The sequence below is a fragment of the Sphingobium sp. ZW T5_29 genome (genome assembly GCF_044987515.1).
Taxonomy (GTDB): Bacteria; Pseudomonadota; Alphaproteobacteria; order Sphingomonadales; family Sphingomonadaceae; genus Sphingobium.
In genome coordinates this window covers 56,722-282,893 of the sequence record NZ_JBJDRM010000001.1, presented here as the reverse complement: position 1 = coordinate 282,893, position 226,172 = coordinate 56,722, and the positions used below count along the sequence as shown (strand labels likewise).

219 protein-coding genes, 4 tRNA genes and 1 pseudogene (1 of these 224 running past the window's edge) are annotated in these 226,172 nt (G+C 62.2%); 140 read left to right on the top strand and 84 right to left on the bottom strand.

The features are described from left to right. Window positions 1-3: 3 nt before the first annotated feature. Window positions 4-77, bottom strand: a tRNA-Cys gene (locus tag ACI3KQ_RS01380). A gap of 190 nt (window positions 78-267) precedes the next feature. Here ACI3KQ_RS01380 and ACI3KQ_RS01375 point away from each other — a divergent pair. The 5 genes from ACI3KQ_RS01375 (at window position 268) to ACI3KQ_RS01355 (ending at window position 7,459) form a co-directional block, all read left to right on the top strand. Continuing rightward, window positions 268-900: a protein-L-isoaspartate O-methyltransferase family protein gene (locus ACI3KQ_RS01375; RefSeq protein WP_404954024.1), complete on the top strand. Its 633-nt coding sequence runs from the start codon at window positions 268-270 to the stop codon at window positions 898-900. A gap of 14 nt (window positions 901-914) precedes the next feature. Continuing rightward, window positions 915-2,402: a TolC family outer membrane protein gene (locus ACI3KQ_RS01370; RefSeq protein WP_404954022.1), complete on the top strand. Its 1,488-nt coding sequence runs from the start codon at window positions 915-917 to the stop codon at window positions 2,400-2,402. An 18-nt stretch (window positions 2,403-2,420) separates the two neighbouring features. Next, a complete protein-coding gene (locus ACI3KQ_RS01365; protein ID WP_404954020.1) occupies window positions 2,421-2,888 on the top strand; it encodes a DUF2497 domain-containing protein in 468 nt (155 codons plus the stop codon). 101 nt (window positions 2,889-2,989) lie between these two features. Continuing rightward, window positions 2,990-5,902, top strand: coding sequence for a valine--tRNA ligase (locus ACI3KQ_RS01360; protein WP_404954018.1), 2,913 nt, complete (start codon window positions 2,990-2,992; stop codon window positions 5,900-5,902). A 114-nt stretch (window positions 5,903-6,016) separates the two neighbouring features. Further along, entirely contained in the window at window positions 6,017-7,459 is a 1,443-nt protein-coding gene (locus ACI3KQ_RS01355) for an MATE family efflux transporter (protein ID WP_404954016.1), read from the top strand. Window positions 7,460-7,475: 16 nt separating this feature from the next. On the opposite strand, the gene ACI3KQ_RS01350 is transcribed toward ACI3KQ_RS01355, so the two are convergent. Continuing rightward, complete coding sequence (locus tag ACI3KQ_RS01350) at window positions 7,476-9,134, bottom strand: ATP-binding protein (protein ID WP_404954014.1); 1,659 nt, start codon at window positions 9,132-9,134, stop codon at window positions 7,476-7,478. 211 nt (window positions 9,135-9,345) lie between these two features. Here ACI3KQ_RS01350 and ACI3KQ_RS01345 point away from each other — a divergent pair, with 211 nt between their 5' ends. Then, on the top strand, window positions 9,346-10,416 hold the full coding sequence (locus ACI3KQ_RS01345) for an acyltransferase (protein WP_404954080.1): 1,071 nt from the start codon (window positions 9,346-9,348) through the stop codon (window positions 10,414-10,416). A 5-nt stretch (window positions 10,417-10,421) separates the two neighbouring features. Here ACI3KQ_RS01345 and ACI3KQ_RS01340 read toward each other — a convergent pair whose 3' ends face one another. The 11 genes from ACI3KQ_RS01340 to ACI3KQ_RS01290 all read right to left on the bottom strand — a co-directional run bounded on the left by ACI3KQ_RS01340 (window position 10,422) and on the right by ACI3KQ_RS01290 (window position 20,946). Continuing rightward, window positions 10,422-11,417, bottom strand: coding sequence for an LLM class flavin-dependent oxidoreductase (locus ACI3KQ_RS01340; protein WP_404954078.1), 996 nt, complete (start codon window positions 11,415-11,417; stop codon window positions 10,422-10,424). Between the two features lie 55 nt (window positions 11,418-11,472). Next, window positions 11,473-11,913: an Hpt domain-containing protein gene (locus ACI3KQ_RS01335; protein ID WP_404954012.1), complete on the bottom strand. Its 441-nt coding sequence runs from the start codon at window positions 11,911-11,913 to the stop codon at window positions 11,473-11,475. Between the two features lie 93 nt (window positions 11,914-12,006). Continuing rightward, window positions 12,007-12,219, bottom strand: coding sequence for a sulfurtransferase TusA family protein (locus ACI3KQ_RS01330; protein WP_404954010.1), 213 nt, complete (start codon window positions 12,217-12,219; stop codon window positions 12,007-12,009). Further along, a complete protein-coding gene (der, locus tag ACI3KQ_RS01325; protein WP_404954008.1) occupies window positions 12,206-13,576 on the bottom strand; it encodes a ribosome biogenesis GTPase Der in 1,371 nt (456 codons plus the stop codon). The genes ACI3KQ_RS01330 and der overlap by 14 nt, the downstream gene beginning before the upstream one ends. A 145-nt stretch (window positions 13,577-13,721) precedes the next feature. Continuing rightward, window positions 13,722-15,071, bottom strand: a complete 1,350-nt coding sequence (locus tag ACI3KQ_RS01320) for a PQQ-binding-like beta-propeller repeat protein (protein WP_404954006.1) — start codon at window positions 15,069-15,071, stop codon at window positions 13,722-13,724. A gap of 11 nt (window positions 15,072-15,082) precedes the next feature. Next, the gene (locus ACI3KQ_RS01315; protein ID WP_404954004.1) at window positions 15,083-15,781 is read right to left on the bottom strand and encodes a tetratricopeptide repeat protein; all 699 of its coding nucleotides are present in this window, start codon (window positions 15,779-15,781) and stop codon (window positions 15,083-15,085) included. Between the two features lie 72 nt (window positions 15,782-15,853). Beyond that, window positions 15,854-16,726 (bottom strand): 3-methyl-2-oxobutanoate hydroxymethyltransferase, encoded by an 873-nt coding sequence (panB, locus tag ACI3KQ_RS01310; protein WP_404954002.1) that lies wholly within the window; start codon window positions 16,724-16,726, stop codon window positions 15,854-15,856. 83 nt (window positions 16,727-16,809) lie between these two features. Beyond that, window positions 16,810-19,284: a TonB-dependent receptor gene (locus tag ACI3KQ_RS01305; RefSeq protein ID WP_404954000.1), complete on the bottom strand. Its 2,475-nt coding sequence runs from the start codon at window positions 19,282-19,284 to the stop codon at window positions 16,810-16,812. 170 nt (window positions 19,285-19,454) lie between these two features. After that, complete coding sequence (locus ACI3KQ_RS01300; protein WP_404953998.1) at window positions 19,455-19,646, bottom strand: YezD family protein; 192 nt, start codon at window positions 19,644-19,646, stop codon at window positions 19,455-19,457. A gap of 91 nt (window positions 19,647-19,737) precedes the next feature. Beyond that, entirely contained in the window at window positions 19,738-20,406 is a 669-nt protein-coding gene (locus tag ACI3KQ_RS01295; protein WP_404953996.1) for an RBBP9/YdeN family alpha/beta hydrolase, read from the bottom strand. 174 nt (window positions 20,407-20,580) lie between these two features. Next, a complete protein-coding gene (locus ACI3KQ_RS01290; protein WP_404953994.1) occupies window positions 20,581-20,946 on the bottom strand; it encodes a PRC-barrel domain-containing protein in 366 nt (121 codons plus the stop codon). An 88-nt stretch (window positions 20,947-21,034) separates the two neighbouring features. Between ACI3KQ_RS01290 and ACI3KQ_RS01285 the strand changes: the two genes are divergently transcribed. Then, on the top strand, window positions 21,035-21,466 hold the full coding sequence (locus ACI3KQ_RS01285; protein ID WP_404953992.1) for an OsmC family protein: 432 nt from the start codon (window positions 21,035-21,037) through the stop codon (window positions 21,464-21,466). Here the strand turns inward: ACI3KQ_RS01285 and ACI3KQ_RS01280 are convergent. From ACI3KQ_RS01280 to ACI3KQ_RS01240, 9 genes are all read right to left on the bottom strand, one after another. Next, window positions 21,458-22,363 carry a DMT family transporter gene (locus ACI3KQ_RS01280; protein WP_404953990.1) on the bottom strand — a complete coding sequence of 302 codons (906 nt, stop codon included), beginning with the start codon at window positions 22,361-22,363 and terminating at the stop codon, window positions 21,458-21,460. The genes ACI3KQ_RS01285 and ACI3KQ_RS01280 overlap by 9 nt on opposite strands. Before the next feature lie 80 nt (window positions 22,364-22,443). Next, window positions 22,444-23,262, bottom strand: coding sequence for a class I SAM-dependent methyltransferase (locus ACI3KQ_RS01275; RefSeq protein WP_404953988.1), 819 nt, complete (start codon window positions 23,260-23,262; stop codon window positions 22,444-22,446). 82 nt (window positions 23,263-23,344) lie between these two features. Continuing rightward, complete coding sequence (locus tag ACI3KQ_RS01270; protein ID WP_404953986.1) at window positions 23,345-24,877, bottom strand: CpaF family protein; 1,533 nt, start codon at window positions 24,875-24,877, stop codon at window positions 23,345-23,347. Window positions 24,878-25,133: 256 nt separating this feature from the next. After that, on the bottom strand, window positions 25,134-25,388 hold the full coding sequence (locus ACI3KQ_RS01265; protein ID WP_404953984.1) for an ATP synthase F1 subunit epsilon: 255 nt from the start codon (window positions 25,386-25,388) through the stop codon (window positions 25,134-25,136). A 154-nt stretch (window positions 25,389-25,542) separates the two neighbouring features. Next, window positions 25,543-26,988: a F0F1 ATP synthase subunit beta gene (atpD, locus tag ACI3KQ_RS01260; RefSeq protein ID WP_167301813.1), complete on the bottom strand. Its 1,446-nt coding sequence runs from the start codon at window positions 26,986-26,988 to the stop codon at window positions 25,543-25,545. Between the two features lie 24 nt (window positions 26,989-27,012). Then, window positions 27,013-27,897, bottom strand: a complete 885-nt coding sequence (locus ACI3KQ_RS01255) for a F0F1 ATP synthase subunit gamma (protein WP_404953981.1) — start codon at window positions 27,895-27,897, stop codon at window positions 27,013-27,015. Window positions 27,898-28,002: 105 nt separating this feature from the next. Continuing rightward, window positions 28,003-29,532 carry a F0F1 ATP synthase subunit alpha gene (gene atpA / locus ACI3KQ_RS01250; protein ID WP_404953979.1) on the bottom strand — a complete coding sequence of 510 codons (1,530 nt, stop codon included), beginning with the start codon at window positions 29,530-29,532 and terminating at the stop codon, window positions 28,003-28,005. A gap of 2 nt (window positions 29,533-29,534) precedes the next feature. Then, window positions 29,535-30,089 (bottom strand): F0F1 ATP synthase subunit delta, encoded by a 555-nt coding sequence (locus tag ACI3KQ_RS01245; protein ID WP_404953978.1) that lies wholly within the window; start codon window positions 30,087-30,089, stop codon window positions 29,535-29,537. Window positions 30,090-30,286: 197 nt separating this feature from the next. Continuing rightward, a complete protein-coding gene (locus ACI3KQ_RS01240) occupies window positions 30,287-31,834 on the bottom strand; it encodes a S1C family serine protease (protein ID WP_404953976.1) in 1,548 nt (515 codons plus the stop codon). Between the two features lie 104 nt (window positions 31,835-31,938). Here ACI3KQ_RS01240 and ada point away from each other — a divergent pair, with 104 nt between their 5' ends. Beyond that, window positions 31,939-33,024 carry a bifunctional DNA-binding transcriptional regulator/O6-methylguanine-DNA methyltransferase Ada gene (gene ada / locus ACI3KQ_RS01235; RefSeq protein ID WP_404954076.1) on the top strand — a complete coding sequence of 362 codons (1,086 nt, stop codon included), beginning with the start codon at window positions 31,939-31,941 and terminating at the stop codon, window positions 33,022-33,024. On the opposite strand, the gene ACI3KQ_RS01230 is transcribed toward ada, so the two are convergent. The 3 genes from ACI3KQ_RS01230 to ACI3KQ_RS01220 all read right to left on the bottom strand — a co-directional run bounded on the left by ACI3KQ_RS01230 (window position 32,999) and on the right by ACI3KQ_RS01220 (window position 36,147). Then, window positions 32,999-33,148 carry a DUF1289 domain-containing protein gene (locus tag ACI3KQ_RS01230; protein ID WP_404953974.1) on the bottom strand — a complete coding sequence of 50 codons (150 nt, stop codon included), beginning with the start codon at window positions 33,146-33,148 and terminating at the stop codon, window positions 32,999-33,001. The two genes, ada and ACI3KQ_RS01230, sit on opposite strands and share 26 nt — an antisense overlap. 14 nt (window positions 33,149-33,162) lie before the next feature. Next, window positions 33,163-35,334, bottom strand: coding sequence for a primosomal protein N' (locus ACI3KQ_RS01225; RefSeq protein WP_404953972.1), 2,172 nt, complete (start codon window positions 35,332-35,334; stop codon window positions 33,163-33,165). Window positions 35,335-35,481: 147 nt separating this feature from the next. Next, window positions 35,482-36,147 (bottom strand): DUF2490 domain-containing protein, encoded by a 666-nt coding sequence (locus tag ACI3KQ_RS01220; RefSeq protein WP_404953970.1) that lies wholly within the window; start codon window positions 36,145-36,147, stop codon window positions 35,482-35,484. 138 nt (window positions 36,148-36,285) lie between these two features. On the opposite strand from ACI3KQ_RS01220, the gene fsa reads away from it, so the two are divergent. Together fsa and ACI3KQ_RS01210 are read left to right on the top strand one after the other, a co-directional pair. Further along, window positions 36,286-36,939: a fructose-6-phosphate aldolase gene (gene fsa / locus ACI3KQ_RS01215; RefSeq protein ID WP_404953968.1), complete on the top strand. Its 654-nt coding sequence runs from the start codon at window positions 36,286-36,288 to the stop codon at window positions 36,937-36,939. Window positions 36,940-37,080: 141 nt separating this feature from the next. Then, entirely contained in the window at window positions 37,081-37,431 is a 351-nt protein-coding gene (locus tag ACI3KQ_RS01210) for an antibiotic biosynthesis monooxygenase family protein (protein WP_404953966.1), read from the top strand. 89 nt (window positions 37,432-37,520) lie between these two features. On the opposite strand, the gene ACI3KQ_RS01205 is transcribed toward ACI3KQ_RS01210, so the two are convergent. Beyond that, window positions 37,521-37,597: transfer RNA gene (locus ACI3KQ_RS01205), tRNA-Arg, on the bottom strand. 86 nt (window positions 37,598-37,683) lie between these two features. On the opposite strand from ACI3KQ_RS01205, the gene ACI3KQ_RS01200 reads away from it, so the two are divergent. Beyond that, entirely contained in the window at window positions 37,684-38,403 is a 720-nt protein-coding gene (locus tag ACI3KQ_RS01200) for a queuosine precursor transporter (protein WP_404953964.1), read from the top strand. Window positions 38,404-38,451: 48 nt separating this feature from the next. Here ACI3KQ_RS01200 and truA read toward each other — a convergent pair whose 3' ends face one another. Further along, window positions 38,452-39,195 carry a tRNA pseudouridine(38-40) synthase TruA gene (gene truA, locus ACI3KQ_RS01195; RefSeq protein WP_404953962.1) on the bottom strand — a complete coding sequence of 248 codons (744 nt, stop codon included), beginning with the start codon at window positions 39,193-39,195 and terminating at the stop codon, window positions 38,452-38,454. Between the two features lie 102 nt (window positions 39,196-39,297). Beyond that, window positions 39,298-40,206 (bottom strand): methionyl-tRNA formyltransferase, encoded by a 909-nt coding sequence (fmt, locus tag ACI3KQ_RS01190; protein WP_404953960.1) that lies wholly within the window; start codon window positions 40,204-40,206, stop codon window positions 39,298-39,300. A 53-nt stretch (window positions 40,207-40,259) separates the two neighbouring features. On the opposite strand from fmt, the gene recR reads away from it, so the two are divergent. After that, window positions 40,260-40,856 carry a recombination mediator RecR gene (recR, locus tag ACI3KQ_RS01185; protein WP_404953958.1) on the top strand — a complete coding sequence of 199 codons (597 nt, stop codon included), beginning with the start codon at window positions 40,260-40,262 and terminating at the stop codon, window positions 40,854-40,856. A gap of 31 nt (window positions 40,857-40,887) precedes the next feature. Next, window positions 40,888-41,418, top strand: coding sequence for a peptide deformylase (gene def / locus ACI3KQ_RS01180; RefSeq protein ID WP_404953956.1), 531 nt, complete (start codon window positions 40,888-40,890; stop codon window positions 41,416-41,418). Window positions 41,419-41,474: 56 nt separating this feature from the next. On the opposite strand, the gene ACI3KQ_RS01175 is transcribed toward def, so the two are convergent. The 8 genes from ACI3KQ_RS01175 to ACI3KQ_RS01140 all read right to left on the bottom strand — a co-directional run bounded on the left by ACI3KQ_RS01175 (window position 41,475) and on the right by ACI3KQ_RS01140 (window position 49,741). After that, window positions 41,475-42,176: a hypothetical protein gene (locus tag ACI3KQ_RS01175; protein WP_404953954.1), complete on the bottom strand. Its 702-nt coding sequence runs from the start codon at window positions 42,174-42,176 to the stop codon at window positions 41,475-41,477. A gap of 101 nt (window positions 42,177-42,277) precedes the next feature. After that, the gene (gene phoB / locus ACI3KQ_RS01170; RefSeq protein WP_404953952.1) at window positions 42,278-42,979 is read right to left on the bottom strand and encodes a phosphate regulon transcriptional regulator PhoB; all 702 of its coding nucleotides are present in this window, start codon (window positions 42,977-42,979) and stop codon (window positions 42,278-42,280) included. 2 nt (window positions 42,980-42,981) lie between these two features. Then, window positions 42,982-43,677, bottom strand: coding sequence for a phosphate signaling complex protein PhoU (gene phoU, locus ACI3KQ_RS01165; protein WP_404953950.1), 696 nt, complete (start codon window positions 43,675-43,677; stop codon window positions 42,982-42,984). 106 nt (window positions 43,678-43,783) lie between these two features. Next, on the bottom strand, window positions 43,784-44,578 hold the full coding sequence (gene pstB / locus ACI3KQ_RS01160) for a phosphate ABC transporter ATP-binding protein PstB (RefSeq protein WP_404953948.1): 795 nt from the start codon (window positions 44,576-44,578) through the stop codon (window positions 43,784-43,786). A gap of 2 nt (window positions 44,579-44,580) precedes the next feature. Then, entirely contained in the window at window positions 44,581-45,822 is a 1,242-nt protein-coding gene (pstA, locus tag ACI3KQ_RS01155) for a phosphate ABC transporter permease PstA (protein ID WP_404953946.1), read from the bottom strand. Window positions 45,823-45,875: 53 nt separating this feature from the next. Next, window positions 45,876-47,270 (bottom strand): phosphate ABC transporter permease subunit PstC, encoded by a 1,395-nt coding sequence (gene pstC / locus ACI3KQ_RS01150; protein ID WP_404953944.1) that lies wholly within the window; start codon window positions 47,268-47,270, stop codon window positions 45,876-45,878. Window positions 47,271-47,279: 9 nt separating this feature from the next. Continuing rightward, window positions 47,280-48,338: a substrate-binding domain-containing protein gene (locus ACI3KQ_RS01145; protein WP_404953942.1), complete on the bottom strand. Its 1,059-nt coding sequence runs from the start codon at window positions 48,336-48,338 to the stop codon at window positions 47,280-47,282. A gap of 131 nt (window positions 48,339-48,469) precedes the next feature. Next, window positions 48,470-49,741, bottom strand: a complete 1,272-nt coding sequence (locus ACI3KQ_RS01140; protein ID WP_404953940.1) for an ATP-binding protein — start codon at window positions 49,739-49,741, stop codon at window positions 48,470-48,472. 98 nt (window positions 49,742-49,839) lie between these two features. Between ACI3KQ_RS01140 and ACI3KQ_RS01135 the strand changes: the two genes are divergently transcribed. From ACI3KQ_RS01135 to ACI3KQ_RS01120, 4 genes are all read left to right on the top strand, one after another. After that, window positions 49,840-50,265: a hypothetical protein gene (locus ACI3KQ_RS01135; protein WP_404953938.1), complete on the top strand. Its 426-nt coding sequence runs from the start codon at window positions 49,840-49,842 to the stop codon at window positions 50,263-50,265. 61 nt (window positions 50,266-50,326) lie between these two features. Beyond that, entirely contained in the window at window positions 50,327-50,614 is a 288-nt protein-coding gene (locus ACI3KQ_RS01130; RefSeq protein WP_404953936.1) for an HPr-rel-A system PqqD family peptide chaperone, read from the top strand. Further along, window positions 50,611-51,474 carry an HprK-related kinase A gene (locus ACI3KQ_RS01125; protein WP_404953935.1) on the top strand — a complete coding sequence of 288 codons (864 nt, stop codon included), beginning with the start codon at window positions 50,611-50,613 and terminating at the stop codon, window positions 51,472-51,474. Before ACI3KQ_RS01130 ends, ACI3KQ_RS01125 begins: the two co-directional genes overlap by 4 nt. Next, a complete protein-coding gene (locus ACI3KQ_RS01120; protein WP_404953933.1) occupies window positions 51,471-52,463 on the top strand; it encodes a nucleotidyltransferase family protein in 993 nt (330 codons plus the stop codon). The genes ACI3KQ_RS01125 and ACI3KQ_RS01120 overlap by 4 nt, the downstream gene beginning before the upstream one ends. An 88-nt stretch (window positions 52,464-52,551) precedes the next feature. Here the strand turns inward: ACI3KQ_RS01120 and ACI3KQ_RS01115 are convergent, their stop codons facing one another. The 4 genes from ACI3KQ_RS01115 to ACI3KQ_RS01100 all read right to left on the bottom strand — a co-directional run bounded on the left by ACI3KQ_RS01115 (window position 52,552) and on the right by ACI3KQ_RS01100 (window position 56,802). Further along, a complete protein-coding gene (locus ACI3KQ_RS01115; protein WP_404953931.1) occupies window positions 52,552-53,907 on the bottom strand; it encodes an amidohydrolase in 1,356 nt (451 codons plus the stop codon). A gap of 186 nt (window positions 53,908-54,093) precedes the next feature. After that, window positions 54,094-54,648, bottom strand: a complete 555-nt coding sequence (locus tag ACI3KQ_RS01110) for an opacity protein (protein WP_404953929.1) — start codon at window positions 54,646-54,648, stop codon at window positions 54,094-54,096. A gap of 187 nt (window positions 54,649-54,835) precedes the next feature. Next, window positions 54,836-55,627, bottom strand: coding sequence for a 3-hydroxybutyrate dehydrogenase (locus tag ACI3KQ_RS01105; protein ID WP_404953927.1), 792 nt, complete (start codon window positions 55,625-55,627; stop codon window positions 54,836-54,838). Further along, complete coding sequence (locus tag ACI3KQ_RS01100) at window positions 55,624-56,802, bottom strand: DUF3734 domain-containing protein (protein WP_404953925.1); 1,179 nt, start codon at window positions 56,800-56,802, stop codon at window positions 55,624-55,626. Before ACI3KQ_RS01100 ends, ACI3KQ_RS01105 begins: the two co-directional genes overlap by 4 nt. A 142-nt stretch (window positions 56,803-56,944) precedes the next feature. Here ACI3KQ_RS01100 and ACI3KQ_RS01095 point away from each other — a divergent pair, with 142 nt between their 5' ends. Next, window positions 56,945-57,817 (top strand): neutral zinc metallopeptidase, encoded by an 873-nt coding sequence (locus tag ACI3KQ_RS01095; protein WP_404953923.1) that lies wholly within the window; start codon window positions 56,945-56,947, stop codon window positions 57,815-57,817. Between the two features lie 33 nt (window positions 57,818-57,850). Here ACI3KQ_RS01095 and ACI3KQ_RS01090 read toward each other — a convergent pair whose 3' ends face one another. Next, window positions 57,851-58,000: a hypothetical protein gene (locus tag ACI3KQ_RS01090; protein WP_404953921.1), complete on the bottom strand. Its 150-nt coding sequence runs from the start codon at window positions 57,998-58,000 to the stop codon at window positions 57,851-57,853. 129 nt (window positions 58,001-58,129) lie between these two features. On the opposite strand from ACI3KQ_RS01090, the gene ACI3KQ_RS01085 reads away from it, so the two are divergent. The 6 genes and pseudogenes from ACI3KQ_RS01085 to xth all read left to right on the top strand — a co-directional run bounded on the left by ACI3KQ_RS01085 (window position 58,130) and on the right by xth (window position 63,487). After that, on the top strand, window positions 58,130-60,814 hold the full coding sequence (locus tag ACI3KQ_RS01085; protein ID WP_404953919.1) for a bifunctional [glutamine synthetase] adenylyltransferase/[glutamine synthetase]-adenylyl-L-tyrosine phosphorylase: 2,685 nt from the start codon (window positions 58,130-58,132) through the stop codon (window positions 60,812-60,814). A gap of 2 nt (window positions 60,815-60,816) precedes the next feature. Then, the gene (locus ACI3KQ_RS01080; protein ID WP_404954074.1) at window positions 60,817-61,278 is read left to right on the top strand and encodes a peroxiredoxin; all 462 of its coding nucleotides are present in this window, start codon (window positions 60,817-60,819) and stop codon (window positions 61,276-61,278) included. A gap of 7 nt (window positions 61,279-61,285) precedes the next feature. After that, window positions 61,286-61,411: pseudogene (locus tag ACI3KQ_RS01075) on the top strand (DUF455 domain-containing protein); the annotation flags it as partial. Window positions 61,412-61,514: 103 nt separating this feature from the next. Then, entirely contained in the window at window positions 61,515-62,237 is a 723-nt protein-coding gene (locus tag ACI3KQ_RS01070; protein WP_404953917.1) for a M23 family metallopeptidase, read from the top strand. An 83-nt stretch (window positions 62,238-62,320) separates the two neighbouring features. Then, window positions 62,321-62,647, top strand: coding sequence for an iron-sulfur cluster insertion protein ErpA (gene erpA / locus ACI3KQ_RS01065; protein ID WP_167301779.1), 327 nt, complete (start codon window positions 62,321-62,323; stop codon window positions 62,645-62,647). A gap of 66 nt (window positions 62,648-62,713) precedes the next feature. Further along, window positions 62,714-63,487: an exodeoxyribonuclease III gene (gene xth / locus ACI3KQ_RS01060; protein ID WP_404953915.1), complete on the top strand. Its 774-nt coding sequence runs from the start codon at window positions 62,714-62,716 to the stop codon at window positions 63,485-63,487. A gap of 23 nt (window positions 63,488-63,510) precedes the next feature. On the opposite strand, the gene ACI3KQ_RS01055 is transcribed toward xth, so the two are convergent. Continuing rightward, a complete protein-coding gene (locus ACI3KQ_RS01055) occupies window positions 63,511-64,395 on the bottom strand; it encodes a metallophosphoesterase family protein (RefSeq protein WP_404953913.1) in 885 nt (294 codons plus the stop codon). Between the two features lie 72 nt (window positions 64,396-64,467). On the opposite strand from ACI3KQ_RS01055, the gene ACI3KQ_RS01050 reads away from it, so the two are divergent. After that, window positions 64,468-65,358, top strand: a complete 891-nt coding sequence (locus ACI3KQ_RS01050) for a diacylglycerol/lipid kinase family protein (RefSeq protein WP_404953911.1) — start codon at window positions 64,468-64,470, stop codon at window positions 65,356-65,358. A gap of 31 nt (window positions 65,359-65,389) precedes the next feature. Here ACI3KQ_RS01050 and ACI3KQ_RS01045 read toward each other — a convergent pair whose 3' ends face one another. Next, window positions 65,390-66,547, bottom strand: a complete 1,158-nt coding sequence (locus ACI3KQ_RS01045) for an N-acetyltransferase (protein WP_404953909.1) — start codon at window positions 66,545-66,547, stop codon at window positions 65,390-65,392. 130 nt (window positions 66,548-66,677) lie between these two features. On the opposite strand from ACI3KQ_RS01045, the gene ACI3KQ_RS01040 reads away from it, so the two are divergent. Beyond that, window positions 66,678-67,745, top strand: a complete 1,068-nt coding sequence (locus ACI3KQ_RS01040) for a fatty acid desaturase family protein (protein ID WP_404953907.1) — start codon at window positions 66,678-66,680, stop codon at window positions 67,743-67,745. Between the two features lie 12 nt (window positions 67,746-67,757). Here the strand turns inward: ACI3KQ_RS01040 and lptG are convergent, their stop codons facing one another. Together lptG and lptF are read right to left on the bottom strand one after the other, a co-directional pair. Beyond that, the gene (lptG, locus tag ACI3KQ_RS01035) at window positions 67,758-68,858 is read right to left on the bottom strand and encodes an LPS export ABC transporter permease LptG (RefSeq protein ID WP_404953905.1); all 1,101 of its coding nucleotides are present in this window, start codon (window positions 68,856-68,858) and stop codon (window positions 67,758-67,760) included. Between the two features lie 4 nt (window positions 68,859-68,862). After that, on the bottom strand, window positions 68,863-70,080 hold the full coding sequence (lptF, locus tag ACI3KQ_RS01030) for an LPS export ABC transporter permease LptF (RefSeq protein WP_404953903.1): 1,218 nt from the start codon (window positions 70,078-70,080) through the stop codon (window positions 68,863-68,865). A 134-nt stretch (window positions 70,081-70,214) separates the two neighbouring features. On the opposite strand from lptF, the gene ACI3KQ_RS01025 reads away from it, so the two are divergent. The 3 genes from ACI3KQ_RS01025 (at window position 70,215) to ACI3KQ_RS01015 (ending at window position 72,790) form a co-directional block, all read left to right on the top strand. Then, window positions 70,215-70,706 carry a DUF2141 domain-containing protein gene (locus ACI3KQ_RS01025; RefSeq protein WP_404953901.1) on the top strand — a complete coding sequence of 164 codons (492 nt, stop codon included), beginning with the start codon at window positions 70,215-70,217 and terminating at the stop codon, window positions 70,704-70,706. Window positions 70,707-70,712: 6 nt separating this feature from the next. Next, on the top strand, window positions 70,713-71,681 hold the full coding sequence (locus ACI3KQ_RS01020) for a diacylglycerol/lipid kinase family protein (protein WP_404953899.1): 969 nt from the start codon (window positions 70,713-70,715) through the stop codon (window positions 71,679-71,681). A gap of 209 nt (window positions 71,682-71,890) precedes the next feature. Next, complete coding sequence (locus ACI3KQ_RS01015) at window positions 71,891-72,790, top strand: alpha/beta hydrolase (RefSeq protein ID WP_404953897.1); 900 nt, start codon at window positions 71,891-71,893, stop codon at window positions 72,788-72,790. 20 nt (window positions 72,791-72,810) lie between these two features. Here ACI3KQ_RS01015 and ACI3KQ_RS01010 read toward each other — a convergent pair whose 3' ends face one another. Next, the gene (locus tag ACI3KQ_RS01010; protein WP_404953895.1) at window positions 72,811-73,659 is read right to left on the bottom strand and encodes a class I SAM-dependent methyltransferase; all 849 of its coding nucleotides are present in this window, start codon (window positions 73,657-73,659) and stop codon (window positions 72,811-72,813) included. 44 nt (window positions 73,660-73,703) lie between these two features. Here ACI3KQ_RS01010 and ACI3KQ_RS01005 point away from each other — a divergent pair, with 44 nt between their 5' ends. The 5 genes from ACI3KQ_RS01005 to ACI3KQ_RS00985 all read left to right on the top strand — a co-directional run bounded on the left by ACI3KQ_RS01005 (window position 73,704) and on the right by ACI3KQ_RS00985 (window position 76,180). Further along, window positions 73,704-74,453 carry a double zinc ribbon domain-containing protein gene (locus ACI3KQ_RS01005; RefSeq protein ID WP_404953893.1) on the top strand — a complete coding sequence of 250 codons (750 nt, stop codon included), beginning with the start codon at window positions 73,704-73,706 and terminating at the stop codon, window positions 74,451-74,453. A 49-nt stretch (window positions 74,454-74,502) separates the two neighbouring features. Continuing rightward, complete coding sequence (gene grxC / locus ACI3KQ_RS01000) at window positions 74,503-74,760, top strand: glutaredoxin 3 (protein ID WP_404953891.1); 258 nt, start codon at window positions 74,503-74,505, stop codon at window positions 74,758-74,760. A gap of 5 nt (window positions 74,761-74,765) precedes the next feature. After that, a complete protein-coding gene (locus ACI3KQ_RS00995; RefSeq protein WP_404953889.1) occupies window positions 74,766-75,596 on the top strand; it encodes a carbon-nitrogen hydrolase family protein in 831 nt (276 codons plus the stop codon). Then, on the top strand, window positions 75,593-76,069 hold the full coding sequence (locus tag ACI3KQ_RS00990; protein WP_404953887.1) for a DUF1178 family protein: 477 nt from the start codon (window positions 75,593-75,595) through the stop codon (window positions 76,067-76,069). Before ACI3KQ_RS00995 ends, ACI3KQ_RS00990 begins: the two co-directional genes overlap by 4 nt. 34 nt (window positions 76,070-76,103) lie before the next feature. Next, a tRNA-Arg gene (locus tag ACI3KQ_RS00985) sits at window positions 76,104-76,180 on the top strand. Window positions 76,181-76,266: 86 nt separating this feature from the next. Here the strand turns inward: ACI3KQ_RS00985 and ACI3KQ_RS00980 are convergent. Beyond that, window positions 76,267-77,451 carry a GNAT family N-acetyltransferase gene (locus ACI3KQ_RS00980; RefSeq protein ID WP_404953885.1) on the bottom strand — a complete coding sequence of 395 codons (1,185 nt, stop codon included), beginning with the start codon at window positions 77,449-77,451 and terminating at the stop codon, window positions 76,267-76,269. After that, window positions 77,448-78,284: a transcription factor jumonji, JmjC gene (locus tag ACI3KQ_RS00975; RefSeq protein ID WP_404953883.1), complete on the bottom strand. Its 837-nt coding sequence runs from the start codon at window positions 78,282-78,284 to the stop codon at window positions 77,448-77,450. The genes ACI3KQ_RS00980 and ACI3KQ_RS00975 overlap by 4 nt, the downstream gene beginning before the upstream one ends. A 193-nt stretch (window positions 78,285-78,477) precedes the next feature. Here ACI3KQ_RS00975 and ACI3KQ_RS00970 point away from each other — a divergent pair, with 193 nt between their 5' ends. From ACI3KQ_RS00970 to ACI3KQ_RS00920, 11 genes are all read left to right on the top strand, one after another. Continuing rightward, window positions 78,478-80,007 (top strand): ATPase domain-containing protein, encoded by a 1,530-nt coding sequence (locus ACI3KQ_RS00970; RefSeq protein WP_404953881.1) that lies wholly within the window; start codon window positions 78,478-78,480, stop codon window positions 80,005-80,007. Window positions 80,008-80,088: 81 nt separating this feature from the next. Then, on the top strand, window positions 80,089-82,089 hold the full coding sequence (locus tag ACI3KQ_RS00965) for a response regulator (RefSeq protein WP_404953879.1): 2,001 nt from the start codon (window positions 80,089-80,091) through the stop codon (window positions 82,087-82,089). Window positions 82,090-82,225: 136 nt separating this feature from the next. Next, a complete protein-coding gene (locus ACI3KQ_RS00960; RefSeq protein ID WP_404953877.1) occupies window positions 82,226-83,890 on the top strand; it encodes a sensor histidine kinase in 1,665 nt (554 codons plus the stop codon). Beyond that, window positions 83,887-84,543 carry a response regulator gene (locus ACI3KQ_RS00955; protein WP_404953875.1) on the top strand — a complete coding sequence of 219 codons (657 nt, stop codon included), beginning with the start codon at window positions 83,887-83,889 and terminating at the stop codon, window positions 84,541-84,543. Before ACI3KQ_RS00960 ends, ACI3KQ_RS00955 begins: the two co-directional genes overlap by 4 nt. A gap of 102 nt (window positions 84,544-84,645) precedes the next feature. Further along, window positions 84,646-86,130 carry an aspartate aminotransferase family protein gene (locus ACI3KQ_RS00950; protein WP_404953873.1) on the top strand — a complete coding sequence of 495 codons (1,485 nt, stop codon included), beginning with the start codon at window positions 84,646-84,648 and terminating at the stop codon, window positions 86,128-86,130. 5 nt (window positions 86,131-86,135) lie between these two features. Further along, window positions 86,136-87,686, top strand: coding sequence for a glycosyltransferase family 39 protein (locus ACI3KQ_RS00945; RefSeq protein ID WP_404953871.1), 1,551 nt, complete (start codon window positions 86,136-86,138; stop codon window positions 87,684-87,686). After that, the gene (locus tag ACI3KQ_RS00940) at window positions 87,683-88,672 is read left to right on the top strand and encodes a UbiA family prenyltransferase (protein WP_404953869.1); all 990 of its coding nucleotides are present in this window, start codon (window positions 87,683-87,685) and stop codon (window positions 88,670-88,672) included. The genes ACI3KQ_RS00945 and ACI3KQ_RS00940 overlap by 4 nt, the downstream gene beginning before the upstream one ends. After that, on the top strand, window positions 88,669-89,310 hold the full coding sequence (locus ACI3KQ_RS00935; RefSeq protein WP_404953867.1) for an HAD family hydrolase: 642 nt from the start codon (window positions 88,669-88,671) through the stop codon (window positions 89,308-89,310). The genes ACI3KQ_RS00940 and ACI3KQ_RS00935 overlap by 4 nt, the downstream gene beginning before the upstream one ends. Further along, a complete protein-coding gene (locus tag ACI3KQ_RS00930; RefSeq protein WP_404953865.1) occupies window positions 89,282-89,644 on the top strand; it encodes a hypothetical protein in 363 nt (120 codons plus the stop codon). Before ACI3KQ_RS00935 ends, ACI3KQ_RS00930 begins: the two co-directional genes overlap by 29 nt. After that, on the top strand, window positions 89,637-91,046 hold the full coding sequence (locus tag ACI3KQ_RS00925) for an FAD-dependent oxidoreductase (RefSeq protein ID WP_404953863.1): 1,410 nt from the start codon (window positions 89,637-89,639) through the stop codon (window positions 91,044-91,046). Before ACI3KQ_RS00930 ends, ACI3KQ_RS00925 begins: the two co-directional genes overlap by 8 nt. Continuing rightward, the gene (locus tag ACI3KQ_RS00920) at window positions 91,043-92,065 is read left to right on the top strand and encodes an NAD-dependent epimerase/dehydratase family protein (RefSeq protein ID WP_404953861.1); all 1,023 of its coding nucleotides are present in this window, start codon (window positions 91,043-91,045) and stop codon (window positions 92,063-92,065) included. The genes ACI3KQ_RS00925 and ACI3KQ_RS00920 overlap by 4 nt, the downstream gene beginning before the upstream one ends. On the opposite strand, the gene ACI3KQ_RS00915 is transcribed toward ACI3KQ_RS00920, so the two are convergent. Then, on the bottom strand, window positions 92,045-93,055 hold the full coding sequence (locus tag ACI3KQ_RS00915; protein ID WP_404953859.1) for a lysylphosphatidylglycerol synthase transmembrane domain-containing protein: 1,011 nt from the start codon (window positions 93,053-93,055) through the stop codon (window positions 92,045-92,047). The genes ACI3KQ_RS00920 and ACI3KQ_RS00915 overlap by 21 nt on opposite strands. Before the next feature lie 184 nt (window positions 93,056-93,239). On the opposite strand from ACI3KQ_RS00915, the gene creD reads away from it, so the two are divergent. The 6 genes from creD to ACI3KQ_RS00885 all read left to right on the top strand — a co-directional run bounded on the left by creD (window position 93,240) and on the right by ACI3KQ_RS00885 (window position 97,035). Next, the gene (gene creD, locus ACI3KQ_RS00910; protein ID WP_404953857.1) at window positions 93,240-94,688 is read left to right on the top strand and encodes a cell envelope integrity protein CreD; all 1,449 of its coding nucleotides are present in this window, start codon (window positions 93,240-93,242) and stop codon (window positions 94,686-94,688) included. Between the two features lie 236 nt (window positions 94,689-94,924). Then, a complete protein-coding gene (locus tag ACI3KQ_RS00905; protein WP_404953855.1) occupies window positions 94,925-95,131 on the top strand; it encodes a cold-shock protein in 207 nt (68 codons plus the stop codon). A 67-nt stretch (window positions 95,132-95,198) separates the two neighbouring features. After that, complete coding sequence (locus ACI3KQ_RS00900) at window positions 95,199-95,534, top strand: DUF6481 family protein (protein ID WP_404953853.1); 336 nt, start codon at window positions 95,199-95,201, stop codon at window positions 95,532-95,534. Between the two features lie 183 nt (window positions 95,535-95,717). Then, window positions 95,718-95,858: a hypothetical protein gene (locus ACI3KQ_RS00895; RefSeq protein ID WP_404953851.1), complete on the top strand. Its 141-nt coding sequence runs from the start codon at window positions 95,718-95,720 to the stop codon at window positions 95,856-95,858. Between the two features lie 59 nt (window positions 95,859-95,917). After that, window positions 95,918-96,127 (top strand): hypothetical protein, encoded by a 210-nt coding sequence (locus ACI3KQ_RS00890; protein WP_404953849.1) that lies wholly within the window; start codon window positions 95,918-95,920, stop codon window positions 96,125-96,127. A gap of 209 nt (window positions 96,128-96,336) precedes the next feature. After that, a complete protein-coding gene (locus tag ACI3KQ_RS00885; RefSeq protein WP_404953847.1) occupies window positions 96,337-97,035 on the top strand; it encodes a spermidine synthase in 699 nt (232 codons plus the stop codon). A gap of 39 nt (window positions 97,036-97,074) precedes the next feature. On the opposite strand, the gene ACI3KQ_RS00880 is transcribed toward ACI3KQ_RS00885, so the two are convergent. Beyond that, on the bottom strand, window positions 97,075-99,294 hold the full coding sequence (locus tag ACI3KQ_RS00880) for a glycogen debranching N-terminal domain-containing protein (protein ID WP_404953845.1): 2,220 nt from the start codon (window positions 99,292-99,294) through the stop codon (window positions 97,075-97,077). A 10-nt stretch (window positions 99,295-99,304) separates the two neighbouring features. Beyond that, on the bottom strand, window positions 99,305-100,405 hold the full coding sequence (locus ACI3KQ_RS00875) for a glycosyltransferase family 4 protein (protein WP_404953843.1): 1,101 nt from the start codon (window positions 100,403-100,405) through the stop codon (window positions 99,305-99,307). A gap of 288 nt (window positions 100,406-100,693) precedes the next feature. Here ACI3KQ_RS00875 and ACI3KQ_RS00870 point away from each other — a divergent pair, with 288 nt between their 5' ends. The 7 genes from ACI3KQ_RS00870 to epsC all read left to right on the top strand — a co-directional run bounded on the left by ACI3KQ_RS00870 (window position 100,694) and on the right by epsC (window position 108,184). Continuing rightward, window positions 100,694-101,404 carry a response regulator transcription factor gene (locus tag ACI3KQ_RS00870; protein WP_404953841.1) on the top strand — a complete coding sequence of 237 codons (711 nt, stop codon included), beginning with the start codon at window positions 100,694-100,696 and terminating at the stop codon, window positions 101,402-101,404. 125 nt (window positions 101,405-101,529) lie between these two features. After that, window positions 101,530-102,228, top strand: a complete 699-nt coding sequence (locus tag ACI3KQ_RS00865) for a carbonic anhydrase (protein WP_404953839.1) — start codon at window positions 101,530-101,532, stop codon at window positions 102,226-102,228. A gap of 4 nt (window positions 102,229-102,232) precedes the next feature. Then, window positions 102,233-103,726, top strand: a complete 1,494-nt coding sequence (locus tag ACI3KQ_RS00860; RefSeq protein ID WP_404953837.1) for a SulP family inorganic anion transporter — start codon at window positions 102,233-102,235, stop codon at window positions 103,724-103,726. 289 nt (window positions 103,727-104,015) lie between these two features. Then, window positions 104,016-104,855 carry a TorF family putative porin gene (locus ACI3KQ_RS00855; protein ID WP_404953835.1) on the top strand — a complete coding sequence of 280 codons (840 nt, stop codon included), beginning with the start codon at window positions 104,016-104,018 and terminating at the stop codon, window positions 104,853-104,855. A 173-nt stretch (window positions 104,856-105,028) separates the two neighbouring features. After that, window positions 105,029-105,739: a response regulator gene (locus ACI3KQ_RS00850; protein ID WP_404953833.1), complete on the top strand. Its 711-nt coding sequence runs from the start codon at window positions 105,029-105,031 to the stop codon at window positions 105,737-105,739. Next, the gene (locus tag ACI3KQ_RS00845; protein WP_404953831.1) at window positions 105,736-107,061 is read left to right on the top strand and encodes an ATP-binding protein; all 1,326 of its coding nucleotides are present in this window, start codon (window positions 105,736-105,738) and stop codon (window positions 107,059-107,061) included. The genes ACI3KQ_RS00850 and ACI3KQ_RS00845 overlap by 4 nt, the downstream gene beginning before the upstream one ends. 112 nt (window positions 107,062-107,173) lie before the next feature. Next, on the top strand, window positions 107,174-108,184 hold the full coding sequence (epsC, locus tag ACI3KQ_RS00840; protein ID WP_404953829.1) for a serine O-acetyltransferase EpsC: 1,011 nt from the start codon (window positions 107,174-107,176) through the stop codon (window positions 108,182-108,184). Here epsC and ACI3KQ_RS00835 read toward each other — a convergent pair whose 3' ends face one another. Then, complete coding sequence (locus ACI3KQ_RS00835; protein WP_404953827.1) at window positions 108,185-109,834, bottom strand: alkaline phosphatase family protein; 1,650 nt, start codon at window positions 109,832-109,834, stop codon at window positions 108,185-108,187. It lies immediately after the preceding gene. A 78-nt stretch (window positions 109,835-109,912) separates the two neighbouring features. On the opposite strand from ACI3KQ_RS00835, the gene ACI3KQ_RS00830 reads away from it, so the two are divergent. From ACI3KQ_RS00830 to ACI3KQ_RS00790, 9 genes are all read left to right on the top strand, one after another. Beyond that, a complete protein-coding gene (locus tag ACI3KQ_RS00830; RefSeq protein ID WP_404953825.1) occupies window positions 109,913-111,940 on the top strand; it encodes a protein-disulfide reductase DsbD family protein in 2,028 nt (675 codons plus the stop codon). Next, window positions 111,940-112,677, top strand: coding sequence for a TlyA family RNA methyltransferase (locus tag ACI3KQ_RS00825; RefSeq protein ID WP_404953823.1), 738 nt, complete (start codon window positions 111,940-111,942; stop codon window positions 112,675-112,677). Before ACI3KQ_RS00830 ends, ACI3KQ_RS00825 begins: the two co-directional genes overlap by 1 nt. A gap of 88 nt (window positions 112,678-112,765) precedes the next feature. After that, a complete protein-coding gene (locus ACI3KQ_RS00820; RefSeq protein WP_404953821.1) occupies window positions 112,766-113,830 on the top strand; it encodes an efflux RND transporter periplasmic adaptor subunit in 1,065 nt (354 codons plus the stop codon). 11 nt (window positions 113,831-113,841) lie between these two features. After that, complete coding sequence (locus ACI3KQ_RS00815; RefSeq protein WP_404953819.1) at window positions 113,842-116,952, top strand: efflux RND transporter permease subunit; 3,111 nt, start codon at window positions 113,842-113,844, stop codon at window positions 116,950-116,952. 15 nt (window positions 116,953-116,967) lie between these two features. Further along, window positions 116,968-117,516: a TspO/MBR family protein gene (locus tag ACI3KQ_RS00810; protein ID WP_404953817.1), complete on the top strand. Its 549-nt coding sequence runs from the start codon at window positions 116,968-116,970 to the stop codon at window positions 117,514-117,516. Between the two features lie 42 nt (window positions 117,517-117,558). Next, window positions 117,559-117,858, top strand: coding sequence for an accessory factor UbiK family protein (locus ACI3KQ_RS00805; RefSeq protein WP_404953815.1), 300 nt, complete (start codon window positions 117,559-117,561; stop codon window positions 117,856-117,858). A gap of 108 nt (window positions 117,859-117,966) precedes the next feature. Then, on the top strand, window positions 117,967-118,473 hold the full coding sequence (locus ACI3KQ_RS00800; RefSeq protein ID WP_404953813.1) for a YbjN domain-containing protein: 507 nt from the start codon (window positions 117,967-117,969) through the stop codon (window positions 118,471-118,473). A gap of 6 nt (window positions 118,474-118,479) precedes the next feature. Next, window positions 118,480-119,292, top strand: a complete 813-nt coding sequence (locus tag ACI3KQ_RS00795; protein ID WP_404953811.1) for a pyrroline-5-carboxylate reductase family protein — start codon at window positions 118,480-118,482, stop codon at window positions 119,290-119,292. Between the two features lie 65 nt (window positions 119,293-119,357). After that, on the top strand, window positions 119,358-119,867 hold the full coding sequence (locus ACI3KQ_RS00790) for an asparaginase domain-containing protein (protein ID WP_404953809.1): 510 nt from the start codon (window positions 119,358-119,360) through the stop codon (window positions 119,865-119,867). A 116-nt stretch (window positions 119,868-119,983) separates the two neighbouring features. Here the strand turns inward: ACI3KQ_RS00790 and ACI3KQ_RS00785 are convergent, their stop codons facing one another. From ACI3KQ_RS00785 to ACI3KQ_RS00770, 4 genes are all read right to left on the bottom strand, one after another. Then, window positions 119,984-120,511 carry a CarD family transcriptional regulator gene (locus tag ACI3KQ_RS00785; RefSeq protein ID WP_167303551.1) on the bottom strand — a complete coding sequence of 176 codons (528 nt, stop codon included), beginning with the start codon at window positions 120,509-120,511 and terminating at the stop codon, window positions 119,984-119,986. A 293-nt stretch (window positions 120,512-120,804) separates the two neighbouring features. Beyond that, on the bottom strand, window positions 120,805-121,143 hold the full coding sequence (fdxA, locus tag ACI3KQ_RS00780) for a ferredoxin FdxA (RefSeq protein ID WP_404953807.1): 339 nt from the start codon (window positions 121,141-121,143) through the stop codon (window positions 120,805-120,807). An 84-nt stretch (window positions 121,144-121,227) separates the two neighbouring features. Continuing rightward, entirely contained in the window at window positions 121,228-121,524 is a 297-nt protein-coding gene (locus tag ACI3KQ_RS00775; protein WP_404953805.1) for an RNA-binding S4 domain-containing protein, read from the bottom strand. Continuing rightward, on the bottom strand, window positions 121,517-124,120 hold the full coding sequence (locus tag ACI3KQ_RS00770) for a helicase-related protein (RefSeq protein ID WP_404953803.1): 2,604 nt from the start codon (window positions 124,118-124,120) through the stop codon (window positions 121,517-121,519). The genes ACI3KQ_RS00775 and ACI3KQ_RS00770 overlap by 8 nt, the downstream gene beginning before the upstream one ends. 228 nt (window positions 124,121-124,348) lie before the next feature. Here ACI3KQ_RS00770 and ACI3KQ_RS00765 point away from each other — a divergent pair, with 228 nt between their 5' ends. From ACI3KQ_RS00765 to lpdA, 10 genes are all read left to right on the top strand, one after another. After that, window positions 124,349-125,890 (top strand): M23 family metallopeptidase, encoded by a 1,542-nt coding sequence (locus ACI3KQ_RS00765; protein ID WP_404953801.1) that lies wholly within the window; start codon window positions 124,349-124,351, stop codon window positions 125,888-125,890. 39 nt (window positions 125,891-125,929) lie between these two features. Then, window positions 125,930-126,715: an NTP transferase domain-containing protein gene (locus tag ACI3KQ_RS00760; RefSeq protein ID WP_404953799.1), complete on the top strand. Its 786-nt coding sequence runs from the start codon at window positions 125,930-125,932 to the stop codon at window positions 126,713-126,715. 146 nt (window positions 126,716-126,861) lie between these two features. Then, complete coding sequence (locus ACI3KQ_RS00755) at window positions 126,862-127,650, top strand: succinate dehydrogenase iron-sulfur subunit (RefSeq protein WP_404953797.1); 789 nt, start codon at window positions 126,862-126,864, stop codon at window positions 127,648-127,650. Between the two features lie 79 nt (window positions 127,651-127,729). Continuing rightward, window positions 127,730-128,116, top strand: coding sequence for a PaaI family thioesterase (locus tag ACI3KQ_RS00750; protein WP_404953795.1), 387 nt, complete (start codon window positions 127,730-127,732; stop codon window positions 128,114-128,116). After that, window positions 128,113-129,225 carry a cell division protein ZapE gene (zapE, locus tag ACI3KQ_RS00745; RefSeq protein ID WP_404953793.1) on the top strand — a complete coding sequence of 371 codons (1,113 nt, stop codon included), beginning with the start codon at window positions 128,113-128,115 and terminating at the stop codon, window positions 129,223-129,225. Before ACI3KQ_RS00750 ends, zapE begins: the two co-directional genes overlap by 4 nt. 280 nt (window positions 129,226-129,505) lie before the next feature. After that, window positions 129,506-130,468: a malate dehydrogenase gene (mdh, locus tag ACI3KQ_RS00740; protein ID WP_404953791.1), complete on the top strand. Its 963-nt coding sequence runs from the start codon at window positions 129,506-129,508 to the stop codon at window positions 130,466-130,468. Between the two features lie 99 nt (window positions 130,469-130,567). Continuing rightward, window positions 130,568-131,452: a succinate--CoA ligase subunit alpha gene (gene sucD / locus ACI3KQ_RS00735; protein WP_404953789.1), complete on the top strand. Its 885-nt coding sequence runs from the start codon at window positions 130,568-130,570 to the stop codon at window positions 131,450-131,452. Between the two features lie 88 nt (window positions 131,453-131,540). Further along, window positions 131,541-134,336, top strand: a complete 2,796-nt coding sequence (locus ACI3KQ_RS00730) for a 2-oxoglutarate dehydrogenase E1 component (protein ID WP_404953787.1) — start codon at window positions 131,541-131,543, stop codon at window positions 134,334-134,336. Window positions 134,337-134,344: 8 nt separating this feature from the next. Beyond that, window positions 134,345-135,592: a 2-oxoglutarate dehydrogenase complex dihydrolipoyllysine-residue succinyltransferase gene (gene odhB / locus ACI3KQ_RS00725; RefSeq protein WP_404953785.1), complete on the top strand. Its 1,248-nt coding sequence runs from the start codon at window positions 134,345-134,347 to the stop codon at window positions 135,590-135,592. A gap of 113 nt (window positions 135,593-135,705) precedes the next feature. Next, window positions 135,706-137,106 carry a dihydrolipoyl dehydrogenase gene (gene lpdA / locus ACI3KQ_RS00720; RefSeq protein WP_404953783.1) on the top strand — a complete coding sequence of 467 codons (1,401 nt, stop codon included), beginning with the start codon at window positions 135,706-135,708 and terminating at the stop codon, window positions 137,104-137,106. A 59-nt stretch (window positions 137,107-137,165) separates the two neighbouring features. On the opposite strand, the gene ACI3KQ_RS00715 is transcribed toward lpdA, so the two are convergent. Both ACI3KQ_RS00715 and ACI3KQ_RS00710 read right to left on the bottom strand, forming a co-directional pair. Beyond that, window positions 137,166-138,338, bottom strand: coding sequence for a GGDEF domain-containing protein (locus ACI3KQ_RS00715; RefSeq protein WP_404953781.1), 1,173 nt, complete (start codon window positions 138,336-138,338; stop codon window positions 137,166-137,168). Window positions 138,339-138,487: 149 nt separating this feature from the next. Beyond that, window positions 138,488-139,156 carry an HAD family hydrolase gene (locus ACI3KQ_RS00710; protein ID WP_404953779.1) on the bottom strand — a complete coding sequence of 223 codons (669 nt, stop codon included), beginning with the start codon at window positions 139,154-139,156 and terminating at the stop codon, window positions 138,488-138,490. A gap of 160 nt (window positions 139,157-139,316) precedes the next feature. Here ACI3KQ_RS00710 and glmU point away from each other — a divergent pair, with 160 nt between their 5' ends. The 3 genes from glmU to glmS all read left to right on the top strand — a co-directional run bounded on the left by glmU (window position 139,317) and on the right by glmS (window position 143,377). Beyond that, the gene (gene glmU, locus ACI3KQ_RS00705; RefSeq protein WP_404954072.1) at window positions 139,317-140,609 is read left to right on the top strand and encodes a bifunctional UDP-N-acetylglucosamine diphosphorylase/glucosamine-1-phosphate N-acetyltransferase GlmU; all 1,293 of its coding nucleotides are present in this window, start codon (window positions 139,317-139,319) and stop codon (window positions 140,607-140,609) included. A gap of 38 nt (window positions 140,610-140,647) precedes the next feature. Further along, window positions 140,648-141,457 carry a metallophosphoesterase gene (locus ACI3KQ_RS00700; protein ID WP_404954070.1) on the top strand — a complete coding sequence of 270 codons (810 nt, stop codon included), beginning with the start codon at window positions 140,648-140,650 and terminating at the stop codon, window positions 141,455-141,457. A gap of 96 nt (window positions 141,458-141,553) precedes the next feature. After that, a complete protein-coding gene (gene glmS, locus ACI3KQ_RS00695) occupies window positions 141,554-143,377 on the top strand; it encodes a glutamine--fructose-6-phosphate transaminase (isomerizing) (RefSeq protein ID WP_404953777.1) in 1,824 nt (607 codons plus the stop codon). Here the strand turns inward: glmS and ACI3KQ_RS00690 are convergent. From ACI3KQ_RS00690 to ACI3KQ_RS00680, 3 genes are all read right to left on the bottom strand, one after another. Beyond that, complete coding sequence (locus ACI3KQ_RS00690; protein WP_404953775.1) at window positions 143,364-143,558, bottom strand: KTSC domain-containing protein; 195 nt, start codon at window positions 143,556-143,558, stop codon at window positions 143,364-143,366. The genes glmS and ACI3KQ_RS00690 overlap by 14 nt on opposite strands. 238 nt (window positions 143,559-143,796) lie before the next feature. Further along, window positions 143,797-145,410: a GNAT family N-acetyltransferase gene (locus ACI3KQ_RS00685; RefSeq protein ID WP_404953773.1), complete on the bottom strand. Its 1,614-nt coding sequence runs from the start codon at window positions 145,408-145,410 to the stop codon at window positions 143,797-143,799. A 103-nt stretch (window positions 145,411-145,513) separates the two neighbouring features. Next, window positions 145,514-146,734, bottom strand: coding sequence for an NADP-dependent isocitrate dehydrogenase (locus ACI3KQ_RS00680; RefSeq protein WP_404953771.1), 1,221 nt, complete (start codon window positions 146,732-146,734; stop codon window positions 145,514-145,516). Between the two features lie 165 nt (window positions 146,735-146,899). On the opposite strand from ACI3KQ_RS00680, the gene ACI3KQ_RS00675 reads away from it, so the two are divergent. Continuing rightward, complete coding sequence (locus ACI3KQ_RS00675) at window positions 146,900-147,634, top strand: phosphatidylserine decarboxylase (RefSeq protein ID WP_404953769.1); 735 nt, start codon at window positions 146,900-146,902, stop codon at window positions 147,632-147,634. After that, window positions 147,631-148,413 carry a CDP-alcohol phosphatidyltransferase family protein gene (locus ACI3KQ_RS00670; RefSeq protein ID WP_404953767.1) on the top strand — a complete coding sequence of 261 codons (783 nt, stop codon included), beginning with the start codon at window positions 147,631-147,633 and terminating at the stop codon, window positions 148,411-148,413. Before ACI3KQ_RS00675 ends, ACI3KQ_RS00670 begins: the two co-directional genes overlap by 4 nt. Window positions 148,414-148,422: 9 nt before the next feature. Here the strand turns inward: ACI3KQ_RS00670 and ACI3KQ_RS00665 are convergent, their stop codons facing one another. Next, window positions 148,423-148,650 carry a hypothetical protein gene (locus ACI3KQ_RS00665; protein ID WP_404953765.1) on the bottom strand — a complete coding sequence of 76 codons (228 nt, stop codon included), beginning with the start codon at window positions 148,648-148,650 and terminating at the stop codon, window positions 148,423-148,425. Between the two features lie 248 nt (window positions 148,651-148,898). On the opposite strand from ACI3KQ_RS00665, the gene rpsB reads away from it, so the two are divergent. The 12 genes from rpsB to rpmE all read left to right on the top strand — a co-directional run bounded on the left by rpsB (window position 148,899) and on the right by rpmE (window position 160,286). Beyond that, the gene (rpsB, locus tag ACI3KQ_RS00660; protein ID WP_404953763.1) at window positions 148,899-149,657 is read left to right on the top strand and encodes a 30S ribosomal protein S2; all 759 of its coding nucleotides are present in this window, start codon (window positions 148,899-148,901) and stop codon (window positions 149,655-149,657) included. Between the two features lie 97 nt (window positions 149,658-149,754). Continuing rightward, window positions 149,755-150,681, top strand: coding sequence for a translation elongation factor Ts (gene tsf / locus ACI3KQ_RS00655; RefSeq protein ID WP_404953761.1), 927 nt, complete (start codon window positions 149,755-149,757; stop codon window positions 150,679-150,681). Window positions 150,682-150,874: 193 nt separating this feature from the next. Then, entirely contained in the window at window positions 150,875-151,600 is a 726-nt protein-coding gene (pyrH, locus tag ACI3KQ_RS00650; protein ID WP_167302788.1) for a UMP kinase, read from the top strand. Window positions 151,601-151,604: 4 nt separating this feature from the next. After that, window positions 151,605-152,162, top strand: coding sequence for a ribosome recycling factor (frr, locus tag ACI3KQ_RS00645; protein ID WP_404953758.1), 558 nt, complete (start codon window positions 151,605-151,607; stop codon window positions 152,160-152,162). Between the two features lie 44 nt (window positions 152,163-152,206). Continuing rightward, complete coding sequence (gene uppS, locus ACI3KQ_RS00640; RefSeq protein ID WP_404953757.1) at window positions 152,207-152,947, top strand: polyprenyl diphosphate synthase; 741 nt, start codon at window positions 152,207-152,209, stop codon at window positions 152,945-152,947. A 5-nt stretch (window positions 152,948-152,952) separates the two neighbouring features. Beyond that, window positions 152,953-153,729, top strand: coding sequence for a phosphatidate cytidylyltransferase (locus tag ACI3KQ_RS00635; protein WP_404953755.1), 777 nt, complete (start codon window positions 152,953-152,955; stop codon window positions 153,727-153,729). Further along, complete coding sequence (locus ACI3KQ_RS00630) at window positions 153,729-154,886, top strand: 1-deoxy-D-xylulose-5-phosphate reductoisomerase (RefSeq protein ID WP_404954068.1); 1,158 nt, start codon at window positions 153,729-153,731, stop codon at window positions 154,884-154,886. The genes ACI3KQ_RS00635 and ACI3KQ_RS00630 overlap by 1 nt, the downstream gene beginning before the upstream one ends. After that, the gene (gene rseP / locus ACI3KQ_RS00625; protein ID WP_404953753.1) at window positions 154,883-156,016 is read left to right on the top strand and encodes an RIP metalloprotease RseP; all 1,134 of its coding nucleotides are present in this window, start codon (window positions 154,883-154,885) and stop codon (window positions 156,014-156,016) included. Before ACI3KQ_RS00630 ends, rseP begins: the two co-directional genes overlap by 4 nt. Before the next feature lie 91 nt (window positions 156,017-156,107). After that, the gene (bamA, locus tag ACI3KQ_RS00620; RefSeq protein ID WP_404954066.1) at window positions 156,108-158,792 is read left to right on the top strand and encodes an outer membrane protein assembly factor BamA; all 2,685 of its coding nucleotides are present in this window, start codon (window positions 156,108-156,110) and stop codon (window positions 158,790-158,792) included. Further along, window positions 158,792-159,454, top strand: coding sequence for an OmpH family outer membrane protein (locus tag ACI3KQ_RS00615; RefSeq protein ID WP_404953751.1), 663 nt, complete (start codon window positions 158,792-158,794; stop codon window positions 159,452-159,454). The genes bamA and ACI3KQ_RS00615 overlap by 1 nt, the downstream gene beginning before the upstream one ends. 7 nt (window positions 159,455-159,461) lie before the next feature. Then, the gene (fabZ, locus tag ACI3KQ_RS00610) at window positions 159,462-159,944 is read left to right on the top strand and encodes a 3-hydroxyacyl-ACP dehydratase FabZ (protein ID WP_404953749.1); all 483 of its coding nucleotides are present in this window, start codon (window positions 159,462-159,464) and stop codon (window positions 159,942-159,944) included. Between the two features lie 117 nt (window positions 159,945-160,061). Further along, a complete protein-coding gene (gene rpmE, locus ACI3KQ_RS00605; RefSeq protein WP_167302795.1) occupies window positions 160,062-160,286 on the top strand; it encodes a 50S ribosomal protein L31 in 225 nt (74 codons plus the stop codon). Between the two features lie 273 nt (window positions 160,287-160,559). On the opposite strand, the gene aroB is transcribed toward rpmE, so the two are convergent. Both aroB and ACI3KQ_RS00595 read right to left on the bottom strand, forming a co-directional pair. Next, entirely contained in the window at window positions 160,560-161,669 is a 1,110-nt protein-coding gene (gene aroB, locus ACI3KQ_RS00600) for a 3-dehydroquinate synthase (RefSeq protein ID WP_404953747.1), read from the bottom strand. Then, entirely contained in the window at window positions 161,660-162,208 is a 549-nt protein-coding gene (locus ACI3KQ_RS00595) for a shikimate kinase (RefSeq protein WP_404953745.1), read from the bottom strand. Before ACI3KQ_RS00595 ends, aroB begins: the two co-directional genes overlap by 10 nt. 81 nt (window positions 162,209-162,289) lie before the next feature. On the opposite strand from ACI3KQ_RS00595, the gene ACI3KQ_RS00590 reads away from it, so the two are divergent. The 4 genes from ACI3KQ_RS00590 to ACI3KQ_RS00575 are packed head-to-tail and all read left to right on the top strand — an operon-like array spanning window position 162,290 to window position 166,169. Then, window positions 162,290-162,478 (top strand): hypothetical protein, encoded by a 189-nt coding sequence (locus tag ACI3KQ_RS00590; protein WP_404953743.1) that lies wholly within the window; start codon window positions 162,290-162,292, stop codon window positions 162,476-162,478. Window positions 162,479-162,483: 5 nt separating this feature from the next. Then, a complete protein-coding gene (locus ACI3KQ_RS00585; RefSeq protein ID WP_404953741.1) occupies window positions 162,484-164,292 on the top strand; it encodes a hypothetical protein in 1,809 nt (602 codons plus the stop codon). A 3-nt stretch (window positions 164,293-164,295) separates the two neighbouring features. Further along, window positions 164,296-165,213 carry a tyrosine recombinase gene (locus ACI3KQ_RS00580; protein ID WP_404953739.1) on the top strand — a complete coding sequence of 306 codons (918 nt, stop codon included), beginning with the start codon at window positions 164,296-164,298 and terminating at the stop codon, window positions 165,211-165,213. An 11-nt stretch (window positions 165,214-165,224) separates the two neighbouring features. Beyond that, window positions 165,225-166,169 carry an acetyl-CoA carboxylase carboxyltransferase subunit alpha gene (locus ACI3KQ_RS00575; RefSeq protein WP_404953737.1) on the top strand — a complete coding sequence of 315 codons (945 nt, stop codon included), beginning with the start codon at window positions 165,225-165,227 and terminating at the stop codon, window positions 166,167-166,169. Between the two features lie 156 nt (window positions 166,170-166,325). Here ACI3KQ_RS00575 and ACI3KQ_RS00570 read toward each other — a convergent pair whose 3' ends face one another. Further along, window positions 166,326-166,487 carry a Flp family type IVb pilin gene (locus tag ACI3KQ_RS00570; protein ID WP_404953735.1) on the bottom strand — a complete coding sequence of 54 codons (162 nt, stop codon included), beginning with the start codon at window positions 166,485-166,487 and terminating at the stop codon, window positions 166,326-166,328. Between the two features lie 132 nt (window positions 166,488-166,619). Beyond that, window positions 166,620-166,805, bottom strand: coding sequence for a Flp family type IVb pilin (locus ACI3KQ_RS00565; protein ID WP_404953734.1), 186 nt, complete (start codon window positions 166,803-166,805; stop codon window positions 166,620-166,622). Between the two features lie 79 nt (window positions 166,806-166,884). Here ACI3KQ_RS00565 and ACI3KQ_RS00560 point away from each other — a divergent pair, with 79 nt between their 5' ends. Further along, complete coding sequence (locus ACI3KQ_RS00560; protein WP_404953732.1) at window positions 166,885-167,292, top strand: (deoxy)nucleoside triphosphate pyrophosphohydrolase; 408 nt, start codon at window positions 166,885-166,887, stop codon at window positions 167,290-167,292. A gap of 49 nt (window positions 167,293-167,341) precedes the next feature. On the opposite strand, the gene bfr is transcribed toward ACI3KQ_RS00560, so the two are convergent. The 3 genes from bfr to ACI3KQ_RS00545 form a co-directional block, all read right to left on the bottom strand. After that, complete coding sequence (gene bfr, locus ACI3KQ_RS00555; protein WP_167302806.1) at window positions 167,342-167,821, bottom strand: bacterioferritin; 480 nt, start codon at window positions 167,819-167,821, stop codon at window positions 167,342-167,344. A gap of 157 nt (window positions 167,822-167,978) precedes the next feature. Next, a complete protein-coding gene (locus ACI3KQ_RS00550; protein ID WP_021236822.1) occupies window positions 167,979-168,149 on the bottom strand; it encodes a bacterioferritin-associated ferredoxin in 171 nt (56 codons plus the stop codon). Window positions 168,150-168,202: 53 nt separating this feature from the next. Next, window positions 168,203-169,447, bottom strand: a complete 1,245-nt coding sequence (locus tag ACI3KQ_RS00545) for a DUF418 domain-containing protein (protein WP_404953729.1) — start codon at window positions 169,445-169,447, stop codon at window positions 168,203-168,205. 226 nt (window positions 169,448-169,673) lie between these two features. Between ACI3KQ_RS00545 and ACI3KQ_RS00540 the strand changes: the two genes are divergently transcribed. Then, window positions 169,674-170,444 (top strand): methyltransferase domain-containing protein, encoded by a 771-nt coding sequence (locus tag ACI3KQ_RS00540; RefSeq protein WP_404953727.1) that lies wholly within the window; start codon window positions 169,674-169,676, stop codon window positions 170,442-170,444. Between the two features lie 45 nt (window positions 170,445-170,489). On the opposite strand, the gene purL is transcribed toward ACI3KQ_RS00540, so the two are convergent. Further along, complete coding sequence (gene purL / locus ACI3KQ_RS00535; RefSeq protein ID WP_404953725.1) at window positions 170,490-172,679, bottom strand: phosphoribosylformylglycinamidine synthase subunit PurL; 2,190 nt, start codon at window positions 172,677-172,679, stop codon at window positions 170,490-170,492. 106 nt (window positions 172,680-172,785) lie between these two features. On the opposite strand from purL, the gene ACI3KQ_RS00530 reads away from it, so the two are divergent. After that, window positions 172,786-173,220 (top strand): DUF805 domain-containing protein, encoded by a 435-nt coding sequence (locus tag ACI3KQ_RS00530; protein WP_404953723.1) that lies wholly within the window; start codon window positions 172,786-172,788, stop codon window positions 173,218-173,220. A 62-nt stretch (window positions 173,221-173,282) separates the two neighbouring features. On the opposite strand, the gene ACI3KQ_RS00525 is transcribed toward ACI3KQ_RS00530, so the two are convergent. Further along, window positions 173,283-173,663 (bottom strand): hypothetical protein, encoded by a 381-nt coding sequence (locus ACI3KQ_RS00525; RefSeq protein WP_404953721.1) that lies wholly within the window; start codon window positions 173,661-173,663, stop codon window positions 173,283-173,285. 170 nt (window positions 173,664-173,833) lie between these two features. Between ACI3KQ_RS00525 and ACI3KQ_RS00520 the strand changes: the two genes are divergently transcribed. The 5 genes from ACI3KQ_RS00520 to queA all read left to right on the top strand — a co-directional run bounded on the left by ACI3KQ_RS00520 (window position 173,834) and on the right by queA (window position 177,427). Continuing rightward, entirely contained in the window at window positions 173,834-174,094 is a 261-nt protein-coding gene (locus tag ACI3KQ_RS00520) for an exodeoxyribonuclease VII small subunit (RefSeq protein WP_404953719.1), read from the top strand. Between the two features lie 11 nt (window positions 174,095-174,105). Then, window positions 174,106-175,014, top strand: a complete 909-nt coding sequence (locus ACI3KQ_RS00515; RefSeq protein ID WP_404953717.1) for a polyprenyl synthetase family protein — start codon at window positions 174,106-174,108, stop codon at window positions 175,012-175,014. A gap of 1 nt (window position 175,015) precedes the next feature. Next, entirely contained in the window at window positions 175,016-175,528 is a 513-nt protein-coding gene (gene coaD / locus ACI3KQ_RS00510) for a pantetheine-phosphate adenylyltransferase (protein WP_404953715.1), read from the top strand. Window positions 175,529-175,623: 95 nt separating this feature from the next. Further along, entirely contained in the window at window positions 175,624-176,376 is a 753-nt protein-coding gene (locus tag ACI3KQ_RS00505; RefSeq protein ID WP_404953713.1) for a peptidylprolyl isomerase, read from the top strand. 22 nt (window positions 176,377-176,398) lie between these two features. Further along, window positions 176,399-177,427: a tRNA preQ1(34) S-adenosylmethionine ribosyltransferase-isomerase QueA gene (gene queA, locus ACI3KQ_RS00500; protein ID WP_404953711.1), complete on the top strand. Its 1,029-nt coding sequence runs from the start codon at window positions 176,399-176,401 to the stop codon at window positions 177,425-177,427. 21 nt (window positions 177,428-177,448) lie between these two features. On the opposite strand, the gene ACI3KQ_RS00495 is transcribed toward queA, so the two are convergent. Then, window positions 177,449-177,787: a DMT family protein gene (locus ACI3KQ_RS00495; protein WP_404953709.1), complete on the bottom strand. Its 339-nt coding sequence runs from the start codon at window positions 177,785-177,787 to the stop codon at window positions 177,449-177,451. Between the two features lie 141 nt (window positions 177,788-177,928). Continuing rightward, complete coding sequence (locus tag ACI3KQ_RS00490) at window positions 177,929-178,861, bottom strand: DUF2171 domain-containing protein (RefSeq protein WP_404954064.1); 933 nt, start codon at window positions 178,859-178,861, stop codon at window positions 177,929-177,931. Between the two features lie 250 nt (window positions 178,862-179,111). Between ACI3KQ_RS00490 and ACI3KQ_RS00485 the strand changes: the two genes are divergently transcribed. From ACI3KQ_RS00485 to ACI3KQ_RS00475, 3 genes are all read left to right on the top strand, one after another. Beyond that, window positions 179,112-179,187: transfer RNA gene (locus ACI3KQ_RS00485), tRNA-Ala, on the top strand. 74 nt (window positions 179,188-179,261) lie between these two features. Beyond that, complete coding sequence (locus tag ACI3KQ_RS00480; protein ID WP_404953707.1) at window positions 179,262-180,032, top strand: NUDIX hydrolase; 771 nt, start codon at window positions 179,262-179,264, stop codon at window positions 180,030-180,032. Between the two features lie 3 nt (window positions 180,033-180,035). Continuing rightward, window positions 180,036-180,764 carry an extensin family protein gene (locus ACI3KQ_RS00475; RefSeq protein WP_404953705.1) on the top strand — a complete coding sequence of 243 codons (729 nt, stop codon included), beginning with the start codon at window positions 180,036-180,038 and terminating at the stop codon, window positions 180,762-180,764. Window positions 180,765-180,774: 10 nt separating this feature from the next. Here ACI3KQ_RS00475 and trpE read toward each other — a convergent pair whose 3' ends face one another. Continuing rightward, complete coding sequence (gene trpE / locus ACI3KQ_RS00470) at window positions 180,775-182,301, bottom strand: anthranilate synthase component I (protein WP_404953703.1); 1,527 nt, start codon at window positions 182,299-182,301, stop codon at window positions 180,775-180,777. A gap of 1 nt (window position 182,302) precedes the next feature. Then, entirely contained in the window at window positions 182,303-184,252 is a 1,950-nt protein-coding gene (locus ACI3KQ_RS00465; RefSeq protein WP_404953701.1) for a SurA N-terminal domain-containing protein, read from the bottom strand. Here ACI3KQ_RS00465 and ACI3KQ_RS00460 point away from each other — a divergent pair. From ACI3KQ_RS00460 to ACI3KQ_RS00445, 4 genes are all read left to right on the top strand, one after another. Continuing rightward, window positions 184,251-184,424 (top strand): hypothetical protein, encoded by a 174-nt coding sequence (locus tag ACI3KQ_RS00460; RefSeq protein ID WP_404953699.1) that lies wholly within the window; start codon window positions 184,251-184,253, stop codon window positions 184,422-184,424. The genes ACI3KQ_RS00465 and ACI3KQ_RS00460 overlap by 2 nt on opposite strands. A gap of 22 nt (window positions 184,425-184,446) precedes the next feature. Further along, window positions 184,447-185,190 (top strand): triose-phosphate isomerase, encoded by a 744-nt coding sequence (tpiA, locus tag ACI3KQ_RS00455; protein WP_404953697.1) that lies wholly within the window; start codon window positions 184,447-184,449, stop codon window positions 185,188-185,190. A 166-nt stretch (window positions 185,191-185,356) separates the two neighbouring features. Continuing rightward, window positions 185,357-185,737: a preprotein translocase subunit SecG gene (gene secG / locus ACI3KQ_RS00450; protein ID WP_404953695.1), complete on the top strand. Its 381-nt coding sequence runs from the start codon at window positions 185,357-185,359 to the stop codon at window positions 185,735-185,737. Window positions 185,738-185,826: 89 nt separating this feature from the next. Then, on the top strand, window positions 185,827-187,458 hold the full coding sequence (locus ACI3KQ_RS00445; protein WP_404953693.1) for a CTP synthase: 1,632 nt from the start codon (window positions 185,827-185,829) through the stop codon (window positions 187,456-187,458). A 207-nt stretch (window positions 187,459-187,665) separates the two neighbouring features. On the opposite strand, the gene ACI3KQ_RS00440 is transcribed toward ACI3KQ_RS00445, so the two are convergent. Then, window positions 187,666-188,802, bottom strand: coding sequence for a PQQ-dependent sugar dehydrogenase (locus ACI3KQ_RS00440; RefSeq protein WP_404953692.1), 1,137 nt, complete (start codon window positions 188,800-188,802; stop codon window positions 187,666-187,668). Between the two features lie 247 nt (window positions 188,803-189,049). Between ACI3KQ_RS00440 and rimP the strand changes: the two genes are divergently transcribed. The 13 genes from rimP (at window position 189,050) to ligA (ending at window position 205,199) form a co-directional block, all read left to right on the top strand. Continuing rightward, entirely contained in the window at window positions 189,050-189,574 is a 525-nt protein-coding gene (gene rimP / locus ACI3KQ_RS00435) for a ribosome maturation protein RimP (RefSeq protein ID WP_404953690.1), read from the top strand. A 12-nt stretch (window positions 189,575-189,586) separates the two neighbouring features. Further along, window positions 189,587-191,158: a transcription termination factor NusA gene (nusA, locus tag ACI3KQ_RS00430; RefSeq protein WP_404953688.1), complete on the top strand. Its 1,572-nt coding sequence runs from the start codon at window positions 189,587-189,589 to the stop codon at window positions 191,156-191,158. Window positions 191,159-191,165: 7 nt separating this feature from the next. Next, window positions 191,166-191,414: a 4-oxalocrotonate tautomerase family protein gene (locus tag ACI3KQ_RS00425; protein WP_404953686.1), complete on the top strand. Its 249-nt coding sequence runs from the start codon at window positions 191,166-191,168 to the stop codon at window positions 191,412-191,414. A gap of 141 nt (window positions 191,415-191,555) precedes the next feature. Next, window positions 191,556-192,212, top strand: coding sequence for a DUF448 domain-containing protein (locus ACI3KQ_RS00420; protein ID WP_404953684.1), 657 nt, complete (start codon window positions 191,556-191,558; stop codon window positions 192,210-192,212). Between the two features lie 68 nt (window positions 192,213-192,280). Continuing rightward, entirely contained in the window at window positions 192,281-194,869 is a 2,589-nt protein-coding gene (gene infB, locus ACI3KQ_RS00415; RefSeq protein ID WP_404953682.1) for a translation initiation factor IF-2, read from the top strand. Between the two features lie 146 nt (window positions 194,870-195,015). Then, complete coding sequence (gene rbfA / locus ACI3KQ_RS00410) at window positions 195,016-195,414, top strand: 30S ribosome-binding factor RbfA (protein ID WP_404953680.1); 399 nt, start codon at window positions 195,016-195,018, stop codon at window positions 195,412-195,414. 16 nt (window positions 195,415-195,430) lie between these two features. Further along, entirely contained in the window at window positions 195,431-196,342 is a 912-nt protein-coding gene (gene truB / locus ACI3KQ_RS00405; protein ID WP_404954062.1) for a tRNA pseudouridine(55) synthase TruB, read from the top strand. A 15-nt stretch (window positions 196,343-196,357) separates the two neighbouring features. After that, entirely contained in the window at window positions 196,358-196,627 is a 270-nt protein-coding gene (gene rpsO / locus ACI3KQ_RS00400) for a 30S ribosomal protein S15 (RefSeq protein WP_167302834.1), read from the top strand. 256 nt (window positions 196,628-196,883) lie between these two features. Next, window positions 196,884-199,211, top strand: a complete 2,328-nt coding sequence (gene pnp / locus ACI3KQ_RS00395; RefSeq protein WP_404953678.1) for a polyribonucleotide nucleotidyltransferase — start codon at window positions 196,884-196,886, stop codon at window positions 199,209-199,211. 151 nt (window positions 199,212-199,362) lie between these two features. Further along, a complete protein-coding gene (locus ACI3KQ_RS00390) occupies window positions 199,363-200,379 on the top strand; it encodes a sensor histidine kinase (protein WP_404953676.1) in 1,017 nt (338 codons plus the stop codon). Between the two features lie 67 nt (window positions 200,380-200,446). Then, window positions 200,447-201,235, top strand: a complete 789-nt coding sequence (locus tag ACI3KQ_RS00385; protein WP_404954060.1) for an outer membrane protein assembly factor BamD — start codon at window positions 200,447-200,449, stop codon at window positions 201,233-201,235. A gap of 108 nt (window positions 201,236-201,343) precedes the next feature. Next, window positions 201,344-203,017 carry a DNA repair protein RecN gene (gene recN / locus ACI3KQ_RS00380; protein ID WP_404953675.1) on the top strand — a complete coding sequence of 558 codons (1,674 nt, stop codon included), beginning with the start codon at window positions 201,344-201,346 and terminating at the stop codon, window positions 203,015-203,017. A gap of 46 nt (window positions 203,018-203,063) precedes the next feature. Next, complete coding sequence (ligA, locus tag ACI3KQ_RS00375; RefSeq protein WP_404953673.1) at window positions 203,064-205,199, top strand: NAD-dependent DNA ligase LigA; 2,136 nt, start codon at window positions 203,064-203,066, stop codon at window positions 205,197-205,199. A gap of 18 nt (window positions 205,200-205,217) precedes the next feature. Here the strand turns inward: ligA and yghU are convergent, their stop codons facing one another. Together yghU and ACI3KQ_RS00365 are read right to left on the bottom strand one after the other, a co-directional pair. Further along, the gene (gene yghU / locus ACI3KQ_RS00370; RefSeq protein WP_404953671.1) at window positions 205,218-206,090 is read right to left on the bottom strand and encodes a glutathione-dependent disulfide-bond oxidoreductase; all 873 of its coding nucleotides are present in this window, start codon (window positions 206,088-206,090) and stop codon (window positions 205,218-205,220) included. A 93-nt stretch (window positions 206,091-206,183) separates the two neighbouring features. Further along, window positions 206,184-206,621, bottom strand: a complete 438-nt coding sequence (locus ACI3KQ_RS00365) for a universal stress protein (RefSeq protein ID WP_404953669.1) — start codon at window positions 206,619-206,621, stop codon at window positions 206,184-206,186. Between the two features lie 382 nt (window positions 206,622-207,003). Here ACI3KQ_RS00365 and groES point away from each other — a divergent pair, with 382 nt between their 5' ends. From groES to ACI3KQ_RS00350, 3 genes are all read left to right on the top strand, one after another. Beyond that, complete coding sequence (gene groES, locus ACI3KQ_RS00360) at window positions 207,004-207,291, top strand: co-chaperone GroES (RefSeq protein ID WP_167302842.1); 288 nt, start codon at window positions 207,004-207,006, stop codon at window positions 207,289-207,291. Between the two features lie 102 nt (window positions 207,292-207,393). Then, window positions 207,394-209,040 carry a chaperonin GroEL gene (gene groL / locus ACI3KQ_RS00355; RefSeq protein ID WP_404953667.1) on the top strand — a complete coding sequence of 549 codons (1,647 nt, stop codon included), beginning with the start codon at window positions 207,394-207,396 and terminating at the stop codon, window positions 209,038-209,040. 156 nt (window positions 209,041-209,196) lie between these two features. Further along, entirely contained in the window at window positions 209,197-211,212 is a 2,016-nt protein-coding gene (locus tag ACI3KQ_RS00350) for a putative bifunctional diguanylate cyclase/phosphodiesterase (protein WP_404954058.1), read from the top strand. An 8-nt stretch (window positions 211,213-211,220) separates the two neighbouring features. Here ACI3KQ_RS00350 and ACI3KQ_RS00345 read toward each other — a convergent pair whose 3' ends face one another. Further along, entirely contained in the window at window positions 211,221-212,132 is a 912-nt protein-coding gene (locus ACI3KQ_RS00345) for a crotonase/enoyl-CoA hydratase family protein (RefSeq protein WP_404954056.1), read from the bottom strand. A gap of 286 nt (window positions 212,133-212,418) precedes the next feature. Here ACI3KQ_RS00345 and ACI3KQ_RS00340 point away from each other — a divergent pair, with 286 nt between their 5' ends. Continuing rightward, entirely contained in the window at window positions 212,419-212,598 is a 180-nt protein-coding gene (locus ACI3KQ_RS00340) for a hypothetical protein (RefSeq protein ID WP_404953665.1), read from the top strand. A gap of 110 nt (window positions 212,599-212,708) precedes the next feature. Beyond that, window positions 212,709-213,839, top strand: a complete 1,131-nt coding sequence (gene tgt, locus ACI3KQ_RS00335) for a tRNA guanosine(34) transglycosylase Tgt (protein ID WP_404953663.1) — start codon at window positions 212,709-212,711, stop codon at window positions 213,837-213,839. Here tgt and ACI3KQ_RS00330 read toward each other — a convergent pair. Beyond that, a complete protein-coding gene (locus ACI3KQ_RS00330; RefSeq protein WP_404954054.1) occupies window positions 213,827-215,392 on the bottom strand; it encodes a sensor histidine kinase in 1,566 nt (521 codons plus the stop codon). The genes tgt and ACI3KQ_RS00330 overlap by 13 nt on opposite strands. Before the next feature lie 206 nt (window positions 215,393-215,598). Then, the gene (locus ACI3KQ_RS00325; RefSeq protein WP_404953661.1) at window positions 215,599-215,829 is read right to left on the bottom strand and encodes a NepR family anti-sigma factor; all 231 of its coding nucleotides are present in this window, start codon (window positions 215,827-215,829) and stop codon (window positions 215,599-215,601) included. Between the two features lie 295 nt (window positions 215,830-216,124). On the opposite strand from ACI3KQ_RS00325, the gene ACI3KQ_RS00320 reads away from it, so the two are divergent. From ACI3KQ_RS00320 to ACI3KQ_RS00295, 6 genes are all read left to right on the top strand, one after another. Continuing rightward, window positions 216,125-216,919 carry a response regulator gene (locus tag ACI3KQ_RS00320; protein WP_404953659.1) on the top strand — a complete coding sequence of 265 codons (795 nt, stop codon included), beginning with the start codon at window positions 216,125-216,127 and terminating at the stop codon, window positions 216,917-216,919. 94 nt (window positions 216,920-217,013) lie between these two features. Then, window positions 217,014-217,157 carry a hypothetical protein gene (locus ACI3KQ_RS00315; protein ID WP_404953657.1) on the top strand — a complete coding sequence of 48 codons (144 nt, stop codon included), beginning with the start codon at window positions 217,014-217,016 and terminating at the stop codon, window positions 217,155-217,157. Between the two features lie 106 nt (window positions 217,158-217,263). Beyond that, complete coding sequence (locus tag ACI3KQ_RS00310; protein ID WP_404953655.1) at window positions 217,264-217,929, top strand: sigma-70 family RNA polymerase sigma factor; 666 nt, start codon at window positions 217,264-217,266, stop codon at window positions 217,927-217,929. 48 nt (window positions 217,930-217,977) lie between these two features. Then, on the top strand, window positions 217,978-218,244 hold the full coding sequence (locus ACI3KQ_RS00305) for a hypothetical protein (protein ID WP_404953653.1): 267 nt from the start codon (window positions 217,978-217,980) through the stop codon (window positions 218,242-218,244). A gap of 176 nt (window positions 218,245-218,420) precedes the next feature. Next, a complete protein-coding gene (locus ACI3KQ_RS00300) occupies window positions 218,421-219,809 on the top strand; it encodes a TIGR03013 family XrtA/PEP-CTERM system glycosyltransferase (protein WP_404953651.1) in 1,389 nt (462 codons plus the stop codon). Window positions 219,810-219,819: 10 nt separating this feature from the next. Next, a complete protein-coding gene (locus tag ACI3KQ_RS00295) occupies window positions 219,820-221,787 on the top strand; it encodes a tetratricopeptide repeat protein (RefSeq protein WP_404953649.1) in 1,968 nt (655 codons plus the stop codon). A gap of 6 nt (window positions 221,788-221,793) precedes the next feature. On the opposite strand, the gene ACI3KQ_RS00290 is transcribed toward ACI3KQ_RS00295, so the two are convergent. Both ACI3KQ_RS00290 and ACI3KQ_RS00285 read right to left on the bottom strand, forming a co-directional pair. Further along, window positions 221,794-222,138 (bottom strand): GntR family transcriptional regulator, encoded by a 345-nt coding sequence (locus ACI3KQ_RS00290; RefSeq protein WP_404953647.1) that lies wholly within the window; start codon window positions 222,136-222,138, stop codon window positions 221,794-221,796. A 72-nt stretch (window positions 222,139-222,210) separates the two neighbouring features. Next, window positions 222,211-222,789: a nitroreductase gene (locus ACI3KQ_RS00285; RefSeq protein WP_404954052.1), complete on the bottom strand. Its 579-nt coding sequence runs from the start codon at window positions 222,787-222,789 to the stop codon at window positions 222,211-222,213. Between the two features lie 125 nt (window positions 222,790-222,914). Here ACI3KQ_RS00285 and ACI3KQ_RS00280 point away from each other — a divergent pair, with 125 nt between their 5' ends. Continuing rightward, entirely contained in the window at window positions 222,915-224,462 is a 1,548-nt protein-coding gene (locus ACI3KQ_RS00280) for a peptide MFS transporter (protein ID WP_404953645.1), read from the top strand. Between the two features lie 46 nt (window positions 224,463-224,508). Here the strand turns inward: ACI3KQ_RS00280 and ACI3KQ_RS00275 are convergent, their stop codons facing one another. Next, window positions 224,509-224,976, bottom strand: coding sequence for an SH3 domain-containing protein (locus ACI3KQ_RS00275; protein WP_404953643.1), 468 nt, complete (start codon window positions 224,974-224,976; stop codon window positions 224,509-224,511). Window positions 224,977-225,117: 141 nt separating this feature from the next. Between ACI3KQ_RS00275 and ACI3KQ_RS00270 the strand changes: the two genes are divergently transcribed. Together ACI3KQ_RS00270 and ACI3KQ_RS00265 are read left to right on the top strand one after the other, a co-directional pair. Beyond that, a complete protein-coding gene (locus ACI3KQ_RS00270) occupies window positions 225,118-226,116 on the top strand; it encodes a 2-hydroxyacid dehydrogenase (RefSeq protein ID WP_404953641.1) in 999 nt (332 codons plus the stop codon). Continuing rightward, window positions 226,113-226,172, top strand: the beginning of a protein-coding gene (locus ACI3KQ_RS00265; RefSeq protein ID WP_404953639.1) for a copper resistance system multicopper oxidase. The gene runs 1,659 nt beyond the window's last position; only the first 60 of its 1,719 coding nucleotides appear in the window; the start codon lies at window positions 226,113-226,115; its stop codon lies beyond the right edge, outside the window. The genes ACI3KQ_RS00270 and ACI3KQ_RS00265 overlap by 4 nt, the downstream gene beginning before the upstream one ends.

Here is a 226,172-nt window from a genome sequence, read left to right as displayed (position 1 = left end):
TGTTGGAGGCCCGAGCCGGAATCGAACCGGCGTGCACGGATTTGCAGTCCGCTGCGTCACCACTCCGCCATCGGGCCTCGCCAAGTGGGACGCCGCAAATGTGCGGCTTTCGTCGCAAAGTCAAGCGGGGGAGCGCGCGGGCGATCCCAAGATTCTGGCCCTGTGGCGTGGAAAGCCGCTTGGCGTTGCAAGCATGCTGATTTAGAGGTCGATAATGTCAGCGCTGTATTGCGTTAATAATACAGCTATGCCAATCGAGGAAGTGTCGTGACCGAACAGAATTTTTCATCGATGCGGGCCGCAATGGTCGAAAGCCAGCTTCGCACGAGCGGGGTCGATGATCAGCGTGTCGTCGCCGTGATGGCGCGGATGCCGCGTGAGGATTTCGTTCCGGCCGAACGGCGCGCCATGGCCTATATCGACCGTGCGATCCCGCTGGGGGGCGGGCGCGCGATCAATCCGCCGCTGGCGACGGGCCGCCTGCTGAAGGAAGCGCAGGTTGAGGAGGGCGATCGGGTCCTTCTGATCGGGGCGGCCACCGGTTACAGCGCCGCGCTGCTGAAGGCGTTGGGCGCGCAGGTGACCGCCGTGGAGGAAGAAGGCGGACCGGATGTCATGGGCTATGACGGCGCGGTCGTGCGCGGCCCCTTGCAGGCGGGCGCGGTGGACGGGGCGCCCTATGACCTGCTGGTCATCGACGGCGCCGTGGAGGCAGTGCCGACCGCGATCGTGCAGCAGCTGGCCGACGGCGCGCGCGTGGTGACGGGCATAGTCGAACGCGGCGTAACTCGACTGTGCAGCGGCCGCGCCATCAATGGCAAATTGGGGCTGACCAGCCTGACCGACGTTGAAATGGTGGTTTTGCCAGGTTTCGCCGCGCCGGAAGGCTTCATTTTCTGACAGGTCAGGGGTTCATGACGGCAAGGCAGGTCTTTCCACGGCGAACCGGCCCGGCGCTTTTGCTGCTGGCGTCATGCGCCATGCCGGTCGCCGCCGGTGCGGAAACGCTGCAGGGCGCGCTGGCCAAGGCCTATCGATCGAACCCCACATTGACCGGCGCGCGGGCGGAACAGCGGGCCAATGATGAGAATGTGCCAATCCGCAAGGCGGACGGGCGTCCCGCGCTGGAGGCGACGGGCAGCTATTCCGAAAGCATATTGAAGCCCACGATCAGCTTCACGTCACCCCAGCGCACGGTCAGCGCCAACGCTCAGCTGACCGTCCCGATCTATGCCGGCGGCGCGGTGCGCAACGGCGTCAAGGCCGCGAAGACGCGCGTGGAAGCGGGCCGGGCCAATTTGCGGGGGACCGAGGCGTCGATTTTTTCCCAGGTGGTCGGCGCCTATATGGACGTGATCCGCGACAGCGCCATCGTTTCGCTCAACCGGGCGAATGTGAATGTGCTGGACGTCAATTTGCAGGCGACGAACGATCGGTTCGAGGTCGGCGACCTGACCCGGACCGACGTGGCGCAGTCCGAATCCCGGCTGGCGCTCGCTCGGTCGGATTTGCAGATTGCAGAGGCCAATCTGATCACCAGCCGTGAAAATTACATCGCGTTGGTCGGGGATGTGCCGGTCGAACTGGAGCCGCCGCCGCCTTTGCCCGGCCTGCCTGCTTCGCCCAATGATGCCGTTGCGGTGGCGCTGCGGGACAATCCTGACATTGCCGCAGCGAACAAGGCGAGGGAGGCGGCAGGATATGACGTCCGTGTCGCCAAGGCGGGGGCGCTGCCCAAGCTGTCCGCTTTTTCGACCGCTGGCTATACCAATTTCCTGAATACGCAGGATTATCTGGACCAGATGGGCAACCCCGGTGTCGGTCCGCAGGTGAACAAGCAGGCGGCGGCGGGCGTGCAGTTGAATATTCCGCTGTATCAGGGCGGGCGGCCCGCGGCACAGGTGCGGCAGAGCCAGGCGTTGCAGTCACAGGCGATGGAGCAGGAGATCGAGGTCGAGCGCGGCGTGATCGCCCAGACGCGGTCGGCCTTTGCCAGTTGGCAGGCGTCGCTGCAGACGATCCAGTCCAACCAGAAGGCGGTCGAAGCGGCGAGCCTTTCGCTGGAAGGCGTGCGGGCGGAAAATTCCGTCGGCAGCCGCACGATCCTGGACATATTGGACGCGGAGCAGGAAGCGCTGAACGCCAAGGTCCAGTTGGTGTCCGCCCGGCGCAACGCCTATGTCGCGGGCTTCAGCCTGCTGGCGGCGATGGGACATGCGGAAGCGGACGACCTCAGCTTTGACACTGGCGCGCTGTACGATCCGCTGGTCAATTATGAACGGGTCGATGACAAATGGTTCGATTGGGATTTCGACCGCGCCCCGCAACCCCAGGCGACGCGAACCGTTGACACGCCAGCACAAAATGCCAATGTGCCAGCTGGCCTGGCGCAGCAACCTTAGAATGATCGGGGATAATTGGTGGGCGACATGAGCAAGGAACCCTCGATGGAGGACATCCTTTCGTCCATCAAGCGGATCATCGCCGAAGAGGGCGAGGAGGCGGCGCAGACCGTTTCGCGCCGTGGCCGGCCCGAGGCGGAGCAGGCCCCGGCCGATCAGCCCGCCGCCGAAGAAGTGCTGGAACTGACCGACGAGGCTGATGTGGAAGAGCCGACGCCCGCGCCTGTCGTTTCCAACGCGGCTGCCGAGCCGGTGGCGCAGGAGGATGGTTCCATCCTGTCGGTCGAGAGCGAAGTCGCGGCGCGCCATTCGCTGTCCGCGCTGTCGTCCCTGATCGTGACGCCCAGGGAAGGCGACGATAATACGCTGGACGGGCTGGTCCGGTCGATGCTGAAGCCGATGCTGAAGGAATGGCTCGACGCGCGGCTGCCTGCGCTGGTCCAGGATATGGTCGCCAAGGAAATTGCGCGCATCACCGCTCGTTAAAGCGGGTTGCGCCGTGCAGTTTGCGGCCTAATCACATGCTATCGGACATGGGAAGGCGGCGGACGCCTTGCGCGCCCTGCCGCAGACGCTAAAGCGCGATCATGACCGAACTGCCCAAGACATTCGACCCCGCCGAAATCGAAGCCCGCTGGTACGCCCATTGGGAAGAAAATGGGCTGTTCCGCCCGGAACGGCCGGACGCGGAACCCTTTACCATCGTCAATCCGCCGCCGAACGTGACCGGGTCACTGCATATCGGCCATGCGCTGGACAATACGTTGCAGGACATCGTCATCCGCTATGAGCGGCTGCGTGGCAAGGATGCCCTGTGGGTGGTGGGCACCGACCATGCGGGCATCGCGACGCAGATGGTGGTCGAACGGCAGATGGAGGCGCAGCAGGACAAGCGCACCAATTACAGCCGTGAGCAGTTCATCGAAAAGGTGTGGGAGTGGAAGGCCGAAAGCGGCGGGGCGATCACGCGCCAGCTGCGGCGGCTGGGCTGTTCGATGGATTGGGCCAATGAACGTTTCACCATGGATGAGGGTTTTTCGAAGGCCGTCATCAAGGTGTTTGTCGAACTGCACAAGCGCGGGCTGCTGTATCGCGACAAGCGGCTGGTGAACTGGGACCCGCGTTTCCGGTCGGCGATTTCCGATCTGGAGGTCGAGACCCAGGAAGTGAAAGGCGGATTCTGGCATTTCCGCTATCCGCTGGCGGACGGCGTTCGCCTAGCCAATGGCGCGGACCATATTGTGGTGGCGACGACGCGACCGGAAACGATGCTGGCGGACATGGCGGTTGCCGTGCATCCCGACGATCCGCGTTACAAGGATGTCATCGGCAAGGACATATTGCAGCCGATCACCGGACGGCGGTTCAAGATCGTGGCCGACGAACATGCCGACCCGGAACTAGGATCGGGCGCGGTCAAGATTACGCCGGGGCACGATTTCAACGACTTTGAAGTGGGCAAGCGGGCGGGATTCCGCGCGGCGGACATGCTCAACATGCTGGATGCCGACGCCAATGTGGTTCAAACATCGGACGGTTTAATCCCGGAACGGTTCGTCGGGCTGCATCGGTTCCGCCGTGATGGCGTGGATGGCGCGCGCGAACTGGTCGTCGCGGAGATGAAGGCGCTGGGGCTGCTGGTGCCGCATGTGTCGAAGAACAAGGACGGCGAGGAAGTGCTGTCCGACGCCGAGCCGCGCACGATCCAGACGCCCTTTGGCGACCGGTCCGGCGTGGTGATCGAACCGTGGCTGACGGATCAATGGTATGTCGACGCGGCGAAGCTGGCGGTCGCGCCGATGCAGGCGGTGCGTGACGGGCGGATCGATATCGTCCCCAAGACGTGGGAAAAGACCTTCTTCAACTGGATGGAGAATATCCAGCCCTGGTGCGTGTCGCGGCAGCTGTGGTGGGGGCATCGGATTCCGGCTTGGTTTGGGCCGCATGTCAATGAACATGCCATCATGCCCGGATCGCGGGCTCTGATTTTCGTCGCCGAGACTGAAGAAGAGATGCTCGCTCAAGCGCGCGCCACATATGATCCTGATGTCGAGATTGTGGTGGCGAGTTCTTGGGAAGAGGCATCGGGATATGAATATGACCCTAGACGTGCTGTCATCTTCCGCGATCCAGATGTGCTCGACACCTGGTTTTCTTCAGCGCTGTGGCCTTTCGGCACGCTGGGCTGGCCGGAGGGCGCAACGTCCGTTCGCCCTGAGCTTGTCGAAGGGCCACCTTTATCTTCCGAAGAAAAGGAAGAGGCTTCGACAGGCTCAGCCCGAACGGGTCAGAGCTTGCTGGAGCGCCATTATCCCAACGACCTGCTGATTTCCGGGTTCGACATCCTGTTTTTCTGGGATGCGCGGATGGCGATGCAGGGGATGGAGTTTATGGGCGATGTGCCGTGGCGCAAGCTGTACCTTCATGGGCTGGTGCGCGCGGCGGATGGGCAGAAAATGTCCAAGTCCAAGGGCAATGTCGTCGATCCTTTGGGCCTGATCGACAAGTTCGGCGCGGATGCGCTGCGTTTCTTCATGAGCGCCATGGAAAGCCAGGGCCGCGACGTGAAGATGGATGAAAAGCGGGTCGAGGGGTATCGCAACTTCGCGACGAAGCTGTGGAATGCCGCGCGCTTCCTGCAGGCAAATGGGGTCGTGGCGTCGGCCACGCATGAAGCGCCCGCCGCGCAGGCGCCGGTCAACCGCTGGATCATTGCCGAGACGGTTGCGACGGTGCAGGCGATCGATACAGCGATGACCGAACTGCGTTTCGACGCGGCGGCGAACGCCATCTATCATTTCGTCTGGGACCAGTTTTGCGACTGGTATATCGAACTCAGCAAAGGCCAGATGGACGAGGAAACCCGTGCCGTCGCCGGATGGGCGTTCGACCAGATATTGGTCATGCTGCACCCCTTCATGCCTTTCATTACCGAAGAGTTATGGCATGCGATGGCTGCACCCGGCCAAGCGCGCGACAGCGACCTGATCGTCGCGCGCTGGCCGCAAGCGCTTTATGCGGTGGACAGCGAGGCACAGGCCGAAATCGATTGGCTGATCCGCCTGATCAGCGCGATGCGCACCGCCCGCACCGAATTGAACGTGCCGCCGGGCGCCAAGTTGCCCGTCGTCGTTCATGATGCGTCGGAAGAAACCCGCCGCCGCATCGATCGGCAGGGCGCGGCGCTGGCGCGGCTGGGCCGGGTGGAAAGTCTGGCCTTTGGTGAAAGCGTCGCGGGTGGCGCGGCGCAGATCGTGGTGGACGAGGCCACGTTCATCCTGCCGCTGGCAGGGGTGATCGATATTGCGGCTGAAAAGGCGCGGCTGGCCAAGGCGCTGACCGCTGCCGAAAAGGAGCGCGATGCCCTGGGCGGCCGGTTGTCGAACCCGGCCTTTGTCGAGAAGGCCAAGCCCGAAGCCGTCGCCAAGGCGCGGGAAGATCATGCGGAAAAGTCCGCGGAAGCGGAAAAGTTGAAGGCTGCTCTGGACCGCCTCGCCTGATCCGCTACTTTTGGATCACGGGTTAGAGCATTATCCGATCATAACGGATCGGATAATGCTCTATTTTTCTTTCGTTTTCCGCATTTTCCGAGTCAGCAGAGAAGGGGATCAGGAGTGGCGGCTGATCAAAGGGATTTGACGCAAGGGCCGATCGGATCGGCCCTGTTACTCTTTGGTCTGCCCACTTTGGGTTCGAACATTCTGCAGTCGCTCAACGGGTCGATCAACACCATCTGGGTTGGCCGTTTCCTGGGTGAACAGGCGGTGGCGGCGACGGCCAACGCCAACCTGATCATGTTCCTGATGTTTTCCATCGTCTTTGGCTTTGGCATGGCGTCGACGGTGCTGATCGCGCAGGCCGCCGGGGCGAAAGACATGGACGCCGCCCGGCGCGCATTCGGTTCGGCCATGGGTTTTTGCTTCATATTTTCCCTGCTGGTCGCGGCTGCCGGGTGGATCGGTGCGCCTGCGATGCTGCGCCTTTTGTCCACGCCGCCCGAAGCGTTCGACCTGGCGCTGGCCTATTTGCGCGTCATATTCGTTTCCATGCCCGCGACGCTGTTGAGCGTCATGATGACCATGGGGGTGCGCGGCACGGGCGACGCGCGCACGCCATTTTACTTCATGCTGCTGAATGTCGGACTGGACCTGGTGCTGAACCCGGTGCTGATCCTGGGCCTGGGTCCCGCACCGGCGCTGGGGATAGCCGGTTCGGCGGCGGCCACCGCGATTGCCGGTGTGCTAAGTTTCATATCGCTGGTGGTCTTCATCTACCGCCGCGATCTGCCGTTGCGGTTGAAAGGCGGCGAATGGGGATATCTGCGTCCCACAATGCCGCAATTGCGGGTGTTGATCGGCAAGGGCCTGCCCATGGGATTGCAGATGATCGTCGCGTCGGTTGCGGGGCTGGTGATGATTGGCCTGGTCAATCGGGAAGGATTGCTGGCGACGGCGGCTTATGGAGCGGCGCAACAGCTATGGTCCTATCTGCAGATGCCCGCCATGGCGATTGGCGGCGCGGTCAGCGCCATGGCCGCGCAGAATATGGGGGCCGGGCGATGGGACAGGATCGGCAAGATCACGGGCTATGGCCTGGCCTATCTGGTAGGCTTTACCGGGCTGATGGTCGCATTGATGCTGTGGTTTCACCATCCGCTGCTGGCCCTGTTCCTGGGCAGCGACAGCGCGGCGATCCCGCTGGCGTGGCGCATGCAGCTGATTTCCAGCTGGAGCTTCATCCTGTTCGGCGGGGCGATGATCTATTTCGGCATCATGCGCGCCAATGGCGTGGTGGTCAGGCCGCTGGTCATCATGATCATTTCCCTGTTCGGGGCACGGTTGGGATTTTACCTGCTGGCCTACCCCTATCTGGGGCCAGATGCATTATGGTGGAGCTATCCGGCCGGGTCGCTGACCGCGTTGGTGCTGGCCGCCTATTCCTATTATAGCGGCGCGTGGCGCAAGGCGAAGCTGATCATTCCGCCCAGCCGGGAAGAATGCGTGGAAAGCGTCAATTCCGAAGCGGAAGCGACCGGTCGGATCGCGCCGGTCGGCTGATTGCGCGGGAGCGGGGTCAGCGCCCCTGGCTGCGCCAGCGGGTGATGGTGCGATCCAATATGTCCGCTTCGCCGCCGGTCTGACGCCATTGCTGGGTAAAGCTGGGGTCGCCGGACGCGGGGCGACGTTCTGCTTCCAGATTGTCGAGCGCCACGCGGATGGGCACGGCGACGCCTTCGCCGCAGATGATCGCCTCGCGATTGCGCAGCGCGGGAATGGAGTCGAGGAAGCCGCGCGCGCCTTCGGGCATCGCCGCTTTCACGAAGGCCTGGTCCCGGTCGTTGTTCAGGCGCATGGAAATGATGGTGCCGCATTGGGACAACACGCCTTCGGCAAGGTCGGACGGGCGCTGCGTGATCAGGCCCAGCGATACGCCATATTTGCGGCCTTCCTTCGCGATCCGTTCCAGGATGCGGCGTACGGCCTGGCCTTTTCCGGTGGTGGAGCTGGGGATGTAGCGGTGCGCTTCTTCACAGACCAGCAGCAGCGGGCGTTGCGGTTCGTCACGCGCCCAGATGGCATAGTCGAACACCAGCCGCGACAGCACTGATACGACGGTGGAGGTGATGTCCGATGGCATGGCAGACACGTCGATGATGGAAATGGGCTTGCCGTTCGAAGGCATACGGAAAATCTTGGCGATGAATTCCTGCATCGTGTCGGCGACCAGCATGCCGGAAAACATGAAGCTGTAGCGGGGATCGGTCTTGATCTCGTCGATCTTGGTCTTGAGCCGCATATAGGGGAGCGCGCCGGTGCCCTTGTCCAGTTTCCCCATCTCATTCTGAAGGATGTTGGTGAGGTCGGACAGCAGATAGGGGATGGGCGAATCGACAGTCAGCCGACCCAGGCTTTCCGCCAGCCGGTTCTTTTGCCGGGCGGCGAGTAGGCATTTGGCCAGGATGTCGCAATCGACCGTGCGGTCGGAACCGGTCGATGTCACGAACACTTCGCAATGTTCTTCGAAATTCATCAGCCAGTAGGGCAGGGCCAGGTTGCCGATATCGAACACCGCGCCATTGTGCGCAAAGGCCGCGCCATATTCCCCGTGGGGGTCGATCATGACGATATGACCTTCAGGCGAAAGGTCGCAGATGCGATGCAGGATCAGCGCGGCGCTGGTGGATTTACCGGTGCCGGTCGATCCCAGAAGCGCGAAATGCTTGCCCAGCATGGCATCGACATAAAGCGCGGCGCGCGTGTCCGCCGTCGGGAATACGGTGCCGATCTGCACATGGGGGCGGTCGTCGGCGGCGTAGATCTGGCGCATGTCCTCGCTGCAAAGCGGGAAGATTTCGGTGCCGGGCGGGGGATAGTGGGTGACGCCCCGGCGAAAGCGGCAGATGCGGCCTGTCTGCGGTTCCTGATCGCCTTCGCCCAGAAAGTCGATGTCGGCGACGATGAGGCCGCTATTTTGCCGGTCGAGGGCCATCGACCGCACGCTGGCGATCAGCCAGGTCGCGCCGACGCGCATTTTCAGCTGGCTGCCCACTTGCCCGGCCATGGCGATGCAGGGGTCGCTGTCCTGGGCGAGGGTGCGCAGGGTGGCGGCGTCCATCAACACCTTGGAACTGGAGCCGGCGATCTGGAAAACTTCACCGATGCCGGTGGGCAGCGCGGCTGTCCGTTGCGATTGAGCCTCGGTAAATTCGGCTGCTGTCGGCATATGGCTCATAAGCGCTCCCTCGCACCACCGGCTAAGATTCGGGCGGTCCCCGCGAATTTCTAGCCTGATAGTGGTAAAGAATATGCTTATCGCCGCGACCCGGCGCGATCCCGGCTCTGTTTGACGATTTGGCGGGGCGCGCGCGTTGCGGTGACCATATCTCGTCCCGGCAAAGCCTTGCCCTTATGTGGCGTCTGGACAGGATATCTGCTTGCGGGACATGAAGAACGCCGACGCGACGCGCCGATCCGACGCGATTTCCATCGCCCGCGTCATTTGCATATTGGGTGTGGTCTATGTTCATGCGTGGACTGGCCTGAACGGCCATGACCTGGAAATCGCCAAGGGAACGCCGCAGGAAAATCTGCGCTGGCTGCTGATGGAGATTTTCGGGCGCAGCGCCGTGCCGCTGCTGGGCGTGATTTCCGGCTGGCTGGCCAGCGGGTCGTCGCAGACGCTGAACTGGCCGCGCCATGTCGCGCGCAAGGCACGCACCATATTGCTGCCGATGGTCCTGTGGAACGCCATCGCCATCTTGTTCGTGTCGGGGACAGCGGTGCTGCTGCACCTGCAAGCGCCGGTGCCGGTGTCGCTGGAATGGCTGGTGCAGGAATTGTTCATTGTCAGCCGCAATCCCGACATCAATGTGCAGATGCCGTTCCTGCGCGACCTGTTCCTGTGCATGGTCGCCGCGCCCCTGCTGGTGCGAATGCCGGGCAGGGTGCTGATGGCGGTCGCGGGCGTGGCCGCACTGACGCAAGTGACGGGGTGGGGGCCGCCGATCCTGATGCGGCCTGCGATCCTGTTCTTCTTTGTCATTGGCATGATGGCGCGCAGGAGCGGCCTGGCAGAGCGTGTCGCGGCGTTTTCCTGGCCCATGGCGGCGACGCCGTTCCTGGCCCTGATGGCGGTGCAGCTCTATTTTTCGCTTAAAGTCGTGCCGGGCACGGGGCTGGGGGTCGGGATGATCGACCTGGCGGTTCGGGTTGCCGCCGCCACCTGTTTCTGGCGTTTGTCCTGGGCGCTGGCGGGTGGGCCGTTGCGGGACATGTTGTTGCGGATCGAACCCTTTGCCTTTTTCCTATTTTGTTCGCACCTGATCCTGATCTGGCTGGGGGGACCTGTTCTGGGCGCGTTGTTCGGTAAGCTGGGGTCGCCGCTCTATCCGGCCTATCTGATCGGGCAGCCGCTGATCGTGCTGGTTACGGTATTGCTGCTGGGGTCGATGCTGAGCCGTGCCTGGCCGGGGCTGGCGACGGTGTTGAGCGGCGGGCGTTTGCGGGCGGCCTAGGCGCGTCAGCCGCCTGCGATGGTCCGCGCGGCGGCTGATGCGATTTCCAGGCTGCGTTTGCGCGCGGCGAAATCATGGATCTGGCCGCCGATGATCAGTTCATCGACTCCCGTTCTTTCGATGAAGCTGGCCATGTCGCGCTCTACATCCGCCTGCGTGCCGATGCTGGTCGCGCGCAGCACGTCGGCCAGCATTGCCTGCGCGCCGGGCGGGAGGCTTTCGAAATAGCCTTCGACCGGCGGTTGCAGTTTGCCCGGCTGGCCGGTGCGCAGGCGGACGAAGGCCTGCTGCATCGACGTGGCGATCAGGCGTGCTTCATCGGCGGTATCGGCGGCGAAGACATTATATCCGGCCATGACATAGGGGCGGTCGAGCTGGGCGGAGGGGCGGAAATCCCGCCGGTAGACGGCGATCGCGTCCTCCAGAGCGCCGGGCGCGAAATGGGATGCGAAGGCGTAGGGCAGGCCAAGCGCGGCGGCCAGTTGCGCTCCATAAAGGCTGGAGCCCAATATCCACATCTGCACATCTTCGCCCGCGCCCGGTGTCGCCTGGAAACCCAGCCGCCCGTCGCCAGCGAAATAGGCCTGCAATTCCATGACGTCGCGGGGAAATTCATCGGGACCACCGGAAAGAGTGCGCCGCATCGCCTGAGCGACACGCTGGTCCGATCCGGGCGCGCGGCCAAGGCCAAGGTCAATCCGACCGGGGAACAGCGCGGCGAGCGTGCCGAACTGCTCCGCGATCAGCAGCGGCGCATGGTTGGGCAGCATGATGCCGCCCGCGCCGATGCGAATGCGCGATGTCGCCGCGCCGATATGAGCGAGCACGACGGAAGTTGCTGCCGATGCGATGCCGGGCATGCCATGATGTTCGGCCACCCAATAGCGGTGAAAGCCCAATGATTCGGCATGGGCGGCGAAGGCGGCGGATTGGCCGAGGGCGGCGCGGACGTCGCTTCCTTCGATGACGGGGACAAGGTCCAGAACGGAAAAACGGATCATCGCCCGCATATGGGGGCGTGATCCGTTGCATTTCAATACGAAATGTCAGCTTGGGTCAGACAGCGCGTCCGAACCCCTGCGGTCCTGTATCGGTGCGGCGACCGAAAGCAGGCTGACGCCGCGCCACCAGCGGATTGGAATCGCGGTCGAGCAAGGCCATCGTTTCGGTAAAGCAGGGACGCAAGGCGACGACGATTTCGATCAGTTCGTCGGGGTCTTCCCGCGTTTCCACGCAGCGGCGCGCCACCGTTTCGATGCGTTCGGCGATGGCGCTGAGGCGATTGGCGCCAAACTGCGCCGATTCACCCTTCAATGTGTGGGCAGGCGTCACCAATGCCACGGCATTGCGTTCGCGAATGGCCTGTTCGATCGCGCTGATGGCTTTTGGGCCATCTTCCCGGAAATAGCCCAGAATGCGGAGAAAGGCGCTGCTAAGCTCCGTCCTTGTGCGAGCAAGCTCGTTCCAGTTTACCAGTTCCGCTTCTTGATACGGCACCCGCGACACTCCCTTAAGTTGAACACAGGATAAGAGATGTGCGTAAACAGGCGGTTAAACGGTTAAACCATTACGGGCCCGTTCCTGATTTTTTCAGGGCCGTTCCAGCGCGAAAAGATGTGCGTCATTAATCGTGAACCGCCAGCCATGCTGGTCGGCAAGCGCCTGCAATTCGCCGGGCGCGATTGGATCGTCCGCGTGGATCGTCACGGACCTGGCCGATCGCATGGCCCGCGCGGCGCGCAGGACCGGCCAGGGGCATTTCATCCCGCGCGCGTCAATATGCAGGACGTCATTTGGTGGCATAGGGATTTTTGGCGCTTCGGAGCGTCAGGCGCACGGGCACCGCGCCGAAACCCAATTCCTTGCGGATGCCATTGACCAGATAGCGGCGGTAGCTTTCGGGCAGGTCGTCCAGGCGGGTGCCGAACAGCACGAAGGTCGGCGGCCGGGTCTTGTTCTGGGTGATGTAGCGTAATTTGATGCGCTTGCCGCCCGGCGCGGGGGGCGGGTTGGCCTCCAGCGCCCGTTCGAACCAGCGGTTGAGGATGCCGGTCGATACGCGTTGCGACCAGGCGGTCCGGGTTTCGAAGGCGACCCGGATCAAATCGTCCAGCCCTTTGCCGGTGGCACCCGATACGGTCATGATCGGAACGCCGCGCACCTGCGCAAGGCCATCGGACAGTGCCTGCTTGATACCCTGATACAAGGCGGAGCCATGTTCCACCGTGTCCCATTTGTTAAGGCCGATGACGAGCGCGCGTCCTTCCTCCAGCACCTTGTCCGCGATCCGCAGATCCTGCGCTTCCAACCCGCGCGTCGCGTCGAGCAGCAGCACGACGACTTCGGCGAAGTTGACGGCGTTGAGGCCATCGGACACCGCCAGCTTTTCCAGCTTGTCCTGCACCTTGGCGCGCTTGCGCATGCCCGCCGTGTCGATCAGGCGGACGGGCCGTTCGTTGCCGTCCGCATCGGCCCACTGCCAATCCACGGCGATGCTGTCGCGGGTGATGCCTGCTTCCGGCCCGGTCAGCAGCCGATTTTCGCCCAACAGCCGATTGATCAGCGTTGATTTCCCCGCATTGGGGCGCCCGACGATGGCGAGTTTAAGGGGGGCGGATTCGATGTCCCCCTCCTCCAGTTCGGCGTCTTCCTCTTCATCCTCTTCACGGTCGATATAGGGAAGCAGCGCCTGGAACAGGTCGGCCATGCCCTGCCCATGTTCAGCCGACAGGGGCACAGGTTCGCCCAGCCCCAGGACATAGGATTCCATGACGCCGTCGTTGGCGTTCCTGCCTTCCGCCTTGTTGGCGACCAGCACCACGGGCAGGTCGCCTTCCCGAAGCCAGCGTGCGATTTCCTCATCCATCGGGGTGATGCCAGCCCGTGCATCGACCAGAAACAGCGCGAGGTCCGCGCTTTCGACTGCGGCCTGCGTCTGCATGCGCATGCGACCGGGCAGGGTCTGTGGATCTTCATCCTCATAGCCTGCGGTGTCGATGATGGTGAAATCGACGCCCAGCAGGGTCGCCTGCCCTTCACGCCGGTCGCGGGTCACGCCGGGCTGGTCGTCGACCAGCGCCAGTTTCTTGCCAACCAGGCGATTGAAGAGGGTGGACTTGCCCACATTGGGCCGCCCGACAATGGCTACTGTGGGCAGCATGGTGGGCCCGTTTCCTTTCTTGCCGCCCTGTTTGCACATCGGGCGTAAAAACATAAATGCTCCTGCAGAGGCGGAGCCTAGTCCTGATGGTGGAACTAGGCTCCTGCCTGCGCAGGAGCACGCTTACACTAAATCATCGTCAGCGTTAACGAAGCGCCGTCAGTCGTCCGTCATCCGCCAGAATATACAGCATGTTGTTGGCGACGACCGGCGAAAGCGACATGGATCGGTCCATGTCCACACTGGCCTGGACCGTGCCGGTTGCCGGATCGACATAGTTGAGGTCGCCATGGGTCGACACCAGGATCAGGCGACCGCCTGCCAGCACGGGGCCGGTCCAGCGGATGCTGTTCGCTTTCTTCTTTTCCTTTTCCCAGCGGCGCAGCTGGCTGATCCAGCGGATTTTGCCGGTGGCGCGGGCCACGCACAGAAGTTTCGCGTCGCTGGTGACGACGAAGACCCATTCGCCCACGACCCACGGGGTCGAAATGCCCGCGATGTTGATTTCCCACAGGCGCTGGCCGCTGACCAGTTCATAGGATGCCATGCGGCCGCCCTGGCCGATGGCGAATACCCGCCCGCGATCGATCACGGGATCGGCGTCAATGTCGGTCAGCGAGGCCACGGCGGTGGAAATGCTGGTGCGCGACAGGGCGTCGCCCCACAATGTGCGACCGTTTTCGTAGCGATAGGCGCTCAATTCGCCCGAACTATAGCCAGCGATCACGGTGCCCTGCGCCGCTGCCGGGGCGGCCACGCCGAACACGCCGGTCACCTGCAGCGTGCCGCTGTCGGTCCATTGCACCGCGCCGTCGGTCTGGTTCAGGGCGAAAATCTGGTTGTCCTGGCCCATGACATAGACATGGCCGTTCGCCAGCGTCGGAGCGCCGCGCAGTGGCCCGCCCGGACGCTTTTTCCACAGGACCGCGCCGTCGGCAGCATTGATCGCCGCCACGTCGCCTACGCCGGTGCTGGCAAAGACCTTGCCATCGACGACGCTGACGCCGCCGCCGAATAGCGCGCGCCCGCTGCCTTCGGCGGGGAGGGCGGTCTGCCACAGCTTTGCACCGCTGGTGGCGTCATAGGCGATGACGTGGGCGCCAGCGTCAATGACATACAGCTTGCCATTGGCGACGACGGGAGCGGAGGCCAGGCGCGCGCGGGGCGTGCTGCCTTCGATCGATGCGGTCCATGCCGTGCGGGGTGATGCGCTCAAAGCCACATGGCCCATCGCCTTGGCAGGGCCGCCGCCCGGCTGCGACCAGTCGGGATTGACGGCGGGTTCGGGCAGCGAAACCTGAACGTCGGCCAGCGCCGGATCGACTTCGACGCCCTGTTCATTGGTCAGGATCGATACGCGATTGCCGACAACCGGGGTCTTCGGCCCGCCTTTTTTACCGCCGATGATGCCGCAGCCCGCCAGCAGCGCAACCATTGCGGCGACAGTCAGGGCGCGGCGCGTCCCCGCAAATTTCGTCATGCTGTGCATCCCCATCCGCTGTTCCGTTATTCCTGTTCAGGCCCGGCCGATGTGTCGACCGCGTCCACCCCCAATAGCCCAGCCATCTGTCGCGCCCGTGAACGGATCGATTGAGGCACGCTGCCATCCTTTGCCATGGCCGCGAACATCGGGCCGGCAAGGTCGGGCTTGCGCATTTTCATATAGGCTATGGCGACCATTTCACCGGCGCTGCCGAACCACGGCGCGCCTTCCACCGCGAGCGGTTTCAGCCGGTCGACCACCTGTTGCGGCTGGAGCGTTTCAAATTCCAGCGCCGTCTGCCGAATCACGGCCAGATCGCGATAGGGCTGGTCGAGTGATGTGTCCGCGGCCATCGCCTTGTAGGCGGCGATCGCTGTTTTGGTGTCGCCCTTTTTCGATGCGACGCCCGCTTTTACCAGCAGCGCCGACGCGCGGAAGCCAGGCTGGCTGGCGTTGGTGAGCGCATCAAGCTGCTTGGCGTCGGGCGTGCCGCCGCCGGTTGCCGTCACGATCACCTTGTCCATCTCTTCCGAAACGGCCTGGGACTGGGTCTTGCTGTGATGTTGCCAGTAGAGCCAGCCGCCGAACGCCACGAGCCCCAAGATGACGAGCGCGACGATCCATCGGCCAAAGCGCTGCCAGAATGTGACCAGCTGGTCATGCCGCACGGCCTCATCGACCTCGCGCATGAAAACTTCGGTATTTTGCGGCGTCAGGGCCACATCGGTCTCCAGATACGTCAGAAAATTCAGGCGGAAGGCGCGATCAATAGCGGCAGCGTGGCCACACGCAAATCACTTTTTGGGGCGATAGACCTGATCTTCGGTCGGAAAGCTGCGGTTGCGCACTTCTGTGGCGTAACGTTCGGCCGCGCCGCTGATCGTCGCGGCGATATTTTCATAGACTTTGACGAAGCGCGGCGTGCGTTCGAACATGCCCAGCATGTCTTCGCAAACCAGCACCTGCCCATCGCAATGGGCGGATGCGCCAATGCCGATGACCGGGATGTCGAGCATGTTCGTGATCTCTATCGCCAGGTCTTCCATCACCCCTTCCAGCACGACGGCGAAGGCTCCCGCGTCCGCCACGGCCCTGGCATCGTCCATGATCCGGGCATGTTCCTCCGGGCTCTTGCCGCGCGCGCCGTAGCCGCCCAGCGCGTTCACCGCCTGCGGGGTAAGGCCGACATGGGCCATTACGGGTATGCCCCGGCGGCTGAGGAAGCTGATCGTTTCAGCCATCGCCTGTCCGCCTTCCAGCTTGACCGCGGCGCATCCGGTTTCCGCCATGACGCGGCTGGCGCTGGCGAAGGCATGGGCGGGCGATGCTTCGTAGCTGCCGAACGGCATGTCGACCAGCACGACGCTGTGATAGCTGCCGCGCACGACGGCGGCGCCGTGGGCGATCATCATGTCCAGCGTGACGGGCAGGGTGGAGGACAGGCCGTATATCACCTGACCCAGCGAATCGCCGACCAGCAGCATGTCGCAATGCGGGTCGAGCAATTGCGCCTGGCGGGCGGTGTAAGCCGTCAACATAACCAGCGGTTCGTTGGTCCTGCCTTCCACTTTGCGCCGTTGAATGGCGGGGACGGTCAGCCGCTTCATCGGCGCGGGCGTCGGATTCGCGCGGCTGGTGGAGGTGTCGAGCGTGAAGGTGGTGGACATGGGTTTGCGCTCTACTCCACTCGCCCGGTGCGCGCAAATCCGGGAGCGGCGGGCCTGTGCCGCTCCCGCAGGGGTGAACCCTGTCAGAACGAGAATTTGATCGTTCCGCCCCATGTCCGGGGGTCGCCGACCTGACCGGCGATCAGGCCGGTGTTGCCGGGCGCGACCTGCAGATTTTCGACATAGTTCACGTCAAAGGCGTTGCGGACCCAGCCAAAGACATCGAAGCCTTCGCCACGGAAGCCAGCGCGGACATTGGTGAGGGCATAGCCCTTCACGTCCGTGTAGCGCGATGGCGATGGGTTGGAATTCCAGCGCGAACGATAGTTGCCGTCGACGCCCAGATAGACTTGGCCTTCCTTCGCCAGCAGCGTGACCGGAATATTATATTCCGCGCCGTAGGAGAAAGCCCATTTGGACACGCCGGGCAGGTCCTGGCCGGAAATGTCGCATTCACGGGGGCTGGGCGCGCCCGGAACGCCTGGCTGCGAATAGTCTGGGGTCGCGCCAGCGGGCTGGGACGGGCCGCCGGACAGTTCAGGCGGGCACGGCGCGTTGGTGAACTCCTTATATTTGGCGTCGGTGTAGGCCGCGTTGGCATAGGCGGTGAAGCGGTCGCTGGCGACGACCTTGAAATCGGCTTCGATGCCCTGCGACCGGACCTGTTCCGCATTGGCAAGATAGCCCCGGACCGTGCCGAACTGACCGCCATTCACGGTCGCCTGGAAATTCTGGATCTCCGTACGGAAGGCGGTGATGTTGAAGGTTGCCCGGCGGTTCCAGAACTGGGTTTTCAGGCCGATTTCATAATGGTGGACTGATTCCGGCTTCACCGTGCCTGCATCGGTGTTGACGCTGTTGTCGGCGTTCAGCGGCAAGCCGTTCTGGTTGATGCCCAGCGTCTTGAAGCTTTTGGCATAGGTCGCATAGGCCAGAATGTCCGGCGCGACCTTATAGTTGACGTTGAGGTCGTAGGTGAAATTCCACGCACTGTCGGACGGCGCGCTGACCTGCGGCTGATACACGCCGCACTGGGCCGCCAGATCGGAGCCGGATGGCGGCGTGGGGGTGCAGGAAATGACCTGTCCCTGACCGTTGGTGACGACGCGCTGATAGAAGCCCGATTTCTTGTCATAGTTGAGGCGAGCGCCCGGCTGAATCGTCAGCGCGTCGTTCACATGCCAGCTCAATTGCCCGAACAGCGCGGCGCTGCTGCTTTTCAGATATTGGGTGTTGCTGGCGGTCAGACCGGCCAGAACCTCAGGCCGGTTGTAGGGATTGGCGGGATCGGCGGACGGCGACAGGCTGAAGCGCGTCGCGTCCAGGCCCTGCTGTTCCGTGCCCTGCGTGTCGATCCGCTGTTTGAAGCCGAACAGGCCGGCCACGAAGTCGATCTTTTCGCCATCATAGTTGTAGCGGAATTCCTGGCTATACTGGTCCTGCTGCGACGGGTTCTGCGAGCGGGAAACAACCGACAGGCCAGTGAAGTCGCGGTCATTTTCCGGCTTCCAGTCCCAGAAGCGCCACGCAGTGACCGAGGTCAGGGTGCCAGGGCCGACGTCCCACTTCACGCGCGCCGACACGCCGCCGATCTTGTTACCCGCATTCAGGCTGGAATCGAGGTCGGTCAGGCGATCATAGGGATTGCGGCTGGGAACGGCATAGTTGCGACCCGGATTGGCGGCGTTGATGCCTGCGATAATCGCATCATATTGCCGGTTGAGCGGACGCTGCGTGCGGCCGACGCGGACGAAGGTGGTGCCGCAGCATTCCGGGTCCTGCCTGCTATAGTCGCCCGACAATGTGATGCTGAGATCGTCATTCGGCTGGAACAGCAGCTGGCCGCGAAGGCCCAGATTGTCCTGTTCGTTGATCCAGCGTTGAGAGGTCACATTGTAGAGCGTGCCCCGGCGGCTGGTGGCGGCGACCGCCAGACGCGCTGCGACCGTGTCGGACAATGGGCCGGAGATGGCGGCCTTGGCCTGTCGGTAGTTCAGGTTGCCGACGCTCAGTTCCGCGCGACCTTCGAAATCGAAGGTCGGCTGATTGGTCGTGATGTTGATCGCGCCAGCGGTCGTGTTCTTGCCATAGAGCGTGCCCTGGGGGCCGCGCAGCACTTCAACCTGCGAAACATCCAGAAAGTCGAAGGTCGCGGCGGCGACCCGCGAATTATAAACGTCGTCGACATAGATGCCGACGCCCTGCTCAAAGCCGTCGCTGGTCAGGCCGAACGGCACGCCCAGGCCACGGATGTTGACGGACGTGTTGCGCGGATTGGTCGTGTAGACCTGAAGCGTTGGCGCGAGCTGCTGAAGCTTTACCACGTTGAAGTTGCCGGTGGCTTCGATGCTGTCGCCTTTGATGACGGAGATCGCCAGCGGCACTTCCTGCGCGGTTTCGGCGCGGCGGCGGGCGGTGACGATGATTACGTCGCCACGCGGGCTGGCCTGGTCGGCGGCGGTGTCGGCTGCTGGCTGGGCCACATCTTCAGCCTGAGCGCTGGACGCAATGATGGAGGTGCTCGCCACGCTGGCGAGCAACAGGAAACGCGCAATCATAAGATTCCCCTTCCGGATGTCCGGTGAAATGTTGATCGCGACCTTTCCGGTGATCCGGTCAAAGCCGATTGTCTAAATGGTAACGGGCAGTGGCGGCCACCCTTGCCGCCGGTCATCGCCGCCTGCCCGGCGGCGTTGGTTTGCAACCCGGATTATGCGCCCGCAGCCGGTCAGGCCGTAAGGCGCGTCTTTTCCGTCACTTCGATCTGTACCACCCGCGCATCGTGGACGGTCAGGGTGACCGATCCGAAACGGAGTGCTTCCAGAACATTCCGCAGCTTTTCCATGCTGAGGGCGATGTCATGACGTTGCCCGACGGGCCGGGCATTGCAGGCGGATTCGATGGAGAGATTTTCAGTCATAAACACCTCGACGCCCTCTTAACTCAACTATATTAGTAGACAAAGAAGCAATATTATGGGGCGTGCAAGTTCATCTTGTCGCCCCGTCTGGTCAGCCAGCGCTTCGCATCGCGATGGCCCTGCGTTCCTGGTGCGCAAGGGGGATTGCCGGGCGCATGTGACGCATGGCCGCCGCCTGGTCATGCGCGTTATCGATCAAACCTTCCAGCAAAGCCTGGCCAAAGGTCCAGTCGCCCAGCATGGAGTCGGCGTTGATATGACCGCAGCGACCAGCATCGACGAAGCTGCTGCCCCAATTCTTGCTGATGCTGTGGGCGCGTTCAAAGAAGATGTAGGGGTCGTCGCGGCTGGCCACGACGATGGAAGGAAAAGGCAGTTGCGCACGCGGGGTGGGGCCAAATCCGCCGATCGTTTCCGGCGTTTCCATGCGGTCGCAATCGGGCGGGGCGACCAGCAAGGCACCCGTTACCGGCCATCCATAAGCCTGGCTTTGCAAGGCGCCCCACCAGGCGACGGCAAGGCAGCCAAGGCTGTGCGCGGCCAATATGATGGGGCCGTCCACTTCCCGGATTGCCGCGTCCAGCCGCGTTACCCAGCTATTGCGGGTCGGGCTGGCCCAGCTGCCAAGGTCCACGCGCTGGCAGTCGCCCCGCATATCTTCCCAACAGGTCTGCCAATGGCCGGAGCCGCTGTTGTTGAGGCCCGGTATGGTCAAGACCACCGGCTGGCGGGCATCGCCCGGATGTCCGAATCGATCCATGGTCAACTCCTCGTCCCTTGGTTCGATCTCAACGTAACTCTATTTATATAGTAGACAATAGCGTCGCGGTAGAATGTGGCGAAATATGGGCAGTCCGATGCGGCGCTGGGGCGTCACGACAAAGGGCCCGGAAACGCGATGGTTCCGGGCCCTTCCTTCGGCACTTTGCGGGTGTCACCAGGGGTATATGAGGCCGTAATATTGGAACACGCTGCGGCCATAGGCATCGGTGTAATCTGGCCGTTCGCCCGGCAGATGCTTTGGCGCGCTGTCGAGTGTTTCACGGCTAAGGTCGACGACATAGCCGCCCTTGTCCGTTTCATAATTCAACATGGACCAGGGCAGGGGATAATGATCCTGTCCCAGCCCCAATATGCCGCCAAAGGATAGCACGGCGTAGCGGACCTGGCCGCTGAGCTTGTCCACCATGAAGTTGGAAATATGGCCCAGCCGTTCACCATCGCGATTGTAGACGGCGGTCCCTTCAACCCGGTCCGATGCGATCAGATCGCCGGGATTTTCGGTCATTGCGTCAGTCATCGTCACTCTCCGGCAAGATATTCGGCTATCATGGTGAAACTTGGCGGACGCGACCGAGTTCCTTTTCCGAATGACACAGGAGGATAGGGTGAAGATCAATCGTAGCGGATCGGCCGTGTGGAGCGGCGGGCTGAAGGACGGCAAGGGCACCATATCCACGCAAAGCGGTGCGCTGGCCGCGCATCCTTACGGATTTGCGACCCGATTCGAAGGCGTGCCGGGCAGCAACCCCGAAGAATTGATCGCCGCAGCGCATGCGTCCTGCTTCACCATGGCGCTGTCGAAGATATTGGGTGAGGCGGGCTTTACGGCAGAGAAGATGGAAAGCAACGCCGTGGTCACGCTGGAAAAACAGGATGACGGCTTTGCGATCACGGCGAGCAAGCTGACGTTGAAGGCGACGATAGCGGGGATCGACGATGATCGGTTCCAGGAACTGGCAGCGAATGCCAAGGCGAACTGCCCCGTGTCCAAACTGCTGAACGCCGACATCAGCCTGGACGCGGAACTGCTAGGCTGAGGCTGGTTTGCGGCTGTGGAGATGTTCTCTCCACGCGATGTAAAGGCCACTGGCGATGATCAGCGCCGCCCCGACCCAGGTGGCGGCTGGTGGCCAGCCCTGACCGATCAGCAGGCCGAGCAGCGCTATCCACAATATGCTGGAATATTCCATGGGCAGGACCACCGATACCGGCGCCCATCGCAATGCGGCGGTCAGGCAGATTTGCGCCACGCCTCCACTGATCCCTATCAGCGCCAGCAGACCCCAGGTGACGGCGTCGTGCGCTCCACCATAAAGTATCGCGCCAAGGCCCAGCGGGGGAAGCGAGAGAACGGTATACCAGAGGACGATCGTGCCGGGGTCTTCCAATCGGCCGAGTTTTCTCAAGATCAGGCTGACGCATGCGGTCATGAAAGCGGCGGCGATGGCGACGACGACGCCCAGGGAAAATAGCTCGCCCGCTTCAGGTCGCTGCGTCACCAGCACGCCCATAAAGCCCACCAGTACGGCACCCCATCGGTGGATGCCTGTTTTTTCCTTCAGGATGGTGGCCGATAATATGGTGGCGAAAATGGGCATGGTGAAGCCGATGGTTACAGCTTCGGCAGGTGGCAGCAGGATGTAGGACAGGAAATTGAGCGCCATGCCCGTCACGCCGACCACCATTCGGGTGGCATGCGCCCCGACCCTGCGCACGCGGATGGAGCCAAGGCCCGTGGTCAGGGCGATCCACGTCAATACGACCGGCATCGACAGCGCCTGCCGGTAGAACAGCGTTTCGAAAATGTGGACGCCACGGGCATCGGCAGCCCGCCCCGCGATGAACATCACGGACACGCAAACGACCCCGAACAGGCGCAGGGCCATGCCCAGAAATGGCCTGTGCGGGCGCGGTTGGGTCAAATCGGCGGGCATTGCCCTGCCTTAGTGCGGCGACATATTTGCGCAACCGCCCTGCTGTCCTTTCGGCAGGGCGGTCGGTATTTTGGGGTGCTTTATCGTGGCTTGCGGAATTTCAGCGTCATGCGATCGCTTTCGCCGATGGCCTGATATTTCGCCTTGTCCATGTCGCCATGGCTGAGTGTGGGTGGGAGGGTCCATACGCCCTTGGGCCAGTCCGCGCTGTCCTTTGCATTGGCGTTGATCTCCGACGATCCGACATATTCGAAACCTGCGGCTTCGGCGATCCGGCGGACGGTGGAGGTTTTGAGATAGCCGCTGCTTTTTTCCAGGGCTCCGTCGCTAGCTTCCGGCAGGCGGTGGTCGACAATGCCCAATATGCCGCCAGGTTTCAGGACATTGTAAAAGGTCTTGAAGGTCGATGCCTCAGTCCCGGACATCACCATATTGTGGGTGTTGCGGAACGTCAGCACGGTATCGACGCTGCCAGCCGCTATCGTCGCGGCATCGTCGGGAAAGGCGACGAGCTTTACCTTGGCATAGGCGGCGGGGCTGGCCGCGAGGAAGCCTTTATATCGGTCGAGATAACGTCCGCTGGGCTGGAGCGCGATCAGCTTGCCCTTGTCCTGTAGCAGTGGCGCCAGGATTTCGGTGTACCAGCCGCCGCTGGGGGCATATTCCACCACCGTCTGCTGCGACGTCACGCCAAAGAAGCGCAGCGTTTCGACCGGATGGCGGTAGGTATCGCGGCTCACATTGGCGGGCGTGCGGGTGGGGGAGGCCACCGCGGCGGCGATGGGATCGGCCGCGATATGGGCAGCATGATCGGCATGGCCTTCATGCTGGGCGGTCGCCGGGGCGAGGGGCAGGGCGAGGCCTGCGGACAATATGCTGATGCGGACGAGGCGGTTCATCGGACTCTCCATGGCGGGGGGCGTCCGATGTGCCGTTCATAGCGTTTGCGCGCAACCCTCTTAGGGTGTCGCCCTGCCTGTCCTAGAGGCAGGCTTCCAGGAAAGGCTGGTCGAAGCCGAACTGCCGCGCCTTGTCCAGTGTGTAGGGACGCAGGCCCATGGAACGATATTCGCCCACGATCCGGCCATTTTCATCTTCGTCATGATATTCGAACTTGAACAGTTCCTGGGTGACGATGACGTCGCCTTCCATGCCGATGACTTCGGTCAGGTTCGTGACGCGGCGCGAACCGTCGCGCAGGCGCTTTACCTGCACGATCAGGTCGACCGAGTCGGCGATCTGTTTGGAAATCGCTTCCTTCGGGATCTTGATGTCGCCCATCAGGATCATGTTTTCCATACGGCCCAGGCATTCGCGTGGGCTGTTGCTGTGAAGCGTACACATGGAGCCGTCATGGCCGGTGTTCATCGCGGCGAGCAGGTCGAAACATTCCGCGCCACGAATTTCGCCTAGGATGATGCGGTCAGGACGCATACGCAGGGCGTTCTTGACCAGGTCGCCGATGCTGATCGCGCCCTGGCCTTCCAGGTTTGCCGGACGGGTTTCCAAGGGCAGCCAGTGCGGCTGTTGCAGGCGAAGTTCAGCCGCATCCTCGATGGTCAGGACGCGTTCGCCCGGATCGATCATCTTTGACAGGGCGTTGAGCATGGTGGTCTTGCCCGAACCGGTGCCGCCCGAAATGACGATGTTGAAACGGCACGCGCCCGCGATCTTGAGCGCGGTTGCCATCTTCTGGCTCATCGCGCCCCACTGGGCGAGCATGTCGATGGTGATTGGCTTGGCCGAGAATTTACGAATCGAGATGGCGGTGCCGCGCAGGCTGAGTGGCGGCACGATCACGTTGACGCGAGAGCCGTCGGGCAGGCGGGCGTCGGCCAGCGGCGTGGTCTGATCGACGCGGCGGCCGACCTTGTTCACGATGCGCTGGGCGATCTGGAACAGATGCTCTTCATCGCGGAACTGGATCGGCGCGATCTGGAGCTTGCCCTTTTTTTCGATGTAGGTCTGTTCCGGGCCGTTGACCATGATGTCGGTGACGTCCGGGTCGGCCAGCAGTTCTTCGAGCGGGCCGAGGCCGAGAAGCTCGTCGACCAGCACCTTTTCCAGCGCGAACTGTTCGCGGCGGTTGAGCGTCAGCTTCAGTTCGGCGAGGACTTCCATGATGATCGGGCGGAATTCCTCCGCCAGTTCATCCTTGCTGAGCGTCGCGGCGGCTTCCGGGTCGACGCGTTCGAGCAGGCGGGGAAGCACCTGTTCCTTGATCTTGTGGACCGACGCTTCGAAACCCTGCGGGCCTGCATCGGCGATATGTTCGGCATTGGCGCGGTCCGACAGGCGCTGCATGGCGTCGGCGTTGCGCAGGACTTGGCCGGTCGGTTCGGAAAGCGGATCGAGGGGCGATTCAGCGGGCAGAGGGGCCATGTCGAGCGGTGGGAACTGATCGCCGCCGCGCACCTCTTCACGTGGGGCGCCGCCGCCGCCGTGCATCGGGCGGGCTACGCCAAATCCCGGCTTGATACCGGCGGGTCCATTTTTCCGTCCAAACGCGCTCATAATTCTCCGCCGACATATTCCGATCAGCCCAGCCGTGCAGAAACAGGCTGATCCCATTTGGCTGCAATGGTGAATAGGGCGGAAACTTTGACAAATGGCTAATGGCGTTGGGAGGAGGATGCGTCGTCGGGCGAGCGGCGCCGGGCGGTGGTTGGCAGGAGTTCGAGGGGGGAAGCGTAAGGAAAAAGGCCGCCTTCCCATCGGAAAGCGGCCTTTTCATCTCACCAAGGGGCGAGAATAGTCAGATGAGGGGGCGTTAGCCGACATGTTCCGCAAGGACGGTCAGGCCCTTTTCATTCACTTCCGCAAAGCCGCCCTGAACCGGGATGATTTCGGGCGTGGAACCTGCGGCGGCGAAAATCTGGATCGTGCCGTCACGGACTGTCGACATGAACGGCGCGTGGCCTTCCAGCACGCCGAAGTCGCCATCGGTGCCGGGAACGACGACCTGATAGACTTCTTCCGAGCGGACGAGCTTTTCCGGGGTCACGAGTTCGAAATGCAGTGCCATCTGTAACTCTCCCCCCTCCCTTTCAAGGGAGGGGCAGGGGGTGGGTGCGATTGCGCAAGCATCGCCTGCAACTTATCGGGATAGGTAGCCGGTTCGCTTTGCTCGCTGCCCACCCCTAACCCCTCCCGCTTGCGGGAGGGGGACTTGGTATAGCTTACGCTGCTTCCGCAGCCAGCTTCTTGGCCTTTTCCACGGCTTCGTCGATACCGCCGACCATGTAGAAGGCGTTTTCGGGCAGATGGTCATATTCACCATCGACCACGGCCTTGAACGACTTCACCGTGTCTTCGATCTGGACGAACTTGCCCGAGATGCCGGTGAAGACTTCGGCGACGTGGAAGGGCTGCGACAGGAACTTCTGGATCTTGCGGGCGCGCATGACGGTCAGCTTGTCCTCTTCCGACAGCTCGTCCATGCCCAGGATCGCGATGATGTCCTGCAGCGACTTGTACTTCTGAAGGATCGACTGAACCGCGCGGGCGGTTTCATAATGTTCCTGACCCACGACGCGGGGTTCCAGAACGCGGCTGGTCGAGTCCAGCGGATCGACCGCCGGATAGATGCCCAGTTCCGAAATGGCGCGGTTGAGAACGGTGGTGGCGTCCAAGTGAGCGAACGAAGTCGCAGGCGCCGGATCGGTCAAATCGTCCGCGGGGACGTACACGGCCTGCACCGAGGTGATCGAACCCTTGTTGGTCGAGGTGATGCGTTCCTGCAGCGCGCCCATGTCGGTCGCCAGCGTCGGCTGATAGCCCACGGCCGAAGGAATACGGCCCAGCAGTGCCGACACTTCCGCGCCCGCCTGGGTGAAGCGGAAGATGTTGTCGACGAAGAACAGCACGTCCTGGCCTTCCTGGTCGCGGAAATATTCCGCGATGGTCAGGCCCGACAGGGCGACGCGTGCGCGGGCACCCGGGGGCTCGTTCATCTGGCCGTAAACCAGCGCAACCTTGGAACCTTCGCTGATCGCGTTGCCGTCGGCGTCCTTGGCGATAACGCCGGCGTCGAGGAATTCGTGATAGAGATCGTTGCCTTCACGGGTGCGTTCACCGACGCCCGCGAAGACCGAGGTGCCGCCATGGCCCTTTGCGATGTTGTTGATCAGTTCCTGAATGAGAACCGTCTTACCAACGCCCGCGCCGCCGAACAGGCCGATCTTGCCGCCCTTTGCGTAAGGGGCGAGAAGGTCGATGACCTTGATGCCGGTGACCAGGATGGAGCTTTCGGTCGACTGGTCGACGAACTCAGGTGCCTTGGCATGGATGGGGGCGGAGAGGGTGGTTTCCACCGGACCGCGTTCATCGATCGGCTCACCGATGACGTTCAGGATGCGGCCAAGCGTGGCCGGACCGACAGGAACGCGGATCTGCGCGCCGGTGTCGGTGACTTCCTGGCCACGGGTCAGACCGTCGGTCGAGTCCATCGCGATAGTGCGAACGGTGTTTTCACCCAGATGCTGGGCGACTTCCAGCACCAGGCGCTGGCCGTTGTTGCTGGTTTCCAGCGCCGAGAGAATTGCGGGGAGCGCATCGGGGAAGGTCACGTCGACGACAGCGCCGATGACCTGCGAGATGCGGCCTACATTGTTGGTGGTTGCCATGACTGCTTCCTTGCGTGCGTGATCTTAGAGGGCTTCGGCGCCCGAGATGATTTCGACGAGTTCGGTGGTGATCGCGGCCTGGCGGCTGCGGTTATACTGGATCGTCAGCTTGTTGATGAGGTCGCCGGCATTGCGGGTCGCATTGTCCATGGCGGTCATCGATGCGCCCTGTTCGGACGCGTTGTTTTCCAGCAGCGCCTTGAAGATCTGCACCGTCACGTTGCGCGGCAGCAGGTCGTCGAGGATCGCTTCCTCGCTCGGTTCATATTCGACCGTCGCGGCGATGGCGTTGCGGTCGGCGTCTTCGGGGATCTTGACCGGGATGATCTGCTGTTCGGTCGGGATCTGTGCGAGGGCCGATTTGAAGCGCGAGAAGAAGAGATGCGCGACATCGAACTTGCCGTTCAGATACATGTCGGTCAGTTCATGCGCGATCGCTTCGGCCTGCGAATAACCCGGTTCCTTAAGGCCCGTGGTGTCGTACTGCGCCACGATCATGCCGGGGAAGGTGCGGTTGATCACCGGGCGACCCTTGCGACCGATCAGGTAGAAGCGGACAGTCTTGCCCGCGTCGATCAGTTCCTGCGCCTTGGCGCGCGCGGCCTTGACGATGTTGGCGTTGAACGCGCCAGCAAGACCACGGTCGGAGTTGGCCACGACCAGCAGATGCACTTCATCCTTGCCGGTGCCCGCGAGCAGCGGGGAAGCGCCTTCACCCGAACCGCCCGCGATTTTGGACGCGAGGCTGGCGACGACTGCTTCCAGGCGGCTGGAATAGGGGCGCGCCGCTTCGGCCGCGGCCTGCGCCTTGCGCAGCTTCGCGGCGGCGACCATCTGCTTCGCCTTGGTGATCTTCTGGGTCGATTTGACCGACCCAATGCGGATCTTCAGTTCCTTGAGGCTTGCCATGACGAACCTTCTGTTCGTCATCCTGACGAAGGTCGGGATCTCTTGCCGCCAGGTTGAACCTTGGGGCCTGAGATCCCAGCCTTCGCTGGGATGACGGATTAGTTATTACGCAAACGTCTTGCCAAAGCTGTCCAGCGCCGCCTTCAGCTTGGCCTTGGGTTCATCACCCAGATCCTTGCTGTCGCGGATCGCGGCCAGCACGTCGGCATGGTCGTGGCGCAGATGGGCGAGCATCAGTTCTTCGTAACGGGTCACGTCCTTGACGGGCACGTTGTCGAGATAACCGTTGGTGCCAGCGAAGATCGACGCGGTCTGTTCTTCGAATGGCAGCGGCGAGAACTGGGCTTGCTTGAGCAGTTCGGTCAGGCGCGCACCACGGTTCAGAAGCTTTTGCGTCGAAGCGTCGAGGTCCGAACCGAACTGGGCGAAGGCCGCCATTTCGCGATACTGGGCCAGCTCCAGCTTGATCGAGCCGGAAACCTTCTTCATCGCCTTTGTCTGCGCGGCGGAACCGACGCGCGACACCGACAGGCCAACGTTAATGGCCGGACGGATGCCCTGGTAGAAGAGGTTGGTTTCAAGGAAGATCTGGCCGTCGGTGATCGAGATCACGTTGGTCGGAATATAGGCCGACACGTCGCCTGCCTGGGTTTCGATGATCGGCAGCGCGGTCAGCGAGCCGTTGCCATTGGCGTCGTTCATCTTCGCAGCGCGTTCCAGCAGGCGGCTGTGGAGATAGAAGACGTCGCCGGGATAGGCTTCGCGGCCCGGAGGACGACGCAGCAGCAGCGACATCTGGCGATAGGCGACGGCCTGCTTCGACAGATCGTCATAGACGATGACGGCGTGCATGCCGTTGTCGCGGAAATATTCGCCCATGGTGACGCCGGCATAGGGCGCCAGATACTGGAGCGGAGCGGGTTCCGAAGCGGTCGCGGCGACGACGATGGAATATTCCATCGCACCATTTTCTTCGAGCTGCTTCACGATCTGCGCGACGGTCGAACGCTTCTGGCCGACGGCGACGTAGATGCAGTAGAGCTTCTTGCTCTCATCATCGCCCGCGTTGGCGCCCTTCTGGTTGATGAAGGTGTCGATCGCGACGGCGGTCTTGCCGGTCTGACGGTCACCGATGATCAGTTCGCGCTGGCCACGGCCGACGGGGACGAGGGCGTCGATCGCCTTGAGGCCGGTCTGCACGGGTTCGTGCACCGACTTGCGGGGGATGATGCCCGGCGCCTTGACTTCGACGCGCTTGCGTTCGGTGTACTGGATCGGGCCCTTGCCATCGATGGGGTTGCCCAAGCCGTCAACGACGCGACCCAGCAGGCCCTTGCCGACGGGAACGTCGACGATGGTGCCGGTGCGCTTGACGACGTCGCCTTCCTTGATTTCGGCATCGGAGCCGAAGATCACGATGCCCACATTGTCGGCTTCGAGGTTGAGCGCCATGCCCTGAACGCCATTGGCGAATTCGACCATTTCGCCCGCCTGGACGTTGTCGAGGCCATGGACGCGGGCGATGCCGTCACCCACGGTCAGCACGGAACCGACTTCGCTCACCTGCGCTTCGGTGCCGAAATTGGCGATCTGGTCCTTGATGACCTTCGAAATTTCTGCGGCGTTGATATCCATGTTCAGCCTTTCATCGCCTGGGCGAGACTATTCAAACGGGTGCGGATGGAGGAATCGATCATCTGGCTGCCGATCTTTACGACCAGCCCGCCCAGGATCGCGGGATCGACCTTTGCATCGAGCGCGACATCGCGACCGACGCGCGCCCGCAGATTTTTCTGCAGGGCGGCGGTCTGATCCGAATCGAGCGGATGCGCGCTGGTCACTTCGGCGCGAACTTCGCCCTTGTGATTCGACAGCAGCGTTTCATAGGCGCGAATGACGGCAGGCAGCTGCGACAGGCGACGATTGTCGGCGAGGACGCCGAGGAACTTCGTCGTCAGCACGTCGATCCCCATCGAGGATGCGACAGCTGCGATCGTCTTGCCCGCCGCGTCGCGGCTGAGCACGGGATTGTTGATGAGGCTTTTGAAATCTGCCGATTCGGCTATCGCCGCCTTGATCGCGCCGAGGCTGTTCGCCACGGTGTCGAGGGCGTTGCCGTCACGGGCCAGATCGAACAGCGCAACCGCGTAGCGTCCGCTGAGGCTAGCCTGAATGCCGCCGGTAGTCTCCACGCGCTTACCGTCCTCCGTTGGGTTCACTGGCACTTGATCTGCCGGTCATGCAAAAAGAGGGGAGCAGTGACTGCCCGTTCCCCTGTTGCCGGGCCGGTTAGCAGCGGGATTATGACTATGCAAGCCATGGAACGCGATTCCATCAGATCAGGAAAATTGATCGGCTTCGAATGCGCTTTTCAGCGAACGGAAATCGGTCAGTTCGCCGGTTCGGACGGCGCCAGCCGCCCCTTGCGGCAATGGTAGACCAGCCGTTCATTGGGCTGGGCGGGCAGCAGCGCCGAAAGGTCGGACCGCAGGCCTGCGATCCTGGCGAGAAGGGCGGGGTCAGCGCCGCAGCCCTTAACCGGGCCATCCTTTGACAAGGCCCGCGCCTTTTCCATCGTTTCGCTGTCGGGCAGCCAGCGTTGGATGCGCAAGGTGCCGGTAGCGGGTTCGAAGCGGCTGAGGGTGACGAAATTGCCAGCCTCCGGCACGGTCGCGCGTTCCCAGTCATTTCCCGAACTGACATATTGCGTGCCGCCATCGGCGCAGCCATTGCCCGTCCAGTTGAACGGGATGTCGTTCGCAGCCGACACGGTGACGCGGCTGCGCCTGAGGTCGATCTGGCAGATATTTTCACCTTCCCAGGCATAGGCGCCATTCCCGGTCACCTGGTTGTCGTCGGGCAGCTTTACCCGGTCGTCGATGCTCGAAAAGCTGGGCTTCAAGAAGAACAGGGCGATCGCCCCCAGCAGCAGAACCCCGCCGCCCGCCAGCGACCATGTCGCGTGCCGTTCGCGGCGCTGGCTGTAGAACAGGCCGCCCGCGCCAAAGCCAAGCACCGCGAGCGCGAGCAGGACGGCTGCGCCAGCCATCGCATTTTCGCGGGCCGAGATGACGTCCTGCTCCGCCGTTTCGCGCGCCTTGTCGAGCGCGGCTTCGCGCGCGTCCGTCTTTCTGCGTTCGGATTGTTCGCTCTGTTGCGCCTCCCGCTGGGTAAGCGCCGCGTCGGCCGCGTCCGCTTCCGCCATTGAGCGGCAGGGCACGACCGTGTGCAGCGACGATACGCCAGCCTGCCGCAGGAAGGACGCGATTTCCCGCCAGGAAACGGCGAATCCGAATTCCGCGTCATTGCCGTCGGAGATCGATCCGAAGCTGTTGACCCCCAATATTCGCCCGCAATCGTCGACCAGTGGGCCGCCGCTGTTACCCGCCGCCAGCGGAGCGGTGTGCAGGATGGTGTCGAAACTGTGGCTGGACCGGCCCGATGAAACATTGCCGCTGGTCTTCACCGTGCCCAGCGGTTCGATCATGTCCTTGAGGCTTAGGCCCTGCGCCCGGTCTACCGTTCCGGGGTAACCGATGGCGGTGACATGCTGCCCATCGTCAACCGCCCCGGCGTAAAAGGTGCTGACGGGGAGGCGGCCTTCCTCCAGCTGGATCAGCGCCAGGTCGTTGCCGGGAGAGTAAGCGATGACGCGGCCCCCATAGCTTTTGCGGCCTTCCGACGGGATGACGCCGATGACGAGATTCTTTTCCTCGCGGGTCAGTTCGACGACATGGGCGTTGGTCAGCACCTTGTCCGGCGCGATGGCGAAACCGCTGCCATGCCCGACGAAATAGGCTTCGCTGCCGTCGGTCGCGACGATGGCGACGCGGACAACCCCGCGCGCGGCGGCGGCGATGTCCTGCTGTTCGGCGGATGCCATTGCGGGCAATGCGAAGGCCAGCAGGGTGCAGAGGGGGCGGAGGATGGCGATCATGATCGGGCGCATTCATATGCGAACCCCCTGCGGAGGCAATGGGGAAATGCTTTGAAAGCAAGCGACGGGAAGGCTGGTCGCGCGCGCTCTGCTATTCCATATATATGAACCAGATGACCGACATTCCCGTCCCGACCCATACGCCGCTGGATGACGAATCCTGCTGGGAAGCCGTTTTGCGGCGCGACCGGACGGCGGATGGACGCTTTGTGGGGGCGGTGCTGACAACGGGCATCTATTGCAAGCCAAGTTGCGCGGCGCGCCATCCATTGCGGGAGAATATGATCTTCCTGCCCGATCCGGCGGCGGCGAGAGAGGCGGGATTTCGCGCATGTCTGCGATGTCGGCCTGATGAGGTCGGGCGGGACCGGTTGGCGGTGGAGGCGGCGCAGGCCTTCATCGCGGCAGCCCAGACGCCGCCGTCGCTGGACGAAGTCGCGGCGCATGCCGGCTATGCGCCGCATCATTTCCACAGGCTGTTCAAACGGGAGACCGGCCTGACCCCGGCGGCCTTCGCGCGGTCGTTGCGGGCGGAACGGCTGAAGGCGGCGCTGGAGGAAGAAGGCGGCAGCGTGACCAGTGCTATTTATGAAGCGGGCTATAATGCGCCCAGCCGGGCCTATGCCGATGCGCAGCGACATTTGGGCATGACTCCCAGCGCGTGGAAGGATGGAGGGAGCGGCGTGACCATTTCCTACATGGTGCGTGAAACGAGCCTGGGGCCGGTGCTGGTCGCGGCCACGGCGAAAGGGCTGTGCCGGATCAGCTTTGACGAGGACGAAGAAGCGTTGCGGCGGCGCTTCCCCAATGCGCAGATCGTGCCCGGCGATGCGGCCTTTTCGACTCTGGCGGCGCAGGTCGTGAAGTTGATCGAAGACCCGACGCAGCCGGTGGACGTGCCGATCGACATGTGCGGAACCGTGTTCCAGCAGGCCGTCTGGGCGGCGCTGCGGGCGATACCGCCGGGCGAGACGCGCAGCTATCGCGAGATCGCAGCCGCGATTGGCAGGCCCGGCGCGGTGCGCGCGGCGGGCACGGCTTGCGGCGATAATGTGCTGGCGGTGGTGATACCCTGCCACAGGGTGCTGCGGAGCGATGGGACGCTGGGCGGCTATGCCTATGGGCTGGAGCGCAAGCAGGCGCTGTTGGAGCGGGAGGCCCGGATCAGCGAGTCTTCAGCCGGTCCGTGATGGCGCGGCGTTCCGCCTTGCTCATGCCGCGCCAGCGGGCGATTTCCTCGACCGTGCGACCGCAGCCGGTGCAGATGCGGCCTGCCCTGTCCAGCTTGCAGATGTTGACGCAGGGGCTTTCCACAGGCGTTCAGGCCATCACATGAAGCTGTAGGGATCGACATCCACCGCCACGCGGGTGCCTGATTTCCAGGTCAGGTTGCCCAGCCATTCGCGGATGGCGGCCTGAACGTCGATCTGGCGCGTGGCGTGGATCAGCAGGCGGTGGCGGTGACGACCGCGCAGGACGGACAGCGGCGCGGGGGCGGGGCCATAGACGCGCATGCCGTCGATCATGGGCGCGGACTTGCCGATGAGGCGGGCGACTTGCGCGGCTTCGTCGGCATCCTCGCTGGACACGATGATCGCGGCGAAGCGACCGAAGGGCGGTGCATTGGCGCGGCGGCGATTTTCCGTTTCCACTTCGTAGAAGCGTTCCGGGTCGGCGGCGATCAGCGCCTTGATGACTTCCGCTTCGGGCATGCGGGTCTGGATGAAGACGCGGCCCGGCTTCTGTCCGCGTCCGGCCCGGCCCGCGACCTGCACGATTTGCTGGAAGGTGCGTTCCGATGCGCGCAGGTCGCCGCCCTCAAGGCCCAGGTCAGCATCGATCACACCGACCAGGGTTAGGTTGGGAAAGTGATATCCTTTGGTGACGAGCTGGGTGCCGACGATGATGTCCACGTCGCCCGCTTCCACCGACTTTACGAATTCCGCCGCCTTGGCGGGCGACCAGAGCGTGTCGGACGTGACGATGGCGATGCGCGCCTGCGGCCAGAGGGCCTTTACCTCGTCCGCGATGCGTTCGACGCCGGGGCCGCAGGCGACCAGCGAATCCTCTTCCTTGCATTCCGGGCAAAATCGGGGGGAGGGGACGACATGGCCGCAATGATGGCAAGCGAGGCGCTTTGTCAGGCGATGTTCGACCATCCATGCGGTGCAGTTGGGGCATTGAAAGCGATAGCCGCAGCTTCGGCACAGGGTGAGCGGCGCATAGCCGCGCCGGTTGAGGAACAGCAGCGCCTGTTCGCCCTTTTCCAGCGTGCCATCGATTGCCTGGACGAGCGGGGGCGCGATCCAGCGGCCCCGTTCGGGCGGGTCGGTGAGCAGGTTGATGCCTTCGATCGCGGGCATTTCCGCGCCGCCGAAGCGGGACGGCAGCTTGATTTCGCGATAACGGCCCAGTTCCACCTGATGCCGAGTTTCGATGGCGGGCGTGGCGGACGCGAGGATGACCGGGAATTTTTCCATCAGGCCGCGCATCACCGCCACGTCGCGGGCGTGATAATGAACGCCATCTTCCTGCTTGAAGCTGGCCTCATGCGCTTCATCGACGACGATGAGGCCAAGATTGGGATAGGGCAGGAACAGGGCGGATCGCGCGCCGACGACGACGGCTGCTTCGCCCGATGCGATGGCGCGCCAGGCCCTGCGCCGCTCGCTTTGGCGCAGGCCGCTGTGCCAGCTGATGGGGACGGTGCCGAACCGTTTTTCGAACCGTTCCAGAAATGGTTCGGTCAGAGCGATTTCGGGGAGCAGGACCAGAACCTGGCGGCCTTCGCGGATGGCGGCGGCGATCGCTTCGAAATAGACTTCGGTCTTGCCTGATCCGGTGACGCCGTCGAGCAGGAAGGGAGCGAAATCCCGCTGGTTCACGGCCTGCGTGAACTGGCTGGCCGCGGTGGCCTGGCCGTCCGATAGCTGCGGGGGCGCATGGTCCGGGTCGGGCCGGGGAAAGGGCGTGTCGATGCTGACTTCCACCGGTTCGAACGCGCCGATTTTAACAAGGCCGCGAATCACGGCGTCGCTGACCCCGCCGATCATGGCGAGTTCGCGGATCAGGCCCTGCCGCTCGCCGATGCGCTCCATTGCCTGTGTGCGCTGTTCGGTCATGCGGTCGGGCAGATCGCCGGTGGCGCGATATTCGATGACGGTGCGCGCGCCTTCCAGCGCCGACATCGACGCCAGCGTCATGCGCAGGACCGATGCGATGGGCGCGAGATAATAGTCCGCCGTCCATTCGATCAGGCGGCGCAGCGTTTCGGGGATGGGTGGCGCATCTACCGGAGAAACGATGTTCCGCAGGCGATTGTCGCCGACGCTTTCGACATCGGGGAAGGCGTCTTCTTCCCACACGACGCCGATGATCTGGCGCGGGCCAAGAGGGGCGACAACGATGCTGCCGGGCTTGACGGTCATGCCGTGCGGCACGCGATAGTCCAGCGGGCCAAGGGCGGCGTTGAGGAGAATGACGCGGGCGCGGGAGCTCATCTGCCCCTCCCTATCGCCTGGGGGGCGGGAGGCAAGGCGCGAAGTACGCTTTTGGCTGAAGGCTCATGTCGGGGCATCGGAGCGTTGCGTGCTCCTGCGGCTGGACTGGGTTCCTGCCTGCGCAGGAACAAGGAAGACTTCCGCCTGTCAGATCTTCCAGTTGAGCGTCAGCCAGGGGACGTGGACCACCGCGTCGGGGCGGTCGTCGCGGAAACCTTGCTGACGCATGTAGAGAAGCTGCACGTCCAATGCCTTGCTGAGCGCGTGGCGCAGGCCCGCCTGCTGGCGCATGACGGCCAGGCCGGTCTTGTCGCTGGGCCTGGCGCGATTGAGGTGGAAGAATAGCTCGGTCGCGGCGACCAGGGTCCAGCGTTTGGCTGGGTCGAGCGGGATCGACGCCTGGAAGCGCTGGCGCAGCCGCCAGCTTGCCTCGTCCGCCGTGTCGAAGAAGCGCTGCTCCATCCGGGTGCGGCTTTGAAAGATGCCGTGGGTGGCGGTCAGTTGCTGAAACAGGCGCAATTCCTGTTCCGGTTCGGAATGGAAAAAGGCGATGCCGCCGCCGACATGAATATTTTTTGCCACGGCATGGTCCAGCGCGATGCGGGCCAATTGCTGTTCGCCGCCTGACTCGTCCCGGCGAAAGCGGTGGCCGACGTCCATCACGACCAGATCGGCCGGGCTGGCCTTCATCGTCGCGGACGCGCCAAGCCATAGCTGCGTTTCATCCTCAGCGGCGTAGGCGGTAGGGGCGGTGGCCAGGGAGAGGAAGGCAAGAAGGGCAAGGGCGCGGCAGGCAACGGAAAGCGCGGGCATATAGGGGTCCTCAGGAAAGCTGCGCCGTCATAATGTTGCGGCGTTGTTTCCGAAAGGCCTGTCGCCGGCAATAATGGCTAAACCGGGGATCAGCCGCTAAAGGGGTGGCGATTCGTATATCCCGCCCGGAGCAGACCCATGAAGTTCTTCGTCGATACCGCCGATACCAATGAAATCCGTGAGCTGGCCGCGACCGGCCTGCTGGACGGCGTCACCACCAACCCGTCGCTGATCCACAAGTCGGGCCGCAAGTTCGTCGAAGTCGTCGAGGAAATCTGCGGCATCGTCGATGGCCCGGTGTCGGCGGAAGTCGTCGCTCTGGACCATGAAACCATGATGAAGGAAGCCGCCGTCCTGCGGAAGATTGCGGATAATGTCTGCATCAAGGTGCCGTTGACCATCGATGGCCTCAAGACCTGCAAGGCGCTGACCAGCGAAGGCGTGATGGTCAATGTCACGCTGTGCTTTTCCGCCAATCAGGCATTGCTGGCGGCGAAGGCGGGCGCGAGCTTCATTTCGCCCTTCGTCGGGCGGCATGACGATAATGGCTTTGACGGTATGAAGCTGATCGACGACATCCGCCTGATCTATGACAATTATTCGTTCGACACGGAAATCCTGGTGGCGAGCGTGCGGCACCCGATCCACGTTCTGGAAAGCGCCAAGATCGGCGCGGACGTGATGACCGCGCCGCCTTCGGTCATCAAGTCGCTGTTCAACCATGTGCTGACGGACAAGGGCATCGCCGGGTTCCTGGCGGACTGGGAAAAGACCGGGCAGTCGGTTCTTTAACGCGGAGTGATGTGTTCCTGCGAAGGCAGGAACCCAGTCCTGACGCCTGAGTTGGGCTCCTGCCTGCGCAGGAGCACGGCAGTTTTGAATCGCAACCTCTGGCCGCTCGCATCATTGTCTCTTCCATAAAGGAGAGGTGAGATGTTCGTCGCGGTCTATTGGTGGCGGGTGCATCCGGGTAAGGAAGATCAGTTCCGCGCTGCCTGGCGGCGTGGGACAGACCTGATCCGCGAAAGATATGGCAGCTTTGGGTCGCGATTGCACCGTGACGCGGACGGACGCTTCGTGGGCTATGCCGAATGGCCCGATGAGGAGACCTGGCGCGCGGCTTTCGACCAGAAAATGGTCTATGACGACCCGGAAACGCGGTCGGCTTTTGTCGATGCAATCGCTGAAGTGCCTGCTGATGCCGATCCGATCTTTACCATGACCGTGACCGACGACTTGCTGTTGCGGGCACGACCGGATGACAGTCCGCTTGATGGCGAATAAAGATGGGCCTGATTGGGGCTGGGGCTTTCTGGCCGCCGCGATCCTGATCGCCGGGGTGCTGATGCTGCTTTTCGGCTGGCGATTGTAGATGGCGACCCCGGCAGGATTCGAACCTGCGACCATTCGCTTAGAAGGCGAATGCTCTATCCAGCTGAGCTACGGGGCCGTGCGGGGATGCGATAGCGGCGCTTGGCGCGCGGCGCAATCATGCGTGCCATTGCATTTGCGCGGCGCGGGGATATGCAGAGGGGCATGACCGATTTGGGGGTTCGGAAAATCGATGCGCATGCGCTCGCTGAGCGGCCGATGCGCTATTTCGATTTTTTCATCGCAGCATTTGTTGCCATCCTGTTGCTGTCCAACCTGATCGGCGCGGCGAAGCTGTCGACATTGTACGGCTTTACATTTGGCGCTGGCATATTGTTCTTTCCGCTTGGCTATGTGCTGGGGGACGTGCTGACCGAAGTCTATGGCTATGCGCGCGCGCGACGCTGCGTCTGGGCCGGGTTCGGCGCGATGCTGTTCATGGCGCTGATGAGTTGGGTCGTGGTGAAGCTACCCCCGGCGGAAGGCTGGCCGGACCAGAAGGCTTATGAAGCGGTGTTCGGCAATACGTGGCGCATCGTCTTTGCTTCGCTCATCGCATTTTGGGCGGGCGAGTTTGCCAATAGTTTCGTGCTGGCGAAGATGAAGCTGCTGACGCAGGGCAGGCACCTGTGGATGCGGACCATCGGATCGACCATCGTGGGACAGGGCGTCGATAGCCTGATCTTTTACCCGCTCGCCTTTTACGGCCAGTGGAGCAGCGCGCAGGTGCTGACCGTCATGGTCACAAACTGGTTGCTGAAGGTGAGTTGGGAAGCCGTGCTGACGCCGGTGACCTATCTGGCGGTGAACAGGTTGAAGCGGGCCGAGGGGCTGGACGTGTATGACGAAGGGACGGATTTTACGCCGTTTCGGACAAGGCTTTAGGTCATGGGCTGGGCTCCTGCCTTCGCAGGAGCGCGGCATCTGGTTGGGCTAGGCGGGGTAATTCGCCCTAACGAAATATAGCCCGTCCGGCGGCGCGTTGAGGCCTAGCGCGGCGCGGTCTTTTGCATCGCGGGCGGTTTTCATGTCGGCGATCGACCAGCGGCCCATGCCGACCAGAGCAAGGCAGCCCACCATCGACCGGACCTGATGATGCAGGAAGGATCGCGCCTCTGCATGGATCGCGATGCGGTCGTCCTGCCGTTCGACATCCAGCCGGTCGAGCGACTTTAACGGGCTTTCCGCCTGGCAATGGGCGGAGCGGAAGGTGGTGAAGTCATGGCGTCCGACCAGCAGCTGCGCCGCCTGCTGCATCGCGTCGCTGTCGAGCGGCTGGATGACCCGCCATACAAGGCCGCGTTCGAAAGTCAGCGGCGCGCGGCGGTTGGCGATGCGATAGACATAGGATCGGCCCGTGCAGGAAAAGCGCGCATGCCAGTCGTCAGGCACCGGTTCGCAGTCAATGACGGCGACAGGATGCGGGCGCAGGCGGGCGTTTATGGCCTCCATCAGGCGGAAGGGGGCGATTTCCTTGTCGATGTCGGCATGTGCGCGCATGGCGAGGCCGTGGACGCCCGCGTCCGTGCGGCCTGCGGCATGGATGACGGCGCGTTCACCAGTGACGGCGTGGATCGCGTCTTCCAGCGCTTGCTGCACGCTGGGGCCGTGTGATTGCCGCTGCCAGCCCATGAAGGGGCGGCCGTCAAACTCCACGGTGAAGGCGAAGCGGGTCATTGGGTTTGCCCGGAGTGGAGGGGCGCAAAAGGCGAGGCTCCGGCTCGCTGCGCTCGCACCCACCCCAACCCCTCCCTCCGAAGGGAGGGGCTTTTCAGGAAGCTAGCCATCGACGCGCGATCCTGCGGGCATGTCGTAGCCGCGCAGCAGCTCGCCCGGCGACATCGCGCCCTTGCCCGCGCGCTGGATCAGCGTCGGGCGGATGGCGCCATGGCCGCAGCCGATGAGCAGGCTGTTGTCGAGCAATTCGCCTGCGGGACCTTCATGTTCCTCCACATGGGCGGCGAGGATGCGGAAGCGTTCGCCGCGATATTCCAGGAATGCGCCGGGAAAGGGATTGAAGGCGCGTATCTGCCGTTCGACCTGATGCGCGTCGCGGGTGAAGTCGATGCGGGCCTCGCTCTTGTCGACCTTTGATGCGTAGGTGACGCCGTCCTGGGGTTGAGGCACCGGCGGGTGAGCGGGGAGGTCGTCCAGCACCTCGACCATCAATTCAGCGCCCGCCTTGGCGAGTTCGTCGGTTAGTGCGCCTGCGGTCTTGTCCTCAATTGGGGTGACATGCTTGGCGCGCATCGGGCCGGTGTCGAGGCCCGCCTCCATATTCATGATCGTGACGCCGGTTACATTGTCGCCCGACAGGATGGCGCGCTGGATCGGCGCCGCGCCACGCCAGCGGGGGAGGAGCGACGCGTGGATGTTGAGGCAGCCTTGGCCCGGCGCTTCCAGAATGGCGCGGGGCAGGATCAGGCCATAGGCAGCGACGACCGCCACATCGGCGTTCAGCGCGGCAAAGGCGGCCTGGACGTCGGCACCCTTCAGCGAAACCGGGGTGCGCACTTCGATGCCCATTTGCTCCGCCTGCGCGTGGACGGGGGAGAAACGCAGAGCCTTGCCGCGACCGGCGGGGCGGGGTGGCTGGCTGTACACCGCCGCTATTTCATGTCCCGCCGCGGCCAGCGCTATGAGCGCGGGGACGGCGAAATCGGGGGTTCCCATATAGATGATGCGCATGGCGGCCTCTCAACTCTTTTGACCCCGGACTTGCAAGCCCCTATCTCGGTTCCATGGCTTCTCCCGAGATCGATGCGCTGACCCAGGCGCTGTCCCGTCTGCCCGGTCTTGGCCCGCGTTCCGCGCGGCGCGCGGTGCTGCACCTGCTAAAGAAACGGGAAAGCGCGCTGGAACCTCTGCTGCGCGCGCTCGATGCGGTGAACGATCGGCTCGTGACCTGTCATATATGCGGAAATGTCGACACGGTCGACCCTTGCGGCATCTGCGTCGATGCCCGGCGGGACGCGCGCGCGCTTTGCGTGGTCGAAGATGTGGCGGACCTGTGGGCGCTGGACAAGTCGCGGCTGTTCCCCGGACGATTTCATGTGCTGGGTGGGCGTCTGTCCGCCCTGGAAGGCGTGCGGCCAGAGGATCTTTCCATCGACGCGTTGGTCAGGCGGGTGGAAACGGGCGGGATCGATGAGGTCGTACTGGCGATGAACGCCACGCTGGAAGGTCAGACGACTGCCCATTATCTGGCCGAGCGGCTGGAACGCTTCCCGGTGCGGCTGACCCAGCTGGCCCATGGCGTGCCCGTGGGGGGCGAGCTGGATTATCTGGACGAAGGCACATTGGCGCAGGCGCTGCGCGCGCGCCGTCCGATCGCTTGAAAATCCCGGCCAGAGCGGCTATTTCTCTGTCATGGCCATTCTTCCGATCCTTGAGGCGCCTGATCCGCGCCTGCGTACCATATCGTCTCCGGTGGAGACGATCGATGACGATCTGCAACGCCTGATCGACGACATGTTCGAAACGATGTACGATGCGCCGGGCATTGGCCTGGCGGCCATTCAGGTGGGCGTGCCAAAGCGGGTTCTGGTGATGGACCTGCAGGAACCCGAATCGGATGAAGAGGATGCGCCTGCGGTCAAAAAACCGATGGTGTTCATCAATCCCGAAATTCTTGAAGGGTCCGACGACCTGTCGGTCTATAATGAAGGCTGCCTGTCGGTGCCCGACCAGTTCGCCGAGGTGGAGCGCCCCGCGACGATCCGCGCAAGCTGGATGGACCGGGATGGGCGGATCCATGAGGAGCAGCTGGAGGGCCTGTTGGCGACCTGCCTGCAGCATGAGATCGACCATCTGCAAGGCGTGCTGTTCATCGATCATCTGTCGCGCCTGAAGCGCGATATGCTGATGAAAAAGCTGGTGAAGGCGCGCAAGGCGGCTTGAGGCTTTGGGCGAGGTTTGAAAAGTGTAGGTTGGGGCTTATGCGAACCGGGTGGTGTTCATTTCGGTAAGACTGCTACTTTATCCCCGGGCATGCGCGAATAGGCCCCGCCGTCGCCATCTGCAGTAAAGTTGACCAGAACTTCTACCGTTTGACTGCATGTTTCAATCGGCCATATTTCGCTCCAGCTTCCAATGTAGCGGATACCGAACAAATCACTGCCAAGGTCCTGGCTTTCGGACGCAATTCGGGTCACCCCAAGTTTGAATTTGGAGCCCTCGTTACAATCAATGCCCTTCCGTTTGAGCGCTACGTTAGCTGCTAGCCGTACGAGGGGGAGCGTATCGCCAATAAGAGAGTCCCAAGCATAGGATACGCCCCGGTTAACGCGTATGGTCCTTATGCTTCCGTCCATATTCTGCATTAACATGTAGCGCGCGGGCATATTGTCGCACTTGGGTAAGCGGGCGTTTATCGTCCATGCGTTGCGCATTCTCTGGCTCAAGACCGCGGAAAAAACGAAACGGTCTCCCGTCGCCGGATGAATCCGGTCAATTATAACTTCGGAATTCGAGCAGGTGCCATTCGAGTCTTGGATGCTAATGGCTGTGCTCAGAACTTCTTTCTTGAGCAAATCGATGCCGGGCGCAGGGGCCGCTTCATTACGTTCATTAAGCTTTTGCAGGACTAGGGGGTGTTGCGCATGAGCCAAGTTGAGTGGGCAGAACAATGCAAGAATAAGCAGCAGACATTTTCTCAACTTCTCAGCCCCCCTTTTGGCAATTCAGTCGCCAAATCCTCTAATGGGAACAGCTTGATCGGTCGATACATTTTGTCAGCATCCGGATGGGGCACCGTTTCTCAGCCCACCCCGTCCGTATCCAGCGCATAGCCAGCTGAACGGACGGTGCGGATGATGTCGTGATATTTGCCGTCGGCGTTGATCGCCTTGCGCAGGCGGCGGATGTGGACATCGACGGTGCGTAGTTCGATGTCGCTGTCCTGGCCCCAGACGCTGTCGAGCAGCCGTTCGCGGGAGAAAACCCAGCCGGGATGTTCCAGGAAATGTTTGAGCAGGCGGAACTCGGTGGGGCCGAGCGGAACGACTTGTCCGCCGCGCCGGACCTTGTGGCCGACCGTATCCATCTCAACATCCGCAAAGGTCAGCGTTTCGCCAGCAAGTGCCGGGCGGACGCGGCGGAGGACCGCGCCGACGCGGGCGACCAGTTCGCGGGGAGAGAAGGGTTTGGTCACATAATCGTCCGCGCCGGTTTCAAGGCCGCGAACGCGATCTTCTTCCTCGCCACGCGCGGTCAGCATGATGATCGGCACATTGGCCGTGCCGTTCATACGGCGCAGGCGGCGGCAGACTTCGATGCCGGACAGGCTTTCCACCATCCAGTCGAGCAGGACGATGTCGGGGACATTTTCCTGCGCCAGAAGCAGCGCTTCTTCGCCATCGACGGTGTGGGCGACGTCGAAATCCTCGCGCTTGAAATGCCAGATAAGAAGTTCTGCGAGCGCCGCGTCATCTTCAACCAGAAGCATCTTGGCTCTCGCCATATTCAGTCCTCCAGGGGCTGGTTGCCGCCGCGCTCGCGCTCCGGCAGGGTCTGGCCGGTCGCGGCGTAATAGACCATCTCAGCGACGTTGGTCGCGTGGTCGCCGATCCGTTCGATATTCTTGGCAACGAACAGCAGATGGGCGCATTCGCTGATCGTCTTGGGATTTTCGACCATGAAAGTGACGAGCGCGCGGAAGACGCTGTTGTAGAAATCATCGACCACCGTGTCGCGCTCAACCACCGCAAGCGCCAGGTCCGCGTCGCGCGCGGCGAAGGCGTTGAGCACGTCATGCACCATTTCCGACGCGACCTGCCCCATGGAGGGGAGCAGGGAAACGGGTTCGAGCATATGCTGGTTGGCCGCGACCATCGGCACCCGCTTGGCGATATTCTTGGCATAGTCGCCGATCCGTTCGACCACACCAACGATCTTCAGCGCGGCGATGACGTCGCGCAGGTCGTTCGCCATCGGCGCGCGCAGGGCGATGACTTCAATCGCCAGCTTTTCGACTTCCGCTTCGATGGCGTCGATGCGCTTGTCATCGGCGACCACCTGGGCCGCCAGGTCCTTGTCGTTGCGCTGCAGGGCCAGCATGGCCTTTTCAATCGCCGATTCCGCGCGACCGCCCATTTCGGCGATCAGGCCGCGCAGCTTGTCCATTTCCTCGTCGAACGCCTTGATCGTATGTTCAGCCATATCTTTCTCTCCGCTGGTATCGATCCTTTGCGGATTGATACCGGATTTCCTCTGCCGTGATTTCCAAGCCGCCAGATGAGATCATCTGGCTCGAAATCTCTCCGGCTCAGCCGTAGCGCCCGGTGATGTAATCCTTCGTCCGTTCCTGGCGGGGATTGGTGAAGATGTCCGACGTCACGCCATATTCGACGAGTTCGCCAAGGTGGAAGAAGGCGGTGCGCTGCGACACGCGGGCGGCCTGCTGCATATTATGGGTGACGATGACGATGGCGTAGCGACCGCGCAGTTCGTGGATCAGCTCCTCGATCTTTGCGGTGGCGATGGGGTCGAGCGCCGAGCAGGGTTCGTCCATCAGGATGACTTCCGGTTCGACCGCAATAGCGCGACCGATGCAAAGCCGCTGCTGCTGACCACCAGAAAGCGCGGTGCCGCTGTCATGCAGGCGGTCCTTCACTTCTTCCCACAGGCCAGCGCGGCGCAGGGATTTTTCGACGACCACGTCAAGGTCCGCCTTTGAACTGGCAAGGCCGTGGATGCGGGGGCCGTAGGCGATATTTTCGTAAATCGACTTGGGGAAGGGATTGGGCTTTTGAAACACCATGCCGACGCGGGCGCGCAACTGCACCACGTCCATGCTGGGCGCGTAGATATCTTCGCCGTCGAGCGTGATCGATCCTTCCACCCGCGCGCTCGCCACCGTGTCGTTCATGCGGTTGAGTGTGCGCAGGAAGGTCGATTTGCCACAGCCCGACGGGCCGATGAAGGCAGTGACATTGTCCATGTCGACATCGATCGACACGCCGTTGATGGCCTGCTTTTCGCCGTAGAAGACCTTGACGTCGCGGGCCGTCATCTTGGTCGTCGTGTCGGCGGCTTTTAGCGTTTGCGGTTCGTGCATCATGGTTACCACCGTTTTTCGAACTTGTTGCGCAGGTAGATGGCGAGGCCGTTCATCGCGAGCAGGAAGGCCAGCAGGACGATGATGGCAGCCGAGGTCTTTTCGACAAAGCCCTTGGAGACTTCATCGGACCAGAGGAAGATCTGCACCGGCAGCACGGTCGCAGGGTCGGTGATCCCGCCCGGCGGGGTCGCGATGAAGGCGCGCATGCCGATCATCAACAGCGGCGCGGTTTCACCCAGGGCGCGTGCCATGCCGATGATCGTGCCGGTAAGGATGCCCGGCAGGGCCAGCGGCAGGACATGGTGGAACACCACCTGCACGGGCGAAGCGCCAATGCCCAGCGCGGCGTCACGGATGCTGGGCGGCACCGATTTGATGGCGTTGCGACCAGCGATGACGATGACCGGCATGGTCATGAGCGCCAGCGTCATGCCGCCGACCAGCGGGGCCGAACGCGGCAGGTGCAGGAAGTTCAGGAAGATCGACAGGCCGAGCAGGCCGAAGATGATCGAAGGAACGGCGGCCAGATTGTTGATCGACACTTCGATAATGTCGGTCAGCCAGTTCTTGCGCGCATATTCCTCCAGATAGACGGCGGTCGCGACCCCGATCGGGAAGCTGAGCGCCAGTGTCACCAGCATCGTCAGCAGCGACCCCTTGAACGCGCCCCATATGCCCGCCTGCGTCGGATCGGTGCCGTCGCTGCCGGTCAGGAAGCCGGTGTTGAAGCTGGTCGAGAGCAAGTCCGCCTTTTTGAGCCGTTCCACGGCGGCTTCGGCTTCCGGCGTTCCTTCGCTCTTGGCGGCAAGGTCGATCGCGGTCGAAGCGGGAAGGGTCAGCGTTTCGGTGCGCGACAGGATTTCAGGGTCCGCCTTGATCGCGTCGCGCAGGACCGTCCAGGCCGCGGGTGACACCCATTCCCCGGCATCGGCGCCGAGCGCTTTCTTCACCACTTCACCGGTCACCATCGGCAGATTGGCGTTGGCGAGCGCCTGGTCGGTGATGGCTGCGGGATCGAGCAATATGGGCGAAGCGGGGAAATCGACCTTCACCGCGATGTCCGTCTGGCTAAAGCCACGCAGGCCGTTGCCCAGCATGCTGAACAGCAGGAAGGCGAGGAACGCGGCGGACAGGATCACCGCGAACATGCCGGTCGCCTTGAAACGGCGTTCGGCAGCGTAGCGCCGCGCGATCCGCTTGCGCATGGCGTCCGATTTCCAGTCGGTGGGAATGCGTTTGGTCATGTCAGGCTCTCCCCCCGTTCCGGGCTGGGCGACGTGGTCAGGTCCAGGGCGGCTCATTCATACGCCTCCCGATATTTCTTCACGACCCGCAGGGCGACGATGTTGAGCAGCAGCGTCACGACGAACAGGACAAGGCCCAGTGCGAAGGCGGCCAGCGTCTTGGCGCTGTCAAATTCCTGGTCGCCGGTCAGCAACTGGACGATCTGGGTAGTGACGGTCGTCACGCTGGCAAAGGGGTTGAGGGTCAGGTTGGCGGCAAGACCGGCGGCCATCACCACGATCATCGTTTCGCCGATGGCGCGGCTGACCGCCAGCAACACCCCGCCCACGACGCCGGGCAGGGCGGCGGGGATCAGCACCTTGCGAATCGTCTCACTGGTGGTTGCACCCATCGCCAGGCTGCCGTCGCGCATCGATTGCGGCACGGCGGCGATGCTGTCGTCGGCCATGGAGGATACGAAGGGAATGATCATGACGCCCATGACAAGCCCGGCGGCCAGAGCGCTTTCCGAAGACGCGCCTTGGATGCCGATGGCGACGGCGAAGTCGCGCAGGGCAGGGGCGATGGTGAGCGCGGCGAAATAGCCGTAGACCACGGTGGGAACGCCCGCGAGCACTTCCAGGATCGGCTTCATCCACTGGCGGACGCGCGGTTTGGCATATTGGGTCAGATAGATGGCGCTCATCAGGCCCAGCGGAATGGCGACGGCCATGGCGATGATCGCGCCGATGAAGATGGTGCCCCAGAAAAGCGGCACCGCGCCGAATGCGTCGTCATTGCCATAGCCCATGGCCGCCGATTGCGGGCTCCACTTCGTGCCGAACAGGAAGTCGATGGGATTGACCATCGAAAAGAAGCGGAAGCTTTCCCACAGCAGCGATGAAACGATGCCCAGCGTGGTGATGATCGCCAGCAGCGAGGCGAGCAACAATCCCGCCATCACCAGCCGTTCGACCCGTGTGCGCGCCCGGAAGTCGGGGCGGACGCGGGTGAAGGCGTAGGCGCCACCGGCGAAGGCCAGGACGAGCGCAAGCGCAGCCCCGGCATAGCCGAATTTCTCGCCAGCCTGACGATAGGGTTCGACCAAGCCCTGCGAGAGCGGATTGAAGGCGCCCGTCTGTCGCCCGGTCGCGATGGCCCGTGCTTCCGCCAGAATGGATGACCGCGAAAAAGCATCGACGGGCAGGTCCTGCGCGGCGGGGCTGGCCAGCACGTCCTGCGTCACCAGGCCCGGCGCGATATTCGTCCAGGCGGCAAGGAAGATGGCGGCGGGAATGATCGTCCACAGTGCGACATACCAGCCATGATAGCCCGGAAGACTGTGGACGGCATCGCGCCGCCCCGACGTCCGCGCGGCGGTTTGAAGCCGCAGTGCGCGGGCGCGGGCGCTGACCCAGGCGATTGCGCCAAGGCCTGCCAGCAGCAGGAAGATTGCAGGACCTGTCATCGTTTCCGCTTATTTCAGCTTCGAACCGTCGAGCGCCTCAAGCGACTTGACCGCTTGTGCGCCCGCCTTGCGCGCGTCCTCCGGCGCGGCGACCATGCCACGCTTCGTCAGCGCGCCATTGGGGTCCCAGTTCGCCGCGAATGTGTTGAGGAACGCCTGGAGGCCGGGAATGGCCTGCATATGCGCTTTCTTCACATAGAGGTAGAGCGGGCGCGCGCCGGGATATTCGCCGGACGAAACTGTTTCATAGGTCGCTTCGACGCCATTGATGGGAACGTCCTTCAGCGTGCTCTTGTTTTCTTCCAGGAAGCTGTAGCCGAATACGCCGACCGCCTGCGGGTTCGCGCCCAGTTTTTGCACGATCAGATTGTCGTTTTCGCCAGAGTCGACATATTTGCCGTCTTCGCGGACGCGGGTGCAGGTCGCCTTGAATTCGTCCTCATTCTTTTCCTTGAGGGCCTTCATGGCCGGGTCGGTTTCACAACCCTTCGTCAGGATGAGTTCGGCCAGCGAATCGCGGGTGCCGCTGGTCGAAGGCGGACCGAAGACGGAGATCGCGACCGCAGGCAGGCTGGGGTCCACATCTTTCCAGGTCTGCGCCTTGTTCGGACCCTTGCCATAGGGATTGGCGGCCAGCGCTTCATAGGCGATCTTGGGCGTGAGCTTCAGGCCGGGACCGTTCTTTGCCTCGGCAAAGGCAAGGCCGTCGACGCCGATCTGGACTTCGATGATGTCCTTGACGCCGTTCTTCTGGCAATCGTCGAATTCGGACTTCTTCATGCGGCGCGATGCATTGGCGATGTCGGGAAATTGAGCGCCGACGCCCTGGCAGAACAGCTTGATGCCGCCGCCGGTGCCGGTCGATTCGATGATCGGCGACTTCATGCCGGGATTGCCCTGCACGAACAGTTCGGCGACCGCTGTGGAAAAGGGATAGACGGTCGAGGAGCCGACTGCGCGAATCTGGTCGCGAGTGCCGCCAGCGCCGCCGCCAGCGCCCTGGTCGCCGCAACCGGCGAGGGTGAATGCAGCCGCAGCCGTGGCGGCGAACAAGGCGAAATGCTTCACGGGAAAATCTCCATCATCCTGGCCGCGATCGCTTCGCCGCCCCCTTCATGGAGACGCGCTTAAACGCGGTACGTCGCGCCTTTGTGACAGTCCAATTGCATTTTTATGACATCGACCCCGAAAGCCGTTTTTTATGCGCCTTTTGCACGACTACCCAAAGAGGCTTTTTCCTTTTCAGCGCCGCGCGGCAGCAGGACGGACACGGTCGTCCCTTTGCCCAGCGTGCTGCTGATATCCAGCCGCCCGCGATGCCGTTCCACGATATGTTTGACGATGGCCAGGCCGAGGCCGGTGCCCCCCATCGCTCGGCTGCGGCCCGAATCGACGCGGTAGAAACGTTCGGTCAGTCGGTGGAGGTGATCAGGGCCGATCCCTTCGCCCTGATCGGCGACGGAAATGCGCGTCATGCCGCTGGGTCCCGCGTCCAGTGTGACGCGGATCGGCGTGCCGGGGCGGCCATATTTCACCGAATTGTTGATCAGGTTGTGGAGCAGCTGCGACAACTGCGCCCGGTCCCCCTGCACCGGGGGCGGGGTGGACGCGACGTCCATTTCGACGTCCCGCCCGCGATCGTCGTGGCTGGCGCGGAACACGCTCACCGCCTCCGTGACCAGTTCGGCCAGATCGACTTCGCTGTCGGGCACGCGATATTTTTCCGCTTCGATCCGGGAAAGGGACAGGAGGTCCTCTATCAGCCGCTGCATCCGGCGCGCTTCGCCCTCCATGATCTTCAGGAAGCGTTGGCGGGTTTCGGTGTCGCGGCCAAGATCAGGATCGGCCAACGTTTCGATGAACCCCAATATGCCCGCAAGGGGCGTGCGCAATTCATGGCTGGCATTGGCCACGAAATCGACACGCATCCGTTCCGCCGCATAGGCGCCGCTATGATCGGCCAGATGCACCAGCCGCCGCACCTGCGCAGGGTCGCCCAGCGGCGCGATTCGCATCTGCCAGCGTTGTTCACGCGTGCCCAGTCCGACCAGCTCCACCATCTCCGGTTCGGTCAGGGGCGATTGATTCGCCAGCCTTTCCGCCGCAGCGGGATGACGGATGGCGATGCGCGCATCCTCTCCTTCAATATGGGTGCCCAGCAACCGCTGGGCCGCGCTGTTGGCCCGCAATATCCGGCCGCGATCGATCAACATCAGCGGGTCGGAAATCCCTTCCAGCAGGCTGGAAAAATCGGGGTGGGCGGCGATGTCCGGTGCTTCTGCCGGTTCGACCATCCCCGGAGCCTCCGTGATGGAGGAACCTCCGCGCGACGCGATCAGCAAAATGGCGAGCCCGGCAAACGCGGGCAAAGCCACCGCCAGCGGCGATACGCCCATCATCAGCACGCTGCCCGTGGCCAGCAGCAAGACCGCCAGAGAGGCAATGATCTGGGATATTGTCAGTCGATTCATGGTTACTAAGCTGGATTCCTGCCGCACTTGCTGCGATGGCTGGTGTAATAGCGTGCAATCTTTACGGTTTGGCAAGGGCGATAGCGGATCAGGAAGATATGAGCGAGCAAGGGCCGGAACACTCCAATGATGCTTCCCAGGAGGAAAGTTTCGATCCAAGCGCATCGTCGCGCCGCCAGTTGCTGATGGGCGGGGCGGTGGCCGCGTCTGCCATCGTTTCCATTCGTCCGGCGCTGGCCAACACGGCGGCTTCGGTCCTCAATTGCACCATCAATGTTCCTGATCAGGCGCGGGCGGGCAATTATATCGCCCCCAACGGGCAAATCGTGCCCGCCGGAACGCCGGGCGCTTTTCCGGGAACGGGACGCGGCTTTTCCGGTGAGCAGGTGAAGCAGGCGCTGCGCGGCCGTCCGCTGCCGGGCACCAGCTATGAACAGAATCAGGCCTATCTGAACTATATTCGCCGCCTCCAGTCCGGGACGAGCGGATTTACCTGCTTTGCTTCATTGCAAATGCCGCGTTAGGCACCTGCTTACTCCTCTGCTGTAGAGCGGTGGTGACACACCACGGATCGAAAGCAGGATCGTGACCGCCATATATCACTATTGCCGGGAAGAACGCGACGCGATTGCGGCCTGCGCGCTGGATGACATCACCCTGCTGTACCATCGCCCGTCGGGCCAGACGCATATGGTGATCAGCCCGGTGCCAGAGATATTGGAGGCTTTGGACGACGCCGCCCCAAGCACGGCGGCAGAGGTCCATGACAGGCTGGCGCATCGTTATGAACTGGGTGAGGCGAACGACGTGATCGCCCTGATCGATGCCCATCTGGCCGAACTGACGGCGTTGGGACTGGCGCGACGCCTGTGAAGCATCAGATCACTTTGAAGATCGGTCCGGCGACATTTCGGATCGGGTCCGCCTGGCGCGACCCGATCGACCATCTTGCGCGCCTATACGCCGCTTATCCGATGTCGCCCGATGGCATTGCCGATTTCAGCGTGCGGCTGGAGCCTGCGGGACCTTTGCGGCAGTGGCTGCGGCCCTCGATCTTCATCACCGGCGACCATGGCCTGGCCGAAGCCGCGCCCATGAGCCTGCGCCATGGCCTGTTGGCCGCGGAAATGGGCATGAACCTGCAGATGGCGCTCGGCTGGCGGCGGCATCTGCTGCTTCATGCCTCCAGCGTCGAAAAGGACGGGCGCGTGCTGGTGATGACCGGCGAATCCGGGTCCGGCAAATCCACGCTGGCCGCGCAACTGGGCGAACGAGGCTGGCGGTTGATGGGCGATGAGTTCGCGCTGCTGGACCTGACGACGGGACAGATATTTCCCTTTCCCCGGCTGGTGTCGCTCAAGAACGGCGCGATTGACGTGCTGTCCGCTGAAGTGCCGACTGATCGAATGGGGCCTTTGATGGCCAATACGGCGAAGGGCGACATCCGCCATCTGGTGCCGCGCGGCGGCGCGATCGATCGCATGGAAGTGGGGGGGCAGCCCGCCCTGCTGCTGTTCCCGCGCTTCGGACATATTGCTGACGCGCGCGCCGTTGGGCAGGCGGAAGTGTTCATGCGGCTGACGCAGGCATCGACCAATTATGTGGCGCTGGGTGAAGCCGGATTTCTGGCGCTTGGCCGGATGGTCCAGCATGTGCCCGCCCATGCGATTGACTTCCCGTCAGGCGACGAAGCCATCGCCATGGTCGAACGGCTATGGGAGGAGCAAGCGTGAGCGCGGCCTTGCTGGTGCGGACGCTGCGCGATCCCGCGTCGGTGGCGGCGCTTGATGCGAAGGGATGGAATGCGCTGGTCGCCGCGGCGCGCGCGGAGCGATTGATTGGCACGCTGGCACTGCGCGTTGATGAGGGCGTAGGGCCAGACGCGGTGCAGCCGATCCTGGCTGACGCGCGGGGGGATGCAGAAAGGGAAGCGCGGCAGGCGCTATGGGAAGCTGATCGTGCGGCGCTGGCGCTTGCCGATTTCGATGGGCCTGTCGTGCTGATGAAGGGGACCGCTTATGTCGCGGCTGGGCTGCGTGCGGGAGAGGGGCGCTTTATCGGCGACCTCGACATATTGGTGGCGCGATCGGCTATCGGCGATGTTGAGCAGCGCCTGATCGCGGCGGGTTGGGAATGGGTCAAGGAAGACCCCTATGACGACGCCTATTATCGGCAATGGATGCATGAACTGCCGCCGTTGATCCATCGCGACCGCGATCGAATGATCGACGTGCATCATACGATATTGCCGCTGACCGCTCGGCCAAAACCCGATGCGGATGCTATGCTGGCGGATGCGGTTCCCATTACCAAACGATTATATATTCTGTCCGCTGAAGACCGGGTCTGTCATGCGGTGGCGCATTTGCTGGCGGACGGCGATCTGGCGGGAGGATTGCGCAACCTTTGGGACATTCACTGCCTGTTGCCCGATGCCGATCAGGCCAAGTTGGTCGCCCGTGCGGAGCGGCATGGAATCGCCGCGCATGTGCGGCAGGCGCGGCGACTGGCCGACAGGCTTTACGGCACGGGCCGGGAGCGCGTGGGCATATGGGATCGCCTTGTCATCCGACGGCTGCTGGCGCGGGATGGCTGGGGACGGGAAACGGACAAGCTGCTGCGTTTCGGATTTTACCTGCGGTCGCACTGGCTGCGGATGCCGCCGCTGATGCTGGCACGGCATCTGCTGACCAAATGGCGCAAGGGGCATCGACCGGTTTAAGGGTGGGAAGAGGAACGCCTGTGCATGTTTTCTCTCCACCGCCCTTGGCGGTCCCCCTCCCCATGCCGACAGGGGAGGATGGGAGGCTTCAATCCCGCTTCAATATGTCCAGGGCCAGCACGGTCATGGCTTCGCTGGCGGTGGCGATGACCTTGTCGGCTTGCGGCGCCCAGAAGGGGCTGTGCAGGGACGGAAGGGTGGCCTGACCAGCGGCGGCCTGGGCCATCTGGTCCGCAGGGACGCCGCCGACCCAGAAAATGAAGCTGTTGATGCTTTTGTCGGCGCGGTAATAGCGGCCGAAATCCTCGCCACCCATGGAAGATTTCACCTCCATCACCGCGCCGTCGGGGAAATGCGCCTTTAGCCTGTCCGCCATCTGATTGGCGAAGGCGGGCGGATTATAGGCAGCGGGGGTGAATTCATCCTTCACCGTGACCACGGGCATCCGGTCGTCGGGCATGCCCGCCGCAATCGCTTCGCCGCGCGCGATGCGTTCTATGCCCCGGATCAGCTTTTCACGGGTGTCATCCGAATAGCTTCGCACGGTGAGTAGCAGCTTCGCTTCATCGGGGATGATATTGTGCTTGGCCCCGCCCATGAAGCTGCCGACGGTCACGACAGCAGGGTCCAGCGGGTCCTGTTCCCGGCTGACCAACGTCTGGAGCGACGACACGATTCGCGCGCCCAGCACGATGGGATCGCGCGCGGTTTGCGGATAAGCGCCATGCCCGCCCGTGCCGCGCACCAATATGTCGACGCTATCGACATTGGCGAGCGCGTAGCCCGGCGTATAGCCGATCTTGCCCGCTTCCAGATTGGCGGCATCGTGAAAGGCCAGGGCGTGGGTCGGGCGCGGGAAGCGCGTGTAGAGGCCATCTTCCAGCATCAGCCGTGCACCCCGGCCCACTTCCTCCGCAGGCTGGAGGATCATGACCAGCGTGCCTTTCCAACGGTTCTTCATCGATGACAGGAGGCGGGCGGTTTCGATGAAGGCGGTCATGTGCGTGTCATGGCCGCACGCATGCATGACGCCCGTTTCCACGCCTTCAGCAGTCTTTGTCCTGACCTTCGAAGCGAAGGGCAGGCCGGTCTGTTCGGTGACGGGCAGGCCGTCCATGTCGGCGCGGATCAGAAGCACTGGCCCGCTACCATTCTTCATGACGGCGACGACGCCGGTGCCGCCGACCTTTTCCGTCACGTCGAATTTCATCGCCTTCAGCCGTCGGGCGAGTTTCGCCGCGGTGGCGCTTTCCTGTTCGGACAGTTCGGGGTTGGCGTGCAGGTCGCGATAGAGGGACATCAGCCCGTCCATGTCGCTGGCAATAGTCGCGGCGATTTCATTAGGTCGGGCGGACGCGTCCACCGCGCCCGTCGGCGAAGTCTGCGCCACGGACGGAGATGAAAGGCTGGAGGCCGCGACCAGGGCCGTCAACGCGTGGCGCATGATTAAAAAGCTCCGTTTCTTCGGGGAGCAGCATAAGGTCATATGCGCGGGAACTTAAGGGATTTCGCCCCGTCGCGGTTTCGGCAAACCATAATATCCGCCCAAGCCACCCTGCCTTGGCATCATGCCAAAAAAGAAGGCGCCCGTCGTGAGACGGACGCCTTCCCCTGATCGCTATGGGAGTGATCAGAAGTGGAAAATCACACCTGCCGTCGGGCGGAAGCTGTCGAAATCATAGGTTTCGGTCTGGAACCGCAGGCGAATGCCGCTGTTGCCGGTGATGCCGCCCAGGCCGATATCCTTGGGGCCGACTTCAACGCCGACGCCGTACATCCAGTCCTTGCGGTTCGGCCAGCCCTGCTTGCCTTCAACCCACTGATAGCCAGCCGACGCGAAGATCATGCCGCTGTCGCCTGCACGGGCACCGAAGCGGCCCTTCACGCCATATTCCCAATCGATGTCGGCCCAACCTTTTGTAACATTGCCTTCGACACCGACGAAGACAGGGCCGAGCGGCACGTTAACGCCCGCAACGCCGCTGACGATCGCGCCGCTCATGATGGTTTCGCCGGGCACGCTGCCAAATTCCGACCGGCGGTCGAAACTGTGCCAGCCACCCAGGACGCCGACATAGGGTTCGACGCCGAATGCGGGGGTGCCGTCAGGCGCGGTTTCTTCCTGAGCATGGGCAACGGACGGAAGAGCCGCCATCATTGCGGCTGCGAAAAGAAACTTCTTCATGGGTAACTCCCTTTTGTCTGCTTCAAAATATGAAAGCGTCGGGAGGGAGAACCGAGCGCGGGAGGGATGGTTTCCCGCGATAAAACAAATGGTTCGAACCGTGATAAATTTGCCACAACGAAAACAGGCGACGAAACGGCGCGAGGTGTGAATGGTGCGCCGCCGCAAAATGCCGGCGGCGCGCGCTTTATTGAGCGGTCCAGCCGCCATCGATGGTCATGTTCGCGCCCGTGATATTGGCGGCCGCATCGCTGCACAGGAACAGGGCCATGGCCGCCACCTGGTCGACCGTCACGAATTGCTTGGTCGGCTGACCCGCAAGCAGCACGTCGTTCATCACTTGCTCGCGCGTCATGTTCCGCGCCTTCATCGTGTCGGGGATCTGATTTTCGACCAGCGGGGTCCAGACATAGCCGGGTGAAATGCAGTTGGCGGTGATGCCAAAGGTCGCAAGCTCCAGCGCCAGCGTCTTGGTCAGGCCGGTCAGGCCATGTTTGGCGGTCACATAAGCGCTTTTGAACGGGGACGCCGTCAGCGAATGGGCGCTCGCGGTCTGGATGATGCGGCCCCATTTTTGCGCCTTCATATATGGCACGGCCAGACGGGAGGTGTGAAATGCGCTGGTCAGGTTGAGCGCGATGATCAGGTCCCATTTTTCCACGGGAAAATCTTCGATCGGGGCGACATGCTGCATCCCGGCGTTGTTGATCAGGATATCGACGCCGCCGAATGTGCTGGCGGCTTCTTTCATCATCGCTTCGATTTCGGCTGGCTTGGTGAGGTCATGGCCGCTGTACAGCGCCTTGGCCCCGCTCACCCGCTCCAGCGCTTGCCGTTCCTGTTCGATGGCGGCGGGGTCGCCAAAGCCGTTGATGACGATGTTGGCGCCCTGTTCAGCCAGCAGCTTTGCATAGGCAAGTCCAATGCCGGACGTGGAACCCGTGATGAGGGCGGTCTTTCCGGCGAGGGACTTGGTCATGCATTCTTCTCCTTGAGATGATCGGGCGCGTCGAGGTCGAAGGTGGCGCTTTTCCCGTTCAATATGTTGCGCGCGATCAAGTCGCCCTTGTGCATGACTTCCTGCACCGCGTCCCGCCCCTGGCTCCAGTGGTCGAGCATCGTCGCGCGCGAAAATTCGAAGTCGCGAGCGCCGCTTTCCCAAGCGCGGCTGCGATAGATCAGGTGGACGATGTTGACCGAACCCCGATCCAGGCACTGACGCAGGCGGACCGCATCAGGATCGTCCTTAAGGTCCGGCGGCAGCTTTTCGAGCAGCGCGGCAATGGCGCGATGTTCGCGGCGCAGGCGCAGATACTGGTCGGTCACCTGGCGCGTGCGGCTGGAATATTGAATGTCCTTCGTCCGCGAATAGACGTCGGTCATCTGCTGCGGCTTGGGGCCTTCTGCGGGAAAGAGGTCCACCTGGAAGACGAGCATGTCCTCGACCTGATGATCCAGCACATGCGCCAGCGGCGTGTTCGACACAATGCCGCCATCCCAATACCAGCGGCCATCGATCTCAACGGGTGGAAGGCCGGGCGGCAGCGCGCCGGACGCCATGATGTGGCGGGCGTCGATGCGGGTTTTCCCATTCGGCCCGCGCGTGTCCCAATAGGCGAAGTTGCCGCTTTCCACATCCACCGCGCCCACCGATAGGCGAACAGGGCCGTCGTTCAGAAGGTCCCAGTCGATGCAGGCGTTCAACGTGTCCTTAAGCGGCGCGCTGTCGTAGAAACTGATTGCTCCCGGCGAACCTTCCGGCATCAGCATCGACGGCCAAAGGCGGGGACGGAACATGCCGGGCACGCCAAAGGTCGCCACCGCGCCCGCCGCCATCAGATGAGCAGCTTCCCGAATATGGTCGATTTCCGGCAGAACCACATTGGGCATCCCGCCCGACACTGTCAGCCAGAATTTCTTCAACCGGCTGATCCGCCGGTGCGGAAGGTTGCCCGCGATGATCGCGGCATTGACCGCGCCGATGGAAATGCCCGCGACCCAGCTGATATCGATGCCCAGAAGGTCGAGCCGTTCATAGACGCCCGCCTGGAACGAACCCAGCGCACCGCCACCCTGCAACAACAGGGCGACTTCGCTAGGCAGGGGGAGAGGCGTGCTGCCGCGCCGGCGGATGGGGGGATCAATCTCGGCCATGTCGCAGTGCAATATAAACAATGTCAGCCGCATTCCAACAGATGTCATGCGATTATTGAGCGGTCAGGCAACCAACCCCGTATCGAAGCCGTTCCAACTTTCCGCCAGAACGGCTAGCTAGGGCGGGATCAGGGAGGACGACATGCGGCTGGACGATGAACGGGAAAGCTCGAACTTCGAGGTTCAGGATGGTCGCGCGGGGGGATTTGGCGGCGGGATCGGTGGTGGACTGGGCATGTTGCTGCCTTTCATCGGTAGCCGCTTTGGCTGTGGCGGTATTGTCGTCGCCCTCATCATATTGGCGGTGATGGGCGTGAACCCTTTAAGCCTGCTGAGCGGCGGAGGCGGGCCGGTCCAGCAAAATGCATCCGTCAGCCGCGACCCGCAGAAATTGACCGACATCCAGCGTTGGTCCCTGCGGGTACTGGGATCGACCGAGCGCGTGTGGGGGCAAATATATAGTGAGGCGGGCCAGCAATATCGGCCGACCGTGCTGTCCTTCTATTCGCAAAGCGGGTCATCAGGCTGCGGCGCGGCGCAAAGCGCCATGGGGCCATTTTACTGCCCCAACGATCAGAAGGTCTATCTGGACACCGATTTCTTCACCGAACTGCGACAGCGCTTTGGCGCGCCAGGGGATTTCGCGCAGGCCTATGTCATCGCGCATGAGGTCGGTCATCACGTGCAGGACCTGCAAGGCACGCTGGCCCAGGTGAACCAGCGCCAGCGCGCGGTAAGCGAAGCGGAAGGCAATGCGTTGCAGGTGCAGGTGGAATTGCAGGCCGATTGCTATGCGGGCGTGTGGGCGAAGCGCACCGGCCTGATGGAAGCAGGCGATCTGGAAGAAGGCATGACCGCGGCGCAGGCGATCGGCGACGATACGCTGCAAAAGGCCGCAGGACGCCGCCCGGTGCCTGAAAGCTTCACGCACGGGAGCAGCACCGAACGCATGCAATGGTTGAACAAGGGTCTGGAAAGCGGTGATCCTGCCCAATGCGACACATTTTCCCGCTAGCGTGGCGGGAGCGAAAGGTGGACGTTTGCCCGGTTAGTGGCAGTCCAGCTTCCTGAGCAGGTCCATCATGTCATCGGGCACATTATCGCGGCGCGCGGCGAAAGTCGCACGTAGCGCATTGCCTACACCCTCATAAGGTTGCGGCAACCCGACCGTCATGACGGAACGGCCGGAAGAATTCACTTCCTCCGTCGACCCTCTCAACGATTTCCGTGGCATTTCCATGCCTATATAACGGCCGGGATTGGGAAAAGTTGCTGGCGTTCCTATTGAGGTGGCGCAATAGCGGACGGACCGGTGGGAGAGACGCGAGTGACGGATTGGACGGCGGTGGCAGCGCGGATGCAGGGGCATTCGCCTTTTCTTTCCCGGCAGATGGACCGTTTTCCAGCGCTGGTCGATCTGCTGGCGGCGGGTGATTTCGACGCGGCGTTGACGGCGGTGCACGGGGTCGCGGACGAAGGCGATGGCGTTGCCCGGTCGCTGCGGCGACGCAAGGGCGCGTTGGCGCTGGTGACCGCTGCCGCCGACCTGTCGGGCGCCTGGGACCTGGATCGGGTGACGCGCACCTTGTCCGACTTTGCCGACCAGGCGCTGGAGGAAGCGCTGGCGACGGCCTTTGCCGAACGTTATCCCGACGCCGCGGCGGAAGGCTTTGTCGTCCTGGCGCTGGGCAAGCATGGCAGCCGCGAGCTTAACTATTCGTCCGACATCGACCCGATCCTCCTCTACGATCCCACCCGCTTGCCCCATGGCGATCGGGAAGATGTGGCGGATGCGGCGGTCAGGATTGGGCGGCGGGTCAGTGAACTGCTGAACGCCCGCGATGGCGATGGCTATGTGTTTCGCGTCGACCTGCGCCTGCGGCCCTCGCCGGAAGCGACCCCCATTGCGTTGCCGGTCGAAGCGGCGATCGGCTATTATGAATCCACGGCGGTGGGGTGGGAGCAGGCGGCCTTCATCCGCGCCCGTCCGGCGGCAGGCGATCTGGCGCTGGGCGATTATTTCATGCAGCAGATCCGGCCCTTCGTCTGGCGGCGGAGCCTGGATTTCGGCGCGATCGACGCGATTGTCGATATTTCGCGCCGGATTCGCGACCATTATGCGCAAGGGCAGGCCTTTGGTCCGGGCTATGACCTGAAGCGCGGTCGGGGCGGCATCAGGGAAGTGGAATTTTTCGCGCAGGTGCATCAACTGATCCATGGCGGGCGCGACCCGGCGTTACGGTCCGGCAATACGCGTGAGGCTCTGCGTGCACTGACCGGAGCAGGGGTGTTGGAGCAGGATGACGCCCAGCGGCTGGATGACGCCTATGTGCTGTTCCGAACCGTCGAGCATCGGCTGCAGATGGTGGAGGACCGCCAGACGCATGAATTGCCCAAGACAGGCCAGGCGATGGACAATATCGCGCGGCTGCACGGCGTTGCGGATGGCGCGGCGCTGCTGGACCTGCTGCGACCGCATGTCGAATGGGTGGGGCGCAATTATGACAAGCTGACCCCCGCGACCAAGGATGAGGCCCTGTCGCATGATGAGGAGCGGCTGACGGCGCAGTTGGTGGAGATGGGCTTTGCCGATCCGCAGACTCCCGTGGCGCGGATCGCCCGCTGGCGCAGCGGCACGATACGGGCGCTGAGGAGCGGACCTTCGCGCGAGGCGCTGGAAGATTTGCTGCCGGGGCTGATGCGCGCGCTGGCCCAGGCGCCCGACAGCGGGCGGGCGCTCAACCGGCTGGACGACATGATCGGACGGCTGCCAAGCGCGATCAATTTCTTCAAGCTGCTGGCGGCGCGACCGGGGCTGGTCGGTTTGCTGGCGGAGCTTTTGAGCCACGCCCCGACATTGGCCGATGCGCTGGGACGGCGGGCTGAATTGCTCGACGGGCTGATCGACACGTCCGCATTCGACCCGCCCCCTTCAGTGGCGGTGCTCGCCAATCAGTTCGCCCAGCTGGAAGCGGGGGAGGATTATCAGGAACTGCTGGACCGTGTGCGCCAGCGAGTGAACGATCGCCGCTTTGCCTTGGGCGCTCAGATCATCCGGGGCGGCGATCCGCTGGAGGCCGGGCAGGGCTATTCCCGCGTGGCGGAGGCGGCGATCGAAGCGCTGGCCGGTGCAACCGTTACGGAATTCGAGGCTGCGCATGGCAAGGTGCCGGGCGGCGAAATGCTGATATTGGCGCTGGGCCGATTGGGCGGAGGCGTGCTGACCCACGCGTCCGATCTGGACCTGGTGTTTCTGTTCACCGGCGATTTCCAGACGGAATCGGATGGGGCAAAGCCGCTGGGCGCAACGCAATATTTCAATCGGCTGGGCCAGCGCATCACCAATGCGCTGTCGGTGCAGACCGCCGCCGGACGGTTGTATGAGGTGGACACGCGGCTTCGCCCATCCGGCGCGCAGGGATTATTGGCGGTCAGCCTGGACAGTTTTGCCCGTTATCAGCGGGAAGAAGCCTGGGCGTGGGAGCATCTGGCGCTGACGCGGGCGCGGCCTGTCTTTGGATCGGACGAAGGACGGGCGGCGTTGAGCGCGATCCTTGCCGAAACGCTGGAACGGCCTCGCGACCCTGACGAACTGGCCCGCGGCGCCGTGAAGATGCGCAGCGACATCGCCAAGCATAAGCCGCCGTCGAGCGAACTGGACGTCAAGCTGGTGCCGGGCGGGCTGGTCGATCTGGAGTTCCTGATCCATGTCACGCAGTTTCAGCATAATATGGCGTTCGACCCCGACCTTGGGGCGGCGTTGGCGCAGTTGGTGGCGGCAGGCCATCTGCCCGCCGGACTGGTTGAGGCCCATGACCTGATCACGCGCTTTCTGGTCGTATCGCGGCTGGTTTCCCCCGGATCGACCGAGCCGCCGGAGGCGACGCGTCCCGTGGTCGCGCGGGCATGCGGCGTGGAAAGTTGGGATGCGCTGCTTGAAAGCTATGCCAAGGCCCGGCAAGGCGTGCGCGATGCCTGGGCGGCGGTGGCCGCGCGCTTTGAGGAGGAATGACGATGCTGGAAGCCGGGGATGCCCTGCCCGACGTGGCGCTCAAGGATGCCGAAGGCGCTGATTTCAACCTGGCGCGCTATAAAGGTGCGCCTGTGGCCGTCTATTTCTATCCCAAGGCGGATACGCCCGGCTGCACCAGTGAAGCGAAGGATTTCACCGAACTGGCAGGCGATTTCGCCAGGATCGGTGTGCCCGTCGTCGGCATATCGAAGGACAAACCCGCCAAGCTCAAGAAATTCGCCGACAAATATGGCCTGACCGTCTCGCTCGCGTCCGACGAACCGGGCGACGCCTGCGAAGCCTTTGGCACATGGGTCGAAAAGTCGCTTTATGGCCGCAACTATATGGGAATCGCGCGCGCGACGTTCTTGTTCGACGCCAGCGGCAAAGCGGTGCGGGTCTGGCCCAAGGTGAAGGTGAAGGGTCATGCCGCCGAAGTGCTGGAGGCAGCGAAGGGGCTTTGAGCCTGCGCCCGCCAATAGTTACCAAATGCTTGTAAAACGCCATTTTCGAGGCGGCCTGAAACCACCATTCAACGACTCAGCGCGTCGACAAGCCGGTCTAACGCTGGAATATTACGGAGCGCTTGCACAATGAGCCGCAATTTGGCCTTTTAAATGCACGGGGGCGGCTCAGGTCGCATTTGGTCACACGGGGAGCACCGAAAGGCTACAGCCTTCGGTGGATAGTCGGGGTCGCAATGTTGGTTCGATATTTGGTCAATGCGCGCCGGGCGCTATGGTTCCGGTCCGCTTTCAAAATCATGGGAACGGCAGGTCTCGCAGGCATGCTGTGCGCTACCGCTCCGGTTCAGGCCAAGAGCGTCGAGGATGATCCTTACGGCGATGCCTCCGAAATCAACGCCAGCCCGCTTGGCCCGGCAGACGTGGGTTTTTCCAATCTGTTCTCCAGCCTGCAGCGCCTTGATGGCGAAGCGAAGCAAGCCAATTATATTCCGTCGGGCCGTCCGGTTGAAAAGCTTTCGCTGACGTCCAACTTCGGTGCCCGGTCCGATCCGTTCAATGGCCGCACGCGGATGCACAAGGGCGTCGATATCCCCGGCCCGGTGGGAACGCCGATTTACGCGACCGCCGACGGCATCGTCAGCCGCGCCGGATGGGCCAGCGGCTACGGCAATCTGGTCCAGATTTCGCACGGCAGCGGTATGGAAACGCGCTACGGTCATATGTCGAAGCTGATCGTTGCGGCAAACAGCTATGTGCGTCGCGGCCAGCTGATCGGCCTGATGGGTTCGACCGGCCGGTCGACCGGCAGCCACCTTCATTACGAAGTGCGGGTCGATGGTCAGGCGATCAACCCGATCCCCTTCGTCGCAGGACCCGATTATCTGGTGGCGATGAACACCAAGCCGCCGATTGCGATGGGCGGCCCGACCAAGATTCAGGAACGTGCAGCCGACTGATCCGGCGCCTTTCTTCACATGCTTTCGAAAGGCCCGGCGCGTCATGGCTTGCCGGGCCTTTTGCTTGACCCTATCTATACGCCATGGCCGACATTGATCTTACTCCTTCCGCCGCTGCCCGCGTTGCGGCGATTGCCACCAAGCAGGGCAAGCCCGCTATCCTGCGGCTGGCGGTGGAAGGCGGCGGTTGTTCGGGTTTCCAATATCGTTTCGGACTGGCCGATACGGTCGAGGCTGACGATATCAGCGTGGAACGGGACGGGGTCACGCTGGTCGTGGATGATGTCAGCCTGGACCTGGTGCGCGGAGCGGCGGTGGATTTCGTATCCGACCTGGGCGGCGCGGCGTTCAAGGTGACCAATCCCAATGCGACCGCAGGTTGCGGTTGCGGGTCCAGCTTTTCGATTTAATCGACGCTCGCCCTTGTCGAAGCGACGCTCCTCCTTTTAGGGAAGTGCGTCAGGAGAAGCTGTCCCATGCGCATCGCCACTTACAATATCAACGGCATCAAGGCGCGGCTGCCGCGCCTGATCGAGTGGTTGAACGAGACGCAGCCGGACATCGCCTGCCTTCAGGAAATAAAGACGTCCGACGAAACCTTCCCGGCGAAGGATATCGAAGATGCGGGCTATGGGGTGATCTGGCACGGGCAGAAGGGATTTAACGGCGTTGCCATTCTGGCGCGGGGCGAAACGCCGGTGGAAGTTCGTCGCGGCCTGGACGGCGAGCCAGAGGACGAACATAGCCGCTATATCGAAGCCGATGTGAAGGGCGTGCGGGTCGCCAGCATCTACCTGCCAAACGGCAATCCGCAGCCCGGCCCGAAATTCGACTACAAGCTGCGGTGGATGAAGCGGTTGCGTGACCGCGCCCGGCAGATCTGGGCCGAAGAGGTGCCCGCCATCCTTGCGGGGGATTATAATGTGATCCCGCGCGACAAGGATGTCTATTCGGTCAAGGCGATGGCCGACGACGCGCTGATGCAGCCGGAAAGCCGCGCTGCCTATCGCCGCATATTGGGCGATGGCTGGACGGATGCGATCGTCAGCAAGCATCCGGCTGGCGGCGTGTGGACGTTCTGGGATTATCAGATGAACGCATGGCCGCGTGATGCGGGCTTCAGGATCGACCATCTGCTGTTGAGTCCGGCCGCCGCCGACCGCCTGATCGATGCGCAGGTCGACAAGGACTTTCGCGGCAGGGAAAAGGCCAGCGATCATGCACCGACCTGGGTGGAATTGGCGGAGTAGCCTGTTCGGGCGCCAGTTCGACCTCAGGCCTGCGCCATTTTCGCCACCCGGATGCCCTTGCGCGCGGCGGGATTGGCGATGATTTCATTCGCTTCCCAGCCTGAAGGCCCGCGATGATAGGCGACATGGTGGCCGCGCTGAAAGCTGGCGCCGTCCCAAACCACGACTTGCAGCTCAATCCTGTCATTACGGTGGACGTGTAGCCAGTTGAAGCTTTGCGGTTCGGCGTTGCGTAACCGGGTCGATGTCGCCGTGCCCGCCTGGATGACCAGTGCGCCGCCCGCGTCCGCGACCATCTTTTGCGCGGATTCGGCATAGGTGCGGTGAAAATGACCGGCCAGCGCGATGTGAATGCCTGCCTCATCCGCGGCCGCCACGGCATCTTCATGCCGCCCCACAGCCTCGCTCAATTCATTGCCCCTGCCGATCGGCATGGCGAATAGAGGATGATGGGTGACGAGGATGCGCGTTTTATCCGGCACGACGGGGGCGAACCTTTCACGCAGTAGCCGCATCTGGTCATGGTTGATGCGGCCATCCTTGATCGTCAGCGAACGGGCCGTATTGATGCCAAGGATCGCTACTTCATCATCCTCATACCATGGGCAGAGGTCATTGCTGATATAGCGTTTGTAGCGCCGCAGCGGCGCACCGAACCGACGGATGATATCGTAGAGCGGCACGTCGTGATTTCCGGGTATGACCAGCAATCGCATGCCTGCCGCGCGAAGCCGGTTGAGCCAGGCGGACGCATCGCGAAACTGTTGCCGCCGTGCCCGCTGGGTAAGGTCGCCGCTGATGATCACCAGGTCGGGCTGTGCGTGCTGTAACCAGGCTTCGGTCGCGGACACAATTTTGGAATCATGTGCGCCGAAATGAATGTCGGACAGATGAGCGATGCGGGCCATCTTCTTCCAACGAGCGCGAGCGCGATATTGTTTCGCGCGGGACCCGACCTGCGGCTGGCGTGTTGTTGAGGCATGGAAACAAACTCCCTGCCGCGTGAGGCGGCTCTCATCGTCAATGTCCATAGTCGCAGGGGCGAGGCGCTTTTCGAGCAGGCGAAGCAAAAGCTGGCGGATGCCGGGGTAAAGCTGACGATGGCTGAGGCCGTTACCGATCCCGACCGGTTGCAGGACAGTGTGCGGCAGGCGGTGGAGGCGGGCGCGCCGATGGTGATCGTGGGCGGGGGAGACGGATCGCTATCGGGGACGGTCGATGAACTGGTGGGCAAGGGGTGCGTGTTCGGCGTGCTGCCACTGGGCACAGCCAATAGTTTCGCCCGCACGCTGGGCATTCCGCTGGATATCGACGGCGCGGTCGATGTGATTGCGTCGGGCCAGCGGCGGCGGATCGACCTGGGCATGATCGATCGCGACTATTTCGTCAATGCCGCTTCGCTTGGCCTGTCACCCATGATCGGACGGACGGTGCCTGCAAAGCTCAAACGCTATCTGGGGCGGGCAGGCTATCTGGTCTGGGCCGTTAAATGCTCCATCGGATTTCGGGCGTTCCGGCTGATGATAGATGACGGAATGCGGGAAAGGCGCATGTGGTCGACGGAGGTCAGGATATTGAATGGCGCTTATCATGGCGGGGTCGAATTGTCGGATCGCGCCGATGTCGATAGCGGCGAGCTGGTGGTGCAGGCGGTCGTGGGACGAAGCCATGCGCGATTGGCGTGGGACTGGTACGCAAAATTCTTCAAGCTGCGCGACCGGAATTCCCATACGGAGGAGTTTCGCGGCAAATCCTTTCGCATAGAAACGCGTCCCCGCCAGCGCATATCAATCGATGGTGAGGTGCTGGCGGCGACGCCCGCAATGGCGAAGGTGGCGGCGGGCGCGATCGACGTCGCGGTGCCGCGCTGACACAGTGCCTGATCGCGGGCGGCTGGAGGCGTCAGAGGTCCTTTTCGTAGATCTGGTAGACCTTGTTCACCTTGCTGCCGATGGCGTCGGCGATGGCGTTCATGCCCTGATTGTCATCCAGCACCCAGCCAATCTCGCTCCGGGTCGCGCCATAGCGAGTGATCGCGGCAATTCGGATATGCTCGATCATCATGAAAGCCAGCTGACTGGCGAGGCGGGACGCCTGAAGCCGCTGGACCACGCCCATCAACGGCACGCGCATGGTGCGCACCTTGGGCTTGCGAAGCCACCAGAGCAGCTTGGCCCAGCCAAAGGGAAACAGTGACCCGTTGAGAGGCGCGGTCGCTTCATTAAGGTCCGGCAATGTCATCATGAAGGCGACAGGTTCGCCGTCCAGTTCGGCAATCATGATCAGGTCTTCAAAGACGATGGGCTTCAACTGCTTGCCGAAATGCGCGACTTCTTCGTCCGTGATGGGCACAAAGCCCCAGTTGCGGCCCCATGCATCGTTCAAAATGCCCAGGATGATCGCCGCCTCGGCATCGAACCTACTCTTGTCCACTTTGCGGATGCGGATGCGATCGCTCTTTTCACCAGACGCGATGATGCGCTGGATCAACGGAGGAAAGGGCGTGGTGATGCCCAGATCATAGGTTTTAAGCTGCTTGACCGCCCGATAGCCCGCGCCTTCGATCATTGGCTGGTAGCTGGGCTTTGCATGACCCATCATCACCGTGGGCGGGTGGTCGAACCCGTCGATCAGCAAGCCCGGCTCTTCCCAGATGGACAAGGATATAGGGCCAAGAACGCGGGACATGCCCTTGGACCGCAACCAGTTTTCCGCTGCTGCAATCAGGGCCGCGCCCGTTTCCGCGTCTTCCGCTTCGAACAGGCCGAAATTGCCCGTACCCGGACCCATGCCCTGTTCGGCTGGCTGGCTGAGCGCGATATGGTCGATATGCGCGGACACGCGACCCACCACCTGCCCATTGCGGCGGGCGAGGAAATATTGAGCCTCCGCATGGCTGAAAAACGGGTTCTTGCCCGGCGTGATCAGCGCCCGCACTTCATTCTTCAACGGCGGCACCCAATTGGGATCGTCCGCGTAGATATGCCAGGGAAGATCGACAAAAGCCTTGCGATCCTTCTTGGACGCGACAGGGGTAATCACCAGATCGGAATGGGCCACGGTGGAGCTTTCGCTAAGAGATGGAAGCAGTTCGCCGCTTGAGTCACGATTGTCAATCCGGCTGTCACAAAGGCGAAAGCGTCATTTTGCTGCCACGATGTCAGCGCAATTGGTTTATAGGAGCGCGGACATGACTGTGCATGATCCCATCATTGCGAGCGCGTCGGATAATCGCAAAGTGATTCCCGACGATGCGACGATGCTACGCGCCGCCGCTGAGCTGACGCGTGAATATTCGAAAGCGGACCCGGCGATTTATTGGCCGGACATGCTGGCGTCGGCGCTGGTCGGCTATGCGGCATTGGCGACCGCCATATTGGCTGACAGCACCGCGCTTGCGCTGGCAAGCGGCCTGGTTGCGATGCTGGCATTATATCGCGCGGCCAGCTTCGTTCATGAACTCACCCATATCCGCAATGGCGCCTTGCCCGGTTTCCGGCTGGTCTGGAACCTGATCGTGGGCATTCCGCTGATGATCCCGTCCTTCATGTATGAAGGGGTGCATACCCAGCATCATGCGCGCACCCGCTACGGCACGGCGGACGACCCGGAATATCTGCCGCTGGCGCTGATGAAGCCATGGTCATTGCCGTTGTTCATCGTCGTGGCTTCGCTCGCGCCTGTGGGGCTGATCCTGCGCTTTGCCGTGCTGACACCGATCAGCATGATGGCGCCGCCATTGCGTCGTATCGTGCGGGAACGTTATTCGGCTCTGTCGATCAACCCTGCCTATCGCCGCCGTGCGCCGGAAGGCGCGTTCCGCCGCCAATGGTTCTGGCAGGAGGCAGGGGTGAGCCTGTTCGCTCTGATGCTGGCGGTCAGCCCGCTGTTTGTGGGGTGGAAGCCGTTGCTCGTCTACATGGCTGTGCATTCCAGCATGACCGTCATCAACCAGCTGCGCACCCTGGTCGCGCATCTCTGGGAAAATGATGGGGCAGCCATGACGGTGACGGCGCAATATCTGGATTCGGTGAACGTGCCGCCGCCATCGCCACTGGCCGCCATCTGGGCGCCGGTCGGCCTGCGCTATCATGCGCTGCACCACCTGCTGCCCAGCGTTCCCTATCATGCGCTTGGAAAGGCCCATGCGCGGCTGATGGCGACGCTGGACGGCCAGTCGCCCTACCGGCGCGGCAACTATGCCGGAATGTGGCCGCTGGTAGGCAAGATCGCCCGGAGCACGATGGTCAAGCGGTAGGCCGGGCTGCGCCTATTCTTCCGTGCGGAACAGGACCGTTTCGCCGACCAGCAGGAACAGGAAGAACGGCGCCCACGCCGCCAGAAAGGGCGGGTAAGCGCCCAGATTGCCCATCGCGAGCGAGAAATTGTCAGCTACGAAATAGGCAAAGCCCAGCGCCATGCCCAGCACGGCGCGGAGGAACAACTGGCCTGAGCGCGCGATCCCGAAGGCCGCGACCGATCCCAATATCGGCATCAGCAGCGCGGACAAAGGCCCCGACACCTTGTGCCACAGGCTGCCTTCCAGTTCCGCGGTGGGTCGGCCCGCGTCGCGTAAATCGGTGATGGCGGCGCGCAGTTCGCCAAAGGTCATGGCGTCGGGATCGACCTTGGCCAGGGTGAATTGATCCGGCCGGATGTCCCGTCCGAAGCGGACTGTGCCGACCTGTCGTTCCGTGCCGCGCGCTACGTCGAACTGGCGCGCATCCTCCAGCACCCAGCTTTTGGTCGCAGCGTCATAATGGCCCTTGGGCGCCTGGACGATGGTGACAAGGCTGTTGTTCACCCGGTTGAAGATTTCTACCTTGCGCAACTGCACCGCCGTGCCTCGCCCGGCCACGATGGCGGCGCTTACCAGATTATTGCCGTCGCGCACCCATGGGTTGGTCTTGATCCCGCTGTCGCGTGGCAGCGGGCCGTAATCCACCGCCTGCCACGCGCTGAGGCGCGCGGTCGACCGCGCCACGATGCGTTCGTTGAAGGCAAAGCTGATCAGCGCGACCACCAGCGCAGATGCGATCAGCGGCGCAAGTATCTGGTGAGCGGAAAGCCCCGCCGCCTTCATCGATATGACTTCGCTATTCTGGTTGAGGCTGGCGAGCATGATGAGCGTGCCGAGCAGGACCGAAAAGGGCAAGAACCGCGCGATGATCTGCGGCGCGCGCAACCCGACATAGTGCCACAGCTGCGCGTCGCCATTGCCTGCATAGGCCAGAACGTCGTTGGATTCGCCCAGCAGATCCAGCGTTTGCAGCACGACGACGAGCAGCGCCAGCACCGCGAAAGTGCGGGTGAAGAACAGTCGCGCCATATACCAGCTGAGCTGGCGAGAGGGGAAAAAGTCGAACTGCATCAGGTCAGGTAATCCCTTCCGCCGCAAGGTTTGGCTTGCGCCGCCGCCCCAGGCGCAGGACCTTGCCGATCTGTTTGCCCAACTGGGCAAAGGCATATTCCAGCGCGCCGATCGGCTGACCGCCCGGACGATGTGCGACGACATGATACATCCACAGGATCAGGCATGCGGTCAGCAGGAACGGCACCCACAGGGCGATGATCGGATCGATCCGGCCAAGCGCGCCCACGCCTTGCCCATATTCGTTGATCTTGTGATAGGTCACGATGAAGACGATCGACAGGAACACCCCCAGGGCGGATGTCGACCTTTTCGGTGGAATGGCAAAGGCCAACGCCGCGAGCGGTAGCAACAGCATCATCGCGACTTCCACCATGCGAAAATGGAAGTTGGCGCGGATCTCATTGCGCAGCTTGGGCTTGAGCGTGGGGTCATGGCCCAGCTTCGCCAGTTCGATGATGGTTTTTTCCCGGTCGACGTTGCGGCCGCGGAATCGTTCGATCTGCGGCAGGTCGATGGGCAGGTCGTGGCTGGAAAAGGACAGGATGCGCGGCGAGTGATATTTGGGCGCGTCATTCACCAAAACCCCGTCGCGCAGGCGAAAGATGATAGTGTCGGGATCGTCGGTAGCCAGGAAGCTGCCCTGCGCCGCTGTCACCGCCACGGTCTGGCCATCCTTGCCCGCGGCTCGCACGAAGATGCCCTGCAGATTGCGCCCGCCGTCCAGGCTGCGTTCGATCCGCAGGGTCATGCGCTTACCCAGGCTGGTGAACTCTCCCACCTTGACCGATGCCCCCAGCGCGCCCGATCGCAGTTCGAAACGCAACGCTTCATAGGCATGACGGGACAGCGGCTGGACAAAACCGACGATCCCGAAATTAAGCAGCGCCAGCGCGATCGCATACATATACGGCACGCGCAGCAGGCGACCGTAGGACAGGCCCACGCCACGCATCACGTCCAGTTCCGATGACAAGGCCAATTTACGGAAAGCGAGCAGGATGCCCAGCATCAGGCCGATCGGAATACCCAGCGACAGATATTCCGGCATCATGTTGGCCAGCATGCGCCAGACGACGCTCACCGGCCCGCCTTCTGCCGCCACGAAGTCGAACAGGCTGAGCATCTTGTCGAGCACGAGCAGCATCGCGGAGATTATCAGCGTGCCGAGCATCGGCAAGGCAATCAGGCGGGCCAGATATCGGTCAGTGGCGGTCAGCATTCTCTATGTGGTCGTCCCATCACCATGATTTGGCCGCAAACCCCCCCCATAGCTGAAACCACGGAAACAAGTTTGCGGGGCGAACAGGGGCTCGCCGTCCGATGTCATGGGCGGCTATAGCTTCACGGAGTCGGATGGTCATGTTCAAAGTTTCGGTGGGTCTGTTACCGGTGGCGTTGTTAGCCATCACCCCCGCAATGGCTCATGGGCAGGAAATCAGCAACGATCTTGGCCGTTGCGGCGGATCGGCCAAGGGGCCAGCCGTGCTGGTCGATGTGCGTGGTTTCGCTGCCCCCACGGGCAAGGTGCGCGTGCAAACTTACCCTGCCACAAAAAATGCCTGGCTTGCCAAGGGCGCCTGGCTCAACCGTATCGATACCGTTGTTCAACCCAGCAACGGGACCATGCGTTTCTGCATGCCTGTGCCGGAAGCGGGGCGATATGGTATCGCCGTGCGTCACGATCGTAACGGTAATGGCAAAACGGACATTTCGCGTGACGGCGGCGGATTTTCCAACAACCCGTCGATCAGCATCTTCAACCTGGGCAAGCCATCGGTCGAAAAGGCTGCGGTGCGGGTCGGGCCAGGTGTGACGCGCATCACCATCAACCTGCAGTATATGTGATAATTTATGGTCCGCGTCGCGCTCCTGTCCAATCCCAAATCCACGGGCAACCGGCAGAGCCTGCCGCGGGTGCGCAGTTACTGCGCCAGCAATCCCGACATTTTCCATTATGAAGTGGAGCATGTCGACCAGATCGGCCGGGCGTTGCAGACCATCGCCCGCGTCGATCCGGTGGTCATCGTCGTCAACGGCGGCGATGGCACCGTCCAGGCGGCGTTGACGGAATTATATCAGGGTGAACATTTCAAGGGCCGCGTCCCGCCCATCGCGGTGCTTCCCAATGGCAAGACCAATTTGATCGCGCTTGACCTGGGCATCCATGGCGACCCTATCAAGGCGCTGGAACGGATTGTCCAGATCGCCAAGGCGGGCGTGGACGACCATGTCGTGGCGCGCGAATTGATCGCCTTGTCCGACGGCGGCGCGGACACGCGACCGGTGCTGGGCATGTTCCTGGGCGGCGCGGGCCTGGCCGATTACATGCTCTATTGCCGCAACCGCATCTATCCGCTGGGCCTGTCCAATGGCCTTAGCCATTTCCTGACGGTCCTGGCGGTGCTGGCCACGTTGATCTTTGGCATCAGGGCGCGATTTCTGCCGCAGTCGAGCCGTCCGGTACGCATCTCGCTGATCCGCGACGGCCAGCTTGCCGGCCGGTTCGCCGTGCTGATCGTGACCACGCTGGAACGGCTGCTGCTGGGCGTGCAGCCGGGCGACAGTCGGCGCGGCAACATGAAGCTGATGGCCGTGGACCAGAATCTTGGCTCCCTGCTGCGGTTGGGCTGGGCCAGCGCCACCCGCCGGGTGGGCAAGGCAAAGATGCAGGGCATCCATCTGGAACAGGGGGACGTCATCCGTATCGAAGGCGACCATAGCAGCGTCATCCTGGACGGCGAACTGTTCCAGGCGTCGGAAGGCAAGCCCATCATATTGCGTTCGACCCAGCCAGTGCCTTTCCTGCGGCTGGCGGCCTGAAGGCTGCATGGCTTCGGCTGTAAAGCAGTGGATGCGACCGGGCGGAAATGCCGGTTGCCCGATGCCCGTCGTCCTGGATAAGCAGGGTCGATAAGCGCATTTCCATGGACGGAAGATATATGACCAGATGGCTAAGTGCGATCCTGCTTCCAACGATGTGTGCTACGTCCTTGGCTTCCGCTCAGGTTATTCAGCCACCCGCACGGTCCATGACGAATGCGACCGAGGTTCAGGTGGGTTCCTATCTTCAGCCGCCTTCTTATCGGTCATATCTTCAGGCGCCGACCTATCGACTGTGGATCGGTCGTGCGGAAGGGGCGTCCGGTGATGAAGACTCCCAAACGCCGACGCTGACGGTATTCCGGCCCTATCCGGGACATGATAACGGAACGGCCGTTATCATCGCGCCGGGCGGTGGCTATATGGCCTTGGCGGCAACCTTGGAGGGGCGACAGGTCGCCGAATGGTTTGCGTCGCGCGGCGTCACTGCGTTCGTCCTGAAATATCGCGTCGGCAAGGCTGCGCGCCTTCCGATCCCGCTGGCCGATGGGAAGAGAGCGGTGCGCTTCGTTCGCGCCAATGCGGCGCAGCTCAAAGTTGATCCCGACCGCATAGGCATGATGGGCTTTTCAGCGGGCGGGCATCTGGCCGCCATGACTGCGGCCCAAGCGGACAAGGGGGCGGCGGCAGACCGGGACCCGGTGCAGCGTGTGAGCAGTCGCCCCGATTTCCTGGTGCTGGCCTACCCTTGGTTGGAAGCTACCGTTCTGGATGCCAAGGGCCAGTCGCAATATTGCACTTTCGCCCGCCAGGATTGCGTCGCGAAAAGCTATGAAAAATATATGCCGCTGCGGTTCGTGACGAACGACATGCCGCCGACCTTCCTTTATCACACGACAACCGACGCGCTGGTGGATGTAGGGGGAAGCTTGGCCTTCTACGATGCGGTACGGCGAAAGGGAATTCCAGCGGAATTGCACATGTTTGCCAAGGGTGAACATGGAACGGGACTGGGAGGGTCGGACCCAGCTTTGGAACGATGGCCCGAATTGCTGGGCAACTGGCTTCGCGCCTTGGGAATGTTTGATAAAAGGCCAAAAGCGAAATAGCCGGACAGGGCTACCCCCTGTCACTCTTTCGATTTGAGCGCCTCTGCCAGCGACACGGTCGCACTGCCGCGACGGGCGGGTTGGGCCTGGCTTGGATGTGGTTTCCAGCCGCTCAGATATAATATCGCCATCTGCTCTGGGGTGCGTCCATCATTGTCGGCGGCGGCGGCGAACTGTTCAGCCGCGCCGATCAATATGTCGCGTCGCAACGCAGGGGGCCGCGATGTCAGGACATTGGCCGCCCCCATTCCACGCAGGTCGTGCATCAGGCGCAAGATGTCGCCATAGCGCACAGTCAGCGTCTCCCCATCCGCGACTGGCATGGCGAAACCGGCGCGGCTCAAAAGGTCGCCGGCGGCGCGGACATCCACTTGCGGATGGATGTGCTGGGCGGGGCGGTCGCCTTCCGCCGTCATCAGTGCGGCGCGCAGGCGGGGCAATGTGCCTGCGCCGGTGAAGGCGGCCAGCATCAATCCGTCAGGACGTAGGATGCGGCGCATGAGGATCAGCGCACCGGGAAGGTCATTCACACTGTCCAGCGTCCCGCAGGCGACCACCAGGTCGAAACTGTCGTCGGCAAAGGGCAGGGCGTCTTCATCCGCCTGCACGCCGCCTTGCTGCCGGGCGGCGACGAAGCCGGGGTCCGCGCAGATGACGCGCTTGCCCATGGCTTCCAGCGCGGCCCGACCGTTGCCGTCGGGGCATCCGATCAGCAGCGCTTCGGGAAGGTCGCGCTTCACGTAGGCCAGCCGGTCCATCAGCTCGTCCAGCATCGCCCGATAGAGGAAATCATGATCGGCAAAGCCGTCCATCATCCGGTCCCGGCGTCTGGCTCTCAATCCGCGGTCGAATATGTCGGGCTGTGTCATGGCGGGCCTTGTGCATCGCAGGCTGAGCGGGAACAAGGGCGATCATGCCGGTCCTGACCTTTCTCAAACATGTATCGCGTCCCGTCGTCGACTATGCCCTGCCGCCCCGTTGTCCGGGCTGTGGAGTGATTGTCGATGCCGACGACGCTTTTTGCCTTAATTGCTGGAACGGGATGCGATTTCTGGGCGAGCCCTGCTGTGCCCGCTGCGGCCTGCCGTTCGACCATGACATGGGGTCGGGCGGCACATGCGGTTCATGTCTTGCCGACCCGCCGCCCTTCGACAGCGCCCGTGCGGTGCTGGCCTATGACGAAGTTGCGCGCAAAGTGGCGCTGCGGCTGAAATATGGGCGGCGCGTCGGGCTGGCCCGCCTGATCGCGCGGCATATGGCGCGGCATGTCCGTGTCAGCGATCCACCACCGCTGATCGTGCCGGTGCCGCTGCACCGCTGGCGATTATGGTGGCGGGGCTTCAACCAGTCGGCGCTGGTCGCCGATCATCTGGGGCGGCTGACGGGCCTGGACGTCGACAAGCACGGCCTGCTGCGCGTCCGCGCGACGCAGCCGCTGCGGGACGCTGATCCCCGGCGGCGGGCAAAGGCGGTGCGTGGCGCTTTCGGGCTGGCGAAGGGGCACAGGTTCAGGGGGCGGACCGTCATATTGATCGACGACGTGCATACCAGCGGCGCGACCGCCGCCGCCTGTTCACGCGCGTTGAAACGAGGAGGAGCGTCCAGCGTTCACCTGCTATGCTGGACGCGCGCCTTGCCGGGCAGGGAAGACGCGGCTGATTGACAAAGGGGCGCTCAACCACAATTTCACTGGGCAAGGAGTTATGAAACCGATGGCGAAAGTGGAAATCTATACCAAGGCGTGGTGCGGCTATTGCGCGCGGGCCAAGGCGTTGCTGCAGGGCAAGGGCGTCGGCTTTGAGGAATATGACATCACCATGGGCGGACCACGGCGCACGGAGATGCTGGAACGCGCCAATGGCGGAACCACAGTGCCACAGATTTTCATCGACGGACGCCATATTGGCGGCAGCGATGATATGGCCGCGCTGGACCGGCGGGGTCAGTTGGACCCCCTTCTGGGCATGTGAACCCCATGCGCGCCGCGATATTCCAGATGACGAGCGGGATCGATCCTGCTGTCAATGCCGGTGCGATGACGGACATGATCGCGCGGGCAGCAGGGGAGGGCGCGGATATGGTCTTCACGCCTGAAATGGCGGGCTATCTGGACCGTGACCGGCAACGCGCGGCGGCGACCCTGAAGTCGGAAGCCGACGACCCGGTACTGGCCCGGATTTGCGAAGCAGCGGCCAAACATGGCATTTGGGTGCATATAGGATCTCTGCCGCTCAAGGATGAGCGGGCCGACGGCCGATGGACCAATCGCAGCTTCATGATCGATGCGGCGGGCGAAGTCCGCGCCCGCTATGACAAGATTCACCTGTTCGATGTGGACCTGGCGACGGGTGAAAGCTGGCGGGAATCGTCGGTCTATGGCCCAGGGGAAAGGGCCGTAGTCGTGGACACCCCCTGGGCGCGCATGGGCATGACCGTCTGTTACGACATGCGCTTTCCTGATCTTTATCGTGCACTCACTGACGCGGGGGCGTCCGTGCTGCTGACGCCCGCCGCCTTCACCGTGCCGACGGGGCAAGCGCACTGGCACATATTGCTGCGCGCGCGCGCGATCGAGGCGGGTTGCTTCGTTATCGCAGCAGCACAGGCCGGTCGTCATGCCGACGGGCGCGAAACCTACGGCCATAGTCTGATCGTCGACCCATGGGGGGACGTGCTGTTGGACATGGGCGCGGAATCCGGCATGGCCCTTGCCGACATCGACTTTGCCCGCGTAGAGGACGTCCGCGCGAAAATACCCGCGCTCGCCAACCGGCGGACCATAGCCCAGGACGTGATAGTGTCGTGATAGTTTTCGACTTGAAGTGCAGTGCCCAAGGTCATGTGTTCGAAGCGTGGTTCGGATCAAGCGCCGACTATGAAGACCAGACGGCGCGTGGCTTGCTGGTCTGCCCGCTATGTGGCGACACCCAGGTGGCAAAGGCGCTGATGGCGCCCGCCGTCCCGCGCAAGGGCAATAGCCGCGCACCCGTATTGCGGGAGCCTCAGGATCAGCCGACAGCCGTCGCAGTCACCGGCGACGAAGCGCGTATGCGGGAACTGATGGTCAACCTCGCCAAGGCGCAGGCCAAGGTGCTGGAAGGATCGACCTGGGTCGGTCGGGGCTTTGCCGAACAGGCGCGCGCCATTCATTATGGCGAACAGGACAGCGCCAGCATCCATGGCGAAGTCGCTCCCGAAGAAGCTCGCGCCCTGATAGCCGAGGGTGTGGACGTGGCGGCTTTGCCATTTCCGGTCGTCCCGCCCGAAGCGAAGAATTGACCACGGGGCTCGCGCGCAATAGAGCCGTCGGCGGGCACCCGTAGCTCAGCAGGATAGAGCATCAGATTCCTAATCTGAGGGCCATGGGTTCGAATCCCGTCGGGTGCACCACCGTAACCGCCAACTCCCAATATCGCAGGAGGTGGCGTTCAAAGGGCCGGTTTGACCGCTTCGTCAATCCGGCCGTTAAAGCCAACCTATTTCTGCGCCTTGGCAATGCAGGCTTTGACCGCCGCCATGCCCGCTCGCGCCTTCATCAACATGTCGAAGTGGAAACGTTGCCGCGCGGATCCGATCGCAACGGCTCCGTCGATAATCCTTCGATTGTTGGGCCACAACCGGTGACTGTTGCTCGCGTCGCGTGGGACGCAGGTGTCGAACGACATGTCGGCGCGACGTCCGATCCGGTCACTAATTTCGCGCATCAATAGCTGGCCGGGGGCATAGGCGCGATATTCTTCGTCGAAGGTCATTTTGAAACCATGGCCCCAGGACGGCGATTCAAACCAGCTCGACATGGCAATCACACGGCCATTGACCGACAGGCTGGCAAGCCGCGCGCTGCCATTCTCATGGCCACGCTCGATAATAGTGCGAAACAGGGCCTCGGTTTCGGGGGCGCTGCCAAGGGCGCTGCCGTTGCGTCCCTTCCAGCCCGATGCCTCCATTTCCAGAAAGGCGTCGATCCAGGGTGTGCACGGCTGGGTTGGATCGAATATGGTAATCGCGACCGAACCATGATCACGCTCGATCCGCCGCAACAGGCTGCGAAGTCGGCTCCGCACTTTGGCGTCGCTGCGGTCTGCGGCGTCATCGCCCACCCGATAGGCCGGGCGGTTGAAGCGGTGGATGATGTGAAACGCCCGGCCTTCGTGCCTGCAGCGATCCAGCAGCGCGATGCTGATCGGGTCATCTGCATCGAATGCCCCGAAATGCAGCAATATCTCACCGCTCGCCTGTCGGTCGAGAAACGCCAGCAAGCTTGCCCAGAACAGGTCAGCCGATTGCGCCGCCACCAGCGGCATGCCCAGAAACTGGCTGGTGGTCGACCAGCCACGCCAGATGCGTGCAGGCCAACGCCCAAAGCGCGATGCGGTAACCAGGGGCATCACGCCCAACCACGTACCGCTGTGATGGCTGACAACGGCCAGCATCGCGTCGCGACCGTCAGCAGCATGACGAAGCGCGGCATCCATAAACCAGTCCTGAGCGAACACATTGGCAGCCCCGGCATGCGCCGACAGGGCCGCCCAGCGCGCCCGGTCATCAGCGGTCAGATCAGCATGACGCACCATGCGGACTGTCGGCTGGTCCGTATCCGCCATTGGCCATGCATGGCTGCGGTTCACCTCAAAGGCGCTGGCGGGAGGCAGATGGCTCACAACAATCGTGCCTTGCGGGCGACACGACAACTCAGGGAACGCCATTTCGGCGCCTTTGGCCATGTCGGCATGTTTCCGGTTGGCAAACCCCACCGCCGCAGCAGCGGATTGACATGCATGGCATTCCCAACCGCTTCGCTCCACTGGCTCTGCCAGGTTATAGATAGGGAAATTGACGGCTCTGCGCCTGCTTTTACCCAATGCGGCGATGCGTAGGGCACGAACAACGCGTCCCCCGGCTGCAGATGATGGACGTCCGCCTCCGCCTCATATGCGTCGTTCCACGGCAGCATATTGCCACCTGCGCCATAATAGGCCTCATGGCGGTCGAATGGCAGCCACGGCGGGCCGGGATGATATGTTGCGAAGTGCTTGTCGCCCGCGATCTGGAACAGCATGTTATATTCGCAGTCGAAATGAAACGGGGTCAGCGTGCCCGGTGCAGAAATGAAGATGAACCCTCTTACGGTCAGGCCGGGACCGGTCGAGGGAGCAATTGCGGGGCCGATCTGGTCCATCAACCTGTCCAGCAACTCGCGATAGGCGGGCAATTGCTCGACGAAGCGGAGCATGACCCAGTTGCCGCTGGTGTCGATCGACCGAATAACATTTGCGACATTGGCGTCATCCGACCCGTCCATCTTGAACTCGCCGCCCTTTGCGGCGTTGCCGATCCGGCGTTCGACATATTCGGGCGGCAATTCAAGAGCTGCCTTGGCCAGCGCTTCGACTGACAACAGGGGCTGGCCCATCAGGCTGTGCCGCAGCATCGTCGGCGACAAAGGGTAGGCGTCGGCGAAAGAGCCGAGGCTGGCCGGGGCGAGGAAGGACATGATGGCTATTCTTTGACGACGGCGGAATGATCGCCCCAATGTTGCGGCCGACTTTTGAAAATTGCGTTAATGCGGGCAGATTTTCCGAGGCGGGAGACAGAGCCTCCGAATGCCGCAAATATGATCAATGTCCCTTCGCGGCCAAGGCGGATGTTCGTTACGGGTGCAACCGCTTTGCCCTGTGCTGCGTTTGATGACCGGATTTTTCGAAGCGAAGTGGTGCCTGCCGATGATCGACCCGAATATACGTGTCTCAACAGGTAATAGCGGTCTCGATCTGGTGCTTCGGGGCGGACTGCCAACAAATCGGCTTTTTCTGGTCGAAGGGATGCCAGGATCGGGCAAGACGACCCTGGCGCTCGAATTTCTGCTCGAAGGCGTTCAAAAAGGCGAGCCGGTTCTTTACATCACTCTATCCGAAACCAGCGAAGAATTGGACGTGGTTGCCAGGTCGCACGGCTGGTCGCTCGCAGGCATCGACTTGTTCGAACTCGCTTCGGCTGATGAAGTGCTTGGCGTCAGTCGTGACCAATCCATCCTCCACAGCTGGGAAATGGAACTTGGGGGCATGATCCAGCTGATCCGCGAGGAAGTCGAGCGTGTGAAGCCCAAGCGGATCGTCTTCGACAGCCTTTCGGAAATGCGGCTGCTGGCCCAGGATCCGTTGCGTTATCGTCGGCAACTGTTGTTTCTCAAACAATTCTTCTCTGGTCTCGACACCACTGTGTTGCTGGTGGACGACATGACTGGATCGATCGGCGGGCGGGACAATCACTTGCACAGCCTGTGCCACGGCGTGATCACGCTGGAGCGGCTGACGCTTGATTTCGGGGCGGCGCGGCGGCGGATGCAGGTTCAGAAGATGCGTGGCGTCGATTTTGTAGCTGGCTATCACGACATGATTATCCGCAAGGGCGGCGTTGATATCTTCCCACGGCTGATCGCCGCTAATCATCACACCCCCTTTATCGGAGATTCTGTCCCAAGTGGCATAGGTGAGCTGGATGCGATGCTGAACGGCGGGCCGGCGCGGGGGACATCGACGCTCATCACCGGGCCGGCAGGCTCGGGCAAGACCACTCTGGCGCTTCAATATCTGGCGGCTGCATGTCGGCGTGACGAAAAAGTGGTCATATATGAGTTTGACGAACGTATCGGAACGCTGATTTCGCGCGCAACGGCGTTCGGGATCGATCTTGAAGGGATGATCAGCTGCGGTTCACTGGCAATCCGCCAGATCGACCCCGCCGAGATTTCGCCCGGCCAATTTGCAGCGATGGTGCGCGCCGAGATTGAGGAGAATGACGTTCGGGTCGTGCTGATCGACAGCCTGAGCGGTTATCTTTCGGCGATGCCGCAAGAGCAGCAGCTGATCCTGCAACTTCACGAACTACTTTCCTACCTGAATCAGGCTGGCGTGGTGACGCTGCTCATCAATCCGCAGGCGGGTTTCTTTGGAACCATGCAGACCGGTGGTCTCAATGTTTCCTACATCGCTGATATCGTCATCCTCCTGCGCTTTTTCGAAAGCGAGGGACGCATCCGCAAGGCGATATCGGTCGTCAAGAACCGCAGCGGCCAGCATGAGGATACGATCCGCGAACTGCGTATCGACGCGCAGGGCATCCGGGTCGGCGCGCCGCTGGCGGAATTCAGGGGTGTGCTGACCGGCACCCCTGAATATGTTGGCGCGAAGGGCCCGTTGATGGAAGATCGCGGCTAAGTGCATCGGACCGCAACCGAAGGCCGGCGCGTCCTGGTCAGTGCGCCATATGGCAATGATGCAGCGAGCGTTGCCAGGCTGTTGACATCTCAGGGCTATGACGTCGGAATATGCGCAACGCTGAATGATGTCGCGGACGGGATCGACCAACATGTCGGCGTGGTGCTCCTTACCGAAGAAGCTCTGTTGACCGATCTCGGGCCATTGGACCGCAGGCTGGCAGCGCAGCCTTCCTGGTCCGACGTCCCGTTTGTATTGCTTGCCGGGCGTCAGGCAGGGCGCAGAGTGTCCAGTGAGGCCGTCCGCCGACGCCTGCCGGAAAGTGCGATCAGTGTCGTCCTGCTTGAACGACCGCTAAGCAGCGAGTCACTGCTCAGCGCGATTGTTTCGTCGATGCGCGCCCGTCAGAAGCAGTTCGAAATACGCGATCGGCTTGCCGAACTGGACAGCCAGCGCGCGCGTCTGACCACATTGCTCGATACGCTTCCAGTGGGGGTGGCGTTCGTGAATGCCGACGGTTCGACTTTGCTGTCGAACCCTGAGTTCCGCCGCTTCCTCCCGACTGGCGAAGTGCCGTCGCGCGATTCCAACTTGGCGACCCGGTGGGAAGGCTATGAAGCCGACGGCAGTCCTATCCAGCGCGATCGATATGTGATTGCACGATCCTTGCGCGGGGAGCGGGTTGCGGGCATCGATTTCCTCCACCACCCGGTTGTCGGTGAGCCGATCTGGACGCGGGTCAGTGGCATACCGCTGATGGATGGGGACAGCATCACGGGCGCGATTTCGGTGATCGTCGACATCGACGAACAAAAGCGCAGCCAGATTGCACTCGCGCAAGCAGCCGATAAGCTCGAACATCAAGTGGAGGAACGGACAGAGGCGCTGACAGAAGCGCTCGCCAGGCTTGAGGCTGAAGCCGAAGAGCGCGAACGGGCCGAAGCAGCCCTGCGGCAGTCGCAGAAAATGGAAGCCGTTGGCCAGTTGACCGGCGGGATTGCGCATGACTTCAACAATATGCTGACTGGCGTGCTGGGCGCCATCGACATCATGAAGCGGCGGATCGCGTCCGGGCGTCTGGACGATCTCGACCGGTTCATGGAAGCGGCAAGCACGTCGGCGCAGCGGGCAGCGGGACTGACCGCGCGTTTGCTGGCATTTTCGCGTCGGCAATCGCTCGACAGCCGGGCGACTGATGTAAACATGCTGGTGTCCTCGCTCGAAGATTTGCTGCGCCGAACGATGAGCGAGCAGATCTCCGTATCGATCCGTCCGGGTGACAATGTGCCGCCGGCGGTCGTGGACGCCAACCAGCTAGAAAGTGCGATACTCAATCTCGCGATCAATGCCCGCGACGCCATGCCCGAAGGGGGCGCGTTGATCGTCGAAACAAGCGCGACGACGCTCGATGCCGCCTATTGCAACAGTCATCCGGGTATCGCACCCGGTCGTTATGTCGTGATTGCCGTGTCCGATAGCGGTGTCGGCATGGAACAGGCGACTTTGGAAAAGGTCTTCGACCCATTCTTCACGACCAAACCAGTGGGGCAGGGAACGGGGCTGGGCCTTTCGATGGTCTACGGCTTTGCCAAGCAGTCCGAAGGACAGGTCCGCATCCATTCCACGCCCGGTGAGGGCACATCGGTGAAATTGTTTGTCCCGGCGGCTGAAAACCAGCTTGCCCATGAGGCCGACGCGCCAGAGGCGATCCATCACGGCGATGGCGAAACCGTGTTGTTGGTGGAAGACGACCCATCTGTGCGCCTGTTGGTTCGCGAGGTTCTGAATGAGCTTGGCTATAAGGCAGTGGAGGCAGCGGAGGCGCAGTCGGCGATCCGCCTTCTGAACAGCGGCCGCAAGTTTGATCTGATGGTCACCGACGTTGGCCTGCCCGGAATGAGCGGTCGTCAGCTCGCCGAAGTGGCGCGGGAACATTTACCCCATTTGCCGATCCTGTTTGTCACTGGATATGCCGAAAATGCCGCGATCCGCGCGGGCTTTTTGGGCACGAATATGCAAATGATCACCAAACCGTTTCAGATCCAGCAGCTCTCAGCCAAGATTTCGGAGATGTTGCGCTGAAATCCAGGGCGTGGCCCCCTGATTTTTTGGGTTCGCCAAAATCTTTGGCCCTGCACTCGCTAGCCGCCAACCATCGCAAGTCATCCACAATCGCATTTGTGTAACGGCGGGCTTACTGACAGATTGCCGCGCAGATATGGCAACGCGCAAACTATCCGGGTTCGCACCGATCCACCCGCCGGTCGGATTATGGCGTTCCTTGCGGGAAAGATGGCGGATCAATCCTTCGCCAGACAGGCTCATTTCCACCGGCAGGCTGGTGGCGGTGCTCTTTGCCGCTCTCGCCATCTATCTGGACCCCACACGGCCCGCCGGGTTCCTGAATGAAGCGCATTATCTGCTCGCGACCTATCTGGCATTTTCGCTGCTGCTGGTGGTGGCGCCGCCGTCCTGGCCACTGGGCAGCGGCCTCCACCTGATTTTCCATGCCGTCGACGCACTTGCCCTGGCGGCGCTGGTCTACCTTACCGATGAATTGAACAGCCCCTTTTTCCCGTTCCTTCCATTCATCCTGCTGGCAGCGACCCTGCGTTGGGGAATATTGGGGGCGGTGATCGGGGCGCTGGCCATGGAAGCGCTTTTGTTCGCCATCGGGTGGAAAGATCTTTGGGACGGAGATTCCGAACTCAACCTGTTCATCATGCGGTCCGCCTATTTCTTGGTGGCGGCAGCGATGCTGGGCTATTTCGGCGCCTGCCGGGCCAGCAACAGCCGACGTTTTGCTCAGCTCGCCAGCTGGTCCTTCGCTCCTGCCACGACCGACGCGCAGATTTGGCTGACGGATTTGCTGGGTCACGCGTCCGGCCTGTTGCGTGCGGAAAAGCTGGTCCTGATCTGGCAGAGCAAGAAGGGGGGCAACGGCTCGGTGGCGATGTGGGGGCCAGACGGACTATGCTATAGCTCGGTCGATGACCCGTTATTCTGGCGTGCCCATGCCGCCTGCCTTTCTCAAGGCGCGCTGTCCCGGAAAAAGGCAATGGCCCAATTGCAGGCGATCGGCGCTTCCCTTGGATGGCCTGACCTGATCGTCGATTCGGCGATGGTGCGTTCCGCGCCTTTCATGGGCGCGACCGCGATCGGGCGCTTCTACGTGGTGGATGCCAGCAACCGTCATGAGGATGCGCAGCATCTGACCCAGATTACCGCACTCAGGATCGGTCATGAACTGGAGCGCCTGGCGCTGATCCATGCCATCGCCGACAATGCGCGCGATCAGGAACGGGTGCGCCTTGCGCGCGACCTGCACGACAGCGTCCTGCAGGAACTCACTGCCGCCTCGCTGAAACTGAAAGCCGCGCGGGCCGCCATGCCGGAAGACGCGCGGGAGCCGCTGAATGGCGTCAGCCACATCATGGCCGAACAGCAGCGCCGCATTCGCTTGTTCGTGGAGAACAGCCGCACGTTGGAATCCATGCCCGTACGCGACCTGTCCTTCTCGCTAGCTGAAAAGGCGGATGAATTGTCCGGCCAGTGGGGTTGCGATATCGCGCTGTCGGTGCACCCCCCCGACATGGAGGCCCCCGGCGGCTTCCACCGGGAACTGGCGCAGTTGTTGAGCGAAGCTACTGCCAACGCCGTCCGCCACGGCGGGGCGACACGATTGGCGGTGGAGCTGAAACAACAGGAAAAGGGATTGTGCATCACCATTGCAGACAATGGATGCGGCATGTCCCCGCCCATTGGAGAGGAGCCGACATGGCCGCGGTCGCTCCGGGCGCGCGTGCATGATATGGGAGGACGCCTTGGGATTACCCGCTATGCGCCGGGGCTTGCCATGAAGATTGAGGTGCCCTTGCCATGACCCGGTCGGTCTTCCTGCTGGACGATCACCCGGTCGTCCTTCGCGGCCTGGCCGATCTGGTGGCCATGGAACCCGATTTTCAGGTCGTTGGCAGCACGACCGAAGGCGCGAGCGCCTTTGCCATGATCGATCGGTTGCGGCCCGACATCGCCATTCTCGACATCAATTTGCCCGATGTCAGCGGTCTTGCAGTGCTGCGACGGCTTCGGGCGGCGAACTTGCCCGTTCGCCCGGTGTTTCTGACGTCGCTGATCACTCCAGCGCAACTGTCCGAAGCCATCGCCAATGGCATATGGGGCATCGTCCTGAAGGAAGCGGCGCCAGACACGCTGATCGACTGCCTTCGCGCCGTGGCGGCGGGTCGGCGCTGGCTGCCCAGCGAGATAGTCCATAAGGCCGACCCGTCGTGGGATGAGGATATGGCGTCCTCCAACTTCGACGCCCTCACGCCGCGCGAGCGAGAAATTGCCAGCCAGGCATGCCGTGGCCTTTCCAACAAGGACATCGCGCGGGAACTGGGCGCCAGCGAAGGTACGGTGAAGATCCACCTGCACAACATCTTTCAAAAGCTGCGCATCACGAACCGCACTGCCATGGCCGCCATCTATTTCGAGCATCTGGGCGAGGCAAAGGGGGATGCCCCAAATGGATAGGCCGGTGCTCCTTCGAAGTATATAAATCCATGGATTCCCGCCGTCTTCGCCAGACCATAAACATGTTCCCATCGACGTTCAGGCGAAGGGGAACCGAATATTATGGCCACGCAACTCAGGCCGGATTTGCCGTCCACCTTCGCTGACAATCCCAACATCCTGACATTGGACCAGGCACTCAGCCTGGACGTGCGCGAATCCAATCGCCTCTACGCACGTCACCTCAATCGCCATTTGCTGGAAATCTATGCGATCCTGGGTCTGGACGACCTGGATGTGCGCGCGGCGAAGGGGACGGTGCTGCACCTTGCCGACGGTCGGCGGATACTTGACTTCTCCACCGGCATGGGGGCCGCCGGGCTGGGCCACAATCATCCGCGCGTCATAGCGGCAGAGCGGCTTTGCCATGACCGGGCGGTGCTGGATATAATCAAGCTCGCACCGCACAAGCTACAGGCCGCGCTGGCCTATAATCTTGCCGAAATCCTGCCTGACCCGCTGGACACCAGCTTCTTCGCTACGTCAGGGGCAGAGGCGAATGAGGCCGCGATGAAGCTGGCCGAGCGGGTCCAGACGCCGAAGGGCAAGACCAAGTTCCTGTGCATGCAGGGCGCCTTCCATGGCAAGACGCACGGCGCGCTGTCGCTCACCACCGCTACCAATGTGCATAGCGGCTTCCTGCTGGGCGTGCCCAAGGAGAATATCCTTTATATCCCCTATGGCGATATCGAAGCGATGCGCGCGGCGATCGCGCAGGAAACGGGGCCAAAGGGCAACGGCATCATCGCCGCCATCATCGAACCCATTCGCGGCACCGCCTGCGAAGTGCCCCCGCCGGGCTATCTGACACAATTTGCCGACCTGTGCCGGACGAACGACATATTGTCGATCTTCGACGAGGTGAAGGTGGGATGCGGGCGCACCGGGCGCTTCTGCGCCTTCATGCATGAAGATGTCGTGCCCGACATCGTGACGCTGGCAAAGACGCTGGGCGGTGGAAAGCGGGCGATCGGCGCGATGGTCACGTCTCATGCCCTGTTCGCAAAGGCCTATGGCAATCGCAATGATTGCACCCTGCACAGTTCGACCTTCAGCGGCATTGGCGAAACCTGCGCGGTGGCGATCGAAACGCTCAACGCCTTGTATGAAGACGGGCTGATCGACAACGCCCGGACGATGGGCGGCTATCTGGAAACGCGGCTGGAAGAGTTGCGGACCAAATATCCGCGGACCCTGCTGGAGGTTCGGGGGCGGGGACTGTTTCGCGCGATCCGGCTCAACTTCGGAGAGGAAATGGTGTCGAAGCTGGTCGATGTATCGGGCAGCACGCTGTTCCAGACCTATCAGACGGTGCTGATCGGCGCATTGGCGCGGCAGTTGTTCGAACGGCATGATGTGATGGTGCATTTCCAGCCGGGCGCGCGCGACATGCTGCATTTCATGCCACCTTTCATCGTGACGAAATCGCAGATCGATCAACTGATCGACGGACTGGACGACATCCTTGGCCGCGGGATCGCAGAATCCGCGCTACGCTTCGTCGCTGGCAATGTGAAGCGGATCATTTCCAGCCGGGTGAAAGGATGATGGACATGTCCGCTCCATCCCAAACGCTGACGGAAGTGAAGGCCAAAGCTGACCCGGATCGTTTCTGGGCTGTGGGCTTTCCGCTGCTGGCCGTCCTGCTGTTCCTGCTGTCCACCCATCAGGGGATCGGGATATGGCCCGACAGTGCGCGCTATATGAACATGGCGGCAACGCCCTGGGACGCGCCTGCCTATGCCGCCATTCTGCATCTTGTGGCGTTGAGCGGCCTGGACATTGTTGTTGGCGCCTGGGGAATTGGACTGGTTCTCAGCGGGCTGAACGCTTTCCTGACCTGGCATATCCTTCGCGTGGCGACCGGTCGGACGGGCTATGCCGCCCTTGGCACCGCGCTTGTCGTGATCGCGCCGCAGACTGTGGCGCTTCATGGGCTGGCCATGTCGGAACCGCTGTTCCTGACCGTGATCATGGCGACGTTGCTGGCTTTCCTGCGCTATGTTCAAAGTGGTGAGACGCGTTGGCTGATCGCCGTGGGCGTTGGCATCGGGCTGGCGTCGCTCGTTCGCTTCACGGCGCCTGCGCTGGGCGCTGCCATCGCCCTGTTCCTGATTGTCGATCCGCGCCATGATGCCAAACGCCGGGTCGCGGACGTGGCCCGCATTTTCATTCCCTCGGCAGTCATCTTCCTGGGCTGGGCCATTATCGCTGCTGAAGTCAGCGGGCGATCGACGGGACGTCCCATGGAATGGCTGGGCAATATGACCGCCAGGGAATGGTGGCTCAGCTTCAACGCCCTGGCCGCATGGATAGCGCCCGATGAAGTGCCGACCGTGATACGGCGCATCCTGTTCCTGATGGCGATGTCGGCCAGCCTGCTTGTCCTGGTCCGCCATGCCCGCAGCGTTCTGGACCGGGCCGCCAAAGGTCATGCGGAACCGTCGTTGATCGCCATTCCGCTGGGCTTCTTCTTCTTCACCTATCTGGGCTTCATGGTGCTCGCCACCGCGATTGAGACCAACCTGCACCTCAACGGTCGCTACGCCTTTCCGATCTACTGCACCAGCATCATGGCGGTGACGATTGCGATGGCGCACGTGAAAATCGCCGACCCTGCCATCAGGTGGCTGCATAGCGCGCTGATCGGCCTTGCCTGCGTGATGCTGGTCAGTCACGGCCTGCGCAGCGCCGTTCGCGTGCACCAGGCATGGCAGGAAGGCGTCGGTTTCGCCTCCCTTGACTGGGCGCGCTCGCCTACGCTTGCCGCCGTGGATAGGTTGCCGCGCGACGCCATACTCTATTCAAACGGCTCCGACGCCATCGGCTATGTGCTGCGCCGTCCCGCGCGCGACATTCCCGCGCACATCATGCTGCGCACCGGTCGAGAGGATCCCGACTTCCCCTATCAGGCGCAACTTGCCGGAGCGCGAACGGCTCTCGCGCGCGGCAATGCCTATGTGGTGCTTTTGAACACCATCGATTGGCGCTTCTACATGGCGTCTGAACAAGAATTGATCAGGCAGTTGAACCTCGTTCCGGTCGCGAAACTGGAAGACGGGACAATCTATCAGCGGGCTATAAAAGAAGAGAGGCAGCAATGATTGACAAGGCGATGACTGCTGGACCCATCCCAACGTCGCGGGGCCGCTTCCGCGACTATGTCGCCATAGCCCGCCTCGACCATATGACGAAGCATGTCTTCATTCTGCCCGGCATGATCCTGGCCTATGTGCTCCTTCATCCTGTGGTTCAGGCGGGACCGTTCAGGATTTTCCTGGGGTTGTTGAGCGCGGTGGCCATCGCTTCGGCCAATTACGTCATCAATGAATGGCTCGACCGTGAATTCGATGCCTATCATCCATTGAAATCCGCGCGCACGGCGGTTCATCGCAGCCTGTCCGCGCCGATCATCTATGCCGAATATATGCTGCTCGTGATCGCTGGCCTTGCGCTGGCCATGAACCTGGGCATCGTTTTCGCCTGGACGGCTATCGCCTTCGTGCTGTCCGGCCTGGTCTACAATGTCATGCCGGTGCGGACCAAGGATCGCGTCTATCTCGACGTGCTGAGTGAAAGCATCAACAATCCCATCCGCCTGATGTTGGGATGGAGCATGATCGCGCCCCACACCGTTCCGCCGGTCAGCCTTCTGCTCACCTATTGGATGGGCGGCGCGTTCCTGATGGCGGCGAAGCGCCTGGCCGAGTATCGCGACATCACTGCGCGTGGGGGCGCGGAACTGCTGCCTCGCTATCGCCGGTCTTTCGGTCGCTATACCGCGGAAAATCTGGCGGTGTCCTGCCTGCTCTATGCGATCCTGTCTGCCTTCTTCCTCGCTGTGTTCCTCATCAAATATCGGCAGGAATATATTTTCGCTCTTCCCCTGATCGCGGTGCTGTTCGCCAGCTATTTCTGGCTCGCGATGCTGCCGGATTCCGTGGCGGCGCGCCCGGAACGGCTGTTTCGTTCCAGGCGGCTGATGCTGGCGTCGTTCGTGGTCGTGGGATCGCTTACCGTGCTGACCTTTGTCGACATGCCGTTCCTCAATAGCCTGTCGGAGCCAAGCTTCCTGCGGGTCGGGCTATGAGCATCGCTATCCCTTGGGACAGCTTGGACCTTATCGTGTTCGACATGGACGGGACGCTTTACGACCAGCCGCCGCTGCGACGCCGGATGGCGGGGCTGCTCGCGCGGGAAGCGATCCGCGCACGCAGCCTGGCGGTGGTGCGGACGCTTGCCGCATTTCGGCGGCAACGTGAATCCCTGGCCCATGCGGTGACGACCGACTTTACCGTCGCACAATATCGCCTGCCGGGCCAAAGCCCCGACTTCGTGCGCGCCACCGTGACCGACTGGATGGAACAACGCCCACTCGCCATGCTGCGCGACTATCGCACGCCGGGCGCGGGGGCGCTGTTCAGGCGGCTCGCAAGCAGCCACATGGTCGCGATCTTGTCCGACTATGCAGCGCAGGCAAAGCTGGCGGCACTCGACCTGTCGGCCCATTATTGCGTGACTGCCGAAGATGTGGGGCGGCTAAAGCCAGACCCCGTCGGTCTGGTCTGGCTGATGGATCAGGCAAAGACCGTTCCCCAACGGACACTGATGATCGGCGATCGCGACGAACGCGACGGCGAAGCCGCACGCCGCGCTGGCGTCCGCGCATTGATCCGCGGCCGGGATTTCCGGCACTTTCATGACCCGATATTCAATGATGTTGCCTGATTTCGATGCGACGGTTTGCGCCATTGCCGACACCGTCGCCAATCGGGAGCGGCGACCCGGCGACACTGCCCGGCAGGCGAGCGCGTTCGTACTGGAAAGCTTCGCCGGTTTGCCCGCCTATCTTCGCCCACCCCTGCGAGCGGCGACGCTGATGTTCGACGCTTGGCCGCTCATTGGGCAGCGGGCGTATTTTCACGATTTGCCCCCGGAAAAGAGACAGCGGCTGATCGAGGCATGGGAGCGTTCCTCCCTTGGCCCCGCCCGCATGCTGATGACATTTTACGTCAGCCTGTCGCTGTTCGGCCTTTGGCCCGACGGGGCGCGAAATGACTGATCGCCAGCGCGCCAAGGTCGCAATTCTGGGATCAGGTCCCGGCGGCGCCATCACGGCTCTGCTCTGCGCAGAGGCGGGGCACGACACGCTGCTGGTGGAAGAAGGGCCGGACCTGCCGCTTGATTCCTGCGCCCATTATTCGGGCCGGGAAATCCTGAGCAAATATCGCAACAGGGGATTGAGCCTCGCCTTCGGCAATCCTTCGATCAGCTATATGGAAGGATGCTGCGTAGGTGGTGGCAGTGAGGTCAATCGCGGCCTGTATCATCGCACGCCGTCTTATGTCCTGGAACAATGGGCCAGGGATTTTCAGGTGGACGACCTGACCGCCGCTTCGATGACGCCGCATTTCGAAGCCTGCGAGGCAAGGGTCGGCGTGGCCGATATACCCGGCGACGCCCCGCCATCATCTCAGCGGTTAAGCGATGGAGCCGCGCGCCTGGGCTGGGATGCGATCCGCGCGCCCCGGCTATTTGATTATGAGGCTGGACGAAAACAGTCGATGAGTGCGACGATCATTCCCCGATTTCTTCGCGCGGGCGGACGATTGCTGGCCGATACCCGCGCCGTGCGTGTCCGCCGGACCGGCCATCGCTGGGAAGTCCGCACGTCGCATCAGGGCAGGCCGATGTCGATCGATGCCGACGCGCTGTTCGTCGCTTGCGGCGCGGTGCAGACACCCGCTCTTCTCCGTCGATCCGGTTTCCGGCACAATATCGGGAACAGCCTGCGCTTTCATCCGATGCTGAAGGCGGTGGCCCTGTTCGACAGGCCGGTCAATCGCCCCGGCGATCCCGATCCGGTGCACCAGATCAAGATGTTCGAACCGCGCTTCGGCATAGGTTGCTCCATCAGTTCGCCCGCGCTGCTGGCGCTTGCGCTGGCCGGGAATGGCGAAATGCGGGCGCACATAGCCAATGATGCGTCGCGCATGGGCATTTACTATGTGCAAAATGGCAGCGGCCATGCGCGGGTGCGCGGCCTGCCGGGGATCCGCGATCCCCTGATAACGGTTCGCCATGACGCAGCGGACCTGGATAGTCTGTACGATGGCCTCAAACATTTGGTGATGGCGTTGTTCGCGGCGGGGGCGGAAGCGGTTCAGCCCTGTATTCCGGGGCTGCCCTTGCTCCGTTCGGAGGCAGGGATCGCTGCCTTGCCCCAGCACCTCCCCCGCAAGTCGGCCATGCTCACGTCCGTCCATGTCTTTGCGTCCTGCCCCATGGGGGAGGACCAGCGGCGGAGCGCGACCGACAGCTGGGGCCGTGTGCATGACGCCGACGGGTTACGGATCGCGGATGCTTCGTTAATGTGCGGACCGACCATCGCTAATCCGCAGGGATCGGTCATGGCGATCGCGCATCGCAATGCGTTGCACGCGATAGAAAGGCGCTTCGTTTGAGGACTCATCTGATCACCGGCGGCTCCGGCTTCATCGGCGCGCGCCTGGCGCGGCGGCTGGCCGAAGAAGGGGAAGCCGTGCGCATCCTCGACCTGATCCGCGACCCCGACCTTCCTGAAGGGATAGTGTTTCATCAGGGCAGCATTTGCGACCGGGCAGTGGTTGCTGGCGCGATGAAGGGCGTGGATGTGGTCCACCATCATGCCGCGTTGGTGGCGCAGGCCGAGGCCGGGCGCGCCTATGACGCGGTCAATGTGCAAGGAACGCGCATCGTTGCGGAAGAAGCCGTCCGCGCAGGCGTCGGGGCCTTCGTCCACGTCAGCAGCACCGCTGTTTTCGGCCTGCCGCCAGTCGGGGCGATCACCGCGGATACTGTGCCACGGCCCTTTGAACATTATGGCCGCTCCAAACTTGCCGGTGAGCAACTGGTGACGGACATTTGCGGCCGCGCAGGCATTCCGCGCATCATCATCCGCCCGCGCGCGACCCTGGGAGAAGGTCGGCTTGGCATATATCAGATCCTCTTCCAGTGGATCGCCGAAGGACGCCGCCTGTTTATCATCGGCGACGGGCATAACCGCATCCAGTTCATCCATGCCGATGACCTGATCAGCGCCATCCTCCTCACGCTTTCGCAAGGGCAGGACGGCATCTATAATGTTGGGACGGACCGCTTCGGCACATTGCGCGAAGATCTGGAAGGGTTGATCGCCTATGCGGGTAGCCGTTCCCGCATCACAGGTTTGCCGGTCGCCCCAGCCATGGCGGCGCTCGGACTGCTGCGCACGGCGCGGCTGTCTCCGCTCGTGCCCTGGCAATATCGGACATATCATCGCGACTGCTGGTTCGATGTCGAACCGCTAAAGGCGCTGGGATGGCGACCGCGTCATTCCAATGCGGACATGTTGGCAGAAAGCTACGACTGGTTCCGCGCCAACCGCGCCTCCCGCAAGGGCGCTTCTGCTCATCGTTCGCTGATCGGGCAGCAGGCGCTGGGGCTACTTCGCCGCCTTTCCTGAACGGTTGAGCATCAGCCACAGGATCGCGAACAGGGCCGTCGGCGCCCACAGGAGCATGTGAGCCAACAGCAGGACGGCGGCGGCAAAGTCAGGCGCCACGCCGACGCGGGAAAATGCTTCCAGTCCGAACAATTCGAACGTGCCGAAATGACCGGGCAGGCCGGGGAATAATGTGCCCAGCGTGCTCGCTACAAATGCCGCCATCGGTGCGACCCATTGGCCGATCGCTCCCCCCAGGCTAACCCATGCGCCCAGTATCACCACCGCTTCCAGCAGCCAGCAAATCAACGAAATGCCGGTCAGGTTCAGAAGCAATCGGGGCGAACGCAGCGAGTGAAAGCAGCCCAAGGCCGCGACCAGTCCGGCCAGCCACTTCCAACGCATGCCATCGGCTCGCCCTGACAAAATGGCGCCGATAAATATCAGCGCCCCTGCGCCTGCGCCCAGTAAAGCCAGCAGCCCCAGGCACAGCATCCACGCATCGCCCAGATGCCATCCCAAAATGGCGATAGCGAGTATCAGCAGGGCGAAAAGATCCAGGAAGCGTTCAATCATCATCGAACCCAGGACGATGCTGGGGCGCAGTCCCATTTGCCGCTGAAACCACAGCAGGCGAAACACGTCTCCCGCTCGTAACGGCAGCAGGTCGCTGATGCCGAAGCTGGCAATGAACGGCCCCGGCACGGCGCGCCAGGGAAGGCGCTGGGCAGACGCCTGCTGCAACAGCATCCAGAAACGCAACGCGCGGAGCAGGAAATCGACCGCATAGGCGACCAGTGCCATGACGAGCGGCAGAATGGCGGCACCCGCAACAGCGGAAATTGCGTGGCCTAAATTAACCTGTCGCAGGAAAAGCCAAAGGAAAATGGCGCCGATCGTCAGGTGCAGGGCGGTGCGAACGGCAGGTCGCTGCGCAAACCGCACGCAGCGTTGGCGCAATGAAATGCAGTGCCCCACCGTGAAATTCCACCAGGCCGCATATGTCGTCATTCCGGGAAGCTAGTCCAGAATGACCCCTGCGTCCGGTGCGCTGAAGTCTTACCCATTAATGATATTCAAAATGCCCCTTTCGACTGCGGCCCAGTGGCCACCAAGCAAAGGGGGATTGCGTTTCTCCTCATCCTGGTTGCACAACCCATTTCAAGATATTGATAAATCGATGCAGGAGCGACCATTGACCGAAAGCTCATCTGGCGAGGCGCGCAAGCCACGGTCGCCCGGTATCAAGCTGTTATTCGCGTCGCTGGTCGCGCTGGCGCTCATCATCCCCTTGATGCTGGTATATGCTCTGGTGTGGGATCGGCAGAGCCAGTCGCAGACGGCACAGGACGCGATTAACGCGGGCTGGGGCGGGCCGCAGATTATCGCTGGTCCCGTTATCGTCGTCCCGTTCCGTGTCACGCAAATGCAGCAGGAACAGGTCAACGGTCAGGCGGTGTCCCGCGCCGTCGAAATCGAAAAACTGCTCTACATCTCCCCCGTTGAAAATGTCGTGACGACCGTGGTCAGGCCGGAAGAGCGCCGCAAGTCGATATATCGCAGCGTCCTTTACGATGCGCGCATCAAGGGGACCGCTCATTTCGTGCTGCCGTCCGACTTGCCGCGTTTCGGCGTCACCGCCGACCGCCTGCTGTGGGATCGTGCAGAATTGCGCGTAGGCGCTTCGGACGCGCGGGGGCTGACCAGCGGAGGATCGCTGGCCGCCGATGGCAAGGCGCTGGCCGTGCAGCCGGGCAAGGGGCCGGGGTCGACCGGCGGGCAAGGATTCTTCGCCTTCCTGCCATGGTCCGGCGACGGGAAGCTGGCCGTGACTTATGACTTCGGACTGCGAGGAAGCCGGTCGCTCAGCCTGGTGCCCAGGGGCGGCAAGACGGTCTGGGACATATCGTCCACCTGGCCCAGCCCCAGCTTTGGCGGGGCGTTCCTGCCCGAAAAGCGGGACATCGCGGACAGCGGCTTTACGGCGCGATACGCGGTCGACAAACTGGCGCTCGGCCAACCACCCGTGGGCATGGAGGAACTTGGCCCGCCGCTTGTGGATCATGACGCCGGTTATGCGATGACCGCCGTCGTCGACAGCGGCGCGGCTGCTGGGGGCCGGGGCGCTGGCCAGCCGCTGGAAACAGTCAGCGGCAATTCGCGGGCGGTGACCGTCGGCCTTGTCGAACCGATCGACCTTTATTCCAAGGTCGACAGGTCGGTAAAATATGGCTTCCTGTTCATCGGCTTCACCTTCCTCGCGTTCCTGTTGTTCGACATTGTCGGTGGGGCGCGGGTGGCGGCAGCGGAATATCTGCTGACCGGGGCGGCGCTGGTCCTGTTTTTCGTGCTGCTGCTCGCCTTTGCCGAAGTGATCGGCTTCACCGCCGCCTATATAGTGGGGGCAGGCGCGATCATCGGCCTGCTGTCGGCCTATAGCGCCGCTGTGCTGCGAAGCTGGCGACGCGGTCGGTTCGTCGGCGCGTTGCTGGTCGGGCTTTATGCATTGCTCTTCGTGCTGCTCAATCTGGAAGCATGGTCGCTCCTGATCGGTTCGGTGCTGCTGCTGATCGCCCTGGCCAGCGTGATGTACGCCACCCGCAATGTGGAATGGAGCAATGTGGGGCAGGGAAGGGGCGTATAGGCCCTGAACCTGAGCCCATCACGCCCCGTCGGGCCTGGCTGGACGCCGTCAGGGTGACGCCGCGTGCTCCGCCGATTTTGAATTTCGTCCGACCTATGCTATTGCAATTTTGCTGAACGTCGCGCTTTGACGGATATTGGGCCGGTTCGGCTCTTCTTTGTCCCATATTTGCTTCTTAAAGCCGGGCGCGCGAATGATCGCGTGTCCCTTTCTTACTTGGGATATTGGAGACCCACATGATCACCGGAACAGTCAAATTCTTTAACGCCGACAAGGGCTATGGCTTCATCGCACCGGAAAGCGGCGGCGACGACGCCTTCGTCCACATCTCTGCGGTGGAACGTGCCGGTATGCGCACCCTCGAAAAGGATCAGCGCGTATCCTATGATCTGGAAAAGGATCAGCGCGGCAAGACATCGGCTGTCAACCTTCAGGCAGCCTGAAGCGCATCGGGCGGCTTCGGCTGCCCGACCAGCAACCGAACGAGATTGAAACAGGAAATTTCTCTGCATGAAAAGATATAAAGAGCCTCACTTCCAGGATCGCATCGCCGCAGCCGCGCGTGCCCGGGCAGAGGTTCTCGAACGATTGCCTGAAAAGGCGCCCGTGGATGAGGCCGCCGTGGCCGAACGGGCCGAACGTCGTCTCGCAAAGGAAGCGGCGGCGCGCGAAAAGCGCCAGAACGCCTTGCGTGAAGCCAAGGAGCAACGGGCCGCCAAACGCGCGCAGGCTCTTGAAGCCGAAGCCGCCAAGGCTGCAAAAGTGAAGCCCGAAATGACGGAAGCCGAGCGCAAGGCCGCGCGTGATGCGCGATATCTGGCCCGGAAAAAACGCGCATCCAGTTAATTGACGAGCGTGCTGAACATGTTGCAATTTGACGGCCTTCCCAACCAGAAGCGCGCCTGTGGCGCCCTCCCCAAATTGCGAATTGTCCCTGAACGGCTTGTCCTAAGGCAGCTTGTTTCTGGACGGGGCAGCCACGCGAAATATGATAAAGATATACGCGGCATGAGCCGCAAGGACATTGATATGAACTTTCCAAAATCCATCGCCCATGCCGGTTTCCGCCAGCTTTTTCGCAAAGCTTCGGAATCGCAGGCGACGCCCGCTCGTTCGGCCACGCTCTCAAATGGCGAACTGAAGCAGATCGTCGCGGCCATGCTGGGCTGAACACCATATTAGCGGCGGGCAGTTCCGCCGATTTTTTCGCGTCGCAATCAGGAGGTTCCATGAGCCGAGAAATAATCCGTCCGTTTTTGATCACCAAGGATGAGGAGGGTGCTTTCCGGCTCACGGTTCGTGAGACGCGCTACAATTCTCAAGGCTATCCGCTGGTGACATCTCACCTGCAGGAAGAAACCTTCAAGACGGCCACGGCAGCGCGCAATTTCGCGCGTGACACGTTCAACGCCGAACCGGGGCAATATGCCACGAAATGAAGGGGCAAGGGCAGGTTTCGACCCGATCCTATCGGGTAGCCTGCTCTGATCCTTTCCTTCTGTCCGGGATATGCCGGCAGCCGATGGCCTGATTTCGAAAAACGTCCCGACGTTATCGAAAATCGCTCTCAATCCTTCCCCCGCATGACAAACCATGACTGGGGCCAGGCGACGCCTGGCACGGGGACGGTTTCACTATGGACAATGCGATGCTGGCAATTCCCGACGACGGTGAGGCAATTCCCGTCGAACTGATCGACGTGGCGGAATTACCGGACGGCGGGCAGTTGCGCCTGTTGCGTCGCGGCGATGATTATTCGATCCGCTTTGGCGACAATGAACTGATGGGAAACCAGGTTCGCCATTCGGAAGAAGCGCTTGCCACCTTGGTATGCCAACGCCTGGTCAGTCCCGACAGCCGGATTCTCATCGGCGGATTGGGCATGGGCTTTACGCTGGGCGCGGCTCGAAGATCGCTGCCATCCACGGCCATGATCACGGTCGCGGAACTCATCCCGAAAATCGCGACATGGGCCAATGGCCCCTTGGCGCATATCTTCGGAGACTCCCTCGCCGATCCTCGCGTCACGCTCCAGATGGATGACGTGCACAATGTCATTGACCGGGGAAAAACCGCCTTTGACGCCATTTTGCTCGATGTCGATAATGGGCCGGACGGGCTGATCCACCTGGCCAATGAACGGCTCTACTGCAACTGGGGACTGCGTGCGGCGCATGCCGCGTTGAAGCCCCAGGGCATATTGGCAATCTGGTCGGCCTATACGGATGCCGACTTCGTCACCCGCCTCGAAGCCGCAGGCTTTGCCGTTGAAGAAGTCAGCGTCGCCGCCGTCGTCGATGGAGAGGACATAATCCACACGATCTGGCTCGCAGCCAGGCAGGAATGATCATGCAACCGGATCGATGCCTGCCCTGCTCCCGCTCGGTCAGGTGACGGTCACGACCCTGGCCCGACCGACCCGGTCCATCGGCTTGACGACGACCTTGTCGCCCATGCGGTCGAATGCGATGTCCACCTGCGCTTCGCCCACCACCAGTCCGTAAAGCTGCAATTCGTCCAGAAAGCGGGGCAGGGCCGGTTCATTGAGCGTGATCTCCGCCCCCGCAACGTTGAAGCCCAGGCCAAGGCACGACTGGACCAGCGACAGCGGCGCGGCGGCTGACCATGCCTGGGGACTACAGGCAACCGGATAAAAGGTCGGCCCCTGCGCGCGGCGACGCGGGAAGCCGCAGAACAGTTCGGGCAACCGCATCATGTCGACATAGGTGGCCGCTGCGAACAATCCTTCGAATATCCGGGCAGCCTGCGCGCGGTAGCCATAACGCGAAAAGCCCGCCGCGATCAGCGCGTTGTCATGGGGCCATATCGACCCGTTATGATAGCTCATGGGATTATATCGCGCCTCGGTGGACGCGATGGTCCGCACCCCCCAGCCGGAAAAGGAAGACGGCGCCATCAACGTCCCCACCACCTGCGCCGCGCGTTCTTCCAGCGCCAAGCCCGTGAAAAGGACGTGCCCGGCATTGGATGACCGCACCCGGCAGGGCCGCTTTTCGCCGTCCAGCGCCAGCACATAAGTGCCCAGTTGCCCGTCGAAAAAGGCTGCGTCGAACCGCGTGCGCAAATCCTGCGCCCGCGCCCGATACTGAATCGCGCGCTCCTGATTTCCGAACGCCGCATAGATCGCCTCCGCCGCCGTCCACGCGCCGTAGATATAGGCTTGCACCTCCGCCAGCGCGATCGGTCCTCGTGCTATCGAACCGTCGGCGTGAAAGACGGAATCGTGGCTGTCCTTCCATCCCTGATTGATCAGGCCCTGATCGGTCAGGCGGCCATATTCGACAAAGCCGTCGCCGTCGCGGTCGCCATGGTCGTCGATCCATTGCAACGCCGCTTCGATGTTGGGCAGCAGCGACGTCAGACAGGCAATATCGCCGGTGCGCTCCAGATACGCGCCCGCCAGCATGACGAACAGCGGCGTGGAATCGATGCTGCCATAATAGTGGCGGAACGGCACCTCGCCCAATTCGGCCATTTCACCATGCCGCACTTCATGCAATATCTTGCCAGGCTCTGCGTCGGCGGCGGCGTCGAATTCATGCGCCTGGTGCGCGGCCAGATAGCCCAGGACGCCACGGCTGATGCTGGGGTCCAGCCATAGCATCTCCAGCGCGGTGATGATCGCGTCCCTGCCGAACACGGTGCTGAACCAGGGAATGCCCGCATAGGGATAGGGGCCATATTCCGTGTCGGTCGACAACATCGTGATATCGGCGACGGACCGTCGCGCGACTTCATTGAACAGCTGGTTCGACGACCGGACGGTCGCCGACCTGGCGCGCGACGCTTTGAGCGCCTGCATCGAATCCCGCAGCGATTTCAGGAACGGTCGCAACAGCGGTTCGCCCGTCAACGGCATTCTTTCGCAACTGATCCGCATATAGAGCGTGGCCCGCTCACCCGGCGGGACCGTAAGCGTGAACCGCGCATGGCTGTGGGTCAGCTCCTGCGGCGGCGGGTCAAAGCACAAGTGCGTTTCGCGCGTGCGCGCATCCCGGCCTTCATAGCTCAGCAGGACATCGGCCTCGCCCACCTCAGGTTCATTCATGACCCCCTTGCGCAGCCGGGTCATGCCGCGAATTTCGAACAGGTCGGCAAAGTCAGCGGCAAAGGCGATGTCGACCGTGACGGTTCGCGGCTCGGCATCGAAATTACGGATGGTGATGCGTTCCTGGACGGCGCCTTCCCACAGGAAGCGCGTGCGGCGAAGGTGGATCAGGTCATGTTCGACCTCCACCCGCCCATCGCCGCCCGCAAAATCGGGATTGGTCAGATCGCACGTCAGGATCGCATTGTCGTCGCGCAGGGCGGAGCTCAGCAAAATAGGCCGCAGCCCGTTGATCGTGAGATAGAGATGCGACAAATGACGCGTGTCGCGGTGATACAGCCCCTCCGGGCTACCGGGTCCAGCGATGGCGTCGCCGCTATGGTCGAACACCGCGAAGCTGTCGCCATGCTTCATCGTCCGCGGCCTGCGTTCATGCAGCGAAGCGGTGGCGGGGATGAAGAATTGCATCTGCGCTTGCGACAATATCTGCGCTGGCTCTGGGGCTGGCAGGTCGGGCTGCACCTGGCTCGCGGTCATGCGTCCATCCTTATCCGGCGGCCTGAAAGTGATGTTCCGCCTCCTTGCCCCGCCGATCGGGGAGGCGAGCGACCGGCGCGCGCGCTCCGGCCAGGTCCTGATAGATGGCGACATAATCCGCCGCCATACGGTCTGCCGTGAAGCGTGCGTCAAAGGCGGCGCGCACCCTGGCGCGGTCCAATTGGTTCAGCCGCCCGACCGCATCGACCGCCTGGTCTTCATCGCTCACGATGAATCCCGACACCCCATGGTCTATGACTTCCGGCACCGACCCACAGCGAAAAGCAATGACGGGCGTGCCGCACGCCATCGCCTCGATCATGACAAGCCCAAATGGTTCGGGCCAATCGATGGGAAACAGCAGGGCGCTCGCATTGCCCAGAAACGCGGCCTTTTGCGCTTCGTTGATCTCGCCGATAAACTCGATATTGCGGTAGAGGTCGAGCAACGGCGCGATTTCGCTTTCCCAATATCCCCGGTCCACATTGTCGATCTTCGCCGCGATTTTCAGCGGCTTTCCAGACCGGGCGGCGATGCGGATCGCCCTGTCGGGTCGTTTTTCAGGAGAGATGCGGCCAAGGAAGGCCAGATAGCCTTCCTGGCCCCCGATGCGGGGCGACAGCAGATCCGACGGCAGGCCGTGCAGCACCGTCCCGGCCCAGTTCACCGGCGGCATCGGCAACCGTTGATTGTCCGAAATGGACACCAGGCTGTGGTTGGGAAAGCTGCGGTAAAATGCGGGGAGGTCGGGCAAGTCCAGCCGACCGTGCAGGGTCGTGACCGTGCGACCGACAAAATCCTGCACCATGGGCATGTGCAAAAGGTCGATGTGGAAATGCAGGGCGTCGAATTCATCGGCGCGCTGCCGCACGGCGTCCAGCAACATCATGTGATAAGGAATTGGGTCCCGGACCAGCGGGTTCAGGCGCAGCGCCGTCTTCGTCACCGGCACCAACTTGGCGCGGGTCGTGGAATCGCCGCTGGCGAACAGGGTTACGTCATGTCCCTGATCGACCAGGGCTTCGGTCAGGTAGGAAACGATCCGCTCTGTGCCGCCGTAAAACCGGGGTGGTACGCTTTCGGCCAGGGGTGCGATCTGGGCAATCTTCATGCGCGTTTCCTAATGCAAGAAAAGTCACTTCGGCCCCGTGGGCGCGAAACGATGGCGTGGGTAGAAAGCGCGACTCCCGCCCGGAGTTGCATGAACTGGCCGCTCGCAGCAAATATTGCCGGGGATCAATCAGTGCCCTCTCCGGCAAAATCGCTCTATGGCTATCAGCAATATTTTGTAACGACCGGCAAATTTCAGGGACATTCATCCTTCGTAAGGCCTTTGCGATCGGATCTCTGTCTGCAAGGAAGATGCAATGCTGTCCCTCCTCGCCTTGGCCAACTGCGAATGACATCGCCGTTGATACTGGTGGCCGACCGGCATTCGGACAATCGCCAGCAACTATGCGTGTCCCTGGAGGAAAAGGGCTTTCGCACCATCGGCGCCGGGTCCGCGCCGGATATATGGCATGTGCTTGACAACATGCCGGTCAACGCGCTCGTGCTCGACGGTGACATGCGGGGGGCGGATGGCATGGACCTGTGCCGTGACGTGCGGGAACGCAGCCAGGTGCCTGTCATCCTGGTCAGCGCCAATTGTACCGAGGTTGATCGCGTCGTCGGGCTGGAACTGGGCGCGGACGATTATATGGCCAAGCCCTGTTCCACGCGGGAACTCGCCGCCCGGCTTCGCGCGGTGATGCGGCGGGGGAAAATGGAAAGAGTGTCTGGCCTCCGTCGCCAGAGCGAGGCACGGTTCGGCCAATGGGCTGTCAGTTTCGCGCGGCGTGAAGTGCTGGGTCCCGAAGGCCGCTCGATCCACCTGACGGCCGCGGAATTCTCGCTGCTGGCCATATTGATCGATAATGCCCAAACGGTGATCGCCCGCAATCAGGTCATGGAACTGGCTGGGGTGCGCGATGCGCCTTCGTCCGACCGCAGCATCGACGTGCTGGTCAGCCGCCTGCGCCGGAAGCTTGGCCGGAGCGGCTGCGCCGCGCCTATCGTCACCGTTCGGGGGGCCGGATATATGTTGAGCGCGGCGATCGACCGGCGCTGATCTTAAAAAAATAGCCAGACACATAATTTAACAAAAGCGCTGCGCCGCAGCAAAAACGACTTCCTATCCTTCACACTTAGACCGGTCTGCCCCCTGACCGGCCAGATATATGAAGGAAAGAAGCCATGAACGAGCTCATCGGCCGCGTCTTCAGTTTCGAGAAGCATGTCTTCCCGAACCAGAGCGTACTCTATAACCGGCTCGCCAGCGATGGACAGAGCCCCAAGGCGCTGATGATTTCCTGCGCCGATTCCCGCATCGTGCCCGAACATATCATGCAGGCCGATCCCGGCGACCTGTTCGTGTGTCGCAATGCCGGCAACATCGTCCCCCCATATGCGACGCAAAATGGCGGCGTATCGTCGACCGTGGAATATGCGGTCATGGCGCTGGGCGTGCGCGACATCATCGTATGCGGCCACAGTGACTGCGGCGCGATGAAGGCGCTGGTCAATGAAGCGCCGCTCGCCGCCATGCCCAATGTCGCCGCCTGGCTGCGCCACTCTCGCGCCGCGCAGAAAGTGTGTCAGGACAGCTATCCCGACGATGTGAGCGACGCTGAAAAGGTCCGCAACATGACGCTGGAAAATGTGGTGGTCCAGCTTGCGCACCTCCGCACCCACCCATCGGTCGCGTCCGGCATCGCTCGCGGGGAAATCGCCCTGCACGGCTGGATGGTGGACATTCATGCCGGTCAGGTCCTGGGCCTGGATGGAGAGACGGGACGCTTCGTGCCGCTGCGCGAAGGTGAACCGTTGCCGGTTGCCCTCCCTCACGCACAGCGCCTGGCTGCGGGTGCGCCTGTCGCGCAGGCGGCGGAGTAAGCGCATGATGAAGGCCCTATCCGGCGGCACGTTCAGCCGTGACTTCACTGCCTCTATCGTCGTGTTTCTGGTGGCAATGCCGCTGTGCATGGGCATCGCGGTCGCTTCGGGCGTTCCGCCGGAAAAGGGGCTGATCACCGGCATCATCGGCGGTGTGATCGTTGGCCTGCTGGCAGGTTCGCCATTGCAGGTCAGCGGCCCGGCGGCTGGTCTTGCCGTCATCGTCTTCGAAATCGTGCGGGAACAGGGCCTGTCGGCGCTGGGGCCGATCCTGATCCTGGCAGGCGCCATTCAGGTGGTGGCCGGGCTGCTGCGGGTCGGCGGCTGGTTCCGCGCCATTTCACCAGCGGTCGTCCATGGCATGCTGGCGGGTATCGGCGTGCTGATCGTCGTGGGGCAGTTCCATGTTCTGTTCGACGATAAGCCGCTGTCCAGCGGGCTTGCCAATCTGGTCGCGATGCCGGGGCAGATTTTCGGCCTCAGCAACCAGGATGCGGCCACCGCTTTCGCGATTGGCCTGGTCACCATCGGTGGCATGATCGGTTGGGAAAAAATTCGGCCTGCATCGCTCAAATTGTTGCCGGGTGCGCTGGTCGGCGTGGTTCTGGCAACGCTGGTCGCGTTCCTGCTCAGCCTGCCGGTTGCGCGCGTGGTTGTGCCTGAATCCATCACCGCGGCGATCTCCCTGCCCGGCGAGGGTCTGCTGCAACTGCTGCTCAGCCCCACTGTCATCACCACCGCGATCGCCATCGCCTTTATCGCCAGCGCCGAAACGCTGCTGTCGGCGGCTGCGGTCGATCGGATGCACGACGGCGTGCGCACCAACTATAATCGTGAACTCAGCGCGCAGGGCGTCGGTAACCTGCTCTGCGGCTTTGCGGGCGCGCTGCCGATGACGGGTGTCATCGTGCGAAGCTCCGCAAACGTGCAGGCGGGTGCCAAGACGCGGCTTTCGACATTCCTGCATGGCATCTGGATCCTGGCCTTCGTCGCCCTTCTTCCCTGGCTGCTGCGCGAAATTCCGATGGCCGCTCTGGCAGGCATATTGGTGGTGACGGGCGTAAGGCTGGTCAGCCTCGATCACGCGAAGCATCTGCTGCACCGCTATGGCCCGCTTCCGGCCATTGTATGGGCTGCGACCTTGATCATGGTCGTTGCGGTAGACTTGCTGACGGGTGTTCTTGTCGGCATCGGCCTGTCGCTGCTTGAACTGTTGCCGCATGTGCGTCGCCTGCGCCTGGGCTTCGATGAAGATCCGCATGGCGACACGCATGAGCTCGCCTTGCATGGATCGGCGACCTTCCTGACGCTGCCCAAGCTGTCGGCGAAGCTGGAATCCGTTCCTGCCGGACGCCATGTGGTCCTGAACGTCGAACGCCTGGGTCACATCGATCATACCTGCGCCGAGATGCTGCGTGAGTGGATCGATCGTCGTCGCGGCGGGGGAGCGCCGGTCGAACTGTCGGGGGCAGGGCGCTTGCGCAATCTGGCCGCCTGATCGTTCTTCTTGACCAACAGAAAGAGCCGTCGCGCCCATGGTGCGGCGGCTTTTTTGTCTCAATAACTTGTCTGGAAATAATCTAGAAACAATATGGAAGTATTGTAGCAATAAACTGTGCTTTCGGGGACACAGGTGTTGATTGTCTTCGCAGGTGCGGAAAAAATCATTCTCCTGACGTCCTAACGCGCCTATCAAGAGCTTGATCCACCGGTATTGAGGGCGAACAGATCCTCGAACCTTGGTTGGACGCAGGACGGAACATTCTTACCATAAAGGGGAATGTTTCATGAAATATCAGATCGCCTGTGCAGCTCTCGCATTGATGTCGAGTGCACCCGCCTTCGCTCAGGAAGAGCCTGCTGGCCCCGTTACCATTTCGGGCAGCGTTGCTCTCGTTTCCGACTATCGCTTCCGCGGCGTGTCCCAGACCGACAAGGGCATGGCCATTCAGGGCGGCATCACCGCAACCCATGAAAGCGGCCTTTATGCTGGCACCTGGGCTTCCAACCTCGGCGGCTGGGGTCGTTTCGGCGGCGCCAACATGGAACTGGACCTGTTCGCAGGCTACGCAATTCCGCTGGGCGAATCCGCCACGCTGGACGCGGGTCTGACCTGGTACATGTATCCGTCGGGTGCCGACGAAACCGATTTCGCTGAAATCTATGCAAAGCTGTCCAGCCAGCTTGGTCCCGTAAAGGGCCTTCTGGGCGTTGCCTACGCTCCCAAGCAGCAGGCGCTGGGCAAGGTTTGCAGCGATGCAGCCTGCACCGTGTTCGATCCGGGCGACAAGGAAGACAATCTGTACGTCTGGGGTGACATCAGCGGTTCGGTTCCGAACACGCCTGTGACGCTGAAGGCCCATCTGGGCTGGTCGAACGGCAATTCCGGCCTTGGCCCGAACGGCACGTCGATCGCACCGACCGGCAAGTATCTCGACTGGCTGGTGGGCGCGGATGTCGCGATCCCCGGCACGCCGCTGACGCTGGGCGTCGCTTATGTCGACACCGACATCGCACGTTCCGAAGAAAACTACATCCGTCCGAACTTCATGGTCAACGATGGCAAGGCCTTTGGCGAATCGATCGCTCGTGGCCAGGTGGTCTTCTCCCTGTCGGCTGCCTTCTGATGCTTAGTGCCGGGACCGGTTCGCCGGTCCCGGCATATCCGTCAATTTCCGTGACAAAATGTTGCTGATCGGGCGGGGAACCGTTGCTGAGGGCATGGTTCGGTTGACCGCCCCGGATACGACCCTTAATTCAAAGCCATGAACGCAGATTTCAGCACGACGACGATTGCGGCATGACCGCCCCGACGATCATCCTGGTAGAGGATGACCCGCCCCTTCGCACGCTGACCGCACGGGCGCTTCAGGAACATGGCTATCAGGTCAGGCCAGCCTCTTCGGGACCCGAAATGTGGGTCGCCTTTGACGCGGGTCCCGTCGACCTGATCGTGCTGGACGTCATGCTGCCGGGCACCAACGGCATCGACCTGTGCCGCCAGATACGCCGCAAGAGCGACGTTCCCATCATCTTCATCAGCGCAAAGGGTAGCGAAACCGACCGGATCGTCGGGCTGGAACTGGGCGCGGACGACTATCTCCCCAAACCCTTCGGCACGCGTGAACTGATCGCGCGCATCCGCGCCATCCTGCGCCGCGTCGGCGTTGAGCGCGGACCGGACGAACATCGCGACAATGAAGCGCGGTTCGATGGCTGGGTCGTCAATTTCCCCCGGCGCGAACTGCGGTCTCCCACTGGCGGGATCGTCGACCTGACCGGGGCGGAGTTCGACCTGCTGGGCAGCTTCCTCAGCCATCCCCAACGCGTGATCGCCCGCGAACGGCTGATCGAATTGTCGCGCACCCGCATGGGCGACAGTTCCGACCGCAGCATCGACGTGCTGGTCAGCCGCCTCCGTCGCAAATTGTCGATGGAGGACAGGGCCGCGCCGATCACCACGGTCCGCGGCGTCGGCTACATGTTCAATGCGGAAGTCAGCCGCGCTTGAGGCTGCACGTCAGCCGGTCGCTGGGCCTGGTTGGCCGCCTCTTCGCGATCCTGCTGCTCGCGCTGACGCTGGAATTCGCGGTCGGCACGCTGATCTATGAGCGGGCCGGGCACCTTTCGCTGCAAGATGACGAAGCGCGCCGCCTGGCCGAACATCTCGTCATCGCGCGCAAGCTCGTCGCCGAACAGCCCGTCGCCGAACGGCACGCCCTGGCAATCCAACTGACCACCGACCGGTATGACGTGCACTGGACGGCGTCATCCCCGCCGCCCCCGCCGCTGGCCCCGGAACTACAGCGGATGCGGCGGCAGATCGTCAACTGGGAACCCAGCCTCGAAAAATCCCGCCTGTGGCTGCGGCTCGCATCGCCGGGGCGGGTGTCGGAAATCAATGGCGGCCTGCAATTGCCGGACAAGAGCTGGCTCTATTTCGGCATGCACCATAGCGGCGGGAAATGGGGGTTCACGATCGGGCGAATGGGGCTGGCGCTGATCCCCGTCGTTGCGCTGCTGGTCGCGGGTGGTGTGATGATCCGCCGCACCCTCGCGCCGCTCAAGGATCTGACGAAAGCGACCGAACATATCGGCCTGTCGGATGAGGTGGTCGTCACCGAAAGCGGCACCAGCGACGTGCGCGACCTGATCCAGGCCTTCAATACGATGCAAAAACGCATCCATCTGCTGATCACCGAACGCACCGAAACGCTGGCCGCCGTCGGCCACGACCTTCGCACGCCGCTGGCCCGGCTGCAATTGCGGCTGGAAAATCTGTCCGACGCCGAAGCGCGAGAAGCGATGAGCGGCGACGTCAGGGAAATGGCCGAGATGATCGAATCTCTGCTGGCCTTCCTGGGCGGAGAGAAAAATGGCGAGACGCCGGTGCGCACCGACGTAGCGGTGACGGTCGCGACGGTCGTCGATGCCTTTCAGGATGAGGACAAGGACGTCACCTATGAAGGGCCGGACCATCTGGAGATGGAGGCGCGGCCCATATCACTGCGCCGGGCAGTGATGAACCTCATTGAAAATGCGCTACACTACGGCGTCCGCGCGCGGGTTGGCGTCGAACGGCAGGGCGATGAAGTGATAATCCGCGTGGATGATGACGGCCCCGGCATTCCCCCCGACAAGCTGGAGGAGGTTCTGAGGCCCTTCGCCCGGCTGGACGAGGCGCGGCAACGCAACACAAAGGGGCTGGGGCTGGGCCTCGCCATCGTCGCCGCCGCCGTGGAAAGGGAGGCAGGCCGCCTGCTCCTGATCAATCGGCCGGAAGGCGGGCTGCGCGTGGAAATCCGCCTGCCCGCTCCGCTAGCCGCCCACTGATCCCCGACCCCGGCGGGCGAGCAAAAGAGAATCTCGCCCGGCCCAAGCAAAACTCGCATATCGCAACGCCCCATGTCGGGCTATGCCGTGCCTGTTCAACATCGAGGCGCATATGACGGACGCGGGCGAAAGCGAAGCTCCCATCCCTGACAGCTATTGGGACATCGACCGGCTGGCGACAGAGCTGGGCGCGGTACGAAGCCAGTGGCGGCAGGAACAACAATATCATGCCGAATATGGCGCGGAGGGCTTTCCGTCCCGCGCCAATCTGGTGAAGGTCATGAACTCGCTGTGCGCCGCGCTATTTCCCCTGCGCCTGGGCCCCAGCTTTGTCCGCCTGCATAATGAAGACGCCTTCGTTGCGCAGACACTCGACACCGCGCTCCATCGGCTCCATGCGCAAATCCGCCTTGAACTGCTCTACGCGGTGCAGGACAGCGCGGGTCCCGACGCCAATGCGCAGGCCGGGCGCATCATGCGCGATTTCGCGCAAAGCCTGCCCACCTTGCGCGTCCTGCTCGACAGCGACGTAAAGGCTGCGTTTCTGGGCGATCCCGCCGCCCGCAGCGTGGATGAGGTGCTGATCTGCTACCCGTCGATGCTGGCGATCATCCATCACCGTCTGGCGCACCGCCTCTACGAACTCGGCGCGCCGCTGGTCGCCCGGATCATTTCGGAAATCGCCCATTCCCGCACCGGCATCGACATTCATCCCGGCGCGCGGATCGGTCACAGCTTCTTCATCGATCATGGCACGGGCGTCGTGATTGGCGAAACGGCGATCGTGGGCGAACGCGTACGGCTGTATCAGGGCGTCACTCTGGGCGCGCGCAGCTTCCCCTCGGACGAAAAGGGCGCGCTGGCAAAATCGTTGCCGCGTCATCCCATCATAGAGGATGACGTCGTGATCTATGCGGGCGCCACGATATTGGGGCGCATCATCATCGGCAGCAAATCGGTTATCGGCGGCAATGTCTGGCTGACCGACAGCGTTCCGGCCAACAGCAATGTGCGGCAGGCCAAGGCGCAATATGAGGTGACGAGCCGCATCGAAGTGTCGGCGCCGCACCGCGTCCATTCCCTGGCGGAAGGACAGAGCGGCGCATTCGCCGACAATATCTGATCATTTGCCCGCGCAGCTGTCTCCCTCGCCCGCGATCAGGTCCAGGCAGCGCCCGTCAATCTCATCCTTCGGCACGGGCAGGTCGATCAGGGCGGCCAGGGTCGGAAGGATATCCGCCGTTTCCACGCCCAGCGGCTGTTCGAACGAGCGCATGCCCTTGCGCCAGAACAACATCGGCACGCGGCGGTCCATGTCCCATGGCGACCCATGCGTCGCCACATAGCCCGGAAAGGGATTGGAAATAGGCATGACGCGCGGCTTGAGCAGCAACAGCAGGTCGCCCGACCGTTCCGGGTCGAAACTGGCGCGCGCTTCCTGAATCAGGCTCCAGCTTTCGGGCGGTCCTGACGGCGAAGGCGTGGCGGCAATTTGCGCCTTGGTGAATACGACCTCGACCTGACGATGGGCGCGGAGCAGGGCCAGCGTCGCGGATTCCACCTTGGCCCGTTCGGCGCGCGTCAGGCTGCGGTCGAAATACAGGTCACCCGAAGGCCCGTCGCCATGGATCAGGGTCTTGCCGCTGATACCCGTGCTGGCGGCAACCGCCCGCCCCAATGCTTTAGGCGCCAGCGCAGGGTCCACCCGCTGTTCTTCCGGCATGGCGTTCAGCTGATGCCGCTCAGGCAGGTCATGGCCGCCATGATCGGCGGTCAGCACGACCGCATAGTCGATCCCGTCACTGTCCAGCCGGTCGAAGAAAGCGCCCAGTTCCCGGTCCAGCCGGTCGATCTGAATGCAGCTTTCGGTGCCCTCGGTGCCGTAACTGTGGCCGATATAGTCCGTGGCGGACAGGCCGATGGCGATAAGGTCGGTCTGTGCCTGCCGACCCAATTCCATGCTTTTGATCGCGGCGGCGGCGAAGGCCAGGGTCATCGCATCCAGTTCGGGCGATACCCGGAAACTGCCGACAACTCCCGGCGCGCGCTCAAAACGGCCAGTGCCAACGGTCTTGTCCTTGCCGATGCTGACCGGGAAATCCTTTGCCACGCATTGTTGGGGCAGTTCAAAGCCGGGATTCCCCTGCGCGATGCGCTGCGCATAGGCTGCGTTCACTTGCTGGACCAGCGGCGGGACAGGCACGCCAGCATAGCTCACAAAGCCCTTGGCACTCATCCACCAGACATGATCCGCCTTCGGCCCCCCCATCATGACCGCCGCCCGGTCCTTGCCCGCGACCGACACGACCCGCGTCGCCGGGTTGGCGGCCTTCATCCGGTCGCCCAGTGTCGGGACGCGAAGATGTATCGGTGAAACGACATAATTGTTGCTGCTCGTGCCCGGCTGATTTTCATCTTCGGCGCAATAGATGACCTTGTCGGCGCGGTTGGCCCCCAGGTCGAACCAGCTGTTGGCGATGATGCCGGTGCGCGACGGACGGCTTCCGGTCAAAATGGTGCTGTGACCGGGGCAGGTTTCGGTCGCGGCATGGCTTTGATAGCCGCGTGGAAACACGGCCCCTTGCGTCAGGCGCTTCAGGCCGCCCGTATAATAGGGGCGATATTCGCTGAACAGGTCGGCGGAAAATTGATCGACGGCGATGGCGACGATCAGCCGGGGCGCGGGCGTCGCGGCGGTCGGCTGCGCCGCTGTCTGGGCAATCACGGGCGCGCTGGTGGTCAGGATCAGTGCTGCCAGGACTTTTTTGATCATTGAAAGAACCCCTCCTCGACCTTGACGGCGAATGCAGGCGGACCTAGCCCAAAAGCCGTTCACCCGACCAGAGGCCCGATGCGGATTTTTCATGTCCTTCTGATGACGTTGGCGCTCGTCACCGCTTCGACGGCGGGCGCGCAGGGCGCTTTTGCGACCCGCGACACGCATATCAGCGCGACGTTGGTGGCTGAAACGCCCGCGCCAGCGCCGGGCCGGGCCAGCAGCATCGCCTTTTCCATGACGCCGGATGCGGGCTGGCACGGCTATTGGGAAAATCCGGGCGATGCAGGCGTCGGCATGACCGTTAAATGGACGCTGCCCAAAGGCGTTACCATCGGCGCGTTACGCTACCCGGTGCCGGAAACGCTGCTGATATCCGGGCTGATGAACCATGTTTATGAAGGGCCTTATGCTCTGCTCGCGCCGATCAGCGTCGCGGCGGACGTCCGGCCTGGAACCCTGCTCCCCATCCGGGGCAGGGCGGAATGGTTGGCCTGCACGGACAAGGTCTGCGTCCCGGAAAGCGCTGATCTGGCGCTCAATCTTCGGGCAGGGGACGGGACGGTCAGCCCCGCAATGGCGGCGCGCTTCGACCAGTGGCGCGCCCGGATGCCCCGACCGCTTGGCAATGACGCGCGATATGCGATCAGCGACGGTCGCTTCCGCCTGTCGGTGCCCTTTCCGACAGAGGCGATGGCCCGCGATGTTCACCTGTTCCCCCTGACGGAAGGGGCGGTCGGCTATGCCGCCCCGCAGACCGTGACACGCGAAGGCGACCGCCTGTTGCTGGAAACCGATGCCGGGGAAGATTTCAAGGGCGGGACCATCAAGGCGGTTTTACGCACCGGCGATCATGTCGGTTTCCTGCTGACTGCGCAGCCCGGTGATGTAGCGGCGGCCCAAAGCGGAACGCTGCGGACCACGCTGATCGCCTTGGCGGGCGCTGTGCTGGGCGGCTTGCTGCTCAACATCATGCCCTGTGTCTTTCCGATATTGGCGCTCAAGGCGCTGAAGCTCGCGCGGGCAGGCGGGGATGAAGGCGCGGTGCGCCGCGAAGCGCTGGCCTATGGCGCGGGCGTGGTGCTGACCTGTTTGATCCTGGGCGGTGCGCTGTTGGGGCTTCGCGCAGCGGGGGCCGCCGTCGGCTGGGCATTTCAGTTGCAGGACCCGCGCGTCATCCTGCTGCTGTTGCTGCTGGTGACGGCGATCGCGCTCAATCTGGCCGGGCTGTTTCAGCTTGGCGGCTTTGGCGGTGGCGAAAGGCTGGCGGGCAGGGGGGGCGTCGTGGGCGCATTCTGGACCGGCGCGCTGGTCGCCTTTGTCGCGACGCCCTGCACCGGGCCATTCATGGGCGCGGCCATGGGGGCGGCGCTGGTGCTGCCGGTGCCAGCCGCTCTGGCGCTTTTCGCCGGATTGGGGATCGGCCTTGCCACGCCATTCCTGCTGCTCGCCTGGGCGCCTTCGCTGCGCCGCCGCCTGCCGCAGCCGGGGGGCTGGATGGAAACATTCCAGAAAATCCTGTCCGTGCCGATGTTCATCACCGCGCTTGGCCTAGCATGGTTGCTGGGGCAGCAGCGGGGTGTTGCGGCCATCACCACCGGCCTTGGCGTGGCTTTGGCGCTCGGCCTTCTGCTCTGGTGGCTGGGCGTTCGCCAGCAACGGGGCAGAAGGGGCGGCTTGGTCGTGGCGCTGGGCGCGGCGCTGCTGTTGGGCGCGGGCATCGTCCTGCTGCCCGGCCGGATGCCCGCCACTGCCACCGCCGCCGTGGATGGCACGGCCATCCCCTTTGATGAAGCGCGGCTGGCCAGCCTGCGCGCACAGGGAAAGCCGGTTTTCCTCTACTTCACCGCCGACTGGTGCCTCACGTGCAAGGTCAATGAAGCCGCCGCCATCGACCGGGCGGAAACGCGCGACGCCTTCGCGAAAGGCGGCGTTACGGTGATGGCTGGCGACTGGACCAATGCCGATCCCGCCATCACCCGCTTTCTGGAGGCGCGGGGCCGGTCTGGCGTGCCGCTCTATCTCTGGTACGCGCCGGGCAAGGACGCGCTGGTCCTGCCGCAACTGCTGACGCCCGCCACGCTGACGGCGCTGGTGCGCTGATGGCCAAGCTGCGCGCCGACCAGCTGCTGGTGGACAGGGGCCTCGCCGAAAGCCGGGCGCGGGCGCAGGCGTTGATCCTCGCGGGCCTCGTGTTCCTTGGCGACAGGAAAGTGGAAAAGGCCGGGCAGCAGGTCGCCCAGGATGCGGTGCTGGATGTTCGGGGACGGGATCATCCCTGGGTGTCGCGCGGCGGGATCAAGCTTGCCCATGCGATCGATCATTTCGGCATCGACGTGACCGGCATGGTCGCGATTGACGTGGGCAGCTCCACTGGCGGCTTTACCGACGTGCTGCTCAGCAACGGCGCAGCGCGCGTCTATGCGGTCGACAGCGGCACGAACCAGCTGGCCTGGAAACTGCGATCCGACCCGCGCGTCATCGTGCATGAACAGACCAGCGCCCGCATCCTGACCGCCGACCATATCCCCGAAACGGTGGACATCATCGTGTGCGACGCCAGCTTCATCTCGCTCGCCAAGGTGCTGGAACGCCCCCTCGGTTTCGCTCGCCCCGGCGCGCAGCTGGCTGCGCTCATCAAACCGCAGTTCGAAGCGGGGCGGGATGAAGTGGGCAAGGGCGGCGTCGTGCGCGACCCGCAAGTGCATGAACGAGTCTGTGAACAAGTGAGAATCTGGCTGACAGCCCAGGGCTGGACCGTCACCGGCATCACCCCCAGCCCGATCACCGGACCGCAAGGTAATATCGAATTCCTGATTCATTCACGGTTTCGCGATTAACCTCGCCACCAAATCGAATGACAAAACGTTACATTTCGCGACAAATCCCCCGGTTGTCTCGTCCGCAAAGGCTCGCTAGCCCCTTCTCATGCGCTCCATCCCGTTCCTGTTGCTTTCTGCCCTGATCCTCGCATCCTGCGACGGGGAACCGGAAAACAAGCCCCGCCCCGCCGCGCTTGTCGAAGCGCAGCCCATTCAGCGTGCTACCTTCACCGACAATCTGGAAGCGGTCGGCACCGCACTCGCCAATGAACAGGTCGTGCTGTCCGCACCCGTGACGGAACGGATCACTTCTATCAATTTCGCCGACGGCGCCTACGTCAGGCGGGGACAGGTGATCGCGACCCTTGCCGTAGGACAGGAACGGGCGGAGCTGGCCGCCGCCGAAGCGCAGGCATTGCAGGCAAGCCAGCAGCTGAAACGGATTCAAGCGCTCAGAGATAGAGGCTTTGCGACATCCGCCAGCCTGGATCAGCAGGTCGCAGCCGCGAATTCCGCGCGAGCCAGTGCGCAACTGGCCCGTGCCTCCATTGGCGACCGGGTCATCCGCGCGCCTTTTGCTGGCTGGGTCAGCCTGCGCACCGTATCGCCCGGCGCGATTGTGAGCGCTGGCACGGCAATCGCCACGGTCAGCGACATTTCACGCATCAAGCTGGACTTCACCGTGCCGGAAACCCGCCTATCGCTGATCCGCGAAGGTCAGCCGATCAAGGCGATCTCATCCGCTTATCCCGATCGGCCCTTTTCCGGCGCCATCGCCACGATCGACCCGGTGATCGACCCGGCGACCCGTGCCGTCAGGGTCCGGGCAATCCTGTCCAACCCGGATCGGATGCTGAAGCCGGGTATGTTGCTGACGGTCAGCGTGATCGCGCGGCAACGCCAATCGCTCGCGGTGCCTGAGCTGGCCGTGGTGGGGGACGGCGACAATCGCTATCTTTTCATCGTGGCAGAGGGAAAGGCGAAGCGGGTCAAGGTGGAGACCGGCATTCGCCAGAACGGCCTTGTCGAGATATTGGGCGGCGTAGAACCGGGGCAAAGGGTGGTAACCGAGGGTGTCGTCAAGTTGAACGATGGCGCTCCGGTGCGCCTGGTCGGAGAAGATGCGAAGCCTAGCCCCAAAGTTGCGGATCGCCCCGCAGCCGGTAGCTGAAGGGCAGGCCGATGCAATTGTCCGACCTGTCCGTTCGCCGCCCGGTCTTTGCGGCGGTGATCGCCGTGCTGATGTGCATCGTGGGCATCGTTGGTTATATCAGCCTGTCGGTTCGTGAATATCCCGATACCGATCCACCCATCGTGTCGGTGGAGACCACCTATACGGGCGCGGCGGCGTCGGTCGTCGAAACCCGCATCACCCAGATATTGGAGGATTCGGTCGCCGGCGTTCAGGGCATCCGCAACATAACCTCTGCGTCGCGTGATGGCACGTCGACGATCAGCATCGAATTCGATCCGTCCCGCGACATAGATTCCTCCGCCAACGACGTGCGCGACCGGGTCGGCGCGGTGATCGAAGATTTGCCGGAAGACGCGATCGCGCCCGAAATTCGCAAGGTCGACGCCGATGCGCGGCCGATCATGTACATTACCTTCAGCAGGCCCGGATGGTCCCCGGTCCAGATTGCCGATTATCTCGACCGCAACATCGTTGACCGTTTTGCCGCCATCAACGGAGTGGCGCGCGTGAACGGCGGCGGCGACCAGCGACCCGCGACCCGTATCTGGCTGAATGCGGAAAGGCTTGCCGCTTTTTCGCTAACGCCTGCCGACATCGAATCCGCCCTGCGTGCCCAGAATGTGGAACTGCCCGCCGGTCGTTTTGAATCGAAGGACCAGAATCAGACGCTGCGTGTCGAGCGCGCCTTTTCGACGCCCGATCAATTTGCGCAGCTCGTCGTCGGCCGGGGCACTGACGGCTATCAGGTGAAATTGGGCGACATGGCGCGGATAGAGGAGGGGCCGGAAAATCCCTATGTGTCCTTCCGTGCCAACCAAGCCACGGCGGTGGGCTTGGGGATCGTTCGCCAGTCGGGCGCGAACACGCTGGATGTCGCCGACCGGGCCAAGGCATTGATCGAACAGATCCGTCCCGACCTGCCAGAAGGGATGGTGGTGAACATCGGTTCGGATGAGTCGCTGTTCATCAGCCGGGCCATCGAGAATGTCTACGATACGCTGTTGGAAGCCGCGATTCTGGTGATCCTCGTCATCTTCCTGTTCCTGGGGTCGATGCGGGCGACCATCATTCCGTCGGTCACGGTGCCGATCTGCCTTCTCGCTACGTGCGCAGTGCTGTGGCTGGCTGGCCTGTCGATCAATCTGCTGACCTTGCTGGCGTTCGTCCTTGCCATCGGTCTTGTCGTCGATGACGCCATCGTCGTCCTGGAAAATGTCTATCACCGGATCGAACAGGGGGAAGACCCATTGGTCGCCGCGTATCTCGGCACTCGGCAGGTGGGCTTTGCGATTATCTCGACGACGTTGGTGGTCTGCGCGGTGTTCGTGCCCGTGATGTTCCTGGCCGGGCAGACCGGCCTCTTGTTCCGTGAACTGGCGATTGCAATGATCGCGGCCATCGCCTTTTCAGGTTTCATCTCACTCAGCCTTGCCCCGATGCTCTGTTCAAAACTGCTGCGACACAGTGAGCGCGGGCGGCTGGCCAAATGGGTGGACGATCGTTTTCAGTCGCTCGAACGGGCTTATTCCCGACTGCTCGACAAAGCGCTTCGGCGGCCTTTTGTCGCGCTGATCGCTCTCGCTGTGTTCCTGGGCGCCGCGGGCGCAGTGTTCATGACATTGCCCAACGAACTGGCGCCAGCCGAAGACACAGGCGTCGCGGACGGCCAGATCACCGCTCCCGAAGGAACGGGTTTCGACCGGATGCAGGCCTATATGCGCGGGCTGGAGGATGATTTGGCACCGTTGCTGAAAGACGGTCAGCTGAAAGTGCTGATTACGCGCACGCCGGGCGGCTTCGGATCCAGTGACGATTTCAACAGCGGCAATATCATCGCGTTCCTGCGGCCATGGGAGGAGCGGACGGTTACGACCGCCGAGGTCGCCGATGCGATCAACAAGGCCATCGCGAATCAACCTGGCGTGCGCGGCAATGTCGCGCCCCGTTCCGGGCTTGGACGTGGCAGGGGCTTGCCGGTGAATGTCGTGCTCACCGGATCGACCTATGAAGGGCTGGTCGCCGCCCGTGACCGGATCATGGCGGCGGCCGCGAGCAATCCTGGGTTGATCAACCTCGACAGCGACTTCAAGGAAACCAAGCCACAGATGCGGGTGGAGATGGACCAACAGCGCGCGGGGGATTTGGGCATATCGGCAAACGACATCAGTCAAGCGCTACAAACCCTGCTCGGTTCGCGCCGGGTCACCACTTACGTCGATCGCGGCGAGGAATATCGCGTGCTGATCCAGGCGGAAAAGGAAGGGCGGCAGACCCTTGCCGACCTGGAACGTATTCAGGTGCGCAGCCGCACGGGCGCGCTGGTGCCGCTGTCGGCGGTGGTGACGGTGAGCGAAGTCGCCGGGCCGCGCCAGCTCAACCGCTATAATAAATTGAGGGCCATCACCTTGTCGGCGGGGCTTGCGCCCGGCTATTCTCTGGGTGAAGCGCTCACCTATCTTGAGGATCAAGCGCGCCAGTCGCCCGAAATACTCGCCATTGGCTATCGCGGTGAAAGCCAATCGTTACAGGAAACAGGCGGGTCAATCTGGTTGGTGTTCGGGCTGACGATCCTGATCGTATATTTGTTGCTTGCCGCCCAGTTCGAAAGCTTCGTCCATCCCGGCGTCATCATCGCCACGGTTCCGCTGGCGGTGGCAGGTGGCGTGCTGGGGCTGGCGCTAAGTGGCGGGTCGATCAACCTTTATAGTCAAATCGGCATTGTCATGCTGGTAGGTCTGGCAGCCAAGAACGGCATTCTGATCGTCGAGTTCGCCAACCAACTGCGCGACGAAGGGCAGGAAATCGGGCAAGCCATCAGGCAGGCAGCGGCGCGCCGCCTGCGCCCCATCCTGATGACGTCGATCGCAACGGTGGTCGGGGCGCTTCCCCTGGTCATCCGCGGCGGGGCCGGCGCGGCTGCGCGTCAGTCGATCGGTGTCGTGGTGGTATCTGGTGTGTCGCTGGCGACGCTGATCACGCTGTTCCTGATCCCCATCCTCTATTCGCGGGTTGCGGGGCGAACCGTTTCACCGCAAACCGTGGGCAGGCGGCTTGACTCGGCACTGAAGGATTCGCCCCAAGCCGCGAGTGACGATTAGTGGAGTGGCCTGCCGATGAACGAGATCGCGTCCCCCGGTCAGCTAAGACTTGACTATCTGCGCTGGGCGCTGGTCACCGTTCCCGCTATTCTATTCTTGGGCTTTCTATCGGGCAGGATCGCCAATAGCGGCTATGGCAACCGCTGGTTCGATGCGCTGGAAAAGCCCGCTTTCATGCCGCCGGGCTGGGCGTTCGGTGCCGCCTGGACCATCCTTTATATCCTCATGGGCCTGGCGCTTGCGATGATCATTCATGCGCGGGGATCACGGGGGCGGGGGATCGCCATCCTGCTCTTTCTCGCTCAACTGGTGATGAACCTGCTCTGGTCGCCGCTTTTCTTTCGCGCGCATCAGGTCGATAATGCCTTCATCCTGATCCTGCTGCTGATCGCTACCGTGGCTGCGACCACTTTGCTTTTCTGGAGGATCAGGCCCGCGGCGGGGCTGCTATTGCTGCCCTATCTTGCCTGGCTGGCCTTTGCTTCGGTGCTTAATTATGAGATCGGGCGGCTTAATCCTCAGGCTGAGACCCTTGTCGCGCCCGCGCTCAAGGCCCAGATATAGGTCAACGGCGCTTTGCCGCGTTAAAGACAGGATATAGGACCCATGCAGAGCGAAAACCGCTTTTTCGACGACCTTGCCAAGCTGGTGAACGGCGCCGCCGGGACAGTTGCTGGCATGAGCCGCGAATTCGAGACCAACGCGCGGGAAAAAGCCAAACAATGGATTGGCGGCGTGGATTTCGTCAGCCGCGACGAATTTGATGCGGTAAAGGCGATGGCAGCCGCGGCGCGCGAAGAGGTGGAACTGCTCAAAGCGCGAATCGATGCGTTGGAAGGTCGGGCGGCTGAGCCAGTCACCAAGACGGTTCGGCCATCGAAGGGGAAATCGGCCGACGCCCCGTAAGGGCTGCCTCCATCTGTCCATTCGATTTCTGCAACGATCCACGGGTTTCGAGCATTTTCCCGATTCGATTGGTTTCCTCCTGATCGGGAAATGCTCTAAGGCCAGCCGATGATGGACAGCGACGAATATGAAAATGGCGGCCAGGAAGCCGCACCGATCGACATGCTGGCCGCCTATTTCGAAGCGCATGGATGGAGCTTCGAACAGGTCGGTGAGGATGAGATCGTCGCGAGTACCCAGGGGTCCTGGGCGCAATATGAATTGCGCGGAATTTGGCGGGACGAAGATCAGGTGCTGCAACTGCTCGCGTTGCCTGACATCAGGGTGAGCGATGAAAAGCGACCCGCGATTTACGAAACATTGGGACTGATCAACGAACAGCTTTGGCTCGGCCATTTTGAATTGTGGTCGTCGAGCGGGATCATATTATTCCGCCATGGTGCGCTGCTTGGCGCGGGTGGCACGCTGACCCTGGATCAGGCGCAACTTCTGGTCGAAACCGCAATTGATGAATGCGAACGCATCTACCCGGTGTTCCAGTTCGTGCTGTGGGGCGGCAAGACGCCCGCAGAGGCGATTTCCGCCAGCCTGATCGAAACGCGCGGCGAGGCCTGATTCTGGATGTCTATCGCCTGGCCCGCTCATCTTTTCCTTGTCGGTTGCGGCAATATGGCCGGGCAGATGCTTGCCCGCTGGCTTGCATGTGGACTTGACCCGGCGAAGGTGACAGTCCTGCGCCCCAGTGGACGTGCCGTGGGGAACGGCGTTCGGGTGGTGACGGAATATCCTGATGCTCTCCCTGCCGGATCGACCCTATTGTTGGGCATGAAGCCTTACCAGCTGGCGGATGTGGCGGCGTCATTGGCGCCAATTTGCAATGCCGACATCTGTCTTGTGTCGATCCTGGCCGGTACGCCAATCGCAGATCTGCGCCGCCATTTTCCGGCGGTACGTGACATCATTCGCGCTATGCCTAATCTACCGGTGGGCATTGGTGGCGGCGTGATCGGGCTATGTGATGACGATGTGACCTCGACGGCGGCCTATGACGCTGTTGAAGCTCTTATGGCCCCGCTGGGGCTGGCTGAGCGAATATTGGATGAAGGCCAGTTCAATGAGGTTACGGCCCTGTCGGGCTGTGGCCCGGCTTTCCTGTTCCGCTTCATCGATGCCTTCGCGCGGGCGGGGGAGGCCATTGGTCTGTCGGCTGAGCAGTCGTCCCGCATGGCGCTGGCCACCGTCTGCGGATCGGCTGACTTGGCGAAACAGGCTACGGACAGCCCAGGCGTGCTCGCCGACCGCGTGGCGAGTCCGGGCGGCATGACGCGGCAGGGACTGAATGTTCTGGATGCCGATGACAGGCTGCTCAACCTGATGATTGACACCTTGACCGCTGCGCGGGACCGGGGCGAAGAAATTGCGCGGGGCGGTTAGGTCAGTGGTATGATCGCAGCGCCGCTTATTGATGCTGCCGATCTCTTTCCGTGCGGAGCCTTCCTATGCTGCCTGCCGATACACCCATCCTGATCCTGACCACGGGTGGTACGATCGACAAAATCTATTTCGACGCCCTGTCGGATTATCAGGTGGGGGAGACCGTCATGGCCAAGCTGTTGGACATAGCGCGGGTGAAACGTCCGTTCCGCATTGAGGAGGTCGTTCGAAAGGATAGCCTTGAACTGGATGATGTGGATCGGGCTGACATTCGCGACCGGGTGGCCGCTGCTCCCGAAAGCCATATCATCATTACCCATGGCACCGACACGATGACGGATACGGCCAAGCTGCTGAGCGCAATTGGCGGCAAGACGATCGTTTTGGTGGGCGCACTGGCGCCCGCGCGTTTTGGTGAGAGCGACGCCAGCTTTAATCTGGGCATGGCGTTCGCCACGGTCCAGACCGCCGCGCCCGGCGTCTACATCACCATGAGCGGATCGGTTTTCCGGGCTGACAATGTGGTGAAGGACCGCGCCAGGGGCGCATTTGTCTCGGTGGAGCCGAAGGGCTGAACCATTTTGGTCGCTCAGCGAGGCCCCGGTTGAGGAAGGTCACCCCACAAAAAAGAGCGCCCGTTGAGGCGCTCTTTCCTTGTTCAGTGGGCCGCTAAAGGCTCAGCCAAGATTGTTCAGGCTTCCACCTTCACATATTTGGGTGCGGCTTCGTTCAGAATCCGCAGGATTTTCTTGAGAGCGCTGGGTTCATCCGTCTCTTCCATGGCGGCGAGTTCGCGTGCCAGACGGCTGGAAGCGGCTTCGAAAATCTGACGCTCGGAATAGCTCTGTTCAGGCTGATCATCAGCCCGGAACAGGTCGCGCGTGACTTCGGCGATCGACACGAGGTCGCCCGAATTGATCTTCGCTTCATATTCCTGGGCACGGCGCGACCACATGGTACGCTTTACCTTGGGCTTGCCCTTGAGCGTTTCGATTGCTTCTTCCAGGGTCTTGTTTGACGACAGCTTGCGCATGCCGACCCCTTCCGCCTTATTGGTAGGCACGCGAAGGGTCATGCGTTCCTTTTCGAAGCGCAGGACATAAAGCTCAAGCTCCATGCCCGCGATCTGCTCCTTCTGAAGCTCCACCACACGGCCAACGCCATGCTTGGGATAAACAACATAATCACCAACATCAAAGGACAGCGCTTTGGCAGCCATTTGCAACCTTTCTAATTGAGCGGAGACGGCGACCGTTTGGACCAGTTGCGCAAAGTGCGGCACAGGGAAAGGCCCACGGCATTACCGTGAGGACATGAGGCGAATTCTCCAGAACGGATGCGACCTATCCGTCTTTCACCGTTCTTTTAGCAGATTCGTAACAAAAATTCCACCCCCCGCCACAATATCGAGCGGCGGAGGACAGAATGATGCGCAATGCCTAGTTTTTAGATGTTGGGTTAAGGAAGGCGCGGCAGGCAATCCATCGCTGCGTCAGCGCCCGCCACGCGCCGTCAGTCGCCCGAACCTGGTTCCGGTGAGAAGAACTGTTCCAGCTTGTTTTCCACGCCCTTCATGGCGTCGGCATCGGCCGGGGCCTCGCCCTTGACGGTGATGTTGGGCCATTCGGCGGAAAATTTTGTGTTGAGTTCCAGCCATTTTTCCAGGCCGTTTTCCGTATCCGGCAGGATCGCTTCAGCGGGACATTCCGGTTCGCAAACGCCGCAATCAATGCATTCGTTGGGATTGATGACCAACATGTTCTCGCCCTCGTAGAAACAGTCCACGGGACACACCTCAACGCAATCCATATATTTGCAGCGGATGCAATTGTCGGTCACGACATAGGTCATGGGTCAGCACTCAATAGGGATTGGACAGCGGCGGCCCTGCTATGCCCGGCGCGCGCGAAGGTCAATGAGGATATTTTTGCCTGTCTAATCGCCCAGCTTCAGTTCCTCGTAACAGCATTGTGCTTCAGGAGCGGGGCCGCGTCGACCGGGCAACTGGATAATGCGGACGACCCGCACCCCGCTGGGGTGAGGAAAAGTGATGAGGTCGCCAGTGCGAACCGGGGCATGAGCGCGCTCGACACGGCGACCATTCAGGCGGATATGGCCATCTTCTGCCAGCTTCTGGGCAACCGACCGGCTTTGCGCCAGCCGGGCGAACCAGAGGAACTTGTCGATGCGCAGGCTGGGGCCATGGCCTCCAGGTGCCGACGCGTCAGCCATTGCGACCGAGCAGGTCGGCAAGCCCCGCGAAGGCGTGGTTGCCCAGGGGCGCAGCTGACGATGCGGGAGCAGGGCGAGCGGACCCGCCTCGACCGGGTGCGGCGCGTTTCCCCTGGCCGCGCGGCTGCTGCTGGTCGGAACGCGCCTTCTGCCGCCCACGGAATGCCCAGTTCGCTCCGCCTTCTGCCGGAGCTTCCACCGGTCGGAAGCCGGAAAGGCGCATCAATTGCAGGAATGACGCCTCATCCAGCCCCAGAGAGACAATCTGGGGACTTTGGGCGGTGAAAGCTTCGCCTTTTGCTATGATCTCATGCGCGGTCCGGGCCATGCGTTCGGCCATGTCGATGCGCAACATCTGTTCTCCAAAGCCACGGAAACCGGCGATGCGCGCGCCCATCTGCTCAGATTTCTCGCCCGCCTTGATGAGGGTGAGGCCCGGCTGCGGCAGCGGAAGGCACGGTTTACCCAGTCTGGTCGCCAGCAAAGCTGCGCGCCACCGGGCCGCTCCGGGCTTCAGCAGGCCGGGATGATAAATGTCGAGCACGCCGATATCGATGCCCGCACGGCGAAGCAGATGCCGCTGCTCCTTGTCCAGATGTCCCAGCGCCGAATCGAGATCGGTGCGCGCAATGATCCCGCCCGCATCCGCCAGCTGGGCAAATACTGCGCGCACGACCGCGGGAACGTCCGGCTCGGAGGAACTGGCCACCATCTTCACGAGTGGTAGGAGATGCTTTTCCTTCTGGCTGTCGAACCATGTCGAAAGACGCGTGATCACCTGCTTCTGCATGTCCTGACCCAACGTCAGAAGCGCGCGATCAAGCCGCATTTCGGGCGCCAGCAACGAAGAACCGGGCAGCAGTGTAGCAACGATGTTGCCCTGCCACGAAATGCCTGGCGCCTGTCCTGATTCGTCCATGAGCGCAAAATCGGTATCGGGCGCGCCCAGCAATTCGTCAGCCTTCACTCGCAATATCCTTCCAAGGCGGCGCTCAGCCGCCGCCAGCAACATCTTTCTGTCTTGATGCCGCGTAGCCGGATCAACCGAGAAACGAAATCCGTCAAGTCGCCCGATGGTCTCACCATCGACGCAGACTGTCCCGTCCGGGTCGATTTCGACGGGCAGAGTGCTGGCATTCTGCCCGATGTCGCGCAGCAGGACGGCGGTGCGGCGGTCCACAAAACGTTGCATCAGCGCGGCGTGAAGCGCGTCTGACAGCTTTTCCTCCAGCTCACGGGTCCGTTCGGCCATTTCGGCGGGATGGGCCAGCCAATCGGCGCGATGCGCTATATAGGACCATGTGCGCGCCGCGGCGATCCGGCCCGATAATGTGTCGATATCGCCCTGAACCGAATCGAGCCTGGCGATCTGCTGTGCGAACCAGTCGCGCGGGATATGCCCATGGCCTTCGGACAGGAAACGCCAGATGCGGTTGACGCTGCGGGCATGATGGTCCGCGCCCAGCTTCTGGAAGTCTGGAATACCGCAAGCGGCCCACAGCCGTTCGACCTGTTTCTTGCCCTTCGCGCGTTCGCAGACCAGCGGATCGTCGGCCAGTCTTTTCAGCACGGAAAGGTCAACCGCCTCGGGCGCGGCGGCAAGTTCCGGCCGGTCTGGCCGCGCCTCCAGGTCGGCGATCAGGTGGCGGACACTGTCCATGCCCGGCGTGCCGTCGCGCCAATACAGCCGGTCGATGGCCGGGAAACGGTGCGCCTCGATCGATTCGATTTCCTCTGGCGTGAAGGCGGCGTCACCATCTTCATGGCCCAGGCTGCCAAAGCTGCCGTCCTGATGATGGCGGCCTGCGCGCCCGGCGATTTGCGCCATTTCCGACACCGTCAGCCGCCGGGTGCGTCGTCCGTCGAACTTTCGCAGTGACGCGAAGGCGACGTGGGCGACATCCAGGTTCAGCCCCATGCCGATCGCGTCAGTGGCGACCAGATAATCGACCTCTCCGTTCAGGAACATCTGGACCTGGGCATTACGGGTGCGGGGGGACAGCGCCCCCATGACGACTGCCGCGCCACCCCGGAACCTGCGCAGCATTTCTGCCACGGCATAGACTTCTTCGGCGGAAAAAGCGACGATCGCCGACCGCCGGGGCAGGCGGGACAGCTTTTTGGCTCCAGAATAGGAAAGGGTGGAAAAGCGCGGGCGGCTGACGATTTCGGCGTCTGGCACCAGTGACCGGACCACCCGGCTGATGCTGGCCGATCCCAGGATCATCGTTTCCTCCCGGCCCCGCGCGCGCAGCATCCGGTCAGTGAAAACATGGCCACGTTCGGGGTCTGCACCCAACTGCGCTTCATCCAGGGCAACGAAGGCGAAGTCGCCATCGACCGGCATCGATTCGGCAGTGCAGAGATAATAAAGCGCGCCCTGCGGCACGATCTTTTCCTCACCCGTGATCAGCGCCACTTGATGAGGACCCTTTATCGCGACCACCCGATCATAGACTTCGCGAGCCAACAGGCGCAGCGGAAAGCCCATCATGCCGCTGGAATGGCCGCACATGCGTTCGACCGCCAGATGCGTCTTGCCAGTATTGGTGGGACCCAGCACGGCTGTGACAGGCGATCGCGCGAAATGGGCCATGTTTCTCTATGTCGGGGAGGGCGTGTGTAAGGGCAAGGGGGAAACCGGCGGCGTGACATCCTTCTGCTATGCTGCCTGCCGTTGAACGAACCAGTGGCACGTTTCGTCGCGCAAATGGTCAGGAAAAACGCATCTTTATTTGACTTTAACCCTATGCCTTCACAACAACCTTCATGAACGCGCGACGGGGGTCGTGCGGGTTGCAAGCCCTCGGGGGGCCTTTCAGACGTGTTTTATGGTAGCCAGTCAGGTCCTCAGCAGGGCGGCGCATCGGCGTCCCTGTGGTTGCTGGATGCCATCGGAAAGGGTGGTGTCCCTGCTCAGGGGCAGCGCGACTGGCGCGTTCGTCTGCGCGATTGGGCAGAGGATGTGGAACTGGTCCCCGACCTTGGCCAGCGGGTAGGCAGCGCCACTTGGTTCAGAGGTCTGGCGACCTGTTTCGGGCTGTGCGCATCCGCCCTCTATCTTTCCCCCGGTTTTCAAGCGCTGCCCGGTGAACCGCAGCCGTTACTGGCGCAATCCCAGTTTGATGAAGTGCGCAGCCAGATGATCACGCCCTTGGCGCTGGGCGCGGATAGCGGACGGCGCATGGGTCCGACCGATGCGGTGCAGCCGCTTCGTGACACGCCAGAGCGCCCGCAAATCGAATTGCGCGCCCAGATTGGCGGTAGCGATTCGCTGGGCCGGGCTCTCGCTCGAGCTGGCGTGAGCAGTCGTGATGCCGCCGCCGTGATGAACCTGGTTGGCAGCGACATAGCGTCAGGCATTAAACCGGGCACCCCGCTGGACATCATCCTTGGTCGTCGCGCCAGCCGCAACATGCCCCGACCGTTGGATCATCTCGCCTTCCGGGCCAGGCTCGACCTGGCGCTGGAGGTCAATCGAACGGGGAACGTTTTACAGGTCAAGCGCACTCCCATCCATGTGGATCGCACGCCTTTGCGCATCCAGGGGGTGATCGGCGACAGCATTTACCAATCCGCGCGCGCCGCGGGTGCGCCTCCCAAAGCGATCCAATCATTCCTGCGTGTCATCGCGCAGCAGGTCGATCTGGGGTCGGTCCACGCTGGCGACCGGTATGACATCATCACAGAATATAGCCGCGCCGAAACAGGCGAGGCCGAAGTAGGCGACCTGCTGTTCGCCGGACTAAGCCGGTCCAACGGTCGCGGCATCAACATGCTCAAATGGACGAGCGAAGGGCGCAGCCGGTGGTTTGAAGCATCCGGCGTCGGTCAACGACGGGGCGTGCTCTCGGCCCCTGTCTCTGGCCGCATGTCGTCAGGCTACGGTATGCGCCGTCACCCGATATTGGGTTACACCCGCATGCATGCCGGCATCGACTTTGCCGCACGTTACGGATCGCCCATCTATGCTGCTACCGACGGGGTTGTGTCTTATTCGGGGCGTCATGGCGGCCATGGCAATTATGTGCGGCTGGACCATGGTCATGGCCTTGCCACCGGCTATGCGCATATGAGCCGCATCGCCGCACGATCTGGTCAGCGGGTGCGGCAGGGACAGGTGATCGGCTATGTCGGTTCCAGCGGCCTGTCGACCGGACCCCATCTGCATTACGAGCTTTACCGCAATGGCCGCACGATCAATCCGCTGTCGGTCAAGTTCACCACCACGGCGCAATTGGAAGGCCGCGAGCTGGCGGCGTTCCGCGCGCGGCTGGCCCAGCTTAAAGGCCTGCGTGTCGGATTGCCGACGCAGCTGGCCCAGAATAACCGGTCGGTTTTGTCGCCGGTCGCACTCGCCAATTAACCGCTTCCCGTCTTGCGAAGGCTTCGCTAGGCGGCCCGCATGACTGATATCGTCGCCATTTTGCTTGCCGGATCACGTCCCGGCACCGATCCATTGGCTCAGGCAGCAGGGGTCGCGATAAAGCCTCTGGCGCCCGTGGCGGGTGAGCCGATGATCAACTACCCCGCGCGGGCATTGCTGTCCCATCCTGCGGTCGGTAAGCTGCTGATCCTCACGCAGACGCCGGACCTGCTGACCGACCATCCAGCAACGGCCTGGATCGCTTCGCATCCCAAGACGATGTTCGAAACGAGCGGCGCAGGAATTGCTTCCACCCTGATGACGCTGATCGACCGACCCGGCATGACTTTTCCGCTGCTGGTCACGACGGCGGATCATGTCCTGCTGGATTCCGACATGCTGGACCAGTTTGTGGGGGAAGCGAAGGGGGCGGACCTCGCCGTCGCTATGGTTGAACGCGCGACCTTGCTTGCCCGCTATCCCGCATCCCGCAGGACCTGGCTCAAATTTCGTGACGGCTGGTGGTCGGGCGCTAACCTCTTTTGGTTTGGCGGTCCGCAGGTGCGGCCAGTCCTGGCGCTATGGCAGGAAGTCGAACAGGACCGGAAGAAAGGGTGGAAGATATTGTCTGCCTTTGGCCCTGTCGCGCTGCTGGGGGCCTTGCTGCGTATCCTGCCCCTGCGCGGGGGGATCGCACGGGTAGGACGACGCTTTGGGCTTGCCGCGCGGCTGGTTGCCATGGCGCGGGCTGAAGCCTGTATCGACGCCGACAAGGTCGACGATGTGATCCTGATTGAACGGATATTGGCCGAAAGGCGCGACTGATCCCCATCACTGTCGCCTTCAAGGTTCGTGGACCGGCTGTTTCGCTTTTGCCCTTTGATGGGTGGTAAAGGTCGTAATCAGTCGCTAAGGGCTTCGCCTGCGTGAGCCGAACGACTATCGGCGCGGATGGAGGACATCGTAAACCCATGGCCGAATTCTCTCTGCCCAAGAACAGCAAGATTTCCGGTAAGGGCGTCGCTCATAAAGCACCTGACGGCGCGAGCAACGTCAGGAGCTTCAAGGTCTATCGCTACGATCCCGACTCGGGGCAGAATCCGCGCTACGACACGTTCGACATCGACCTCGACACTTGTGGGCCAATGGTTCTGGACGCATTGCTCAAGATCAAGAATGAATATGATCCGACGCTGACCTTCCGCCGTTCCTGCCGCGAAGGCATCTGTGGTTCCTGTTCCATGAACATGAACGGCAAGAACGGTCTGGCCTGCACCACCGCCATTGACGAGTGCGCGGGCAAGGAAGTCCGCATCACGCCGCTGCCGCACATGGACGTGATCAAGGACCTTGTTCCCGATTTCACCCATTTCTATGCGCAGTACAGCTCGATCAAGCCGTGGCTGCAAACTGTCACGCCCCCGCCAAGCGGCAAGGAGCGGCTTCAGTCGCCCGCCGACCGTGAAAAGCTGGACGGACTGTATGAGTGCATCCTGTGCGCCTGCTGTTCGACCAGTTGCCCCAGCTACTGGTGGAATTCCGACAAGTTTCTCGGTCCCGCTATCCTGCTCCAGGCCTATCGCTGGCTGGCGGACAGCCGTGACGAATATACCGGTGAGCGTCTGGATGAGCTGGAAGATCCGTTCCGCCTCTATCGCTGCCACACCATCATGAACTGCGCGAACGTTTGCCCCAAGGGCCTCAGCCCCGCCAAGGCGATCGCGGAGACCAAGAAGATGATGGTCGAACGGCAGCTTTGATGCGGTGAGCGGCGATGCTGGACCTGTAAGCCGGGTGCCGGACGGCCCTTGGGCTGGGTGGCTCGTCTGGACCGATCCGATGCAGGGAACCTTTCTGGATACCTGCATCGGTCCCAGCTATTCACGTAGCGATGGCGAAGGCCGCGCGACGGTGATGCTGGAAACCCGGCCCTATCATGCCAACCGCATGGGTGCGCTGCATGGCGGTTTTCTCGCGGGATTTGCCGATCATGCTTATTTCGCCGGGTTGGCTGCCATGGGCCGACCAGAACAGGCCTCCGCCGTGACGGTGGACCTGGGCATGCAATATTGTGGATCAGGTGACGTCGGTCCGCCGCTGCGTGCCGAAGTGGAACTGCTGCGTGAAACAGGACGTCTGATGTTCATGCGGATGACGATCCATCAGGGCGATGGTCTGGTCGCAGCTTCGACCGCAACGGTGCGCAAGGCGCCCATGCCGAAATGAACAGCGTAATTGAGCGCTATCGCGCACTGGTTACGGCCGGTGAGTTGCGCGCCGACCCTGATCAGGAACGGGCGGCGCGACGTCTGGACCTGTTGCAGCAGGAACTGGAAGCGGCTCCGCCCCGCGGCTCAACCCTGTGGCGGCTGTTGCGCAAGGCGCCCGAACCACCGCGCGGCCTCTACATGTGGGGCGGCGTTGGACGGGGCAAGTCGATGCTGATGGACCTGTTTTTCAGCACGGTGAAAATCCAGCGCAAGAAGCGGGCGCATTTCCACGAATTCATGCTGGATGTGCACGCACGACTGGCGGATGCGCGGAAGTCGGAAAAGGGCGATCCCATCCCGCCCGTGGTGCAATCCCTGGCGGACGAAGCGCGGCTGCTGTGCTTTGACGAGATGGTCGTCAACAACATGGCTGATGCCGCGATCATGTCGCGATTGTTCACAGGACTGCTCGACTCTCAGGTCACGATCGTCACGACGTCCAATCGCGAACCTGACGAGCTTTATAAAAACGGTCTTAACCGTCAGCTTTTCCTGCCCTTCATCGACCTGATCAAGGATCGGCTCGATGTGATGACGCTCAATGGGCCTACCGATTACCGGCTCGACCGCCTCGGCGATGCGCAGCTTTGGCATTCGCCCAATGGGCCGGAGGCGACGAAGGCGCTGTCTGATGCCTTTTTCCGTCTGACCGATTATCCGGTCGAAGATCGCGCCAAGGTTCCTTCTGACGATATTCCAATACAGGGCGGACGCACCCTGCATGTGCCCAAAAGCCTGAAGGGGGTCGCGGTATTCTCCTTCAAACGGCTCTGTGCGGCAGCACGGGGTGCGCCCGATTATCTGGCGATTGCCCGCCGGTTCCATACCGTGATCCTGGTCGGCATTCCGGTGCTTGGCCCCGAAAATCGTAACGAGGCCGCACGCTTCGTGACGCTGATCGACGCGCTTTACGAATATAAGGTGAAGCTGCTGGCCTCTGCTGACGCACAGCCTGCCTCGCTTTACCCCGAAGGTGATGGCGCCTTTGAATTTGAGCGTACCGTGTCCCGGTTGATGGAAATGCAATCGGACGATTACCTGGCGTTGGGTCACGGACCCAAATAGGCGCGCCCCTCGTTTCAGAGGACGAACGCCCCCTTTTTTCAACGGTCTAAATGGCCCGGACGCTTCCCCAATGAAGGGAAGCGCCCGGCAGGTGGCCGCTGCGGGACGATCGAACGCCAGGGTAGGGACGTACGACAACAGGGCGATCTGCTATTAATGCAACTGCGAATGAATTGCAAAGATAATTTGGATGTGCCGCTGATCCACTGTTGAAACCTTAACATTATCGGCCTAAGCGGGCGGGCAATTCCAATATTCCGTGCTTGGAGGATGATTGCATATGGCCCGTAAGAAGATCGCGCTCATTGGCGCTGGCAATATCGGCGGCACACTGGCGCATCTCGCCGCGCTGAAGGGCCTGGGCGACATCGTCCTGTTCGACGTCGTCGAAGGCGTGCCCCAGGGCAAGGCTCTTGACCTGTCGCAGTGCGGCCCGGTCGAAGGCTTCGATGCCAAGATCACCGGCACCAACGACTATGCCGACATCAAGGACGCCGACGTCATCATCGTCACCGCCGGTGTCGCTCGCAAGCCGGGCATGAGCCGCGACGATCTGCTGGGTATCAACCTCAAGGTCATGAAGGCCGTGGGTGAGGGCATCAAGAACAATGCCCCCAACGCTTTCGTCATCTGCATCACCAACCCGCTGGACGCGATGGTGTGGGCGCTTCGCGAGTTCTCTGGCCTGCCGCATAACAAGGTTGTGGGCATGGCTGGCGTCCTCGACTCCGCGCGCTTCAGCCATTTCCTGGCCGAAGAATTCCAGGTGTCGGTCAAGGAAGTGAACAGCTTCGTGCTGGGCGGCCATGGCGACACCATGGTGCCGGTCGTGCAATATTCGACCGTTGCCGGTATCCCGATCCCCGACCTTATCAAGCAGGGCCGCTCCACCAAGGAGCGCATCGACGCCATCGTGCAGCGCACCCGTTCGGGCGGCGGCGAGATTGTCGGCCTGCTCAAGACCGGTTCCGCCTTCTACGCTCCCGCGACCAGCGGCATTGCCATGGCTGAAGCCTATCTGTTCGATCAGAAGCGCCTGCTGCCTTGCGCCGCGAACCTGACGGGCCAGTATGGCGTCGATAATCTTTATGTCGGCGCTCCCGTGATCATCGGCAAGGACGGTGTCGAGCAGGTTGTCGAGATCGAACTGGACGATGAGGCCAAGGCCAATCTTCAGGTTTCGGTCGATGCGGTCAAGGAACTGCTGGAAGCCTGCAAGGGCATCGATTCCTCGCTCGCCTGAGCCCAAGAGCTGCACCAGTACGTCCCAGGTGGGTGAGCAGCCTGGGACATGCTGCCTTTCATCTGAAGTGCCACGTCCACAGAATGTAAAGGGACTGACATGTCCATTCTGGTGAACAAGAACACCAAGGTCATTACCCAGGGTATGACCGGTGCCACCGGCACCTTCCACACCGAACAGGCGCTGGCTTATGGCACGCAGATGGTTGCTGGCGTCACGCCCGGCAAGGGCGGCACCAGCCACATCGGCCTGCCTATGTACGATACCGTTGCCGAAGCAAAGGCAAAGACCGGCGCGGATGCTTCGGTCGTCTATGTTCCGCCGCCATTCGCGGCTGATTCGATCCTGGAAGCGATCGATGCGGAAATCCCGCTGATCGTCTGCATCACCGAAGGCATTCCGGTGCTCGACATGGTACGCGTCAAGCGCGCGCTGTCCGGCAGCAAGTCGCGCCTGATCGGCCCGAACTGCCCCGGCGTGCTGACCCCTAATGAGTGCAAGATCGGCATCATGCCCGGCAGCATCTTCAAGGCGGGCAGCGTCGGCGTCGTTTCGCGTTCCGGCACCTTGACCTATGAAGCCGTGTTCCAGACCTCGAACGCAGGCCTGGGCCAGACCACGGCTGTCGGCATCGGCGGCGACCCGGTCAATGGCACCAACTTCATCGACGTGCTGGAACTGTTCCTGGCCGACGACGCTACCGAATCGATCATCATGATCGGTGAAATCGGCGGCGACGCGGAAGAGCAGGCTGCGCAGTTCCTGATCGACGAAGCCAAGCGTGGCCGCAAGAAGCCGATGGCAGGTTTCATCGCAGGCCGCACGGCGCCTCCGGGCCGTCGCATGGGCCATGCCGGTGCGATCGTGTCGGGCGGTAAGGGCGATGCTGAAAGCAAGATTGCGGCGATGGAAGCCGCCGGCATCAAGGTCGCGGCCAGCCCTTCGGAGCTTGGTTCGACGCTGGTGGAAGTGCTGAAGGGCTGATCTGAAGCCTGCAAGGTGGCCGGGCTGCACCCCGGCCGCTTGTTACCCCGATCCGCGACTGCACGCGGGTGGCATGGGACGCAGAGAAATGGGTTACGAGAACCAGGATTTCGAAGTCGAGCACGGACCCAGTTGGGCCCGCAGCAACTGGCCGCTGAGCGATACGGACGACCTGACGGGGGCGATGGACCCGACGCAGATGCAGGTCGCGGTAAAGGCTGCGGCCAAGGCTTCGGGCAAAGCCGTATCGGACGCGGATGCGGTCAGTGCCGCTGACGATGCCATCCGCGCGCAGATGCTGATCCGTACCTATCGCGTTCGCGGTCACCTCGCCGCCAATCTCGATCCTTTGAGCCTGTCCCAGCGCGACCTGCCGGCTGACCTTACGCCGGAATATCACGGCCTGAACGATCCTGAGAAAAAGATCTATCTCGGTGGAACGCTCGGCCTGCAATATGCGACGGTGCGTGAGATCGTTGCTATTTTGCGCGCCAATTACTGCGGCAATGTCGGCCTTGAATATATGCACATTGCCGATGTTGAGGAGCGTCGCTTCCTGCAGGAACGGTTGGAGGGCAAGGATAAGGAAATCCAGTTCACGCCCGAAGGCAAGAAGGCGATCCTGGCGAAGGTCATCCAGGCCGAACAATATGAAAAGTTCCTGGGCCGCAAATATGTCGGCACCAAGCGCTTTGGCCTGGACGGCGGCGAGTCGATGATCCCGGCCCTGGAAGCCATCATCAAATATGGCGGCGCGCTGGGCGTTCGGGAAATTGTCTACGGCATGGCCCATCGCGGTCGCCTCAACGTCCTTGCCAACGTGATGGCCAAGGGCTTTCGCGTCATCTTCCACGAATTTTCCGGCGGCACCGCCAACCCGGAAGACGTCGGCGGTTCGGGCGACGTCAAATATCATCTGGGCACCTCCACTGACCGTGAGTTCGACGGGATCAAGGTGCACATGTCGCTGGTTCCCAACCCGTCGCATCTTGAAACAGTTGATCCGGTCGTGCTGGGCAAGGTCCGCGCGCAGCAGACCTTCCGCGACGATCTGGGCAAGCATGAGCAGGTGTTGCCTGTGCTGATCCACGGTGACGCGGCCTTTGCCGGTCAGGGCATCGTTTGGGAATGCCTGGGTTTTTCGGGCGTCAGTGGCTATAATACCGGCGGTTGCATCCACTTCATCGTCAACAACCAGATCGGCTTTACGACCTCGCCCCAATTTTCGCGCGGATCGCCCTATCCCAGCGACGTGGCGAAGGGCGTCCAGGCTCCGATCCTTCACATCAATGGCGACGATCCCGAAGCGGTGACCTTCGCGTGCAAGCTGGCGATCGAATATCGTCAGACCTTCCATCGCGACATCGTGATCGACATGTGGTGTTATCGCCGCTTCGGCCACAATGAGGGCGACGAACCGAGCTTCACTCAGCCGCAGATGTACGCCAAAATTCGCCAGCACGCGCGGGTCAGCGATGTCTATTCGGCCCGACTGAAGGCGGAAGGCGTGGTCGACGACGACTTTGTGAACCAAGTGACGGGCGACTTCGTCAACCATCTGGAGCAGGAGTTCGAGGCTGCCAAGAGCTACAAGTCCAACAAGGCGGACTGGTTTGCCGGCCGGTGGTCTGGCTTGCACAAGCCCGCTGACGCGGAAACGGCGCGGCAGAATGTCGAAAGCGCGATCAGCCAGAAATTGTTCGACAGCCTGGGCAAGACGCTGACGACGGTGCCCGAAGGACATAATGTCCACAAAACTTTGCAACGCGTGATCGATGCAAAGGCGGAGATGTTCAAGAACGGTGTGAACTTCGACTGGGCGACCGGCGAAGCGCTGGCTTTCGGTTCGCTGTTGTCGGAAGGCTATGGCGTCCGCCTGTCGGGACAGGACTCCGGTCGCGGAACCTTCAGTCAGCGCCACGCTGTCTGGGTCGACCAGGATAGCGAGAATAAATATATCCCGCTGTCCACCGTTCCCCATGGCCGGTTTGAGGTACTCGACAGCCCCTTGTCGGAATATGGCGTGCTGGGCTTTGAATATGGCTTTGCGCTTGCCGATCCCAAGAGCCTGGTGCTGTGGGAAGCGCAGTTTGGCGATTTTGCCAATGGTGCGCAGATCATATTCGACCAGTATATCTGCTCGTCGGAAACCAAGTGGCTCCGTTCGAACGGTCTTGTCTGCCTCTTGCCCCACGGCTACGAAGGACAGGGGCCGGAGCACAGCTCGGCACGCCTGGAACGCTTCCTGCAACTCTGCGCGGAAGGCAATATCCAGGTCGCCAATTGCACGACGCCGGCCAACTATTTCCATATCCTGCGCCGACAGATGCTGCGCCCGTTCCGCAAGCCGCTGATCATGATGACGCCAAAGTCGCTGCTGCGGCACAAGCTGGCCGTCAGCACGGCTCAGGACTTCCAGGGCAATACCCACTTCATGCGCATCCTGTCGGACATCAATCCGGCGCCGGACGCAGAAACAAAGCGGTTGGTGCTCTGCTCCGGCAAGGTTGCCTACGACCTGATGGAAGCCCGCAACGCGGCAGGTGATAAAAATACCCAGGTCGTCCGCATCGAACAGCTCTATCCCTTCCCCGCTGAGGCTCTCGCCGTGCGTCTGAAGCGCATGACGAACCTGGAGGAAGTGATCTGGTGCCAGGAAGAACCGCGCAACAATGGCGCCTGGTCATTTGTCGAGCCATATATTGAGGAAGCGCTGGCGCAGGCGGGCAGGGCTCCGATGCGTGCCCGCTATGCCGGGCGCAAGGCATCGGCATCGCCCGCAACGGGCCTCGCCAAACGCCACGTCGCTGAACAGGGCGCGCTCGTCGCCGATGCGCTGGGTCACAGCGTCCGTGAAGAAATCCGCCGCCAGAAGAAAGGCTGACCAAGCTCATGGCAACAGAAGTCAAAGTCCCTACCCTGGGCGAATCCGTTACCGAAGCGACCGTTGGCCAGTGGCTGAAGAAGCCTGGAGAGGCCGTGCAGGCCGATGAGGCGATCGTCAGCCTGGAAACCGACAAGGTTGCCGTCGACGTGCCCGCGCCAGTCGCTGGAACGCTGGGCGACATCATCGCCAAGGAAGGCGATACCGTGAACGTCGGCGCGCTGCTGGCGATGATCAACGAAGGTGCAGCCGCTGCCGCCAAGCCTGCCGCTGGCGCCGCACCGGCCCCCGCTGCCAAGGCGGAGGCTGCCGCGCCCGCTCCCACGGCTTCGGCCCCGGCCGAAGAAGACGAAGGCGGCAACCTGACGCTGTCGCCGGCCGTACGCCGCCTGGTCCTGGAACATGGCCTCGACCCCAGCAAGATCAAGGGCACGGGCAAGGACGGTCGCCTGACCAAGGATGACGTGACTGCTGCTGTCGCCGCTGGCACTGCCAAGGCTGCGGCTTTGGCCCCTGCCGCCACCCCTGCTGCGGCTGCTCCGGTCGCTGGTCCCAGCCGCGCGCAGGAACGCGTCAAAATGACCCGCCTGCGCCAGACGGTCGCCAAGCGCTTGAAGGAAGCGCAGAATACGGCGGCGCTGCTGACGACCTATAATGACGTCGATATGACCAACGTCATTGAAGCGCGCGCAAAGTATAAGGACTTGTTTGAAAAGAAGCATGGCGTCCGTCTGGGCTTCATGGGCTTCTTCACCAAGGCCGTCTGCATGGCGCTGCGCGACATTCCGGGCGTTAATGCGCAGATCGATGGCGACGAGATCGTCTACAATGATTTCGCCGACATTTCGGTCGCCGTTTCCGCCCCCAATGGCCTGGTCGTGCCAGTGATCCGCAACGCGGAAAGCCTGAGCGTGGCGGACATCGAAAAGACGATCGGCGGCTTTGGCAAGAAGGCCAAGGAAGGCACGCTTACCATGGAAGACATGAAGGGTGGCACCTTCACTATCTCCAACGGTGGCGTCTTCGGTTCGTTGCTGTCGAGTCCGATCATCAACCCGCCGCAGTCGGCCGTGCTGGGCCTTCATCGTATTGAGGACCGTCCGGTCGTCCGCAATGGTGAGATCGTCATTCGTCCGATGATGTATCTGGCTCTCAGCTATGATCATCGTCTGGTCGATGGCCGCGAAGCGGTGACCTTCCTCGTCGCGGTGAAGAATGCGATCGAAGATCCAACCCGTCTGTTGATCGACCTGTAAGGTCGGCCGTCTTTCCGTTCGGGCCGAGCCTGTCGAAGCCCTGTCTCTTTTTCCCCAAGGGACGAAATAGCTAGTGAAGCCCCTAGACAGGCTCAGGGCGAACGGAGATTCTTATGGCAGACTTCGATTATGACGTTCTGGTGATTGGCGCGGGGCCGGGTGGCTATGTGGCGGCGATCCGTGCTGCGCAACTGGGCCTCAAGACAGCCTGCGCCGAAAGCCGCGACACGTTGGGCGGAACCTGCCTCAACGTCGGTTGCATCCCGTCGAAGGCGCTGCTGCACGCGTCCGAATTGTTCGAGGAAGCATCAAGCGGCGCACTCGCCAAGCTGGGCGTCAAGATTGACAAGATGAGCCTGGACCTGGGCGCGATGCAGGGCCAGCGCAAGGACGCCGTCAAGGGGCTGACGGGCGGTATCGAGTTTCTGTTCAAGAAAAACAAGATCGACTGGTTGAAGGGGCGTGCCAGCTTCACCGGCGCGAACACAGTTGAAATAGCTGGCAAGACGGTCACGGCGAAGAATATCGTCATTGCCACCGGATCTTCGGTCACGCCATTACCGGGCGTCGAAGTCGACAATGACAAGGGTCTGATCGTCGATTCGACGGGCGCGCTGGAACTGGACAAGGTGCCCGGCCATATGGTCGTGATCGGTGGCGGCGTCATCGGGCTGGAACTGGGTTCCGTCTGGCGTCGTGTGGGCGCAAAGGTAACCGTGGTCGAATATCTCGACCAGATCCTGCCTGGCATGGACGGGGAAGTCCGCAAGGAAGCGAACAAGATATTCAAGAAGCAGGGCTTCGAATACAAGCTGGGAACCAAGGTGACGGGCGCACAGGCGCATAAGAAGGGCGTGACCCTGACCGTCGAACCGGCTGCTGGCGGTGATAATGAGACGATTGAGGCCGATGTGGTTTTGGTGTCGATCGGCCGCCGTCCCAATACCGACGGGCTGGGTCTGGACAAGATCGGCCTGGAGCTTAACGGTCGCGGCCAGATTGAGACCGATCATGATTTCGCGACCAAGGTGCCTGGCGTCTGGGCGATCGGCGACGTGATCCCCGGCCCCATGCTTGCCCATAAAGCCGAGGATGAAGGCATTGCAGTCGCGGAGAATATCGCTGGCCTGACCGGCATCGTGAATCACGACGTGATCCCGTCGGTCGTTTATACCAGCCCGGAGATTGCTGGGGTGGGCTTGACCGAGGAAGCTGCCAGGGAAAAGGGCGTGATCAAGGTCGGCAAGTTCCCGATGATGGCAAACAGCCGCGCCAAGACCAATCACGAACCTGACGGCTTCGTAAAGATCATCGCCGATGCCCAGACTGACAAGGTGGTTGGCGTGTGGATCATCGCTTCGGTCGCGGGCACCATGATTGCGCAGGCCGCGCAGGCCATGGAGTTCGGCGCATCGAGCGAGGACATCGCCTATACCTGCCACGCGCACCCAACGCATAGCGAAGCGATCAAGGAAGCGGCGATGGCGGTAATGGGCAAGCCCATCCATATGTGATCGAACCAAGATTACCGCGAGACAGGAAGAGGCTGCCCATAATGGGCGGCCTTTTTTCACTATCGGGCGCTGGCCGCCGCGGGTGTGGTCGCGGATTTGAAATTGGGGTGGGCAACGGCGCGCGATACGCAAACCTGATTACGCCCCCGCGATTTCGCCTTGTACAATGACTCGTCTGCACGGGCGATGGTATCGTGGATGGACGTATCGGCACGCCGGACGGTGGACAAACCGAAGCTGGCGGTCAGGCTGCGCATGAGTGGCAATGTCGACCCGATGTCGCGGGTGAAACATTCCCGGATGTCATTTGCAATGGCGGCGGCGCAGGCGGCATCGGTGCCTGGCAGGAAAAGGACGAATTCCTCCCCTCCAAAACGGGCCGTTATTGTCGTATCGGGTGTCTTGTGTTCCAGCATCCTGGCCAGTGCTACGATGACGCGGTCACCCACGGCATGGCCATGTTCATCATTCACGACCTTGAAATGGTCGATATCGCAGACGACGACGCTACCCGATCGAGCCGTCGTGCCCAGTTGCATCACCGCGTCGTCAAATCCACGGCGATTGAGCAAGCCTGAAAGCGGATCGATCATCGCATCGCGTTCATAACGCGTGAGCAGGTCGAGCACTTGTGTCGCAAGAGCCGCCAGCGCCAGGAACATCCCGAATATGCAGGCGAGCGCCTGGGTCAGAAAGGCGTAATCGCTGACCAGGTAATCGATGCCCTGTGCCAGGGTTAGCTGGATAGTGCTGCCTCGCACCAGATTGTCGATCGCCACCAATGTGGCTGCTGCGAACAGGGTGCGATCCGCACCGCTGGTCAACTGCCCCCTGGCTGCGATCAACGGCAGGGCGATGAGCAGGAAGCAGCCGAAGTCGGATGCGGCAAGTTCCATGGGCAGATTGCCGACAGCCAACGCCGTGGCGCACAGAAAGCAGGATAATCCCCAGATGGCGACGCGGGCAGGCCGAAGCCATAAGGGGCGCCACCGTTGGAGCAACGCTTCGCTGAAGAACAGGAATCCCGTTGCAAACAATATGTCAGCCAGCAAGCTCCAGAGGGGCGTCGGGACGGCTGAATAAACGACAGGGGTGGTGAACCCACCCGCGACGCAGAGATAGCCTGTGCTCCACCAACCGGCTACGCGCATGCCCCTGCTGTAAAGGATCAGAAAAGCGATGCTGAAGCTGGCCAACATGACGGGCAGGAAGAAAGCAAAATTTTCTCCCATGCCGAGTGCCTTTATCCTTCACTTTCTGCTGGTTACGCACGACGCGTGCAGCGCGCGCCCGGCTGGCACGTATAACCTCACCCTTAATAAATACTTCCAGAATCGATGAAATATTCATCCGATATGGATGTAAACACAGGGTTTTTAGTTCAGCTTTGCCAATTTTCCAGAAGCGGCACCAATTCATCGAAATGATCGATCACGGCGTCGGCCTGTAATAGTTCAACGGGACCATCCAGAAAGCCAAAGCTGACCGCGATGCTCGGAATGGCGGCGTTACGCGCGCCCGCAATGTCGTTGATGGTGTCGCCCAGGAATATGGCCCTGCCGCCGCCTGCGCGCGCGACCATCTCATGGATCGGGGCGGGGTCAGGTTTGGAAACTTGCAGAGTGTCGCCACAGACAATGCTGGCAAACCGTTCCGACAGGCCGATCTGGTGCATCAACGGAATGGTAAAGCGTTCCGATTTGTTGGTGCAGATGGCGACCTTTACGCCCACTTGCTCCAGTTGGTCTATTGCTGCGATCGCACCGGGGTAGGGGATAGAGTGGACAGCAAGATTCTGCTCGTAATAATCAAGCAGGATCGGCAGCGTTGCGGTGATCAGCCCGTCATCGCACGCGCCCGAAGCGGCCAGCGCCCTTTCCAGCATCACTTTTGCGCCCTTGCCGACAAAGGGATGAATGGCCTCCACCGGGAACGGCGGTCGATCCAGTGTCGCTAGGGCATAGTTGACCGCTGCGGCCAAGTCGCCGCTGGTGTCCAGTAAAGTGCCGTCCAGGTCAAAACCGACGACGTCGAAAGGAATCCGTGCCATGGGGCGGCTCATGCGGCCAGCGCGGTGGCAAAGGCAAGTCAAACGTGGCAGAGAGCCTTCAGATTCTTGACCTCTTTATCTTGCAGGAAGGAAGCGTTCCGCCGTGACCGCCAGCCGCCCGATCGCTGTCATCATCCTTGCCGCTGGGCAGGGGACGCGCATGAAATCCGCCATGCACAAGGTTCTGCACCCGGTCGCGGGACGCCCCATGCTGCTCCACCTGCTCGCCAGCGTTGCCGGACTGAAGCCAGCGCGGCAGGTCGTGGTCGTTGGTTCTGGCCGTGAACAAGTGGAAGCCGCGGTGGCTGGAACCGGCGCCGTGATCTCCGTGCAGGACAAGCAGTTGGGTACAGGGCATGCCGTCGCTCAGGCGCATGATGCGCTGGCGGGGTTCGCTGGCGACATATTGATCCTTTATGGCGACGTTCCATTGGTCCGGCCCGAAACCATGCGTGCGATGCTCGACAGATTAAACATGGGGGACGAACCACGCGCGGTTGTGCTGGGCTTTCGGCCTGAGGATGCTGCCGCCTATGGCAGGATCATCACCGATGGGCAGGGCGCCATCGAAAAAATGGTGGAATATAAGGATGCCGATGCCGGCGAACGTGCGGTGACGCTGTGCAACTCCGGCTTGATGGCCGTGCGTTCGACCGATCTGTTCGTGCTGTTGGACCAGATTGGCAATAATAATGCTGCAGGCGAATATTATCTGCCCGACATCGTCATGCTGCCCGGCGCGCAAAGCGCGGTGATCGAAGCGGAATCGTGGGAAGTCGCCGGTGTGAACAGCCGTGCGGAACTGGCAGGGGTCGAAGCGGACTGGCAGGATCGTCGCCGTATGGAGGCGATGCGCGACGGCGTTACGCTGGTTGCGCCCGAAACTGTCTACTTTGCGTATGATACGGTGCTGGGGCGGGATGTGCGCGTGGAGCCCAATGTCGTGTTCGGCCCGGGCGTGAACGTGGCCGACGATGTCACCATCCGCGCCTTTTCGCATCTGGAGGGAGCGTTTATCGGTGCGGGGGCGGAGGTCGGACCTTATGCCAGGCTGCGTCCGGGCGCGAAGATTGGGCCGAAGGCAAAGGTAGGCAATTTCGTTGAAGTGAAGAAATCGGAACTGGGCGAAGGTGCGAAGGTCAATCACCTGTCCTACATCGGCGATGCCGTCATCGGTCCCGGTGCCAATATCGGGGCGGGCACCATTACCTGCAATTATGATGGCTTCTTCAAATATCGCACGGAAATAGGAGCGGGGGCGTTCATCGGCTCCAACAGCGCGCTGGTCGCACCGGTGAAGATTGGCGATGGTGCGATCGTGGCGGCGGGCAGCGTGGTCACTAAAGAGGTCGACGCCGACGCCCTGTGCCTGGTTCGACCCGTGCAGGAGGGTAAGCCCGGTTGGGCCAAACGCTTCCGGGCCAGGATGCAGGCGCGCAAAGCCGCCAAGTGATAGGCCGGACTTCGCCCCGGCTGGCCGCACTGCTGGTCATGCTGTTGTTGGCTATCGGGACGGGTCTTTGGCTGATCGACAATGCGCGGGCGATGCCGGTCGTGCGGCGGTTGGAGATCGCCCTGCCTTTCCCCCCGGATGCGCCGTACAAGTCAGTGCGCGTAGCCCTGATCACCGACACGCATCTGTCGGGTCCTGACAATAGTCCCGAACGGATGGCCCGCATTGTCGCGATGGTGAATGGCCTGAAGCCAGACCTCGTCCTGCTGGGCGGGGACTATATCGGCGATGAAAAAGGCGGAGCGACCTATAACGCGGCCGAAAGCATCGCGCCCTTGGCCGCGCTGCGTGCGCGCCTGGGCGTTGTGGCAGTGCTTGGCAATCATGACGACCGCCGCCATGCACTGGTGAGCCGGAAGGAGTGGCGACGCCTGTTGGCCGGGATTGGAATAAGCCTGTTGGACAATGAAGCCAGTCGGCGCGGTCCGCTGGCGATTGGCGGGCTGCGCGACTTTTACACTGGAAAACCGGATATTCCCGGCACCCTGGCGGACATGAAGGCGCTGGGCGGCGCGCCCCTCATCCTTTCGCACGGCCCGGACATCTTTCCGGCCTTGCCCGATCAGCGGTCGCTCACGCTCGTAGGGCATACACATTGCGGCCAGGTGGCGTTACCTCTGCTGGGCATCGTCTATGTTCCATCACGCCTGGGCACGCGCTACGCCTGCGGCGTGTATGGGCAGGGCGAAAAGACCATGATCGTGTCGGGAGGCGTGGGGACCAGCGGCCTTCCCATCCGCATGCTCGCGCCGCCGGACATCTGGCTGGTTACAATTCGCGCCGGATGACACAGGCCCCTGTCGTTTCGCGTGCGACCGTGGCATAGCTATGGACGTGGCGACAGCTAATCGCTTGTTTTTCAGTTTTCTGGGGCATCACAATCCATGTGCGGAATAATCGGTATCGTCGGCAAGGACGGTGTGGCGGAGCGGCTTGTCGAAGGTCTGAAGCGGCTGGAATATCGCGGCTATGACAGCGCGGGCGTGGCGGCCATCCATGATGGCGCGATCGAACGCCGCCGTGCGGAGGGCAAGCTCGCCAATCTGGTGAAGGAACTGGAAGGCAACCCCTTGCCGGGAACCACAGGCATCGCTCACACGCGCTGGGCCACCCATGGCGCGCCGACGACCAGCAATGCGCATCCCCACGCGACCAGGGAAGTCGCGCTGGTTCACAACGGCATCATCGAAAATTTCAAGACGCTGCGGGAAGAACTGACCGCTCGGGGCCGCGTGTTCGACAGCGAAACCGATACGGAAGTCGTCGCGCATCTGGTGAGCGAACTGGTAGAGCAGGGCGCTTCCCCACGCGATGCGGTGGCGCAGATTCTCCCCCGGCTCCATGGCGCCTTCGCGCTGGCTATATTGTTCCGCAGCAGCCCGGATATGCTGATCGGCGCGCGATTGGGGTCGCCGTTGGTGGTGGGATATGGCGATGGAGAAACCTATCTTGGTTCCGACGCGCTGGCGTTGGCGCCGCTGACCCAGCGCATCGCCTATCTGGAGGAAGGCGACTGGGTGATCGTCACCGCTCAGGGGGCGGAGATATTCGACAAGGACAATATTCCCGTCGAACGGCCGATCACCATTTCCGGCGTCACGGGCGAACTGATCTCCAAGGGCAATCATCGCCACTATATGCTCAAGGAAATTTATGAGCAGCCTGTGGTCGTCGCCCAGACCCTGCGATCCTACCTCCGCCGCCTGGAGGATCAGGTGTCGCTGCCGGTCCCCGATTTCGATCTGGGTGCGATCCGCAGGGTAACGATCGTCGCCTGCGGCACCAGCTACTACGCAGGCATGGTCGCCAAATATTGGTTCGAACAGCTCGCCCGCGTGCCGGTCGACGTCGATGTGGCCAGCGAGTTCCGCTATCGCGCACCGGTGATGGAGGATGGCGGGCTGATGATCGTTATCAGCCAGTCCGGCGAAACCGCCGACACGCTTGCCGCGCTGCGCCACGCGCGGAGCGAGGGGCAGAAAATCGCCGCCGTCGTCAACGTCCCCACCAGCACGATGGCGCGGGAGGCTGACCTGCTGCTTCCCACCCATGCCGGGCCGGAAATTGGCGTCGCATCGACCAAGGCATTCACGTGCCAACTCGCCGTGCTGGCCGCCTTCGCCGCCAATCTCGCGCGGGCCAAGGGGCGACTGGACGCCAAGGCGGAAAAGGAATTGGTACGCCACCTGGCCGAAGCGCCTGCCGCGCTGAATGCGGCGCTGGCCTATGATGAATCGATCGAGGCCATGGCGCATCTGATCGCGGCGGCACGGGACGTGCTTTATCTTGGGCGTGGTCCCGACTATCCGCTAGCGCTGGAAGGGGCGCTAAAGCTGAAGGAAATCAGCTATATTCATGCTGAAGGCTATGCCGCTGGCGAAATGAAGCATGGTCCGATCGCGCTGATTGATGACAAGGTGCCGGTGATCGTTCTCGCCCCCAGCGGGCCGTTGTTCGAAAAGACCGTGAGCAACATGCAGGAAGTGCAGGCGCGCGGTGGCAAGGTGGTGCTGATTTCCGATTATGACGGCGTGCAGGCGGCGGGTGAGGGGTGCATCGCCACCATCACCATGCCCAAAGTGCATCCACTGATCGCGCCGATGGTCTATGCGGTGCCAGTGCAACTGCTGGCCTACCATGTCGCCGTGGCGAAGGGGACGGACGTGGATCAGCCGCGCAATCTGGCCAAGTCTGTCACTGTCGAGTGAAGGGATAATGGTCGCGGATACGGCGATTGAAAAAGCCACCCTTGGACGAGGCCCTGGTCATCTCCGCCGCTAGCTGTTCCGGCACATCGAAATAGCTGTAGCGCTTTCCGCTGACGAACTGCACGTCCAGCCGATGTTCGGCGGCGTCATAGTAAAAGTCGCGAATGGCGGTCGAAGGCATGTTTCATGAAATGAACGATCGCTGGAGATGTTGCATGGAGATGCACTTTCAGATCAATGAATCGACACCGTCAGCGAACGACCATTTGCCGTTAGGCACGCCGTGCTCCTGCGACGGCAGGAGCCCAGTTCAGACGTTGCAATAATCTACCCGGACGGACGAAGCTCCTGCCTTCGCAGGAGCGCATTTCATCCAGCGCGAACATCAATGCCCGCTCTCCACCCAAACCATCGGTCCGTCACCCACCCCCAGGCGAATTGTGGCCGCCTGCCGGTACAGGGCCGCCGCTGGGCGCATGGGCATGGTCGGGGCTGCTATCCCAATCGATATGATAAAGGTCGAAACGGCGGTCGCGCAGGTTGCGCACCGTGCCTTCCGCGCGTGCCCAGCTAAGGTCGGCCAGGTTTACGTCGGCCATGGTCAGGGTTTCGACATTTTCCGTTGATTCCGCCGCGATGCCGTCGCGGGCGAAGGGCAGGTCGCAGGGCGTCAGGATCGCGCTCTTGGCATATTGAATGTCCATATTGTCGACATTGGGCAGGTTGCCCACATTGCCGGACATGACGACATAGCATTGATTTTCAATCGCCCGCGCCTGCGCGCAGTAGCGCACGCGCATATAGCCCAGACGGCTGTCGGTGCAGAAGGGGACGAAGATGATACGCGCGCCCTGATCTACCAGGCGGCGGGCTAGCTCTGGGAATTCGCTGTCATAGCAGATGAGGACGCCGATCGGGCCGCAGTCGGTCTGGATCACGTCGAGCGAATCGCCGCCCTTGATGTTCCACCAGAATGCCTCGTTGGGCGTCGGGTGGATTTTTTCCTGGGTGTGGACCGAACCATCCCGCAGGGCGACATAGGCGATGTTCTGAATATCGCCGTCGTCGGCCCGGGTCGGGTGGGAGCCGCCGATAATGTTGATATTATATTCCAGCGCCATCCGCGTCAGTTCCTTCGTCAGGCGCGGCGTATAGTCTGTCAGCTTGTCGATTGCCTCCAGCGGGGAAAGCTTCTTCGTTTCGAAAGACAGCAAGGGTAAGGTGAATAATTCCGGGAAGACAATGAAGTCCGATCGATAATCTGCCGCGACATCAACGAAATATTCGATGTTCCTGACAAATTCATCGAAGTCTGCAACGGCGCGCGCCTGTAGCTGGCAGGTCGCCAGACGGACGCTTTCCACCCCGCGCGGGACGCGCATTTCAGGCGCTTCGTCGGGATCCACATAGGGATTGCGCCAGACCAGATGGGCGGCATGTCCATCGGACTGCTTGTCTTCGGGAAGATAGTTTTCCAGCACGCCCAGCGGTTCGAACTGATTTTTCAGCTGGAAACTGACGACCTGGTCGCGGATTTTCCCCTGCACGACCTTTTCCAGATAGTCGGCGGGGCCGTCGACCCGCCGCCGGGCGCGGGCATAGCCCGGCATGCGCCCGGCGATGACGATGCCGTGCAGGTCCAACTGCTCGGCCAGTTCCTTGCGCTCATCATAAAGACGCTGGCCGATGCGCAGGCCGCGCAGTTTCGGGTCGACCGCCATTTCATAGCCGTAGAGCCATTCGCCCGCCGCGCTGTGCCGCGTGCCAAAGCCATTGGCCGTGATTTCTTCCCAATCATGAAAGGAAAAGGCCATGCCCTTGCTCACCCGCATGGTCGCGCAATATCCCACGACCTTGTTGTCGTAGAGCGCCACGAAGCAGCCGTCGGGAAAGTTGTTGATCTGGCCTCGGACCGTTGCCGGGGAATAGTTGGGCATGCCCGGATAGACCCGCGCGATCAGCCGCAGGACCGCGCGGACATCGCTGGGGACGGCGACGCGCACTTCCAGCCGCTTTCCTGCCTTGGTCGTCATCAATCATCTCCCCGCAATGGAAAAGGCGGCGCTGTTGGAACAGCGCCGCCTCATTTCGCCAACGTACTGATAAGCCGCGAACCGCCGATCGGTTCCCGTCAGATCAGGCCCACTGGCCCATGGCCTTTTCCAGGTTGGCGCGGATCGCTTCGAAGAACTGCTCCGTCGTCATCCATGCCTGATCGGGGCCGATCAGCAGCGCCAGATCCTTTGTCATCGCGCCGCTTTCGACGGTTTCGATGCAGACCCGTTCCAGCGTTTCGGCGAACTTAGTGACTTCCGGGGTATCATCGAACTTGCCGCGATAGGACAAGCCCTGGGTCCAGGCGAAGATCGACGCGATCGGGTTGGTCGACGTCTGCTTGCCCTGCTGGTGCTGGCGATAGTGGCGGGTGACGGTGCCGTGCGCGGCTTCGGCCTCGACGGTCTTGCCATCGGGCGAAAGCAGGACGGACGTCATGAGGCCCAGCGAGCCAAAGCCCTGCGCTACGGTGTCGGACTGAACGTCGCCGTCGTAATTCTTGCACGCCCACACGAACTTGCCGCTCCACTTCAGAGCGGAAGCGACCATGTCGTCGATCAGGCGATGTTCGTAGACGGTGCCCGCCGCTTTGAACTGATCGGCGAATTCATTGTCGAACACTTCTTGGAACAGGTCCTTGAAACGACCGTCATAGGCCTTGAGGATGGTGTTCTTGGTCGACAGATACAGCGGCCAGCCGCGGCTGAGCGCATAGTTCATGCTGGCACGGGCGAAGTCGCGGATCGAATCGTCCAGATTGTACATGCCCATCGCGACGCCCGGGCTGGGGAAGTTGAAGACGTCCTTTTCGATCTTCTCGCCATTGGCGCCGTCCCAGATCATGCGCAGCTTGCCAGGGCCGGGGACCAGGAAATCGGTGGCGCGATACTGGTCACCGAACGCGTGGCGGCCGATGACGATGGGGTCGGTCCAGCCTGGAACCAGGCGCGGCACGTTCTGGATGACGATCGGTTCGCGGAACACGACGCCGCCCAGGATATTGCGGATCGTGCCATTGGGCGACTTCCACATTTCCTTGAGGCCGAATTCTTCGACGCGTGCTTCGTCCGGGGTGATGGTGGCGCACTTCACGCCGACCCCATATTGCTTGACCGCATTGGCGCAATCGACGGTGATCTGGTCGTTGGTTTCGTCGCGCTTTTCAACGCTCAGGTCATAATATTTGAGGTCGATGTCGAGATAGGGGAGAATGAGGCGTTCACGGATCCACTGCCAGATGATCCGCGTCATTTCGTCGCCATCAATCTCTACGACCGGGTTCTTGACCTTGATCTTCGCCATGCGCCTCTTTCGCCTTCTTTGTTCAGGTGGATTTGCGAAACGCCCTACGGAAAGCGAAGGCAATGTTCAACCGGGCAATGGCAGCGAGAGCGGCGGCATTTTTACCGGCCCCCGCAGAGGCATCGACCGTTGTCAGTGCAAGTGACTGTCCCTAAAGACGTTGGCATGGAAAATGACGAAATGACCGTCGCGCTGGGCGGCAATGTGAAATGGCGCTTCCCATCGGTTCATCCCGAAGGTGTGAAGTTCGGCCTGATTGCCGCGGCGATCACCTTGGCTCTGTTCCTGATCGGCTGGGAAATTCCCGGCTGGTTGATGGTGATGGTGACGATATGGGTCTTTGCTTTCTTTCGCGATCCGGTTCGCGCAGTGCCCCAGGATGAACGCGCCATCATCGCGCCAGCCGATGGGCTGGTCACACTTATCCAGCGTGTGCCGCCGCCGCGTGAAATGGCTGGAGCGGATGGCCTGGGCGACCGGCCTATGGTCCGCGTGTCCATCTTCATGAGTGTGTTCGACGTGCACATCAACCGCACGCCGATCGGCGGGACCGTCAAATCGGTCGTCTATATTTCGGGCAAGTTCGTCAACGCCGACCTCGACAAGGCGAGCGAAGACAATGAACGGCAGCATATTTTGGTCGAACGGCATGATGGCGTGCGCATCGGCTTTACCCAGATCGCGGGGCTGGTCGCGCGGCGGATCGTCCCATTCGTGAAGCCGGGCGACATGATCGCGGCGGGGCAGCGCATCGGTCTGATCCGCTTTGGCAGCCGCGTCGATGTCTATCTTCCCGAAGGGACGGCGCCGCGCGTCGTGCTGGGCCAGCGGACGGTGGCTGGCGAAACGATCCTTGGCCAGATGGGCGACATGCGGGTCATTTCGGGAATTCAACAATGAGGCAGCGGCGCCCCATCCCGCGCGGCATGCGTCGTGGCATCACGCTGCGGATGGTCGCGCCCAACGCGGTCACCGCCATGGCGCTGTGTTGCGGTTTGACCGGCGTGCGATATGCCGTTGCCGGACGGTGGGAACTGGCGGTGACGCTCATCATCATTGCGGGGATATTGGACGGGCTGGACGGCAGGATCGCGCGGCTGCTGCGGGGCGAAAGCCGTTTTGGGGCCGAGCTTGATTCCCTGTCGGATTCGATCGCATTCGGTGTTGCGCCAGCACTGATCCTGTATCTGTGGGCGCTGCATGCCATGCCGAAATTCGGATGGATATTTGCGCTGGCCCATGCCCTGTCCTGCGCGCTGCGTCTGGCGCGGTTCAATGCTAATATCGATGCAGATGAACAGCCGCACAAATCGGCGGGATTTTTAACCGGCGTTCCGGCACCGGCGGGGGCGGGGCTTGCCTTCGTTCCGCTCTATCTGTGGCTGGTTACGGGCGAAGACATATTCCGGGCCTGGTATGTCGTTGCGCCCTGGGTGGCGTTCACTGCCTTCCTGATGATCTCCAACATCGCGACATATAGCTGGTCGGCGCTGCGCCTGCGCAAGCGCATCCGTTTGGAGGCGATTGCCGTTGCGGGCTTGCTGGCGGCGCTCCTGATTACCGATCCCTGGCTTACATTGCTGTGCCTGTCGGCCGCCTATGTGGCAACCATTCCCTTCGGCGTCATGTCCTATGCGCGTGTGCGCAAACAACAGCAGGCGGTGAAAGCCGCCGACTGAAACCCGGCATCAGGCGGCCAGCATCGATTTTGGAGAAGGTCGCGCGACCAGCCGATCACGCGGTGCTGCGCGGCGGCGGCTGACCCGCAACCGATAAACGGGTGCTTCCAGCGGAATAGGTTCGAACAGCAAGGCTGCGATCATCTTGTCACGATAAAGCGCGAACATGCCGACGATAGTGGCTGCGGCCAGCAGGAAGGCTGCAAGGAAAACGGTGGCTGCAATAATGGTGAACATGGTGCGCTCACTTTCCATTTGCGACAGAACGAGGGTTCTGGATTGTCGGTGCAAACGGGCTTGAACCGCGCTTGGTTCCGAATGTTCTCTATATGTTCCCTGCATTGACGCAAGTCAACCCCCTTGCATCGCCCGACACCCCGCGCTAATGGCCGCCCCATTCCACATGGGAATCGCACATATCCGGTGCTGAAGGCGTGACGCCCCAGTTCCTGATTCCCAGAGGCACAACCGGAAGGAGAAATATTATGGCGGCTCCTGTCGTCACCATGCACCAATTGATTGAGGCTGGCGCCCACTTCGGCCACCAGACCCACCGCTGGAACCCGCGTATGAAGCCGTATATTTTCGGCGATCGCAACGGCATCCACATTCTCGACCTTTCGCAGACCGTGCCGCTCTTCGGCCGCGCGCTCGACTTCGTGTCGGCGACCGTTGCCGCCGGCGGCAAGGTGCTGTTCGTCGGCACCAAGCGCCAGGCGCAGGACCCGATCGCTGACGCCGCTCGCAAGTCGGGCCAGCACTTCGTCAACCACCGCTGGCTGGGCGGCATGCTCACCAACTGGAAGACCATTTCCGGTTCGATCAAGCGTCTGAAGACCCTGGAAGAGAAGCTGTCGGGCGACACCCACGGTTTCACCAAGAAGGAAGTCCTTCAGATGACCCGCGAGCGCGAGAAGCTCGAACTGTCGCTGGGCGGCATCCGCGACATGAACGGCATCCCCGATGTCATGTTCGTGATCGACGCCAACAAGGAAGAGCTGGCGATCAAGGAAGCCAACACGCTGGGTATCCCGGTCGTTGCGATCCTCGATTCGAACGTTTCGCCCGACGGCATCGCCTTCCCGGTTCCGGCGAACGATGACGCCAGCCGCGCCATCCGCCTCTATTGCGACGCCATCGCGGCTGCCGCCACCAAGGGCAACCGTGGCGCGCAGCAGGCTTCGGGCGTCGACCTGGGTGCGCTCGACGAACCGCTGGCTGAAGAAGTCGTCGCCGAAGCCTAAGGGCGTCGCACGACTACAGGAATGACAGGCCAGGGCGCGCTCCTTCGGAGACGCGCCCTGCCGTTTATTTGAAACATCGAACATTAGGAGCCGAAGCATGGCTGAAATTACCGCCGCCGCCGTCAAGGAACTGCGCGACCGTTCGGGCGCGGGCATGATGGACTGTAAAAAGGCGCTCGCCGAAGCCAAAGGCGACATGGAAGCCGCAGTCGATTGGCTGCGCGCCAAGGGCCTTGCCGCCGCTCAGAAGAAATCCAGCCGCACCGCTGCTGAAGGTCTGGTCGGCGTCGCCGTCGCTGGCACCAAGGGCGTTGCCGTCGAAGTGAACAGCGAAACCGACTTCGTTGCCAAGAACGACCAGTTCCAGGATTTCGTCCGCACCGTCGCACAGGTGGCGCTGGACAGTGGCGTCAACGATGCCGAAGCGCTTTCGGCGCAGGCGCATCCGGCTGGCGGCACCGTGTCGGAAAAGCTGGTGTCGAACATCGCCACCATTGGTGAAAACCAGACGCTGCGCCGCATCGGTCAGGTTGAAGTGAGCCAGGGCGTCGTCGTTCCCTACGTGCACAATGCCGCTGCTCCGGGTCTGGGCAAGATCGGCGTTCTGGTCGCGTTGGAAGGTGACGCGCCCGCCGACGTGCTGGAACCGCTGGGCAAGCAGATCGCGATGCACATCGCTGCCGCCTTCCCGCTGGCGCTTTCGGCTGCCGACATCGATCCCGCCCTGCTGGAGCGTGAACGCGCCATCGCCGCTGAAAAGGCCGCCGAATCGGGTAAGCCTGCCGAGATCGTCGCCAAGATGGTCGATGGCGCCGTGGCGAAGTTCGCCAAGGAACAGGCACTGCTGTCCCAGCTGTTCGTGATGGACAACAAGACCCCGGTTGCTGACGTCGTTGCCAAGGCGGCGAAGGAAGCTGGCGCGTCGATTACTCTGACGAACTATGTCCGCTTCCAGCTCGGCGAAGGTATCGAGAAGGAAACGAGCGACTTCGCCGCTGAAGTCGCCGCCGCAGCGGGCGTCTGATCACCTGCCGCTGTTGCCGCCCTATCTGACAGGGCGGTCGGTTCGGACGATGTCGAGAGGCGCAGCTTCTCGACAAGTCCGGGCCAGACGCTAAGGAAGTTCAGGGCGTCAAAAACCCCGCTTCACATCATGGCGCGTGCTGCCTAAGGTGCGCGCCATTTCCTTGCCCGATTGTAATGGATTATTCCGCCGCATGACTCGTCCGCCCTTCAAGCGCATATTGCTGAAACTCTCGGGCGAAGTGCTGATGGGGCAGGGGCAATACGGCATCGAACCGGAAACCGTGAACCGCGTCGCGTCCGAAATCGCGGCAGCCAAGGACGCGGGATTTGAAATTTGTGTCGTCGTGGGCGGCGGCAACATCTTCCGTGGCCTTGCGGGTGCAGCCAAGGGGTTCGACCGGGCCAGCGCCGATTATATGGGCATGCTGGCCACCGTCATGAACGCGCTGGCCGTGCAGAATGCGCTGGAAAAGATCGGCTATGACACACGGGTCCAGTCCGCGATCCCGATGGCGTCGGTGTGCGAACCCTATATCCGTCGCAAGGCTACGCGGCACATGGAAAAGGGCCGCATCGTCATCTTCGCGGCGGGCACGGGCAGCCCGTTCTTCACCACTGACACGACTGCGGCGCTACGTGCGGCGGAAATGAACTGCGACGCATTGTTCAAGGGCACCAGCGTGGACGGCATCTATAATGCCGACCCCAAAAAGGTGCCCGACGCGGCGCGTTACGAACAGATCAGCTTCGACCGGGTGCTGAACGATAATCTGAAGGTCATGGACGCGAGCGCCATTGCGCTTTGCCGTGAAAATAATATTCCCATCGTTGTGTTCAACATCCGCGAAACCGGCAACCTGGCAAAGGTGCTAGCCGGTGACGGGGTCGCGACGATCGTGCAAAATCAGGAGCGCTGAAAACATGGCCCAATATGACAAAGCCGATCTCGAACGCCGCATGCACGGCGCCCTCGAATCGCTGAAGGGCGATTTGGCTGGCCTGCGCACCGGCCGCGCCAACATCCAGTTGCTCGACCCTGTGACGGTAGAGGTTTACGGTGCGCACATGCCCCTGAACCAGGTCGCGACCGTTTCCGCGCCCGAACCGCGCATGTTGTCGGTGCAGGTATGGGACAAGAGCAATGTTGGCCCGGCTGACAAGGCAATACGTTCGGCGGGCCTTGGCCTGAACCCGATTGTCGACGGGCAGACCCTGCGCCTGCCTATCCCTGACCTGACCGAGGAACGGCGCAAGGATCTGGCCAAGCTTGCCAGCAAATATGCCGAAGGCGCGCGGGTTGCCGTCCGCAATGTCCGTCGCGACGGGATGGATAGCCTGAAGACCGATGAAAAGAAGGGCGAAATCAGCGAGGATGAGCGCAAGCGCCTGGAGACCGAGGTGCAGAAGCTGACGGATAGCGCCATCGCCGACATCGATTCCACGGTTGCCGCCAAGGAAAAGGAAATTCTCGGCCACTGAGCCGGGGTCCTTCCGCCTGTGCCCACTACGCATCCGAACCCCTGATGGCCAGCCAAGCCAAGCCCGATATTCGACATAGCGCGCCGGTCCATGGCGCGCGCCACGTCGCCATCATCATGGATGGCAACGGTCGGTGGGCGAAGAAGCGGTTCCTGCCACGTATTGCGGGGCACAGGGCCGGGGTGGAAGCGGTGCGTCGCGTCGCGCGCGCCGCGCTGGACCTCCAACTCGAATGCCTGACCCTCTACGCTTTTTCTTCGGAAAACTGGAAGCGTCCTGCCGCCGAGGTTGCGGACCTGATGGGGCTGCTGCGGCATTTCATTCAGTCCGATCTGGATGAGTTTGACGCCAACGGCATTCGATTGCGGATCATTGGCAATTACAAGGCGCTCGATCCGTCGCTGGTCGACCTGATCGAAGCGGCAGTCGCCCGAACTGCTGGAAATAGCGGTCCGGTCGTCGCAATTGCACTCAACTATGGTGCGCAGGATGAAATGGTCCGTGCCGTGCAAAGCCTGGCCAGCCGGGTGAGTGCGGGCGATATGACCGCTGCCCAGATCGGCATCGATGATATTGATGCCAATCTGGACACGGCGACCCTTCCGCCCCTCGATCTTTTGATACGAACGTCCGGGGAACAGCGGCTGAGCAATTTCATGCTGTGGCAGGCTGCCTATGCTGAACTTTATTTCACCGATATATTGTGGCCTGATTTCGATGGACGTGCGCTGGCGGAGGCGCTCGACGCCTTCCGCATGAGGGATCGCCGGTTCGGCGGGTTGTGAGCACCATGTCGAACGAGCTTCGCACCCGCACCATCGTCGGCATCATACTCATCATTGTAGCGTCAGCTGGCCTCTATCTGGGCGGCTTGCCATTCTGGCTGTTGCTGGTTGTGGCCGGCGTGCTGATGCAGGGGGAATGGGGCGGCCTGATTGGCGCTTCGGCAGATCATCGCAGACTGGCAATGTTTTCCGTTTCGGTGCCGTTGGCATTGCTATGCCCGATTGCGGCGGGCGTGTCCTGGATCGCTTTCACGTCGATGGCGGCCGTCTTCTTCTTCGTGATGTTCGTAACGCGATCGGTTCGGTTGGCGCTGGGCATCGTCTATGTCTGCCTGCCGGTGATGGCGCTGTTGTATCTGCGGGAACAGACGCCCGACAGCTATGGCTTGATGTTGGCATTCTGGGCGCTTGCTCTAGTCTGGGCGACCGACATCGGGGCCTATTTCGCCGGGCGGTCAATCGGCGGGCCGAGGCTGGCCCCCAGGATCAGTCCGTCAAAAACCTGGGCGGGGTTGGGCGGCGGCGTTCTGGCGGCGCTGGTCATCGGCTTCCTGTTGCATCGCTTTGGCAATCTGCCGATTCAACTGGCAGCAGCAAGCGGCCTGCTGGCGGTCGCCGCGCAGTTGGGCGACCTGCTGGAAAGCGCGATGAAGCGCAGGGCAGGGGTAAAGGATAGCGGCACGTTGCTGCCCGGACATGGCGGTGTTCTGGATCGGTTGGACGGCGTTGCGGCGGTCGCTCCACTGGCCGCGCTTCTATATTTGCTGCTGGTGTTGCCGTGATGCGGCGGGTTTCGATCTTCGGCGCCACAGGCTCTGTAGGCACGTCGACACTTGATCTGATCCGGCGCGAACCTGAAGCCTTTGAAGTAGTGGCGCTCACAGCCTTCAGCGATGTCGACGGCCTTGCCGCCGCAGCTCGTGAATGTGGCGCACGGATTGCCGTGATTGGCGATGAACGGCATTATTCGGCGCTCAAGGATGCGCTGCAAGGATCAGGTGTCGAAGCCGCCGCAGGGGACGATGCGCTGGTCGATGCGGCGCAGGCGGGCGCGGAATGGAGCATGGCGGCGATCGTGGGCTGCGCTGGCTTGCGCCCGACCATGGCGGCGCTGAAGGCGGGCGGGACAGTGGCGCTCGCCAACAAGGAATCGCTGGTGTCGGCGGGCGCGCTGATGATGGATCAGGCCACCCGGTCGGGGGCCACCCTGTTGCCAGTGGACAGTGAGCATAATGCCATATTCCAATGCCTTGCGGGCAGTCGTTTGGAAGATGTCGCAAGGATCACTCTGACCGCCAGCGGTGGTCCTTTCCGCACTTTCACGCGCGAAGAGATGCGCGGCATCACCCCGGCGCAGGCCGTCGCTCACCCCAACTGGTCGATGGGCGCGAAGATCAGCGTCGATAGCGCCACGATGATGAACAAGGGGCTGGAACTGATCGAAGCGGCCCACTTGTTCCCCATCGGACTCGATCGGATCGAGATATTGGTGCACCCGCAATCGATCATCCATTCGATGGTCGAATATCGCGACCGTTCGACTTTGGCGCAGCTTGGCTCGCCCGACATGCGGATTCCGATCGCCAGCGCTCTTGCCTGGCCGGTACGGATGACGACGCCATGCCAGCCGCTGGACCTGGCGCGGATCGGAAGGTTGGATTTCGAGGCACCTGACGAAGAGCGATTCCCGGCCCTTCGTCTCGCGCGGCATGTGGCAGGGCAGGGCGGATCGGCGCCCGCCATCCTGAACGCGGCCAATGAAGTCGCGGTCGCCGCCTTCCTGAAAGGCGAGATCGGCTTCCTTGATATCGCCATGATTGTGGAGGATGTCCTGAACCGCTATAGCGCGCCTGCGCCCTGCCGGATCGAAGACGTGCTGGACGTCGATGCGCGCGCGCGAACCATGGCGGGCCAAGTGATGGAAAGATTGACTGCTTGATCCAGAATCCGGGTTTCCTGCTGACCGTCCTTGCCTTTGTTGCGGTCATCGGCCCGCTCGTCTTCGTGCATGAGCTGGGCCACTATCTGGTCGGTCGCTGGTGCGGCGTGAAGGCGGATGCTTTTTCGATCGGATTTGGGCCGGAAATCGCGGCATGGGTGGACAGACGCGGCACCCGCTGGCGCATCGGCGCTCTGCCGCTGGGCGGCTATGTACGGTTCAAGGGCGATATGAACGCCGCGAGTCAGGCCGATCCGGCCTGGCTGGAAATGTCCGCTGCGGACCGGGCGGAAAGCTTTCCCGCCAAAGCTTTGTGGCAACGCGCGGCTATCGTCGCAGCCGGTCCGCTCATCAACTTCCTGTTCGCCATCGTCATCCTGGGCAGCTTCGCCTTTGTCTATGGCGAAAGCCGCACGCCAGCCGTCGCTGGCCAGGTGCAAACGGGTAGCGCCGCTGCGGCCGCCGGGATCATGACGGGCGACCGCATCATTGCGATCAATGGGCGGGAGATGGCGACGTTCGACGATATCCGTCTCTACGCGCAAATTCGCCCAGGCGAGCCGGTGTCGATCCACGTCCAGCGCGGCAGCGAGCAGCTGGTGCGGCAAGGGCGAATTGGCGCGGTTGAGGAAAGCGACGGCTTTGGCAACAGCTTCAAGATCGGTCGGCTGGGTATCGCGCCCGGCGATCCGGTGATCGAACCGGTCAGCCTGTGGCGCGCGCCGGTGGTGGCGATCGAGCGCACCGGGCAGATCATTCGTACGATGGTCGAAACGCTGGGCCAGATTTTGGGCGGCGGCCGGTCGGTCAAGGAACTGGGCGGGCCGCTCAAGATTGCGGAAGTGTCCGGTCAGGCGGCGACGCTGGGCGTGGAAAGCTTCATCTTCTTCATGGCGCTCATCTCGATTAACTTGGGGTTCATCAACCTCTTGCCAATTCCGATGCTGGATGGCGGACATCTGCTATTTTATGGATTGGAAGCGATTCAGCGCAAGCCGGTAAGTCCCGCAGTGCAGGAATGGGCCTATCGGTCGGGACTGGCGGTGCTGCTGGCCATGATGATGCTGGTGACATTCAACGATCTAACGTCTTTCGGTCTTTGGGAGCGCCTGTCCGGCTTGATCGGTTGAACCGTATCGGGCAGGGAGGCGCGGCGCGCGGCGTCTTTCCAGACGTGAACGAGCATTGCTTATTTGTAAAAGGGTGAAGCGGGTGACAGCGATAATGAGCAGCAAGAGGCAGCGCCCGATTGTCGCGGCCCTTCTGGCGACAACGATGATCGGCGGCGTTTGTGCCAGCCCCGCTTTGGCCCAGGATAGCGCGCAGCCTGCCGCGCCTGTTGCCCAGCCCGTTCCCGCCGCCGTCGCTCCGGCCGGCACCATCAGCAGCGTCACCGTCACCGGCCAGCAGCGGCTGGAGCCGGGCACCGTCCTGTCGTACACCAAATTGCGGGTGGGCCAGCCCTACACACAGGAACTGCTCGATCAGGCTCTGCGCGATCTTTACGAGACGGAACTGTTCGCCGACGTTCAGATTCGTAACGACAATGGCGCGCTGACGATTGAGATCCGGGAAAACCCGGTCATCAACCGCATCGTGCTGGAAGGTAACAAGCGGTTGAAGGACGACAAGATCCGTCCAGAAATCAAGCTGTCCCCGCGCCAGATCTATACCCGGTCAAAGGTGCGCGCCGACGTTGCCCGCATCATCGAACTATATCGCCGCCAGGGCCGCTTTGCCGCCACGGTCGAACCGAAGATGGTTCAGCTGGACCAGAACCGCGTCGACATCGTTTTCGAAATTTCTGAAGGGCCCAAGTCCAAGGTCCGGCAGATCAACATCATCGGCAACGACAAGTTCGACGATGGCGAATTGCGCAGCCAGATGGTGACGAAGCAGTCGCGCTGGTTCCGTATCTTTTCTTCGGGCACCAGCTATGACCCGGATCGTCTGGCCTATGACCAGCAGAAGCTGCGCCAATATTATTTGACGCAGGGCTATGCCGATTTCCGCGTGATTTCGGCGGTGGCGGAGCTGACCCCGGACAAGCAGGACTTCATCATCACTTATGTGGTGGAAGAAGGACAGCGCTACAAATTCGGCGATGTGAAGGTGGAAAGCGATATCCGCGACCTGTCGGGCGCGACGCTGACCAAGACGCTGCCGATGAAGAAGGGCGATTGGTACAACGCCAAGCAGGTGGAAGACACCGTCGATACGCTGAGCGAGACCGCGGGCCTGTTCGGTTATGCTTTTGCGGAGGTCCAGCCGGACTTCAACCGCGACAAGGACAGCCTGACGATGGGGATTGATTTCCGCATCGGCAACGCGCCGCGCGTCTATGTCGAACGCGTCGATGTCAATGGCAACACGCTGACGCAGGACAAGGTGGTGCGCCGCGAGTTCCGCCTTGCCGAAGGTGACGCATTCAACAGCTTCCTGGTCAAGCGTTCGCGTGATCGCATCAATTCGCTCGGTTTCTTCCAGGAAAAGCTGGAAATCGAACAAAAGCCCGGATCCGCGCCCGACCGCATCGTGTTGGAAACCAATGTGCAGGAAAAATCGACGGGCGAATTGTCGCTATCGGCCGGTTTTTCCTCGCTGGAGCGGTTCATCGTCGCGGCGTCGATCACGCAGCGCAACTTCCGCGGCAAGGGTCAGGAACTGCGCACCAGCGTCAATTACTCCAGCTACTCCAAGTCCATCGAACTGGGCTTTACCGAACCCTATTTCATGGACAAGAATATCGCGCTCGGAGGTGACATCTATCGTCGTGACCTCAACAGCTTCCGCTATTTGGGCAATTCCAACGATCGCGACACGACCTACAAGCAGACCACGACCGGCTTCCAGGTCCGGGCGGGCGTGCCGATCACCGAATTTATGTCGCTGGCGCTGCGCTACAGCCTCAACCTGGACGATGTGACCCTGGATGAGGATACTTATTACACTAACGGCGTCTGCGACCCGATCCTGGCGGGCCGTTATCTGTGCGACGCCATCGGCAAGCGGACGACTTCCTCGCTCGGTTATTCGCTGATTTACGACAACCGCGATAACCGCATCCGGGCGACGCGCGGCCATAATGTCGTGCTAAGCCAGGACTTCGCCGGGCTGGGCGGTAGCGTGAAATATATCCGCACGCGGCTTAACGGCAGCAAATTCTGGGCGCTGGGTGGTGGCTTCATCTTCTCCCTGTCGGGTGAAGGAGGGTACATCCATTCACTGGAAGGCGATCGCCGGGATGCCAGCGGTCAGCTGGTCGATCCGATCCGACTGACCGACCGCTTCTTCTTGGGCAATCCCCAGATTCGCGGCTTCGACATTCGCGGCATCGGCCCGCGCGTGAAGCGTTTCTATATGGTCGAAGACCCCGACAATCCGGGAACTTACATTCGCAACTCGGGCAACAACAATGTGCGCGACGATGCGCTTGGCGGCAAAATCTATTATCTGGCACGCGCTGAAGTCGAAATTCCGCTGGGATCGGGCGCGCGGGAAATGGGCCTTCGTCCGTCGGTATTCGTGGATGTCGGTGCCGTGGCCGGGCTCCGTGATCCGCAGACCACCCCCTATCCGGGCCTCTGTTCGATCGTGTCGGGCACCGTCGCTGGCGGCGTGAAGACGCCAACCTCATCGACCAGTGAGCGCGCGGCAGGCCTCGGTGCTTGCTCGACCGGGTCCAGCGCCACCCCGACAACCTATACCGACGTGACCTATCTCGACGGCACCGGTTTCCAGGAAGTGTATCTTGGCGACACGCTTAAGCCGCGCGTATCCGTGGGCTTCGGCGTCAATTGGAATTCGCCGTTCGGACCGTTCCGCATCGACATCGCCAAGGCCTTGCTCAAGGAACCAGGGGACGACACTCAGCTCATCAGCTTCAACGTAGGGACTCAATTCTAATGAACATGATCCTCAAGGCGTCGGCTCTCGCCCTCGCGCCCATGACTGCCATTGCTCTTGCCAGCACGCCTGCCGTTGCCCAGTCGAAGACCGGCATCGCCGTCGTCGATGTTCAGCGCGCTGTCGCCCAGAGTTCGGCCTATACGACCGCTCGTTCGCAGATTCAGACGACCTACAAGGCGCAGATCGACAATTTCAACGCGCGCAAGAATGCGATCGACACGGACCTGCGTTCGAAGGGCACTGCCTTGGAAACCGCGATGAAGGCCGCTGGGAACAAGCCCACCCCGGCGATCCAGACTCAGTATGAAGCCTATCAGAAGGCGGGTCAGGCCGGTCAGGCCGAATTGCAGCGTCTGGGCCAGCCGATCGCGCTCGCCAACGCCTATGTCGAAGAGCAGATTTCGGCCAAGCTGTCCGACGCGCTCAAGGCAGCCATGAGCAAGGCGAAGGTCGACCTGATCCTGGCGCCGGACGCCACCGTTTCCTACCAGCCGGGCGTGGACGTCACGCAGCAGGTTGTGACCGAGCTCAATGCTCTGGTGCCCAGCGTCGGCATCACGCCGCCAGCTGGCTGGCAGCCCGGTGGTGCACGTGGTCAGGCCCCGGTTCCGGCCGCAGCCGCTCCGGCGACCCCATCGCAGCAGCCCACGTCGCGCTGATCCGCCAATGACGGTTGAAACTGAAGCGGCGCCCGCCGCCATGGGGCCCATCGATATTCGTGGGGTCATGGCGGCGCTGCCGCACCGTTATCCGATGCTGCTCGTTGACCGCGTGATCTCGCTCGTACCCCACGGCGCGATCCACGCGGTCAAGGCCGTGACGATCAACGAATCCTTCTTCCAGGGCCATTTCCCTGGTCGTCCGATCATGCCGGGCGTGCTGATCATCGAAGCAATGGCGCAGGCCGCCGGGGTGCTGACGGTCGAAACGCTGGAACTGCGCGGTTCCGGCAAGCTCGTCTATTTCATGAGCATCGAAGGGGCGAAGTTCCGCAGTCCGGTGGAGCCAGGTTGCCTGCTCGACCTGCATGTCGAACTTCTCCAGATTCGCGGTCGGGTATGCAAATTCGTTGGGAAGGCGACAGTTGAAGGCAAGCTTTGCGCCGAAGCCAACTTCGTCGCGATGATCGCCGATCCGCCTGTCGACTGACGCAGGGGTGGCAGTGGTCACCCCTTGCTTTCGCGTGCAAAGCCATGTAACCGCGCGCCTTCGCAATTTATCGCATCCATGGCCGGTCGGAAACCGGCCCATAGACGGAGCATACCCATGAAGGCCGACACGCATCCCGACTACCACTTCATCACCATCCAGATGACCGACGGTACGACTTTCCGTACCCGTTCGACCTGGGGCAAGGAAGGCGACACGATGGCGCTCGACATCGATCCCAAGTCGCATCCGGCGTGGACCGGCGGCCAGCGTCAGCTGGAGCAGGGCGGCCAGGTGGCACGCTTCAACAAGCGTTTCGGCGGCCTGACGCTGAAGAAGTAATTGCTCCGTCAGATGAGCAGATGAGAAGGGCGCCCGATGAGGCGCCCTTTTTATTTGGGGAGAGCTGCGCCATGCAGCCGTAAAGGATTCCGTGCTCCTGCCTGCGCAGGAGCGCGACAATTCAGGGCAGACCCCCGACAGCAAGCCGACCGAGCGGGGCCGACTGTTGCGGATGTCAACTCACCGCAAACTTGGCTGAATGTCGGCGCTTGTTCTTATCGTCACCTCAGCGAAGGCTGGGTCTCGGGCGTCTCCAGACACCCTGTTCGGCTGTCAGCCCGCTGCCCGATCCTCGTCCAGAAACGCCGCGACATCATCCAGCACGACATCCTTCGACAGGAAGGTTCGACCAATGCCGCGCGCCAGCAGGAACGGAAGCGTGCCCGCCGCCATCTTCTTGTCATGCAGCATATGCGCGACCAATGCGGTCCCGTCTGCCGTCACATGGGCGCTGGCCAGGTCATGGGGCAGGCCCATTTTCTTCAGATGCGCCGTCACCCGTTCGGCCTCCGACGCCGGGCAAATCCCCAGCCGCGCGGAATAGCGGAAGGCGAGCGCCATGCCCGCCGCGACGCCTTCGCCATGCAGGAGCAGGTCGGAAAAGCCAGTGTCAGCCTCCAGAGCATGACCGAAAGTGTGGCCCAGATTCAGTAGCGCACGCCGCCCCGACGTTTCCCGCTCGTCATCCGCGACAATAGCAGCCTTTGCCTGCACACTGCGTTGGACGGCATATTCGCGCGCATCGCCATCGCCGTCCAGCAGTCGCTGCCCTTCCGATTCGCACCAGGCGAAGAAGTCTGGGTCGTCGATCAGGCCATATTTGACGACCTCTGCATAACCGGCGCGGGTTTCGCGGGGCGGCAGGCTGTCCAGCGTCAAAGGATCGATCAGGACCAGGCCGGGCTGATAAAAGCTGCCGATCAGGTTCTTGCCCGCCTTTGCGTTGATCGCGGTTTTCCCGCCGACCGAACTGTCGACCTGCGCAAGCAGGGTCGTGGGGACCTGGATGAAGTGGCAACCGCGTTTCAGGATCGAAGCGGCAAACCCGACCAGATCGCCGATCACGCCGCCGCCCAACGCCACAACATGGTCGCCGCGTTCGATTTCCAGGGCCAGCAACTGGTCGAGCAACTGTTCCAGATGCCGCCAGCTCTTGGTCTGCTCTCCTGCGGGCAGGATGATGGGGTCCACGGCTATGCCCGCCCGGCTCAGGCTGGTCGCCAACCGGGGCAGCTGCGCCTTTGCAACATTGGCGTCGGTTACGACGACTATCCGTCCGTTGCGCGCATAACTCGCCAGATGCGCATCGGCCCGATCAAGCGCACCCTGTTCTATGATGATGTCATAGCTGCGCGAACCCAGCGCGACGCGGACTAATGCCATGCGACCAACTGCTCCAATATGCTGTCCACCGTGACTTCGTGCGGTGCGGCGATGCTCTTGATGTGAATGGGCGCGAGCGCGTAGACGGGATTGCGCGTCGCGGCCAGTTCGGTCAGCACTTCGCGCGGATCCTTCCCCTTCAACAGCGGCCTGCCCTCCCGGCGCGACACACGGTCGACCAATATGTCGATATCCGCATCCAGCCAGATGGCGGTCGCATGTTCCAGGATCAATTGGCGCGTATCATCCTGCATGAAAGCACCGCCGCCAGTGGCGATGACCTTGGGGCTGCCGTCCATCAGCCGGGCGATGACGCGCCGTTCGCCGTCGCGGAAATAGGATTCGCCATAGCGTTCGAACATTTCCGTGATGGTCATGCCTGCCGCCTTTTCAATCTCTTCATCGGCGTCCACGAAAGCGACGCCCAGGCGCGCGGCCAGGCGGCGACCAACGGTCGACTTGCCGACGCCCATCATGCCGATCAGGACGATGGGACCGCGCTTCAGGGCGGTAGAGGCGGATTTGCTGTTTCGCTGCATGCAGAGCGGGGCTATACATCCCCCCGTCACAGAGGCAAATCGCAACTTTCCTCAACTTCCGGCTTGGCCGCACAAGGATTCATGAGAAGCAACCGTTCCTTCAGCAACTTTGAAAGCAGTTCGCGCCGTCGTGGCAAGCGGCTGCCCATCATCCCCATCATTCTGATTGCCGTGCTGGTCGCATTGATCCTGCTCATGTGGTCGCGCGGCGGGGAACAGCCTCAGCAACAGGTGGAAAAGGTGATTCCCGCCGAAAAGCTGGGCCAATAAAGGACATGCGTCGACGTCGGGGGAATGCCAGATGGACGCTGGGCACGCTTGCGATCGCGCTGGCGCTCCCGGTCGTGGCGCAGGAAGCGCCTGAATCCCTGCTGCCGCCCGGTTTCGGTGATTCTCCCGCTGCGCCCGCTCCCGCCGCTCCTCAGCCGGGACGGCCAACAGGCCCAACCGCGCCGGTGCCCATGGTGCAACCCTTGCCACCGACATCGGCACTGCCGGGGGATGACGCGACGGACAATGCGGCCCAGGACGCGCTTTCCGAAGAAGAACTGGCCGCGCAAAAGGCCAAATATGATCTGCCTGTGGGCGCCCAACGGTCGTTGGACCGTGTCGGGGTGCTGACCCCCGAACAGCGTGGCTTTGCACCCGATGATTTTGGCGGCCAATCCGGGCAATATCTCGCAACGCTGATGAATGAGACGCGAGCGCCGATCACGTCGCGCTGGGCGTCGATACTGCTCCGTCGGGCGCTTTTGTCGGCAACCGATACGCCGCGCGACATCAACGGCGCTGACTGGGTAGCGGAACGCGCCTGGCTGCTGTTGCGCATGGGGGAAGCGGATAGCGCGCGCCTGCTGGTGCAAAGCGTCGATTCGGATCGTTTCACGCCCAGGCTCTATGCCGTCGCCATGCAGACCTATCTCGCCACTGCCGATCCGGCCGGGCTGTGTCCGCTGTCGGTGGGAGCGCTTCGGACCAGCAAGAAGCCGGGCTGGGACATGACCCGCGCCATCTGTCCCGCGCTGTCGGGGGATCAGGGTTCGGCAAGTGGCGCTCTCAACCAGGCGCAACGGCGCGGGGTGGTGCGCGGGATCGATTATCGGCTCGCTGAAAAGGTGGTGGGGACTGGCTTCAACGCTCGCCGTTCGGTGAAGATCGAATGGGACACGGTCGATCGTTTGACCGCCTGGCGATTCGGCCTGGCCACAGCTCTGAATGTCGAGATACCCGACGCCCTTTACGCGACGGCCGGCGAACATGTGCGCGCCTGGGAAGCACGCGCCCCGGCGTTAAGCGCCGTGAAGCGTTTGCCCGGAGCCGAAGTGGCGGCACGGCTGGGCGTCTTTTCCAATAAGGCGCTCGTCGGCTTCTATAGCCAGCTCGGCGCTGAGGGCGAAGCGCAGCCAGAGGTCGCGGATCGTATCGATGCGCTGCGCACCGCGCATGTGGGCGGTAGCGTCGAAGATCGTCTTCAGGCGATGCGCAGTCTGTGGCGCGACAACGGCAATCCCGATTATGTCGGGTTGATCGCAACGGCCAGGGCGGCTGCCGCACTGCCGGTGCGCCAGATCGATGCGCGCGATACGGCCAATCTGGTCGCCGCGATGCTGACTGCCGGATATGACCGGAGCACATTGCGGTGGACCTCTGCAGCGAAACAGGCCGAAGGCGATGGCGCCAGCAGCCTGTGGGCATTGCTGGCGGTCGGCGCGCCGACCCCGGCGGTGGAGATCAGCGACAGCCGCCTATCCGGCTTTATGGAGGATGCGGGCGCGGTGAAAGGGCGGCTGCTGATCGCCGCGCTGGCGGGCCTGGCGCGGGTGGACGCAGGGAAAGCCTCTGCGCTGGCACAGGACAACGGCTTCCGGCTTGCGCCTGATAGCCGCTGGGCACGGGCGATCGGACAGGCTGCTGCGCGCGGTGAAAAGGCCAGCGTCGCCTTGCTGGCGGCGGTGGGCATGCAATCGCCGCAATGGAGCCGCTTGCCGCCTGCCCATCTCTATCACATCGTCGCTGCCTTGCATCGTGTCGGGCTGGACCCCGAAGCGCGGATGATCGCGGCGGAGGCGATTACGCGGGCCTGATGCGTGAGTGAGGATGTGGCCCTCATCGATCGCTTTCTTGAGATGATGGCGGCGGAGCGTGGGGCTTCGCGCAATACGCTGCTCGCTTACAGAACGGACCTGACAGGTGCGGCCCAGATCATGGGCGGCCTGTCCGGCGCGACCAAGGCCGCCGTGGGTGAACTTGCCGGGGCGTGGGCGCAACTGGCGGCGTCCTCCGTCGCGCGAAAGGCGTCGGCATTGCGCGCTTTCTATGCTTTTCTGGAAGAGGAAGGGTTGCGCGTCGACAATCCGGCTACTGCCTTGCCGCGCCCTGTCACGCGCAGGTCGCTGCCCAAGATATTATCGGCCGGGGAAGTGGATTCCCTGTTTGCCGTCATCGACGCAAAACTCGCCGTCGAGCATCCAGCGCCGTTGGACCTGCGACTGTCGGCATTGATCGAACTGCTTTACGGATCGGGCCTGCGGGCAACCGAACTGGTGTCTCTGCCGCGCCGGGCGCTTGCCGCTGACCGGCCCTTCCTGATCCTGAAGGGCAAAGGCGCGCGCGAACGGCTGGTGCCCATTTCAGACCGCGCCCGATCAGCCGTATCCGCCTGGATCGATCATGTGCCGCAGGACAGCCCATGGCTTTTTCCATCGGGGAAAAGCCATGTGAGCCGCATCCGTCTGTATCAGATGGTGAAGGCGCTGGCCGCCGCCGCGGGCATCGCACCTGAACGTGTCAGCCCGCATGTGCTTCGTCACGCTTTTGCCACCCATCTGTTGGAAGGCGGCGCTGACCTGCGCGCGCTCCAGTCTATGCTGGGGCATGCGGACATAGGCACGACCCAGATTTACACCCATGTCGACAGCCGCAGGCTGGTCGAATTGGTCAATAGCCGCCATCCACTTGCAACGATGCGCCATCGCCTCGTTGACGACGGCACTTCTGCGCCCTAACGCCGTCGGCCATGGTTAGCTTTCTGGAATTTGAAAAGCCTATCGCCGAGTTGGAGGCGCGCGTCATCGAATTGCGCGCGACGGCCAGCGCCGGGGATATCGACATTGGTGGCGAGATCGAAAAGCTCGAACATCGCGCGGCCAAGTTGCTGGTCGACACTTATGCCAAGCTCACGCCGTGGCAAAAGACGCAGGTCGCCCGCCACCCGGACCGTCCCCACTTCAAAGATTATGTGGCGGGGATGTTCGACAACTATATGCCGCTGGCAGGGGACCGGGCGTTTTCCGACGATCAGGCGATCCTGGGCGGCTTTGCGACACTAGGGGATCGGCGCGTCATGGTCATTGGCCATGAAAAGGGCGACGATACCGCCAGCCGCGTGCGCCATAATTTTGGCATGGCAAAGCCGGAGGGCTATCGCAAGGCGATCCGCCTGATGCAGTTGGCCGACCGTTTCGGATTGCCCGTGGTGACGCTGGTGGATACGTCCGGCGCTTTTCCGGGCGTGCAGGCGGAAGAACGCGGTCAGGCGGAAGCGATTGCCCGCTCGACCGAACAATGCCTGGCCCTGGGCGTCCCGATGGTGGCTGCGGTGGTCGGCGAAGGCGGATCGGGCGGCGCTGTCGCGCTGGCAGCCGCCAACCGCGTGCTGATGTTCGAACATGCCGTCTATTCCGTCATCTCACCCGAAGGGTGCGCGTCCATCCTCTGGCGCACGGCGGATCGCGCGAGCGATGCAGCGACCGCGATGCAGGTCACGGCGCAGCATCTCAAGGCGCTGGGCGTTATCGATCGGATTGTGCCGGAACCAGCGGGGGGTGCGCATCGCGAACCGATGCAGGCTATCGCCAGGCTGGGTGTGGCGATCGGTGAGGAACTGGATTCGCTCGCCGCGATGAGCGCGCCGGATCTGCGGACAGACCGCGCCGATAAGTTCCTGGCGATAGGAGCCTGATTTCTCACCTTTGAGTTGAGCGGTGGAATGCTTGCCGCAGAAGGCTGCGCTTTTGGTGGGACTATGGATTGTGGCGTTAGCTATCTCGCCAATCAGGCAACAGAAAAAGGCGGCGGAATTTCTTCCGCCGCCCTTTCTTTTCGAACTTACTCGAAATTAATCGAGGTTGTTCGAAACATTGTTGAAGGTGTTGGTCAGCTTGGTGCCGATGCTGGACATGGCACCAATGGCGGCGACTGCGATCAGAGCGGCGATCAGGCCATACTCGATAGCGGTCGCGCCCTTTTCATTCTTCAGCATCTTACGGATGAACTGCATTGCAAATCTCCTTGACTAAATTCCGGTTCAACTATCCCCGCCGCCCCGATGAATTAGGTCAGCTATGGACGGTTTACTTGTGGTAGGTTGATAAAGATTTAACGACATAGCCGGTTAGTTTCGGTATGATGGTTAATGACTGGTAACTTCCGTCGCGACATTATCCCACATGTTGATCGTCTTGTCGGCGACGTTGGTCACTGCGGAAATGATCGCCAGTGCAATCAGTGCCAGGATCAGCCCATATTCGATTGCCGTCGCGCCGCGTTCGCAGCGCAGCAGCGTCATTTTCGATATGGCTCCGATCAGTCCGCCCATGCCACTTCCCGATTATTGCAGACAGCACCGGACGGCGTTGTAATAGGGGCAAGTTAATAACCCCTTTCGCTGGACCGATATGACGACAATCAATCCCCTGCTGGTGGTGGCCGCCGCACTGGTCGATGCCGATGGCCGTGTGCTGTTGCAGCAGCGTCCGCCAGGGCGGGCGATGGCCGGATTATGGGAATTTCCAGGGGGAAAGGTTGAAGAAGGAGAAACGCCCGAGGCCGCACTAATTCGGGAGTTGGAGGAAGAACTGGGGATTCAAACCCATGCCAGCTGCCTGGCCCCCGCCGCCTTCGCCAGCGAACCCCTGGCCGACCGTCACCTGCTGCTGCTGCTCTATATCTGCCGCAAATGGCAGGGCCTTGCTCAGCCCCACCATGCGACCGCCCTGCAATGGGTCAGGCCTGCCCAGATGTATGTGCTGGATATGCCGCCAGCGGACCTGCCGCTGATCGGGCTGCTAGATGCGCTGATTTGAATGGGTAGGGCGGGGTAAGCGTGCCGGATTTGCTACCCCACCCGCTGCGTCATTCTTCCGCTGCCTTGCTCTGCAGCTGGATATAGTTCTGAATGCCCATACGCTCGATCATTTCGAACTGGGTTTCCAACGTATCGACATGTTCTTCCTCGCTCTCAAGGATCGACTGGAACAGGTCGCGGCTGACGAAATCGCGGACGGTTTCGCTATAGGCGATGGCGTCTTTCAACACTGGAAGAGCCTCATATTCCAGCTCAAGATCGGACTTCAGGATTTCTTCGACCGTTTCGCCGATCTTCAACCGACCCAGCAGCTGGAAATTGGGCAGGCCGTCAAGGAACAGAATGCGCTCCGCCACCTTGTCGGCGTGCTTCATCTCATCGATCGATTCCTCATATTCGAACTTCGCGAGCTTTTCGATGCCCCAATGGTTGAGCATCCGATAGTGGAGGAAATATTGATTGATCGCGGTCAGCTCATTTTTGAGGACCTCGTTCAAATAGTCGATGACCTTGGGATCGCCCTTCATGGCTTCATGCTCCGGCTGTTTGGACAGGCCGGGGACTATAGGCTCGTTACAGCCGATTGTTAACCGGAAAGCCGCGGAAATTCGCCATATTTACAAGATGATATTGCGATATGTTCGCGCTTGTCATCAGCCATTTGATGCTGCTGATTATCAATCGTTAGACGGACGCGCGTTCCGTGGCGATGATCGTACGGGCAAAGGGGACGCACTGGCCGCATTTGGGACGACGGCCAAGCCGCGCATAGGCGCTGCAAGGTGTGTCGGCCCCGCCGCGTACGGCTTCCTTCAGGTCCTTTTCCCGAATGGCATTGCAAACACAGACGACCATCGACTTCTCCTGATTCGGAGATAGCGTAGATGATAATAGCTCGCAATAGTCTTTCAGCTGCTCTTGCGAATCTTTTGCGGCTTCCCGCGCGCCAGGCTGCGCCATAGCCACTCCATCGGGCCAATGCCGAATCGCGACAGCCACGACGCTGACCATATCAGCATGACCAGCCAGGCGCCGAGCAGCAGCAATGGAAATTGCACGGGCCGCAGATGGGCGAACAGGCCCAGGCCCCATCCATAGAAGATCGCGCACATGACCAGGCTGGTGCCCAGATAATTGCTGAGCGCCATCCGGCCCACCGCGCCGATCCGCAGGGCAAGCGGATGATCCCGGTTTCGGGCCAGCAGCCACAGGATCAACGCGGCCCAGCCAACGGCCAGCGGTATGCGGAACGGGAAGGACCACGCAATCACCGCGCCATAAGTCGGCAGAAGCGGGAAATTGCCCAAGATCAGCCATGCTTCAAGGCCCGCCATCGGGATAAGTCCAATGACGAAACAATGGACGGCGGTCCGCTTATATTGATCGGGGTCCCAACGCCCGGTCAGGAACCCGCCTTTCAGCATGGCCATGCCGATCAGCATGAACCCCAATGTGTCGAAACCGCTAAACAGCAGGCCGCGAGGCCATTCGTCGGCGAACAGGGCAAGGTGATGGTGCAGGATGGTGCCGAAACCGCTGCGATAGGTCTGTATGTCCGACTGGATGGCGGTGCTACGTGGATCGGTGAAGGATGCGGCGAAGCTGGCATAGCCTTCCCGCACGGTCTGGGCAGCGCCGGGACTCGCCGCGGTATCGGCCCATCCGTAGAGGGTGACGATGGAAAGCGTGCAGATCAGAAAATGCGCTAAAAAGAAGAGAAAGGCCCATTTCATGAGGGAAAGCGGCTCCTTCCCTATGAACGGCAGGGCGGCCCCCCCCACCAGCGCATAGATCATCAATATGTCGCCCCACCACAGCAGCAGATAATGGGAAAGGCCGATCAGAAACAGCCAGGCGGCCCGGATCATCTGCACCCTGCGCCCGTCACGCCCGGCCAGTTCCTCCCGGTCGATCAGCAGCAGCATTGACGCCCCGAACAGGATCGAAAAAAGCGCGCGCATCTTGCCGTCGAAAAACAGAAAACTGATCAGCCAGAACAGTATGTCCCCGATGGACGGCGGTCCCGCCGCGCGAGGATTGAAATAGGCCGCCTGTGGAAGGGCGAAGGCGCTGATATTCATCCACAATATGCCCATGACGGCGCAGCCGCGCAGCACGTCCATGGCGGGAATGCGGAAGGATGGGGCGCTCATGCGACGGGCGTTCCTTGAAGACACTGGAAAAGCGGTCTTTGCTCTGCCATGCGACTAGTGGATTGATTTTGACATTTGCATCCCGCTGGCCGGATAGGAAGGTCGCAAATGTCAAAATCGTAAAATCCACTAGATTCATATAGTTGCTAGTGGTCCTGAGAGATTCTGACATTTGCTCACCACTTAGCCGATAGAGATGCCAAATGTCAGGATCGGACCACTAGCCATGAACAGCCGCCGCAAGCAACGGATAAGCGACGCATTCGGCGCTGCTGCCGCCCGCTATGACGATCATGCGGGGCCGCAACGCGCTGCGGCTGGTCTGGTCGCCGATCTTGCCCAGCGGCAGATACCCGGACCGGTGGAGCGTATCCTGGAAATCGGGTGCGGAACCGGCTTGCTGACCCGTGATATTCAGCGGCGCTGGCCGTCTGCTGAACTGGTCGTAACGGACCTGTCGCCCGATATGCTGGCCACCGCGGCAAAGGGCGGGCTGGTCGCTGGCACCTTCATGACCATGGACGGCGAAGCGCCCGCGTTTGAAGGGGAGTGGTTCGACCTCATTCTGTCCAGTCTTGCCTTTCAATGGTTCGAACGGCTGGAAGATGCCATCGCCCGCCTGACGGGACTGTTGCGGCCGGGCGGAAGCCTGTTTTTCTCGACCATGGGTGCGGGCAGCTTCGCCCGATGGCGGGCGGCGCATGTAGCGTGCGACCTGGTCCCCGGCGTCCCCGCTTATCCCACCCTTGACGACCTGCGCGCGATGTTGAGCGGCTATGACGATGCCTTCGCCTTTGATGAGGATTATGCCCTGCCTTGCGAGGGTGCGCGCGGACTTATCGCGCACCTCAAAGGAATAGGCGCAGTGGTGCCCGGCGATGGCAGAAAACCGCTGCCGCCTGGACAGTTGCGCCGGGTGATGGCGGCGTTCGACCAGAGCGGCGGGGATGACGCCTATCAACTGCTGTTCGGTCGGGTGACTCGCCCGAAAAACTGACGGGTTTTCGGGCCGGAAAGGTCAATGCCCTTTGCTGATGGACGCTTAAAGTTCGGCGTCCATCAGGTTCGGGAAGAAGCCTTCATGCGCGTTGCGTAGGTCGCTGAGCGCAACGCCAGCCACCATGGCACCACCAGTGGTTCCGATGCGAATCGCGCCTGCTATTTCCACATCTTGCGCAGCCGTAACGACATAACGCCCCTGATCCTCGCCAAAGGCGGCGGCGGTGGACAGGGCAACGGTCAGTTCCGCACCCATCCCCCCTGCCAGCGCCATTTCCGCAATCGTGACCAGCAGGCCGCCGTCGGAAATATCATGCACGGCGTTCACCTTGCCGTCCACGATCAGGCCGCGAACCAGGTCCGCATTGGCGCGTTCGGCTGCCAGGTCGACCTTGGGCGCGTCGCCCGCTTCCCGGCCCGCAATTTCCCGCAGCCAGATCGACTGGCCAAGATGCGATCCCAAAGCTCCCTCGGTGCCGCCGACCAGCCAGATCGCGTCGCCCTCATCCTTGAAAGCTACGGTCGCCATGACATCGACATCCTTCAGCAGGCCAATGCCGCCGATTGCCGGTGTCGGCAGGATCGCGGAGCCGCCCCCGGTCGCCTTGGATTCATTGTAGAGGCTGACATTGCCCGAAACGATCGGGAAGTCGAGCGCACGGCAGGCGTCGCCCATGCCATCAAGGCAGCCTGTGAGCTGCGCCATGATCTCTGGCCGTTGAGGATTGGCGAAGTTCAGGCAGTTGGTGACGGCGAGCGGATGTGCGCCCACCGCGCTGATGTTGCGATAGCATTCGGCGATGGCCTGCTTCCCACCTTCATAGGGGTCGGCATAACAATAGCGCGGAGTGCAGTCGGTGCTGATCGCAATGCCCTTTTGCGAACCATGGACCCGCACCACCGCTGCGTCGCCACCGGGGCGTTGCACCGTGTCGGCGCCGACCATATGGTCATATTGTTCCCAGATCCAACGGCGGCTGGCGATGTCCGGCGACCCCATCAGCTTCAGCAGGTCGGCCCCGATGTCTCTGCTTTCGGCGATGTTGCCCAGCGGCTCGACCTTTGCCCAGATCTTATATTCGTCCTTCGGCATTGACGGGCGGTCGTACAGCGGAGCATCGTCGGCCAGCGGCGCGAGCGGAATGTCGCACACGACCTCATCCTTGTGGACCAGAACCATGCGGCCCGTGTCGGTCACTTCGCCGATCACGGCAAAGTCGAGTTCCCACTTGCGGAAAATGGCTTCGGCAAAGGCCTCCTTGCCCGGCTGGAGCACCATGAGCATGCGTTCCTGGCTTTCCGACAGCATCATTTCATAGGCTGTCATGCCGGTTTCGCGCTGCGGCACCATATCCATGTTCAGCTGGATGCCGACGCCGCCCTTGGACGCCATCTCCACCGAGGATGAGGTAAGGCCAGCCGCGCCCATGTCCTGGATGGCGACGATCGCGTCCGATGCCATCAGTTCCAGGCAGGCTTCGATCAGCAGCTTTTCGGTGAACGGGTCACCGACCTGCACGGTCGGGCGCTTGGCGTCGGCGTCGTCGCCAAAGTCCGCCGAAGCCATGGTCGCGCCATGGATGCCGTCGCGGCCGGTCTTGGAACCGACATAGACGATCGGATTGCCGATGCCCGACGCCGCTGAGTAGAAAATCTTGTCCGTATCCGCGACGCCGACCGTCATCGCATTGACCAGGATATTGCCGTCATAGGCGGGGTGGAAGTTCACTTCCCCGCCCACGGTTGGTACGCCGACGCAATTGCCATAGCCGCCAATGCCGTGGACCACGCCGCTGATGAGGTGCTTCATCTTGGGATGATCGGGCCGACCGAAACGCAGCGCGTTCATGTTCGCGACCGGGCGCGCGCCCATGGTGAACACGTCGCGCAGGATACCGCCCACGCCCGTCGCCGCGCCCTGATAGGGTTCGATATAGGACGGGTGGTTATGGCTCTCCATCTTGAAGATCGCGGCCTGCCCATCGCCGATATCGACGACGCCCGCATTTTCGCCGGGGCCGCAAATGACCTGCGGGCCTTCCGTCGGCAGCTTCTTCAAATGGATGCGGCTCGACTTGTAGGAACAATGTTCCGACCACATCACCGAAAATATGCCCAGTTCCGTCAGATTCGGTTCGCGACCGAGGGCGTTCAGAACGCGGTCATATTCTTCCGGCGAAAGGCCATGTTCGGCGACGATTTCCGGGGTGATCTGGGTGGCTGCTGTCGACATGAGCGCGCCTTTAGCCGGGGCGCGGCGGATAGACAATCCTTGCGCGCGCGTGACGGACAAAACATGATAGGAAATACAGGTTCAATCTGGCCGGGGAGAGTGCAGGATGGAATGGATGCTGTTGCCGCTACGTCGCTACGCGAAATTTTCCGGGCGCTCCCGGCCAAAGGAATATTGGATGTTCATCCTGTTCCTGATCCTGTGTTTTATCGCCATCGGCATCGTGGAAGGGCTGCTGGGCCTTAGCACCACTGAACATTGGGCGCGCCGTGGCGACTGGTGGTTCGACACAGGCTACCGCACCAGAGGCGGGCCGTTGACCGGGCTGTTCGGCCTGGCGGTGCTGATCCCCTGGATCGCCGTGGCGGTGCGCCGATTGCACGACAGTGACAGGAGCGGATTTTGGCTGCTGATCCTTTTTTTCCCGATCATCGGCAGCCTGGTCCTGCTCGTTTTCTTCATAATGAGCGGGACGCGTGGCCCCAATCGCTTTGGCCCCGACCCGGTAGAGGTGGGCGAACCGGAATTTACGAAAGGCTGATATGAAAAAGGCCGGGCCTCCGCATGGGAGACCCGGCCTTGGAAAAACCGAAAGGACCAGCCTTACGCCTTGCAGCTAAGCGCGTCCTTGCCCGGCAGGGTGACGGTGATTTCCTTGCCGGCGCCTTCCACCGAATATCCTTCCGCAGTGAACGCTTCGCCGGGGTTGGCAGCGACCAGCTTCGTGGGCGCGCTATCCCTTTTCAGGCGCAGGTTCACGGTCTTGTCGTCGCTCATGAAGTCGACGAAGATCAGGCTGTTGTCCTTGCAGCGGTACTGGTGGCTTTCCTTCACCGAAGGGGGCAGCTCGACCGGCGCGGCGTTGGCCAACTGCTGCGCCATGGGATCGGCGGGGCCGCCCACGACTTCAGGTTCGTCATTCTGGTTGCAGGCGGACAGCAGGCTGAGCGCGGCGGCGGTGATCAGGGGGAGATAATATTTCATAGCGGTCCTTCTATGTGCATCTGCCACAGCCAGCGTCAACGCAAAACTGCCAAAATACCGCCAGCCGCGTGGCGAAACGCCATGACATTTTCATGACGCAGGCGAACTAATGGGCGCGTGCGGGCGCAGCGGGCTTGACCGGGCGGGCGGCGGTCGCCAATGCATGACGCATGGCCGAAGACAGCATGACCCAGGCGGGCGACACGTCTCAATTGTCTTTCGAGGATGCTTTGCGCGCCCTTGAAACGATTGTCCGCCGGTTGGAAAGCGGCGACGTTCCGCTGGACGAATCCATCTCGCTCTATGCGCAGGGCGAAGAATTGCGCAAACAGTGCCTGGCCAGGCTGCAAGCGGCCGAGGCGCGCATTCAAAAGCTCACCGTCGATCCCAGTGGGACCGTGACGGGCGCACAGCCATTCGGCGCGGACTGAGCGCGCTCGCCATGGAGGGCGTGACTTCGGGCGCGGCGCTCATCGCCAGCCGTTCCGCCATCGTCGCGGCAGAAGTGGACCGGGCGTTCGACGCTTTGCTTAGCGTCCCTGACGACCCGCGCGCGCGCCTGTATGAAGCCATGCGCCATGCCGCCATCGGGGGTGGCAAACGGCTGCGCCCGCTGCTGGTCCGGGCCGCAAGCGACCTGTTCAACATATCGGGCGAATCGGCGCTGCGGGTTGGCCTCGCGGTCGAATGCATCCATGTCTATTCGCTGATCCACGACGACCTCCCGGCGATGGACGATGACGACGTGCGACGGGGCAAGCCGACCATCCACAAGGCGTTCGACGAAGCGACGGCGATCCTGGCCGGGGACTGCCTGCACGACCTGGCGTTTCAGCTGATCGCCGATGAAGAAACCCATCCCGACCCGTTCGTCCGCATCGAACTGGTAAAGGCGCTTGCCGCCGCCAGCGGGCCTGCGGGCATGGCGGGTGGACAGATGATGGACCTGGAAGCGGAAGGGGCGAATTTCGACCTTGCCACCGTCACAAGGCTGCAACAGCTCAAGACCGGCGCGCTCATCGCCTTTTGCGTCGACGCCGCCGCCATCATGGCCCGCATCCCGTCCGAAGCACGCACCAGCTTGCACGGCTATGCCCGCGACATCGGGCTGGCGTTCCAGATTGCGGACGACCTTCTGGATGTAGAGGGCGACGTGGCGGTCGCGGGCAAGGCGCTGGGCAAGGATCAGGCGGCGGGCAAGGAAACCTTTGTATCGCTGCTGGGCGTCGAACGGGCGCGGGAACAGGCGCGGATGCTGGTGCAGCAGGCAAAGGCGCATCTCCATGCGCATGGAGCGCAAGCCGACCTGCTGCGCGCCATCGCCGACTATATCGTGGAAAGGGACCGTTAGGATGAGCAGGCAAAGGGTGGGGGTCTATCCCGGCACGTTCGATCCGATCACGCTGGGCCATATGGACATCATCCGGCGCGGGGCGAAGCTGGTGGACAAGCTGGTGATCGGCGTCACCACCAACATTTCCAAATCGCCCATGTTCTCCGACGATGAACGTCTGGAAATGGTGCGGCGCGAATGTGCCGACGTCGATGCGCAGATCGTCGTGACCGGCTTTAATTCGCTGCTGATGGACTTTGCCGAATCGCAGGGCGCCAACGTCATCATCCGTGGCCTGCGCGCCGTGGCGGATTTCGAATATGAATATCAGATGGCGGGCATGAACCAGCAGATCAATTCCCGCGTGGAGACTGTCTTCCTGATGGCGGACGTGTCGCTGCAGCCGATTGCATCGCGCCTGGTCAAGGAAATCGCGCTTTACGGCGGCCCCATCCACAAATTCGTCAGCCCGCGCGTCGGTGAGGAAGTCGTCGCGCGGGTTGCCGAGGTCGGGCGCAAGGACGGCAAGTAAGCGACGCGCTCAGCCTTCGTTCAGTTGCCAATCGCGAAGAGCGCGTTATCAGGGCCACATCGCCTTATCGGGCAAATATCAGGGAATGCTTATCCATGCGGTTCACGTCGGCGATCAAGACCGTGGCGATCGGTTTCGCTCTCTATGCTTCCAGCGGCGCCGCTTTGGCGCAGGCGGGGCAGGGCGCGGATGCGACCAAAAAGGCTGAAGCCGCCGCGCGTGCTGAGCAGAATGCAAAGACGATGGGGCAGGACGCCGCCATCAAGCTGCCGCCTGCGACCGTTCCTGCCGATCCGCAGAATATCTGGGACCTGGATCTGTCGAGCGGCGGTCGCGTGCGTATTCAGCTGCGCCCCGACATCGCGCCCAACCATGTTGAGCGAATCAAGCAGCTGACGCGCCAGGGCTTTTATGACGGTCTGAAATTCCATCGTGTGATTCCGGGGTTCATGGCGCAAGGGGGCGATCCCAAGGGTGATGGCACGGGCGGATCGACGCTGCCGGACATCGCGGCGGAGTTCAATCCGATGCCCCACCTGCGTGGCACCGTTTCCATGGCCCGCGCGCAGGAAGAAAACAGCGCCAACAGCCAGTTCTTCATCGTGCTGCTGCCCCGCATGCAACTGGACAAGAAATATACCGTGTTCGGTCGCGTCATCGACGGCATGCAATATGTCGATGCGATCACACCGGGCGAGCCGCCCGCGAACCCATCCGTCATTTTGCAGGCGTCCATCGAAAGCGATGGGAAGCCGCCGGTGACCGCGCTGCCAACGCCGCCTGCTCCTACTGTCGCCACCCCGGCGTCGGTTGCTCCGGCTGGCAAGAAGGCGGCGAAGCGGAAATAACTCGCCACCGGGCGGCTTCATCATGCGCGTCGATCTTTTCGATTTCCACCTGCCGCCTGAGTCGATCGCGCTCCGTCCGGCTGCGCCACGCGATTCCGCCCGGATGATGCTGGTCGCGGGCGACGCACCGATCCAGGACTGGATCGTGCGCGATCTGCCATCGATGCTGCGGCCCGGCGACATGCTGGTGTTCAACGATACGAAAGTGATCCCGGCCCAGCTGGAGGGAATGCGTGGGCAGGCAAAGGTCGGCGCGACGCTGCACAAGCGTATGGGGCTCCGCCAGTGGCAGGCATTTCTGCGCAACGCCAAAAGGGTGCGGGACGGCGACCGGATCGACTTCGGCGCGGGCGTTACCGCCATTGCCGGTCCTCGCGACGATGAAGGCGGCTGCACCCTCAACTTCGAAGGCGAAGATCCGGTGGAGCTTTTGCTGGAACGGGCAGGGCAAATGCCATTGCCGCCCTACATCGCCAGCAAGCGCCCAACCGACGCGCGCGACCGCAGCGATTACCAGACCATGTTCGCGCGCGAGGATGGCGCCGTCGCCGCGCCCACGGCTGCGCTGCATTTCACGCCTGAACTGATGGCTGCGCTGGACCAGGCTGGTATCGGATCGGAAACGCTCACCCTGCATGTGGGCGCGGGAACGTTCCTTCCGGTCAAGGCCGACGACACGGACGACCACCGCATGCATGCGGAATGGGGGCGGATCGACAAGGATACGGCCGACCGGCTGAACGCGGCCCGCGCGCGGGGCGGTCGCTTGATTGCCGTCGGCACGACCAGCCTGCGTCTGCTCGAAAGCGCGGCGGATGAGCAGGGACGCATCCACCCCTTTGCTGACGAAACGCGGATCTTCATCACGCCGGGTTACCGCTTTCGCGCCGTGGACGGGCTGATGACAAATTTCCACCTGCCCAAATCGACATTATTCATGCTGGTAAGTGCCTTGATGGGGCGTGATCGGATGCAGGCTGCCTATGCCCACGCCATCGCCCAGGGCTATCGTTTTTATTCCTACGGGGATTCCTCCCTGCTGCTACCGTAGGGATCGAATGCCGCCTGACCCTTAAGACCGCCCAACGAACAGAAATCCCACCGCCGCCATGATGCACAGAAAGGCGGCAAGGTGGCGCCAGTGCAATGGTTCGCCCAAAACCATGACCATGAATCCGCCAAAGACGACCAGGGCGATGGCTTCCTGAGCGATTTTGAGCTGCCCCGCGCTCCATCCGCTGGCAAAGCCGATGCGGTTTGCAGGCACCGCGAAACAATATTCCACAAATGCGATCGCCCAGCTGATCAGGATGACCAGCATCAGCGGTTTGGTCATGCCGCCTTTCAAATGCCAATACCACGCTGCGGTCATGAACAGGTTGGAAATGACCAGCAGTAATATGGTGGGCATGAGGGGCCTCGGTCGCAAGGAAGACGCCGCTTTCCCACGCGCGCCTCCGCTGTGCAAGGCGCCTCCGCATTCGCCCGCCTGACATGCAGAGAGGCCCAGCCTTGCGACCGGGCCTCCACTGTCACTTTATCGGTTCAGTGCTCAGCGATAACGGTTCGACTGACCCTGTGAGCTGCTCGAACTCGACCCTTGGCTACCCCATCCGCCACGGTCATCCCGGCCGCCGAACATCGCATTTTGCTCCCGCTCGGTCCGCCATGCCATGTGCGCTTCGTCAGCCGTCTTCTCGATCGTCACCTTTTGGGCATCAACGGAGCGTATCCAGGACGATGGGATGGAATGATGCATGCCATCCGCATCCTGGTCGGTCTTTGTCAGGATGATGCGATCGCCGCTCAGCTTGTCGACAGTGCCGACATGTTCGCCGTCGCTGCCCACGACTTCCATATGTTCGCGCACTTGCTGGACCGCCTGCCGCTGTTCACTGCGTTTGGTCCGCCAGCTGCCGAACTCATTGTTGAAACGTTCGCGATGTTCCTGCTGATATTCCGTATAGTCCCGGTCCAACTCGTCGATGCGCTGCTTCCGCCACGCATGATAGTTGGCGTCATGATGTTCTCCATAATCGTGCGACGGGCCAAAGGCGCGGATGCGGTTGCCATGGTCTTCGCTGCCATAGCCGCTGCGTTCGCCCGTATATGGGGCATAGCCGCGACCGGGCAGATACTGGTTACTGCGGGACGCGGACGCATATCCCATCCGACTGCTTTCATCGCGCGGATCGCCATAGGTGCGATTATAATATTCATCATATTCGCGGCGGCGCTCCGCCTCTTCATCGCCAAACCAGCTGCGGACTTCATCGCCCGCCCGCTCAAAAAATCCACGCTCGTCAGGGTCGTAATCTTCGCGACTGCGACGGGGATCCGGGCCGCTAAATTGTCCGCGCGTACCGTAGCGGGAATTGCGATCATCCTGCCACTCGCGCTGCCCGCGATAACGATCCGATCCTCTGTCCCAATCGCCTCGGTTGCGATCATATTCGCCATAACGGCGTCCGCCTTGATAGCCCATCATCTTTCTCCTTTTGTTCTGGAATCTCCTTCGATGCCGAAGGGGCCATTGCGCTATTAATGAGCGGTCGGACGCATCGTTCCGGCCGTTACGCGTCGGTAATATCCGCGCTGATGACCGGCCTGCCGCTCCCGCTTGTGACATTTTCCGATGGCGAACAGCATGTCGCAGGGTGGAAGAAATGGGGGGCATTTGCACGCAAAATAGCGTTGCAAGGCCATGGGCGCTCGCTTATAGCCAGCGCTTCTTTGGGGCCGTAGCTCAGCTGGGAGAGCGCGTCGTTCGCAATGACGAGGTCAGGGGTTCGATCCCCCTCGGCTCCACCAAATTTCCTCTGTTCGCCGACTGATGAATGGCAAATATTTTGCCGCAGGTGCATTCCTGACCTAAGGCGACAATCATGTCTCGAAATGTTGGTGAAGGCCGCCCCGCGGCAACCGTGGTGATCGTCCGCGAGATGACCGCATCGCCGCCTCACATCCTGATGATGGAACGGGCGGCACACATGGCCTTTGCGGGCGGCGCGCTGGTCTTTCCCGGCGGCGCGGTCGATGAAGCGGATCGTACGCTGGCGGCTGCGATGGCGAAGGATGGCGATGTGGACGACCTGGCCGCCCGGATAGCCGCTATCCGCGAAACCCTGGAAGAAAGCGGCCTGGGGGTAGGTTTCAGGACACCCATAGCCTCGGCGCAACTCATGGACATGCGCGCCGCCCTGGCACGGGGCGAAAGCCTGGCCGCAATCGCCGAAGCCCATGGGTTGGAATTCGCGCTGGATCAGCTGGTGCCGTTCAGCCGCTGGCACCCGGCGGCGGCAGAACATGTGACCCGCATTTTTGACACTCGCTTCTATCTGGTGCGCGCCCCCCGCGATCAGGAACCAAGGGTCGACGCCACCGAAAATGTTCGGCTGTTCTGGAGCGGCGCGCGGGAAACCATCGCGCGTTGTGACGCAGGGCAGGGGCGCATCATCTTTCCGACCCGACGTAATCTGGAACGGCTTGCGCTGTTCGACAGCTTTGACGCCATGGCGGCGCACGCATCATCGACCCCGATTGAGATGGTGCGACCCTGGATCGAGGATCGGGCGGGGGAGCCTCATCTCTGCATCCCGGAAAATATCGGCTATCCGGTGACTTCGGAACCCTTGGGCGGGGTTCAGCGTGGTTAGCCTATGCGTCGCTTTCATATCTTCGCCCGCCGGATCGTCCTTGCTGGCGCGATCCTGTCATTGCTGCTTGTCGGCTATGCCTATCTGAAAAAGCGGCCACAGGACCTCCCCTGGACCCGGCTAGACCTTTCGCAGCCGGTCGGCATGTTCACGGGGCGCAAGATTGCGGCATTGGGCCAGTCGCCGGACCAGTGCCGCGCGCTTCTGGACAGGGCCGGGGTCGCCTACACGGCGATACCGCCAACCGGCAGCGGCCAATGCCGATATGGCGACGCGGTGCGGCTGAAAGGCGACAAAGACGCCGTCGCTTGGTCACCAGCCTCGGTCGCGCCATCCTGCCCCGTGGTCGCAGCGTTGAAATTATGGGAATGGCACGTCGTTCAGCCAGCCGCCCAGCGCCATCTTGGCCAGCCGGTCGGGGCGATATCCCATTTCGGCTCCTTCAGCTGCCGCCGCCTCTATGGCCGGTCCGAAGGCGATTTCAGCGAACATGCGACCGCCGATGCCATCGATATAGCGGCGTTCACCCTAGAGGATGGACGGCGTATCAGCGTGGTGAATGACTGGACCGGTGCGGACAAGGACGCCGCTGCATTCCTGCGCAGCGTTCGCGATGGCGCATGCGGGCTGTTCTCCACAGTGCTGTCACCCGACTATAATAGCGCACATCGCGACCATCTTCACTTCGATCAGGCGGATCGCGGTGCGTTCGGCTGGCGGGCCTGTCGATAAGCCCTTTGCTTTACTGGCCAAACCGCGATTCCCGTGCCAGCGTCACCGCTTCCCGCGCAGCGGCCAATAACGCGCCGCTCTTCGCCTCGCATTCCCGCTGCTCATAGTCAGCGGTCGAATCCGCGACAATTCCAGCGCCCGCCTGCACATGCATGACGCCGTCCTTCAGCACGGCGGTGCGCAGGACGATGCAACTGTCCATGTTGCCATCCGGCCCGAAATAGCCGACCCCGCCTGCATAGGCTCCGCGCGTTTCCGGTTCCAGTTCGGCGATGATCTCGCACGCGCGCACCTTGGGCGCGCCCGACACGGTTCCAGCGGGGAAGCCCGCAAACAGGGCGTCCAGCGCATCCTTGCCGGGGGCAATCTGCCCCACGACATTCGATACGATGTGCATGACGTGACTGTAGAATTCGACCGTATAGCTATCAGTGACCGTCACCGTTCCCGCCGCGGCGACGCGACCCACATCGTTGCGGCCAAGGTCCAGCAGCATCAGATGTTCGGCCCGCTCCTTGGGATCGGTTAGCAGGCTTTCGCGATTGGCGGCATCCTCGACAGCGGTCTTGCCCCGTGGACGGGTGCCCGCAATCGGTCGGATGGTGACTTCGCCATCCCGCGCGCGCACCAATATTTCCGGGCTCGACCCGATCAGGGCAAAGCCCGGCAGGTCGAGATAATAGAGGAAGGGGGACGGGTTGATTCGCCGCAGCGCCCGGTAAAGTGCGATGGGCGGCAGGGTGAACGGGCTGGTGAAGCGTTGGGCCAGCACCACCTGAAATATGTCGCCGGCGACGATATAGTCCTTCGCGCGCTCAACCATCGCGGCATAACGTCCCGGCTGCAGGACAGGCGTGACCTCGACATCGGCGATTGCGGCTGGTGGCGGAACGTCAGGCAGTGATGCAGCCAGCCGCGCGGCGGTCGCATCGATTCGCTCCAGCGCCTCTTCAATCGCTGCATCGGCGTCGCGGTAGCTGCCCTTCCACACCGGAGCGACCAAAAACAGCGCGTCCGCCAGCCGGTCGAACACCAGAATGACCGTGGGCCGGACGAACAGCATATCGGGCAGGTCCAGCGGGTTGGGCGACGGGCGGGGCAGCTTTTCGACCAGCCCCACCGTCTCATAACCGAAATAGCCGACCAGGCAGGCGAGCGCGGCGGGCAATGCCGGGTCCAGATCGGCCCGGCATTCGGCGACCAGCGCGCGCAGTGCGTCCAGCGCGCCGACCGGTTCAGCAACAAAGGCATCGCGATCGGTCGCCCAGTGGCGATTGATTTCCGCCTTTTCCCGCTGGGCGCGGAACACCAGGTCGGGCGCAAGGCCGATCAGGCTGTATCGCCCGCGCACCGCGCCGCCTTCCACCGATTCCAGCAGAAAGTCGCCCCGGTCGGGTTCGAACAGCTTGAGCGCGGCGGAAATGGGTGTGTCTGTGTCGGCGATCTGACGGCGCCACACCAGCGCGGACTTGCCAGCGGCCAACGCCGCGCGCGCGCCGTGAATGCCGCCGCCCGGCACGTCCTGCGCCACTGCCATATTATTGAGCGCCGTTGTTGGTGCTGGCGAGCGCGCGCTGCACGTCGGCGACCGCCGTCGGGCTGCGTTCGACTTTCAGTTCCTTTTCGACGGCCCGGACGAACTGCTGCGCATATTCCTGGCCGACCACGTCGCCCAGCTGGCTGCGCACCTGGTTGACCAGTTCCGGCTGATCGCCCGCGTCGCCGCGCTTGATGCCGTTCAGCTGCACGACGAAGTAGCCGCGATCCTGCCCGATCGGCATTGTCTTGACGCTGTTGGTCGCCATCGAAAACAGGATCATCACCTCTGCCGGGGGACGTTGTCCGTCGCGCAGCATGTCGGCGCGGCGGCCGCCCACGACCTGGGGCGCGGGCAGTCGCACCCCTGCCGACGAAACGGCGTCGGCCAGCTTCATGCCCTTGGCGACCTTCGCACGGATTTGCTCCGCCAGCGCCTTCGCCTTCTCATTGCCCTGCGCCAGCTTGTACTGAAGCACGACCAGATCCTTGACCTTCGCCAGCGGCGGCGGAGCGGCGGCCCGGATTTCGGCGGGCGCGGCCAGCGCATAACGCTTGTCCGGGGTGATCGGGATCAGCTGCGCATCGTCATCCTGGCTCATCTGGAATACCGGGGCGAGCAGGGGCTGGACGTCGGCTGCGGCCTGATAGGCCTGATCTTCGACCTGTTTCCCGGTCGCCAGCAGGAATGGCGTGGTTTCCAGCTTCAGCCCATTGTCCTTCACGACCTCATCAAAGCTGCCGCCATCGGCGATCTCGTCTTCGATCTTGCCCGTGAATTCGGTCAGCAGGCGCTTTTCCTTCTGGTCGCGCAGCGTCGCCGCAATCTCCTGCTTCACCGCCGTCAGCGGGCGCGCCGGGACCGTCTTGACCCCAGTCACCCGCAGCAACAGCCAGCCCAGAGGCGCGCGGATCGGCCCGACCAGATCACCCTGTTTCGCGCTGAAGCCGGCGTCCGCAACCGCGGCGGACGATGCCGACGCCAAAGCCTGGCGGGTCTGATCGGACAGCGTGGAAACGGCAAGCCCAGCCCCCTGCGCGGCAGCGGCAAGCGATTTGCCCGCCTTTACCTGCGCCGCAATCGCCTTGGCGCCCGCTTCGGTGGGCAGGATCAACTGTTCAAAGCTGCGGCTGTCCTTGGCGGCGTAACTGGCCTTGTCCTGATTATAGGTGGCGGCGATTTCCTGTTCCGTCGGCTGCGCGGCCTGCGCAAAGCGTTGCCCGTCGATGACGGCGTAACGGATGCGGCGCTGTTCGGGAATGGTGAAGCGCGCCGCGTTCGACTTGTAAAAATCGTTCAGCTGCGCCTCGGTCGGGTCCTTGATGTCGTCGAACGCCATTGCCGGGATGGCCGCGATCGTGCCCTGCCGCGCTTCCAGCAAAAGCGACGCATAGGGCAGGACCAGGCTGTCGGACAACTTCGCGCCAAGGCCAGCAGGCGCCAGCATCTGGCGCTCCAGTATCTCGCGGCTGATATCATCGCGCAGCGCCTGTTCGGTGATGCGTTCGCGCTGCAGCAACTGGCGGAAATTATCCTGGCTGAAATTGCCCGCCGCATCCTGAAAAGCGGGGATCTGCGCGATCTGGGCATCCACCAGCCGCTTGGAAATATGAACGCCCTGATCCTGCGCATATTCCTTCAGCGTCATGGCCGCGACAAGCTGATCGTAAATCTCGCGGGCCGCGCCCTGGCCCAGAAATTCGGTGATCTGAAGCTCAGGGTTGGCGCGCCGGGCGTTTTCGAACACGCGCTGAACCCGCTCCTGAAACGCCGTCAGCGTCAGGCGGGACCCGCCCGCCTTCGCCACTGTCGCGCCGCCGCCAGCGGACGACCCGAAATTGCCGCTCGTAATATCGCCCAGGATAAAGGCCGCCGCGATGACGCCCAGGAACAGCAGCGCGAAAACCGCGCCGAATTTCGAATGGATGAAGCGGCGAAAGGATGAAAGCATGACGGAAAAGTCCAGAAAGCTGCGGCTGGTGGCGGCCCGCTTTAGGGGCGGATCGTCGATGCGGCAAGTGCGCCGTGGACTGCGAGGCTGGACAAATGATGGAGCGCCGTTCATCGCCTTGCCCAGCTGGCCAGAGGTTTTTGCGCCCTTGTCCGGCGACGTGCAGCAATAATTACAGAGAAGGTATCGGATCGATGGGCAGGCGAAAGCTGGTTGCCGGCAACTGGAAGATGAACGGCATGAAGAGCCACCTGGCCGAGATTGAGGCGATAGGCCGGATCGCCGCCGAACGGCCAGGGGTGGAAGTCGGGATATTCCTGCCCGCCACCCTGATCATGGCGGCGGCTGAAGGGAAGGGTGGGGCCTTCATCGGCGCGCAGGATTGCCACATGAACGTCAACGGCGCGCATACCGGCTGCTTGTCGGCGGACATGCTGGCCGAAGCCGGGGCGGAATATGTCATCGTCGGTCATAGCGAACGACGCGAAGACCAGGGCGAAAGCAATGCGGATGTAGCCGCCAAGGCGTTGGCAGCCAGGACGGCTGGGCTGAAAGTGATATTGTGCGTGGGTGAAAGCCTGGACGTGCGCGACGCCGGCAATGCCGAAGCGGTAGTGTGCGAACAGTTGCTCGCGTCGCTTCCCGAAGGCGCAGCGGCTGACTGGCTTGCCATCGCCTATGAACCGATCTGGGCCATCGGCACGGGCCGCATTCCGACGATGGATGCGGTGGCATCGATGCACGCGGCCTTGCGCGCGGCGCTCGCCAGCCGCATCGGCGCGCAGGAATCCGACGCCATGCGAATCCTTTATGGCGGCTCGATGAATGGCGACAATGCTGCCGAACTGATGGCGATTCCCGATGTCGATGGCGGGCTGGTCGGCGGCGCCAGCCTTACAGCAGCCAAATTTGGCCCGGTGATCGCCGCGGCGGGCTGAACCCCGCGCGGCTGGTGCAATCGAACGGGCCGAAAAGCCGCGCCTGTTGGCGCTTCGGCGCGTTCGATGGCATGAATAGGTGGGGGAGGGCGCTCCCCCGGTTGCCCCGGCGATCCTTCGCCGCTATGGGCTGCGCAACATTCTTTTTGCGGACAGATATCGGCGCATGTTCACCTTCATCCTCGTTGTCCAGGCCATCGTGGCCGCCCTGCTCGTCACCGTCATCCTGATGCAGAAGTCGGAAGGCGGCGGTTTGGGCGTCGGCGGCAGCCCTGCGGGCTTCATGTCGGCGCGCGGCGCGGCGGATTTCCTCACGCGCTCGACCACCATCCTGGCGACCATCTTCGTGCTGCTGTCGATCGTTCTCGCCGTGATCGCGTCGGTCCAGCACGCGCAGACCGATATCGATACGTCACTGGTAAAGCAGGCGCCCGTCGCTCCTGCCGCGCCCGCACCCGCCGCAGGCAGTGCCGATCCGCTTGCCGGTGCGGCTGGCGCGGCCGGCAATGGCCAGGCCGCGAACGGCGCAGTTCCGCTCGCCAACTGACTTCCTGAATCAGTTTCGATCTTTTTTTGCTCGTGCGTGGATTCGCGCGCTTGCCCAACTTGTTTGTAAAAGGCTAAGCCTCCTCTCCCATGGCGCGGTATATTTTCATCACCGGCGGCGTGGTCTCCTCGCTTGGCAAGGGCCTTATGGCCGCATCGCTCGCAGCACTGCTGCAGGCGCGAGGTTTCCGTGTGCGCATTCGGAAGTTCGACCCCTATCTCAACGTCGATCCGGGCACGATGAGCCCGTATCAGCATGGCGAAGTCTATGTGACCGATGACGGGGCGGAAACCGACCTCGACCTGGGCCATTATGAGCGGTTTACCGGCGTTTCCGCGCGGCAGTCAGACAATGTGACGCAGGGCCGTGTCTATCAGACGATTATTCAGCGCGAACGGCGCGGCGATTATCTGGGCGCGACGGTTCAGGTCATCCCGCACGTCACTGACGAGATCAAGGCATTCGCCACCGCCGACACGGAAGATCTGGACTTCGTGCTGTGCGAAATCGGCGGAACGGTCGGCGACATCGAATCGCTGCCCTTCATGGAAGCGATCCGCCAGCTGCATAACGACCTGGATCGCGGCCAGTCGATCTTCGTCCATGTGACGCTGGTGCCCTTCATCGCGGCGGCGGGCGAGTTGAAGACCAAGCCGACCCAGCACAGCGTCCGCGAACTGACCTCGCTTGGCATCCAGCCCGATATCCTGCTGTGCCGCTGCGAACATCCTCTGCCCGACAGCGAAAGGCGCAAGATCGCCCTGTTCTGCAACGTCCGCCCAGAAGCGGTCATTCCCGCACTCGACGCGAGCAGCATCTACGCCGTCCCGACCCAATATCATGCGGAAGGGCTGGACGACGAAGTGTTGCGCGCCTTTGGCATCGCGGATGCGCCCCAGCCCTCGCTCGACCGCTGGCTGGACATCATGGACCGGCAACAGCATCCCGAAGGCGAAGTGACGATCGGTGTCGTCGGCAAATATGTCGGCCTGCCGGATGCGTATAAGTCGCTCTATGAGGCGCTGACCCATGGCGGCTTTGCCAACCGGGTGAAGGTGAAGATCAAGTGGATCGACGCTGAATTGTTCGAAAAGGGCGATGACGTCGCCGCCAGCCTTGAACCGATGCACGGCATTTTGGTCCCCGGCGGCTTTGGCGTGCGCGGATCGGAAGGCAAGATCGCGAGCGTCAAATTCGCGCGCGAACGCAATGTGCCATTCTTCGGCATCTGCCTTGGCATGCAGATGGCCTGCATCGAAGGCGCGCGGAACACAGCCGGTATCGCCGACGCTTCGACCACCGAATTTGGCGAAACGTCAGAACCTGTCGTCGGCCTCATCACTGAATGGATGGGTAAGGAAGGGTTGCAGAAGCGCACGGCTGAAACCGATCTGGGCGGCACGATGCGGCTGGGCGCTTATCCCGCGCAACTGACCGGCAACAGCGTCGTCGCGGGCATTTACGGCGCGAACGAAATCAGCGAACGCCACCGCCATCGCTACGAAGTGAACGCGGGTTACCGCGAGCGCCTTGAAAAAGGCGGCCTGATCTTTTCAGGCATGTCGCCCGATGGCACGCTCCCCGAAATCGTCGAGCGGCCGGATCATCCCTGGTTCGTCGGCGTGCAATTCCACCCGGAACTGAAGTCGAAACCCTTCGACCCCCATCCATTGTTCGCGAGCTTCATCGAAGCAGCGGTCAAGCAGAGCCGGTTGGTGTAGCGCCAAAATAAGAGGATTACGTGTTCCTGCGCAGGCAGGAGCCCAGTCCCGCCGTATGACCCGGGCTCCTGCCTGCGCAGGAGCACGCTAGAGCATTTTCGAAGCAGATGGCATCATCTGCTGGCTCGGAAAATGCGGAAAACTAAAGATAAAAGGGGCCTGATCCGAACCAGTCTGATCGGATCAGGCTCTAGCCTTTTCTTTCCCTCAACCCGCAGGCGTCAGCTTCAACAGCCTTCCCTGCGATCCCCGCCCGCCATCTTCCAGCAGCCACAGCGCGCCATCGGGGCCTTGCTCTACCTCCCGAATCCTCGCGCCCATGTCCCACTGATCAGCTTTCGATGCATTTTCCCCGTCCAGCTTCACGCGGACCAGCGCCTTGCCCGACAGCCCGCCGATGAACAGCGAATCCTTCCACTGCGGGAAAAGCTCCCCTGAATAATAGAGCAGCCCCGCGGGCGAAATGACGGGTGTCCAGAACAGTTTCGGCGCTTCGAATCCGTCATGCGGGCTGTGATCCGGGATCGGCTTGCCATCATAATGGTCGCCATTCGACGCCTTGGGATAGCCATAGTTAAGGCCCGGCTTGATCAGGTTCACCTCATCTCCGCCCTTGGGGCCCATTTCCTGTTCCCACAGCCGCCCGCCCTTGTCGAACGCGATGCCCAACAGGTTGCGATGGCCATAGGACCAGACCGCCGGATGAAAGCCTTTGGCCGCCAGCGGATTGCCCGCTGCGGGCGTGCCGTCCAGGTTCAGGCGCAGCACCTTGCCCAATGTCGCCTTGGGGTCCTGCGCCGGGTCGAACTTCTGGCGCTCGCCATTGGTGAAGAACAGGTATCGGCCGTCGGGTGAAAAAGCGATCCGCCCCGAATAATGGCCGTCGCCATCGACATAGGGCGTGGCGCGGAAGATGGTTTTGACCCCGTCCAGTGTCGTCGTCCCGTCGCTCGCCTTGTTGAACCTGCCCGTGGCCAGCGCGACGCCCTTGCCCCCCGCGCCGCTTTCGGAAAAGCTGAAATAGACCATCCTGTTCTGCGCGAATTGTGGGTGCAGGACCACGTCCATCAACGCACCCTGTCCCGCGCTATCCACCGTGGGAATGCCCGCCACCGGAATCTTCGTCCCGTTCCTGGGGTCGAAAAGGATCATCTCACCGGCCTTTTCCGTGATCAATGAGCGGCCATCGGGCAGGAACGTCATGGCCCAGGGCGAATCGAAATCGGCGATGATCGATGTCTTGAACGGCTTGCCTGCCGGGGCGGCGCTGTTCTGGCTTGTGGCGTTCTGGGAGGAACAAGCCATCAGGATCAGGGGCAGGGCGGTCATCAGGGCGCGATTCATTCCAACCTCCATTCGCCCTGGGCTTGTTCAGGGCGCTGCTTCCGGGCACGGGATATTGGGGCTTTGACAAGCGCAACCCGCTCCGACTGGGCGCCCCACCTGTTCCAAATCCCCGCGCACGAATAATGTTGCAGCCTTATCGCATCCTGCCTATATCGCGCTTGCTTCCTTACATCGTCAAACATGTCAGGGTCGCGGGCGGGAACGCCTGCGGCGCGGGAAGCGCACATATTTTGTTGGAGACTGCATGGCGGACATCGCCGAACTGACCGCGCTGATCGAACCGGAGGTTAAGGCCTTGGGCTTCGACCTCGTGCGCGTAAAGCTGTTCGGGTCCGGTGACGAACACACGCTGCAGATCATGGCCGAACGGCCGGATACAAAGCAGCTCGTGATCGAGGATTGCGCCACCATTTCGCGCCGCTTGTCCGATTTGCTGGATGAAGTCGATCCGATCGAGGAAGCCTATCGTCTGGAAGTCAGCTCGCCTGGCATCGATCGGCCGCTTACCCGCCTGCATGATTTCATGGAATGGGCGGGGCATGAGGCAAAGATTTCCACGACTGAGATCGTTTCGGGACGCAAGAGTTTTCGCGGATCGCTGAACGGCGTCGAAGGCGATGACATCCAGTTCCATGATAACAAGGCCGGGGATGTCGCCATCCCCTTCGCGCTGGTCGGCGATGCCAAGCTGATACTGACCGACGCGCTGATTTCTGCTAGCATGCCGCTCTCCTCCGATGGGGCGGACGAGTTCGAAACCGAAGAGTAAGGGTTCACGACCATGGCCAACGCCATTTCCGCCAACAAGGCCGAGCTGCTCGCCATCGCGAACAGCGTCGCCACCGAAAAGATGATCGATAAAGCGATCGTTATCGAGGCGATGGAAGACGCGATTCAGCGCGCCGCCCGCGCGCGCTACGGTGCGGAAAACGACATCCGCGCCAAGCTGGACCCCGAAAGCGGCGACCTGCGTCTGTGGCGCGTCGTCGAAGTGGTTGAAGCCGTCGATGACTATTTCAAGCAGGTGGACCTCAAGCAGGCGCAAAAGCTGAAGAAGGACGCCGTTGTCGGCGACTTCATCGTCGACCCGCTGCCCCCGATCGACCTTGGTCGCATCGACGCCCAGTCCGCCAAGCAGGTGATCTTCCAGAAGGTCCGCGACGCCGAGCGTGAGCGCCAGCATGAAGAATTCAAGGACCGCGTGGGTGAAATCATCACCGGCGTCGTCAAGTCCGTCGAATTCGGCCATGTCGTCGTGAACCTCGGTCGCGCCGAAGGCGTGATCCGCCGCGACCAGCAGATCCCGCGTGAAGTCGTCCGCGTCGGCGACCGTATCCGTTCGGTCATCCTGAACGTGCGCCGCGAAAATCGCGGGCCGCAGATTTTCCTGTCGCGCGCGCATCCCGAATTCATGAAGAAGCTGTTCGCGCAGGAAGTGCCCGAAATTTACGACGGCGTGATCGAAATCAAGGCCGCCGCCCGCGATCCGGGTAGCCGCGCCAAGATCGGCGTCATCAGCCGTGACGGCTCCATCGATCCTGTTGGCGCCTGCGTCGGCATGAAGGGCAGCCGCGTTCAGGCCGTCGTGCAGGAAATGCAGGGCGAAAAGATCGACATCATCCCCTGGTCGGAAGACACCGCGACCTTCGTCGTCAACGCGCTGCAGCCTGCTCAGGTCGCCCGCGTTGTCATCGACGAAGAGGAAGAGCGCATCGAAGTCGTCGTTCCCGACGATCAGCTGTCGCTCGCTATTGGCCGTCGCGGCCAGAATGTCCGTCTGGCTAGCCAGTTGACCGGCAAGGCCATCGACATCATGACCGAGGCTGACGCCAGCGAAAAGCGCCAGAAGGAATTCGTCAGCCGTTCCGAATTGTTCCAGAACGAACTGGACGTTGACGAAACGCTCTCGCAGCTGCTCGTGGCCGAAGGCTTTGGTGAGCTGGAAGAAGTCGCCTATGTCAGCATCGACGAACTGGCGTCGATCGAAGGGTTCGACGACGATCTCGCCGCCGAATTGCAGAACCGCGCGCAGGAAGCGCTGGACCGCCGCGAAGCTGCTGCCCGTGAAGAACGCCGCGCTCTGGGCGTCGAAGACGCGCTGGCTGAAATGCCGCACCTCACCGAAGCCATGCTGGTGACGCTGGGCAAGGCGGGCGTGAAGACGCTGGACGATCTGGCTGATCTCGCCACCGATGAACTGATCGCGAAGAAGCGCGTCGACCAGCGCCGCCGCCGCAGCGAAACGACAGAGGACAAGGGCGGAATTCTCGCCGAATATGGCCTGACTGAAGAACAGGGCAATGATACGATCATGGCCGCCCGCGCCCACTGGTTCGAAGGCGAGGAAGCCTAAAACACTCATGCCCTTTGTCGACATCCGTCTGGCCGGAAATGCCACCCGTGAGCAGAAGGCAGCAATCGTTGCCGACGTCACCCAGTCGCTCGTCGAGCGGCTGGGGAAGTCGCCTGCTGCCGTGCAAGTGGTGATTTCCGAGGTTTCGACGGAAAATTACGGATCGGGCGGCGTCCTGATCGCCGACCGCGCGGATGCGCCTGTATCTGGGCCAGCTATAGGGGAGGACGCCAATGCCGCGGTCACTTCCCGATGATAGGCTAAGCTCCGACATCATCAGTCATGGAATGTGCTCCTGCGCAGGCAGGAGCCCAGTCCCGGCCTCGCATCTTCCCGAAAGCGTGGAACTGGGTTCCTGCCTGCGCAGGAACAAGACGCTTCCTGGGGAGAACGCGGCATGACCGAACGCAAATGCATCCTGTCCGGCGATCGCGCTGATCCAGAAACGCTGATCCGCCTGGCTTTTGGACCGGAAGGTCAGGTGCTGCCCGACATCCGCGCGAAGGCTCCTGGCCGGGGCGCCTGGGTTGGCGTTTCGCGCGCTGAACTTGAACAGGCGGTCGCCAAGGGCAAGCTCAAGGGCGCACTGGCCCGCGCGTTCAAGACCGGCGACCTGCAAATCACTGAAAACCTGCCCGCCCTGATAGAGGATGGGTTGCGCAAGGCGCTGATGGACCGGTTGGGACTGGAAGCAAAGGCGTCCATGCTGCTCACCGGGTCTGAAAAGATCGACGTCGCCTGTCGCAAGGGCATCGTCACACTGCTGCTCCACGCCAGCGATGCCGCCGCCGATGGCAACCGCAAGCTGGACCAGGCCTATCGGGTCGGACGGGAAGCGGAAGGGACGGATTTGTCCGGTATTGTCTTGCCTGTGGACCGACAGGCCCTATCTATGGCAATGGGGCGAGATAATGTCGTCCATATCGCAGTGACCGACTCGCGTGCCGCGTCGCGTCTGCGTGCGGCGCTAGGCCGCTTGGAAAGCTATCTGGGTTGCGTTACCGGGGCGCCAGTGCATGGGGAGCAAGACTCCGCCGGTGCGCTGGGCGCCTGAAGAGCGTGGAATGAAGGCGCCGACGGGTCTTGCCGGTCGGGTGTAAGTGAAGGGTACAGTTCAGTCGTATGAGTGACAGCAAGGAAGACAAGCCGGTTCTGGGCCGCAAGCCTCTGGGCATCAAGCGGACCGTTGAATCCGGCCAGGTGCAGCAGCAGTTCAGCCATGGCCGCAAGAATACGGTCGTGGTCGAGGTGAAGCGGCGCCGCATTCTGGGCAAGCCGGGCGAAGCTGGCGCTCCGACGGCTGCGCCTCAGCCTGATCCCACGCCTGAACCGGCAGCGGCCGCTCCGCCGCCTCCGCAGCCTCAGGCGCGCGCGCCGCAGCCCGCTGCTCCTGCACGTGCGGCGCCGCAAAGCCTGATGTCGCGTCAGGAATTGCAGGCCAAGCTGCTGCGTGAGGCAGAGGAAGCCCGCATGAACGCGCTGGAAGAAGCGCGACGCCGCGAAAGCGCGCAGCGCATCGCCGCCACCGAAGAACAAAAGCGCCGGACCGAGGAAAATCGACTCGCTGCCGAAGCGGCTGAGAGCGAATCCGCCCGTCAGGCCGACGAAGAAAGCAAGGCGCCGCCACCCGCAGCGCCCGCGCCTGAACCCGCGACCGCTCCGGCTGAAGAGGCAAAGGCCGCTGCCCCGGCATCGGAAGCGCCCAGCGCTGCTCCTGCCGCCACGACTCCGCCGCCGCGCCGCTTTACCCCGGTAACGCCGGTCAAGCGCCCTGAACCGGCCAAGCCGGATCGCGCCAAGCGGGGCGATGACAATCGCCGTCAGTCAGGCAAGCTGACTGTTACCCGCGCGCTCGCGGACGATGACAGCGCGCGCGCCCGTTCGCTCGCCGCGCTGAAGCGCGCCCGCGAAAAGGAACGTCGCGCTCATTATGCCGGTGGCGCGCAGCAGCGCGACAAACAAGTGCGCGATGTTGTCGTGCCTGAAAGCATCACGGTGCAGGAACTCGCCAACCGCATGGCCGAAAAGGGCGCGGATCTGGTGAAATCCCTGTTCAAGATGGGCACGGCGGTCACACTCAACCAGCCGATCGATCAGGATACGGCGGAACTGCTGGTCGAAGAATTCGGCCACCGCATTCAGCGCGTGTCCGATGCCGACGTCGAAATCGGCATTGAAGGCGACGTTGACGCGCCCGAAACGCTCCAGCAGCGTGCGCCGGTCGTGACCATCATGGGCCATGTCGACCATGGCAAGACCTCGCTGCTCGATGCGCTGCGCGGAACCGATGTGGTCGCGGGCGAAAGCGGCGGCATCACCCAGCATATCGGCGCCTATCAGGTGACGACCAAGGGTGGTGAAGTGATCACCTTCCTCGACACGCCGGGCCATGAAGCCTTTTCCGAAATGCGTGCGCGTGGCGCGAACGTCACCGACATCGTCATCCTGGTGGTGGCGGCCGATGACGGGCTGATGCCGCAGACGATCGAGGCGATCAACCATACCAAGGCGGCGGGCGTGCCGATGATCGTCGCGATCAACAAGTGCGACAAGCCGGAAGCCAATCCGCAGAAGGTGCGCGAGCGTCTGCTGGAACATGAAATCGTTGTCGAAGATATGGGCGGCGAAGTGCAGGACGTGCAGGTTTCAGCGCTCAAGAAAACGGGTCTGGACGAACTGATCGAAAAGATCCTGCTCCAGGCCGAAGTCATGGAACTGACCGCCAACCCCGATCGCGCCGCCGAAGGCAATGTGATCGAGGCGCAGCTCGACAAGGGCCGCGGCGCTGTCGCGACCGTGCTGGTGCGCAAGGGCGTGCTCAAGGTCGGTGACACGTTCGTCATCGGCGCCGAAAGCGGCAAGGTGCGTGCGCTCGTCAATGACAAGGGCCAGAATGTGAAGACCGCAGGGCCTTCCACGCCGGTCGAGGTGCTGGGGCTTTCCGGCGTTCCCCGCGCTGGCGATCAGCTCACGGTCGTCGAAAACGAAGCCCGTGCCCGCGAAGTCGCCGCCTATCGTCAGGAACAGGCGACCAAGAAGCGCACCACCACCGCGCCCACCAGCTTCGAACATATGTTCTCGGCACTCAATACGAGCGTCATTGAATATCCGGTCGTGGTGAAGGGCGATGTGCAGGGTTCGGTCGAAGCGATCGTGACATCACTCAACCGCATCTCCACTGACGAGATCAAGGTCCGCATCCTGCATTCGGGTGTGGGCGCGATCACCGAAAGCGACGTTACGCTGGCCGCTGCCAGCCGCGCGCCGCTGATCGGGTTCAACGTCCGTCCCAACGCCAAGGCGCGTCAACTGGCGGAGCGCGAGAAAATCTCGCTGCGCTATTATGACGTGATCTATGACCTTCTTGAGGAAGTTCGCGGCGAAATGGCGGGTCAGCTGGCCCCCGAACGGATCGAAACCATCGTCGGTCGCGCCGAAGTGCTTCAGGTGTTCCCCGCGGGCAAGAAGGACAAGGCGGCTGGTCTGCTCGTCCTCGACGGCATCATCCGCAAGGGGCTGGCCGCGCGCCTTACCCGCGACGATGTCATTGTGTCGCGCACCAACATCGCCTCGCTCCGTCGCTTCAAGGACGATGTGTCCGAAGTCCGCGCTGGCATGGAATGCGGTGCTGTTCTTCAGGACACCAACGACATCAAGGCTGGCGATACGCTGGAACTGTTCGAGGTCGAAGAACGCGCCCGTACGCTGTGATCCGATAAAGTCCCCCTCCCGCAAGCGGGAGGGGTCAGGGGTGGGCGCGAGCAAGGCGAGCTTCCGACCCGGCTCCTGAGCGATTGCTAACGCAATCGCGCCCACCCCCGGCCCCTCCCACCTGCGGGAGGGGGGAGTTTTGGTTTATGGTCCAACCATCCGAAGGCCCCTCTGTCCGCCTGCTCCGCGTCGGCGAACAGGTGCGCCACATCCTGTCCGAGATTCTTCAGCGCGGCGACGTGCATGACGATGTTCTCACCCAGCATGTGGTCAGCATTACCGAAGTGCGCATGTCCCCTGACCTGCGTCACGCGACCGTATTTGTGAAATCGCTGCTGGGTCAGGATGAGGAAGCGGTGCTGAAGGCGCTGCGCACCAACACCGCCTATCTCCAGCGCGAAGTGGCGAATCGCGTCCGCCTCAAATATGCGGCAAAGCTCAAATTCCTCGCCGATGAGAGTTTTGACGAGGGCAGCCATATCGACAAGCTGCTGCGCGATCCCAAGGTGGCGCAGGATCTTGAGCAGCCGGACGGCGAGGACTGACGTCCGCGTCGATCCCATGCACGGCTGGATCATTCTCGATAAGCCGCACGGGCTGGGTTCGACGCAGGCGGTGAGCGCGATAAAGCGCGCGCTGCGGCGTAATGGGGAAGTTCTGGGTGGCGCGGGCAAGGTCAAGGTCGGCCATGGCGGCACGCTCGATCCGCTGGCGACCGGCGTCCTGCCCATTGCGATCGGGGAAGCGACGAAGCTCGCCGGGCGAATGCTCGACAGTGATAAAATCTATGATTTCACCTGCCGCTTCGGCGCGCAGACGGACACGCTGGATCTTGAAGGACAGGTTATCGCGCACAGCGATCACCGGCCAACGCTGGCGCAGGTCGAGGCGGTCCTGCCGCACTTCACCGGTCCCATCGACCAGGCCCCGCCAGCCTATTCCGCGATCCTGATCGATGGGCAGCGCGCTTATGATCTGGCGCGGGCAGGGCAGGATGTGGAGATGAAGACGCGCAGCGTCACGATCCGCGCCCTGACCCTTCAACCTTCCCCGACCGAGCCTGAGGACAAGCTGGAAGAAATCACCCTGCGCGCCCATGTGTCCAAGGGCACCTATATCCGCTCCCTCGCGCGCGACATCGCCACCGCCCTCGGCACCCTGGGTCATGTGACCATGCTGCGCCGGGTGAAGGCAGGCCCGTTCACCCTGGAATCGGCAATTTCTCTGGACAAATTGGACGAAGCTGCTAGGGGCGGCGGCATCGCGCAGTGCATGCTGCCGTTGACCGCAGGGCTGGACGACATCCCGGCTCTTGCAGTCTCTCCCCATGATGCATTGGCTCTCCGACAGGGGAAGGTGCTTGTGGGGAAACCGCATACCGGCCTGATGCTGGCGATGGAGGGGCAAACGCCCGTCGCGCTGGTCGAAGCCAGTGGCCCGGAAATCCGGGTGGTGCGCGGCTTTAATCTCTAAAATGAAAGGAAGCCGATGTCGATTACTGCAGAGCGCAAGGAAGCGCTGATCAAGGAACATGCCCGCGCCGAAGGCGACACCGGTTCGCCGGAAGTTCAGGTTGCAATCCTTTCGGAGCGCATTTCCAACCTGACCGAGCATTTCAAGGGTCACCACAAGGATAACCACAGCCGTCGCGGCCTGCTGATGCTGGTCAACAAGCGTCGTTCGCTGCTGGACTATCTGAAGAAAAAAGATGGGTCGCGTTATACCGACCTTATCGGCAAGCTGGGCCTGCGTAAGTAAGCCTGCTATAGAAGGGACGGCCCCCCAGCGGGGCCGTTTCTGATTCTGGTGCGACGTGCTCCTGCGAAGGCAGGAGCCCAGTCCCGCCGTCTGAACTGGGCTCCTGCCTTCGCAGGAGCACCTAAGAGGGAAGGTCGCGCAATTCGGCGCTGATCTTTCGAAAGGGGCCAAAAGATGCCCCAAAACCGCCGCGCGCCGGTTAGCGCGCAGACAGGCCCCGCCCGGCAATAGGGCCAGGTGGGCGAAGGAAAATATTATGTTCGATGTAAAGAAGGTATCAATCGAGCTGGGCGGCAAGACCCTCACGCTCGAAACCGGCCGTATCGCGCGTCAGGCAGACGCCGCCGTGCTGGCGACCTATGGCGAAACCGTGGTGCTGTGCGCCGTGACCGCCGCCAAGTCGGTGAAGGAAGGACAGGATTTCTTCCCGCTGACCGTCCATTATCAGGAAAAATATTCCGCAGCTGGCCGTATTCCCGGTGGCTTCTTCAAGCGTGAGCGTGGCGCGACCGAAAAGGAAACGCTGACCAGCCGCCTGATCGATCGTCCGATCCGCCCGCTCTTCCCCGAAGGTTTCTACAACGAAATCAACGTCATCGCTCAGGTTCTGTCGTTCGATGGCGAGAGCGAACCCGATATCGTCGCGATGATCGCCGCTTCGGCTGCGCTGACCCTGTCGGGCGTGCCCTTCATGGGTCCGATCGGCGCTGCCCGCGTCGGTTACAAGGATGGCGAATATCAGCTGAACCCGTCGATGGACCAGGTGAAGGAAGGCGAACTGGACCTGACCGTCGCCGCCACCCGCGACGCCGTGATGATGGTCGAATCCGAAGCCAAGGAACTGTCGGAAGACATCATGCTGGGCGCCGTGCTGTTTGCGCATGAAGCGTCGAAAAAGATCGTCGACGCCATCATCCAGCTCGCTGAAAAGGCCGCGAAGGATCCTTGGGACGTTGCCAAGGGCGAAGACCTGGATGACCTCAAGAAGAAGCTGAAGAAGCTGATCGGCAAGGACATCACCGCTGCCTACAAGCTGACGGACAAGTCTGCGCGTTCGAATGCGATCAACGAAGCCCGCTCCAAGGCGAAGGCCTTCTTCGCTGAGGAAGGGCTCGACGCCCAGACTGTCATGGCCGGCATCAAGCTGACCAAGAAGCTGGAATCGGAAATCGTCCGCGGCGCCATCATCAAGGATGGCAAGCGCATCGACGGTCGTACCACCACGCAGATCCGCCCGATCGAAGCGATGGTCGGCTTCCTGCCGCGCACCCATGGTTCGGCGCTGTTCACCCGCGGTGAAACGCAGGCGATCTGCACCACCACGCTGGGCACCAAGGACGCCGAGCAGATGATCGACGGCCTGAACGGCGTCTATTATGAAAACTTCATGCTGCATTATAACTTCCCGCCCTATTCGGTCGGTGAAGTCGGCCGCTTCGGCGCGCCGGGTCGTCGCGAAGTCGGCCATGGCAAGCTGGCATGGCGTGCGCTGCACCCCGTGCTGCCCAGCAAGGAAGATTTCCCCTACACCATCCGCGTCCTGTCCGACATCACCGAGTCCAACGGTTCGTCGTCGATGGCGACGGTCTGCGGCGGTTCGCTGTCGATGATGGACGCGGGCGTTCCGCTGAAGCGTCCGGTGTCGGGCATCGCCATGGGCCTGATCCTGGAAGGCAAGGAATTCGCTGTATTGAGCGATATCCTGGGCGACGAAGATCATCTCGGCGACATGGACTTCAAGGTGGCGGGTACGGAAAACGGCATCACCACCATGCAGATGGACATCAAGGTTGCCGGCATCACGCAGGAAATCTTCGAAGTCGCTCTGCGTCAGGCGAAGGAAGGCCGCGCCCACATCCTGGGTGAAATGAGCAAGGCGCTGTCCTCGACCCGCACCGAGCTGTCGGCGCACGCCCCGCGCATCGAAACGATCCAGATCGACAAGTCGAAGATCCGTGACGTCATCGGCACCGGCGGCAAGGTCATTCGCGAAATCGTCGCGGAAACCGGCGCCAAGGTCGACATCGACGACGAAGGCATTATCAAGATCAGCTCGTCCGACATCGACCAGATCGAGGCCGCGAAGAAGTGGATCCTGGGCATCGTCGAGGAAGCGGAAGTCGGCAAGATCTACAACGGCAAGGTCGTCAACATCGTCGACTTCGGTGCGTTCGTGAACTTCATGGGTGGCAAGGACGGTCTCGTCCACGTGTCCGAAATGAAGAATGAGCGCGTCGAAAAGCCGACCGACGTTGTGTCGGAAGGTCAGGAAGTGAAGGTCAAGGTCCTGGAGATCGACCCGCGTGGCAAGGTTCGCCTGTCGATGCGCGTCGTTGACCAGGAAACCGGCGAAGAGCTGGAGGACACGCGTCCTGCCCGCGAACCGCGCGAACCCCGTGGTGATCGCGGCGACCGTGGCGACCGTGGCCGTGGTCCCCGCCGTGACGGTGGTGATCGTGGCGGTCGCGGTGGTGACCGTGGCGGCGATCGCGGCCCGCGCCGTGACCGTGGCCCGCGTGAAGAAGGCAAGGGCGGTGACGACGGCTCCAACGCCGGCCTGCCGGACTTCCTGACGCAGGACTGATCGGTTCTGCTTCTGCAGTGACAGCGAAAAAAGGGGGGCGTCCGGCGATGGGCGCCCCCTTTTTCATGTCGATGGTCCGTTTTTCCTGATTTCCATCAATTGGCGGCGCGCAAAATTCTGATATTGTGCCGCCTGTTTTGAGGGGAAATTAATGCAGCGTGCCAATGAACGGTTCGTCGAGCGTCTGCCGCTTGTTCTTCCCCATCCGGCCTATGCCTATCTGCTTACCGCGCTTTTCTGCCTGATCGCGTTGGGCTGCCGTCTGCTTGCGGAAGATTTCCTGCCCGTTGGCTACCCGTTCGTGGCTTTCTTTCCCGTCGTCATATTGTCGTCCTTCCTCTTCGGCGTCCGTCCCGGCATTTTCGCTACATTTCTGTGCGGCGTCATTTCCTGGTATGTTTTCATTCCGCCCCGGATGGAATTTGCCATCAATCCCGCCGTGTTCCTGGCGCTTTGCTTCTATGGGCTGGTCGCTGCCGTGGACATCGCGCTGATTCATTACCTGCAGCGGGCGAACGTCAATCTGGCGATAGAGCGCGAACGCAGCCGGGCGCTGGCGGAAAATCGGGAACTGCTGTTCCATGAACTACAGCATCGCGTGTCCAACAATCTGCAAGTCGTTGCGGCGATGCTGACGCTGCGAAAGAATCATGTCGACCATGCGCAGGCGCGCGAAGCGCTGGATGACGCCGCCGGGCGTCTGGCCCTGATCGGCAGGATCAGCCGCACGCTCTACGATCCGGCGGAGGAAGGTCAGGACATCCGCGCCTTCCTCACCCGGCTGACCGCCGACGTGGTGACTGCCAGCGGTCGCGAAGACATCCAAGTGACTGTGGAAGCACCGCCGGGTCTGACGCTGCAATCCAATGTGGCCGTCCCGCTCGCCATCATCGTCGCGGAATCGGTCAGCAACGCCATCGAACATGGCCTGCCGGATCGGGGCGGGTCCATCGCCGTAACGCTACAGGATAGCAGCGGCGCATTGTCGCTCAGAATCGCCGATGACGGCGCCGGTCTCGCGCCGGGCTTCGAACTGGGCAGCGGTCCTTCCATCGGTCTTAAAATCGCGACCGCCCTGGCTGCCCAGTTAAAGGGCTGTTTCGCACTGGATCATGGGCCGCAGGGCGGTGTTGTCGCCCGGCTCGACCTGCCTGCGGGAGCATTGTGACGCTTGGCTGTGCCTGCCGACCATTCTGCCGCTTGGCGAGCGCCATTCGCTCCGCTATGACCCGGCCATGCTGACGAAAACCATGACGCGCATCGGCGCGGCCACCGCTCCGGTTCTGCTTGCCGCCCTCGCGCTTTCGGGCTGTGCGACATCAAAGAACAAGGCCGACACCGAATATGTCGCGCGCGACGTGTCGACACTTTATAATGCAGGCAAGTACCGGCTGGACCGCGGCCAGTACAAGCTCGCCGCCGCCCTGTTTGACGAGGTGGAACGCCAGCATCCCTATTCGCCCTGGGCGCGCCGCGCGCAGCTGATGTCGGCGTTCAGCTATTATATGAACCGCGATTTCAACGAAGCGATCGGCGCTTCGCAGCGTTTCCTGTCGATCCACACGGGTAACAAGGACGCGCCCTACGCCTACTATCTCATCGCGCTGTGCTATTATGAGCAGATTGCCGATGTTACCCGTGACCAGAAAATCACGCAGCAGTCGCTCGACGCGCTGGGCGAACTGATCCGTCGCTATCCCGACACCGGCTATGCGGCGGACGCGCGGTTGAAGCTCGATCTGGTCAACGACCATCTTGCGGGCAAGGAAATGGAAGTGGGCCGTTTCTATCAGCGGCGTGGCCAATGGCTCGCGGCGACCCTGCGTTTCCGCACGGTCATCGACAAATATCAAACGACCACCCACACGCCCGAAGCGCTGGAACGTCTGGTCGAAAGCTATCTGTCGCTCGGCATCGTGGAAGAAGCGCAGAAGGCGGCGGCGGTACTGGGTCGCAATTACCCCGGCTCCGAATGGTATGAGCGGTCCTACAAGCTCATGCGGGAACATGGCGCGAAGGCGTGATGGGCTTGTCCCGTCATCCCAGCGGAAGCTGGGATCTCAGGCGATAACGCACAGCATTCCCGCACGAGACCCCAGCGTTCGCTGGGGTGACGACCTGATGGGGTCGTCATGCTGACACAACTCTCCATCCGCAATGTGGTGCTGATCGAAGCGCTGGACCTGGAATTCGGTGCGGGTCTGGGCGTGCTGACCGGCGAAACCGGCGCGGGCAAATCGATCCTGCTTGATTCGCTGGGGCTGGCGCTGGGCGCGCGGGCCGACAGCGGCCTTGTGCGCAACGGAGAAGCGCAGGCGAGCGTGTCCGCCACCTTCGAAGTCCCGGTTTCGGGCCATCGCGCCGTCAATTTGCTGGCGGACAATGGCATCGACGTGGAACCGGGCGAACCGCTCATCATCCGCCGTCTGGTAAAGGCGGACGGCGGCAGTCGCGCCTTTATCAATGATCAGGCCTGCTCGGCTGCCCTTCTGCGCGAAGTGGGTGGTGCGCTGGTCGAAATCCATGGCCAGCACGACGACCGGGGGCTGCTCAATCCGCGCGGACATCGCAGCCTGCTCGATAGTTATGGCCGCTGCGACACGGGCGCGGTGGCGGTCGCCCATGCTGCCTGGCGGGCCGCAGCCGACAGGCTGGAGAAAAGCCGGGAAGCGGTGGATGTCGCCGCGCGGGACCGCGATTACCTCACCCACGCCGTCGATGAACTGTCCCGCTTCGCCCCCGAACCGGGCGAGGAAGCCGCATTGGCCGACGAGCGCGCCACCATGCAAAAGGGCGCACGGCTGGCCGACGACCTGTCCGCCGTCACCGATTGCCTGACCGGATCGGACGGCGGCCTTGCCCAGTTGCGGCAGGCGGCCCGCCGTCTGGACCGGATCGTTCATGAATATGATCCGCTGGCCGATGTGCTCGCCGCGCTTGACCGCGCAGTGATCGAAGCGGGCGAGGCGGAGGATCGGCTGGCCGGAGCGGCAGAGGCGTTGAGCTTCGACCCGGCGCGGCTCGACGACATCGAAACCCGCCTGTTCGACCTGCGCGGGCTGGCGCGAAAGCATCAGGTGCAGCCTGACGAACTGGCGACCTTGCGGGACGAGATGGCGGCGAAGCTGGCGGCCATTGAGGGCGGGGAGGAACATCTTGCCGCGCTGGAGGCACAGGTCGCGCAAAGCGCGGCTGCCTACGTCCAGGCGGCCCAGGCCCTGTCGGCCATGCGCCGGGACGCCGCGATCCGCCTCGACGCAGCGGTGGCGGCTGAATTGGCCCCGCTCAAGCTGGACGCCGCCCGCTTCCGCACCGTCGTCGCGCCGCTGGATGAAGGCCAATGGACCGCCCACGGCCTCGACCGTGTGGAGTTCGAAATCTCAACCAACCCCGGCGCGCCCTTCGCCCCCCTGGTAAAGATCGCCAGCGGCGGCGAACTGTCGCGCTTCATCCTCGCGCTGAAGGTCGCGCTGGCGGAGCAGGGCGGGGCGGACACGTTGATCTTCGACGAAATCGACCGCGGCGTGGGCGGCGCTGTTGCGTCGGCGATCGGCGACCGACTGGCGCGGCTGGCGCAAAGCAACCAGATATTGGTCGTGACCCACAGCCCACAGGTCGCGGCGCGCGGCGCGGGTCACATGCTGATCGCCAAGTCGAACGCGAGTGAGAATGGGGGCACCGTGACCCGGACCAGCGTCCATTCGCTGGGCGATGGCGAACGGCGCGAAGAAATCGCCCGCATGCTGTCCGGCGCGGAAATCACGTTCGAAGCGCGCGCGCAGGCGGAACGTTTGCTGGAAGTGTGAAGCGAATCTCTTTCGCCCACCCGGCGGTCAAGTCTATGGAAAGGCCATGACCGACCCTGCGCAAATGACCGAAGCCCAAGCCGCCAACCGCCTGATGCGCCTCGCCAAAGAGATAGCGCGGCATAACCGGCTCTATCATGATCAGGACCAGCCAGAGGTCACGGACGCGGAATATGACGCGCTGATCCGTGAAAATAACGCCCTGGAGGCTGCTTTTCCGCAACTCATCCGCGCGGATTCGCCCAATGTCCAGGTCGGCGCCGCTCCCACATCGGGCCTTGGCAAAGTTCCCCATGCCGTGCGCATGATGAGCCTGGATAACGGCTTTTCCGACGATGACATTGCCGAATTCGTCGCGCGGGTGCGGCGTTTCCTGGCCTTGCCCGAAGATGCGGCGGTGGCGCTGACCGCCGAACCGAAGATTGACGGCCTGTCCTGCTCCCTGCGGTACGAACATGGCGAATTGCGGCTGGCGGCGACGCGCGGCGACGGCATGACGGGGGAGGATGTGACCGCCAATGTCCGCACCATCGACGACATTCCGCAACGGTTGACCGGTCCCCAAATCCCTGACCTGTTCGAGGTGCGGGGAGAGGTCTATATGGCCAAGGGCGATTTCGTTGCCCTCAACGACCGGCTGTTGGCGCAAGCAGACGACCCGGCCAAGGCGCGCCAGTTCGCCAATCCGCGCAACGCCGCCGCTGGATCATTGCGGCAAAAAGACCCCGGCGTGACCGCCAGCCGCCCGCTGCGTTTTCTGGCGCATGGCTGGGGCGAAGTCAGCGCCTTGCCCGCCGACACGCAACTGGGCGTCATGCACGCGATTGCGGGCTGGGGCTTGCCAGTGTCGGATCGCCTGACCCGCGTCGATACGCTGGCCGCACTCATCACCCATTATCGCGGCATCGAAGCCGCCCGCGCCGACCTGCCCTTCGACATTGACGGCGTGGTCTACAAGGTCGACCGGCTCGACTGGCAGCAACGGCTGGGCTTCGTCGCAAAAGCGCCACGCTGGGCCATCGCCCATAAATTCCCGGCAGAACGCGCCCAGACCACGCTGGAATCCATCGACATTCAGGTCGGACGCACGGGCAAGCTGACCCCGGTCGGTCGCCTGACGCCGGTCACGGTCGGCGGCGTCGTCGTTTCCAACGTGACGCTGCACAATGCCGATGAAATCGCCCGGCTAGGCGTCCGTCCCGGCGACCGTATCGTCGTCCAGCGGGCGGGCGACGTCATCCCGCAAGTGGTCGACAATCTCACCCGCGACGACCCGCGCCCGCCCTTCGCCTTCCCCGATCATTGCCCCGTCTGCGGATCGGAAGCCGTCCGCGAAGAAGGCGAAGTCGACGTCCGCTGCACCGGCGGCCTGATCTGCGGGGCGCAGCGGTTCGAACGGTTGCGCCATTTCGTCAGCCGGGGCGCCCTGGACATCGAAGGGCTGGGCGAAAAGACGATCCAGGAATTTCTCGACCTTGGCTGGATCACCGAACCGGCGGACATCTTCCGGCTAAAGGCGCATCGCGGCGAATTGCTGGGCCGCGAAGGCTGGAAGGAAAAGTCGGTCGACAATCTGCTCGCCGCCATCGAAGCGAAGCGCGCGCCCGATGCCGCGCGGCTCCTGTTCGGCCTGGGCATCCGCCACGTCGGCGCGGTGACCGCGCGTGACCTGTTGAAACGCTATGAAACGCTACCGGCCGTCCGCGCGCTGGCGGAACAGATCATCGCCCTGCGCGACGGCTTCCCTGTCCTGGAGGGGGAGGATGATGGCAAGCGCGCCAATCGGCTGGACAAGGCCATTGCAGAGGCGATCGGCGTGGACAATGTCGGGTCGGCGGTCGGCCATGCCCTGGCGGACTTCTTCCATGAACCGCATAACCGCGACGCATGGGACGACTTGCTGTCGGAAGTGTCGCCCCCCCCCTATGTCGTGGAAACCACCGCCAGCGCCGTGACGGGAAAAACCGTCGTGTTCACCGGCAAGCTGGAAACCATGAGCCGCGACGAAGCCAAGGCGCAGGCCGAAAGGCTGGGCGCGAAAGCCGCTGGGTCCGTCAGCGCAAAGACCGACCTTGTGGTCGCAGGTCCCGGCGCCGGATCGAAGCTGAAACAGGCCGCCGCCCTCAACATCGAAGTCATCGACGAAGCCGCCTGGGCCGACATCGTGAAGGCCGCTGGCTAGGGGGCGAACCCCGCCCGCTTACCCCGCGCTTTCCACCTTGTCCTGCGTCCTCAGGTCGAAATCGCTGGCGTCGTGGCGCTCATGCAATTGCTCTGTCAGCGGCCCCGACGCACGGTTGACTATGCGGCCCCGCTTCACCGCCGGGCGGGCGTCGATCTGCCTGGCCCAGCGTTGCAGATTGCGATAGCTGCCCACGTCCAGAAACACGTCCGCCCCTTCATAGGCGCGGCCCAGCGCCACGCCGCCATACCAGGGCCAGATGGCGATATCGGCAATCGTATAGCTGTCGCCCGCAATATATTCATTGCTCTCCAGCCGCCGGTCGAGCACGTCCATCTGCCGCTTCACTTCCATGGCATATCGGTTGATCGGATATTCGAATTTTTCCGGCGCATAAGCGAAAAAATGCCCGAACCCGCCGCCCAGCATAGGCGCGCTACCCATCTGCCAGAACAGCCAGCTTAACGTTTCCGTCCGCATTGCCGGATCGCTCGGCAGGAACGCGCCGAATTTCTCCGCCAGATAGATCAGGATCGACCCCGATTCGAACACCCGCTGGGGCGGGGAAATGCTGTGATCCATCAGGGCCGGAATCTTGCTGTTCGGATTGGCCGAAACAAATCCGCTGCCAAACTGCTCGCCATCGCCGATGCGAACCATCCAGGCGTCATATTCGGCGCCCTGATGGCCCGCCGCCAGCAGTTCCTCCAGCATGATGGTCACCTTCTGCCCGTTGGGCGTGCCCATCGAATAGAGCTGAAGGGGATGCCTGCCCACCGGCAGTTCCCGGTCGTGGGTCGCGCCCGCAACGGGGCGGTTGATGCTGGCAAAGGCGCCGCCATTATCCTTGTCCCACGTCCAGACACGGGGAAGGGTGTAGCTGTCGGTCATGGTCGGGACATCTCCGCTGGGGTCGTCGTTGATCCAGCAATTAGGGTGCGGCCCGACCTATCGCAACCCGCGCCGCACCCTATCGTCCTGTAGTTAATGGCTGTCCAACGCCCGGACCACCAGAACGCTGACCGGCGAATGATGCACGATCGCCGAGGCGTTGGACCCCAGCAGGCGTGACGAAATGCTGGGCTGGTGCGATCCGATCACGATCAGGTCCGCCTTCGTCCGTTCCGCGATGGTCAGCACTTCATCGCGCACGGGTCCGCGGCGGGTCATTATCTCCACTTGGCTTTCGGGCAGGCCTGCCTCGGTCGCCCACTGTTTCAGCATGGCAAAAGCCTCATTCTGTTCGTCCTGGTCGAAATCCCCCACCAACAGCTCGGAATATCGGGAAGGAAGATAATAGCGGACGTAAAGAATGCAGATTTTGGCCTCGTTCCCTGCCACGCTGGCGGCGCGCGCGATGGCCGCCCTGCCGTGGACAGGGTCATTGATATCGACCGCAACCAATATGGTGGAAAAACGCATCCTTCGCTCCTTTTGCTGCTTTCGTGACGACCATCCTAGCAGGAGCAACGGCGGATCGGCTGGTGCCGACCCCTTGGACAACAAAGATATCATGCGGACCACGAACGGTTAACGACGGGAAACAACCGCGCAAGCATTTGGGCGACGCGCATTTGCTGGTCGGCAAAACGGGGGAGGGCGACTAAAAAAATTCGCCGACCGCCCTTGATACGGACTTTGGTTATTCCATATGAGGCGGCGCTGGCACTCTTCAATAAAGAGTGCTAGCAGGATCAGGTTCCGTTGGGAGAAGGATCGTTGCAGCGGTTGCGGCCTGGATAATTTCCGCCGCCCGCTCATGTCCGAATCGCCCCGACAACGTAAAGAGGGAAAGGCAATCAACATGGCATTTCGTCCGTTACACGACCGCGTTCTTGTTCGCCGCGTAGAGGCCGAAGAAAAGACCGCCGGTGGCATCATTATCCCCGACACCGCCAAGGAAAAGCCGCAGGAAGGCGAAGTCGTCTCCGTCGGCACCGGCTCCAAGGCTGAAGATGGCAAGGTTACGCCGCTGGACGTCAAGGCTGGCGACCGCATCCTGTTCGGCAAATGGTCGGGCACCGAAGTCAAGGTCGACGGTGAAGACCTGCTGATCATGAAGGAATCGGACATCCTCGGCGTCGTCGCGTAAAGCTGCGAACCGAACCTTCATTCCAATTTTCCGCGATTTTCCGCCATCAAGAACGGTGTGAACTTCGCAAGATTTGCAATTCTCAAAGAGAGGTAAAAGATCATGGCAGCGAAGGACGTAAAGTTTTCGCGTGACGCTCGTGAGCGCATTCTGCGCGGCGTCGACATCCTGGCCGACGCGGTCAAGGTGACCCTGGGTCCCAAGGGCCGCAACGTCGTCATCGACAAGAGCTTCGGCGCTCCCCGCATCACCAAGGACGGCGTCAGCGTCGCCAAGGAAATCGAACTTAAGGACAAGTTCGAAAATATGGGCGCGCAGATGGTCCGCGAAGTTGCTTCGAAGACCAACGACATCGCCGGTGACGGCACCACCACCGCCACCGTTCTTGCCCAGGCGATCGTTCGCGAAGGCATGAAGTCGGTTGCCGCCGGCATGAACCCGATGGACCTGAAGCGCGGCATCGACCTCGCCGTGACCAAGGTTGTCGAAGACCTCAAGGGCCGTTCCAAGCCGGTTGCCGGCACCAAGGAAATCGCCCAGGTCGGCATCATTTCGGCCAATGGCGACACCGTCGTGGGCGAAAAGATCGCTGAAGCGATGGAGCGCGTCGGCAAGGAAGGCGTGATCACCGTCGAAGAAGCCAAGGGTCTCGAATTTGAGCTGGACGTCGTTGAAGGCATGCAGTTCGACCGCGGCTACCTGTCGCCCTATTTCGTGACCAACCCGGAAAAGATGGCAGTCGAACTGGCTGATCCCTACATCCTGATCCACGAAAAGAAGCTGTCGAACCTTCAGTCGATCCTGCCGATCCTCGAAGCCGTCGTTCAGTCGGGTCGTCCCCTGCTGATCATCGCGGAAGACATCGAAGGCGAAGCGCTGGCGACCCTGGTCGTCAACAAGCTGCGCGGTGGCCTGAAGGTTGCTGCGGTCAAGGCGCCTGGCTTCGGCGACCGCCGCAAGGCCATGCTGGAAGACATCGCCGTCCTGACCAAGGGCGAAGTGATTTCCGAAGACCTCGGCATCAAGCTTGAAAACGTGACCCTCGGCATGCTTGGCACCGCCAAGCGCGTCACCATCGACAAGGACAACACCACCATCGTCGATGGCGCAGGTGAAGGCGAAGCGATCAAGGGCCGTACCGAGCAGATCCGCGCTCAGATCGAAACGACCACGTCCGACTATGACCGTGAAAAGCTGCAGGAACGTCTGGCCAAGCTGGCTGGCGGCGTTGCCGTGATCAAGGTTGGCGGTGCTTCGGAAGTCGAAGTCAAGGAACGCAAGGACCGCGTCGACGACGCGCTGCACGCAACCCGCGCAGCCGTTGAAGAAGGCATCGTCCCCGGTGGCGGCACGGCTCTGCTGTACGCGACCAAGGCTCTTGACGGCCTGAAGGGCGTGAACGACGACCAGACCCGTGGTATCGACATCATCCGCAAGGCTATCGAAGCGCCGCTGCGCCAGATCGCCCAGAATGCGGGCGTTGACGGTGCGGTTGTCGCTGGCAACCTGCTGCGCGAAAATGATGAGACCCAGGGCTTCAACGCCGCGACCGACACCTATGAGAACCTTGTCGCCGCTGGCGTCATCGATCCCACCAAGGTTGTTCGCGCTGCCCTGCAGGACGCGGCCTCGGTCGCTGGCCTGCTGATCACCACCGAAGCGTGCATTGCCGAAACGCCCGCCGACGACAAGGCGCCGATGGGCATGCCCGGCGGCGGCATGGGTGGCATGGGCGGCATGGACTTCTAAGTCCTTCGTTTATGCGAAAAGAGAAAGGCCGACGGAGCGATCCGTCGGCCTTTTGCTGTGAAGGCCACCTGAAAAGCCTTGTTGCGCGCCATCAACAATCGCCGGAAACGTCCATTGCGGATGTCTCTGGCGGGTAAAGTTTACCAAATGGAAATCATGTTCCGCCAAAGCTGGCAGGACGTGTTTCGCTTCTTCCGCCACTTGAGCGCAAAATTGCGCGTGCGCCTCGCACCCGATTCCCAGCAGAGCGCTGAGGTGCGGAACAGTCTCGTCAAATCGCTTTACGCTTCGCCCGCGTCGCTGATGATCGGCGCGGTGGCAGGCGGCGCCTTGAGCTTCGTCGTCGCATATCATGCGCAACGGCCTGAGATCACGTTGATCGCCTGGCTCATCACCATCGTCGCGATCAGCCGGTCGGTATCAGCCGTCTATTTCCAGCGCCAACTTGCCCATCAGGACGGGCCGACGCGGCCGATCTGGGGCATGGCCTATGAATTGGGCGCATGGAGCTACGCCGCGCTGCTCGGCACACTCGCCTTTGCGACGCTACTGCTGACCGGTGACGCATCGCTGCATATTTTGAGCGTTTGCCTGGTCGCGGCCTATTCGGGCGGCATCGCCGGGCGTAACGCTGGCCGTGTACAGATTGCGATCGGCCAGACCTGCCTGGCCCTGTTGCCGACTTCGCTGGGCCTGGTTCTTGCCGGGGGGCTGGGCTATTATGTCCTCGCCGCGATGCTGTTTCTGATGATCTTCGCCATGGCGGAAATCACCCGGACCACTCACCGCATCGTCGTTGAGGCGCTTCAGGGCAAATATGAAAAGTCCCAGCTGGCCACCAAATTTGAGCGGCTTGCGCGATTTGACAGCCTGACCGGCGTCGAAAACCGGATGGCCATGCAGATGCGGCTCCGGGAGCTGTTCGATAATCGCGCTTCCGATCAGGAACCGATGTCGGTCTTCTGGATGGATCTCGACAGGTTCAAGGAAATCAACGACTCGCTCGGCCACATCATAGGCGACCAGTTGCTTTGCGCGGTTGCGGATCGCCTGGCTCACGCTCTCGACAGGCGCGGGCATATCGCGCGTTTTGGCGGCGACGAATTCATCCTCATCTGCCCCGGCGCCAACCAGGAAATCGCGGAACAGATCGCCGACGACGTCATGGTCGAATTCAGCCATGATTTCGACGTCAGCGGCTATCACCTCACGATAACCGCATCGATGGGCATCGCCGTCGCGCCGCAGGACGGTCATGGCAGCGAAGAGCTGCTGCAACATGCGGACATGGCACTCTACAAGGCCAAGCATGCCGGACGAAATCGCTATTCCTTCTTCGATTGGAAGATGAAGGAACGGCAGAACCGCACCTACGACCTTGAAGTCGGGCTGCGTACGGCTCTCGCCAATGGCGAGTTGCTGCTGCATTATCAGCCGATTTTCGACACTGCGACAGGTCGGATCTCCATTTGCGAGGCGCTGATGCGCTGGGATCATCCGGTGATGGGCCGCATTTCGCCCGCCGAATTCATTCCGATCGCTGAAAGCTGTTCCCTGATCGAACCCATTACGGCCTGGGCGTTGGAGCGGGCATGCCAGGACGCGATGGAATGGGACGATCATGTTCGCGTGGCCGTCAATATCTCGCCAGCCCTTATCAAGAGCGACGGGCTGCCGCGCGCCGTCATTTCCGCGCTTATGCGATCGGGGTTGAAGGCACGCAGGCTGGAACTGGAAGTGACCGAATCGATCTTCCTGGAAGATAGTGGCCGCACCAGCCTCATCCTTCTGGAACTGCAGCGGATCGGGCTAAGGCTGGCGCTGGACGATTTTGGCACCGGCTATTCGTCGCTGGGCTATTTGCGCGACTATTCGTTCGACACGTTGAAAGTGGATCAAAGCTTCATGCGCAGCGTGAAGGAAGGGTCGCGGGATCGCGCCATCGCGCAATCGGTCGCCTATCTGGCGCATTCGCTGGACGTGGAAACCGTGGCCGAGGGGATAGAAACGGAAGAACAGCTTCAGTCGGCCCGCGACATGGGGTTCACCAACGTCCAGGGCTTTGTCCTCAGTCGACCGGTCCCCGCCGAGTCCTTGCTGGAGATGATGCGGGTAATGGCGCGGGACAAGAGCAACGTGGTCACGCTGATGCAGGACCAACGCCGCGCCTGAATGGACAGCTATTTGGTCAGGCGTGTTTGCGCCGATGCCAGGCGCCGCATCATCCTCAGGTCCTTGGGGTCCAGCTTCAATGCAGTCGCGGCCCAATTTTCGACAATGTCCTTTAGTTCGGAATATTCGATAGGATCGACCCGGCGGCCTGCCTCGAATACGCCGACATGCCCTGCGTGATGGGGGCGGTTGCCCACAATATAGTCGCGCACCGCTTGCTCGCCCTCGCCATCTTCGGCCAGGATGGTGACGACGCCCATGTCGTACATTTCTTCGGCGGTATAGACCTTGCCTGACAGGATCATGCGTTCCGCCATGCGGCGTCCCAGCTTGCGGGCCAGGATCGAATATGCGCCCATGCCGGGAAACAGGCCGAACAGCATTTCGGGCAAGCCAAACCGTGCGCTGCGTTCGGCCACCACGACGTCAAAGCACAGCAGCGCTTCAAACCCGCCGCCCAATGCATCGCCTTGGGCCAGTGCGATGGAAATCAGCGGCATGTCAGCATTGCGCCATGCGCGATGCACGACGTCGATGCAGGCATGACCATATTTGACCAGGCCGGCCAGGTCGCCCCGTTCGATGCAGCCAGCGAACAGTTCCAGGTCACCGCCAAGGTTGAACACCCCCGGAAAGCGCGAACCCAGCACCATATAGCGGGCGGGCAGGGCGCCTTCATCAAACAGCCTTTTGGCTTCCGTCTGCCACAGGCGGATGTCGCGCAGCATGGGCAGGCTGTAATTCGGCCGAGTCGCAGGCGTCATGAACGCCCACAATGTGTCGAGCGGTTCATCCCAGCTGACATCGATCTGCCCCAGATCGAACAACATCGACTGACCCGCTTCACGCGCGGACGGGTTGATTTCCGTAGCGGCAAACTGGTGAATGTCGGTCGCATCCGGCACCTGCACGGAGGACATATCGTCCACTTCATTTTGTGCAGGACTAAATCGCGCGGAATCAATCATCTGTGCCCCCAAATTTCGATCCATGCGAAAGAGACCAGTGTTGACCCTTCGGCGCAACCATCACTGTGGCAAACCAGCCATCGTTAACCCTTTTTATCGCTGACTGTTGCCCTTAAGTCGCCGGAAATGCGCAGGAACTATAGTTAACGTTGCATTAATGCAACAATCGGAGATTGAGCATATTTGTAAAACAAGGTGTCAGGGCTTTGTTAACCATTATTAATTAGAACATCGATGCATGGAACCGCATCGCACCGACCGCCAGATCGTGACGCTCCTGCTACATGACAAGGAAGGCGCATCATGGCGCCTGAGCCTTGCTGCCGACTGTCTGTGCTTCATCGGCAATTACCGCCGGGTGGAAGGGTTCGACATCGACGCGATCGTGGCGTTCGATGGAGTCCGCCGGGAGGGCTGAAGGCCCCGCCGCCCGTCGCAATCGCATGAACGCCGCCGCGTTGTTCGTCGGGCAATTTTTCGCGAAAAACCGGGTCCCACTTTGCCGCTCGATGCTTTAGAGCGCGGCGGGTGACCCATAGCCGATTTTCCTTCACCATCGCCGCCACCGACGGCAAGGCCCGCACCGGATCGATCCAGATGCGCAGGGGCGAAATCCGAACCCCTGCCTTCATGCCTGTCGGCACCGCCGCCACCGTAAAGGCGATGCGGCCTGCGGAGGTGCGCGCGACCGGCGCGGACATCATCCTGGGCAACACCTATCATCTGATGCTCCGGCCCGGCGCTGAGCGTGTTGCACGGCTGGGCGGGCTGCACGGCTTTATGGGATGGGACCGACCGATCCTGACCGACAGCGGCGGCTACCAGGTGATGAGCCTGTCCGCCCTCACGAAGATGAGTGAGGAAGGCGTCGCCTTTGCAAGCCATATCGACGGTTCTCGCCACATGTTGACGCCCGAACGGTCGATGGAAATCCAGCGACTGCTGGACAGCGACATCGTGATGGCGTTCGACGAATGCACCAAGAATGGCTGCACGCACGACGAAGCCGGGAAGAGCATGGAACGGTCGATGCGCTGGGCCAGGCGGTCGCGCGACGGGTTCGACCAGGGCGGCGACCATGCGGAGCGAGCGGCGCTGTTCGGCATCCAGCAGGGATCCTTGAACGAGGATCTGCGCCGTGCATCCGCGCAGGAACTGATTGAGATCGGCTTTGACGGCTATGCCGTTGGCGGCCTTGCCGTGGGTGAGGGGCAGGAGGCGATGTTCGGCTGCCTGGACTATGCGCCCGGCATGCTGCCCGTGGACAAGCCGCGCTACCTGATGGGCGTGGGCAAGCCGGACGACATCGTCGGCGCGGTGGAGCGGGGGATCGACATGTTCGATTGCGTTCTGCCCACGCGCAGCGGTCGCAACGGTCAGGCCTTCACCTGGGCGGGGCCGCTCAACATCCGTAACGCGCGCTTCGCCGAAGACATGTCGCCGCTCGACCCGCGCTGTGGCTGCCCTGTTTGTGCGACCTGGGGCCGGGCCTATCTGCATCATCTGGTGAAGGCAGGGGAAATGCTGGGCGCCATGTTGATGACACAGCATAATATCCATTTTTACCAGGATTTGATGCAGGCCATCCGCGACAGCATCGCCCAAGGCCGGTTCGCATCATTCGCCGCGGATTTTCGCAGGGATTATCAGCGCGCCTGACCGTCGGGCAGCACCGTGATCGCGATAGCATAGTCGCCAATTTCGGCGTCATGTTCCAGCGGCGATCGAAGCTGCCGCGACAGTCCGGTCATCACCCGACCATAGCGCTCGTCGATCCGCGCGGTCATGTCGTCGGAGCCGCGCAACGCCGGTGAACTGACATGCAAGATGGCCCGGTTGGGGGCCTCGCTGTCCAGGTGCGCGGAAATCCGCATGCCGGCGTGGGGATCGGACGCCATGGCCAACTCCACCAGCTCGGTCAGCAGGAAGGCGATGGGCACGGCCACATCCTGACTGATGTGCAAATTGTCGCTGTCGATTTGAATAGCGAAACGACGCGCCTCTGCCGGGGCAGTGCCGCGCAGGCTGGCGGACAGCTCGCTGATCAGGGATCGAACGCCTACGCCCCGATTTTCCTCCAGTTCGGCATAATGGTTCCGGTGGACGACTGACAGGGCGTCGACCCGCCTTTGTATCGATGCATAGGCTTCGACCGCTTCCGGGTCATGCGCCGAACGCGCATGCAGGCTGATCAGGCTGGCGATGATCTGAAGGTTGTTCTTGACGCGGTGATGCACTTCACGGGTCAGCTTGCGCTGCGCTTCCAGCCCTTCGGCCATTTCGGCTTCATGGGTGGCCACATCTTCGCTGATCTCGCGGAATGTTTCGCCCAGCGCCACGATCTCCTGCGCGGGCGTGCGGATGCGTCGCATGGGTTCCAGCACTTCGCCGGGGTGATAAGCCGCAACCGTTCGGCGCAGCATGACCAGCGGCCGGATCAACAGGCGATTGACGACAAACCAGCCGATTGCGGCCGCGGCGAACCACATGACCAGTGGTAGGAACAGCGACAGCATCCGGGCCAGCGTCACCGGCGGATCGCGCAGTGTCATGGTCAACAGGATATCGGGCGGATCCAGCCGTGCCGACAGGCTGCTGCTATGACCGCCAAGATCATGGGAAGGCCGGCTGACGATCAGGGTGCGCTCCCCCTGTTGCAGGCTTAGCTGCCGGTTCTGCAAACCCGTCACAGGATTGGTGATGGCCTCCAGATAGGTGCGGGAATAATAAGCCAGCGCCACGATGTCGCCATTGCTGCTTCGGGCGCGGGTGACCAAGAAACCTGACTGGGGCAGCAGTTCCGCCGCGCGCGCTGTGAAGCGGCTTTCCCCCGCCAGCCCGCGCGGTTCCGGCCGGGATGATCCGCACAGGCGGCGCCCGTCGCGATCGTAGATATAATAGCGTGCGCCTTCACGATCATGCGACGTCAGAAATATTGCCAGCCTGCGACACATGCGGGTGTCGGCATCTCCGCTTGCAAGCGCGTTCGCCGTCAGCATCATCGCCGTTCGGTCCGACGCTAGGTCCGTCGTCAGCTTGCGCGCGCTTTGGGTCACAGCCACGCGCAGCAACGCTTCCTTCTCAAGGTCGGCGGTGCGGATGGCCTGCAACGATGCGATCAACGCCAAAAGGCCCAGCGGCAGCAGGGCGAGCGTCAGGATGAGGAACATCTTGACGCCGGTGGACTGAATGATGCTGTTCACGGGGCGCATCAGCAACAGATTCGCCGAAAAGGGCCACTCGCGATCATGTGATCGTCAGGGCTGTTCGACATATCGCGATGACACCCATGCTGGCGGCAGGCGCGTGGACAACGACATCAACCTTGTGGGATCTTGGTGGATAGGACTGTCCTGGTCCGAAACGCAAAATATCCCCCTTTGCATCTCCGTGCCCAGACGGCTGCCAATGCTGCCGACTAATCCAGCTTGCGCAAAAGATCGAGCATTTCGGCGGGAATATCTTCATCGACAGCGCGCTGATAGACGGTGCGCAGAGCGGAAGAGACCTGATTGCCTTCTTTTGCCGAAGATGATTCTTTACGGGACGCGCGACCGGCTTTCACGCCCGATGTGGGGGTGTTGGCGCCGACATCTTTTTCGTCCCCTCCCTTCACATCCCGTTCCGTCGTTGAAGCAACCAAAATCACGCCCCTCTGAAACAATAATGTTGTCCAGCCCGTTCTTCGCGGCTTTCCCGGATGACGTCAATCAATCGTGGAGCGAAGCGCGCAACGAAATTTTTGGGCATCAATGAAAAAACCGAACGGCGGTGAAACAAATCGGGCCTTTGTTGGTTCCGTCCCCCGAAGCATTTTTTGCTGTCAGGCAATCGGCGGCTTCACAGGGGCGGGGGGCTTGCCACATCGGCATCTGCGATCCATCCTCCTCCTCTGACAATGGTTCGGAACAATGCGCCCCCTTGGGCTGGGAGAAGATTTACAGATGTCTCTAGGACAGCAACTGCACCCCCACCTTCCATTTCTGCGGCGCTATGCGCGCGCGCTCACGGGCAGCCAGGCGCATGGCGACGCTTATGTGCGGGCCACGCTGGAAGCAATCGTGGCCGCGCCGGAAGAATTCCCGGCCAATGTCGATCCGCGGCTGGGGCTTTACAAGATTTTCCACGCGATCTGGTCGTCATCCCACCTGGAGGACGGCCCTGTCCTGACGGGCGTCGATGGACATGAAGCCGTGGCGCAGGCTCGGCTCGCTCGACTGACCCCATTGCCTCGCCAGGCGTTGTTGCTGACCGCGCTTGAAGGTTTCAGTGTCGATGACGTGGGTTACCTCATCGGGCTGGATCCGGTCGATGTCGAGGCGCTGGTGGAAGAAGCGTTGAGCGAGATCGAGGCCCAGACACGCGCCAAGGTCCTGATTATTGAAGATGAACCCATTATCGCGATGGATATCGAAACGATCGTCCGCGACCTTGGGCATGAAGTCACGGCGATTGCCGTCACGCGTGAAGATGCCGTGCGCGAAGCGATGGCTGAGCGGCCGGGCCTTGTGCTCGCCGACATTCAGCTTGCCGATGATTCCAGCGGTATCGACGCGGTGAAGGATATTCTCGCGGAATTTTCGGTCCCCGTGATCTTTATCACGGCGTTCCCCGAAAGGCTGCTGACGGGAGAACGGCCCGAGCCGACCTTCCTGATCACAAAGCCCTTCCAGCGATCGACCGTAAAGGCAGCAATTTCGCAGGCGCTGTTCTTCGATGAAGCAACCGCGCCGGCGTAAAGCGCTGTACGCGTCAGGATGAAAGACTGGACGGTGGGCGGAACCGCTGCGCTGACCCCGCGTTATTGATGCGTAACGATCGGGAGACGACGCAATGCAGGATGATGAACAGCATATCGTTACCGAAGACGCTCGTTCAGGATCCACGCCGCACATCGTCCGCTACATCCTGGGCATTTCCTTGCCTCTGGTGGTGATCGGGATGCTGATTGTGCTTTGGGCATATTATAAAGGGTGAAGCCATTGGTTGTCGGGCGCAATGAGTATAGGATGCGGATGCTTTTATGGCTTTGACGACTTCGATTCATGTGGCGAGGGCGACGGCCGATGAAGGGGCTGTTCCCATGACCGAGGCGCCGGGCCATTCAGTGGAGCATGAGGAAGCACCGCGCGAGGCGCTGTCGGACTCAGACTTCAAACGGGAATTGGCTGCGGTCATTCCTCACTTGCGGGCATTCGGGCGGTCACTTTCGGGTAATCGTGATCTCGCCGATGATCTGGTTCAGGAAACACTGCTCAAGGCGTGGGCTGCGCGTGCACGATTCCAGGCGGGCACGAATATGCGTGCCTGGACCTTCATCATCTTGCGCAATCACTATCTGTCGCAGATGCGACGGTCGCGCTTTCGCGGTGATTGGGACGATTTGACGGCGGATCGCCTGCTGGCTGCTCCTGCGGGTCAGGACAAGCATGTGGAGCTTTCGGATATGCAGCGCGCCCTGTTGCAGCTGCCGCAACCACAGCGCGAAGCACTGATTCTGGTAGGCGCGGGCGGCTTCGCGTATGAAGAAGCAGCGGAAATTTGTGGCGTGGCTGTCGGAACGATCAAGAGCCGCGTTGCGCGTGGCCGGGCCGCGCTGGAACAGATATTGGAAAGCGGCGACCTGCCCTCGCGAAGGAGCCAGGAAACCAGGGAAACCGCAGTGCTTGATGAGATTATGGATGATGTCGATCGGCTGAGCCGGGGACGGGAAACAAGAGAAGACGAAAGCGGATCCAGTGCGGAATAGATCCTGAAGCCCGCCTCCATGGGGCGAGGCGGTTATAGGAGAGGACGCGTGGTAGGAAATGGAAGAGGCCTGCCGGACGATGATCCTGAAGTGCATGACGCTTCGGAACCTGCTGACGAGCGTGGCAGCGGCCTCATTTTCTTCCTGATCGCGATTGCGCTGATCCTCGCCATCGGCTTTTTCTACCTGACTAAGGACCGCGAAAATGAGCAGGGTCGGACAGTGACAGAGGCTGCCGAATCTGCTGACAACGCCGTTCGGTTGGTGGGAAACGCCGCCGACAACGCGGCCCGTCAACTGGTGAACCGTAACTAAACCCATCCTTCTCCCGATCCAATTAGCCGCATTCCGGCTTTCACCACGCTATCTTCAGAGAATCTTTGCGAATTTCGTGCAAGGGTCCGATCATCGTCGGATCGTCTTGCAGCGCCAGGCCGGTTCGATACCACCGGCCCCTTTCATGCGGCCAGCACCGGGAATCAGCGCGACCGATGATCAGGCTTTTCAAACATTATGTACCGCATGCGGTGCTTCTGCTGGGATTGCTGGACTTCATCCTGCTGCTTTGCGCCGCCGAAGCAGGCTGGCTCATCCGTGCCAGCCAGATCGGCATGGACGTGGATCACATCGTCACGCGCGTCGGACCGTTGTTGAGCTTTGTCCTGGCCATCCAGACCGGCATGATCGCGGTGGGTGTCTACGGGACAGAGGCGCTGCAATCGATCCGTTTTGCCCTCGCGCGGCTGCTCGTCGCGATTTCGCTGGGCGTCATATTCCTGTCGGTCATGCATTTCGCGTTGCCCGACCTGACGCTGTGGCGATCCAATTCGCTGTACGCCATGAGCCTGTCGGTCGCGCTGCTGCTGGCGGTGCGGCTATTGCTGGGGTCGATGCTGGGCGGTGAAGCCTTCAAGCGGCGGCTGGTCGTGCTGGGCGCGGGCGACCGGGCCAACCGCATTCGTGAACTGGAACAGCGCAAGGGTTCGGGCTTCCTGATCGTCGGCTATATCGCGATGAATGACGGGCCGCAGGTGATCCAGGAAGCGATCAACCGCAGCGCCATCTACAATCTCGCCGATTTTGTCGTCCGCCTGAGCGCAAGTGAAGTCGTGCTTGCGCTGGAGGAACGGCGCAACGCGCTGCCGCTGTCCGACCTGCTGCGTATCAAGACCACCGGCGTGCATGTGAATGAAATCTCCACCTTTCTGGAGCGTGAGACCGGGCGCGTCGATCTGGACAGCGTAAACCCCAGCTGGCTGATCTTTTCCGACGGCTTTTCATCGGGCCGTCGCCTGTCGACCATTGCCAAGCGGCTGTTCGACATTCTCGCCAGTTCGCTGCTGCTGCTGCTGACCGGCCCGATCATCCTGCTGGCTGCCATATTGGTGAAGCTCGACAGCAAAGGCCCGGCCTTTTACCGCCAACAGCGGGTCGGCCTGTTCGGCGAGGAATTCTGGATCGTGAAGCTGCGCACGATGCGGCAGGATGCGGAGGTCAGCGGCCAGGCCGTCTGGGCCGAAAAGGACGATCCGCGCATCACGCGCCTGGGCTATTGGCTGCGCAAATTGCGCATCGATGAACTGCCCCAGACCTGGACGGTCTTGAAAGGGGAAATGAGCTTCGTCGGACCTCGTCCCGAACGGCGTCAGTTCGTTGACGATCTGGAACAGCATCTGCGCTATTATGCGGAACGGCACATGGTAAAGCCCGGCATCACTGGCTGGGCCCAGATCAACTACCCCTATGGCGCATCGATAGAGGATGCCCGGCACAAGCTGGAATATGATCTCTATTATGCCAAAAACTACACGCCGTTCCTGGATTTCCTGATCCTGATTCAGACGTTGCGGGTCATATTGTGGCCCGAAGGCGCGCGTTGAGACCACCCATTTGAGCCGGTCCCGTTTCCTGCTGTTTGCCGCCATCGTGGTGGCGCTGCTGTCGGCGGCGGGGCTGTGGCAATGGCATAGGAGCAGGGCGGACGCCGCCTTGTCGCGCGGCGTCCTCGCCTTGGCGAAGGGGGACGCCCGGACAGCCAGGGTCGAGTTGATGAACGCCATTCGCGCCCATCCGGGGTCCATCGCCGCGCGCATCGCCCAGGCGCGTGCGCTGCTGGACCTGAATGACGGCGAAGGGGCGCGCGTTCACATCGACCATGCCCGAAAATTGAGCGGCGACGTGGGCGCGACGCGGCATCTGATGGCGGAAGCATTGTTGCTTCAGGGCGATGCCGACGCAGCCCTGCGCGAAGCACGGATGACCGACATCGCCCCCAATTCCCGCGCTATAGCGGCGCGGATTGAGGCGCGCGCCTGGATCGCCAAGGGAGACGTTGGTTCTGCCGCCGCCGCGTTCGACCGTGCGCTGAAACTGGATGATGCCGATCCACAGACATGGGTGGCGATGGCACGCTTTCGGATGGCGGTGGGCGACCAGGCGGGCGCGATCCTGGCGGCCGATCGCGCGCTGCAACTCGCGCCCGGCAACGTAAAGGCGCTGACCGTGCGCGGCGAACTGGTGCGGGAACAATATGGGCTGACCGCCGCGCTTCCCTGGTTCGAACGCGCGCTGGATCAGGACCCCGACAATGTCCCCGCGCTTGAACAATATGGCGCGACGCTGGCGGACAGTGGCGCTGCATCCCGGATGCTGGGCATATCCCGCCGACTACTGGCGATCGATCCGGGCAATGCCCGCGCCTGGTTCATGCAGTCAGTGATGGCGGCGCGCGCGGGCAGGGTGGAACTCGCCCGGTCGCTGTTGACGCGCACCGGCGGCAGGCTGGACGCAGAACCGGCGACAATCCTCCTGCGCGGCATATTATTGGTGGAAAATGGCAATGCCGTGCTGGCGGCCCAGACGCTCGCGCCGCTCGTCGATGAACAACCGGGGAATGAAGTCGCCCGCACCCTGCTGGGACGCGCCTTGCATGAGGCGGGGGATCATGGCGGCGCGGCCCAGGCGCTCGCCCCCATCGTCGCCCAGAGCGATGCCGATCCCTATGTCCTGACGCTTGCCGCGCGCGTGCAGGAGGCTATGGGGCAAATGGACATGGCGCAGGACATGCTGGCCCGCGCCGCATGGCCCGCACGCCCCGCCGCCAGCCCCTTCACCAGTCCGCGCGATACAATGATCGCGCAAGGGCCAGCGCCCGCAGATCCGGCGTCCGCCAGCGAAAATATCCCCTACATCCGCGCCCTGCTGAACAATGGTCGCGCCGATCAGGCGGTCGATCGCGCCGCGCTGCTGAGCCGCGCCAATCCAGGCGCCCCGGCGGCATGGTTGGTGCTGGGCGACGCGCTTGACGCCGCCGGACGGTTGCGTGAGGCCGTACGCGCTTATGAATCCGGCGCGAACATCCGCTATTCGAGGGACGCCGTGCTGCGGCTGGCGGCGGCATGGCGGCGGCTGGGCGATGCCAACCGTTCCGCGCAGATCGTCAAAACATATCTCGCCCAAAATCCCAACGATGTAGACGCTATGCGGATCGTGGCGGGGCTGGCGATGCAGCAGGGCGACTGGCGCGGGGCGACACGCCTTTTGCGCGGTGTCCAGGCGCGCGTCGGCAGCAATGACGCGCTGCTGATGGCCGACCTTGCTCGCGCCACGCTGGAATCAGGCGATGCCCGCGCCGCCCGCGCCTATGCCGCTAATGCCTATCGCCTGTTGCCGGGCAGCCCGGTGACGGCGGATGCCTATGGCTGGGTGCTGCTGGCGAACGGCGCGCGCCAACCTGCGATCGATTTGCTGGAAAAGGCCGTGGCGCTCGCGCCGCGTCATCCGATGTTGCGCGCGCATCTGGCGCAGGCCTATGCCGCCGATGTGAAGGATAAACGCGAAAAGCTGGCGGCTCGCTAATCCCGATCAGACGCGCTCGATGTCCAGATCTTCAGGAGAGATGCCCAGTCGTTTGATCTGGTCGGCGACCGGCGGCCAGACGGTGTCCAGGAACCGGCGACGTTCCGCTTCGCGCAACCGGCGGCTGGCGCCATCGGCCACGAACATGCCGACGCCTCGCTTCACCACGATCAGTCCGTCATCCTGAAAACATTGATAGGCTTTCGCCACGGTCAGAGGATTTGCGCCCTGCCGCGTTGCCAGCGCTCGCACCGACGGAAGCAGGTCACCATCGCTATAATTGCCGTCCAATATGGACGCGGCGATGATTTCCCTTAGTCGCAGATATACGGGCTTGGACTCTTCGGCCATAGGTGCATCACTGCCATAATACAGCCATTCAGGTCAAGCAAAGCCCGGCGTCCGCTAGGCGTGCCTGGGCAACTATCTGTCCCACAACGACACTTTTTCATCATATAATGGCCGTGGCCGCTCTTCCTGTGGCCTGCCCGGCGTGCCGATGAACAGGAACCCCGCTATGCGCTCCTGATCCTTCGCAAAGGCGGCGCGCACATCCTCATTATAGGCTGGCCAACCAGTCAGCCATCCCCCGGCAAAGCCCATCGCATGGGCGGCGTGCAACAGGTTCATGATGGCGGCCCCTGCGGATAGTTCCTGTTCCCACACAGGGATTTTACTGCCTGCGACCGAAGCGGACAGCGCCACGACCAGCGTCGGTGCCTGATGGGCGAATTGGTGCATCGCTTCCAGCTCCAGCCTGCCCGCGCCAGGTTTTTCCGCGCGATAGGCCGCGTCCAGAACCGCTGCCAACCTGTCGCGCCTGTCCTGCGGTACGATCACGAAACGCCAAGGGGCTATCTTGCCATGGTCGGGCGTCCGCAGCGCGATCTCCAGCATCTGGCGCATCTGTTCATCGTCGGGGCCGGGCGCGATCAGGTCGCGCGGCTTGCCTGACCGGCGGGTGCGAAGAAGCGAAAGCGGGCTGCTAAGATCGTTGAACATGTCGGCCAAATGGCGCGCGCCGTCGGTTCGCGCAAGTGCGACCCGCTCTTTGACAGGCTTATCATTTCCGCTCTACGCTCGCTCGCACGGCTCCCAGGGCGGGGGAACAGCATGCGGGGAAGTGGATGACAGGTTCAACCTCGACTGCGGGCAAAGAAGGTGGGGGCGAAACGGGCAGGACCTGGCTCGGCCACCCGCGCGGCCTGTTCCTGCTGTTCTTCGTGGAAATGTGGGAACGCTTTTCCTTCTACGGCATGCGCGCGCTGCTGATTTTCTACCTGACGCAGCATTTCCTGTTTTCAGATCGGGACGCGTCCTACGCCTATGGCGCCTACATGTCGCTGATCTACATTTCGCCGTTGATGGGCGGCTATCTGGCCGACCGCTATCTCGGACAGCGCAAGGCGGTGCTGTTCGGCGGCGTCGTCATTGCCATGGGACATATCATCCTGGGTCTGGAAGGCGGCATTTCAGATGGCGACATGGGCCTTGGGCTGTTCTGGCTTGGCCTTGCCACCGTCATCACCGGGACCGGATTCCTCAAATCCAGCGTGTCCGCGCTGGTGGGACAGCTTTACCCGCGCGCCGACATTCGCCGGGACCCGGCCTATACGATTTTCTACATGGGCATCAATGTGGGTGCGACCATCGGCCCGCTGATCTGCGGCTATCTGGGGCAGCGCTGGGGTTGGCATTGGGGTTTTGGCGCGGCGTCGGTGGGCATGATCGCGGGCGTCATCGGCTTTGTCTGGTGCCGACCCCTGCTGCAGGGGGGCGGCGAACCGCCCGACCCGGCCCGGCTGGCCGAACGGATGGGCGGCATCATCAGCCGGGAATGGCTGGTCTATCTCTCCAGCCTGCTTTCCATCCTGCTATGCTGGTTCCTGATACAGCAACATGCCATCGTCGGCTGGATGCTGGCGGTGTCCAGCGCGCTGGTGGTTGCCTATATTTTTTGGGAAGCCTTTGGCCGGATGGAGCGTATCGGGCGGGACCGGATGCTGGCCGTGCTGTTCCTGTTGGTCATCAACCCGATCTTCTGGGGCCTTTATGAACAGACGGGGTCGTCCCTCGCCCTGTTCACCGACCGTTATACCGACCGCAGCATTTTGGGCTTCAACGTGCCAGCGTCGATGTTTCAGTCGGTGAACGCGGCCTATATTCTGCTGTTCGGCCCAGTCATGGCCGCCTTGTGGATATGGCTGGCGAAGCGGGGGTGGGAACCATCGACCCCGGCCAAGTTCGGCCTCGCGCTGGCACTGGTGGGGGCGGGTTTCCTAGTCCTTGTCGCAGGCAGCGGCGCGCCTGGTACGCTGACCCCGCTGCTGTTCATCTTCCTCCTCTACCTCTGCCATACACTGGGCGAACTGTGCCTGTCGCCCGTCGGCCTGTCCGCAATGTCAAAGCTGGCGCCGTCCCGCATGATCGGACTGATGATGGGAATCTGGTTCCTCGCCATGGCGCTGGGCGAATATGCTGCGGGCATGATCGCTGCGGCCACGGGCGGGGACGACGGCGTGGCGTCGCGCGATGGGGTGCTGGCGGTCTATGACCGGATAGGCTGGTGGTCGATCGGCATCGGCTTGCTGGTGATGGCGCTTGCGCCGCTGGTGAAGCGGTTGATGCATATCGACCGGCTGAATGAAGAAGATGGCGCAGGGGCCAGGGGCTGACGGCCTGTCGACCTGCGTCCGATTAAACACAGCGCGCTCTCATCCGCTACTGCGTCGCCCCCCAGATGTTGCTGGCGCGCACAAACCCCTTCTGCCCGCCCACGTCAAAAGCGCACCAGCCGTCATTGCAGGACGTCAGGCGGCCCACCACGCCTTTTTCCGCGCGATACACCGTGCGCGCGCCATCGTCGGCGGCGGCGCGCATCGGCGCAACCGGAGCCGTCACGATGGCCGTCGCAGTATCGCTCAGCAGCCGGACATGCATCCAGCCCTGCGTCCCGGCAGGGTCCTCGACCTTGCGCCAAAGGCCCAGGACCTGAACCACTTTTACCGGCAGGTCGCGGCGGCGATAGACCCAGTTGGACGGGTAATCCAGGCTAGGCCCCACGCGCATCCGCGCTTCATCCTGACTGATGGACGCCCAATAGGGCACGGCCTTTTTGGGCGACGCCGATGCTCCCCCCGCGACGCAGAGCGCTGCGATCGCTCCCGCGCCGATCAGATACCCCTTCATGGCCGATCTGTTTCCCTTGATTTCACATGTGCGACCATAGCCGTTGCCAACCCTGCCCGACAACTACTGTCTTTCTGTCAGGCTGGTTCCGCTTCGGCATAAGCGCTTGACCATCGCGGCAACGGGGAATAGCGGCCTTGCATGGCCAAGAAATCGCGTCCCGCCACGCCGCGCGTGATTGTCACGCGCCGCCTGCCTCCCAATGTAGAGGCGCGGATGGCGGATCTGTTCGACACGGTCTTCAACGTGGGCGACGTGCCGATGGATCGCACCGCCCTCACTCGCGCAATGGCCCAGTGCGACGTGCTGGTGCCTTCTGTCACTGACCAGATCGACGCCGCCCTGATCGAAGCAGCCCCGGACCGGCTGCAACTGATCGCCAGTTTCGGCAGCGGGGTCGACCATATCGACCTTGCCGCTGCCCGCAGCAGGGGCGTCATCGTCACCAACACGCCGGGCGTCCTGACGGAAGATACCGCCGACATGACCATGGCGCTCATCCTTTCCGTGCCCCGGCGGCTTGCGGAGGGGGAAAAGCTGGTGCGGTCGGGTCAGTGGCCCGGATGGAGCCCGTCGGGCATGCTGGGGCACCGCATCGGGGGCAAGCGGCTGGGAATCATCGGCATGGGGCGCATCGGCCGCGCCGTCGCCCGCCGCGCAGCCGCCTTTGGCCTGACCGTCGCCTATCACAACCGCCATCGCCTGCCGTTCGAGGTTGAACAGGAATTGTCGGCGACTTGGCATGCCGATGTGGACTCGCTGCTGACCGAGAGCGACATCGTGACGATCAACTGTCCGCTCAACAGCGACAGCCGGGGGATGATCGACGCACGGCGCATCGCCCTCATGCGGCCCGACGCCTATCTCATCAACACTTCACGCGCTGAGATCACGGATGAACCGGCGTTGATCGCCGCCCTGTCCGAAGGACGGATTGCGGGAGCCGGGCTGGATGTCTACGCCCATGAACCGGCGGTCGATGCGCGTTTGCTGGCGCTGTCGAACGTGGTGCTGTTGCCGCATATGGGGTCGGCGACATTCGAAGGCCGCGACGCGACCGGCGCGCGCGTTATCGCCAACATCCGCAGCTGGGCCGACGGCCACCGCCCGCCGAACCAGGTTCTGGAAGGATGGGTTTGACCGGCGCGACCGATGGCAGGATCGACCGCCGCAGCCTGATCGCGGGTGCAGCGGGA

Coding starts and splice junctions, on each gene's coding strand:
- ACI3KQ_RS01010 (WP_404953895.1), bottom strand. CDS start 73,659: ATGACACAGCCCGACATATTCGACCGCGGATTGAGAGCCAGACGCCGG.
- ACI3KQ_RS01040 (WP_404953907.1), top strand. CDS start 66,678: ATGACTGTGCATGATCCCATCATTGCGAGCGCGTCGGATAATCGCAAA.
- ACI3KQ_RS01025 (WP_404953901.1), top strand. CDS start 70,215: ATGGTCATGTTCAAAGTTTCGGTGGGTCTGTTACCGGTGGCGTTGTTA.
- ACI3KQ_RS00750 (WP_404953795.1), top strand. CDS start 127,730: ATGCAGGGAACCTTTCTGGATACCTGCATCGGTCCCAGCTATTCACGT.
- ada (WP_404954076.1), top strand. CDS start 31,939: ATGAACCAGATGACCGACATTCCCGTCCCGACCCATACGCCGCTGGAT.
- ACI3KQ_RS00280 (WP_404953645.1), top strand. CDS start 222,915: ATGACAGGTTCAACCTCGACTGCGGGCAAAGAAGGTGGGGGCGAAACG.
- ACI3KQ_RS01080 (WP_404954074.1), top strand. CDS start 60,817: ATGCTGGAAGCCGGGGATGCCCTGCCCGACGTGGCGCTCAAGGATGCC.
- mdh (WP_404953791.1), top strand. CDS start 129,506: ATGGCCCGTAAGAAGATCGCGCTCATTGGCGCTGGCAATATCGGCGGC.
- der (WP_404954008.1), bottom strand. CDS start 13,576: ATGCTGCCCACAGTAGCCATTGTCGGGCGGCCCAATGTGGGCAAGTCC.
- ACI3KQ_RS01220 (WP_404953970.1), bottom strand. CDS start 36,147: ATGCCCGCGCTTTCCGTTGCCTGCCGCGCCCTTGCCCTTCTTGCCTTC.
- ACI3KQ_RS00935 (WP_404953867.1), top strand. CDS start 88,669: ATGAGCATCGCTATCCCTTGGGACAGCTTGGACCTTATCGTGTTCGAC.
- ACI3KQ_RS01280 (WP_404953990.1), bottom strand. CDS start 22,363: ATGCCCGCCGATTTGACCCAACCGCGCCCGCACAGGCCATTTCTGGGC.
- coaD (WP_404953715.1), top strand. CDS start 175,016: ATGAGCAGGCAAAGGGTGGGGGTCTATCCCGGCACGTTCGATCCGATC.
- tpiA (WP_404953697.1), top strand. CDS start 184,447: ATGGGCAGGCGAAAGCTGGTTGCCGGCAACTGGAAGATGAACGGCATG.
- ACI3KQ_RS00810 (WP_404953817.1), top strand. CDS start 116,968: ATGAACGAGATCGCGTCCCCCGGTCAGCTAAGACTTGACTATCTGCGC.
- lptG (WP_404953905.1), bottom strand. CDS start 68,858: ATGCAGTTCGACTTTTTCCCCTCTCGCCAGCTCAGCTGGTATATGGCG.
- rbfA (WP_404953680.1), top strand. CDS start 195,016: ATGGTCCAACCATCCGAAGGCCCCTCTGTCCGCCTGCTCCGCGTCGGC.
- ACI3KQ_RS00585 (WP_404953741.1), top strand. CDS start 162,484: ATGCGTCGACGTCGGGGGAATGCCAGATGGACGCTGGGCACGCTTGCG.
- ACI3KQ_RS01275 (WP_404953988.1), bottom strand. CDS start 23,262: ATGAACCGCCTCGTCCGCATCAGCATATTGTCCGCAGGCCTCGCCCTG.
- ACI3KQ_RS01100 (WP_404953925.1), bottom strand. CDS start 56,802: ATGGCCGAGATTGATCCCCCCATCCGCCGGCGCGGCAGCACGCCTCTC.
- ACI3KQ_RS00315 (WP_404953657.1), top strand. CDS start 217,014: ATGCAGGATGATGAACAGCATATCGTTACCGAAGACGCTCGTTCAGGA.
- ACI3KQ_RS00685 (WP_404953773.1), bottom strand. CDS start 145,410: ATGACGACCAAGGCAGGAAAGCGGCTGGAAGTGCGCGTCGCCGTCCCC.
- ACI3KQ_RS00760 (WP_404953799.1), top strand. CDS start 125,930: ATGACTGATATCGTCGCCATTTTGCTTGCCGGATCACGTCCCGGCACC.
- ACI3KQ_RS01255 (WP_404953981.1), bottom strand. CDS start 27,897: ATGGCAAGCCTCAAGGAACTGAAGATCCGCATTGGGTCGGTCAAATCG.
- ACI3KQ_RS00390 (WP_404953676.1), top strand. CDS start 199,363: ATGCAGCGTGCCAATGAACGGTTCGTCGAGCGTCTGCCGCTTGTTCTT.
- frr (WP_404953758.1), top strand. CDS start 151,605: ATGGCCCAATATGACAAAGCCGATCTCGAACGCCGCATGCACGGCGCC.
- recR (WP_404953958.1), top strand. CDS start 40,260: ATGGCTTCTCCCGAGATCGATGCGCTGACCCAGGCGCTGTCCCGTCTG.
- odhB (WP_404953785.1), top strand. CDS start 134,345: ATGGCAACAGAAGTCAAAGTCCCTACCCTGGGCGAATCCGTTACCGAA.
- ACI3KQ_RS00975 (WP_404953883.1), bottom strand. CDS start 78,284: ATGTCCTTCCTCGCCCCGGCCAGCCTCGGCTCTTTCGCCGACGCCTAC.
- ACI3KQ_RS00715 (WP_404953781.1), bottom strand. CDS start 138,338: ATGGGAGAAAATTTTGCTTTCTTCCTGCCCGTCATGTTGGCCAGCTTC.
- groES (WP_167302842.1), top strand. CDS start 207,004: ATGGCATTTCGTCCGTTACACGACCGCGTTCTTGTTCGCCGCGTAGAG.
- ACI3KQ_RS00440 (WP_404953692.1), bottom strand. CDS start 188,802: ATGAATCGCGCCCTGATGACCGCCCTGCCCCTGATCCTGATGGCTTGT.
- ACI3KQ_RS00690 (WP_404953775.1), bottom strand. CDS start 143,558: ATGCCTTCGACCGCCATTCGCGACTTTTACTATGACGCCGCCGAACAT.
- ACI3KQ_RS00675 (WP_404953769.1), top strand. CDS start 146,900: ATGGAAAATGACGAAATGACCGTCGCGCTGGGCGGCAATGTGAAATGG.
- ACI3KQ_RS00960 (WP_404953877.1), top strand. CDS start 82,226: ATGGCAACGCGCAAACTATCCGGGTTCGCACCGATCCACCCGCCGGTC.
- glmU (WP_404954072.1), top strand. CDS start 139,317: ATGAAATCCGCCATGCACAAGGTTCTGCACCCGGTCGCGGGACGCCCC.
- ACI3KQ_RS00495 (WP_404953709.1), bottom strand. CDS start 177,787: ATGCCCACCATATTACTGCTGGTCATTTCCAACCTGTTCATGACCGCA.
- ACI3KQ_RS00615 (WP_404953751.1), top strand. CDS start 158,792: ATGAACATGATCCTCAAGGCGTCGGCTCTCGCCCTCGCGCCCATGACT.
- ACI3KQ_RS00285 (WP_404954052.1), bottom strand. CDS start 222,789: ATGTTCAACGATCTTAGCAGCCCGCTTTCGCTTCTTCGCACCCGCCGG.
- ACI3KQ_RS00900 (WP_404953853.1), top strand. CDS start 95,199: ATGAAAAGATATAAAGAGCCTCACTTCCAGGATCGCATCGCCGCAGCC.
- ACI3KQ_RS01225 (WP_404953972.1), bottom strand. CDS start 35,334: ATGAGCTCCCGCGCCCGCGTCATTCTCCTCAACGCCGCCCTTGGCCCG.
- ACI3KQ_RS00365 (WP_404953669.1), bottom strand. CDS start 206,621: ATGCGTTTTTCCACCATATTGGTTGCGGTCGATATCAATGACCCTGTC.
- ACI3KQ_RS00665 (WP_404953765.1), bottom strand. CDS start 148,650: ATGTTCACCATTATTGCAGCCACCGTTTTCCTTGCAGCCTTCCTGCTG.
- ACI3KQ_RS00785 (WP_167303551.1), bottom strand. CDS start 120,511: ATGGCTGCCAAAGCGCTGTCCTTTGATGTTGGTGATTATGTTGTTTAT.
- ACI3KQ_RS00830 (WP_404953825.1), top strand. CDS start 109,913: ATGCGGATTTTTCATGTCCTTCTGATGACGTTGGCGCTCGTCACCGCT.
- zapE (WP_404953793.1), top strand. CDS start 128,113: ATGAACAGCGTAATTGAGCGCTATCGCGCACTGGTTACGGCCGGTGAG.
- ACI3KQ_RS00895 (WP_404953851.1), top strand. CDS start 95,718: ATGAACTTTCCAAAATCCATCGCCCATGCCGGTTTCCGCCAGCTTTTT.
- ACI3KQ_RS01290 (WP_404953994.1), bottom strand. CDS start 20,946: ATGACTGACGCAATGACCGAAAATCCCGGCGATCTGATCGCATCGGAC.
- infB (WP_404953682.1), top strand. CDS start 192,281: ATGAGTGACAGCAAGGAAGACAAGCCGGTTCTGGGCCGCAAGCCTCTG.
- pstA (WP_404953946.1), bottom strand. CDS start 45,822: ATGACCAAACGCATTCCCACCGACTGGAAATCGGACGCCATGCGCAAG.
- glmS (WP_404953777.1), top strand. CDS start 141,554: ATGTGCGGAATAATCGGTATCGTCGGCAAGGACGGTGTGGCGGAGCGG.
- ACI3KQ_RS00515 (WP_404953717.1), top strand. CDS start 174,106: ATGGAGGGCGTGACTTCGGGCGCGGCGCTCATCGCCAGCCGTTCCGCC.
- ACI3KQ_RS00880 (WP_404953845.1), bottom strand. CDS start 99,294: ATGACCGCGAGCCAGGTGCAGCCCGACCTGCCAGCCCCAGAGCCAGCG.
- ACI3KQ_RS01350 (WP_404954014.1), bottom strand. CDS start 9,134: ATGAGCCATATGCCGACAGCAGCCGAATTTACCGAGGCTCAATCGCAA.
- ACI3KQ_RS00290 (WP_404953647.1), bottom strand. CDS start 222,138: ATGGCCGAAGAGTCCAAGCCCGTATATCTGCGACTAAGGGAAATCATC.
- ACI3KQ_RS00545 (WP_404953729.1), bottom strand. CDS start 169,447: ATGAGCGCCCCATCCTTCCGCATTCCCGCCATGGACGTGCTGCGCGGC.
- ACI3KQ_RS00955 (WP_404953875.1), top strand. CDS start 83,887: ATGACCCGGTCGGTCTTCCTGCTGGACGATCACCCGGTCGTCCTTCGC.
- ACI3KQ_RS00270 (WP_404953641.1), top strand. CDS start 225,118: ATGGCCAAGAAATCGCGTCCCGCCACGCCGCGCGTGATTGTCACGCGC.
- ACI3KQ_RS00630 (WP_404954068.1), top strand. CDS start 153,729: ATGCGGCGGGTTTCGATCTTCGGCGCCACAGGCTCTGTAGGCACGTCG.
- ACI3KQ_RS01295 (WP_404953996.1), bottom strand. CDS start 20,406: ATGGATCGATTCGGACATCCGGGCGATGCCCGCCAGCCGGTGGTCTTG.
- yghU (WP_404953671.1), bottom strand. CDS start 206,090: ATGACCGACAGCTACACCCTTCCCCGTGTCTGGACGTGGGACAAGGAT.
- aroB (WP_404953747.1), bottom strand. CDS start 161,669: ATGGCATTAGTCCGCGTCGCGCTGGGTTCGCGCAGCTATGACATCATC.
- ACI3KQ_RS00875 (WP_404953843.1), bottom strand. CDS start 100,405: ATGAAGATTGCCCAGATCGCACCCCTGGCCGAAAGCGTACCACCCCGG.
- trpE (WP_404953703.1), bottom strand. CDS start 182,301: ATGGCAGTGGCGCAGGACGTGCCGGGCGGCGGCATTCACGGCGCGCGC.
- ACI3KQ_RS00775 (WP_404953805.1), bottom strand. CDS start 121,524: ATGGCTGACGCGTCGGCACCTGGAGGCCATGGCCCCAGCCTGCGCATC.
- phoB (WP_404953952.1), bottom strand. CDS start 42,979: ATGGCGAGAGCCAAGATGCTTCTGGTTGAAGATGACGCGGCGCTCGCA.
- ACI3KQ_RS00870 (WP_404953841.1), top strand. CDS start 100,694: ATGACATCGCCGTTGATACTGGTGGCCGACCGGCATTCGGACAATCGC.
- recN (WP_404953675.1), top strand. CDS start 201,344: ATGCTGACACAACTCTCCATCCGCAATGTGGTGCTGATCGAAGCGCTG.
- ACI3KQ_RS01370 (WP_404954022.1), top strand. CDS start 915: ATGACGGCAAGGCAGGTCTTTCCACGGCGAACCGGCCCGGCGCTTTTG.
- ACI3KQ_RS00710 (WP_404953779.1), bottom strand. CDS start 139,156: ATGGCACGGATTCCTTTCGACGTCGTCGGTTTTGACCTGGACGGCACT.
- ACI3KQ_RS00345 (WP_404954056.1), bottom strand. CDS start 212,132: ATGTCCTCCGTGCAGGTGCCGGATGCGACCGACATTCACCAGTTTGCC.
- ACI3KQ_RS01050 (WP_404953911.1), top strand. CDS start 64,468: ATGGAAACAAACTCCCTGCCGCGTGAGGCGGCTCTCATCGTCAATGTC.
- ACI3KQ_RS00465 (WP_404953701.1), bottom strand. CDS start 184,252: ATGCTTTCATCCTTTCGCCGCTTCATCCATTCGAAATTCGGCGCGGTT.
- pnp (WP_404953678.1), top strand. CDS start 196,884: ATGTTCGATGTAAAGAAGGTATCAATCGAGCTGGGCGGCAAGACCCTC.
- ACI3KQ_RS00560 (WP_404953732.1), top strand. CDS start 166,885: ATGACGACAATCAATCCCCTGCTGGTGGTGGCCGCCGCACTGGTCGAT.
- fmt (WP_404953960.1), bottom strand. CDS start 40,206: ATGCGCATCATCTATATGGGAACCCCCGATTTCGCCGTCCCCGCGCTC.
- bfr (WP_167302806.1), bottom strand. CDS start 167,821: ATGAAGGGCGATCCCAAGGTCATCGACTATTTGAACGAGGTCCTCAAA.
- ACI3KQ_RS00385 (WP_404954060.1), top strand. CDS start 200,447: ATGCTGACGAAAACCATGACGCGCATCGGCGCGGCCACCGCTCCGGTT.
- ACI3KQ_RS00520 (WP_404953719.1), top strand. CDS start 173,834: ATGGCCGAAGACAGCATGACCCAGGCGGGCGACACGTCTCAATTGTCT.
- ACI3KQ_RS00320 (WP_404953659.1), top strand. CDS start 216,125: ATGTCTCTAGGACAGCAACTGCACCCCCACCTTCCATTTCTGCGGCGC.
- ACI3KQ_RS00945 (WP_404953871.1), top strand. CDS start 86,136: ATGTCCGCTCCATCCCAAACGCTGACGGAAGTGAAGGCCAAAGCTGAC.
- ACI3KQ_RS00815 (WP_404953819.1), top strand. CDS start 113,842: ATGCAATTGTCCGACCTGTCCGTTCGCCGCCCGGTCTTTGCGGCGGTG.
- ACI3KQ_RS00905 (WP_404953855.1), top strand. CDS start 94,925: ATGATCACCGGAACAGTCAAATTCTTTAACGCCGACAAGGGCTATGGC.
- ACI3KQ_RS01135 (WP_404953938.1), top strand. CDS start 49,840: ATGAGCGAGCAAGGGCCGGAACACTCCAATGATGCTTCCCAGGAGGAA.
- ACI3KQ_RS00445 (WP_404953693.1), top strand. CDS start 185,827: ATGGCGCGGTATATTTTCATCACCGGCGGCGTGGTCTCCTCGCTTGGC.
- ACI3KQ_RS01270 (WP_404953986.1), bottom strand. CDS start 24,877: ATGAGCGCGTTTGGACGGAAAAATGGACCCGCCGGTATCAAGCCGGGA.
- ACI3KQ_RS00525 (WP_404953721.1), bottom strand. CDS start 173,663: ATGAAATATTATCTCCCCCTGATCACCGCCGCCGCGCTCAGCCTGCTG.
- ACI3KQ_RS00480 (WP_404953707.1), top strand. CDS start 179,262: ATGTCTCGAAATGTTGGTGAAGGCCGCCCCGCGGCAACCGTGGTGATC.
- nusA (WP_404953688.1), top strand. CDS start 189,587: ATGGCCAACGCCATTTCCGCCAACAAGGCCGAGCTGCTCGCCATCGCG.
- ACI3KQ_RS01305 (WP_404954000.1), bottom strand. CDS start 19,284: ATGATTGCGCGTTTCCTGTTGCTCGCCAGCGTGGCGAGCACCTCCATC.
- ACI3KQ_RS00300 (WP_404953651.1), top strand. CDS start 218,421: ATGATCAGGCTTTTCAAACATTATGTACCGCATGCGGTGCTTCTGCTG.
- ACI3KQ_RS00755 (WP_404953797.1), top strand. CDS start 126,862: ATGGCCGAATTCTCTCTGCCCAAGAACAGCAAGATTTCCGGTAAGGGC.
- grxC (WP_404953891.1), top strand. CDS start 74,503: ATGGCGAAAGTGGAAATCTATACCAAGGCGTGGTGCGGCTATTGCGCG.
- groL (WP_404953667.1), top strand. CDS start 207,394: ATGGCAGCGAAGGACGTAAAGTTTTCGCGTGACGCTCGTGAGCGCATT.
- ACI3KQ_RS00865 (WP_404953839.1), top strand. CDS start 101,530: ATGAACGAGCTCATCGGCCGCGTCTTCAGTTTCGAGAAGCATGTCTTC.
- ACI3KQ_RS00995 (WP_404953889.1), top strand. CDS start 74,766: ATGCGCGCCGCGATATTCCAGATGACGAGCGGGATCGATCCTGCTGTC.
- ACI3KQ_RS00700 (WP_404954070.1), top strand. CDS start 140,648: ATGCTGTTGTTGGCTATCGGGACGGGTCTTTGGCTGATCGACAATGCG.
- ACI3KQ_RS00460 (WP_404953699.1), top strand. CDS start 184,251: ATGACGGAAAAGTCCAGAAAGCTGCGGCTGGTGGCGGCCCGCTTTAGG.
- ACI3KQ_RS00490 (WP_404954064.1), bottom strand. CDS start 178,861: ATGGGCTATCAAGGCGGACGCCGTTATGGCGAATATGATCGCAACCGA.
- ACI3KQ_RS00820 (WP_404953821.1), top strand. CDS start 112,766: ATGCGCTCCATCCCGTTCCTGTTGCTTTCTGCCCTGATCCTCGCATCC.
- fdxA (WP_404953807.1), bottom strand. CDS start 121,143: ATGACCTATGTCGTGACCGACAATTGCATCCGCTGCAAATATATGGAT.
- ACI3KQ_RS00275 (WP_404953643.1), bottom strand. CDS start 224,976: ATGAAGGGGTATCTGATCGGCGCGGGAGCGATCGCAGCGCTCTGCGTC.
- ACI3KQ_RS00330 (WP_404954054.1), bottom strand. CDS start 215,392: ATGCGCCCCGTGAACAGCATCATTCAGTCCACCGGCGTCAAGATGTTC.
- pstC (WP_404953944.1), bottom strand. CDS start 47,270: ATGACAGGTCCTGCAATCTTCCTGCTGCTGGCAGGCCTTGGCGCAATC.
- atpD (WP_167301813.1), bottom strand. CDS start 26,988: ATGGCAACCACCAACAATGTAGGCCGCATCTCGCAGGTCATCGGCGCT.
- ACI3KQ_RS01240 (WP_404953976.1), bottom strand. CDS start 31,834: ATGATCGCCATCCTCCGCCCCCTCTGCACCCTGCTGGCCTTCGCATTG.
- ACI3KQ_RS00795 (WP_404953811.1), top strand. CDS start 118,480: ATGTCTATCGCCTGGCCCGCTCATCTTTTCCTTGTCGGTTGCGGCAAT.
- ACI3KQ_RS00670 (WP_404953767.1), top strand. CDS start 147,631: ATGAGGCAGCGGCGCCCCATCCCGCGCGGCATGCGTCGTGGCATCACG.
- ACI3KQ_RS00565 (WP_404953734.1), bottom strand. CDS start 166,805: ATGGGCGGACTGATCGGAGCCATATCGAAAATGACGCTGCTGCGCTGC.
- ACI3KQ_RS01110 (WP_404953929.1), bottom strand. CDS start 54,648: ATGAAGAAGTTTCTTTTCGCAGCCGCAATGATGGCGGCTCTTCCGTCC.
- ACI3KQ_RS00890 (WP_404953849.1), top strand. CDS start 95,918: ATGAGCCGAGAAATAATCCGTCCGTTTTTGATCACCAAGGATGAGGAG.
- ACI3KQ_RS00530 (WP_404953723.1), top strand. CDS start 172,786: ATGGAATGGATGCTGTTGCCGCTACGTCGCTACGCGAAATTTTCCGGG.
- ACI3KQ_RS00805 (WP_404953815.1), top strand. CDS start 117,559: ATGCAGAGCGAAAACCGCTTTTTCGACGACCTTGCCAAGCTGGTGAAC.
- ACI3KQ_RS00550 (WP_021236822.1), bottom strand. CDS start 168,149: ATGGTCGTCTGTGTTTGCAATGCCATTCGGGAAAAGGACCTGAAGGAA.
- xth (WP_404953915.1), top strand. CDS start 62,714: ATGCGCATCGCCACTTACAATATCAACGGCATCAAGGCGCGGCTGCCG.
- ACI3KQ_RS00950 (WP_404953873.1), top strand. CDS start 84,646: ATGGCCACGCAACTCAGGCCGGATTTGCCGTCCACCTTCGCTGACAAT.
- epsC (WP_404953829.1), top strand. CDS start 107,174: ATGACGGACGCGGGCGAAAGCGAAGCTCCCATCCCTGACAGCTATTGG.
- ACI3KQ_RS00475 (WP_404953705.1), top strand. CDS start 180,036: ATGCGTCGCTTTCATATCTTCGCCCGCCGGATCGTCCTTGCTGGCGCG.
- phoU (WP_404953950.1), bottom strand. CDS start 43,677: ATGGCTGAACATACGATCAAGGCGTTCGACGAGGAAATGGACAAGCTG.
- ACI3KQ_RS00860 (WP_404953837.1), top strand. CDS start 102,233: ATGATGAAGGCCCTATCCGGCGGCACGTTCAGCCGTGACTTCACTGCC.
- ACI3KQ_RS00590 (WP_404953743.1), top strand. CDS start 162,290: ATGAGAAGCAACCGTTCCTTCAGCAACTTTGAAAGCAGTTCGCGCCGT.
- ACI3KQ_RS01005 (WP_404953893.1), top strand. CDS start 73,704: ATGCCGGTCCTGACCTTTCTCAAACATGTATCGCGTCCCGTCGTCGAC.
- purL (WP_404953725.1), bottom strand. CDS start 172,679: ATGTCGACAGCAGCCACCCAGATCACCCCGGAAATCGTCGCCGAACAT.
- rpmE (WP_167302795.1), top strand. CDS start 160,062: ATGAAGGCCGACACGCATCCCGACTACCACTTCATCACCATCCAGATG.
- erpA (WP_167301779.1), top strand. CDS start 62,321: ATGGCCGACATTGATCTTACTCCTTCCGCCGCTGCCCGCGTTGCGGCG.
- ACI3KQ_RS00940 (WP_404953869.1), top strand. CDS start 87,683: ATGATTGACAAGGCGATGACTGCTGGACCCATCCCAACGTCGCGGGGC.
- rpsB (WP_404953763.1), top strand. CDS start 148,899: ATGGCGGCTCCTGTCGTCACCATGCACCAATTGATTGAGGCTGGCGCC.
- lpdA (WP_404953783.1), top strand. CDS start 135,706: ATGGCAGACTTCGATTATGACGTTCTGGTGATTGGCGCGGGGCCGGGT.
- ligA (WP_404953673.1), top strand. CDS start 203,064: ATGACCGACCCTGCGCAAATGACCGAAGCCCAAGCCGCCAACCGCCTG.
- rpsO (WP_167302834.1), top strand. CDS start 196,358: ATGTCGATTACTGCAGAGCGCAAGGAAGCGCTGATCAAGGAACATGCC.
- fabZ (WP_404953749.1), top strand. CDS start 159,462: ATGACGGTTGAAACTGAAGCGGCGCCCGCCGCCATGGGGCCCATCGAT.
- ACI3KQ_RS01115 (WP_404953931.1), bottom strand. CDS start 53,907: ATGCGCCACGCGTTGACGGCCCTGGTCGCGGCCTCCAGCCTTTCATCT.
- panB (WP_404954002.1), bottom strand. CDS start 16,726: ATGTCCACCACCTTCACGCTCGACACCTCCACCAGCCGCGCGAATCCG.
- ACI3KQ_RS00635 (WP_404953755.1), top strand. CDS start 152,953: ATGTCGAACGAGCTTCGCACCCGCACCATCGTCGGCATCATACTCATC.
- queA (WP_404953711.1), top strand. CDS start 176,399: ATGCGCGTCGATCTTTTCGATTTCCACCTGCCGCCTGAGTCGATCGCG.
- ACI3KQ_RS01140 (WP_404953940.1), bottom strand. CDS start 49,741: ATGAATCGACTGACAATATCCCAGATCATTGCCTCTCTGGCGGTCTTG.
- ACI3KQ_RS00915 (WP_404953859.1), bottom strand. CDS start 93,055: ATGACGACATATGCGGCCTGGTGGAATTTCACGGTGGGGCACTGCATT.
- rimP (WP_404953690.1), top strand. CDS start 189,050: ATGGCGGACATCGCCGAACTGACCGCGCTGATCGAACCGGAGGTTAAG.
- truB (WP_404954062.1), top strand. CDS start 195,431: ATGCACGGCTGGATCATTCTCGATAAGCCGCACGGGCTGGGTTCGACG.
- ACI3KQ_RS01015 (WP_404953897.1), top strand. CDS start 71,891: ATGACGAATGCGACCGAGGTTCAGGTGGGTTCCTATCTTCAGCCGCCT.
- ACI3KQ_RS00770 (WP_404953803.1), bottom strand. CDS start 124,120: ATGGCCCATTTCGCGCGATCGCCTGTCACAGCCGTGCTGGGTCCCACC.
- pyrH (WP_167302788.1), top strand. CDS start 150,875: ATGACTCGTCCGCCCTTCAAGCGCATATTGCTGAAACTCTCGGGCGAA.
- ACI3KQ_RS01105 (WP_404953927.1), bottom strand. CDS start 55,627: ATGACCAAGTCCCTCGCCGGAAAGACCGCCCTCATCACGGGTTCCACG.
- ACI3KQ_RS01330 (WP_404954010.1), bottom strand. CDS start 12,219: ATGCCACCAAATGACGTCCTGCATATTGACGCGCGCGGGATGAAATGC.
- ACI3KQ_RS00855 (WP_404953835.1), top strand. CDS start 104,016: ATGAAATATCAGATCGCCTGTGCAGCTCTCGCATTGATGTCGAGTGCA.
- ACI3KQ_RS01320 (WP_404954006.1), bottom strand. CDS start 15,071: ATGGGGATGCACAGCATGACGAAATTTGCGGGGACGCGCCGCGCCCTG.
- ACI3KQ_RS00825 (WP_404953823.1), top strand. CDS start 111,940: ATGGCCAAGCTGCGCGCCGACCAGCTGCTGGTGGACAGGGGCCTCGCC.
- ACI3KQ_RS00925 (WP_404953863.1), top strand. CDS start 89,637: ATGACTGATCGCCAGCGCGCCAAGGTCGCAATTCTGGGATCAGGTCCC.
- ACI3KQ_RS01210 (WP_404953966.1), top strand. CDS start 37,081: ATGTTCGTCGCGGTCTATTGGTGGCGGGTGCATCCGGGTAAGGAAGAT.
- truA (WP_404953962.1), bottom strand. CDS start 39,195: ATGACCCGCTTCGCCTTCACCGTGGAGTTTGACGGCCGCCCCTTCATG.
- ACI3KQ_RS00835 (WP_404953827.1), bottom strand. CDS start 109,834: ATGATCAAAAAAGTCCTGGCAGCACTGATCCTGACCACCAGCGCGCCC.
- ACI3KQ_RS01200 (WP_404953964.1), top strand. CDS start 37,684: ATGACCGATTTGGGGGTTCGGAAAATCGATGCGCATGCGCTCGCTGAG.
- fsa (WP_404953968.1), top strand. CDS start 36,286: ATGAAGTTCTTCGTCGATACCGCCGATACCAATGAAATCCGTGAGCTG.
- lptF (WP_404953903.1), bottom strand. CDS start 70,080: ATGCTGACCGCCACTGACCGATATCTGGCCCGCCTGATTGCCTTGCCG.
- ACI3KQ_RS00505 (WP_404953713.1), top strand. CDS start 175,624: ATGCGGTTCACGTCGGCGATCAAGACCGTGGCGATCGGTTTCGCTCTC.
- ACI3KQ_RS01360 (WP_404954018.1), top strand. CDS start 2,990: ATGACCGAACTGCCCAAGACATTCGACCCCGCCGAAATCGAAGCCCGC.
- ACI3KQ_RS00885 (WP_404953847.1), top strand. CDS start 96,337: ATGCTGGCAATTCCCGACGACGGTGAGGCAATTCCCGTCGAACTGATC.
- ACI3KQ_RS00595 (WP_404953745.1), bottom strand. CDS start 162,208: ATGCAGCGAAACAGCAAATCCGCCTCTACCGCCCTGAAGCGCGGTCCC.
- ACI3KQ_RS00310 (WP_404953655.1), top strand. CDS start 217,264: ATGACCGAGGCGCCGGGCCATTCAGTGGAGCATGAGGAAGCACCGCGC.
- def (WP_404953956.1), top strand. CDS start 40,888: ATGGCCATTCTTCCGATCCTTGAGGCGCCTGATCCGCGCCTGCGTACC.
- ACI3KQ_RS01265 (WP_404953984.1), bottom strand. CDS start 25,388: ATGGCACTGCATTTCGAACTCGTGACCCCGGAAAAGCTCGTCCGCTCG.
- ACI3KQ_RS01340 (WP_404954078.1), bottom strand. CDS start 11,417: ATGATCCGTTTTTCCGTTCTGGACCTTGTCCCCGTCATCGAAGGAAGC.
- ACI3KQ_RS00420 (WP_404953684.1), top strand. CDS start 191,556: ATGACCGAACGCAAATGCATCCTGTCCGGCGATCGCGCTGATCCAGAA.
- uppS (WP_404953757.1), top strand. CDS start 152,207: ATGGCCAGCCAAGCCAAGCCCGATATTCGACATAGCGCGCCGGTCCAT.
- ACI3KQ_RS00570 (WP_404953735.1), bottom strand. CDS start 166,487: ATGCAGTTCATCCGTAAGATGCTGAAGAATGAAAAGGGCGCGACCGCT.
- ACI3KQ_RS01020 (WP_404953899.1), top strand. CDS start 70,713: ATGGTCCGCGTCGCGCTCCTGTCCAATCCCAAATCCACGGGCAACCGG.
- ACI3KQ_RS01095 (WP_404953923.1), top strand. CDS start 56,945: ATGCGGCTGGACGATGAACGGGAAAGCTCGAACTTCGAGGTTCAGGAT.
- tsf (WP_404953761.1), top strand. CDS start 149,755: ATGGCTGAAATTACCGCCGCCGCCGTCAAGGAACTGCGCGACCGTTCG.
- ACI3KQ_RS00850 (WP_404953833.1), top strand. CDS start 105,029: ATGACCGCCCCGACGATCATCCTGGTAGAGGATGACCCGCCCCTTCGC.
- ACI3KQ_RS01055 (WP_404953913.1), bottom strand. CDS start 64,395: ATGGCCCGCATCGCTCATCTGTCCGACATTCATTTCGGCGCACATGAT.
- ACI3KQ_RS00575 (WP_404953737.1), top strand. CDS start 165,225: ATGGTTAGCTTTCTGGAATTTGAAAAGCCTATCGCCGAGTTGGAGGCG.
- ACI3KQ_RS01070 (WP_404953917.1), top strand. CDS start 61,515: ATGTTGGTTCGATATTTGGTCAATGCGCGCCGGGCGCTATGGTTCCGG.
- ACI3KQ_RS01300 (WP_404953998.1), bottom strand. CDS start 19,646: ATGACTGAAAATCTCTCCATCGAATCCGCCTGCAATGCCCGGCCCGTC.
- sucD (WP_404953789.1), top strand. CDS start 130,568: ATGTCCATTCTGGTGAACAAGAACACCAAGGTCATTACCCAGGGTATG.
- ACI3KQ_RS00730 (WP_404953787.1), top strand. CDS start 131,541: ATGGGTTACGAGAACCAGGATTTCGAAGTCGAGCACGGACCCAGTTGG.
- ACI3KQ_RS00680 (WP_404953771.1), bottom strand. CDS start 146,734: ATGGCGAAGATCAAGGTCAAGAACCCGGTCGTAGAGATTGATGGCGAC.
- ACI3KQ_RS00800 (WP_404953813.1), top strand. CDS start 117,967: ATGATGGACAGCGACGAATATGAAAATGGCGGCCAGGAAGCCGCACCG.
- atpA (WP_404953979.1), bottom strand. CDS start 29,532: ATGGATATCAACGCCGCAGAAATTTCGAAGGTCATCAAGGACCAGATC.
- ACI3KQ_RS00340 (WP_404953665.1), top strand. CDS start 212,419: ATGGAACCGCATCGCACCGACCGCCAGATCGTGACGCTCCTGCTACAT.
- ACI3KQ_RS00930 (WP_404953865.1), top strand. CDS start 89,282: ATGACCCGATATTCAATGATGTTGCCTGATTTCGATGCGACGGTTTGC.
- pstB (WP_404953948.1), bottom strand. CDS start 44,578: ATGATGCACGAACCGCAAACGCTAAAAGCCGCCGACACGACGACCAAG.
- ACI3KQ_RS00790 (WP_404953809.1), top strand. CDS start 119,358: ATGCTGCCTGCCGATACACCCATCCTGATCCTGACCACGGGTGGTACG.
- ACI3KQ_RS00425 (WP_404953686.1), top strand. CDS start 191,166: ATGCCCTTTGTCGACATCCGTCTGGCCGGAAATGCCACCCGTGAGCAG.
- secG (WP_404953695.1), top strand. CDS start 185,357: ATGTTCACCTTCATCCTCGTTGTCCAGGCCATCGTGGCCGCCCTGCTC.
- ACI3KQ_RS00540 (WP_404953727.1), top strand. CDS start 169,674: ATGAACAGCCGCCGCAAGCAACGGATAAGCGACGCATTCGGCGCTGCT.
- ACI3KQ_RS00970 (WP_404953881.1), top strand. CDS start 78,478: ATGACCGGATTTTTCGAAGCGAAGTGGTGCCTGCCGATGATCGACCCG.
- ACI3KQ_RS00350 (WP_404954058.1), top strand. CDS start 209,197: ATGTTCCGCCAAAGCTGGCAGGACGTGTTTCGCTTCTTCCGCCACTTG.
- ACI3KQ_RS01345 (WP_404954080.1), top strand. CDS start 9,346: ATGAAGAACGCCGACGCGACGCGCCGATCCGACGCGATTTCCATCGCC.